Here is a 230,686-nt window from a genome sequence, read left to right as displayed (position 1 = left end):
GAACAAGATACACGAGCAAGATATAAAAAAATGGCAATCTAAATACGCAAGCTTGGCAACCGTGATCGGGAATGATGTCGATGGCTACGCCACTATTGATGGGCTGAATCAAAAAGGACTCGCAGTCAACGCGCTATACGATTGCGATACCTCTTATCAGAAGCCTAACTATCAACTCACTGCAAAAGCCACTAACAAACCGCGCAAATGCCTAAGCTCAAATTATTGGATCCAGTTTATTTTGGATAAATTCGCCAATGTGCAAGAAGTGTGTGACTACTTTGCCAAGCAAAACATTCAATTGGTTCCTGACCTTGTGCCCGGGTTTACTTTGCCAGCCGGAGTTGAATTGCCAAAAGGAATAGATGGTATTTACTCGTTCATTCACGTTTGTGTCTCTGACAGTTCGGGCGACTCTGCTGTGATTGAAGTGCGAAATGGGGAATACCAGATTCATCAAAACCCAAAATATACGGTAGTCACCAACGAGCCTGACTTTAATACCCAGAAAAAGCTTACTGCATACTGGCAATACATTTGGGGCTTAGACCCAAATGCCAAAGTAGAGGCTCCTGTGTACTCCGCGCCGGGCGGTAACACTTCAACTCAAAGGTTCGAACGTGCCAATTACTACTTATCGTTTGCTAAGCGACCGGTTGATAGACATGAAGCCCGTTATCAAACACGAGCATTGGTTGCGACATGTTCGGTTCCCGTTAAATTCCAAACACCAGACGAGCCGGTCTCGTCGTATACAATTTGGAGCAACCTTGCCGATCACACCAAAAAGCGTTACTACCTAACTAGCACAGTCTCGATGAATACGGTGTGGATGGATTTTCCAAAAGAGCTGAACCAGTCAAAACGGCTGTTTTTGCAACATCAAGGCTTTACTAAATCTGAAAACAATTCGTTAGCAGGCAACGTCACAAGCTTGCTGGAAGATTGCCAAAATCCTTACGTTTAAATTCTGGAACTGGTACTTGCGCCAATTCTCAAAAAAACAAGGAAGTGCTCATTTGGCACTTCCTTGGCTAGCTTAATGATACTCGTTACTTCCAGTGTATTTCGATACCACTTTTCTCGGGGAGGATATGTGGGGCAAGTTCGTGTTTATCTGGAAAATCACCGCCATTTTGAGTACGAAATGGAATCGGGTCTTCGTCAAACAAACTCTCTAATCTATTTTGCCATCTGAAGCTTTCATTCTGCATATCTTGTTCGCTTAGCCCCAAGGCGTTGTGAACCACATGATTTTCAAGTACTGAAAATCCTGGGTAAAACAAGCAACCATGGGTAATCGGAAACAACAACTGATCTATCGGCCCATTGATACTTCGCGGTGAGTAATCAATTGCCGGACCTCCCGTGGAAACAAACAACATGGCTCGTTTTCCTTTAAACACGCCGTCACCAAATCGAAGGTGATTCCCCATGCCTTTGTAGCCGTATGCAAAACCGTAGGCATAAACCCGGTCAAACCACCCCTTTAGGATAGCTGGCATCCCATACCACCATAAGGGAAAATGAAAGATAACTGCATCAGCTTGTAATAGTTTTTCCTGCTCACGTTTGACCTCATCCACTTGAGACTCACTGGAGTAAGCATGCTGAGATTCAGCAATGTAGTTAAGTCTTGTAGGATCAATTCTATTTTTAAAATCGTTGGCGTCTGCGTGCGCTTTCCAATCCATTTCATAAAGATTGCTTTGTAGAATTCGGTATCCTTTGGCCTGCAAATTATCCACTGATTGCATGGCAAAAAAATGGGTTAAAGATTGAGGCTCGGGGTGAGCACTTACAATAAGAACAGTTTTTGATGGCGTTTCCATTAGGTCTCCCTGTCATACATCTTGCAAATAAAACGCAAATCGCTTCATTAACTTGCAGTTAGCATGACGCTCTGGCAGTGTGTTGTGAAATCACCATTTCCTATGGCTCGAATAACGAAAATGAATACTCGTTTCGACCTCAATTTAGTCAAAACACTGATCGCCGTTTTAGAAGAAAGAAGTGTGACAAAAGCGGCTCAACGACTAAACCTAAGTCAACCTGCGGTTAGTGCTCAACTCAATAAGCTTCGTGAACATTTTAATGACCCGCTGATCATCACGGGAAACAAAACAGTTACACCAACAGAAAAAGCAAGCCTTCTATTACCTGATTTGAAACAGGCTTTGGCTCAGCTCAATCAGACCATAGATCAACACCAAGTATTTGAACCAGCTAATGCAGAATTGACCATCACGATGGCTAGCACCGACTATTTGCAGGCTTCAGTGATTACACCACTCATTCAAAAACTAAGAGCAGAAGCGCCGAATATCCAGCTGTCTTTGACAACTTTGGATTTTGCTAACCTATCTGCTCAAATTGAAAAACAAGAGCTCGACTTGATCTTCATGTGCCCAACTCAAGCACCTAGCGATCTCAAGGTTAAGCACTTATTCACAGAAAGCTACACGTTGATCGCGCGTCCAGACCACCCTCTTGTTCATCCCGATTTGACCTTAGAAGAATACGTTAGCTTGGATCATCTAGTGGTATCACTTCGCGACGGAACCTTTTTTACCCCCATCGATAAAGCGCTACAAAAGCGAGGCTTAAAACGCAAAGCCAGTATGACAGTTTCATCCTTTTTGCTGATGCCCGATATTGTCCTGAGCACTGACTTGGTGGCACTGGTACCAACAAAGTTAATTCAACATCGGCTAGCAGACTTTTCTTATGCCCCTTGTCCTGTCGATGGATGTGAATTTAATGTGGGAATGCTCTGGCACGAGCGAAACCAACGCAGTGCTGCTCATCAATGGTTACGAGGGTTTGTACTCGAGAATATCAGCTTCGTTTAATTTGTAGAGTTTTGTAATTCCGACTGACACTTCCCCTAACTGACAAAAAATACATTTTAATACATAGACTTATTGAAAATCGCAGATTAAATAGTACATTATCAATACGATTTAGCACCTCTGAACCAGTTCCTTACTTTTTGGTTCTAACCATCATCTCTAGGAGATCCCAATGTTTAAGAAATTTACGCTATGTGCTGTGTTAATTGTCGCGCCATTTTTCGCTACCGCAAAACCTACTGAAAACAGTGTTCGAACCTTGCTTGAGGTCAGTGGCTCATCTCAAATGGGTCAGCAAATGTTTGATCAAATGATGATCGCGCTCAAACCTATGATGGGAGAAGTCGATGAAACCTTTTTTGCAGAGCTTCAAAAAGAGGTGGACATGGATAGCCTACTCAACCAGTTGATTCCCGTTTACCAATCACACTTAAGCCAAAACGAAATTGACCAACTGATCGCTTTTTATCAGTCAGATATTGGCAAGCGTTTAGTGGAAGTGCAGCCAGCACTGACCCAAGAGTCTTTCATGATTGGTCAAAAATGGGGCCAAGAGTTAGGAATGAAAGTCCATCAAAAGATTCAAAGCCTTCAAGCGCAGTAGCAACACCTCGAATAGGTGAACAATGCTATCGAGTCTAAGCCGATAGGTTGTTCGCCTATCTTTATTGACTCAGACTGAATCGTAAATTTGTCGCGAATCGCCCTGAAACCTAAATTGTGTAAGTTTTAACGGTGAATCTTGGTCTCTAAAATTAATAAAAATTCAGCTATTAAGGTCATAGAAGTAATACATGTCTAAAACACGACAAACGCGCACGCCTTGGTACCGAACAAAAAGCTGGATATGGACGCGCGATATCTTAATTGCCTTGTTCGTTGTATGGGGAGTGCAAGCATGGCAAACCCGCAACATGATTGATGATGACGGGTCAAGCTACATACAACAAACTGCCTTAGAAAACCTCAATGGTGAAATAGAACTTCTATTCACCGCCGAAAATCAAAAGCCAACTCTGGTGTACTTTTTCGCACCTTGGTGCACCGTTTGTAAACTCAGTATTGGTAACTTAGATGAACTTGATCATGATGAGGTAAACATCGTGAAAATTGCACTCGATTACAGTGATGAGCAGTCAGTACATAACTTTGTTTCAGACAGTAAATCTTCTCTGCCCACCTATTTGGGCACTCATGTCATTCGAGAGACGTTTAAAATTTCAGGCTACCCTTCGTACTATTTACTCGACAAGAACAATAAAATTGTGAGTCGTTCTATGGGTTACTCCACTGAGTTGGGGATGAAAGCTAGAATGCTACTCCAATTAAATTAACTTACAGAATAAAAGATAGCCCTATCCAGTTTTAACAATTGGCTCCGCCACGCCTTTTTGTCGATAATTATTATCATTTAGCTAACGTTATGTTATATCATTACACCAAATATTCTGGTGGTTGGTAGAATCGTGAAAAATACAAAAGTTGTTATCGTAGGGGCTGGACCTTCTGGGCTTGGGTGTGCTGCTTTACTAAAGCAGATGGGCATAAAAGATAAAGACTTGATGGTGCTAGAAGCGAACACCATTGGTCATAGTTTTGAAAAATGGCCTAAAGAGATGAAGATGATTACTCCTTCATTTCCGAGTAATGGTTACCACCAAACGGATCTAAATGCGATCACGCCTGACACTTCTCCGGCATTTAGTGTTGGTAAAGAGCACCCTACCGGAGCTGAATACGCACAGTACCTGAGGAACGTGACTAAGTTCTATCAAATTGAAGTAACCGAGAATTCTCGTGTCGAGAAGGTATTCCACCTAGCCGATGACAGTTTCGAACTCGTTATGGTTTCAGGTGAAATAATCAAAACTAGCTATTTGATTTGGGCTGGCGGAGAGTTTTCAAACCCAAGACTCAACGCATTTGAAGGTAGCAAACTGTGTGTACACAACAGCCAAGTAAAGACATGGGATGATTGCACAGATGAACACTATGCAGTGATTGGCTGTTATGAAAGCGGCGTTGATGCGGCTTTTCACCTCGCGCAACGTGGTAAAAAAGTAAGCTTAATTGAATCTGGCGATGACCAAAACAATACGTATGACCCGAGTAAGGTGTTAAGCCCATACACGGCAGAACGTCTTGCTTCGATGGCAAACTCAGATCTCGTTGAGCTGCATGAGGATTTTGAAGTCCTCGAGGTTCGAAAAATCCAAGAGGGTTATGAGATTCTCTCAACCAAAGGAGACCGAATCATCAGTTCCGGTAAACCTATCAACTGCACTGGCTTCGACGCTCATTTAGGCCCAGTTGAATCCATGTTTACGATTGATGATCACGGATTTCCAATTGTGAACAATTTCGATGAATCAACAAGGCATCGAAATTTGTTTTTAGTTGGACCAAAACTGATTCACGGTGAGGTATTACTTTGCTTTATTTATAAGTTTAGGGGTCGATTTGCACTGCCTTGTGAGGTCATTGGCTCAGAACTTGATTTAGATACGACAGTATTAAGCCATTACAAACAAGCCGGAATGCTTCTTAATGACCTAAGTTGTTGCGAAGACCAACAGTGTTTCTGCTGATGACGAACTAAACAAAGTAATAAAAAAGATAACGATAAGAATGGGGACTCAAATAGAGTCCCCATTCTCTGTTGGCTAACGGGTTTAGCTAACGGGTTTAGCTAAGCTAGCACCTTCTTCTTTATAGCGTTTCAAGAAAATGGCTTTGAGTGCGGTGAGATGTGGGAATTCAATTAACATCCCGATAGTGATCGTTGCGTAAATCAACGGCTGGTCTGGAATAGCAATGGTGGTTAAGCCCAGCATCAAGGGTGCATTTCTCGCCCCCGTGGTAAACGTTAGTAAGCAGTGCCCTGGGAAATCCAATTTCGCTACCTTAGCGATGACTTCACCAAGAATGAAGGTCACTACAAAGAACACAAAAATAGCAGCAAGTAGCAGTGGAACAATCGACAGGTGACCCATCAGCTCATTTATATTGGTCGCAAAGATTTGCGCCACCAACAAAGACAATACAATGGGAATAGAGAGCTTACAGAATGGTAGAATCTTATCGATGACTTTCGTTAGAGCTAAACGAAGAACAGCGGCAGCAACTAAGGGCTGAATGAACCACTCGATCAGCATGGAAAGGTCAACCTTATAGGAGACGACCGTATCGAACAACACCAGGTAAATTGGAAATAGGATCAATTGGCTGATCATATTAATGGGTAAAAGAGCAGCGCCCAACTCTACGTTCCCTTTTGCGAGCCTTGTGAAACCCAGATACCAGTCTGTACACGGAGCCATAAAGTAAATCACCAAGCCTGTGTAGAATAGAGGTTGCCCTGATAAGAACAGTGAAGCGACGGCTAGACCGATGGTTGGTATCAAAATGAAGTTTGTTACCCATGCAATGCTTATGAATTTGATATTGGAGAGCCCTTTGAAAATGCCTGTCACTGGCACCTCAAACAGCAATAAAAAGACTAATATTAAAATAGTTGGATCGATGTAATTACCAGAAAACTCTGCTACCGATGGTGACGAGACTCCAGCAATTGAGCCTACAACGATCGCTGCAATGAGTAGCAAAGTCGTATTGTTGTTGATGAAGTTGAACAACTTCGAGTTTTCTAATTTATTCATAACAAGCCTTCAGCAAGCTGTCTCCTTGACGTTGTAAATACACAATGATTATTTAATAACTATTGTTATGTTATAACATTTCACAAACTAAATAAATTAGATGATAATTATTATCAATTGGGAGGCAAAACTGACTGGCTGCCCATCTCGACTCACAAACAGGCCAATTAGGTTAGATGTAGAGAAGCAAAGATAGGGCTACAACTTCGTCACAAAACGTAAGCGATGATCTTGTTGAGACCTCATCAAGATGTTCCAATCCAAAGCACTGAAATACAGAAAATTAGACCAAAGAGTCTAAAAAGCGTAAATACGCATATTTAATTGCTAGAAGCTTTCCGAGCCACGTCGAATTCAATAATCAGCTAACCTTTTTAGGAGACACTATGGAATTTGCCGCGGGATTGATCAAACTGGTTCCAGATTACCAAGAACGTATGGATCACTGGTGCAAAACTCTTTCTCAAAACGTTCAAGATGTTTGCGACTCAATGCAAAAAGAAGGCGTAACAATAGAATCGTGGTTCAAAATTACCATCGAAAAACAAGACTATATTCTTTGGTATATGAGAGCTCAATCTCTACAACAAGCAATGGAAGCTTTCCAACAGTCCACCGCCAAAATTGACCATTTCCATATGAAGTCGATTAACAAAATGAGCGATCCCACCGGTCAAATCTTCGCCCAGCCGCTATTGGATTTCTCTGCAGATCTTGCCCAAGAGCCAGTCTAGCCAGATTTTCCTGTAAATTATTGAGTGCCAGCAAGTAGCTAACTAGCTGGCATTCAATGAACCAAATATGCCACACCACTCACATAAAGCGCAAAAGTGTGATGAAATTCAATTTTTTCTGGCAATTTGCCTCGCTTTAAGGAATAATCGCGCTCCTTTGGAAGTCCCAAACAGCTTGTTGCGATTTAGCGCTCATCCGGAATTGAACGGAATCAATCAGAGTATGGATTGGTATCGGAATTGTAGAGCCAATGGGACCTGTGAACACATAAAAATAAAGTAGGATCCCCATGCAAGATTCTGTGACTACATTCCGCGAACTCGCGTTGAATGAAGATATCCTTTCAGCACTGGACAAAATCGGCTTCGTTTCACCAAGCCCAATTCAAGGCGCCGCTATTCCACACTTGATGGAAGGCGTTGACCTTTTAGGTAAAGCTCAGACAGGTACTGGTAAAACAGCCGCCTTTTCTTTACCTCTACTAAACAAAATCGACTTATCTCAATACAAGCCTCAAGCCATCGTTCTAGCGCCTACACGTGAGCTAGCGATTCAAGTAGCGGCTGAGATGAAAAACCTTGGTCAAAACATCAAGGGCCTTAAAGTTCTAGAGATCTACGGTGGTGCATCTATCGTTGATCAAATGCGTGCGCTTCGCTCAGGTGCTCACATTGTGGTTGGCACGCCAGGTCGTGTACAAGATTTGATCAACCGTCAAAAACTACACCTTGATGAAGTCACTACCTTCGTTCTTGATGAAGCAGATGAAATGCTAAACATGGGTTTCGTTGATGACGTAACCGCTATCATGGAGCATGCGCCTGAAAGTGCACAACGTGTTCTATTCTCTGCAACTATGCCTCCTATGCTTAAGAAGATCGTTGAACGCTTCTTGCGTGAGCCAGTGCATATTGACGTTGCTGGTAAAAACCACACGGTTGACAAAGTAGAGCAGCAATTCTGGGTCGTTAAAGGCGTAGAGAAAGACGAAGCTATGTCTCGCCTTCTTGAAACAGAAGAAACAGATGCGTCTATTGTCTTCGTTCGTACTCGTCAAGATACTGAACGTTTGGCAGACTGGCTATCGGCTCGTGGCTTTAAAGCTGCGCCTCTTCACGGTGACATTCCTCAGTCTCTGCGTGAGCGTACTGTCGATCATATCAAACAAGGTGTTATCGATATCCTAGTTGCGACTGACGTTGTTGCACGTGGTCTTGATGTGCCACGTATTACTCACGTGTTTAACTACGACATTCCTTTTGACGTTGAGTCATACATTCACCGTATCGGCCGTACTGGTCGTGCTGGACGTAAAGGTAAAGCTATCCTTTTGGTTCGCACTAACCAGATTCGTATGTTGCGCACCATCGAGCGCGTTACTAAATCAAGCATGGAAGAAATTTCACTTCCTCATCGTGACAAAGTTGCTGAAGCTCGCCTTGTAAAATTAGGTGAAGAACTGGCAGCGGATAAAGAGCACAAAGCGCTAGACAAATTTGCAGAGTTGGTAGAGTCACTACAGACTTCTCTTGAGATGGATGCAGCGACATTGGCGGCGATCCTTCTTAAACGTCAACAAGGTAAACGTCCATTGTTCTACATTGGCGAAGACCCAATGTTGGCAGCAGTTGAGCGTGACAATCAACGTCGTCGCGAGCGTCGTGAAAACGGTGGCCGTGATCGTGATTACCGCAACCAAGATTGGGATACATACCAACTTCAACTTGGTCGTGAACAAGGCGTTCAGGTAAAAGACATTGTGGGTGCATTGGCGAATGAACTTGGTCTTACTAAAGGCTCTATCGGTGCAATCAAACTTGACCGTGAATCAACCTATGTTCAGCTTCCAAAAGCGATGCCAAGCAACGCAGCAAACAAGCTAAGCAAGTTGCGTATCCGTCAACACGAAGCAGGTGCTGTAGTGGTTGATTTCAACGATTTCCGTGAGCCTCGTGGACGTCGTGATGGTGGTCGCCGTGACGGTGGTCGTCGTTTTGATGGCAACCGAGATGGACGCCGTGAAGGTGGTCATCGCGGCAACCGTGATGGCGGTCGTCGTGGCAATGGTGGTAACGGCGGCAACGGTGGTGAGCGTCGTTTCGATCGCAATCGCGGTGGAGACAACCGCGGAAACTACCGCGGCGAGCGTGGTCACAACCGTCGTGCTGAAGGCTAAACACAGCTAGCCAAACAGATTCAAAAAGCCCCGATAGTTCGGGGCTTTTTTGTATCGTAAGTTTTTCGTAGTAGCAACTACTCTGCAGCCAGAACCTTCAAGCCACTAGGCGCAATGATCTTGTGAGCTGGGCCAACAAACAGCATGTAGAACTTACCTAGAAAATTGTGCTCGTGAACCACGGTTGTCACGGTGAGTTTTTGTCTGCCACCATGAGTTTCTGAAGGCTCCAGTTTCAAAGAAAGATAGACTTTTAGGTGTTTATCATTGTCTGTCATCACTACTTCGTCGTCGCGCAATTCTGCGATAGAAAAAATGGCAAATCGGTCACCGACCTTGTAATCTTGCAATGGTTTGCCATTCTCAACATCAGACAATACGCCGAGATCTTTAATTCCAACAATCGACACGGCTTTGTTACGCAATCTCATTAGAGAATTGATCCAGTTAGGACTGCGTAAAAACATATCTTTAATTGCATCAAGCGCGCTCTGATATTCTTTTTCGGCTTCAACCGTGTAGGCATCGGTAAAGTTCGCGTTGGTGTAGTACTGGCTAATCAAACTGTCATTTGGCAGTTCTGATTTGATCTCGTCAAACATGGTTCATCCTTCTTGAACAGCGATAGCAGAGGTAGGTTGAGTTCTTCGGTAGACGTTTACCAGTAAGAATAATGACATAGACATCATTAAAAAACACGAGATGAAAGGCGCTTTGTAGCCAAAAAATTGGGCTGTCAAACCCATCGTGCTCGACCCTATCATAGTGCCTACCATCATTGCATTGCTGTACAAAGCTGTTACTTTGCCAACAGCTCCTTGAGCCAAATCCTGCATCATAGAAACAGCTAGACCGACAAATATCCCAAAAAAGATACCATTGAATATTTGAATAACCATGAGAGCGTAGTAGCTCGTCGCAAAATACATCCCAACATAGAACACCAGTGCACTGGCAAGCCCAAACATAAGAACTGGGTAGCTGTTCCAGCGTTTAGCAAACTTAGCTGCCAACAGCATCGCTGGGATTTCAATTGCGGCGGTCAGACCCAACAAATAGCCGGGATAGCTAGTTGGAAAGGCAAGTTCCTGTGTAAGGTATAAGGGCATGGCATTGAGGTAAGTACTATTAGCAATATTGGCAAGTACAATAGTGGCAAATAAAAGCCATAAGGTTTGTGAGCCGCTGGTCGTCAATTGGTTTTGTGCTGTCTTTTTGGCTGGTTCAACGTCTTTCAAAAACAGAAATACCAAAATAAACACAAATGCGGCAATGAGCCCAGCCATTAAAAAATTGGTCTTAAAGCCAAAATTATCTACGGTCAAAAATGCGAGTGGCGGGCCCACTATCCACAACAGTGATACCGAAGAACGCAGCTTTGCATTGAGTGAAGTACTATCCTGACCCGTTTGGTCTGCGTAGCGGCGGATCATAGACAGAATCACAGGGATAGAAGTTGAAGCGATTGGCACAATAAGTAGACCAACTATGACGGCATGCCAAAATTCTGTTGCTAAGCTAAAACCAATTGCAGCAGCGATAATTCCAAGCAAGGTCCCCAAGAACAATTTTTTAGGAGCAACTCCTTTATCACCGAGCCCGGTAACCCACTGACTTACCAAAATGGTGGCAAAGCTATTGACTACCGTGTACAAGCCCAAATACATAGGTTCGGTATCCAGCCCTTTTACCAAGAACAAGCTCATAATTGGCATGATAAAGGCAAAGGCCGTTGCTGTTAGGCCATTAGTGGCAAAATACACACCCGTTTGCCCTTTGAAGAGCTCAAGAAAGCCGTGATATCGTGTCATGTTGTCCCAAAATAAAAAATGCTCATTGCACAATAGAGGCGAACCTGGTGCACAAGCAAATGAAAAATTCTTAAGATTTGTATGCAAAAGAGGATATTAGCTAACAACCTCTTAGAAGCTAGCAATCTAGATCGACGTATTTCAGTACAAACTGACTAACATCCAAACACTAGGTTGTTTTGAATCTGAGGCTTAACCCTAAATAAACTTAAGCTTTCGCAAGATTGCAAACTCAGCCACGACAACGGCAATTAAAGCCGCGCAGAATACACTGAATGCCCAAGGGGACTCGGTCCCCGGAATACCACCGATATTGACGCCCAACAGTCCCGTAAAAAATCCAGCCGGTAGAAACACTCCCGCCAAAACAGAAAACAGATAGGTGTTCCTGTTCATTTTTTCAGCTTGTTGTTGACCTAAACTAAGCAAATACGCATTCACTTGCTCAAGATAAAAATCTACAGATTCATTGATCCGCATAATGGTATCGTGACAATTTTTGATTGCAATATGTTGGCTTTTCAACTGCGCCAACTCAGCATTTAGCATATCTTCAAACACGTACTTTTGCGGCTTAAGATAGCGCCTAAGACGGAGTAGACGATTGTTTAAGTCAGAGACTTCTTGAGTTGATGTTGAATCAATATCTAAACTTTCTAACAAAGCCTCTGTGGGTTCCAAGAAGTCATTTATGATTTGGTTCACCCCTTGCATTATGCTCAGCAATAATTGCTCAAGATTCTTTGGGCCATTCCCTTGCCTAAGTTTGTCGTTGATTGCAGAAACCGCTTTGGAAGGCACTTTCCTAGTTGAAATCAGTGCTCCTTTAAACCACAACATACGTAAGCTCAGCATATCGTCTGGTTCAGAGCCTTTGTTGAGGTTGATTCCTCGAACGATGATCAAAAAACAGTCATCAGCGAAGTGTTCAAACCGGGGACGGGAGTCATCAGTCAGTAATGAGTCACAAATGGCCGCTGGGACCTGATTATCCCGCAACCACTCCTTAAGATCACTGGCGTCACGCTGACAATGATACCAATGACCAGCTTGAATCGTTTTTTGTTTACCTAAAACTTCAGACGGCGATTCGTCTGTGAATTGCCAACTGCTAATGAGGAAACCTTTCATAAATCGAGCACTCAGTGATTACTTAAACTTCAAGTAATACGCTAAATGCCCGAAAACGCAACCGATTTACACGATCATTTCTCTGGTCGATCTTCCGGATGAGTTTCATACCACTCATTTAACAAATGGCGTCCATATACTTCTTCTGTTTGCATATGAAGTGCGATCAACAGAAGCGCGCACGTGAGGTAGCCTCTATTGAACCATTTTGAATAACGATCTTTGGCCTTTACGTCATAAACAAACATATTGATGGCTACCAATAAAAATGGATAGGCCAGTAGTGCAAACAGGAGTATGTCAAAGTACATTGAGCCTGCTAGTGGCTCATAATCAATGGGCTTCATAACTTACCTCAAAAATAATCAACAAAATCATAAGATTAAAAATCCAAGCTAACATGTTTTGCCTGATAGAAACCTCGGTTGTTCGGCGAATTCTTAGCAAGTTATTGATAGAGAAATCAATATTAGTTGCGGCTAAAATCGCCTTTTTAGTGGTGGCTAAACTCACACGTTGCGCGTTTATGAGATAGCCATTTCATAATTCATCAAACTTTATTGTTCTAATACTTTCTTCATACTTTTTTCTATTTTTGCCTTGTTAGCGTGACTAATACCCCTTGATGGGTATTCGAACTATCAGCAAGAACAAGGAAATAACATGAACAAAAAACCTTTATGGCTGTTTGGTATCGCGGCAATCTCCGCGTCTGCAACGACCTCGGTTCACGCTCACGGCTGGGTGGAGTTCCCCAATGCTAGGCAAAGTGTTTGTTATGAGGATGGCGGCTTTTGGAGCGATGCGATTCCGAACAAAGCTTGTCAATCTGCATACGATATTTCAGGCGCCTTTCCGTTCGTACAACGAAACGAAATTGCCGCAAATGTCCCGAAGTATGGGAGCGAAACAGAGTTTGCTAATACTCATGTGCAGTCTACAGTCTCTGACGGAAACCTCTGTTCGGCTGGAGATGGCGCAAAGGCCGGCCTAGATGTAGGCTCGCCATTTTGGCACAGAACCCGTATCGAGTTGGATGCGAACAACCAAATCGATTACGTCTTTTATGGCTCTACACCTCATAACCCCTCATTCTGGCAGTTTTACCTAACCAAACCCGAATACGATACGTCTCTGCCATTAAACTGGTCGGATTTGGAACTCATTGATACGGCGGGTAATGTGACTGTCGATGCCGACAAACGCTACCGTATCAAAGTCACCTTCCCGGCAGGCCGAACTGGCGATGCCATTCTCTACACTCGCTGGCAACGCGAAGATGTTGCGGGTGAGGGTTTTTACAATTGTAGTGATATACGATTTGTCAGCGGCGATCCCAATGACCCAGGGAACAACCTAACACCTCTTGGGTACTATGTACCACAAGGCTTTGGTCCAGTTGAATCAGGCGATACAGTCAGATTCAGAACCTTTGACGCAAACGGGACTGAACAAGTCGATTTGAACCTGAGCATTCAAGCCAACAACACACAGACATGGCAAGCTGAGCTTGCGGGACAATTTAATGGCTTGAACCAGCAAGGTTGGTATATAGGTATCTGGCATGCTGCGATGAACCACTATATGTTCGACGTCAACAACCTTGCCTCCAACAAAGTGTTTGCTCCCAATGGAACCTTCAACTACGCATTGTCATTAATTAAGGGCGGTACCCCTGTACCACCAGCTTGGAGTGCAAGCAAAGCTTACTCCAGAGGCGAAAAGGTCAGACACAATAATATTAATTGGGAAGCGAACTGGTGGACTCAAAGTGAAGAACCAGGAGTCTCTCAGGCATGGAAGAAGATCTAGAGTCTAAAAATTTGGCAAAAGCACCCACCATATTTAGGAGCTGTTGAACCAATAAAAAAGCCCTATTTGAACGCTCGTCTATGCTGCGTTTAAATAGGGCTCTTTGCCTCTATGTTTTGCTTTTCGAATGTAGCTTCCTTTTCCTTTTTTCGCTTTTTCTACTTTAACGGTAAACAGTTGACTAGTGACTAATGCTTTTAACGCATTATCTTGAATTTCACCTCTACCATGTTCAAACTCATGATTTCGCGAGCGCGTTTGCTTTTTCTTCATAATAAACCCTAATTGTTAGTAACATACTTAGAGCAACCACTGCTGTAAGTCGTTGTTGAATCTTCGCATACATTTCTCAGTTAACAAATAAATATTTTTGCTATCAAGCCATAAAAAAAATAGTCTGTGTTTTATCGCCTATAAAATTGAACCCCTCCGGAGGGTAACAATGTACATTCCCGATATTACAGGCCGAGGTGGCGTTAAATACCTTGCTCTTGCTGATGCGCTTAGCGAAGCGATAGAGAGTGGTGAGCTTGCCGCTAACAGTAAAATGCCCCCGCAACGTATCTTGTCCTACAAACTGAATGTTACTGTGGGTACGGTCACTCGTGCATACAAAGAACTAGAAAAACGCGGTTTGATCGAACCTAGAATGGGAAGTGGTACTTTTGTTAAAGACCGAAGTAACGAGCGTAGCCAATACTATTTGCCAATCAATGAGCCAGAAGGCATTGATTTGGCCTTGTCTCGCCCGTGGCTTTTTTCTCAGCAAAACCACCTCAATGTCATTTTAAAGGATTTGTTAAACGAACCTGTCGCACAAGCAGCATTGCTTGGCTACCAGACCACCAAGGGGCTCCAAGGCCATACTTTAATCTTGCAAAAGTGGTTAGCATCTAGGTTCGACAACACTGTAGATGCAAAGCGTTTGATTTGGACTTATGGCGCTCAACATGGGCTATCACTGGCTGTACAATCACTATCACGCAGTGGCGATACCATCCTTGTTGAGGGATTGTGTTATCCCGAGTTTGTCAAAACTGCGCAATTACTCGAAAGAAAAATTGTACCCGTCAAAATCGACGAACAAGGGATAAACCCTGAAGATCTGGCTTTACACTGTAAACGGCATAAACCAAAGCTACTTTACATCACTCCAGCCAATCAAAATCCGACGTCAGTGTCGCTCTCAGACAGTCGGCGTCTCAGGGTACTCGAGATCTGTCGCAAGTATAAGGTAACCATCTTAGAAGATGATGCGATTTACTGCCCGCCTGAAAGTCGTAAAACGCCATTATTCTCGATCGCCCCTGATTTGGTTGTATATATTGGTAGCTTCTCCAAATACTTCGCTGGCGGACTCAGAGTGGGTTATGCCGTGGTGCCGACTCAGTTTGCCGATTTGTTTACCCAATCGCTGCGCGCCAATTGTATGCACGTAAGTCCACTCACCATTGACCTAGTATGCCGATGGATAGAAAACGGCGCGATGCATACGGTGGACAAAGAGATTGCCTCCGAGATTTCCGCTAGACAGAAAATTTGGTCTGAATACTTCCCCGATGACAAAAACAATCAGCTGAATGACCCAGCGGTTAGAGAAAGTGTCGTTAAAGGAAGCAATGTGTGGTTAACGCTTCCCGAACCGTTAACTGGATTTACATTGGCACAAACACTTCAAGAGCGGGGAATTTTGGTTCGCGAGGCAGAACGATTTGCGGTCAATCGGTTCCCGGCACCAGCTGCGATTCGCATATCGCTAACCGGGCCAGAAACGCGTAGTTTACTCATAAAAGGACTGGAAATACTCAAACAAGAAATTGAATACGCTGTAAATTAGGTACTTATGAGTTTTTTAGTTAAACCAGCTCTTGTACTAACCTAGCCTTACCCGATTTGACCTCCAAATGAGCTAATGCACCATTGATAAGCGTCATATTGGGTGGTTTATGGCCGATATCCGCGTCAAACACTACGGGAATGCCCAAAGGCTTGAAGATTTCTTCAATCGCAAAGCGATATGAATAACGCTCATTGGTATCAGGTGCTGCATTTCTGCCAAAAATCACTCCGGTGACATTATCAAAGGCACCGCGATAAACCATACCCTTTAAGGCTCGAAACAACGCAGGCGAGCTCAACTCGGCATTTTCCAGATAAAGCAAAATGTCCTCTTTATGACGCTCAGCAAGTCGATTCAAATCAAAGTAAGGCGTTTGCACGTAATGAAGTAGTGCATCCAACACTCCACCATACAAACGCCCTGTTAGCTGAAGCTCATCTATTGACGTCAGAGATTTCCAGTATGTCTTTTCGGTTAACCTCATCGTTACCGATGGATCTGCGACTACATCCGGATAAGATTCTTGATAAAAATTGGACGAGACTTGCTCAAACTTGTCTCCAACTTTGCATTTGAGTGGTACGAGACAATTTGACGTTAGCTCATTAGCAGGATCATCAATCATTTCCATCAGGTTAGTTCCGTGCACGGTTGCCCAACCCAACTTCACAGAGATAACATTGAGTACGGTAGACACGTCAGAATAACCCATCAGCCATTTAGGCTTTTGCGTTTTCAATAACTCAAAATCTAAGTGCTCGAATAAATCCAGAGCAATCTCCCCACCCCAAGGTGGAAAGATGGCATCGATAGAATCGTCTAACAAAAACTGGGTGAATTCAGCAACGCGCTGCTGAACGGGCAAACTTGCCACATGAGCGGTTTGACGAACCGACTCTCCAACAATTACCTCAAAGCCTTTGCTTTTCAGGTTCGCGATCACCAGATCCAATCTAGGCCAGTGACTTTCTGGCACTCCAGCTGAAACCGCACTAATTGCAATTTTGCTTCCTAATTTAAGTGGATTTGAATACTTCAACATTCCATGTCCTTCTGCATTAATTGCGGGTTAGCGCTATCTTGCCCGCCAAACCAACCAATAGAAAACCGGACACGCCTTCTACAACGCGCGTGTGTTTTTGAAACTTAGGATTTGAGAATATCAAATTTCCAAGTAGTGCGTAGGCTAGATTACAGCCTGTTGCTAACAAACTAAACGTCACGCCTAGAACCAATAACTGAGTAGGCGCGTCTCCCGTTTCGAAGTTGATAAACTGAGGCAAAAAAGACAGGAAAAACAGCGCCACTTTGGGGTTAAGAATGCTTACTACCACACCTTGGGTGAAAACACCTTTATCACTACCCGATTGTTCCAACTTTAGAGATGATTCTCCTCGATAGGCATTTCGTAAACTGGTAAATCCCAAATAAAGCAGATAAGCCGCACCGAGATATTTGATGACACTAAAGGCTAACGCAGAGCTGAGTATGAGCGCTGATAAGCCCATGACAGCCGCTATAGTATGAACTCCGTAACCCACACCTAATCCAATTGCGGCTTTAAGACCAGTTGAGACTTTACCTTTCATCGAATTAGACACAATGTAAACCACATCAGGTCCAGGAATGAGGTTGATTGAAAGTGATGCGATAACAAATAAACCAAGAGCCTGCCAATCCATAGTTGATACCTTTAATCTTTGATTTGTTTTACGATTTTTCTTTACGATTCTGCTGAACTTAAATGAACCCAAATAGTACTGGCACTTTATGAGTATCGCTGAAATCGAGGGAAAGGCTTCCCAAAGAAGACTATGATCCGGAACAGACCAACTCGACGCGATTACCACTGGGTTCGTAAAAAATAGTATGCAACATGGGCCCGGGACCAAGAGATTCTGGTGGAAATTCTACTTCTGCACCCGATCTACTAACTCTGTCATAGAGTGCAATTAAGCTCTCTTTTGAATCAACGGTTAGAGCAAAATGATGAAGGCCGATGTTGCGTTTGCGATCAAACTCATTGGGTGAGTCTGATTGAACTTGCCACAACGTTAGCATGACATGCCCATTTGAGACAAATATAGCTGGGTAGTCCGGCTTTCTCTTAACTTCCTTAAAGCCAAGATATTCAACAAAAAATTGGGCACTAAGATCCAACTGAGAAACCGTTAACCCTAAATGATGTATAGCGCCAGTACTGTGGATAGAAGCACCACTAACTTCTGTTGTGCTTGCTTGTATTTTCCGCTGAGCTTTGGTGACGTTGCTGCACATAATATTTCCCTTATTTAAGTAGACAAGAACAGTGTCACTTAGCAAAGAGACCGATACAACCAGTGCGGCTTAATTGGGATGTTCAAAATTTCTGAACGACTTCATGACCCACAAACGAAGCATTGCGGGTCATGAATATAGAGGTTCGATAACGTGACTAGCGTGCGAGTTATACCTTTTGCATTGCCCCGGTATAAATCTTCAACATTACGTTTCTAGACAAAATTCGGTTCAAGAATACGAGCGCCTTGTTCTGGAATGTCGCAATCTCTCGTACTTTTCCAGCAAACATTGCGGATAGTCCCAGTTTGGCGACCAAGGCAGGAGATACACGTTTCTCAGCAGAGAAGGTTCCCCCTTCAGAGATGTCCTTACCATCTTGATTGAAAAAGCCGGTATCCGTTAGTCCTGGTGACAATACGGTGACACTCACACCTTTGTCTTTCATCTCTATCGCTAGCCCCTCAGTAAAGCTGCTGACAAACGCTTTGGAAGCGGCATACGCCGACATGAAAGGCTGCGGCTGATACGCTGCGGTTGACGCCACATTGAGAATTCGACCATGACCTTGTTGGGCCATCCTCTCAGCAAAATAGTGGCTCAATTCAATCACTGTGTTTACGTTCAGCTGCATCATGGAACGTACTTTTTGCACATTTAAATCGAGCTGAGCACCGTGTAAACCAAACCCAGCATTGTTAATTGCAACATCGATTTCTAAATCAATATGGTCGAGGCGGTCGATCAATTGTTCCAAATACTCTGGGTTAGACAAGTCAAAACGCAAGGTTTCAATGACACCCGGTAGTGTGTCTTTCAGCTGTTGAAGTCTCTGTTCATTACGTCCAGAAAGAATAAGTCGGTATCCCTGCTCTGATAGTTGTTTAGCCATTTCATAACCGATACCAGAAGTTGCGCCTGTAATAAATGCCGTTTTCATGTTCTCACCTTTTTAATTAATCGTTGTGTTTCGTTGACAGTGAGAATCTTAAAGTCTCCCCTATGGAGGAGAGTCAACACACTTTTTTTAAATTTCTAAAGAAATTTTTTCGACTAAGCATTCGTTGTGTTCAACCGCTTGTTTTTCAAGAGATTCTAGCCCTTCCAAAACGCGTTTCAATTTCAGCTGCTCTTGTAAAACTCGCTCACGCTTTTTGGCAATTTCAGTTTGCAGTAAATCGATCGGTAATAAACCTTCTTTGGTTTTAGCGCCCGCGATGGTCTGAAGTTCTTGCAGCGTAAAGCTCAATGACTTCGCAAGTTTTATCATGCTCAGGACAGGAACGTAGCTTTCATCGTAGATACGGTATTTTCCATCTCTCTTGGGTGTTTTAATTAGTCCCACTTCCTCGTAGTGACGAATGGCTTTGATACTTACGCCCGTTTTTTTAGCGAGTGCTCCGATATACATAACAGTCCTTTATTAAACTAATCGGTGGTAGGTTTAGCTTTACAATATTTCTGTGACTATTTCCGTTTTGACCGAGTTTGCAATAAAGCAATTTTGATGCGCGATGTGGTGCATTTTTTCTAGTAGCTCGGTACTGGGCTGTTTGTCACCCAAAAACTCGATTTCAGGTCTCAGAGTGACTTTAGACACCCATTGAATTCCATTATCTGAAGTAGTGAGCTCTCCAACCGCTTTGTCATAGTAGCGAGTTATCACCAGCTTTCGTTTTGCGGCAATCGACAAAAACGTCAGCATATGACAGCTTGAAATAGCAGCCACGTAGGCCTCTTCCGGGTCAATATTATCGGGGTTCGACAGTGGAATTGGTACAACGCTCGGAGACGGGGAAGCGGGTACAATTAGCCCCCCATCAAACTGCCATGTATGTTCTCTAGAGTATTGATTATCCGAAAACGTTTCTTCTTCTTTTTTTGCCCATTCAATAATGGCAATGTGCTCTGACATTTACTTGTTCCTTTCTTGAGAACCTAAACACTAACTTGGAATAAATAACCGAGTTCGTTTTGTCTCGTGTCATCCTGTAGCTTTTTCCATCCCAATTTTTCCGCAATTCGCAGACTAGACGAGTTGGTCGAGGCAATAAACGCGATAATAGGTAACCGTTTCGAGAAATCCTCATTTGATCGGATACTTTCCACTGCGAGTTGGCACATTTCAACAGCCAGTCCTTGTCCCCAAAACTCTGGCAGTAAGAAATAGCCAAAGTCATCGAAGTCGTTTCCATTTGCGAGACCACAAAAACCGACAAGTGGGTCTTGTGTCGATTTAGGTTGGTTAGAGGTTGGCTTTAAGCGGAACACGAATCTATCAGGTTGCAAGAGCTTAGAAGTAAACCACTGTTCAGCTTCATCCTTGGTCAAGGCTCTTCTAGGCCCCAAATACTTCATTGCCGTTGAGTCCCGTAACATCGAAAATACGGCCTTACGATCTGCTGCTACTAACTCGCTTTGATAAACTCGCACTTCTTAAGTTCACTCACTGGTTTTTTTCGAACAGTTTCAATTCTTTGATTTAAATAGTCACCTAGATAAAAGCGATATACAAGCTTCTGCATTAAGTTAAATGAATAGTTACAAGAAGCACTGTAGCGCTTACAAAGCGCATCTGGTGACACCCAAACGCCCAAGTCATCGACAATACTCTCTGATTGAATTGAGGTGTTTCGACGCAGCCTTCTAATGAAATCCAGCAGTGGTGTGGCGTTAAGCAATGATGAGTCTATTAAATTCACGTTTATCGAGAACTTGTTTTACATGACAGAAGTATAACCACCATTTAAGCCGTATAATTGTACGCACCGGACATTGATAGATTTATTAACAAATTGGGTAAAATTAGTCTTGTACAATAAGGTTCTTAACTTGTCTCAATGTCATACCAAAGGTGCTTCGAAACGTCCGACTAAAGTGAGCGCTATCGGTAAAGCCCGAATCCATTGCTGCTTCAGTTGCATTAAAGCCGGCTTGGATCATATGAACCGCTCGCATCACACGGCACCAACGCAAGTATGGACGCCACGTCATCCCCATTTGCTCTCTGAATAAGTGAAGAAATCTTCCTTCAGACAGACTTAAAGACGCCGCAACATTGATCGCTTTCCAGTTATCCGACTTGAGACTCTCGTTGCTGGTTTCAAAATTGATTCGGTAAATGAGACCTGCGATGCGCTTGTCACCTATTTCGGGTTCGAATTGCTTTCTCGTATCAATTCCCAGCTGCTCCCACAAAGGTCGCAAAGAATGGATGAGATTTACCTTGATAGGCTTTGGACAGCCCTTTATGTCATTGAACTCAAGTATGTCTTTCCCGTTGAGACGTTTTTCTAACTCTTTACCTAGTATTGAGTAAGGTTCAATAAGTACGATCCATCCTCTTTCTAGAGTGACTTTATGACTTACACCAGATCCAATTAACACTGGCGACTGAGTTGATAAAGAAGAGATGTGACAATTGTAATTCACCTCCGGCCAAACAATTTGCAACGCACTGTGGCTGTGTTCACTCGCGTCTACATTTGATGCATATGAAGCGAGCAAACCGGGGATCATTACAACTGGGTTGGGCATTAGTACCTCTGCATCCATTCAAAAGTAGGTCTTAAATGATGAGTTCAATTGGTACGACGTTAAAAACTTCGTCATTGATATAACCAATTGCATGCTTATCAAGCTATAAGTTATAACTTTAGAATCTAATGCTATTTAACTAATTAGACAACCCATTTTCATAAAAACGTAAATATAAAGTTTAACCACCAATGCTCTTGGTTATAAACTCATGATTGAGTTTGAGATACTCGATATCATCCAAATACGCGAGGTGGTGCCCATCTTCTATGTTTTGAGTAAACTGGCTGTTACCTGCTGCCGCTTGCTGCCTCATAAAGTCGACTACCACGGTTAGGCGCTCGACCATACTATCCACCAAATTTAGGCGTTCATCCGCAGTTAAACCATATGCATCACAAAACAATTTGGCGCGAGTGACTTGCTCAGCAAGAGAACCTAGGGCATCCGGATAGGTGGTTTTAAAAGGAGACCAGCAGTAAATTGCGTAAGCCAGATCCCACAACCTAGGGCCGGGATGAACCAAATCAAAGTCGAATATACCGGTAACTTCATCACCAGATAAAACGACATTGTATGGTGCATAGTCTGCGTGGCACATGACCTGAACGGGTTCTCTGGCTTCAAATGCCCAACTAAGTTCTTTTGCCTGAGTAATAAACCCCGCACTGGCGTCGTGAAACTCTCGTAATCGTTGTGCCGCTGTTAGTAACGCATTCTCGGAAGCCACATTTCCTTGTAGGGGATAGTCGTACACCTGACCATCCATGTAAGAGAGGTATTCGTGAGTGTCGTCTTTTGTTAAGAATTTAGGGACACAAGTGCAAGCTTGCTCTTCGAGATGATTGAGTAGTCTGTGAACGCTTTCACTTTGAACTTGCAGCTCTCTGACTACTGAGTTGTCTTTCTTAGCAACTGACTTAGCTGCTCCTGATTGAAGTATTTCCAAATTGTTCCTTATTCGTGTTTGTCATATTGTTCAAAACCCACAGCGACAAAAGTTCCGACCAGCTCACCACATGCCTTACCTTGGGAAGTCAAAATGGCATTTACATCGATTCTTGCTCGTCCCTTTCGCTCAAGCATCTTTAAAAATCGCGGCCAGTTTTCAGTTTCTGGCAACGAAGCTTTCGCGTAAAACCTATCCATCATCGGTGCATCGTACGACATGGTGTTCCGCTGAATAACCAAAGTTGTTTTAATATTTCGTGCCTTTAGACGCGTATGCAAAAAAGCCCACGCTGACAAAATGGCCAAAGAGCTTGCGCTGCCACCAAATACCGAATCACGATGGTTAATATTGGGCTCCAGTGGGGCGCTAACTTCTAGATAATCTTCAGCGATTGTCTCAACTTGTACTTGCATACTCTCCGTCTGCGGCATGTTATTATACAGGTACTGCTGAAGCTGTTTTTTATCTATATCTTTCAAATTGTTACCTAATACTGTCAATTACTGTTGTTCTATCACTATTAGTGCAAATCGATGAAGTCTGCCAGACCCACCTGAATACCCAAATATCCTCAAGATACAGAATTCAGAAACTCATACCTTGACGTCACTTGGTATTGGTTCAACTTGGTCTAGTAAACTCAGCTCTTGCTTTTGCAACCAACTCTCTTGAAATACAGCCTATTTGGTGATCATTTATTAAGCCCATGGCCTGCATAAATGAATAAACAGTCGTGGGACCCACAAACTTCCAACCTTTCTTTTTCAGCTCTTTTGACAGCCTTTTGGAATCTTCAGACTGGGAAAGAGTTTGCGGTGGAGCCAGTGAATTTTCGTCCGGTTCAAAGCGCCAAAAATAAGCAGCTAGGCTGCCATACTCTGCCTTGAGTTCAATTGCCTGTTTGGCATTGTTAATGACCGCTTCAATTTTTCCTCTATGACGAACGATTTTGTCATTTGCCAAAAGTTTCTCTACGTCTTGGTCGTTAAATTTTGCAACTTTATTAAAATCAAAGCCCGCAAAAGCCTTTCTAAATGCCTCGCGCTTATTAAGAATGGTTCGCCAACTCAGTCCTGATTGGAAGCTTTCTAAACACAGTTTTTCGGAATATCATCGTCAACCGGAAAGCCCCACTCTTGGTCATGATAGGGTACAAATTCATCTGGCGCGGCTCCGCACCATCGACATCGATTGTTTCCATCACTTGCTTTAAATAACTCACTCATACTCTGTCCTGCTGGCTTGTTACTGTGCTAGAGATTCTAATTCGGGTATGGTCTTTTTGATCTCAACTTGTGTTAGCTCCACTTCTACCACACCATGTTCTACAAATGGGTCTTCAGCTAAAAACTCCGTAAAGCGCTCTTCATCTTGTGAATTACTGACGATAGCGCCGCCAGCAGTGCCGACTAGACTGCCAACTGCGCCAATGAATCCATTTTCAAGTCCGCGTTGAATCCAAGCGTTGTGACCGGCCATGTGAGTAGCAGCGAGCTCTTTATTTACCAATTTAAGCGTTGCGAATATCATTTTTTTTCCTCGTTTTAGAATGTGAGTTCTTTCTGCATCACTCGCGTTTCAGTGAGTAAAAATTGTGCAAGTAAAACCTGTTAACTCAGGCTATTAACCCATGCCTCGAGCTGTTCAACTTCGCGCCGGATGAAATCTTCATCTTTTAAACTGGATGCCAACACTGAGATACCTTGTACTCGGGAAAGTAAATGCAAAGCCAATTTTCTGGCTTCCAACTCGGGGTTTAACTTAACCAACTCTTTTTGCAACCAATCTGAAAACAACTCAAAAATTTTATGGGCGTCGACTAACAAATCATTGTTGAGTTTGGTCAGCTCTGTGGTCAGTGTTCCAACTGGGCATCCAAAGGCCATGATTTTTGTTTGATTAGTGATAAGAATTTGCACAAAACGGTTAATTCTAGATTTGGGACTATCATGTTCTTCAGCCCATCGTCTTAACATCTGTTTCGTATTGTCCAAACGAAATTCAATAACCGCCGCAAGTATTTGGTCTTTGCTTTTAAAATGGTGATAAAAGTTTCCACGCGATACGTTAACTTGCTTTGCAATATGGGCAAATGATGTTGCCTCGTAACCTTGTTGGTAAAACAAATCGCTAGCTACCAGAACAATCCGGTCGCGTGTGGAAAACGTGGTATGTAGTGGATTCATAAGATCTTGAGTCATTACATAACAAATTAGGACAACTGACCTAATTTTTAGGTCAAGCGTCCTAACCTGTCAACAGGTTGATTATGTGGAGGTAAGAATGTGTCTAAGCGATCACAGACTTAAGCCGTGAACAAGATGCTTCGTAATCTTCTTGAATCATGGAATAGAAGTATTCATCCCACCATTCGTTGTTAGGTCTAGGAATGCATTTTCTAAAGTAGCCTTCCCTAACCATACCGATTTTTTCCATCAGTTTATAAGAAGCAGGGTTTTCAGGTTGGCAGGTCGCGATCAATCGATGAAGTTTCAAGTTTTCAAAAGCATGAACCACAACCAGTGCGGCCGCTTCCGTTGCCAATCCTTGCTTTAAGAATTTTGGAGCAATTGCCCAGCCGAGCTCATAAGTATGACCACCAAACCAATCAAAAAACTCAATATGGCCGACCACTTCTTGCGTATCACGAAGCACGATAGCAAACGCTTTGCCATCAACAAGCAACTTGCGAGTCCCATCTTCATCCAATAAACCATCACCTAGGAAGTAAGTGGTGTCCGGATCAGACATATACGCAAAAACTTCATTGAAGTCTTGCGGCTTAAACTCACGAATCAATATCCGTTTTGATTCCAATAACATAAGCGGTCCCTGCATGTTTCTATAAGCATAGGTAAACGCTATCAGTTCGTTATGTGAGCTTCAATGGTCAATTTGTGACGGTATAAGTCCCGCAAGTTAGGGAATTCCGAACATCAGGTAAACGCTGATTAAACGCGAATCACATGTGGCACAAATCTCGCGGTATCTAATGTAATTCGTTGGTCACTTTCTCGTACCGAAATACCGCTGGCAACACGACCAATCATCCATGAACCAATCACGCAGTGTCCATGTTCAAATGTGGCGAGGGGCCAATATTGTTGAATGATTGCACTTTCATCCCCGTAATGACCGCCACTGCTTTCCAGCTTCACACCATCACGCTCGATCACAATATTAGCCCCTTCTCTGGAATAGATTGGCTTAATCACTCTATCTAGAAGTGTCTGAGATTGCGGATCGTCTGAAAAATAGCACGGCAAGAGATTTTCGTGGCCAGGATAAAGCTGCCACAAAATAGGAAGCAAAGCTTTAGAAGACATGATGACCTTCCAAAGAGGTTCAATAAACGTCATACCTGAATGTTCGATGTACTGAGCATACTCGTCGAGCAGCGCGAATTCATACGGGTAAAGCCAAAACGCAGTCTCAATTAGCTCTAGATTGTGGTCAGCAAAGCGATTATCCGTTGTCAGATGAATATCACTGACATCAATCCAGATAGATTGCCAACCTGCCTCATCGGCGCAAGCGGCTAGATATTTGACTGTTCTTAAATCTTCTTCTGAGTCTTCACAAACTGCAAAATGCAGTGTCGACGTTGCCGGACGTTTAGATTGAAGTAAGTGCTTAAATTCTAAGATCAGCTGCTCATCTAAAATGTTGAACTGATCAGCATTAGGCGGGAGCAAAAAACGATCAACGTTAGATCGCATCCAATCCCATGCTATGACGCTAGCTTCAAATAAACTGGTTGGTGTTTGGGCATTGTATTCAAGAAGTTTAGGCGCTGAGTTACCATCCCAAGCGAAATCGAATCGGCCATACAAGTACGTGCGGTCATTGCGCCAAGAATCATGAAGTAAGTGATGGAATTGCTTTGGTATCGCAAAGCGATCCAACAGATCATGTCGAAACACATAATCCACCGCCTTCAAACACATGTCGTGAAGCTGTTCAGAGGCTTTGTCTATCTGATTGATCTGCTCTTTAGTAAAAGAGTAATAACGGTCTTCGACCCAATAGGGTATGTGTTGATTTACCTCAAAAAAATCAAAACCTAATGTTTCTACCCTCGCTTGCCAATTGGGGCGAGGGAGAATGTTATGAGACAGCATTAACCGCCAAACCCACCACGAGATGAGCCAGTCTTGCCAAAGCCGCCACGACTGCTAGACACGACTTTTTTACTGCTAGAGCGATAGGTTTGTACTTTGTTCGAGTTTAATCGTGAGTGGGTTCGACTAATAAATGAGTAGGTGCCTGATACGCGAGATTGGCAATAGGAATCACTGCCACCTTTGCGACGACATTTGTCATACTTCTGGCGTTTATTCTTGTATTTGAACATGTCACCAAGTTCATCAATCGCTTCAGCAGCAATCATACCCATGATGAACGTTCCCGCGTCAAAACCATCAACGCTTTCCGTTGGCAATGGAGCTAACATGTTCTGCGCCAAGTCTGCGTAATTACCGTCTAAATCACGCAGTTCACCAATTACTGTACCATCGGCGGTAAATCCGTATCCATAATGGGAGGAGTTGGGGTTTAGTGTCGTGAAAAATGGGCCTGAATCATCAGACAGTTTGTGCGTGTAGAAGCCTGCCATTGTAGGATGCCAACCTAGCTCAGAGAGCGTACAAATATCGCCAAACTCTTGCTCACATTCGCGTTCCGAACGAAACTTCATTGCCGTTCGCTGAGCTTCTTCCTGCGCAGTTTGATAACGAGTATCACAGCTCGCTCTGCCATAAAACTTGTCACACGATTCGGCTGTCATGTGCAAAGAGTAATCACCTTGATCTGACTCACCACACCCCGTCAGCGCAACGGTACCGACGCCAGCAAAGAGTATAGGTAATCGGGTACGCGCGAGTTTATGTTTACTTAGGTTTAACTGACCTTGACGTTTCATAGTCACCTCCTAGTAAGACATACAAGCGGCGTTCAACAGACCTATGCTCACGTAAAACGCGGCTGCCACGATGGCGGCTGGTAACTCATTATTTTCGATACGCTGGGTAAACTGAGGCATGAAGACTTTACTCACGATAAACACCGCAGCGAACTGTGTGATTGCAGCTACTACTCCCCAAACCGCAAAATCAACGAAATCAATTGAGCTGGTTGCGACGCCCGAAATAGCAAGTGCATAACCAATCAGGGAGCCAGACAAAGCCACTGCCGCGGCGCTATTATTTTGCTCTTTAATCAGTTGCCACTCGTCGTATTTGGTTATCGCCAAGCTGGCATACTTAAATACCAATAAAAAGCCGACAGAAATGCCAAAATAAATCGCGAAATTGGCAAGTCCCTGGAGGTTGTTGGTTAAAAATTCCATGTTTTTGTCTCTCTTTTAATTCGGTCTTTTACGTCGATAATTAGCTAGATTGGGCTGGCCAATTTTCAAAGTGTATGCGTTCATCGGCAATGTAGAAAATCTGATCACCCGTGCTAACCACTGTGGTTAGGTTCGCGTTAATTTGCACGTCGGTTTCGTTGTGTTTGCGAATAGCAATTACAGTGGCTTCGTGTCTTTGCTTAAATTCGGTGAAAATGTCGTTAAGAGTAAATTCAGCGACTCCAGCAGGAACCGTTACACTGTAATTAGTTTGGCCTTTGTGTGTACTCACTAACTCGGAATGAACCAAACTAGAACCGGCATCGATCACCGACTTCGCTAACAATTCGGTACCCAAGTTGGAAATGCATTCTGCATTGGGAATGTGCTGGTTGAGGATCTTACATTTCACTTCATCAATGAAATTAGCAACCATATTGGCTTTTTGATTAAACGGCGCAACAAACAAGGCAATGGTCAGTGTCATCTCGTCTGAATCTGTATCTACCACTATGGTAGAGGCTTGTTCAATCTTGGCGCGCTTGAGATCTTGCTCATCGGTAAAGCTTGAAGCACTAATAAACTGAATACCAGTGTCGGGCGAAAATGGATTTTCTTCCAGCTCAACACTGACCAATACAATATCTCTGCGGCCCGTTTCTTCGCGCTGGATCATTTTGATCAGGTGAGGGGTACGAGTCTTGTTATAACCCAAAATGACAATGTGATTGTTTATGTCCAACATATGTTGTCCTCGAAAGCGGCGATAGGCCAAAGAAGAGAAAAAGTAAGCGGCTTTACCAATGATCAGACCAAATACACCCAATCCGACTGGAATAATCCACACGCCAGCGAAGATTTGACCCGCTTGTGTAGATGGCGAGAAATCGCCATAACCCACGGTGCTTATGGTCACCACAACAAAATAGACAAATCGGGTTAAGCTTTCCGTTAGTTCTTGCTCACCACAGAGTAAAAGCCCGAGGTAGGTCACCAGCGCATACACAACAAATGATACGCCAACACTCAACCTGCTGAGCTTTTCCAGTAAGCGAGAAATGTACCTATCCCAAATGGTGATGTACTTTTCCATAGTAAAATCAGTCTCGTAACTCGAATCTGCTATAGTAGCGAGATATGTCTATTCACTCTAGCCCTGTTTTGGCTAATCAACAATCAGCCTTACTTTGATAAGAGCAAGGCAGGTTGTCATTGGGCTATCGTTTGCCACCCGCTTTTTTGAGAAGTTGCCTTTTGAGCCTGCGTTTTTCCCCTCCTCGACCACCTTTGCATTTGCGGTGCTCTCGGTCTTCTTCAAAGCTTGGCTGATAACCTTCCAACCACTCTTGCGGTAGTCGCTGGTCAATCAGCGTTTCGATTGCCGTCAACATACCTTCTTCATCACGGCTGACCAAAGAGATTGCCTGCCCTTCTTTACCCGCTCGACCCGTTCTACCAATTCGATGGATATAGTCTTCTGGCTGATGCGGTAATTCGTAATTGAAAACAACATCCAACGAAGGAATGTCGATACCTCTAGCTGCAACGTCCGTCGCAACCAACACTCTCACTTTACCGGTTTTAAACCCTTCCAAGGCTCGATTCCTCGCACCTTGAGTACGCTCGCCGTGAATCGCCTCCGCTTTGAGCCCATCAAGTTTTAATTCTTGCGCTAGCTTTTCAGTGGTTTGCCTTGTTTTCGCAAATACCAATACCTGTTGCAGGTTGCGCGAACCAATCAGATAGGAAAGCAATTCGCGTTTGCGCTTTCTATCTACTGGATACACCATTTGCTTAACGGTATCGGCAGTACTATTGGTTGCTGACACCTCAATCTGCTCCGGGTCATTGAGCAGTTTGTACGCGAGATTCAGAACTTGCTTTGGGTAGGTAGCAGAAAAGAACAAGGTTTGTCTTTTGGCTGGGATGCGTCTCATCAAACGTTTGATGTCATCGATAAAACCCATGTCGAGCATGCGGTCGGCTTCATCTAGAACCAGAGTTTGAATGGCGTCGAGCTCTAAGGTGCCGATATGTAGATGGTCCAATAATCGGCCCGGCGTTCCAACAACCACATCAACACCAGAATCAAGTCGCTTTTTTTGTGGGCCAATACTCGCACCACCGTATAACGCGACCGTATTTAATTCGGTGTTTTCGCTGTACTGAACAAACTTTTCATAGACTTGCTGCGCCAATTCGCGTGTTGGTGTGACGACTAGCACTCTAGGTTTGTTAGCTGTTTGTTTAGACTCGATCAGTTTGTGTAGTAGTGGGAGTGCAAAGGCCGCCGTTTTACCAGTTCCGGTCTGCGAGCCCGCCATTACATCGCTGCCCTGTAGTACCAACGGAATCGCCTCAGTTTGGATCTCGGTAGGGACCGTGTAGTTAAGTTTCGCTAAGGTCGATTTAAGGGATTCTGATAACTGTTCAAATACAGAGGATGACATAACACTTCCGGCCAGCAATAAAATTCCAGCGGAGTGTAGCAAATTCATATCAAAAGGCACAAAAAAGCCGGAGTAAATCCTCCGGCTGGTGTTGTTAGGTAAATTGTTGTTAGGTAAATGCGCGTTTATTTACCAATCTGGTTTAGCAAACTTTCAAACTCGTCGACCTTGGCAGAAATACGTTCAATACTTTGCTGCCAAAAATCTGGACCCGACAAATCCATAGACAGGTGTTTTTGAACCACATCTTCAGCCATCATCGCACCAGTATCACGAAGCAAGGCTACGTAGTCTGGATAGAATTTATCGCCTTTCACCGCGCGCTGTGCGTAGATCCCTTTAGAGAACAAATAACCAAATAGATACGGGTAGTTGTAAAAACTCACCGATGAAATTGCAAAGTGCAGTTTGCTAGCCCAGAAGTATTGATCCGACTCAGACATAGATTCGCCGTACCAGTCAGACCAAGTATTAGCCATCAGCTTACACAAGTCGTCAGCGGAAAGTTCTCCATCAGCTCGTCTCTCATAAAACGCTTTTTCAAACTCATAACGCACTGGGATATTAATGGTTAAAGCGTACGCAGAAGATAGCTCCTCCCACAACATTTCCAACTTTTCTTCCGGAGTCGACGCTTGCTCCATCAAGTAGTCTTGTACAATGTTTTCAGCAAAAATAGAGGCCGTTTCCGCTAAGGTCATAGGGTAGCGAGTCTCAACCAAAGGCATGTCTTTCATTACCCAATTGTGGAATGCGTGGCCTAGTTCGTGCGCGAGTGTCATAAGATCTGAACGACTGCCCGACCAAGTCATAAATACCAAGGGCGTTCTCGAGTTCGCCAGTTTGGTGCAATAGGCACCCAAACGTTTGACGTCTGAAGGCGCGGCATCAATCCAGCCATTATTTACCATCACATCAACAAAATCTGCCATCTCTTGGTCAACTTCGGCAAAGGCATTTCGAATGACATCAATGGCTTCATCAAAATCATAAACCTTAGGTTCACCGCTAAAAACGGGCATCGCTGCTAGGTGATTCCACGGCTTCATCTCCGAGATACCATGAACACGAGCCATCAACTTACCTGCTTTTTGACCAACAGTGCGAGTTTGCTTAGTTATCGTCATCATTGAATCTAATGTTGCTGATTCAATGCGACTGGTATGCAGCGACGGGTCTAAGAAGTGCACGGGTTTAGTATGCGAGCGTTTTTGGTATTCCGTTAAACGCCAACCTGAAAGGCCATTTAGAATTGAAGCAAAACTCTCTCTGTGCGTTGCCATCGCTTCTTGAATGCCACGCCAAACCGCTTCTTGCTTGTCAAAGTCCGCGCCATACAAAATGCTCGCTGCTTGCGAAAAGCCAAGCGTTTCGACGCTTCCATCAGCTTGTTTAACTTGAATCTTAAGCGTACCGGTCAAGTTGTCGTACAATCTTTCCCAACCATCTTTACCATCGACTTTCATTGCCGATAGCAACTGCTCTTCTTCCACGCTCAAACTTTGCGTCGCATTTTTTCTAAGCTGCTGAATAACAAAAGTCTGCGCAGAAACATCGCTATTATCACTTGCCAATACTGAATCAATAAATGCTTGCTCGGCATGAATTAAGGTTAACTCATATGGGCTAAACGCTTGTGCCAATTCAGACTTGAGTTTGTCTGAACGACCAACTAGGTTTTTGGCTTGAGCGTGAGTTGCGTCTACTGAGGTATAACAGTTTGCAAATGTGGCGACAGTCGCCAATTTACACAGTGCCGATTCATACGTTGCGATAGCTGATTGCATCACGGGCACGTCGTTGCGCGACTTGGTATTACTCTCCAATTCGCTAATTTCCGATTGGATTTCAGTAATATCCGTTTCAATCTTAGTATCGTCTAGATTCTTGTAGGCGATCGATAAATCCCAACTAGGTGCGGTCATTTAGCATTCCTTGAATGTCGTCGTTTTCTTTCTTCTTGGAATATTACACTGTGAACAGCAGTGTTCCTATTTTCGAATCGTTAGGCTTTGTTTAAACAACCTAACAACCAAATTAACGTGACAAGATTCACACTTATGTCAATCAACAATTCCCTTAGAGTTAACTCTAACTCTTAGCCTACTCCCAACTTAACGAACATATGAATCAATTAGAGGTAGCAATGAAAACTCGTCGTTTGGGAAATTCAGATTTAGACATTTCAGTTCTGGGCATTGGCACATGGGCAATTGGTGGCAACATAGGCCAGTGGGGCTGGGGTCAGCAAGATGAAAAAGATTCAATCCGAGTCATACAGGAATCGGTAGAACAAGGCATTAATTGGATAGATACCGCGCCAGCCTATGGCCTTGGCAATGCGGAAATCGTGGTTGGTAAAGCCATCAAGTCAATGAGTGAAAAGCCGCTTATCTTCACCAAATGTGGATTTCGTTGGCAGCCCAATACGGGTGAACTCTACGGAGACCTAAGTAAAGAATCGGTTATCAAAGAAGTGGATGAGAGCCTGCAACGTTTGGGCATCGAACAAATCGATTTGTACCAAATTCACCGTCCGCTAGATGAACCACAAATTGAGCAAGCTTGGCTCGCAATGCAAGAGCTAAAGCAGCAAGGAAAACTGCGTTACCTAGGCGTATCTAATTTCTCGGTAGAGCAGCTAGAATTAGTCAATCAGTTAGGTGACTTAATCTCAACTCAACCCGGTTATTCAATGATTAACCGTGAGGTAGAGCAAGATGTCTTACCTTGGTGTCACGCCAACACCGTCGGAACCATTCATCATTCAACCATGTCGAATGGTTTGTTGACGGGCACTTGGAGCCATGACCGCAAAGCCAAACTAGACCCTAGTGACTGGCGACATAAGAGCCATCAATTCCAAGAGCCAACCTTTAGTCACAACCTAAAGCTGGTAGAGTTTTTAGGCGCGATGGCTAAAGACAAGGGATGCAGTGTCGCGCAACTTAGCATTGCGTGGACGTTGGCAAACCCTGCAACAACAGGTTCAATTATCGGTGCCAGAAACATCGAACAGCTCAACGGACTTTTGCCCGCTGCCAACGTCATCCTAACCGAACAAGACTTGTTTGAAATTGACGCTTTTCAGCGGTCATTGGCGGCATAAAAAATCGTCCACCTAGCTTCTTATGAAATTAGGTGGACGTTTTCTTATCTGTTCTAATACGCCTGTCGGAATGACTGGCTTAGTAATTATCGATATTTCACAACAACTTAGTGTAGTTATCGATTTTCCAATTGACGTGCTCTAAGCACTCTTCGATTTCGGCTTTTTCTTTGTCGAGTTTCTTTTTGTGCTCTTGCAAAATGGTAAGCAGAAAACCGTAATCTTGATTGGCATCGTCGGCGCGGCTCGCCGCGTAAGCTTGGATGTGTTTGAGTGGCATACCCGTTTTTTTGAGGCATTGCACGAAGTGAATCCAATGAATGTCATGCTCTCGGTAAAAGCGATTACCTGATGCATCTCTCGGAATTGGGTAAATCAGCCCCTGTTTTTCGTAATAACGTAATGTGTGGCAGCTTAAACCACTTTTTTCAGCTGCGTCTTGAATCCTCAAGTGTGCTCCCTTGTATAACTAACTTGATCCAAATGTCTTTGATTTCAAACCTAAAGGCCACGTTATTGGTTATTTCAACGGATCACCTTCTGGTAGTACACTGTGCATCCAAATCGCCAAGCGTTTTTTGATATTCGCGCCATCCTGTTTATCTTCCGGTAATGGTGTTATTTGCTTAACGCTCACCAAAAATAAATAGACAGCTTTTGCTTTAATCGGCATTGAAGAATGGGGTAAATCTAACCCTTGCATCTTGGCCATCTTACAGCCAACTTCTAGGGCTTTTTTCAGAAGTTTGTCTTCATGTTGTAACTTGCTAGCTTTAGACATTGAGTCACCCTCTTATTTTGTTTAACTCAACATAACACAAAGACTTGCGAGCAAAATGACTTTGTTTGCAAGGGGAGATCTAAATCAGGCAACGCTTTTTGAACAACTAACATAAATGGTGAAGCGCCAAGAATCTTCTAACTTCAGCAACCAAAATACGTTAGAATCGCCGGCTACTTTTTGTATTGAGTTTTTTTGATGACTACAGCCACGACCTTTGACGAACTTGGCCTTATTCCTGAACTGTTAGCTCGACTTGCTGAGCTTGAATACGCTAAGCCTACTCCAATTCAAGCGCAGGCCATCCCTAGCGTATTGGATGGCAGCGACCTAATTGCTGGTGCTAACACGGGTTCCGGTAAAACGGCTGTATTTGCTACAGGTTTACTGCAGCAGATTTTTTTGGCTAAACAAAAGGCTCAATCAACAGCCGACGGTCGCAAAGGTAATTTCGTTACTGGTTTGGTTCTCGTACCGACTAGAGAACTGGCAACGCAAGTTGCAGACAACATAAAGTCGTATTCAGCTCACTTTAACGGGGCGATTAAAACGGTCGCGGTATTCGGTGGCGTTTCTGTTAACAGACAAATGCAAATTCTAAGAGGCGGAACTGACATCTTGGTCGCTACACCCGGTAGATTACTGGATTTGGTATCGAGTAACGCGATTAGACTAAACCAAGTCAAAACATTGGTACTTGATGAAGCTGACCGTATGTTGGGTTTAGGCTTTACCGACGAATTGAATGAAATTCTTGCTCTCGTACCTAGCCAAAAACAAACATTACTGTTTTCGGCCACTTTCCCAGAACAAGTTCGGGAACTGACCAATAACCTGCTTTCTAACCCCGTTGAAATTCAAGTGCAAAGCCACGATGCGAGTACCGTCGTGCAACGAGTATTCGAAGTAGATAAAGGTAAAAAAACTCAATTACTCGCACATTTGATTCAGTACAACGAATGGCGTCAGGTCCTTGTGTTTGTAAATGCAAAAAACCATTGTGAAAACCTTCTAGATAAACTGAGGAAACGCGGTATCTACGCTCAAGTTTTTCACGGAGATAAAGGGCAAAACGCGCGTATCCGAGCTCTAGAAGATTTTAAATCTGGGGAATTCCCAGTCCTGATTGCGACCGATATTGCCGCCCGTGGATTAGACATTGAAAAACTACCAGTAGTCATCAATTTCAACTTACCGAGAAGCCCAGCCGATTACATGCATCGAATTGGACGAAGTGGCCGTGCCGGCGAGATTGGCTTGGCGATTTCTCTGATTGACCACGAAGATGCACATCATTTCAAAGTAATCGAAAAGAAAAATAAGATTCGTCTAGAGCGGGAACAAGTAGCGGGGTTTAAGGTAACCGAGTCATTTAACACTATTGCGCCTGCTAACAAACCAATGGCTAAGCCGGAAGGTATGGGCAAGAAGAAACGCAAAAAGAAACCCAATAAAGGTAATGAGTAAAGGTATAGCCTCCTCAAGCTCAGTTTCTATGGAAAAAGGCGACACTCCAAGCTAGTGTGTCGCCAATAGTATCTAATCGCCAAATACAGTTAAAACATGCCGTTATCATGTGCCATGTTTTCTGGGATTTGCTGTATCACGTCCCAATGTTCAACAATTTTTTGACCTTCTACTCGAAAAATGTCGACTAACGCATTCCCTGGTTTACCACTTTCAGGATCAAATACGTGGATATGCAGTACGACAAGGTCATCATTACTAATGACTTGCTTAATATCCCACTTTTGGGTGCTCGGTAAAGTAGGCAGCCATCCTCCAATTGCGCTAACAAAGCCGTCACGCCCAGTCGGAACGAAAGGGTTATGCTGAATGTAGTCTTCGACTAAATATTCATTTGCAACCTCAACCACATCTGCTCGCTCATTAAAGGCTTTATTGTAAAAGCTCACCACCAGCTCTTCAGGGGTTCGCTCGGCTTTAGCAAAAGCTCCAAAAGACATCGTTAGCAATACGCTCATTAATAGATATTTCATCATCTTCTCCAATCTCATAAAACGCACATCCATCGTGCGGCACCAGAATGTCGAGATTTGTACTTTCTAACCATGAAACTTCTGTCCATTAAATATTTGTTTTTTATCTTTAATAAATTCAATTAATTAAGACAGATTCAAAACTAAACTGTACACTGTCCGTGCTACTGATATTTCGACTTATACTAGAAAAGTAAATAAAACCAATGGCTAGGTATTACTTTGATCGGTTTGAATTTATTCCGAAAATTCATCAACTGACCGATAAAAAAACAGGTAAGGTCAGGCAGATCGAACCGAAAATCTCCAAGTTGTTGGAAGCTCTGCTGTCTTCGTCACAAGAAGTGATGGAGCGTCATGTCCTTATTGATCTATTGTGGCCGTCCACAACCACCGGCGCGGAGAATCTCAATCGTGCAATTTTTGCTTTGCGCAATCTTCTCAATGACGACAGTAAACAACCAAAGTTTATTCAAACGATTCCTAAAGTAGGGTTTCGGCTACTAGTTGATGTTGAAGTAACATCCTTAGAAAAGCTGAACACTATCAATTCAGAATCCGACGAAAAAAGTCCCTATTTAAACGTTCGCTCTAAAAACCTTGTTTGGTTTGCGCTGGCAGCGTGCGTCGCTATAGTCACAACAACCGTAATTTGGCTGTTACCATTAGAGCAACACAGAAGCCTTTCCTTCGGATCGGTTCAAACCGTAAGTAATAGTATTGCGACTGAATCTAGCTTCAGCGTTTCCCCGTCAGGAACAATGGCGTCCGTAATAAACAACGAATCTATTATCGCCAATGGCGTTACTTATCGTCCGAAAGCACTTAATCACGTGTTGGAGATTGATTGGATAGATGACCGGTTTCTTGTTTATCTAGCAAAAGGGAAAGGCGCATACCAAATTCGAAAACTCGATATCTTTTCTGGCGAAAGTGAAACCATAGCGCTAAGTGAACACCGGATGTCCAACTTAGTCTTCGACAAAGAAGTTTGGTATCTTGATCACCTAAATAATAGTGAACAACATATTCGATACTTGTCATTGGAAGGGCAGCAAGTCGCCACAAAAGCTAAGCGCTGGCCAACCCCGTTTACCGACCAGATCTCCCACTTCGCAGTTTCGAACAACCAAGTATTAGTTCATGAAGGCAATACCTTCTGGGAAGTTAATCGCGATACAAAAAATTACCAACATTTGGACATTCAAATAGACCAAGTTAATTCACTAACATCCAGTCCATTTGGCTGGCTAGGTGTTGGAGAGCTCGGCGGAAAATCAGGTATTTATCAGCTTGGTCTTGAATCCACTTTATTGCTCTCAAACCCACCTCCAAGTTCGATACGTGCGGTTGAAGCGTTTGGTGAACAACTGTTCTTTCTCTCAGAGTCGAAGCACTTAGACATTTTTGTAGAAGATCTACTAGGCAAACAAGTCAGTGTTGGAAATAGTGCCGGTGAAGAGGTTGGAGGCATCTTATCTCATGATGGCCAATGGCTCTATTTTGCCAGCAATCGGACTGGTTCGTACGAAGTTTATCGGCAAGACCTGCACAACCAAAACATTTCCCAGCTTACTTCGGTTCAAGCAGATTGGATTGGCGCCATCTCCGTAAGCTCAGATTTGACCGAATTTGCGTTCCATTATGTTAAAGGCAATCACCACATCGGATGGCAACAAAATGGCAAACTGGTAAACAAAGAAGTTGAACGGCTTAAGTTTCCATTATTGATAAACACAAATGGGTCGGAGCTTTACGCGAGCGAACATACCAGCCAGGTCAACCTTTCTACCTATGATAGTGATTTGAATGAGATCGATTTTAAAAAGTTTGCTGGATTATACCTGTGGCAAGACAACGAACAGATCGCACACGTCGACTACTCAAGAGCTGCCTTGGTGAGCGGTAAACGCACATTGACGTCTATTCAAAACTTGGATGCATTATCTCCGGGACAAATTAGTTGGTATGACGACAATCTTTGGCAACTTAATGGCTTAGAATTACTTCGAGATAACCAATCGGTTCGCACATTGCCGCCACTTGTCTATGTCACCCATATAAACCCAAAGGCTGAACTTGTGGTTTACCAAGCTCCGGTGGTGGTTAGTGCGGATGTGTTTAAGGCCAAGTTGACTCAGTAACGAGACTTCAGTTTAACGAAAAAACCTAAAAGTCATCACTACTAAGGCGTGCCGTTCTTACTTGAGCCAGGGTGCAACCTGTCTCTTCCATCAGTTGATGGAGAGTGATGCTTTCATTGTTGGAAATTAACTTAGCAAGTTTGATTTCAATTGGCTCAAGTTGCTCTCGATTTTTATTCAAAACCGACGCGAGTTTATCGATAACAAAGCGGTAAATCGTTGAGTCCAAATCCGTTAGTTCTAGGGCAAGCAATTCAATGTCTTTGAGCTCACCAGCCAATATCCAGTTTCGAGAGCGACGGACACGCTTAACCTCACAATGATTTTGCAGCGCAAGGGCTTTAAGTTCTTTGGCGTTGTCTCCACCAATACGGTGTATTAATGAAGGTAAAGCGACTGTAATTTGACTATCAGACATTAGCACGGGTTAACCCAATTACGATTCTACTAACATGGGCACCAATACCTGTCTTCCGACTAACTGATTGATCAACGCTTCGCCTTCCAGCCAATCACCGAATCCTGCTTCGGTATGAAAATGGCTGGCGCCCTTTTTTACAAGGAGGTTGGAGCCCCACTGGTTGGCGATTTCCTTACTTCGAGACAAAGACGCATGTTCATCATTATCGCTACACACAACTAATGACTTGAACGGCAGCTTGTGAGTTGCCATAGGTCGCTGAACTTGAATTTCAGCTACAGCACTTGGCGCATCAATATCAGCGGGAGCGACAAGAAAAGCAGCTTTGACCCGAGTACTGTCATGTTTTTCAGTCCACTGAGCTATCACATTCGCCCCACAGCTATGTCCAACAAGCACAATGTCGCCTTCAACCGAAGAAACACAACGCTCTAAACCAGCTATCCACTCTTCACGATCTGGGCATTCCCAATCCTTTTGCTCTACACGAATAACGTTTTGATGTTTTCGCTCGATAAACGTCATCCAATGCTCTGGTCCAGCATTGGTATAACCGGGAGAGAGAATAATTGTCGCCATGTCAGTTCCTTGAAAATTAGGGCTTTATGAGAATATGAACGTTATAACATGACTGGCATCCAACAACCATGAGACCGACATTTTTGATGCTAAACGACAAGTTTTTAATAGGACCAACGTCGATAAGTGAGAGACGAACATATACGTTGGTAAGATATTCAAAAAAAAGGACCTCTCAAGCCGACAAATACATGATATAAAAGTCAGTAACAGCCCAAAATTCCAATTTCGGAATCCCTTGCAGTCAGAATGGGAAAGCGTCTTTAAACGTCAATTAAAGAAACGTAAATCAGGCATTCATCGATAGGTAACCATTGTGAAAATCAGCGTTGTCATTCCAGCTCATAATGAAGAGAAATACATTGCTCGATGTCTCACCTCAATAGCAGAGCAACACTCCCCTAAGGAACTGCAAGTTGAGATTATTGTGGTGTTGAATCGATGCACAGACGGTACAGCCGACATCGCAAAAACATACGGTGCGAAATTAGTTAATAACGAATCTAAAAACCTATCTGAAATAAGAAATGCTGGTGTCGCTCAGGCCACATCAGATTGGATTGTCACTATTGATGCCGATAGTTGGATGTCGAAAGGGGTATTAGCAGAAATAGTGAAATTCTCTAAAAACCCCAACGCCCTAGGTGGTGGAATCAAAATTAAACCGGAGCGTTTGTCTCCCGGAATTGCTGCTGGCTATGGAATGATGTTGCTGCCCGCTTTTTTCCTTGGGTTGTCTTTTGGTATGTATTGGTTCAAAAAATCGGATTTCGAAGCCATTGGCGGTTTTGATGAATCTCTTCATATAGCTGAGGACGTTGATTTTCTTCACAGACTAAAAGCACATGGGCGAAAAAGTGGTAGACGTCATACCATTATTTCTTCCGAGACTGTCACAACATCTTGCCGGAAATTCGATGAGTTTGGCGATTGGCATTTCATTCGAATATTCGGAAACCCCTTTCAAGTAAAACGAGCAATTTCGGGTAAAGATCGTAAGTATCTAGATAAACATTGGTATGATGTAAAGCGCTAGTGATGATGAGAACACTCGAAAATTAAGCGATTTCCAGTAAACAACCCTTCTAATTTAAGATCAGTAGTAGGCAGTATGATTAAAAATTTTTTGGATACTCCAAGTCAAACATGTGAAGGCTCACACGATGGTCTAGGAAAATATGATTTGTATGAAATCTGGGGTTCAAACGACTTTAAAAGCGACATCGATTTTATTGACAGAGTAACGATCCCGCCAAATTCCACCGTTGGTAATCACAAGCACGGAAACAACGAGGAAATGTATGTGGTATTGGAAGGCTCTGGTGAAATGACATTAAACGGCAAGACAGTCTCAATCAAAAAGGCGACATGATATTGAATCAACCTTTTGGTGAACACGCTCTTGTAAACAACTCACAACACAACATCGAATTGTTAGTCATTCAGGTTTCATTGTGATTCAAATAATGGTCAATTGAATGAAAACACTTGCTCGAAAGCTCTACACCTTGTTTGGTCAGTTTCTCAGCCAAAGATCAAAAAAAGACAAAAAATCAACGCTCTTTCGAAGATGTCTATGGTTAATTTTTCTAGCTCTTGCTTGGTTTTCAATAAAACACTTTTCTGAATTTGTTGACGTTGACCGTTGCCTTGATAACGGCGGGAAATACAATTATTCAGAAAACAACTGTGAATTCAGTTGACTCAGATTAAAGGACTTTTTTAGTTTTTTACTCCCCCCTAACTACCAGAAAGTTAAATATTGATGATCTACTTTGAATTACTGAGTTTAATTCTGGCACTGGTTTGCACCGGATTCGGATACCAAAAAGACAACCGCCATCTGATGCTACTGGGGTTTGTCTTTTGTCTATTGACCTTCACCTTTCAAGATACGGTGCAAAATTTCGAGATGATTTACTACAAGCTAACTTCTTAGATTCTCTCAATAAATCCAAATTTTTTTAACGTTAGCGGCAAGTGATCTTGCGGCTAACGCTTTCAATTTATCAAAGCTTTGATATTGAGACATGTAAGTAAACTTGTTTAGCCGACAACAAATAACTTAACAGCTGCCATAGTCGCAACAGCGCGGATAAGCCAAACAAACTGCTGTGGTTTAAGCTTTTTCAGTAGGTAGTGACCGATTATCGCACCTAGAAGCAAACCGGGTATCGCTTGCAAACTTACCACACTACTTTCCCAAGTTAGTAACCCTGTACTAATCATCATCGGAATTTTGGCAATATTAATCAGGAAGAAAATCCAAGCCCTTGTACTTACGTAGGATTCTTTTGATATTTTCTGTTCCATTAAATAAAGGCTAAATAGTGGACCCGCTGCGTTAGATGTCATGCTGACAAAGCCAGCGATTAGCCCCATTACATTCCCTGACAGTCTGCTTTTCATAAAGTTTGCAGGGTATTTTTCCAGCCATACGCCGAGCAAAAGCATCAGCACAATGGTACCACCTAAAAAAAGGGTAAACTGCTCGGCGTTCATGCTTGTTATCATCAATCCACCAAGTACAACACCCACCGTTCCTAGCGGTAAAACGTGTTTAACCACCTTCCATGAAATATTTTTTCGATAGCTGATTACCGCCAATAGGTCTGTGATGAAGTAAATCGGCAGAATAACCCCTAATGCCTCTGGTCCGGGAAATGCAATCATCAAAATCGGTAAGATGAGTAACCCCATACCGCCGATAGAAAATTTTGAGAAACCAGTGACCAAACCAGCCAAAAGTACAATTAATAATGTGTTATCCATAGGCACGCTCTCTTTTACAACAATATGGCTATGGTATCTGCAATTTTGATAGTAAAATAATTGCGTTTTTCTTTTATCATGAAAGGAAATAACTATCATGACTCATGATCAAATTCGCGCTTTTGTTGCGGTTGTCGAAAATGGAAGTTTCCGTTCAGCAGCAGAAATGTTGTTCAAAACACAGCCAACCATCAGTTCTTCCGTTCGTTCACTGGAAGAACAATTCGACATTCAATTATTTGATCGAAATAGCTACCGGCCTACTCTCACCGAAGCAGGCAAAGCATTTTATCGGCAGGCAAAACAAGTTCTTACTCAAGCTGGTGAACTAGAGATGTTAGGCCACCAGTTGGCAAAAGGAGAAGCGCCAACGCTGTCATTATCTATCAGCGCAATGTGTGCATCTCCTCCGGGACTTGAAAAAATAAAGCAGTTCAGTGTTGAGCACCCAAATATGCGGCTTAACATCACGACAGAACATTTATCTGGGGTGCTTGAGCAGTTACTTGTTGAAAAAGCCGAGCTGGCGATGGGACCTCACCTCGGGATGGATGACAGATACGAATTTGTTGAGATTTCTCGTATAAAAATGATGACGGTAGTCGCTCCCAACTATTTGAATGTTGATCTTGAAAAAGAAGTAACGCAAAAGATATTGCGAAAGTTGCCCCACATCCTGATTTCCGATACAGGATCAGTTGCGCCCTTTGATCATGTTAATGTCCTAGTCGGAGGGCAACGTTGGTATGTAAATGACTACCAGATGAAGAAATCCCTGCTGTTAGCAGGAATGGGCTGGGCTCGAATACCTGAGCATATCATCGAACACCAGCTACAAGAACGTACGCTGATCCCGATTCAAGTTGAAAATTTCAACTCGCAAAGCCATGTACCCATTTACTTAATTCGCTTGAAAGATCAGCCGTTAAGTCAACTAGCCAAAGAGTTTTGGCAGCAGTTTACCGATTAGGTATAAATCTAATTGGAAGAGTATATTAAGCGTAAATACTTTCTAAAACACTGTGCGCATTCTCGACCGATCATAAAATGCTCCTGTTCATGACTTCTAGGTAGTGACTTTTAAACTCTCGCTCTGAGACACCATGAACCACTTCAATCTGTTTAGGACCTGATTTCTCTATCTTGGTTTTACCACACTGGTTGTCGTGCTCAGTTTCCGTTAGCTCAACAGACAAAAATTCTAGCTGAGAATGAATTTGAGCAAGTGATTCAGACGCAATACAAGCCGCCAACAAGTCAAAGACAGGAACTGGCATTCCCTCGTTACATTGGCCCATCTTTTGTTGAAAAATACCTCTTGCCAAGGCAGTGATTGGATCGCAGTAACTAAGCTTATCTGGATAGGAATCGTTCAGTAAAACATGGTTACATGCATCTAACGGTACTAAGCAGATAGGTAGACTAGATTGAAATACGATATGAGTAGCAACAGGGTCTATGTAGATATTCCACTCAACTGAATAATTCGTTGCATAGATTGAGCCTTGCTCCCACTCCGGCTTAGCGTTGTTGAGATGAGCTACGTTACCATCTACGTATACTGCACCCGCCATAGCCACTATGCCGTCAACGTTTTTTAGCCGTTCTTCAGAATAGAACTCGACCATTTTTGCAATATTAGTAAACCCACCAAGAGATAAGATCGTTATCTGGTCATCGCTTTCTTCGACTAGATCCCCCATTAGCTGCCATGCAGGGCGAGGATCAGTTTCAACGTCACGCAGAGTTGTAACAGAGCTAAGTAGCCCCATCATATCGTTCATATCGTTTTTAAAGGGCTGCGGAAACTTATGGTCGTACTTGATTGGAACACTTGCACCAGCGCCTACCCGTGCCTTGGTATTTTGGCTAAGCCCAAGTAATGTTTTGGCTATTTGAACCCCGCAAGGTAGATCTGTTTCACCACATCCCGAAACTGTAATCGCTAAAACATCGATATCTGGATGTTTCATTAAATACAAGATCGATAAGCAATCATCCCACCCCATATCAGAGTCGATTATCACTTTCCTACGCGGTTGTTGCATCATGGGTCCTTCTAATCTTCAAGCTTACTAAAGGCTCTAAAAATTCACCGTAAACTCACTGAACTGCTTGGGTTGCCGCTAAAGAGGATATGGGAGTAATTGTTTTAACAATCGAGAGCCGTGTTACAGGAAAGTTAACAGAATTTGTTGGAAACAATGAAACGCCAACCTAAGCCGTGTGATTGAGGTAACATTATATTAGCCAAATGAATGAATATTTGAAAAGGACATCGTCCTTGGTAACGACATGAGCTGATTGCATTCAGTTTTAAGCGACTCGTTTCGAGTTAAATGTAACCCCATAATGATATTGAGTTAATTAATAAAACTGGGTAGTTTACTCTACTACTCTTACTCAACTAGTCACAAACCTTTAGGAGCTAACACTATGTATATCGCAATGAATCGCTTCAAAATTAAACTTGGCTGTGAACAAGAATTTATCGATATTTGGAAGAATCGAGACTCTTACTTAGAAGAAGTTCCGGGGTTTGTAAGCTTTCACCTTCTGCAGGGCGAAAGCACTGATGAATACACATTAATCTCTTCCCATGCGACTTGGGAGTCGAAAGACGCTTTCGTGAACTGGACAAAATCTGAAGCATTTAAAAAGGCTCATTCAGGTGCATCACAAACCAGAGACTTGCACGCTGGCCGACCGAACTTAGAATGCTTTAACGTAGTGATATAAGGAAGGTACTTGTAGGGTTGTCAGAGTACTAGCTAAATCATCATCCGACTGAGTAGCCGCTTAATTTGCTATTTTACACTCAGCCTGTATTCACCATTGCCAATCCAAGCTACCGCCAAGTAACTTCCTTCAAGTTTCTTTTATCTCTGAGTAGTTCAAAGATGGCTGCGGGTGGCCAACCTGTTGGAGAATCAGAAAAGACTATCTCGCTGTCTCTAGAATAAGTTAACACTCTCGGAATTTCATCATCAGCCACCTCAATCATCCATCAGACACATTGTCTACACCATTAGTAATACGTTGAAACTACTTTGGCGTGGCTGTCCTTGTTTAAACAAACCTTACTTAAACCTAAATAAACAGCGTGACCTTGCCCACCGATATAACTAACTTGGCGGTAATCTACCAGCTCAACCACATGCTGCAGATTACCGGGAAGATTCAAACGAGGAAATCGTGCTATGATAGTGTCTGCTTATTGGATCTTACCAGAGACACCTGGTTTTATACTTGAAGTCAATTAACTCTGACCCTTAGATTTATATGATGTATGATTTACAATTACTTTTCCCCCTCGAAAAACAATGGGACTGTGACCTTTTGCATCTAGAAGCCATATTGGTTCTCCACTAATCCTATCGAAAAAATCAAGAGGTATTTTTTTATAAATTAGAGACTCTCTCACACCTATAACCGTCACCTTAACAGGGATGTATAGATCCTTGGATTCATATACTAAGTGCAACACTAAAATTTAAAACAGTGAGCTGTCATAATTCTTGTGTTTTCCTCCCGCCAAGAAGAAAAAATACATGAAATACAAACAGCTCACTGAGAATGAAAGGTATATGCTTTCTATGCTCAGAAAGCAAGGTTATAACCAAGCTCAAATTGCTCATGCCCTCGGAAGACATCGGAGCACGATCTCCCGAGAAATCATTCGTAACTCATGCAAAATTGATAAAGCCTATCGGCCTAGCAAAGCCCAGAGTCGGTCCATTCGGCGAAGAAGTTGTTCAAGGCGAAACAAACGCATCACACCAGAGCAATTCAATCAAGTTAAGCAGTTGCTGGTTAAAGACTGGAGCCCTGAGCAGATTGTCGGCCATCTCAAAACCACCGGTAAATTAACGATAAGTCACGAATCTATTTACCAGTATGTCTGGAGAGATAAAGCTAATGGAGGCCAGTTATGGCAACACCTCAGGCAATCGAATAAGAAACGTCGGAAGCGTTACGGGGCCTACGACAGCCGTGGTCGTGTTGCTTCAAAACGCCACATATCCGAACGGCCGGCTTCCGTTGAAATCCGAAAAACACGTGGTCACTGGGAAATCGATACGGTCATGGGTGCTGGCTCTAAACATTGTATTGTCACTCTGGTTGAGCGGAAAACTGGTTATACCCTGATAGGCCAACTGAATAATAGAACCACCGAATCTCTCAACCGGAGAACCATTAAAATTATGAGCAAATTTGATGGACTATTTACTTCTATTACAGCTGATAACGGTACTGAGTTTAATCAATACAAAGAAATTGAAGAAGCGACCGAAACACGCTTCTACTTTGCCACTCCTCACCACTCATGGGAGCGAGGGACGAATGAAAATACCAATGGATTAATACGTCAGTATCTCCCTAAAGGCACATCAATGGCGTCGTTAACACAGGCTAAATGCAATGCCATTGCTAAGCGATTGAACACACGTCCTAGGAAACGGCTAGGCTTTAAAACACCAGAGGAATGCTTTGTTGGTTACTACAGATAAATGTTGCACTTCAAACTTGATATCAGGCTTCCCCCCTCCCTAGTCGAGCTCATAACTCTAGTCATCAAATATAGATGAGTGGATTTAACTATAGGTAAATGGTTTTGTATTTGTAACCAATTTAATTTTATCCCTTTAATTGCATACTTTCTCTAATTTGATTCATATTTATTGTCTCTTCCAAATTAAAATTCATAAAATCATTGAATTCTCTTTTTCAATCCTATGAGTATTTCCGGAAGAATCAATTTCTACGATTTCCCCATTTTATTTCGTATCAAAATCATAACTAATTTCACTTTGATCTGACGCGAATATATAAAGACTTTTTAATTTTTCACTCTTATCAAAAATTACCCAACTATGAACTGGCCCATCCTAAATAAAGAAACTTGCATCTAAATTCACCAAATCCTGCCAGCTGTATAAACTCTACATATTCTTTAGGGATCGAATTCTTATTACCTTCATTTACCCCGGACAGTATTAATTCTTCATCCAAAATTAAGTCACCAAAATCACCTTGATATTCAGATTGATTAAGTATTTCTTTAACTTTATCGAGAAGCTTTTCATCTATCATAGAGTTTTCGTTGTCCGTCATATTTTAAACCATTGATATATATGGAAATCTATTGAATATTCGTACTCAATCCATTCAGTCAAAAATCTACTGGACAAACTCGAAGACCTGATTGGTACTCTTTTGCAACCCTAAGTGCATTTTCGAAAAATGTAATGTTGAACAGTGGCGGAACTTTGGTTGTACCATCTTTTTGCGCTTTTAGCTCCAATTCTATTGGCTCAAGGTTTCCTTTCACCACACAACATAGGTAGTAGTCCGCGATTGCGCTCGCAAAAAGTTGGCCATCATAGTTGTATATAAAGTTGAGTCTTTCAGAAGTAAACTTGTCATTCCCTATTTTATTGTGCCAAGCAAAAATGTCCTCTATTGCTTCCTTCACTTGTTTTGCTTCGATTATTCCATTGTGAGGTCTTATATGTATTTGCGTACCTAACAACGAGCCTCCATATAGTCCGCCCGAAATTTCTATTGCTAAATCGCAATACCATTTTTGTGTATAGTACAAATTAATTTCTACAATCTGTGTTGGTGGCCTTCTTAGTAGTCTTGTAACAAAGCTTCCTGTGCCTTTCCCATCATTTTCCAATCTATAACAGGCGTCACCATCAACGTTTTTTTCCTTAGCGAAGTGATACTCGAACAACTGGTTGAACTGTCTTTTATTCATATCACGACTCAAATTAATACCGAAAATTAAAAAATCCCTATATAACAATCAACTTTGTTAGTTTACACCACCAAGAATAAAAATTAATTCAATGCCTCATCTATTGGGTTTTGAAAACCGCATCACTGACGTAAGATCCGGTGTCGTTCCATCCACTAAAAATGACTCTATACCTTGCCCATTTGCCACTGCGATACAAATGCCCAAACCATATTTTCCTTGCTCATTTTTGACGTCGTCAGCTCTAAAAAAATTAAGCTCACCAGGAGTTTTAGTGAGCGGATTTTGCAATATAAATCGCAAAGACCCATCAGCATTATAAATTGCAGCATTGTTAGGAGGAGGCAAAAACTCGTGCTCCACAACGTCATCATCAACATTATGAATAACTAATACGCCACTTCTATCGTCGAGTACATGTATCGAAACATTATGGAATAAGCTCGGATCAAAATTTATCGGCCTAAAATCATCTAATATCCAAAATACACCCAAAGGCTTACTATAGGGGTAAGGTTTCAATTTGCATTTGTCACGTCTGCTTTCTTCCCAAGAAACCATTCCAAAATCTCTCGCTGTTACTAGCTCTCCATTTTCGGAAAGATAGTTGTTATAAATCATCGCGATTTTTTGTGTCATTTTAGAAATTTCTTTGCATCAGGAAAGCCTATTAGTGTGTTTTTTAAACTACCACTTTTAACTTTTAGGTTAACTGTTAGGCGTCTCACTTCAGCAAAGCACTTTTCCAAAAATAGGTATAACAAACAAAACTTTGACAATGAACTAACTAAAAAAGCCTCCAAAAAGGAGGCTCGGTTTGTGTCACTAAATTTTAGACAACGTAAAACTGTCGCCGGAATCGTGAACCTGATATCCCGCGTCTACAATCTGATCTCTTAGTTGGTCGGCCTCACTGAAGCGGCGTGCCTGTTTTTCAATTAAGCGCTGCTCGGCCAGCTTAACTATTTGCTCTGGTATTTGCTCTTCTAGCGCTTCTTTGTCTAGTTCAAGTGCAAACACCTGATCAAACCAAAGCAAGGTGGCTTTTTTATTGGCAGAGGGCACATCGCTGTCGAGTAGTATCCAAACCAATGCCAGCGCTTTGGGCATGTTAATATCCCGATTGATGTGTCCTAAGAATTCCTCTTGGTACTGGTTATCAACTTCACCGCCATCTGGTAGTAGTGCTATCCTCTTTTTCAAACGACGAAGTGCAGTTTGCGCGCCACTTAACCCCTCCCAAGTGAAACTTAGATGGCTTCGATAATGGCTGGTCAGAGTTAAGTATCGATAAGCTAATGGGTCATAACCTTTTTCCAGCAGACTATCTAAACGCATAGATACCCCAGACTTCGAAATCTTCTCTTTATTGAGCTGCAAAAAATATCCGTGCATCCAATAGTTCGCCTGAATGCGGCCATTTTTTGCTTCACACTGTGCAATTTCATTAGTGTGGTGCACCGGGATATGGTCTTCACCACCAATGTGAATATCAAAGGTTTCGCCAAGATACTTCTCTGCCATTGCCGAACACTCAATATGCCATCCGGGAAAGCCCACACCCCAAGGGCTAGGCCATTCCATCTGGCGCTGGCTAGAGCCGCTAAACTTCCACAAGGCAAAGTCAGTGGGATTTCTTTTCTCGGCCATGTCCACGCGGATTCCAGCTTCAAGGCCTTGTTTGTCTAGACGCGCTAGCTTGCCATAATCAGGCAGTTTTTCAGTGTCGAAATACACACCATCAGAAGTTTGGTAAGTGAAGCCATTCCGTTCCAACTCAAGCACAAAGTCAATTTGCTCTTGAATATGTTCCGTTGCTCGGCATACAACCGATGGAGGCTGAATGTTAAGTTTGGCAAGGTCATGGAAAAACGCTTGCTCAAAATAGGTCGCAATTTCCCACGCTGATTTTTGCTGTTTACGCGCGCCTTTTTCCATTTTGTCTTCACCGGTATCACCATCTGAAACCAGATGACCGACATCAGTAATATTCATGACGTGTTTTACGTCATAGCCGTTTAATTCAAAGACACGCCTCAGGACATCAACAAAAAGGTAAGTTCGCAGATTTCCAATGTGGGCGTAGTCATAAACTGTTGGACCACAAGCGTACAAACCAACCTTTTTTGATTCTATTGGTGTAAAAGTAGAGAGGGTTCTATCAAGCGTATTGAATACTTGTAATCCAGATGTCGTCATTTTCTTTTCCTTGTAAAACGAAAAAGGGCCGTAGATGTCATCATCTACGGCCCTAAAAATTCAGGTTTTTTGCGCTATCTAACACAAACTATCAGGTACTCGAGCGCCGCCGTAGGTCGGAAGACAACAGCAACAACAAGCTAGGTTTGAAGTAAAGAATACGCTTTTCATAAGCAACAACATAAGTGAGCAGAATTTGAAATGCAAGGGCGCATAGAAAATTAACTTCCCGGCTGTAAATACATGAACCCTATATCAATGAACCGTAATAGTAATTTGATGGCAATAAATTGACTTACACGCTTTGATTGTATTTCTACCTTTGAGTGAACCCGCTGATGCCGAGCTGTCAATCGGAATGTCGTTTACGAACCAACGTACATCATTAATCGATGCTTTAAATTTTAAAATCTGGTTCGGATAAGAATATATGTAGCTGCCATCTTTAGGGAATAGAATCTCTAAAGACTGCACCTTGTCAGAACTAATTTGGTGCCAATTTTGAAGTTGTTGAGGCCAATTGTGGATTTCACTCACCGTTGTCGTTTTTTTGAGCGTTTTTGGTGTTACGCCATCAACAGTCAATGCTGTATGTTTCCTCAAGCATTTTTTCTCTGGGACGACTAAATGATTAAGACCACTTGGCCAACAGATTTCTACAGATTCGACTGAATCTGGTTTGTTCAGTGCTTTTTTGTCGTTCGGCAATAAATCAAATACATCAAATAGAATTGGCGATGCGGTCAGCGCGCCAGTTTGACCGACATAAGGAGAACCATCAGGCCGCCCTACCCAGACTCCAACCGTGTAGTCTGGACTCGTTCCTATCGCCCAAGAATCACGAAACCCATAACTAGTACCGGTTTTCCATGCCACTTGTCTGCCGAATTTTAGAATAGGCCTATCTGCTGGGCGCGTTTCTAGGATCGACTTTACAATCCATGTACTCGGCTCAGATATCAAATGCGCTTCTTGTCTCGAATCTTTAACAGTGAAACGAGGTTTGATAGCCACCCCTTGTCGAGCAAACGCACTGTAATAAGTGACCAAATACCTCAATGTTGAGCCTCCACCACCTAACACAACACTAAGATTCAAATCGGACAGGTTTAATGACGTGTTTAAAACCTCCATCTTTTGAACAAATGGCTCAATACCAATCTTTTCCAACAGAAACACCGGACCAATATTCTTAGAGCGTTGCAGTGCTTCGGATACCGAAATCGCTCCGCTAAAGGATTTATCGAAGTTTTGAGGGGTATAATCACCAAAGCGTAATGGAATATCCAACAGTAAACTTTTGGAATGAATAAGCCCTTGCTCGATAGCAGCTGCATAAACAAACGGTTTAAGGGTCGATCCCGGTGAACGAACAGCTTTCGTCATATCAATATGGCCATAGCTTCGGAAATCATCAAAGTCACGCGAGCCTTTGTACGCAATGACTTTTCCGGTTTCGTTCTCCATCACTAAAACGGCCACGGAAAGGCCATTAGGCTTCAATCCGAATCGAGATCGAATCGTACTATCCAGATTGCGCTGCAGATCGGCATTAATATATGTCTCGATGCTATTTTGACCCGGATATCGTTGTTTAAGCTCTCTTGCCAGCAATGGGACTTTTCGATTAATAGCCCTTCTTCCCGCTTTGACCGGTTCCCCTTTTAACAATTGATAACTGTCATTAGTGAGCAAACCCTGAGCTATTAGTCTTCTCAGTACCTTGTTTCGTGCTTTTTGCGCTCTTTCAGGGAATCGGTCCGGCCGATAAAAGCTAGGACGTTGAGGAATAACCGCGAGAAGTGCGGCTTCAGAAATATTTAAGTTATAAGCAGATTTGCCTAGGTACCTTTGGCTCGCCGCTTCTACACCTTCGATATTCCCGCCCATAGGCACATAGGTCAGGTATAGGGACAGTAACTGTGATTTACTGTAAACGCTCTCCAACTGCATCGCGCGATAAATCTGCACCAACTTACCTGAATAGGTTTTCTCCATCGGATAGAGTATTCGCGCAACTTGCATGGTAATAGTCGAACCACCCGAGACAATTTCACCATACGTCAGTCGCTGGAATGTCGCTCGAATTAAGGCTAACCAATCCACACCATGATGCCGATAGAATCGCCTGTCCTCGTATGCTAAGAGGGTATCAAGATACAATTTTGACACCTCTTGTGGCGTCACATCGGTACGAAATACACCTTGAGAGTCGGCAAATTGTCTCAATACTTCACCATTGCTCGCCACAACGCTAACCGAATACGGCTTAGCGTGTTGTTCTGGCAATGGAAAGTAGTGGTTTAACAGACTCCAGCTGGGAATGGAAAGCGCAACCAGACCGAACGTCAGCCAAAACAACCACAATATAAAGCGGCGAATCACCAGCGATTCCTAGCGTACAATATCAATAGATTGGTCTGCACTATCACTGAGTACAAAACGTTCCGGATTGTACATATCTTCAATATAGATACTTGGAATTGTTGACTTCGAGGGCGTTTCAGCGCGAATAACGTAATAGTATCGATAGGTTTGATTCGCTGAGAAATCCGCTGCCACAACTAACCTATCATTTCGATGTTCCACGAATTCAGCATTCGATGATGCAAAACCATGCGAATCCAAAAGCGATTGAGAGCCTGAAAATTGTGGGTTTTCAATCACGAAGCCGCTAGGGATAAAGTCCACCAGCATTGCTCTATTTATCGGCTCATTTAGCTTAAACTCAACCTCTACGATTAAGGTATCCCCGACACTTATCGAGTTCTCAGCCAACGGCTCACCCTCTTTGGTCAACCATGTTCGATTTAACAACTCAAATGGAGTCGTACTCTTTATACGCTCTCTATCTGCGAACCCATTTATCGTCTGTGTCACGTAAACTGGATTAGAAGATGAGTTCTTGTATACATCTCCCAATCTCATACTCATAGGGGAGTCTAATATCTGTTCTGCATCGTTAACCAAGACGCTGATTTGTTGCCGGTTTATCGCCTCCAGGTTGAGACCTGCCATCGCTAACGCATAACGCTCTTGAGTACTAAAGTAGCGACGTTGATTGAATTGAGTAAAAAGGTGGTTGGCTGCCTTTACCCGCAGAGTTTTGAGTTCCTTGCTCAATGTACTTATCTTTTCAAGCTCGGTGACAATATTGATAATCTTCGCGTAGCCTGACAGCGGACTGTCGTAATAGTAAGAGTTGGTAATAACGTTTGAATCAATATTTTTTAGTGCAGATTCAACATACCGACTTGCTGTTTTCAAATCACCCAGCAGATAAAATGCCGCACCTAAATAAACATTGTTTAGTGAATCTTCTGGTGAATAAGCTTTGAGATAGCTTTTTGCATCTGAATAAGACAATAACCCTTGTTTTGCTAACACATAGGCAGCATAAGCTTTGTGTTGCAAATCTTTGTGTTCGTATAGGCTGTTTTTAATTCTATTCACCGCGGATTTAACCATGGCTTCTGGAACTACGTTCGCATGAGCATTTCTTGCTTCTAGTAAGAACTCAGCCACATAGGTGGTAAGCCATAAATCTTCGGTGGATTCTCTCCCCCACAAACCAAATCCACCTGCGTATTGTTGAGCACGAGCTAGTCTAGCGACGGCTTTGTGTATGGCAGATTCCATTGAGCCAATCTGTTCAGCTATTTCTTTATGAGCCCTATCTTTATGAGCCCTATCTTTATGAGCCCTCTCAACTAATGAACCTTGAAGCCAAGGAAACGCTTTACTTGTCGTTTGTTCAACGCATCCATAAGGATAGTGAAATAAGCCTTGGATATAGGAGTCAGTATCGATTAACGGGCTATGGCTGAACATTATTTTGCTATTCTGTTCGTCAATCGCCGTTACTCCATCCCATGTTGCCTGATTGATTTTTACATAATCACCCGGCTGTAAGATTCTAGAATCCGATTTAGTGATAAACGGTGCTGAGCTCCGTACCGGAACGTGCCAGTTTCGAGTCGCCGAATAGGGTTCACTCTCGATCTCAAGTGACAAAGCGGCCATTCCAGTTTGCGTTCCAACTTGAACATCAATGGCAAACCCTTGTGTTTCATTTGGCTCAAGGGTGATCGTTTTTCTCTCGGGCTGAACCAATGAAAGCTCTCTAGAGGATGACAAAGTCAAAGCCACTACTTGATCCTGTTCGGTTTGATTGCTCGTTTCTACGTATACTTGGCTGCGATTTTCCAAGGCAAAGAACCTAGGTATTGATAGCTCGGCAACAATCGGTGCTGAAACTGGCAGTTCACCTACTGCATACCCAAAGCGATTGCCATCAAATACCGTGGCGACAAGCTTCACTTCACCGTTGTAATCTGGCACATCAATGGTCACAACCGCATTGCCTTGCTCATCCAGCTGGATAGGTGCAAGAACTTGGTTAAAGGTTTTACTCTCAACAAGATTGTCGCGAGACGCATTATCTTCGAGCCCACCATCTCCACCATATCGATGCTTCACAAAAGAGCTTGGGCGAGATTCGAACTGTCTTGAATACAAATCCAATATGTCTAGATTTAGCCTTTTCTGACGATAAAACCACTCGAACGGATTCGGGACAGCATACCTAGACAGATTTAAGATCCCTTGGTCTGCAATCGTTAATAGCACGTAGCCATTGTGATCGAGTGGCAGGTTAGTTTTCACTACAATGTCCTGACGAGTTAACGGCTTAAGCTTATCGGGAAGTTCCAACTCAACTTTCACTTCTCGTTCGTCGCGATTAAGACGAATCGGCGTTACCGATAACAAGCGTCTTGTGCTGGATTGGTCTGTATTCGTCAACGTTGCCACCACGTACAAATCGTGGCGTTTTAGACCATCTGGAATCGGGAGTGACACGGATGATGTTTGACCGACAGAAAGTGATGTTTGGCTATACACTTTATCGGCAACCAACTCGACATTGAGCAAGCCTGAAACAGGACTTTCGACGTCTAGTTGAATAACCTCTCCCGGAAGGTAGCTTTTTTGGTTTAACCTAACCGTGAGTTGATCAGGTTTTGCCGGTACTTGCGCATCGCCATCCTGCCAGCCGACGTAAAAGTAATACTCAGTTTTTTGGCCATCTGGAGATATTGCTCGGATACGGTACTGCCCCCACTCTGTTGCAAAAGACAGTGTTTCTGACTTGCCAGTGAGCGCTAAACTTGTATCTTCAACAATACGCCAGTTATCGTCTCTTTCTAACTCCCAGCCCGAGTTTTGGTTGAATACCCAATAATAGCCACCACGATTTCTTTCCACCCGAACATCGACAGTTCCCGACAACAAGTTCTCTCCCATCGAATCCAGCAAAACAACATCAAAGTCGGCGTTCTGATAATACTCAAAATGCGTCGATAGCGGTTTCAAGCCAACGACGCTGTTGTTATTCGAAATCAACAATGAGTGCTGACGAGCCGTGACACCACCGCCCGTTTCAAACAGCTGGCTATTCAAAGTCAGTAATGCTGGACCAGTCAGTTCTTCTGGGCTGATTGGCTCAAGTTTGACTTGCGCTTTCCCCGTAGCATCAAGCTTGATATCAATTGACTCGGGAACATCTTCATAGGAAAAATAATTCGATTCCGCCACAAAGTAGTCACTATGTTGAGTTGGAAATGAGGTCAGGTATCTCAATGAAGGGTGAATCGTTAATCGATGACCACCGGCTTCTTTTCCGAATAAGTAACGTCCAGTCGCTTGGATAGGTAAAGACAAACCAGCCGCGAGACTGTCTGGTACTTCAAGTTCAAGCGCCATACGCTCTGGAACAAATTCAGCAACATTCAAACTGAACTCACCAAAGCTTTTACTAGCAGTAGGATTGGCCTTAACCCGAATTTTCCACTTACCTAGGTTTGCCGAAGGCGGTATCAAAAACTCGACCTCAAAAAAGCCGCTCAAGGTTTGTCGGACTGTTTGGGATGTGGAAGTGGAACCATTTGGCTTAATAAGCTCGGCGTACACCGAACGAAACTCGGTCAAGTCACCATCACTATCCCTGAGTAAGACATTGTTTTTGATTGTCTCTCCCGGCTTAAATAAGTCTCGGTTAGAAAAAATCAGTGCTTTAACTCGGTTTTCTGACGGGCCTGCGACATCGAAATCACTCAAGTCTAGCGGGATTTCTCTAGCCGGCAAGACAGACACTTTGTCACCAGATATCACGTGGAAAACGTCATTTGGCTTTGGTGTTTCGTATTCAAACTGAGCAAACCCATTTTGAATTGGGTGTGTCGCTTTCAATCCCTCATCGGAGTACACTTTTATTTCGCCATTTTCCACCATAGAGTTGTCGTTCAAATCAACTACATGAAAAGCCAAATGGTTCTCAAACCTTTTTGCTTGTACTCCTAGGTCAGACAACAAAAGTTGAAGTAACTCAGGCGAGTCAAATGAGTTTTCCGGTTTAATCGCGACAACGTACCAGCCATTTTTGAGGTGATTAGGCAAAGTCAGATTAATTGTTTTAGACTCGTTGGGGCGAGCGGTAGGGGTAGCAAAATTGAGTTCTTCTACATGCGTGAAGTTTTTACGCAGTTGCTGAGCACTCCACGTGCTCAATCGGTTGGTGTAATAAAAACTGCCCAAAAGCTCGTGAGGATTGTCGACTTTAAAAAGAGATACAGAGATGCCTGTAGCGTTGACTGTTTCAACTGGAATGGCTCGATCACCACTAGCATTTAAAAATGGTCCCTTGCCTAAGACTCGTATCGACGGTGACATCTCATGAATGAACACGGATTCAATCGGCTCCAAGCCAATACGATTAACGCTAGCCAAGGAGATTTTAAATTCGCCCAAACCGTTATTTTCAATAGGCAAATATTGATATGTTCTGTCACTCGATAACTGCCATTCGGCATTTAATAATGGTTTGTCATCTTTACTCACTGGTAAATCAAAGGCTTGCTCAGTCTTACCATCTAAGTTAACCACCAAGCTTGTTTGACCATTTATTTTCCCTTCCGATACGTGACTAACACTCGCCGCTAATATCTTAACTGGCCAACAGAATACGACCATCAATGCAAACAACATGGCACTGGAAATCACTCTCGATAAGGGAAACATTGTTTAAATACCTTCTCAGATTGAAGCGGTTACGCGCTAACTTTAGGCAACGGCGACTAGCTTTTACTTACATAGCCTAAGACCATTTGATACTGAACTTATACAGTCGCAACCGAACAATAATTTATTGATTTTGATGAAATTATATTACTCTGACACAGTGCTATTGTTCGAGGGTTGTCATAATAGTGTGAGCTGTTGCCACGAATGACCACGTCATAGTCATCAAACAACCAGTAACCCGTCCCACATACACTTACATGTGAAACTAGTCTAATAAAATAGATCAAACTCTGAAGTGTCGACGTGCTTGAGACACAATTGTCCGATTTTAAATCAGCCTAAAAAATAAGAGACACCCATGAAAAAAATTTCTCGACATCTATTCGCTCTAACTGCACTGCTGTTTGCACTGCCAAGCATGGCTAAACACACATTGGTTTTTTCTTACGACCTGTTTCACAGCGGCTATGAATATGGAGAAGCAACGCTTTATATTAATGAGCTCGGTACACGTTTCGATATCAAGGTGACTGATCAAGTTGATAGTAGTGAAGTCGTAAAATTGAACGAACCAGTAAGCTACTTCGTTGATCATAGGCGCAAACTCGCCATGGGTTTAGATGAAGACAATGTATTAGGAACGTTTAAACAGAATATGAATTGGAACGGGACAGATGAAGAATTCAAACGCTTTATGCTGCAACAGAAAATCTCAGAAATCCCGGCATTCAAAGATACTGGTGTTCTGTATCATTCCGACGAAGACCCTAGTTCTGAGATGCGCGTAAAACCCTACGTCAACACTATTAATCCAATCACTGAAAAAGAAAAGCAGCTGATCAAGAAGGTCGTTTCGCAGAGGTTTGTAAAACCCGTTCCGCCAATCGGTGGTGGGTTAGCATTTTACCATTTAGATATTTTAGCTGTGTTGAATCAACAAGGTATATACGCCATTGATGAGTATCATGCTGATACATTCGGCCAGATGTTTAAGCTAAAGAGCTTTGAGCGTGTCCCTCAGCTAACAGAAGTGTTCGACATTCCTAACGAATACAACAAACAAGTTCATAAGTTGTAGCGGCTCCATTACTCGGCTCTTTTCAGCCTATCGATTTCACGGTAGGCTTTTTTGTTTTTGCGAGATGTTATGAAAACAGAAGAAGTGTATTTAGCTGGCGGCTGTTTATGGGGTGTTCAAGAGTTTGTTCGCCATCTGCCCGGTGTTGTATCTACTCAAGCAGGGCGAGCAAACGGTACCACCAATACTACGGCTTCTGACTATGATGGTTATGCCGAATGCGTAAAAACTCAGTTTGATCCGTCACTTACCTCTGTTGTGCAACTGCTTTCTCATCTATTTGAAATCATTGACCCTTACAGTGTGAACAAACAAGGGGATGACATCGGGCCCAAATACCGAACAGGGTTTTATAGCAATAATGCGCAGCATCTTGCGCAAGCCAAACAGTTTATTAATAACAGAAGCGACAGAGACCAAATCACGCTTGAGATACTGCCATTGACTAATTACGTACCGAGCGATGATGAACACCAAGATAGATTGACTCGTTGCCCAGATGATTACTGCCATATCCAACCAGAACTTCTCCACAAATACAAAGTGTAAGCACTTCATTACCACAGAGTTTTGGTGGTTTACCCACCTAGGGCATCTTGCTACTATGCGCTCGCATTGAGACTAGTTCACACAACGTTGAGAGCTACTTGTTTGCCCTTTCAGCTGTTTTTGTGAAGATAAATGAGCTGGATTTAATTCTACTTAAATAAACGTGAGTACCATGCAAGAGACTAACCAATCTGACCATGAAGCTGGAAGCGAACTAAAACTCGATCGTGTGTGCTTACAGATTCAAGGCAAAACCATATTGGATGATTTGTCTTTTGCAACGCAAGTAAAGCGCCTAGGCATCATTGGTCGGAACGGTTCGGGGAAATCAACGCTATCACGTGTGCTCGCTGGATTAATCGAAGTGCAATCTGGCCAAGTGAGCATTGAAGGTATCGACCCATTTTCAGATAGAAAGTCAGCACTGACTGAAATCGGGATTTTATTCCAAAACCCTGACCATCAAATTATTTTTCCAACCGTAATTGAAGAAATCACGTTTGGCTTAAGACAGCTTGGTAAATCAAAGTCACAAGCCCATGACTCCGCGCTGCAGGTCCTAGCGGACTTTAACAAAACACATTGGGCTGAAATTCATACCTCCGCCTTATCGCAAGGTCAAAAACACCTAGTCTGTTTAATGGCAATTGTCGCCATGAAACCTAAGCTCATCATTTTGGATGAGCCGTTCGCTGGCTTGGACATTCCAACTAAGATGCAATTACAACGCTATTTAGATGGATTCGATGGCAGCCTTATTCATATTAGCCACGATCCAAGCGACATCGAAGGGTATCAACAGCTGTTATGGCTGGACGCTGGCAAAGTCCGTGAAATTGGGTCTGTACCTATTGTGCTACCCAAATATTTAGCTGAGATGCAAGCACTAGGAGCAGGTGATGATATCTCTAACCTCTCCGATTGAGACCAAAGCCCACTCATGGCGTGCCGGCTATAAGCTCATCGCCCTAGCCGTAACAACCCTGACGCTGTTTTTTATCGACAATCTCTACTTCCACTTTGGCTTTCTTGCCATAGTGGTATGTTTGTACGCACTTCCGGGAAAAACCTTTTTTAAACAAGGTATTCAATACCTCAAAGTACTGTTGCCTGTGGTTTTGGTCATGGCTATTTGGCATGGTTACACGGGTGAGTATCAGCTCGGTGGATTGGTTGTAGTGCGTATGATATCGGCTGTTGGACTGGCCAACTTGGTCACCATGACAACCCGTTTGTCTGACATGATGGATGTGGTTCATTTTCTCGCTAAACCGTTTCGACGATTTGGCTTAAATACGCGAGCACTCGAACTCGCGATTGCGTTAGTGATTCGAATGACTCCGGTTTTGATGTCGAAAGGTCAAACCCTGTCATTTGCTTGGCGAGCGCGCACTACAAAGCGCGCAGGCTGGCGAATCATTATTCCTTTTACCGTTGTCGCACTGGACGATGCGGACCACGTTGCCGAAGCGTTAAAAGCGCGCGGTGGTACTCACTTTTTGGAGAAAAAATAAATGGAAAAGAACATTGCCTATATTGCCCTATTTGCTGCACTGATCGCTGGGCTGGGCATTATCCCACCTTTCACTTTAGGCTTTGGCGTGCCAATCACAGCGCAAAGCTTGGGTATCATGCTTTGCGGCACCATATTGGGTGCTAAACGCGGTGGACTTGCGGTTCTTTTATTACTTCTACTTGTTGCGATCGGCTTGCCGCTATTGGCAGGTGGCCGCGGTGGCTTTGCGCTATTCTTTGGTGCAACTGGTGGCTTCTTAATTGGCTGGCCTATTGCTGCATTTGTGACCGGTCTGATTGTTGAGAAGTGGCGCAGCGCAAACCTTACTTTAGTGGCATCCGTCGCATCTATCGTCGGTGGCATCATCGTGATGTACGTTTTCGGTATTATTGGAATGTCGATAGTGTTAGAAAAAACACTGCTTGAAGCGACAGGTTTGGTGACTGCCTTTATTCCGGGTGACATTGCCAAAGCTATCGTAGCGGGTTTCTTAACGTCTGCAATTGCTAAAGCACGCCCAGCAAGCTTGCTTTCACGAGCGGCATAAATCACCTCTTTGCCACGGAGCAAACACGATTGTGAATACTCTAATTTATACGGACAACGTGTCTAACAACCATATTTTGTATTATGCGTTAGGCAAACTTCGTGGCAAAAACAACGTCTTTTTTGTCAACGCTAATGAGATTCTCGCTGGCGCGCTCGATGAGGATGTCGACTTATTGGTCATGCCTGGCGGCGCAAGTCGTTATAAGTCCGACAAACTCAACGGAGAAGGATTTCAAGCAATTCGTGATTTTGTCGCGGGCGGTGGATCGTACTTGGGTATCTGTGCTGGTGCGTATCTCGCCTGTGAGCAAACGCAATGGGCTAAAGACACCCCATTTGAAATCATCACCCCAAATCAACTCGACTTTTTCAAAGGGACGGCTGTTGGGCCAATTGAAGATTTCGGTAAAGGTGATAACTACAACCTCACTAAGGCTCGAATTGTAGAGATTGAATTAAATCAACAAGCCTCATCGAGTCTTTACCTAGGTGGTTGCCACTTTGTTGCCAACAACGAAGTCAGTGGCCAAGAAACCGAATATTCGGTTCTAGCTCGTTTTACTGAACTTAATGGCGCGCCACCAGCGATGATTCATGGTGAATTTGGTAGGGGAAAATGGCTGCTATCGTCGGTGCATCCAGAATACGATTCCGAAGCAATTGATTTGATGCGGTTTGATGTTGTCGGTAATGATTACCAAGACTATCGTGAATTACCAACAGAGCGTAGGCTTGAATTCGATGCTCTGAAATCCATACTAGCGATTCTTTGTCCTGATAGCGATTAACCCAGTTCATTTCACGGACTGAATGAATAGCCTTGGTTAGCTAACTCCAATACGATAAAAGGCCTAAAGATTTAGGCCTAATTGCTTACTAACGTACCGTATATTTAGATGCTTAGGTTGAATTCTGATCAACAACTCCAACTGTTCTTGATCAAAGTCTCTCATGGCCGATTTTGGTGGAGGGGACATGGCAGGAAGACTGCGATAATAAGCGATTCTCTGCTCGTCTTTGGTCTCTTCCAGCATTTTGAATAGATTGGATGCCTGCTCGTCATAACAATCGAACAGGCGCATTTGAATGACGTAATTGGCAACACGATGCTTGTCGTTAATACCCAGCGAATCAAACCAGTGAGTGGTCATAAACATCTCATCACTTACCATCCTACCTTCGACGCAAGATTGGTATTTGTCTCGCCACGCTTGCTCTGGATCTACAGTTTCACTCGCATGCAGCGGAGCGCAAACCGTGATTAATGCTGCAAGCCACATTGTCGCTTTCAATGCAAAGTCTCTCTTCATAACCTATCTATTTAACGACCAGTAAAATGGACTCGTTATTTCAATACAACCGGTGTTTCGTAACCAAATATGTGTTAATACGCATATCAAGCCGAATTAGATCAGATACATCGACAAGTCGGTACCTTCGATTTCAGCAACTTGTTTGATGGATTCACGCTGCGCAAGATTAGATAAATACTTCGCCAAATTAGGGTAACTCATTGGCTTGGTGTCTAATGCACTTGCCCAATGACAGAGCATGAACATGTAGAAATCCAGAATACTAATCTGCTGCCCCAACAAGTAAGGTTTTTCCAGAATATTGGCATCCAGATGGGCCAGTACTGTTGCTAAGCGTTCTTGCATTTTATCACTAACCGAAGGTGCTGATTCTTCTACAGTTGTGAACCTGGTCGGATAAAAGAAAGGCATTAGATCAGCCTGAAAACTGGTCGTCAGATAAAACAGCCACTGGAAAAATTCGGTTCGTTTTGGATCAGCGATCGGCGGTAACATGGGATTTTCCGGATGTTTTTCTGCAAGGTGTAGGCAAATTGCAGCACTCTCTACGATTACTCGCTCACCATCAATTAAAGTCGGTATACGTCCAGTAGGATTTAACTTCAAATATTCCGGTGATTTTTGTCCTTCTGTGGCTCTATCTACCAAAATCAGCTCGTAATCTAAACCCAATTCTTTAAGCAACATATGAGGAGCCCAACTGGCGTTCCTGCGGTAATAAAATAGTTTGTACATGACAACTTCCTGTTATTTTACGCTGAGTTTAAAACAGTTCTAAATCTTGGTAAGGCTCATCAACTAGGCTTTTCAAGCGGCTTGCTAAGTCGCCACAGTGCAGTTCGAGTTTGTGGCCATCAGGATCGAGAAAATAGAGAGAATCTCCCTCACTGGAATTGAGCTTCCAGATTTCGACATTGTTATTAACAAGGTGTTGAGAAAGTTTTGGGAAATTTTGTTTAGATACGCTGAATGCATAGTGGGTATAGTCTGTTTTCTTATCCGGCTCATCGAGTGACAAGCACAGCCACAGTTCATTGAATTCCAAGTAGGCGCCAGACCTCCACCTTGCTTTCGGAACGAACCCTAAGAGGTTGACGTAAAAATCAAACGAACGCCCCACATCGGACACAGCCAAGGTAATATGATTCAATCCCGTAAGCACTCTCTTTTCCCATTTTCCCATTTTACAGGTTCAAAGCTCGTACCACATTTGAGCGGCTTAGCGACCTGCTTGCCGAATAGTTTATAGAATTGTAAATTACCTTCAAGCCAAGAAACTTGGTTTCGAACCAAAACCTATTCGAACCGTAAATTCCGACTAGATATCAATAGTTAGGCGCGCTCCCAGACCATGATCAATTCGGGCTCTCCGGTGTGACTGCAACACTGCTCTTGCTTCTGTACAAAGCCCATTCGCTGGTAAAACGCAATTGCCTTGGGGTTTTTCTTGTATACCGTTAGGTTGAGTGACTTGTAGTGATTTTGAAGGAACGCAACCAATTGTTTTCCTACGCCCCTAGATTGATAGTCTGGATGTATGAAGATCGCCGGTAAATTACCTTCGAAGTAACTAATAAAACCAATAACTTTGCTCTGCTGTTGGTAAACCCAGATTCGGCAGTTCGGCAAATAGAGATTTCGCATGTCATCGAGGTTATCTCGCCAAAACGTTTCGGGAATAAATGGGTGGGCGTTAATGGAAGCGAGTAGCCAAATATCTGCGACAGTATCTATCTCGCCATCGTGAATGGAACGAATCATTTCATTTCTCCTGGGCAGCTATACCCAAGTAACCTCAAGATGTGAGTTTCAGCGAGAATTAACTGACCTTCAGACAAGGAATTGGTTTGAAGCTATAGTCATTCTACATCGAGAATCGATAACGCAGTATGAAGGTCAGCTAAACTCGCCCTTGGGAGCTCATATTCTGTCCCATTTCTTCGTCAAAAAACTTGGAAAGGACTTGTCATTCCACTGCGTTCTCTTTCTTGAACTGGACCAGAATATGTAGCTCTGAATTCTGCATCTTGAAGTCACTTGGGTATATATCGAAGTCCAAATGCCAACACACCTGCCAGTCGTTTAATCAACTAACATGGGTGAAAGCACCTATCGCTCATTCAACCTGACTATCGATATCGCAAGTACTGCGACGAAAAGGTCAATGGCATTTCCTTGGACTTCCGTAGGCCGCTAATGTAATAGAATTTTTGTTCAAATACAATTACTAAGCCGCTTTCGATTGCAGAGAATTATTAGCTAGCAAGCGGTTTGCGGAGCGAACAAAGCGCCAATGAATAACCCAAAGTACAATGGCCAAAAGTCCTGCAGTTGACCCAATTTCATTGGGTATTAGAGAGATGATTTGCGCGCCACACCAACCGTAACCAGATATCCAACCAAAGCGCTCGATCGACGATAGAGAAGAATTCGTCTTCGATTCTATTTGCAGGCTCTTATTGACATGGTAAATGATGAAAAAATCTTCGATAAAATTGTATGGCAAAACAAACATCCACCACACACTGTTTGGTTTGGCTTGTCTTGAAGGGCCTGACACTAGCTCCAAACTGCGTTTTAAATCTCGTGCATACAGAAACACCAAGTACAAAAAAACTGCTATAAAACCGAAACTTCCCCATGTGCCCAACATCTGAACTTCACCCAAAATTCCGCCCTGAATGTCTGGATTTAACACCGGATACATTAGGCCGTAGGCAATAGGGATACTAAGCAAAATCTTGAGTAACGTTAGCATTATGACTTCCTTGTTTTAATTACATACGAATTAATTGAGCGCGCTCACTTTATGTCATTTTGACGGCTTAGGCAGAAGATTTCAATTAGCGATAACAAAAAAAGAGGCGCAAGGCCTCTTCTATCAAATTATTTATTGGTCTGGCGATTGTCAGTAATCACTTCGCTTGAATCTCGCGGCATCGATGATCGACCACAAATAAGCGATTGGCAGCATTAACCATCCGATCAATATCCAAGTCAACGCACCTGAAATGGCCCACCCGAGAAAAAATAGAATGGCGGGCAAAATACGGCCTTGCACAAGCTGGCCTAATCCCGGTATGAAAATATTACAAATCGCCGCAATGACGTTTCCACCAGAACCTTGTCCTGACATAGATACCTCTCTCTTATTTAAACTCTATCACTCACACTAGATAGTTTTTATCGTATTAACCAACAACATTGCATCGTTTATGCCAACATTATTAATCTTTATTTTCAATAACTTACTAGAGTTCCACTAAGAAAATAACACAGCCTACTGGTTAGTTTGGCTAAGTATTGGCAAATTTCACAAATCAAAGCAAGTCAATAACAATCATTGCTGAGCCATGCTGATAGCATGATTTACAGCACCCTCAAGTAGTGTGCGTTGGTCTCTCCGTACAACTCGATATTTCGCGTGTAGTTAAACTCAAGTTTTTCAAGAAGCGCACGAGATCGGCAATTGTTTAACTTAGTAACCGCTTCCAAATACGGCATCTTTAACTCGTCTCTTGCCAGATCTACAATCGCAATACACGCTTCGAGTGCATAGCCCTTACCAGTTTCATTTTCTAATAACGCATAACCTAAGTCAGCATATTCAAGTTCTGGTCGATTAACCAAACCACACATTCCCAATACTTTTCCATTGGACTTGTGTTCAATCGCATACAGGCCATAACCAAATTTTTGGTATTGAGTCCATGGCACGTCTTTCAAATACTGAAGTGCATCGTTTTCAAACTGAAGGCCTTTATCGACAATATTTTGTATAAAACTCGGCTCACTGAGTAGCTCTAAAATGAAACTGGTATCTTTGGCTTCAAACGGTCTGAGCCACAATCTTTCCGTTTCAACGATATCATGGCTCAGTAGATCCCTGATTGGTTGATGACTCACTCAGGCTTATCTCCCTGCGCCCACACTGCAAATTCATTACCGCTCGGTTCGGTAAAATGAAAACGGCAACCGCCGGGAAAGTTGAAAATAGATTGAGTGATCACCCCACCGCTTTGCACCACTTTTTCCTGTGTCGCCAAAATATCTTCACTGAAGAAAATCAGCAGCGCGCCACCGTGAGAGGCTTGGCAGCTTTTTTTGGCCAAATAAAAGCCACCGTCCAGTCCTTGATTGCTAAATGCGGTATATTCTGGTCCGTAGTCTTCAAACGTCCAGTCGAACGCTTGTTCGAAAAAAGATTTTGTCACGCTGAGGTCGCGAGCCGCGTACTCGACATAATTCAGTTTATGATGTTCCATCTTTGCCTTCCTTAGATGATGTTTTTACCGCGACTATTGTGTCACTTAATCAACTTCAAAATTGGCTTAAACGCCTCACTTTTGCAGTCTTTGACCATTTCATATAAACACATTTCTACACAGGTCACTTCTGCGCCACGTGCAGTCATTTTTTCTAGCGCTAAACGATGGTGGTCCGGATTACGTGAACTGGTGGCATCAGACACCACCTGGACTTGTTTGTTCATTCGTAAAAGGTGACTGACGGTTTGATACACACATATGTGGGTTTCTATACCGGCGACAAGCCAGTTTTCGACGGAATGGTCCTCAATGGCCTGTTTAATGTCAGGCGTATCGCAGGCATCAAACGTCATTTTGGCTAAGGCTGGTTGCCCTGCTAGCAAACTGGCAAGCGGTTCAACTGTTGGCCCTAAACGCTCTGGATTTTGCTCAACCCAAACAATTGGTACGCCAAGTACTTGGCAACCTTGGATCAATTGCTCACACCGCATAAGAACTTGCGAGCTTTGATGAACCAATTGGGCCAGCTTTCCTTGAACATCAATTAACAGTAAACCAGTGTTATTTTTGTCTAAAGTGAATTGCGCCATCCTTGTGTCCCTCTGATGCTAATTTAGTAAGGAAGTTGATCCGCCTCGACCCCAACAAAGTCAGGTTCGATAGAATCTGAAAACTGAACTGCGTTAATATGAGAGTGCCCTAACATGAAGGCTTTGCATACTCGATGCATCCCATCCATAACGCGACCTTTGGCACACAAGATGATCGGATAGGACAAATCAGCATCGCGTATTTGTTTCGCGTGTTGAACCACACTTCGGCACGTCGGTTTTGCACCACCTAAGTCATACCAAAATGCTTCATCGAGTTCTTTTATCTCCTCCAAAGCAACTGACTGAACAGGTAAATTTTTTGCGAGCTTTAGTAAGCGAAACACATCCCAAGAAAGCAGTCCGTGTTCTGATTGGCGAAAATGGTATTGCTGGTGCATGGTTTCCTCTCTAAAACGTTTTGAAAGCAGATTTACGCGACGTTTCGCTGCTTTTGTTTAACCGCTTTTTTGACTTTTTTCAGTGCGCGTTGCCTTTTCAACGGTGACAAATAATCAGTAAAAACGATACCGTGCAGATGATCGATTTCGTGCTGCATGACAATCGCAAGAAACTCGTCGCTTTCAACTTTGATGTCATTGCCATCTCGGTCAAGCGCCGAAACGACAACATGAGTGTAGCGCTCAACATCTTCGTAGTATTCGGGGATAGACAAACAACCTTCTTGACCAAATTCTTTATTGTCGCCCCACTCCACTTTTGGATTGATCAGGACTAATGGTTCATCTCGCGTTGGCGACACATCAATGACGACAATCGCGACAGACTCACCGATTTGCGGTGCTGCTAATCCCACACCATTTGGCTCGGAATACATGGTGTCCAATAGGTCATCGATCAAAGGTTGAACATCAGCAACGTTGTCAACGGGTTGCGCTTTCATTTTGAGCCGAGGGTCCGGCACTGTCAGTATTTCTCTTACTGGCATACCACTTCTCTAATTTTATGATTTATTTGGAATTATAAATTTCGAGTCTAACATTTTTAGTTACAAGTCATACAATTGGGTTCACATCCTTGCTTTTTGCTCGCAGGGTTTTAGTTTGAATGGATACAAAAAAATATAACATTAACAATAATTTAAGATTGCCCTTATGAATAATAAATTGAGTATTGTGTTAGCGGGATTGGTACTAGGGATTTTTATTGCCGGTGGACAGCGCGGATGGTTTGGACAAAGCAAAGAATCGTTTCCTAAGCTTCCGCAAGCGCCCGATTTTCCTGTGACTACCGAGTTTGATGGATATTGGTCAGGTAAACGAATTAACGTCACCAACAACAATTTGTGTGAACGCACGACCATTACCGGCAAAGTTGAAAATGGTAAAGCCGTGTTTCGCTTGACTTACAATGGAACGGGCCTGCAAGGCTGGATAAACGAAGACGGCTCGCTGCGACTTTACGCGTCTAATCGTCAATGGGACTATCGCTTTACTGGCAATGCATACAAAGACGCAATCAAGGGCGATTGGCACATCACCAATGGCCCCTGCAAAGGCACCTGGTTCTTGGAGCGAAACAATCCTTAACGTTAAGGTCGGTTGTGGAACACAATTCGGCTTAATTTTGGGTTTTGTTGGTAGAAATGCAGGTCGCCTGTCACCACGCCTATTCCTTGCTGTCTTAAATCGAGCTCAGGTGTCATCATTGTGTGCTTGAGCCACAAAAAGACTTCGGTGTCGTTGTCATGCATTCGCTTGGCAAAACCCTCTGGCCAACCCCAAGCGATATTGACGTACTCGTGGGGAAGAAAAATGACAGTATTCTTACAAGACTCCGGAAATACTTGGCTCCAACCCAATAACATGTAATCGAGCACACAAGATTTCATCGTACCTTTGCTCACCACTCTGAGCTTGTCACGGGCAAGAGTTACCTGCTTTTCTGTTTCTGTATCCAATATGATAGTGAGAGGTTTTGGGGCAACGCGTTCGGCCAAATCAATTAACTGAGTTTCGACAGTTTCAATAGCCGCCGCAGGCGATTTGATGTTTAGCCAAAACTCCGTGTTTGGAAGCGCTTCTATATATTCCTGTACTTGGTGAATTTGATAGCCGTGACCGCGCCAAGGGTACGTCTCGCCGTTATCGTAGGTGTAACCGTAACCTGCATCCAGTTCAGCCAAACCCGCTAGCGTGTGTTTGTAAACTGGCCCCACACCATCGGTGGCACAGTCCAAACGCCAGTCATGAAAAACCACCAACTTACTGTCTCTTGTAACATGCACATTGAGGTGCAGGATATCCGCACCATTTTCGACAGCGTAAATCGCCGACTCTAATGTGTTTTCAGGGTGCGGATTATCATTACGTAAAATGTTGTTCGCCGTGCAGCCATCTGACGCTAGACTGGTGTAATCCACCCATTGGCCACCAGCGCGATAGGCGGCTAATTTCCCCACGCTGCGATTGACCTCGGGTGTTTCTTTTAACACCATCACCATGACTATCAGTAAACTCACTATCCCAATCAGACTTTTCATTGTTGCGTCTCGAATATTGAAAGTCTTATTTATAGAGATTGATTGTAAAAACGGAGTCAAAGCCCAGTCATAGTTCACCAAATTGCATAAAAAACGCCTCGACAATTGTCGAGGCGCATATACCCACACGCATATGTGGGTAGAGGAATAAAAAAGACGCGAATCGAGTTCGCGTCAAAGAGCCTAAATAGGATGGATTGGTTAGGCTAAATCAACAGTGTGCTTACTCTCTACTTCCTGAGTTCCCTCTGTTTTCTCTCGTGATTTAGTGCGAACAAATAAACCTTTGAACTTACTAAACCCAGAGACAAAGTCCTCTAGAATTGTGTACAAACAAGGTACCAAAACTAGAGTGAGTAGAGTCGCAAACAACACTGCGAATCCGAGTGCAACCGCCATTGGAACAACCAACTTTGCTTGCATGCTGGTTTCAAACATAATTGGTAAGACGCCAGCAAATGTGGTGATTGAAGTTAGAAGAATCGCACGGAATCGACGACATCCAGCTTCAACAACCGCTTGTTTAATCGTTGCGCCTTGCGCACGAGCGTGATTGACATAATCTGTCATCACTAGTGAATCGTTAATAACTACACCTGCCGCGGCGATCAATCCGAAGGTCGACATCATGCTGATGTCCATACCAAACAGGTAGTGTCCCCAAATGGCTCCTGTCAAACTAAACGGAATGACCGACATAACAATCAAGGGCTGTAGGTAGCTCTTAAGCGGTACCGCTAACAAAATGTAGACCATGATCATACTGCCGACAAAAAACAGCATTTGTTCATTTTTTTGAGCCTGCTGCTCTTCAATGTCTCCACCCAGTTGGGTTCGAACACCTGGGAAGCGATCTTTAATCCCTGGCAAGATATCTTCGGCAATCTTGGCAACCACGGTATCCGGTTCGACGACTTCTTCATCAATTGCACCGTACACATATACCGTTCGATAGCCACCTTCACGACGAATGTTGCCCAAACCATTTTTCTCTTCGATGTCGACTACGTCACCTAACATAACCTGATCACCGTTCGGCGTTGAGATCACCGCATAGCGAAGTGAAGAAAATGCCTCTCGAGTGAGTTTTGGATAGCGAACCATCACGCGGATTTCTTCACCGTCACGCAAGATACGCTGAGCTTCACCCCCGTAAAAGCTGCCGCCAACCTGTTTTGCGACACTGACGAGATCTAGTCCCAAGTCATATGCTACTGGCTTAAGTGACAATAACACTTCACGACTTGCCGAATCGATTGACGACGAGATGTCATACAAGCCAGTTTCGGTTTGAAGCTCAGCAATCAGAGCGCGACCAGCGTTGTTGAGCACATCAATGTTGTCACCGTACAGCAGATAGCCAAATTCTTCAGAGTTACCATTGCCTGTTAAGTTGTCTTGAATTTGCAGTCGCTTAAGACCAGCAATCTCTGGCATGGCTTCACGCCAACGTCGAGACAACTCAAAGGTGTCATAGGGGCGCAGCTCTTCGACTACAAGTGGAGCAAGGATTTCTCCTTTAGTACGGCCTTTGTTAAAGGTCAGCGTATCGACCAACATTCCTTGGCCGTGTTCCGCGATGGTTTGCTGTTCAATCTCCCACACCATAGCTTCGATTTTCTTCAGCGCTGCAATAGTTTGCTCACTCGACACCTGGCTGCTCATGGTAATTTCGATATTCGGGAAGTCATGAGGTATTTTGGGCGATGGCACCATGCGAACATAATTCGCTGACACCATGGCACCGCTGACAATTAACATCGCAATAAACACTGTCAGTACCGTCCAACGCCACTCCACACAGCGCTCGACAAAACGGCGGTAAGGACCATTCACAAATCCGAAAAACACTTGGTTAAACTTGGCGCGAGCACCGGTGTCTTTTTTAGGGCCAAATTTTGTATGAGCTAAGTGAGCTGGGAGAATGAGCTTAGATTCAATCAAGCTGAATACCAGACAGAAGATCACCACCGCCGAAATCCCGATAAAGAATGCCCCGTCAGGCCCCTTTGAGAATAAGAAAGGCGCAAATACCGCAATCGTGGTCAATACACCAAAGGTTGCTGGCGTCGCAACACGTTTGGCGCCTTTGATGACATTATCGATACTGTGGCCCTTTTGCTCCACTTCGCTATAGACACTTTCACCGATAACAATGGCATCATCGACCACGATTCCCAGCACCATAATAAAGGCGAACAAGCTAATGATATTGATGGTCATACTAAACGCTGACATCAACATCACTGCTCCGAGGAAACACACAGGCAAACCAATCATTACCCACATTGCCAATCTAAATCGAAGGAAGATAGTGAGCATAATGGCAACCAAGAGTGCTCCCTGCCCCAAGTTCTTCAACATCATGTCCAAACGAGCATTGAGATAGAATGTCATATCAACCAAGGTTTTGATCTGCAGGTCATCTGGCAGTTCTTGGTTTTTCATCTCGATGTAGGACAATACAGACTCAGCAACAGGAATAATGTCCTGAGTTTTTGTCGCTTTTACCGACATCGAAATAGCATTTTGCCCGGAGTAACGGAAGTAACGGTCGGCTTCGGTTAACCCATCGTTGATTACGGCAATGTCTTCCAGCAATACTTTGCCACCATTCGCACCAATGATGACTGGAATGCGTCTAAACTCGTCACCGCGGTAATACTGGTTCTCAATTCTTACGGAAACGGTGCCCGAGTCGGTATTGATTTGACCAGCAGAAAAATTCGCCGAATAACGCTGTATTGCAGAAGAGACCTTTTCAAGCGTCAAATTGTATTTGCGAAGAACATCGGGTTTTATTTCAACCGCGATTTCTTCATTAGGCGCCCAAGTTTCAACTAAAAGCACGTTCTGCAGTTGCAGTAGCTCTTCTTCCACTTTTTTAGACACACGCTTCAGTTCAAGTAAGTCGCGATCACCAACTACTGCCAATTCAATGACTTCTTGCTTGTACTCAATCTGATAGATGTTGATAGGGTCCATATCTTTTGGAAAAGACCCGATCGACTCAACCCGCTGTTTCACCGTATTAAGAACAGAATCTAGGTCGTAATCAACATCAATTTCTAACTGGACGCTACCACTGCCTCGGCTGGCGCGACTGACGGTCTTTTTAATTCCAGTGACATCCTTTAGATTCTCTTCAACCTTGACCAATATGGTCTCTTCAATTTGTTGAGGAGACGCGCCTGGATAACTCACGTCGATATTGACGTAGTTAATCTCAACGTTTGGAAACATCTGACGAGGAATCACCAAGTAGCTCACAATGCCCATGATAATGAGAAAACCCATCAACAAGTTAGCAGCCACTGGGTTGTGAGCGAAGTACGCGATTAAGCCACTTTGCTTAGGTGTATTTGTATCTTGCATGGCGACTTACCTAGATATCATTGTTTTCAGTTTGAGCGTCACCACTGTCGGCGATAATCACGCTGCTTCCGGCTTGCGGGAATTCTGGTGGTGTCAGCACTAACTGATCGGATGCCTCTATACCATCAGCGATCAAGGCAAATTCACCTTCGGCTCTCGCAACCGTCACTTCACGAGGCTGCAGTGTGTTGTCATCTCCGACAACCCAGACCGTGCGGTTGTTAACCAAAGATTGAGGTAAACGATAAATATTGCTGAGGGTCTTGCCTTCAAAATTAACGCCAACAAAAGAGCCATACTTAATAGCAGGTAAGCCGTTATTGAGTCCGTAAGGATCTTCTAGGCGTACGACGAGATGCGTCATTCGAGTGGCGGAATCCACCACACCTAGATCACGAGATACTGTGCCTTGTCGCGCAACCAGTTTAAGACCTTGATACTCAATGTTGGCGGCAAGTCCTTCGACGCTATCTGGCAAGAAAGCGCTGTCAAAGCCCGCGATCGGAATCTGGATTTCAGCATGCTCGACATTATTGAGCATGGCGACTTCGGCACCCGCGTTTACAAACTGGCCAACACCAATGTTGCGAGTAACCACTAGCGCATCATATGGTGCTTTCACTTCACAGTTGCTCAGGTCACGACGAGCCCTTTTAAGCGCGGCCTGCGCCGATTTAACCTGTGCTTGCGCGCTTAATAGCTGGGGCTTTCGCAGGTAAAGATCAGTCACCTGACGTTTAGGTAAATTTTTAGCCTGTTTTGCTGCCACCTCAGCGCGCGCTTTTTCTTCAATCAGCAGTGCCTGCGCATTCGCTAAATTTGCTTCTGCTTGCAACACAGCGGCCTGGTAGTTGGCTTTATCAATGGTAAATAAAATTTCACCACGTTTGACAATACCGCCATCAACAAAATCAGGATGCCAACTGATCACTTCACCCGTGACTTGTGCAGAAAGCCTTGTGGTTTCAAACGGCTTCACTTCACCATAGCTTGTAATTACAACGTTGTGATCGATGGGTAACAAACGCTTGGTGTCTACTTTCGGTAAGGTATTCACCGTTTTTTCTTGCTCAGGCTCTGCCGCACCCTGAACAATCGTCGTGTAGCCAGCAAACGCTATACCTAACACCGCAAAAGGGGCTAGCCAGCGAGCGCTTTTCTTCAGAAAGCTTTTTTTTGACATGGGATCATCCTAATAAATCTTGTTGACTGACGTCGTGTCAGTATTCGTTTGCTACGACCACAGTTTTTTGCGTTATTCGGTTTTTGTACCGCGAACCATCGCACCGTCGAACCGTTGGTTTTACAATCAGATTTTCTAATAGCACTACTATCTATTAGCCAATAAAACAAAACCGAGATCACATCAATGGAGACACAAAACGTCACAATTGTATTGATGAGTGTCACACACTGCTGAACCAAATAATTTTCGATTCTTGCGCTATTTCGTCTTTTTTACTGATTGATGCACATTCACTGCAGCGTTGGTCACTCAGGCAGTACCTAAACCTTTATATCGTGGTCTGTTAGCACACACTTTATTACAAGTAGCGTGCCAAACAAAATATTCGATATGTAACAATAACTTATAGAAACACTTACATTCTAAAGCAAAACCAATTATACGAATTTGGCTAAATATTGGTAAATTTAACCAATGTGATTGGGTAGCGGTTATCTCGAAGGAATGCTCTACTGGAACGACAAATCGATAATGTCGAATCTCGACATTATCGAGACCAAACATTGTTGAATTTTTTATTTAGTGACAAACTACGGTCATTACTGTTGCGAGATTTCGACCATGACGAATGACAACCCAAGCCTATTACAAACAATCAATAACGAACTCAATCCGGAAACCAATCATCTCTCAGAGATGACTATCGCCAACATACTGACGACACTAAACCAGCAAGATGAAACCGTTCCAGCCGCGATTCGCGCTGTTTTGCACCAAATCAGTCAAGCAGTTGAGTTAATGGAGCAACAGCTACGCAAAGGTGGCCGAGTATTTTATATTGGTGCCGGAACCAGTGGACGTTTAGGTGTGCTCGACTCTGCCGAATGTCCTCCAACCTTTGGCACTAGCCCTAAGCTAGTTCAGGCTGTGATTGCTGGTGGTCACCAAGCCATGTTAAGTGCGGTTGAGAATGTCGAAGACTGTAAAATCAGCGCTGCAAACGAGCTCGAAGCCAGAGCACTCAACAAAACTGATGTTGTTATTGGCATTGCCGCCAGTGGTCGCACCCCGTTTGTCATAGGCGGTCTACAGTATGCAAGGAAAATCGGCGCCAAAACAATTGCGTTATCTACCCGAGGCCGTGGCGAAATTTCTTCTTTCGCCGATGTTTCCATCTCTCCCGATGTGGGCCCAGAAGCCTTGTCTGGCTCAACCAGAATGAAAAGTGGTACGGCGCAAAAAATGATTTTGGGTATGATGAGCACCGCGTTAATGATTCGGCTTGGCAAAGTTCACGGAAATAGGATGATTGATGTTAAAGCCAGTAATGAGAAGCTTAGAGTTCGCGCCACTCAAATGGTGTGTGATATCTGTGAAACTGATGCCAACACCGCGCAAAGCCTTCTGAATAAAGTCGATTACAACGTTCGCGCTGCGGTATTGATGCAGTCACTCGATATCACCGCCCAACACGCACTCGACATCGCCAACAGACCTTTTGAAACTCTGAAATACCAATTGGACACCGCAAGCTCGCAGGAGAAAAGCGGAAGCAGTAGTGCGCAAAAATAGGTAAAAAGGGATTATAAATAGTGACTTCAAGTAGTACGTTGCTAGCAACACAGTTAATGCCATTGCTGGGTGGGGCGAATAACTTAGCGTCAATTAACAGTTGTATGACACGAGTTCGTCTCACTGTGGTTGATATCAACTCGTGTCAAATAGAGGGTGTTGAAAAGCTCGATGGTGTGTTGGGTTTAGTGTCAGCAGATAACCAGCTGCAAATTGTCGTTGGGCCGGGTATCGCTGGAAGTGTCGCGCAAGCGATGCAAACAGACCGTTCAGTGTCTGCTTCCGACTGTCATCAGGTCGAACAAGCTTCTAACTCGAGCACACATGAGCCATCAAGTAAATCTCCAAACCATCAGGTCCGAAACAATAGTACCCAAAGCACTTATGCCAAGTCGAAACTTACAAGTGCAACAATCTCTTTCAAGCCTGTGTTACAACAAATTGCGGCTATCTTTGCACCAATTCTGCACATTATCGTCGCCAGTGGTTTGCTACTTGGATTGGAAAATGTGTGGCAACAGGCTTCCAATTCTGTCCCATCTATCGTTACGTTAGCGACGCAACTTGGACAATGGATGATAATGGCGATACCCATTTTTGTCGGTGTTCAGTCGAGTAAAGTCTTTGGAGGATCCATATTTGTTGGCGCATTGATCGGTTTACTGCTGACAAACACTATCGGATACATAAACCTGCCACATGCAACGACAGTTAGCGATCAGTTGTCTGGCCTATTCAACAATAACGGTGGCCTGTTGACTGTGATTAGCGCTTGCTACTTGGCTGCTCGTGTCGAACATCGACTGAAAAACGCGCTAAACGGCGCCCTTGAACTGTATCTCAGCACACTACTCACTCTTGGGTTTACGTTAATCGCAGTTGTCTACGTGTTGATACCCATCTGCGGCGCGATACTCGACTTAGTAGTGTTCTGCATTAACACGTTTGTGGTAGATAACTCTATCATCGGTGCGACAATTGCGGCGGCTTTTGCCGGTGCTTTCATGTGGTTAATAACGGCTGGTGCGCACCAGATTTTACTACCAATTCATGTCGAGCTAATTTACAGCGACTCGATCAACTACCTATTCCCAATACTCGCCATGGGTGGTTTGGGGCAAGTTGGCGCTGCCATCGGATTTGGTTTGACGACGGCAACCAAATCAGAGAAACAAACGGTTTTCAAAGCTATGCCATTGGGCTTAGTAGGACTCATTGAACCCTTGCTATATGGCGTAAATCTGCGTCACTCGCGTGTCTTTTTGTCAGGCTGCATAGGGGCCGCGATGGGTGGATTTCTTATTGCTAGCTTCCAAGTCGGTGTTATCGTTCCCTTTGGTACTGCGGGCTTATCCCTACTGCCTATGGTCGCCGACGGCAAATTTATTTTTTATTTGATCAGTGCTGGTGCGGCATTGTTTACAGGCTGTCTATTTTACCTACTCACACAGGTCGTAACCCGTCACTTTAACTCCGCATCATCAAAGCAAGGGATGTAAGTGAAATATGAATGACATTTTGAGCAAAATTCGTGCGTTGGTTGTATCTGACCAAAAAAGTGAAGCCAGAATTTCAAAATACATCATTGAAAACCACTTTGATTTATCCAGCCACAGTGCCACCTCCATGGCGAAAGACTTAGCGATGAGTGATTCATCAATCATTCGCTATGCCAAACGGTTGGGCTGTACTGGCTTCCCTGATCTCAAACTCAAACTAGCTGCATTCGCTAGCCAAATTAGTACAACAACCGATATCGTAGGAAGCCTCTCGAACCGCGATTCCACCGATGTTGTGATCGCTAAAACCAAGCAGTTGTTTAACGAGCAAATTGACCGTTCTATGGACTTGTTGTCGGCGCAAACCATCGATGAACTCGCTAAGATCCTCAGCCAAAGTCGTAAGGTTGTCTTAGCCGGAATTGGCGCGTCGGCATTGGTTGCCAATGATATTCACCACAAACTCACACGACTCAACCTCAATGTGCACTTCAATCGCGATTATCACACCCAAATGATGCAAGCAGCGTTATTGCAAGACGGTGATGTGTTATTGGTGATTTCAGCCAGAGGCAATACCAAAGAAATGGTTGCAGCCGCGCAATTGGCAAGGGAAAACCAGGCCTTGGTTATTGCGATCACTCGATACGGCTCAAATAAACTCGCGCAAGAAGCACAATTCCTAATTCCTTATTTGCACACCGAGCAACACGAAAACTTTGGTATGGTTACCCCACAGTTACTGCAAATGATCGCATTCGACGTCTTGTATTTTCGACTAGTAAATCTTGTTGGCACGGATCCCATCATCAAAACACGTCGCGCCGTAGAGAAAATTCAAGAAGCTTAAAACTCAACCATCACCTTTCTATCCCTCACTTTTCAAAAATAACGGACAGAAATCGACGGCCAATTATTTCTAGTTGGCTGTCGCCAGGTGTCTGATAATCAACTGGTTCTAGACATAAAAATCATTTACTTAATCTTAAGTGACGAGTTGAACATATCGCTGCTATGACCTAAGTTCATAGAGGAATGTTAGTTGTTAAAATCATTGAGTGAATCTTATGTCCAAAGTCTTGATCCCGCTTCTTTTTAGTTTCATATTCATAACTCCTGCGGTTGCAGATCATCTAGGTTCACCTGAAGGGGAAGTGGTGTTGACAGTGTATGGCAAGATCGGAAGCACTAACGTTGGAAATGAAGCTGAATTTGATATGGCCATGCTTGAAGAGCTGCCTGAAGCAACCATCCAAACGTCCAGTCCATTCAGCACAAAAGTTGCAACTTATCAAGGCTTTCTATTTGCAGACTTACTTAAATTAGTTAATGCCCAAGGGGAAGTAATACGAGTTCAAGCGCTGGATGAATACGTGTCATCAATCCCTATCAGTGATATTGAAAAATACGGTCTCCTACTCGCTACCCACGAAAATGGCGAACAGCTGACCATAGACAATAAGGGGCCACTCTTCGTGGTCTACCCGTTCGACGAGTTTGATGAACTTAATTATGATTTGTTTTACAACCGTTCCGTTTGGCAAGTTCGTTACATCGAGGTCGAGTAGTCTAAATGTCGACATCATCAGGTAAACAATCACCTACTTTTGTCCTTGCCGCGTGTTTGGCTGCGTTGCTGGTAGGCTTAATCATCTACGCTTTTATATCTGCTCAACAAATTAGCAGCAGCAATTACACGCCTTACCTTTCAATTGTAAACAACAACATCAACGCGAGATCAAAGCTGCTGCTGATAAAAACCAGTTTGCAAGATTATCAAATTGCTCAGAACGACAAGAACTTTCGAAGTCTTAAACTCAAAGCTCGAGTAATGAGAGCGAGCATTACCAACGATTTGTTTAGCGATGATACGCGAAAACTCCATAGCGACTTTGGCGATACCGAAGTTCTCGACCAGCTCGCGTCAAATTTGGAAAAAATTGCCGACACTCTGATTGCGCTAGAACGCAATGACGATGCCCTGGATGTAATCGTACTGACGTCATTAAACTTAGACCGTTTGATACAAAACTGGACTCGTTACAGCGCCGATGTCACGCAGAAAGTTCAAGCGCATCAAAATGACTTTTTGCAATTACGTGAGTCTTTCTACCAACGTCAGTATTGGTATCACCTGATTATATTGCTTACCGCGCTCAGTATTATTGGTTTGGTTTACAAACTTTACGCCAACCAAAAACGTTTGGCAGAACAACTTTCTAACAAAAACAGTGAATTACAAAGCGCCAAAGCGGATGCAGAAACGAGCACACGCGCCAAATCGACCTTCTTGGCGAATATATCTCACGAAATACGCACACCTCTTAACGCAATTATTGGTCTCAGTAACACCTCGCTTTACCCGCAAGCCGACGGCCACACAAAAGAACACATCAATCTAATCAACCAAGCTGGATTACATCTATTGGCTTTGGTCAACGATGTCCTTGATTTGTCGAAAGTAGAAGCAGGCAAACTCAATATTGAAAACACTTCCTTTTCACTGCGCGAGATTATCGAAAATGTGAGAACCTTGTTTGTTCAACGCAAAGAAAAGCATCATGTCGAAGCGGTAATTGTAACGCCGAAAAACTGTGACTTAATCTTAAAAGGGGATCCAACACGTATTCTGCAAGTCATTAGTAATTTTTGTTCGAATGCATGGAAATTTACTGAATCGGGACACGTCACTGTCGAGTTTGTCACCAGTTTCTCAGACAATGATTGCGAGCTTTGCGTTAAGGTCACGGATACGGGGATTGGTCTCAGCGCAGAGCAAATCGATAAGATATTTGAAGAGTTTGTACAAGGTGATGAATCTACCACGCGTAAATACGGCGGGACGGGTCTAGGGCTCGCGATCAGCCGAAAACTGATCAAAAACATGGGTGGCGATATCAAGGTTGAAAGCGAACAAGGAATGGGCGCCACGTTTAGCTTCTCGATTAATCTCGAATTGGTGAAAATGCAGCCAGATCAACTCAAAATTGAACCTGATGCACCCCTTTATCTATACGACACACAGTATTCGAGCTTAGTTGAAAATGACATGACCCGATTGGGATTTAGGGTATGTCCCATCTCTGAGCGCCCAGCCGATTCCGACTCACCGATTGTCCTATTTCATCCACAATCGATGGATCTTGATGCCTTAAAAAAGGTTCTGGTGGGAAAACTCAACGATTGCCCAGTCATTTTGATTACCGACTGGTTCAATCGTATGCAATTACATAGCTTTACCAATTTGCAGTTTATCAGCAAACCTTACACCAGCTACAAACTACTCGATGTGATTAAGCCTTTGGTCACCTCTGGCAGTCAGCCGTCTAATGAACCGATAGAAAATGACAAGCCACTAGAAGACCTGTCAATTCTGGTAGTGGAAGACGTCAAAATGAATCAGCTGGTCGCCAAGTACACCTTAGACAACTTAGGTGCCAAGGTGACTCTGGCTGACAACGGTAAAGAGTGCCTAAATTTACTAGCAAAAAATCACTACGATTTAGTTTTCTTGGATATTCAAATGCCCGTGATGGATGGTCTAACGGCGTTAGAACACATTAAAACGGGCGATCTTACCCATGGTGCGCCTGTGGTGGCACTGACCGCCAACGCGTTCAACGAAGACATCATGCAGTACCACGAAGCAGGCTTTGACGACGTTGTCGCCAAGCCATTTAACGCGCAAGAACTCACTCAGTGTGTAGCCAAGCTCATACCGCTCCCACAAGATGCCAAGGTTTATTTAAACTCATAAAAACAAACTAGGGCGTGTTTAAACTAAGTACTTGATTGACGCCCGATTCACGGACAAACCACCGGTCGTGACTCACCAGTAAAAACGCACCTTTATAGCTCCGTAACGCCGCCGCTAAGTTCTGCTTGGAGCGCAAATCGAGATGGTTGTCCGGCTCGTCTAACAACAGCAAGGGTTTGTCACGTTTTTGACTAGCCACCAGCATCGATAGCTTCATTTTTTCTCCTCCGCTTAGGTCTGATACTTTGCGAAACACGCTGTCACGGCGAAAACCAATTTGCGAAAGCAAAGTCCTTGCTTCCGCATTGATACAACCAGCCACGAAATATTGAACGGTTTCAAATAGACTCAACTCTTGTGGTAAGACACTGTAATGCTGATCTAGATAAAAAACGGACGAGTTCAATCGACAAGTAGATGACTGACTATCAGTCAACTCTTGTTGCGATTGGCGCTTGATCAAGGTTAACAATGTGGATTTTCCCGTACCATTATCTCCTTGTAGATGGCATTTATCTCCCTGCCGTAAAACATGCTGGATAGAGGTTTTGTCACCAAATGGGAGCACTAGGCCAGAAAGTTCTAGTAAGGTCTTACGCTTAGTTTCCGAATTCTGAAACTGAAACTCCGTCCGATTTCGCTGGGCTTGTTGCTCTGAAAATTGCTTAACTTCTTCTTTAAGCCGTGATTCATTGAGCTTTTCTTTACGTAGTCTCGCCCCACCGTTAGCTGCCGCACGATTAATTTTTGCGTCCATCAAAATTTTCGGCTGACTTCCGCTTTTGAGTTGCCTTTTTCCGCTTGCCGCGCGTTGTTGAGCCTTTTCCAAGTTTCGCTGAGCCAATTTCTTAGCTTTGTTAAGTTCAGTTTTTGCCTGCAACAAATCACGTTCAATCGCAGATGTTTCCAGTTGGTACCGACGCTCAAACTCTTGGTAATTACCACCATAGATTTTCAACTTTTTCTGCTCAAGCAACCAGATTTCTTGTACGTATTGCAACAGCTCTCTGTCGTGAGTGACAAGTAAAATACAACCATCAAAGCAACGCATTTTGTTGATTAGCCAGTCTTTGCTCGGACCGTCAAGATGATTTGATGGCTCATCTAAAACAAGCAGTTCGGCACCTGATTCAAACAACATGTGCAGCTGCAATTTAGCCCATTGTCCTCCACTGAGCTGCTCACAGGGCATATCAGGTTGATAAGGAATACCGAGCTCAACCGACAAGGCACTCAGCTCCTCTCTGATTTGCCAGCGTTCCGCTAATAACTCAAAGTCGCGAATACAATCGCTACCTTGCTCAATTCGCTGCAACGCCTCTAATGGTTCCGCTAGGTTGAGATATTCAGCGATACTTTGGGTGTTGGATTGCTTCTCTTGTAGATAAAAACCAAAACTTGCTGTTACCGTGGCACTGCCAGTGCTTGGGTTTCGGCGCTTCAAGGCAATATCGACAAACGTCGACTTTCCGCAGCCGTTATCACCAACTAATCCGGTAATTCCAGTATTTAGATTGATCGAAATAGAAGAAAACAACGTTTCACCATCATCAAATTGATAGCTAACATTTTGGAAGTTAAGAATAGGCATACTACCTCCTAGAGACAGAGGTCGCGTCTTATACTTAGATGTCACGTTCAGTCGTTCTAAATAACCGCATACGAGTTACAGAAAACACTGAGTTTTGGGAAATATTTTTGGTGAGCACCGCACAAAACGCATACTAACCCTGTCGATCCGAAAAAATAAAAACAATTTAGGATGTACAACAGGTTTTAGTTATCCATTTCAGCACAGACTCCGAGAAAGGTGATGGCGGCAATTTAACGCAAAATCGTATTGCGCACAAGTGCATAGCCAAGTAACGTCATAACTACCAAAAACAAAAGGAAGCGAAATTGGAGAAAGTATATTTGTTTGATTGGGGAGACACTCTAATGAAGGACGATCCCAACGCCGAAGGTAAGATGTGTGATTGGCCTGCTGTCTCAGCGGTGGATGGAGCATTAGAGCTACTAGCAGAATTAAGCAAAAAGCATTCGATATATGTTGCGACCAACGCACAAGAATCAACAGAAGCGGATATCCGAAAAGCGTTTCATCGAGCTGGTTTAGACACTTACATAACTGGCTATTTTTGCAAGCAAAACATCGGGCTAGGCAAAGGAACTGCAGAATTTTTTGTCCGAGTTCTAGCAAAACTGGAAATCAATCCGAACCAAGCCGTTATGGTTGGCGATACGCCAGCGAACGATATTGCACCCGCTCTTGAAGCGGGCCTTGAAGCCATTTGGTTTAACCCCAAACAACTACCCAATCTGCATCAATACCGTATGGTTCACAACTTGACTGATGTATGTCAATAACAGGCTTATATCCAGGTGCGTTCAAGATACATGGATACAAAAAAGCCAGTCTAAGTTGACTGGCTATACAAGATTCTAGTTATTTTAAGCGTTGGTTGGTTGCGCTTGGTAGCGACCCGGCTTGTGGTTCATCGCCAAAATCAAGTTGAGAATCACCGCTCCTAATACAGAAAGCGCAATGATTTCAATGCTTACGATAAAGAACGACAAAACAACAATAATGCAGTCCAAGCCCATTTGCACTTTACCCGCGCGGATACCGAAGCGGTCTTGCAGGAATAAAGCAAGGATATTGAATCCGCCAAGACTCATTTTGTGGCGGAAAATCACCAGCATACCGATACCAATCATGCCACCACCCAAAATCGCGGCATAAATCGGGTTGATGTTAGCGATAGAAATCACGTGATGAAGGTGGTCAACCGCGAAAGAGACCAAAGTCACTGCAATAAACGTGTTAACGGTAAATCGCCAGCCCATACGAGTGAAAGACAACCAGTAGAAAGGTAAGTTTAACGCGAAGAATATTTGACCAAAACTAAAGCCTGATACCTTAGTTAAAAATAGTGCTAAGCCTGCTGTACCACCGGTCAATAAGCCCACTTGGTTGAAAAAAATCACCCCAAGTGAAACAAGCGCACTACCCATGATCAGAGCCAGCAAATTCTCTTGAATGCTATGTTCTTTATCCATTTGTTCTACATTCCCTAGGTAAAACCAAATTCAGCAAACAGCGCCGAATGAAATCGGGCATAAGATGAACTTAGATTGAGAAAATGTCGAGTAGATCACTGTATTTACTTAGTTACCGCATGTTTACATTTTTTTACGTGATAGTTTAATGGGGTTTACATCTCGCTTGGTCTTTCGCCTTTTCGCTTACAAAACAAACTATTTGTCCACAGAGGTTGGACCCGCATCATGATTAATCAGATTGTTAGTATTATTTTTCCCGTTTTTGCTGCTGTTACCGTTGGCTTCTTAATCAGTCGATTTTTCAAGTTGGATTTCACTGCAATCAACAAAGTGAATATGGAGGCTTTGATCCCGGCGTTGGTGTTTTCTTCTCTTGCCACCATGCCGCTGTCGGGCTCAGAAATGCCATTGATACACGCCTCTTTGGTCGCGATATTAGTTCCCGGTGTCATCATGCTATTAATTGCTAAAATGTTTGCACTCAACTTCCGCGCTTGGGCTCCACCGCATATGTTTCGGAATAGCGGCAACCTCGCTATACCACTTTTTACCTACACCTTTGGTGAATCTGCCATTGCACCTGCGGTATTGCTGTTTGTGATGTCGGCCTGCATCCACATTACGATAGGACTGGCGGTGTTGAGTAACGGAAATCCATTTAAGCAAGTATTCCAATCGCCGGTTTTTGTTGCTGCAGCACTCGGGATCGGCATTAACTTAGCCGGATTCGAACTTTGGCAACCGCTCTACCACGCGACCGACCTATTAGGTCAAGCTGCGGTACCATTGATGCTACTTTCTTTGGGCTCACAAATGCGGTTTTTGAAGTGGACGGGCATTAAAATAGGCTTGTGGTGCACAGTTCAATCGCTTCTGACCGGAGCCGTAGCCTTTGGCATTATTTACTTTTTCATTCCATTACCAAAAATGCAGATGCAAATGATGGTGTTGTTTTCCATGCTACCACCAGCGGTCATGAACTATCTATTTGCCGAAAGGTATCAAATTGAACCGAATAAGGTGGCATCCATGGTGTTATTCGGCAATTTCTTTGGTGTGTTAACTCTACCTTTACTGCTAACCATTGCTCTTGCCCTTTAGTTGAAGACCATCAACCAGTGATCATCGAAGAGTATTAACACGTAAACGAAACCACTAGTCTTGCTCATGGCGTCTAGCAATTGTGATTGAGAAACTTCGATCTGCAGATGCCCATTAAACCTGATTATTGGGATCGTTTAGTTGAAAATTAAAACCTTAGGTCACTACAAAAAGGTAAAGTTGGTACTTGGGGATCAGCTGAATCTACAGCATTCGTGGTGGCAAAGCCCAGACCCAGATGCTCTAGTCGTGTTAGTCGAGCTTAAACAAGAAGCGGATTATGCTTGGCATCATATACAAAAACACGTGGCATTTTTTGCGGCGATGGAAAGCTTTGCCAAACAACTGCAAGCACTTGGCCATTGTGTTTTGTATTTGAATTTGGACGATACGGCTCAATATTCCAGTTTGAACGTGTTACTTAGTGATTTGTTCAACCAAACCTCCTGTCGATGCTTTGAGTACCAGCGACCCGACGAATACCGGCTCGCAGAGCAGCTTACACAGATAGCAGAGCAATCAAACCTCGACGTCAAGCTCAGTGAAACTGAACACTTTTTACTACCATTTGACGACATCGCTAGCCACTTCACACCCAATAAAAAGGTGTTGATGGAGAACTTCTATCGCAAGATGCGTAAACGGTTTGGCTACCTAATGGCAGATGCGCAAACTCCATTGGCCGATAAATGGAACTTTGATGCGCAAAATCGCAATAAATTTAAAGCCCAAGACTTGGCTGCTATTCCAGCGCCGTTGCTGTTTCAAAACCCAACGGCGGCAATACTCGATAGACTTAGCCGACATCAGATATCCAATTTTGGAGAAATTGGAGAACAACTGCTTTGGCCAGTTAACCGCCATCAAGCACTCAATCTTCTCGCGCATTTCTGCCAGCTTTGTCTACCTAAATTTGGCGAGTTTCAAGATGCGATGACGGAACACTCTGAACATAGTTGGAGCCTGTACCACAGCCGGTTATCCTTTGCCCTTAACTGTAAAATCTTGTCACCAAAAGAGGTTATAGAAACCGCGATAGAGCATTTTGAAGCGCATCCTGACCACATTTCTATTGCCCAGATTGAAGGCTTTGTTCGGCAAATACTGGGCTGGCGAGAGTACATTCGGGGTATTTACTGGGCAAATATGCCCAACTATCAACACTTAAACCACTTCGCGGCCGACCGGGATTTGCCCGAATACTATTGGTCTGCCAACACCAAGATGTCGTGCATGAAATCAGCGATTGAACAAACGCGACAAACCGCTTACGCCCACCACATCCAACGACTGATGGTAACGGGTAACTTTGCTTTGCTTACTGGCATTGACCCAAGCCAAGTCGACCATTGGTATCTGAGTGTTTACATAGATGCGATTGAATGGGTAGAAATGCCGAACACTCGCGGTATGGCCTTATTCGCCGATGGAGGAATCATCGCGACCAAACCTTATGCCGCCAGTGGCAGCTATATCAACCGCATGAGTGATCACTGCAAGGCTTGCCACTACAAGGTCAAAGATAAAGTGGGTGAAAAAGCCTGTCCTTTTAACAGCTTGTACTGGCACTTCATGACACAACATAGAGAACAGCTTTCTCGTAATCCTAGAATCGGCATGATCTACAGAAGCTGGGACAAAATGGATAGCGAAGTCCAGCAACAAGTTTTACAAACCGCTCAACACAATTTAAATCGTTTACAGGAGCTATGATGAGCCCTCAATCTGTATTGATAGCCGGTGGTCGAGGCGGTATCGCACAAGCCCTTATCAACGCCATTCTTCAGCACTACCCACAAACCCACATTTACGTGGTGAGTCGTGCTGAACAACCCATTGATTTCCAAGACAACAATCAGGTTACCTGGCTTGTTGGTGACGTGCTCAATGAAGATTTTCTTCAAGAAGTCCTTGGTAATCTAGAGTCGCTAGACTGGGTGATAAATACTATTGGTATGCTTCATAGCCCGTTGCAAGGACCCGAAAAAAATCTACAATCGGTGAATATCGACTTTATGATCGAAAACTACGCGGTCAACGCGGGCTCTACCCTCATGTTGGCTAAACACGCACAACACGCGCTAAAAAAGAGTCCATCACCTAGGTTTGTCAGTTTTTCAGCTCGTGTCGGTAGCATTAGTGATAATCGACTTGGTGGCTGGTATAGCTATCGAATGTCTAAAGCGGCGCTAAACATGGCAATACAAACCCTGAGTATTGAATGGAAGCGAGTGCTACCAAAAGCCAGTGTCATGGCGCTTCATCCCGGAACCACAAATACTAAGTTGTCTCGACCTTTTCAAAAAAATGTCCCCGAGAACAAACTCTTTGCACCAGAAAAAGTCGCGGACTACACGCTAGAGCGAATACATCAGCTGGCACCGGAGAACTCGGGTTGTTTCTTAGCGTATGACGGTACACCAATAGAGTGGTAGCTTAGTAAACATGCATTAATCAAAAGAAGGATGACGAGATCCCAAACCTTTTAGCTGCTAAGCTACGCATATTATGTGCTTTATCTGGAGTATCTATGCGATTTCTTGTCATCCTACTAACGCTTTTCTCATTTCACGTCGTCGCTGAGGATGAAACGTATTCAGAAAGCCCAATTTTGGATCGACCACTGGTTGAACGTTATATCTTGGATGAGTTAAAAGCTCTGCGCCAAGACCAACAGGATTTGGAGCGCCGATTGGTTATTCAAATCACTGACCGCGAGCTAGATGTTGCGGACAAGTCACTTAACTATGCCAATGTTACCGTGACATACTTCTTCTACATCATTGCAGGAGTCGCATCGTTGATCGCCTTTATCGGTTGGCAATCTCTGCGCGAGTTCAAACACAACACCAAAGAAATGGCAGAAAAGCGCCTCAACAAAATCGCCTCAGACTACGAGAACAAATTTACCGCCCTCGAACGCGATCTAAAACGCAAAACAAGAGTCATTGCTGAAAACAATAAAGAGATCGAAAAAATCAATGAAATCCACAATCTATGGCTACGTGCGCAGAACTTGCCGACACCAGTGGAAAAGATCAAAGTCTACGATGATATCTTGCGAATTCGTCCAGGCGACTTAGAAGCCCTCACCTACAAAGCTGATGCGGCAATTGATATGGATGAGTACCACTGGGCACTGAGTATTTGTAATCGAGTATTAGAAGTTGATGACACCAATGCACCAGCATTGTATCAACGCGCCTGCGCATACGCTCAGCTGGGGGCTGAAGAGCAAGCTATCGAAGATCTTGAGCGTGCTATAGCTTTCAGCCCGTCAATCAAAGAGCGTTTCCCCCACGAAACCGAATTTGAGTCTTTGCACGGCAATAGCATCTTTGATGCTTGGATACCGGAGGACGCGGATGCTCAACCAAAACCTTAAAAGTTAGGTATTTTCATGATAATCGGAGCGCTTTAAGGCGCTTCGTTCAACACTTCTGTAATGGTTTTCCCCGGCTGGTTAAGGATATTGTCATCGCCTTTAACCTGACCATAAACATCATCCGGGTTGTACAACAGGCATGCGTCCATCGATAGGCACCCACAGCCGACGCAACTCGACAAGTTCTCTTGAAGTTGCTGTAGACGGGCAATGCGATCTTTTAATGACTGTTGCCAGTGCTCTGCCATTTTTGCCCACTCTTTCTTATTTGGCGCATGATGTTTGGGAAGCTCTTGCAAAGCTTCTGAAATATCCTCTAGCGATAGCCCCACATTCTGTGCTGCTTTGATGACCGCGATTCTGCGCAGTACCGCTCTATCGTAGCGACGTTGATTGCCTTGATTGCGCCAACTGGTTATCAGTCCTTTGCGCTCATAAAAATGTAATGCGGATACCGCTACACCCGCCCGTTTTGCTACTTGTCCAACCGTCAATTCCATTGCTTCACCTAATCCGTTTAATTTTTTGAACTTTTCTGCAAAGTTTCTCTTTACCTAAACTAATGTTGAGGTTTTAAGGTAGCAAACTATAACAACAAACGCACGGGAAACATCCAATGAAAAACAATAATATTTCCTATCTTAGTGGCCGATTCTTTGATGGTATTTCGTCAGGCTTATTCATGATGGCATTACCTTGGTTCATTCTGTCTGAACCGGGTCGCGGTCCTTTTGTCGCCATGGTGGCATTGACATGTACGGTGGTAACCTTCTTCCTCACTCCTTTTATTTCCGCCTGGATCGATCGCTATTCACGTAAACAGCTACTTGTCGTCAATATGGTTATCCAAACCTTAGTCTCTATTATTGTGGCAATGGCCTATGCGCTAGATATCGGTAACCACTGGTTACTTGGTGCTTCGCAAGTCATTTACTGGGTTTCGATCAACATGGCTTGGCATACCAATAATGCCTTTACCCAAGAAAACTGGGATGTGGAGGACTACAACAAAATTTCGGGGCATCAGGAGATCGTTGGTCAAGTCACGTTACTGGGCTCTGGTGCAGTCGGGGTAATGCTATTGGACCTGTGGGGGATGACCGAATTTGCACTGTTTGCCGCCATTGCTTCAGCCCTCTCCGTCTTGGCGTATGGGGTCACGCCTTATCGTCGTAAGCTGCGCGAAACCGCACGAGTATCTATCGTCAAACAGATCATTGAAAGTAAGGACGTTTTCAAGAACCAAAAGCTACTATTTACCTTTATTGTGTTCTCACAACTAGCCTATCCAGTGCTCACGTTTGTCGGCCAACTGGTCCCTATTTGGTTCGCAGAGCAAGGTTACAGCGGCCAATGGTACGCGACCTACAACACAGCAATGGGTCTTGGTGCACTGATCATCGGTTTCTTCATTACACGTGTCTTAGACAAGTTTGAGCACGTCAATGTAATTCGAAACTCGTTACTCGTTATGGGATTTGCCATCTTAATGATGGGGGCCGGCTTCGAACCTTGGGTCTTGATTGTGTTTGCCTCCATCTTCGCTTCATTCAAATCTATGGCCCGGATCACGCGGATTACTTTGATGCATAACCACGTCGATAGTCGAGTTAGAGGCCGAGCAGACGGTGGTTTAGCCATGCTAATGACGGCTATTCAATCCGTGGGTTACTTAATCATTGCGCATCTAACGTCAACCAATCAAACCCAACTGGGATTCTACATTGCCGGTGGGGTATTGCTGGTTTCCTTTGTGGTCACCACCGTCATTGGCTCAATGTTGAAAAAACAGTTTACTTCCCTACAAACCGCCTAAGAGAAGAATATGTATTTTGTAAAGACTGGAATTGTTTTAAAAACAGAAAACTACCACGAGTGCGTCGATTTTTATCACAACGTGTTGGGGCTAACCATTACAGAGCCAGAGAAAGTTGAAGATGATTTCCGAATGAGTGTTCTCGATTTTGGTGCAAGCTATTTGATGATAGAAACCGGCGGGTTAAGTCATCAAGTTGGCAAAGATGTATCCAAAAACCCTATTGTTTTGCGATTTGATGTGCGCTGTGCAAAGCGCGCTCTGCGAAAGCTGCTCAGAAAAAACATTGGTGGTGTCTTTTACCAATACGATTGGGCGGATCTGGTTATCGCCTACGATCCCGATGGAAATCGTATTGAATTAAAACAGCCGAAAAAGCACTAAGGGAGACTGCGATGAGACTCAATCAAATAACGATTCCAGCAAGAGATGTTGAGGTGAGCGCCAATTTCTATCGACGGCTCGGGTTTGTTCAGATCGTACAAAGTCCCCACTATGCCAGATTTATTTGTCCCGAAGGCGACAGTACATTTTCGCTCTATCTTACAGAGGAAGAGTTCCACAACCCCAGTGTGATCTACTTTGAACATGATGAACTAGACCAGCACGTCGAAAAGCTAGAAAGCCGGGGCTTTGAATTTCTAGAGCGGCCAAAAGATCAAACCTGGCTTTGGCGAGAAGCTATTCTTCTCGACCCAGCAGGAAACAAAGTTAAACTCTATTTTGCCGGTGAAAATAGACTCAACCCACCATGGCGGGTTGAAATCAGCAACTAAACCTAATGTAGGCGGCAGTTGGAATTAAGTCGCCTGCATCTCGACTATTTACCCTTCACAAATACTTAATGCTATTTGCCCGTATATCGATATTGTGAATAGACATCATGCGATATTTCTTCGATTTCAACAAAATACGCGTAAGTGCCTTTCATGTTCATTTTGGCGTGATCGACTAATACATGTTCATCAAACTCAACAAATTTGAGCTCCAAAACGAACTGATCAATCTCTGCCAACATCATTGGAGAGAAAGGACTGGTGTTGCGAATCCGGATAATCGAGATAAAGTAGTTTTTTTTATCAAAAACCAGTTCGCCAGTTAGCTTTTCGAGTGAGTCTTTACCCAAAAGCTCGTGATTCACAGGAAACGAAATTTGCACATAATTATCAGTTTCTGCGACAACATTTAAATCTGGACTACTAACTAAAGTTTTTAAGTTGAGCGGAATCGATTTGCGCTCTGTATTTTGGTTGAATCGTTCATCGAACTTACGTAATTGTTTAATTGTCGGTGCCACACCTGACACTTGCTGCAACTTCCACTGTTTCCCTTCGGAACGAGTCGGGTCAAAAGTCATGCTCTCTTCTCGAACGTTCCCTTCCTCATTTTCAAAACTGTACAAATGAAAAGCAAAACTGTCATTCGGTGTCGAAGTAAAACGCTCGACCGCTTTATCTAGCCAAACTCGATATTGGGTGGTGGAATCAGCTTGAGCTGAAGAAACAACCAAAGCAAATAAAGTGAGAGCAGACGAAAGAAAACGCACAGTGCAGCCTATAACAAGTAATTAAATTTCCCTGCAAGATAGTGCTCTGATTGTGAAATGGATGTGAATTGAAAGACTTGGCTAGCAGGTGGTAATCGTAAACACCCTTTAATCACCATAAAAGCTATCTGCCACGTTAAATGAGTCTATTATCATTAATAGGATTTTGTGAAGGAGAGCAGGATGAAGTTAACCATTTCTCAACTCGTCTATGCCGGTTTTGCCCTAGTTGTCGCCACAACCATTGGTGTCACAACCTTAGTTTTAAACGCCAATCAGCGAGTAACCGATAATGCTCAGCAAATTAGGACCGTTCACGTTCCAGGTGTGATTCTTTACTTTGAAATGTTGGATGAAATTAGCGATATGAAAGCCGATATGTTCGAATATCTCAGCGGCGATATCTCTGAAGTCGAGCATTTTAAGTCCAACCATTCCGCCTTCAACAAATATTTACAACGTCTAGAAGACCATAAAATTAATGGTGGAAAAATCGATTTTTCGATCGAAGAGTTGATCGCGTTGGGAGCCGAGTTCGCGGATGGCATTGAAAACCAAATCTTTGCTACCTATTCACCAGAAATTGAAAAAGAGGTACGTAAGTTAGCATGGACAGTGCAAAACAGTTACGTTACGCAAATAAACACAAAATTAGACTTGCTGCGCAAGGCAGCCATCAATCGCATTGCTCAAAGTAACGACACCAGAGCGAACTCCCTAGATCTTTTTATGCTGGATTCTATATCTGGGTTATCGACTTCGATTACTAACATTGGCCAAATTATTAGTGGCTACACGAATGGGTATGTTGATGCGTCCAGCAAAAACGAATTTAGCGCGCAAACCGAATTGTTCCAGCTTGATTTTGAAACCATGCAAGCTGACATCACTACAGTGCAAGACAAACAAATCTACTCCGAAATAAAGGCGCTGTTTGAATCGACCGTCAAAGACGCAAGCGTAATCTTCACTAAGTTCGACCCAGTTGCTAAGCAGCAGGCCTTTGAACTCGCTGTCACACTTAATGAAAACACCTATGAAGCAATTGACGACATCTTAAATGCCGCTTCGCAACACGAATCTGAAGCGGCGATAGTCAATACCGAAAGCACCTATCAAGAACTGAGTGAAATCAATAAAACGTTACTGATCTCAACAGTGTTAATCGCCATCCTCAGCCTAGTCATTGCAGTTGTCGTTGTAAGGCTGGTCAACAGTAGACTCAATCGTATTCAAAAGGCGTTGGTGGTGGCCAACAAAATTAAAGATGGTGATTTGTCAGCAGAGCCAATCCAAGTGAATACTATGGACCAAATTGGCGAACTCTCTACCGCTATTAACAGTATGAACCAATCACTAGCGAGTATCATTCTGCAGGTCAGTGATTCGTCATCGCAAGTCCAAAATGCATCGGAAAGCATTCACGTCTCTAGTCAAGATTCGGCATCCAACAGCAGCTTACAAGAAAACAAAGCCATGACGCTGACTGCTTCAATCGAAGAAATGTCACAAACCGCCGCCGACGTTGCCGAAAAGAGCGCCAATGCGTTTGACTGGGCTAATAAATCCAAAACCGAAGCAGAGCAAGGTGGTGAGTTGGTGCTGTCGACCATGTCAGACATCGAGTCTTTGAGCAAAGTAGTGCAAGAAACCAGTGATGATGTCGAGCGACTAGGAAAACGAAGCTCTGAAATTGGTGATGTCATCGGTGTTATTAACACTATCGCTGACCAAACTAATCTACTGGCACTCAACGCGGCAATTGAAGCGGCGCGCGCGGGCGAAGCTGGACGAGGATTTGCCGTGGTAGCAGATGAAGTGCGCAAGTTGGCAAGCAGCACTAGCAAGGCGACGTTGCAGGTTACCGATACCATTTCGGCGATCCAAACGGATACGGAAGCGGTTATGGCAAAAATAAGGCAAGGGACCGACAGCGCCAACCAATGTGTGCAGCAAGCCAAAGATGCTTCTGAATCATTCGACCATATTCTTGATGGATTTAACCAGTTAAATCAAATGATTGAGTCAATCGCCACAGCAGCAGAAGAACAGTCTAGTGTGGCCTCTTCAATGACAATCGACATGACTGAAGTCTATGAATTGGCGAAGAGCAACGCCAGTACCTCACATGATGTGCAAGCCAAATGTACCGAGATGAAAACCCTATCGGACTCGCTCAACCAAGTCGTATCGCGATTTACAATTAAGAGATAAAGCCTCTGAATTACTATAGCTACAATGTAAAAAGGCCAGCCCGTGAGAGCTGGCATTCTTACCGAAGTGAACCTTCCTGAGATTGACTAGATCCCAGCTGAGCATGGAGAGTCTAAAACACACTCAACCTTAGATGGTTCAATAGGGAGGTAAGATTATTGAGCCGCCAGTACCCCGTGAATCTCGGTTTTTAGATTGTCCGAAAGGGTACCAAATATGGCTTGTAAACTGTCTCCAATAACAACAACATCTCTCGCACCCAATGCTTTAAGACGTTCCTTGTCAACGTGTTCGATGTTCTTAACCGACACGCGGAGGCGGGTAATACAGGCATCGACCACTTTGATGTTCGCTTTGCCACCTAGAGCTTTAATGACGTCAACCGCAATTTCACCCGGAGCGACATTTTCGACGGCCGCTTCAACAGCATCTTCACGTCCAGGAGTTTTGAGATTTAGCTTAACAATCAGCGTCCTAAAGATGACATAGTAAAGCGCTGCCCAGATTGGACCGATCACTAAGAACAACCAAGCCTTTTGCGACATAGGTAAGTATAAGAAGAACTGAATACCGCCGTGTGCAAAGTCTGTACTGTGTTTAATCTCCAAAACAGAAGTGATAGCAAATGCAATACCGGTTAGGAAAATATGAATCACAAACAGAATCGGTGCAACGAACAAGAAGGTGAACTCAATTGGCTCAGTAATACCAGTTAGCCACGAAGTAAACGCGGCGGAAGCCATGATACCGCCCACTAGTTTTTTGTGCTCTGGCTTGGCGCAGTGGTAAATTGCAAGAGCAGCCGCTGGTAATGCCCACATGGAATACATAAAGCCACCAGAAAGGTAACCTGCTGTTTTATCGCCTTTAAAGAAGCGAGTCAGCTCACCAGTAAACTCTTTACCAGTTTCCGGGTCGATATAACTACCCACTTCAAAGAAGAAAGGAGCATTCCAAATATGGTGCAAACCAACTGGTAGAAGCGCGCGTTCTCCGGCACCGTAAATCGCCCAAGCCAAGGTTGGGTTTTGGTAAGCAGCCCAGTCAGAGAAAGTATCTAGAAGTGCACCTACTGGTGGCCAAGCAAAAGCCAAAAATGTACCCACAAGGATAGCGGACAAACCCGTTACGATAGGTACAAAGCGCTTACCTGCAAAGAAACCTAAGTATTCTGGCAAGCGGATATTGTAGAAACGGTTGTAGAGTGCTGCCGCTACGGAGCCCATGATAATACCGCCAAACACACCGGTTTGAAGCGTATCGACACCTAAGATCGTCGCATCAGTCTCCAACCCGCGTACTCCTGTAACAATGCCAAGTGCAGCGTTCATAATGATCAAACCGACAAGACCTGCCAATGCTGCCGCACCATCGTTACCCTTCGACAATCCAAGGGCAACACCCACGGCAAACATCAACTGCATGTTTCCAAACACACCATCACCGGCTGCAAGCATAATCTGGTTGAGCGCATCAGGAATGATTGAGAATCCTGCATTGCCAAGACCCAACATTAGACCCGCCACAGGCAATACCGCTACCGGCATCATCAATGACCGTCCTATTTTTTGTAACTGACCAAAAGCATTACCTAACATAAGGCCCTCCTATCGGTGCTTTTGAAGAGGCGACATATTGGACTTTCACGGCCTTTTGAACCTTGTAAATCGAATCAAAACCGTTATTTATCCATAACCTCTATGGGGTAAATGAAATTTTCCCATTCAGATTAAGTTACATTTTGAATTCCAAGGTTACATTTAGATACATTTTTGTAAGTATGGACTTACAAAAAAAATTCTTTGTAGATACCACTTTAGAGCTAAGAAGATTGAGTAAAGCTAGTGCTATATAGGACACTATTTCCATCAAGTTGCTGAATAAAAGACCGTGAGCTTTGACTCCGATAGCGCGATAGACGCCAGAAAAAGCAGCGATACCCATTTTGAATGGTTACAAATTTGACGTGTGTAAGAGGTGAAGGATGGAACGCAAACAAATTCTTGTTGTAGATGACAACTTGGAGTTGCGCGAAGCACTAACAGACTATTTGGGTAAAGCCGGGTTTGACGTTGTCGGCGCTGAAAATGGCGAAGAGATGTGGAAGCAGCTCAAACAGCATAAACCTGACTTAATTATCCTAGATATCATGATGCCCGGTGACGACGGTTTCACCCTCTGTCAAAAACTGCGCCGTGATTCAGAAGTGCCTATCATTATGCTCACCGCCGTTACCGAAGAAGCGGACCGAGTCGCCGGACTTGAAATGGGCGCCGATGATTACATCACCAAATCCTTTAGCCCAAGAGAGTTACTCGCGCGTATCAAAACCATCTTGCGCCGCAGCCAACCGTTGAATCAAGGAAAAGCAGCGAAGCATATACGTTTCTCAGACTGGCGTCTTGATACAGTAAAACGCCAGCTTATTCATATTCCTACCAATGTGACTAAACAGTTGAGCGGTGCCGATTTATCGCTACTTGGCTTGTTTGTTGGCAAAGCGGAAGCGGTGTTGACACGTGATGAGATAGCACAACAAATTTGGGGAAGGGATGCTGATCCTTTTGAGCGCGGTATCGATGTTCAGATCAGTCGACTGCGTCATCATCTAGAAGACAAAGACCGCTCATTAATTCTAACGGTGCGTAACAAAGGTTACATGCTTACATCTGAGGTTACCTATGAAGCTTAGGCTTGGGATGAACTCCCTTGCCAGCCGAGCTAGCGCATTCCTGCTCACCGTCATCATGGCGGCTCAGTTGCTGGCGGCTGCCATTTGGTACCAACACACGAGTGAGCGAGACAAAACTGGCTTGATCAACACAGTAGCCAGCCTGTCTCGAAGTGCGTCATCCACCGTCGCATTTTTCCAAACCTTACCCAGTGAATACCGACACCTAGTATTAGACCAACTGCGTAACATGGGTGGCACGCGATTTTTTGTTTCTCTCAACAACCATGAAATCCCGGTACAAGCCTTGCCGCAAAGTGCGCGCAAAGATCTGGTCATCACTGAAGTGCAAAGGGTTCTGAAAAAGGAACTGCCCGGCAATCCGACTATCAAAGTGGAGTTTACCCAGCGCGATGACTTGCGAGTATTCAATAACGAGTTGCCAATCGATGAACTGCCATTGTTGTGGGCACATTACAGCCTTTCTTATGGCGATTTAAACCCGCCGATTCTGGTGATTCAAGTCGAAGTCGCGCCGGAGGAGTGGTTTTATCTGGCCGCTGTTCTGCCTGCTCCCTATGTCAACTTGGAAACTAGTTATTTCGAAGTGCGCGAATGGTTTACCTTGATGCTTTCTGCCATTTTGTTGATGGTGTGTACTTGGTACGTAGTAAAACGAGAAATTCGCCCTATTCGCCGTTTGGCGAAAGCAGCCACAATGATGTCACTGCGCATGGATGTGCCTTCGGTTCCTGAAGAAGGCAGTGCTGAGCTGAGAGCCGCGGTTCGCGCTTTTAACAAAATGAACCGTCGCATTGACAGCTATATCCAAGATCGGGACATGCTGTTTGGCGCTATTTCACACGATTTAAAGACCCCAATCGCCTGCTTAAAATTGCGCGCCGATATGCTTGATGATGATGTGGAGCGTGATCGCTTCACTCGCCTTGCCAACGATCTAGATTTGATGGTGAAAGGCGCACTTCAATGCATCAAAGAAACGGATATTCACGAAGAAATTGAACCCATTGACTTACATCGTACCGTCGAGCACATAGCGTTAGCCATGTCAGGCGAAGAGATGGTCGTCACCACCAACGGACAATTTAATTCACCGTTTATCGGCAAGCCTTTGGCCATAAAACGTTGTTTGCAAAACCTTATCAGTAATGCAGTTAAGTACGGAGGCCACGCTTATGTCTCCCTTAATCAAACTGAAACCGAATTTAATCTCACCGTCACAGATAACGGAACCGGATTGACCCCTGAAATATTAGAACGACTCTGCGAACCCTACTATCGCGCCAACAATACCAAAAAAGAAGGGACCGGTTTAGGACTCACCATCTCAAAAAGCATTGCGCAGACTCATGGTGGGTCGCTAACCCTGAGCCTAACGGAAACTGCTGGCCTGTGCGTTCAACTTACATTGCCGAGAGACTCATAATGAAAGCCGCTATTTTACTTGCCGGACTGCTGTCCGTTGGGCAAGCCCAAGCGAAAGAAGTAGAGTTTCTTCATTGGTGGACATCCAATGGCGAATACGCTGCTCTCAAAGTGCTAAAAGAGCACTTAGCCAAAAATCAATATCACTTAAACTTATCCGCAGTTGAAGGCGGTGGAGGCATTTCCGCAACCACCGTTCTGCAAGCTAGAGCTCTAGCTGGAAACACGCCTAACTTTGCGCAAATTGAAGGCCCTAGTATCAAAGCTTGGGACGCAATAGGTATTGTTCACCCCCTTAATGCAACTGCGAAGCAAAGCCAATGGGATGAACACCTATACCCATTATCTAAAGACATCAACTCAACCGGAAATGGGTACGTAGCCCTGCCGCTGACACTGCACCGTTTAAACTGGTTGTATGTCAACCACCAGTTACTCAAAGCATTGCAAATCGACGTTCCTAAAACATGGCCTGACATGTTTAAAGCGATGGAAAAAGCCCACGCCGCGGGAATCAATCCATTGGCGATCGGTGATGAACCTTGGCAGATCTCTCAGCTATTTGAGAGTCTGGTCATTGCAGCCGGTGGCGTCGAATTTTATCAAACCACCTTGGTGGAACTGAACAAAAACAACTTAGATTCGGCGCAGATGAGGCACGTATTTAAGCAATTTCGTCGGTTAAGTGAGCTAATCGATAGCCCGCTGAAAGATACTAAATGGAACACGGCGACCGAAGCGCTCATCGAAAACCAAGCTTTGTTCCAAATTGGTGGTGACTGGGTATTGGGAGATTTGTTGGCGAGTGGCTTATCCATTCCTCAAGACATTGGCTGTTACCCAGCCCCGCAATCTCATCGAAGCTTCTTATACAATATGGACAGCTTCATATTCATGGCCAGTAAAGGTTTTGGTGAGGGTGATGCGAATCAATTGGCGTCAGTTTTAGCTCAAGAAGAGTTTCAAGTGGACTTTAATCGCGCTAAGGGCTCGATACCAGTGAGAGCTGACATTGACCTTGCCGACTTCAGTCAGTGCCAACAGATCAGCCATCAAGACTTTATTTATGCCATCGAAAACGACCTCGCGGTCCCAACGATGACAGACTCAATGGCGGTCAACCCGGTCGCGCAACAAGCCATAATCTCGGAAATCTATCGCTACTATCACAATCTTGACGTCACCGAAAATGAGGTGATCAAACGCATGATTTCCATTACGGAGTCCAATTAACACAAAACCCAGCGTCGAGAGATTTTTCGATGCTGGGCCATGTCATTTAAATATTTGGATACTAAGCTAAGGGCTCATCCAAACAGACAATGGGCCTAATTCGCCAAATCCAAACTCTTTTAACAGGTTCAGTTCTGTCTCGTCGCCATAGCCCACAATAGGCTGGCGATTGAACAGCCACAGTGCTTTATCTAGCAATAGAGGATAGAGTCCAGGATCACCAAACAAGTTGTATATCCCGGTACTCTTACCATCATTAAACACTGTCACTCCTGCGGAATACGAATCGCTGTCGACATAAATAAACCGAACATTGTCAGATTGTAAAATATTCGCAGGGTAGATGAGTTGAACATTATCGTTTTGCGACCAACGCTCACCCCATTTCGATAACGCTTTTTGACTGTCAACAACAACCAACTCGACCCGTTCACCTAAGGTATCGCGATACACGTTGAGCTTGTCGAAACTGTCACTTTTCCCATACCAGTAGCTGGTAAACATGCGCTGATACCCTGCTCGAGATAACGACAGAGACAAGCAATCCAAGGAGTCTTTAACAAACTCGGGGAGACGCGACAAGCCCGATTTGACCGAAGTTTTTGTTTGCTTTGCCACCGTGGTAACAAGCTGGGGGAAATACTTGGGCATAGGCCCCATGGCTTGCCACATGTATTCATCTTCACCTTGTTCAACACCATGAACCTCAGCGACTTTGTGGCACCACGCAATATTATTGGCAATGGCGAAATCCAAAAGCCGCTCATGAGAAAGGGGCTGATCAGGCTCTGAAACGGAAAGTGTCTGAAGATGTTCAATCACAGACATTGGGTACTCCTTAACACGAACGCTGGATTAGCGTCTCGCCAATATCTAAGTCGAGACTCTATCCTTTGAGTCCTACCGATATTGTTACTTCAATCAATAAACTAGTTTTTTCAGTTTCCCCTACGACGTGTTGCGAGGCAAATCAAAGTGTGTGTTCAGCCAATGAGGTCGCAAAAAAGAACTAGAAACCGGGCTTCTGAGAGTAATTCTCAGTTTTGAATCACGGTTTCCTTGACCGAAATAAAAACTAGTAAATCACTTCCCTTTTCGAACAAAGGTTGAACGCAAAACGAAGATTTCTAATTAAAAAGCTCAGATTTTTGTCAATTTGTAACTTATTGCCAAGTAAATACAAAAGTATTCAACAATTGACTTTACTAATCCCTGAACCTGGCCTTTTATTAATAAATCTATAACTAAAGTTTTGATGTTAAACATGCGGTATTTATTTCGTCCCGCTTCACTTTTTATGGCTTTGCTCTCTGTCTTACTTGCAGCCTGCAGCGAACCCAAACCACCCATAAAAATAGGTGTGGTTTTGCCTTTGACTGGAGTCTTTGCGGTATATGGCAAACAGGCACTTATGGGCGCTGAATTAGCCGTCGATGAGATTAATAAAAATGGCGGGGTACTAGACCGACAGATTGAGCTAGTGGTCCGTGATAACCACACTGACCCAGCCAAAACAGTACAATTAAGCCGTGAATTGGTGCAAATGGATGATGTTTTTGCATTAGTCGGGCCGGTGAGCAGCGCCTCGCGCTACGCCATGCTAGAAGTGGCTGAACGATTTAAGACGCCGATGTTCTATGGCATTGATTATGAGGGTGGTCATTACAACCGCTATCTATTTTGCTTCAGCGTCACGCCTGCTCACTACGTAGATCCTGTTATCGATCATATGAAGGCCAAAAAACTCGATGGTTACTATTTCTACGGCTATGACTACATTTGGCCGCATCGAATTTCCGAGCACATGGTCGCCAAAATTAATCGCATTGGAGGTCGTGTCGACCAGATTGAGTTCACACCTTTCGGTACCGAAGATTATCAACGCCTCTTTAAAAGTATCGAAGCCAAAGGTTCTGAAGTACTTATGCTGGCGCTTCCTGGTGAAGATGGTTTTCGTTTTATGGAGCAGATGGAAAAATTTCCGTTTTCCAAAAAGATTGAAGTTGTTGCCTTCGCTGCCGATGAAACCTATCTTCCCAACGTCTCGCCAATGGCATTGGAAGGTATCTACAGCGCCCTTCATTACTTCGATAGCCTAGCGGACGTGAGTTCATCAGACTTTTCACATCGTTATAAAGAATTACACGGAGAGGAGCAAATACCGACCAACCCAAGTAAAACCCACTACGACATCGTTTCGGCAATTAAAATCGGGTTGCAACAAACGGGTGCGCTAGACAAAGAAAAATTCATTGAAAAAGTCGAAGGAATCGCACTTTATCAAGGCGAAAATCAAGTAACGGTGCGAGCAGATCACCACGTGGATTTACCCATGTCGCTAGCACAATACTTGAGTGGGCAACTCCCTGTGGTTGAAAACTTAGGGATTATCTCACCTCACGACCAACGTAATTGATATGCACAAACTCGGTTACCGCATTTTTTTAATCATGTTACCACTGGCGCTTTTGATGCTGGTATTTGGTTATGCGTATTACCGCGCCAAGGTTAATCTTCAACTTGAGCATGTCACTCAGTCCTCACAATTGGCTATTGCTTTGGGCACCAAAGAGATGAGCTACGCTATCGAGCAGCGTTTGACTGAGTTCGACCGCCTCAGTCGCGGAATGAGCCAGTGCTCCACTCGTCCACAAAAGCTCAGTGAGTTGATGACTGAGCTTCTCAATTCAACCTCTGGTTTTTCTGCGCTGTTATACACCAATGCGAATGGCAGGGTTCTACTGTCGACGTTATCCGCGAACGATAGCAACCGCTATATCCTTCGCAAAGATCTCAAACGCGTGAAGATTCTTGACGAGACTTTGTTGCGTCATTTGGGTGAGGCTTATTACGAGTGGAAGGCTAACCGCTATCAAAACACGGTAAAAATTGCGGAAATAAATAAGGAAATAACCGACCGAGAGCAGCGCGGGGAGATCAACTCATTTGCCGTGCGAGATCTAAAACGCCTCCTCATTATGCACCAAGAGCGGAACGCTCTACCGAATGCGGTTGCATCACTGGCTGAAAAAAACATTGTGGATAGGCTGGGTCTTATCTACAACCAAGAGACGTACTTCTTATCTCGACCTTACACCGATTGCGCCGGTAACTTGCGTGGCTACTACGTTGCCGTCATTGACCGTACCCTTTTTGAAGACCAGCTATTTCGCATTAAGTCCAACTTAAAACAAGGTGGTATTGAACAAGTTGATATTGGCCTGATTCGCAATTTTGATCGAAAGGTACTCACCACAACCAGTTACATTAAAGAAAGCTCGCTTAAACTATTTGGTCTCAATAAAACACCCACCCCCCAACACAGGAAAGAGCTTGGGGGAATTCTGATCAACGATGATTTAGAGCTTTATCTCGACAAGCACCTTATCAAACAGCAATCGGGGCCGGTTGATCTCGCAGCCCAATTACAAACCAGTATGTTTGCTTTCATTCCTGACCAGCATCTCAATGCTCGCTACCTTGGTGTACTAAATCAAATTGCTATCTACACGCTTGCTTCTTTGGTCATATACATTGCACTGACCTACTTTTTGGCTAAGTACATCGCAACTCCAATTGAAGAGCTGAGCAATCGAGTCAAAGCCTTGGGCCGAGGACGTTACCCAAAAATCACCCAATTGGACAGAAACGATGAAATCGGTGAGTTATGGCAGGCCTTCAGTAATATGGCGAGCTCAATTCGCTCCAAAGAGCAGATCTTGATTGATTTGGCACGGCGAGACCCACTGACGGGAGCGCTCAATCGTAGGGCCTTTATGGAACGAAGTAACCGAATTAAGAACCGCAAGGTATCCAGTGTTGTCTGCATGATGGACTTGGATATGTTCAAGGCGGTAAATGATTTGTTTGGGCATGCTAGTGGCGATAACGTGTTACAGCACTTTTGTGAACTGGTAGAAAAACACATTCGCGAAGGCGACATTTTTGGTCGCTTGGGTGGAGAGGAATTCGCCATTATTTTCCCTGATACCGATCTCCAAGTTGCCATCGAAATTGCCGAGAAAATTCGTGCCAGTTGCGAACGACACCTTGCCGATGCGATAAAAGATGTTACCGACACGTCATTGACGGTCAGTATTGGATTGTCGGAATGGCAATCGAGTGATTTCCATGCGGTCATGAAAGCCGCAGACAGGGCACTTTATCGCTCCAAAGAATCAGGCCGCAATCGAGTTTCGGTTGAAGATCCAACAGACTAAGTTCTACTCCTCAGAATAAAAAACAGCGCTTGGGTTTTCCCTAAGCGCTGATGTGATCAACGGTAAGTCAGAGTTATTTGTCGAGCATCATACCGAGACCGCTGAGCTTGTCGCGAAACTCGTCGACGCTATCGGCTTTGTAGGTTGGTGAACCATTAAAGTATCTGGGTTTTTCAGGCTTCATTGCCTCTTTCAATTGCTTCTCTTGATCCATGTCGTCATGATAAACCGTGACACGATGAGGAATATCTTGCTTAAACGTTGCCATCAGACTCTCCTTGGAGATGGTGAATACCTGATGAGGCATTAGCCGAAATGTAATAATTGGTTGCGCGGCTTTAGGTCTCGCACCAATCATTGCATTACTCGGCCATTACATCCTTTGCCTCCCTGCCGTGAGTGTTTAACTCACTTTGTTAAAGCTAGTTCAGCAATAGGAGCTGTCAAAAAAGAGTCACAAATAATCACATGGTTGTCACAGTGATTCTCTGAATTAGTCTCTAAAACGCTGAAGATGCAAGGGTCGTTCTGCCGCTACGGCCTTGCCCTTTCTCGAGTTTGTGAATTGAGATCACAAGCTGAATGACCAGTAAGACACCAGTTACCGCCAGTCCGACCGCTATTCCGGCCCAAATTCCTTGTAAACCGGCTACTTTCATTCCGTACCACGCTGCCGGAATGCCAAAGCCCCAGTAACCCAGTCCAGTCAGCATTGAGGGTACTTTTACCTCTTTTACGCCACGCAGTAGGTTCAACCCCAATAATTGCCAGCCATCTACAATAAAGCTCAAAGCCACAATCCACAGGACACTAGCTAGCAGTGCCAAGGCTTCTGCTTCATCAATAGAAAACAGGACAGATACCGACTCAGGCCAAACAACCAGTAACGCACCAAAGAAGGTGCTGATTGCACTGACTAACACAAAGCCACGCCAAGCCACCCTTTTGATTTCAGTAATATTACCGGCGCCAAATTCACGGCCCACTAAGATCGCCACAGCTTGAGATACGCCAAAATTGATGCTCCAGGTGAACGATAACGCACGTAAAATAACCTGGTGTAATGCCAATGCAGAAACACTGATTGCACCTGCCATGAGCGTTCCGCCGTAAATCAAACCGTATTCCAAAATGACAACCAACGCGATTGGCAGGCCCATAGATAACACTGGCCAAAGTTGTTTTAGTGTGTACTCATTCAGTTTTTTCCACGGGGCAAAAATGCGCAGTTCAGGACGACGGAATACCCATACTGCGTAAATGACGACAACGATTAACGATGCAATGGATGTACCGTAACCCAGCCCAGCCAATCCCATATCAAGCGTAAATGCCATCAGCCAACTCACCGGGATGTTGAGCAAAATCGTGGCAATCGACATGATCATCACGGAGCGAACCAAGCCAAACGCGCTGGTAAAGCCGCGTAAGACTAGCGTTAACATAGCGGGTAACAGTGCCCACTGCGCAGTTTCAAGGTACACCATAGCCAGTTCAATCATTGAAACCTCTTGTCCTGCTAACAGCAAGAGGTCGGGCACCCAATTGAAAATGAATAAGATCAGTACCGTGAGAATGGCGGAGAGCATAATGCCGCCTTTTAGCGCATATCGGATGTTGCGCTCACCGAGCTCGTGGTTCTTAATGCGCTCACCATAAGCGATCGCTACTAAGTTGCCCACACAGCCAACCGTACTGCCTGCAAGAATAGAAAAAAACATGTACACGGTAGCACCCAAACCACCGCCAGCGAGCGCATCGAAGCTCAACTGGGACATCATCCAGACGTCACTCATCACCAAAGCCATCCCGATTAATTGGGAGATAACTAATGGGAATGCTAGTTGTATTATTTTTTTCATATAACTTCCTCTCCAAGGCCCGATAAAATATTGGCTAGAAGCTATTTATTCAATTAACATTAATGCAGCGTTTACATTCATTAAACTCATGCGATGAAATCACCCTACTCACACCTACCTCATTCACACCACTCGCTCAAAGTCTTTGAAGCAGTTGCACGTTCGATGAGCTTCACTCATGCTGCCGACGAGCTGCATGTGACGCAGAGTGCCGTGAGCCGACAAGTTAAGCAGTTAGAGGAAGAACTGGGGCATACGCTGGTAGAACGATTGCATCGCTCGATCGTATTGACTGAAAAAGGCAAAGAGTTGTATGAAGCGTTGCAAGTCAATTACAAACACCTTGATGGTGTGATCGCCAACTGGAAGCAAACAGACAGTAATCGAATCGTTATAAAAGCATCGCTTTCTTACGCCACGCGCTCTTTGATTCCCAAAGTGCATGAACTCCACGAACGTTATCAAGACCATGAAATCGTCATCGTCCCAACCATTGATGAAAAAGATGCGCTGGCCACACAAGATTACGATGTGCTGATTTTCTCAACGCTAAAGAAAAACGATTATCTCGGCGAGCCCGGCATGACATTTTTGCGTGAGGAGTACATGGCTCCGGTATACGCGGACAGCCTAGCCAGTGCGAAACTGAGTTTGCAAGACATGCTAAAACTTCCGAGATTACATGCCACACTTGATCACTTTGATTGGAAGACATGGCTTAAAGATGTCGCGGAAGCAAAAGGCATCGAAACGCGCAATACCACCTTCTTTACGCTTGACCTAGCAATGAGTGCTTGTCTAAGTGGGCAAGGCGTTACCGTAACCGACCTTCTATTGGTATTACCCGAATTGGAACGCGGTTTCTTGCAATGTCCACAAGGAAACCGAATCCAACATAGTGCTTGGCACTATTACGTTCATTGCCGTAATCCCTCTCCTGCTACTGAAGATTTCATCCAGTGGCTCAAGCAAGAAACCAATAACGAAAAACAGCAGCTAAGGAAACTCGCCGAGACTCATAACTGGCAACAGATTTGACGAGGCTTGTTGAATACGAGTGTTAGGAACGAATTATGTTGTTCGTGGCGGCATTAAACTGCTTTGGTCATAAACACCGCGTACGGATCCTCGGAGTAGTCACCAAATGGGCCACAATCTTCAAACCCCGCGCTTCTATAAAGATGTCGAGCGGGTTGGAAGAATTCCATCGAGCCGGTCTCTAAGCTCAATGTATGGATGCTGTTTTGGGGAGCGAATTCTAGGACAAAGTTAAGTAGCGCGCGGCCAGCGCCCGTTCCTCTCGCCTTATGAGTTGTGCGCATGGATTTTAATTCGCCATGACCAGGTTCTATGATTTTCAGTGCGATACAACCAACGGCTTCGTTGTCTCGCCAAGCCGACCAAAAGTAGATGTCGTCACCCTTTAGCTTATTGAGATCCAGCGTATGGACGCTCTCTGGCGGAGAAGTGGCGTACATATCCTGTACATGCTCTTCCAGCATATCGATAACGGACTGCTCCTCTAATCCACCTAGCTTGATTGTTAACGCTGGTTTCGCTGTCTCGCTCGATTTCAAAATGGATGAGGTTGTTTCTAGTGTTTCGCTCATGGTTTTCTCTTTTGATGTGCTTTAAATCTAATGTGCTCTATATCTAAGCTAAACAGCAAAGGTCGTGCCATAGAAAAACCTCAAAAAACACGGTAAATCAGTTCATTAAACAATCAGCACTCAGAACTAGCGTTCCATTTTGGTGCACCTGGCTACAAGACAGTGCAAACGAACTCTATTGGCAGGCTATATAAGTCGATATACTTAGCTACATAGAAAAACCAGCAAAATGCACCCCATTTTGCTCTCTTTTAAAGGATTTTGAGATGCATCAGAGTTTTGTTGAACAAGGTGTTACCTACACGCCATTCCAAATTGATGTTCCGCTTGATTACGCAGACATTCAAGGCACAAAAGTCAGCGTCTTCGCTCGTTTACTTGCACCGACCACCGAAACGTTTGGCGACAAACCTCTATTGGTTTATTTACAGGGCGGCCCGGGTTTTCCATCACCAAGACCCATCGGCCATTCTGGTTGGTTGAAACGTGCACTGCAAACCCATCACGTGGTATTACTGGATCAACGAGGTACGGGACAAAGCAGTGTCATCAGTCATCAAACGTTGAGACACCTAACCCCTGAACAGCAAGCCGAGTACTTGAGCCATTTTAGAGCAGACAACATTATTCGCGATGCTGAAGAGTTACGTAAAGCACTCAACGTTGAAAAATGGAGTTCATTGGGCCAAAGCTTTGGTGGGTTTTGTACCTTTACTTATCTGTCGATGTTCCCTGATAGCTTACATCATTGTTACGTCACTGGTGGCGTTCCACCGGTTGGCAAACACCCAGATGAGATTTATCAGCAAACATTTCAGCGCACCTTAGAGAAAAATCATGCTTTCTTTGCTCAATTTCCTAAAGCACAAGAATACTGTCACCAGATAGCGCAATATTTGATAAATAACGAAGTGCTTCTTCCAAACGGTCAGCGTTTTACTGTTGAGCAGTTCCAACAAATTGGCATCAACTTTGGGATGAGCGATGCATTTTTGCCGACTTACTATCAACTCGAAAACGCGTTTGTCGAAATTGGTGGACAGAAAGAGCTGCGATTTGAGTTCCTAAACAGCATGCTGGCTGAACAATCGTTCCATACCAACCCAATATACGCGCTGCTTCACGAGTCCATTTATTGTGAAGGTTTTGCCTCTCAATGGAGCGCCGATCGTATTCGCAAGGAGAAAGCGGTATTCGAATATAGCGCTGATCAACCATTTCTGTTTACAGGCGAAATGGTCTTCCCTTGGATGTTTGATCAATACACAACTTTGTCATCACTAAAACAAGCCGCGAATCTGATCGCAGAAAAAGCGGATTGGGGTATCTTGTATGACCAAGAGCAGCTCAAACAAAACAAGGTTCCTCTAGCTTGTGCGGTATACGCTGATGATATGTTTGTAGATTGCCAAATTAGCCGTGAAGTGTTGTCAAACACAAACAGCTCTGATGCTTGGGTAACCAATGAATTTGAACACAATGGACTTCGCGCCGATGGTGAACGCATCTTGGATGTATTAATGGCAAAAGCGGCACAAATCGAAGCCAACGCGAAACTATAGTTGCGACTTATTAGCTAAGTGCGGGGTATATTTTTACCCCGTTTAAACTATATCCACCCCCATGCCTATGAGGCATTTCTGAGCCAACTTGCAAATTTCTTGTTCGCAGAATTTCACTAAACTTCCCCTAAATTCAATTAGCTACAACCAGTACACCATATGTATTAAATGCAATGGTTTGCATTAACTGGAAAATCACATCCAACAAACTATTTTTAAATGGTATGGCTGGGAAAGTGATGACTAAGAATGAACAAGCAAATTGTAATAATTGACGACTCTCAAGCAATTTTATTGGTTATGAAGACCATGCTCGCCGAACTTGGCTATGAAGACATAGTAACTTCCCACACCCCTCAAAAAGCTTTAGATTCTATCCGGCGTCATCCTGAACGTTACAGTATCGTGTTCACAGACCTAAACATGCCAGATGTTGATGGCATGCAGGTGATCAAAGAACTTGGAGAAATGAAATTCACCGGCGGTGTTTGCATTATTTCTGAGATGGAAGACCGGGTGATTGAACTCGCGGCAGACATCGCCAGACAAAAGAAGGTGAGTCTGCTGGGTAATCTTCCCAAGCCTATTAAGCTTGGGGAGCTGCAACGAATCATGAAACGCCTATCAAGTCATACTTACAACAAAATATCGCTTGAAAAGCCAATGGAAAAGCAAGAACTTCTTGAGTGCATAGAGGGTCAATTCATCACCCCTTACTACCAACCCAAAGTTGATATTAGAACCAACAAAGTCACCGGAATTGAAGTCTTGGCTCGTGTGACTAAGCCTGGCTGTACAGATGCCATTTTGCCCGGTAAGTTTTTACCCACCGCGGCGGAGCACGGATTATTAAACGCCATTACCGACCAGTTATTTGAGAAAGCCTTTAGCGATTGGCCTGTTATCGTCAAAGAATTTGGAAACGGTATCAAACTGGCCGTTAACCTTTCTCCATCGCAACTGCTTGATCCGGATTATCCCGATTACCTTTCGCGTCTCATTAGCAGCAAGAACATCAACAATAGTCAAATCGTCTTGGAGATTACCGAAGAACTGGCGCTGGAGAATACTGAGCAGTTGGAAACACTAAACCGTTTCAGGATCCGCAGCTTTGGCTTGTCTTTGGATGACTTTGGCACTGGATTTACTAACCTCAAGCAATTGAGAAGCCTCCCGTTCACTGAAATCAAAATCGACCGCTCTTTGGTCAACGACATTCACTGTGATCATTTCAACCAAGTAGTCGTAAACTCGCTCACTCAAATTTCTAAAAAACTTGAGGTGGTATTAATTGCTGAGGGTGCTGAATCTTTGGAAGATTTCCGCTATCTCGAAACCAAATATCGCGATCTTCATATCCAAGGTTTTTTGATTTGCAAACCAAGACCACTCGATAGCCTTCGTCACTGGCATCACAGTTGGGAGCGCAGTCATTTCCATTAAATGGCTTTCGACACTTTCTATATGCTAGTCAATCTGGGAAAAAGGATTCAGAGCTCAATTTGACGTGAGCTCTTTTTGTTTGTTGGACCTGTAATAACAAAGAGTTAGTAGTCACTATTGAACTGCAGCGAAAAACCACATTTTATAAGGGTATTTATCGAGTACACCTTCTCCTATAATCCCCCACAAATTTTATGCTAGCTGCGAGATACCACCCATGAGCCAAGTTGTTGTTTGTGCTTTATACAAGTTTGTTGAACTTGAACACTACCGTTCACTACAAGAACCATTGATTGATCTGCTCAACCAAAACGAAGTGAAAGGAACGCTTTTACTGGCGTCAGAAGGCATTAACGGCACGGTTGCAGGTTCAAGAGCAGGTATCGATGCGCTACTAGCATGGCTGGACAACGAACCAGCGTTAAAGGGAACGGTTTACAAAGAGTCTTTCACCGAAGAACAACCGTTCAACCGCGCCAAGGTGAAACTTAAAAAAGAGATTGTGACACTTGGTGTTGAAGGGATAGATCCTAAGAAGGTTGTCGGTACTTATGTTAAGCCAGCAGACTGGAACGAGCTGATTGCCGATCCAGAAGTCTTTGTTGTCGATACTCGTAATGACTATGAAATCGAGCTAGGTACATTCCAGAACGCCGTCGACCCTAATACAAAAAGCTTTCGCGAGTTCCCAGATTACGTGAAAGAAAACATGGACCCAGCCAAACACAAAAAAGTGGCCATGTTTTGTACTGGTGGCATTCGCTGCGAAAAATCGACCGCTTATATGAAAGAGCAAGGTTTTGACGAGGTTTACCACCTTGAAGGCGGCATTCTAAAATACCTAGAGGAAGTTCCTGCAGAAGAAAGCATGTGGGAAGGCGATTGCTATGTATTTGATGGTCGCGTTGCAGTTGACCACAGTCTAGAAGCCACAGGGCACGATTTGTGTAATGCTTGCCGTCTGCCTATTACCCAAGCTGATAAAGAATCAGACCAATACGAGCAAGGTGTAAGCTGCCCTAAGTGTTTTGGTACTCATAGCGACGAGCAAATTGCCCGCTTCCGCGAACGTGAAAAGCAAGTTCAGTTGGCCAAAGAACGTGGTAACCAACACATCGGTGGTGATGTGCAGAGTGAAATGGCAAAACGCCGCGAAGTTAAGCTTGCCAAAAAGGCAGCGCAGCGCCAGCAAAATTCGTAACGACTAATCTCTATATTTTGACCAAAAGCCCAAGCTCAACGCTTGGGCTTTTTTGTATTTTTGCCAAACCCCAAAGCAATTTAGCGTCTACTCTCTAGTTTTATCTTGGGTTATGTTAGCCTCTCGACACTATTCCAAAAATGAGGGGCGATGATGTCACTAAAAGTCTATTTATCTGGTGAAATCCATACCGATTGGCGTGAACAAATCAAGCAGGGCTGTGAAGAGGCGGGATTGAACATTCTTTTTCAATCAGCCAATACGGATCATGACTCAAGCGATGCTGCCGGAGATGTTTTAGGGAATGAAGAGAACAGCTTTTGGCGTGACCATAAATCAGCGAAAGTTAACGCTATTCATATCCAAACCGCGATTAAAGCCTGTGATATTGCAGTGATTCGCTTTGGCGATAAATACAAGCAATGGAATGCCGCATTTGATGCAGGTTTCTGCGCAGCCCTCGGTAAGCCGTACATCACTCTGCACGATAAAAACATCGTTCACCCACTTAAGGAAGTGGATGCGTCAGCTCATGCTTGGGCCACGACCCCTGAGCAGGTTGTTGAGCTACTTAAATATGTGACGACCAATCACTAGCACTGGCACTACCAATTTAGCCTATTCGCTTTATTCGCGTTGCCAAAGCCACTCGGTATTGGCAACGCTTTGTTTCTACTATCGACTCTTACATTCAGCTTAACAAAGCACTAAACTCGTAACTCTCTCAGCAAACCCATACCTCATATTAAGTATCGAGACAGGAGTCGCTATGTGGTTACAACCCGTTGAACTTGAATCTGAAAACGTCAAACTTGTCCCACTGACCCACCAGCACGCCGATGACTTGGCAAGGGTTTCAGAAGAAGGCAATTTGTCTGATGTCTGGTACACCTCGGTTCCAAATTCTGAAAACATACAAGGCTATATTGCTAGCGCACTAAAAAAACAGGACCTAGGTACTTCCCTGCCCTTTGCGGTGATTGATAAAAACAGTCAAAAGGTAGTTGGAACCACTCGATTTTACGATGCTTCACCTAAAAATCGCCGCCTGCTACTCGGCTATACCTTTTACGCTAAAAGTGCTCAAAGAAGCTACGTAAACACCGAAACTAAGTTATTGCTTTTACAACACGCGTTCGAAACTCTGGATGCGATTGCTGTGGAATTTCGAACTCATTGGCACAATTTAGCCTCGCGCAATGCCATTGCCCGACTCGGAGCAAAACAAGATGGTGTCTTAAGACACCACATGATTATGCCGGATGGCAGCCTACGAGATACCGTTGTCTTTTCTATTCTAGATAATGAATGGCCCGCGGTTAAGTCCAACCTAAACTACAAATTAGCTGTTTATTCATAAGGTCTATCATCGTGTTACTTAGAAAACCGCATGTCTATATAAAAGTGACGTCTGGGCAAGCTACGGCAATTCACGTCGAAGAAGAGCGCAGTGCGACAGCTTCGTCAAAAGGCTTGTCTCACTCTAGAACGCTCATGGGTGACTTCTTTGAAGTCGAAAAATGTTTTAAACATCTCATAGCGGAGTTATTCCCTAATAAGATGTTTAAACCTAGCCCCAACATCATTGTTCATCTATTGGAAGACTTAGAAGGTGGACATACCAACGTCGAATATCGAGCGTTCAGAGAAGCAGCATTTGGAGCGGGTGCATCAAATGTGTATTTGGCTGCGGGTACTAAACCACTTTCCAATCAAGAAGTATTAGCCATGAAATTCGAAATGGCATCAAGCGCTTAACTATCAGCCATTAACCAAAACAAAGGAAGTACAAATAATGGACAAAAAAGGCGTACTCTTAGCGCTGTTTGTTGTGTGGATCTGGGGCGTGAACTTCACCGTCATCAAGCTTGGGCTTGAACAACTTCCACCATTACTGTTTTCTGGATTGCGTTTTTTAATTGTCTCTATTCCAGCCATTTTCTTTGTGCCCTTTCCAAAAACATCGGTATGGAAAGTTCTAGGTGTCGGTTTTTTCTTAGGTGTTTTTAAGTTTGGTCTGCTTTTTGTCGCAATGCGGGAAGATGCCAATGCAGGGGTTTCATCACTGCTTCTACAAGCACAAGTTGTGTTTACCATTCTGCTAAGTGCCATCGTATTAAAAGAATCGGTTCAAAGACATCAATCTATAGGTGTCACCGTTGCAATTTTGGGCTTTGCCCTTTTCTTCACCTCCACAGAGGGCAACGTTACTCTACTTGGTGTTGGTATGATCCTAACGGCCGCCCTATTTTGGGGCTTCTCAAACCTCATAATGAAACAAGTGGGGAGCGTTAATCTTCTGCACTTTATGGTTTGGGTGAGTGCGATCCCTCCACTGCCATTGTTTATTGCGTCATACTACCTAGAATCACAAGTTCCACTTTCGCTATTGGCCAACACTGACTATCACGCTTGGATTGCGCTAGCGTACGTTAGTTATCTGTCTACATTGGTTGCATTCGCCATATGGGGATGGTTACTGCAAAACTACTCAGCAGCAACCGTTACTCCTTTTGCGCTGCTTATTCCCGTCGCTGGTATGCTCAGTGCCTATGTGATTCTTGCTGAATCACTGACGACCATTGAATCTGTTGGAAGTGCCATTATTCTGCTGGGTCTATCGATTTCCATCTTTGGTAAACGGTGGATGCGCGTTCGCTCAAACGACACCACCCAAGCCAGTGAAAGCTAGTCAACACTCATCCCATCGCTATCAATAGGTCTATTACTTTGATTTCAGACAATTACAAACCGCTTCAACCTGAGCTAACCAACCAGAATCAATTGGTTAGCGATGCCATTAAGTGTTTCGGTTCGCATGAGGATGCCATTGCGGGAGTATTAGTAGGTTCGCTTTCTTCTGGCAATGCCGATCGAGTCTCTGACGCGGATATACTTTTTATTTTTAAGAATGAAAAGCACCTAAATACAGATACGCTGTATCAGTCATTCGAGAAAAATAAGGATATTTTCTATCAATTTAGCGACAAATTTGGCGACGAAGCTGTGTGCAGAAAGTATTTATTTCATGATATGACCAGTGCCGAAATTCACTGCATTGGTTTAGATACACACTTTCCCATTTGTCATCCGCATCAAGTATTATTCGATAAAGAAGACGTATTGCCCAGTCGTATCACTAGCGAACCCGCACCAAAACACGAGGACTTTCCTGTTTTCCCGCATGGCAATAAAGGGCTCACTTGGGAGCTATTCGAATGCATCAAATGGCTAAGCCGTGACAAGTCCGACCTAGCCAAAAACTACATCAAAAAGCTGGCGCTGAAGCTGTAGAATTAAAAATCTTTATAGCCAAGTTATGACTCTTGATAGCTTGATTGTAAGCCAATCTTGTTGCTCGTAGGCTGACTAAGCTTGCGAAGCGACACAATCATCATCGGCAAAACAATTGCAGTCAGCGCTAAGTTTGATAGTGGAACTGACAACCAAATTCCAGTAATCCCTAACAGCTTGGGCAACACGTATAGAAATGGCAGTTGAATAAACATGTTACCCGCCGATACAAACAGTGCTTTACCACCCATACCTATCGCCATAAAAAACACAGACGCCGCAAACAAGAATCCATCAAGGCTGATGCCAATTAAATGAAGGTGAATACCTTGTTTAGCCGCCTCAGTTAGATTCATATCTCCAGTAGAAAAAAGTGCAATCGCAGCTTCTGGAAAGATCTGTAGAGCAACCGTGACTAGTACACCCAAACCAACCGAGACCGAAAAAGCGATTTTAACGGTTTGAATCAACTTTTTAGGCTGATTCGCGCCAAAATAGAAACTGACAGGAGGTTGCATACCATTGGCGATTCCCTCGGTGAAGTAATAGTAAATACTGGCGATATAGCCGACGATTGCAAAAGCAGCGACATATGTTGCATCGCCGTACTGCATAAACAGCATATTATGTAGCGCCAAAACAAAGCCAAAATAAGCAAACATTACTAATGTCGAGGAACCCAATTCAATGATTTCACGCGCCAGTGTCCATCTAAAATTTCCCTTCAAAATATGTACCTGTGATAAATGGCTAGCAAAATATCCCACGGACAAAACTGCTGTAACTATTTGAGCAATCACCGTGGCATAAGCGGCACCTTTTAACCCCAACTCCAAATGAGCCAAAAACACGTAGTCCAATAAGATATTGGTTAGCGATCCAATTAAAATTATGAGAGTTGAAAACTTCGGGCTGTCGTCGTTTCGGACCAGCAAGGGAAGTGCAGACGATGCAACAGTAAAAACAGCCCCATAACTTAGTACTGTGAGAAACTCTAACGCGAAATGTTTTGGATCAGCTTCTGCTCTTTGCAAATTTAAAGTCCATTCAGCGGAAAGTAACAAAACAATCGAACTCAATGAACCAAACAAAAGAATAAGCCAGACACTCGTTTTTAGTACGTTGTTGATAGAGCTAATATCTCCATTACCTCGTTGACGAGAAATGATACTGCCTCCACCCATTCCAATCAGCATACCCACACCGATCACAGTAGCGATCACAGGTATGATCATGTTGATACCTGCCAAGCCATCAGCCCCCACATAATGACCCACAAAGATACCGTCAATGACCAGATATAAACCATTGACCACCATTGCTAAGATTGACGGTATGGCGTATCGCCAAAACGTTCTATTTACTGATTCATTTTTAAGGGTCGCGCTATATGACATGGTTTCTTCTCAAGTTTCAAAATGACATAGGCTATTATTCTTAAAAAAGTGATAGATTGAAGTTAGTATCTATCCGAAATTAGGATGGAATTTTTTGGCAAGGTTGAGTATGAATTGGACACTGGATCAAATAGAAGCATTTGTCACAGCGGTGAAAAGCGGCTCTTTTTCCGCAGCAGCGCGCAAATTGGGTAAAGCTCAATCTCGTGTTAGCACCGCAATTGCTAATCTAGAAGCGGACTTTGGCTTTGATCTTTTTGATCGCTCGTCGCGCTTACCCATTCTTACACCTTTGGGAAAGCAACTTTTGGCGGATGCAGAAGCAATGCTTGTACAAAGAGATCGGCTAAATAGTCGTGCTCTTACCGCATCTTTAGGGCAACCGATAACACTAAAGCTTTCGGTCGATGAAGCTATCCCACTGGATACCGCTCAAACGGTTTTTACCGCGTTGGGGGAACGATTTCCCAACCTAAAATTGATTATAACTAGTGGGTCTCATGATGATATCGCGGCAGCAATCGACCAAAAAAAAGCTGATCTGGGTTTGATGTTTCGACATAACAACCTACCATCAGCCGTCGACTTTCGTTCTATTGGTCACTTTAAGAAAGTACTTGTCGCCGGTAACCTGCATCAATTATCTAAGTTCGAAATGGTCTCACTGCCGGATCTTTACAGTGAACGGCAACTCGTAATGTGCGACAGGGCAGGAGATACCGGTGATAAATCACTTACTGCTAATCATTGGAATCTAAATAGCTACTACCTTATCTGTGATTTGGTCGCTGATAATCAAGGTTGGGCCATTGTCCCTAAACACATAGCTGAAATGTCTTTGTTTGCTGAACGGATAAAGATATTAGAGTGTCGAGACTCCTTGCCCGACACTTCATTAGAAGTAGGTTTGGTCAATCGCATCGACAGCCCGGATAGTGAAGTTAAAACATGGTTGATGGAAGCGCTCAAACAACTGTTATTTGAGAGGTTGTAACAAAACGTGGTGGTGAACGCTCACACGACAAACTTTAAGCGCAGTTATCTAGCGGCTTTCACCGCACGCACTAGCTTGTTGATGCCTTGCTCTGGTGTTATCGATTCATTATTAAAAAACTCATCGATAACGCCAAAAATGGCGCTACGAACAAAGCTTGTCGTTGACATTTCCGCTGACAAACTCGGCACTAATTGGCTTTGCTCCAAAGTCGAAAAGTCCTGATACGTCTTTTGTCGGCATGTGTTATTGATATCAGAATTGGCATCACTTCTAGCTGCAATAGAGCCTTTCAGTTGGCTAAAGCTAGACTGGAATTCTTTTGTCATTGCGGCATTGGCTACCGCCAGTTGCCCTTTACCTTGTGAATAATCATAAGATTTGAAGAACACAAAGCTGTCAATATTGTAGCTAAACATTCCCTGAGTATTGGGTACAGCACTGCATTGATAATCTTGACCCACTATTTGATCGGCCAGCATAAACTCGCCATTGGCCCAATCACCCATGATCTGCATCGCCGCCTGACCACTGATAACCATTTGCGTTGCATCATCCCAGTTACGTCCTAACGCATCGTCATCGACATAACTGGCTACTTGGCGATAAACCTCAAATGCTCTAACCATCTGAGGACTTGTTATCGCCTGTTCATTGAGTTCAACAAAAGCTTGTTTGTATAAATCTGGACCCAATTCGCCTAAAGCGATACTTTCAAACAAGGTTACGTTTTGCCAAGGCTTATTGCCGTGCGCTAACGGCAAAATACCTTTTTCTTTCAGGAGTTCTGCACCTTGCAAAAATTCCGGCCAATTGCTCGGTGGGGTGATTCCATACCGGTCGAGAACTTTTTGATTGGACCACAGCCAATTCACTCTATGGATATTGGTCGGAACGGCAACATATCGACCTTTGTATTTCATGGTATCGGCGACAAAAGGCGGTAAAACGGTGTCCCAGCTTTGTTGGCGAGCCTGCTCATCAATATCCAACAAAAAACCGAGACTCGCCCACTCTTGTATATCTGGACCTTTGATTTGCGCGCCTGTAGGCGGGTTACCAGAAACTGCGCGAGCTTTTAAAACCATAGTCGCACTCTCACCACCGCCACCGGCGACAGAAAACTCCTTCCAAGTATGCCCTGATTCAAGCACCGCGGTTTTGAGTGTGTGAGCCGCCGCAGATTCTCCGGGTGATGTCCACCAATGTAAGATCTCGACTTGCGCGGCTTGGATAGAAGATGCAAGCAGTAAAGTAGAAAAACCAATTGTCGCGAGTCGCCCTATTTTCATTTTAGATTTTGTCCGTGTGGTCATCAGAGCTTTCCGAGGTTAGTTGGCTTGAAGGCTTAGTGGGCTTTGGGTTAAATGGCAGCTGAATATCGACTTCCAATCCACCAGCTGGCAAGTTTCGAATCGTCAATTCGCCTCCATGAGCGCGAACAATACTGCGCGCGATACCTAAGCCTAACCCGTGGCCCTCTTGGTCTATAGCTAATCGAATATAGGGCTTAAACACGTCTTCAATTTTGTCTTCAGGAATACCGTTTCCTTCATCTTGAATGGTCAAGCGCAGTTGGCTGTCGAGCAACTCGGTAACCACCGATACCTGATTCCCATACCTGACGCCGTTATCGATTAAGTTGGTCAAACATCGCTTCATGGCTAGAGGTTTACATTGAAACAAAGGCAAAGGCTGACCGGTAATAAAGACCTTTACTCGTCCAATATTGTGATGCTCGGCAATCTGATGCAGTAATTCATGTAGGTTAACTGCGGTAAGATTTTCGTGAATATCAGTATCTTTAACGATTTGCAGTGCACCTTTGACCATCAACTCTAGCTCGTCCAAATCCTTGTTGAATTTGATCCCGCGTTGTTCATCTTCGATTAACTCGGAGCGAATACGCAGCCTTGTAATCGGTGTTTTTAGATCGTGAGAAATGGCTCCAAACAAACGTTCACGATCGCCAATGTGTCGCTTAATGGCGAGTTGCATCAAATTGAAGGCTTGAGTTGCGCTTTTGAGTTCCGCTGCCCCTTCCTCTTTTAGTGGCGGCTGATTAATGTCACTTCGCAATGCATGAGCTGCGGTTGCAAGGCGTTTAAGGGGTTTGATTTGCTTACGCACCATCAAAAAAGTAAACAACATCAACATGGCAGTAATCGCCACAATAAAAAACAGCTGCTCTTTTGAAATCACTTGATCCTTTAGTTGCGAATAGGGGTCCGGCATCAATGCAGCTATGTATAACCATTCATTGGTAGCAAGCTCCATCTGCACCACGAGGATCGGCGGGTTCAGTGGGTCTAACGTTAACGTGTAATGTGCCCACGATTTTGGCAAATCATTCAAGTAGGTTGAGTTATTGAGCACTCGCAGTGTCTCTGGATTCGATAGTTCAACGTGAACCTGCTCATCGTCTAACCGTTTGTCCAAACTGTTAATCAACTCCTGCTTAACCACCTGTTGAGTTGTGGTACGCATCTGATTACTTGGCGCGGGGTCGATATCAATCAAGGTTTCGTTAAACGACACAAAAAAGCGAGTACCGCCAATGTCTCTCAATTGATTGAGAACGATGTGACGATACTGCAAAGGCAAAGACTGAAAATAGTTAGCGGTAGACGCAAAGTGTTTCGCCATACTCGATGCCGTAGATTCTAAACCTTGCAGGTTTTGATGCTTGGTTTGGCTGTACCAAAGTGCTGACGCGATCAGTTGCGCGAGAACGACCGAAATCAAAGTGAAAAACAACATTCTCCAAATCAAAGATTGGGGCATTGCTTGTCGCCATATTGCAGAAGCAGCTGGCATGTGTTGTTTAATACTCATAGTTCACATCAGCGCACAACATGTAGCCATCGCCTCGCAGTGTTTTAATGAGTTTAGGATTTTTGCCGTTATCGCCTAATCGGCTACGTAGCCGAGAGACTTGAACATCTAAACCACGTTCCGTCGGTAACGCATCTCGACCTTTCGTAGCTTGTGAAATGGTATCTCGGTCTAACACTTGGTTGGGGTGAGAAAGAAACAAGTTAAGCAAATTGAAGTCTTTGCCAGAAAGCTCGATTTCTAGCTCTGTAGATTGATTGATTAACTTGTAAAAACGGACGTTCAAACACCATTCGTCAAAGTAGATTTTACTGGGTGTTGATTGAGAAGCACTACTCTCCAAAGCTTGCGTGCGTCGCAACATAGCTTTGATACGAGCAGTCAACTGGCGAGGGCTAAACGGTTTTGCGATGTAGTCGTCAGCACCGATTTCTAAGCCAACAATTTGGTCGGTTTCATCCGATACTGCGGTTAGCATAATAATGGGCACATTAGAGCTGCGTCTGACTTCTTGGCATAAGGTGAAGCCGTCATCGCCGGGCATCATGATATCTAGCAGAATGAGATCAGGACTCTCCGTTAACAAACAGCGACGCATTTCGTTGCCTTCTGCCGCCAAGAAAACGCGATAACCCGCTTTGCTAAGATACTCATCCAGCAACTCGCGAATTTCTTCGTCATCATCGACAACCAAAATGCTCTTTTGAGTCGTATCCGAATTCATAATCTCTACCTGTTTTCAGCTATCTATCAAAGTGTAACGTACGTGTCACGGTTTTGAGTTGTTCGTTCATAGCGTATCGAACTTGCAAGCCCTTACACCGCATCGCTTATTGCGTATTCACACTATTAGTTTTCTCCCCATATCTTAGCCTGTTTCTTGCAGCTTGAATCAGTGCCATGCACTTGCCTTGCACTCTGTTACGTTATGTTACGTTGGGCGTGACCCTGCCCTCGTATACTTCTCCACCATCCCATTACGCTTATCACATCGAAGATTTCTGGTTTGCAACAACGCAGAAAAACTTACTCGAATGGCTAGGAAGGCAAGTGGCAAAGCGTAATTACCCCCTAGTTACGCTCTGCCCTAGCCGACCTTAATGTTTGACCTAGTAATTTGTTTTGTTGCCATTTTAAGTTAATCCAATTTTACGGTGGGTAACCCTACTACCGAGGTGAATCATGAACGTATTCAGTACTATGCAAAAAATGGGACGCAGCTTAATGCTCCCTGTCGCGTGTATGCCAGCAGCAGGCATATTGTTAGGCATTGGCGGTAACGCTGAAGTTGCCAAATTCTTACCGGAAGTGGTCGCACAGATCATGACAGAAGCTGGCTTAGGTGTGTTTGCCAATATGGCTCTGTTGTTTGCTATTGGTGTAGCACTTGGCTTCTCGAAAAACGATGGTGTAGCCGCACTGGCAGCCACACTCGGTTACTTAACCATGACGCGTGTTCTAGGCGTGATTTCCGAAGGCACGGACACAGGTGTATTTGGTGGCGTGATTATGGGCTTAGTCGCGGCTGAACTGTTTAATCGCTACCACCAAATCAAACTGCCAACTTACCTTGGCTTCTTTGGTGGTAAACGTTTTGTGCCTATCATCACATCGCTCGCAGCCTGTGTTGTAGCCTGGTTACTTGCTATTATCTGGCAGCCTATTGGTGCTGGCATCGCATCATTCTCTCATTGGGCAGCTTACCAATCTCCGGAAGTGGCCTTTGGTATCTACGGCTTGGTGGAGCGTTCACTCATTCCATTTGGCCTGCACCACATTTGGAACGCGCCGTTCTTCTATGAAGTGGGTGAATTCACCACAGCAGCAGGTGAAGTGGTTCGTGGCGAGATCCCTCGTTACCTAGCCGGTGACCCAACCGCAGGCAACCTAGCGGGTGGCTACATGTTCAAGATGTTCGGTTTACCTGCTGCCTGTCTAGCAATGTATGTCACTGCTAAATCAAGCAAGCAAAAAGTGGTTGCGTCAATTCTTGGTTCTGCGGCACTCACGTCTTTCCTAACTGGTATTACTGAGCCAATCGAGTTTGCTTTCTTGTTTGTTGCCCCACTTCTTTACGTGGTTCACGCAATTCTTGCCGGCTCAGCATTTGTGGTAATGATTGTGCTAGGCATTAAACACGGCACAACCTTCAGCCACGGCCTATTTGACTTTACCTTGTTGTTTGGTCAATCCACCAATGGTTGGATGCTACCGCTAGTTGGTCTTGCTTACGCAGCGATTTACTTCTTTGTATTCGCATTCCTGATTAAGGCATTTAACCTACAAACTCCGGGACGTGAAGAAGACTCTAAAGCTGAGGCTAAAGTTGATTCTCGTAGTGACGAACTTGCTAAAGAAATTACGGCAGCATTTGGTGGCAAAGACAACATTAAAGACCTAGACGCTTGTATCACTCGTCTTCGTGTTACCGTGAATAACGCTCAACATGTAGACCAAGCAAAACTCAAACAACTTGGCGCAGCCGGGGTGTTTGTTAAAGATGAAAATTTCCAAGCGGTTTTCGGTACTCATTCGGAAATCATAAAAGGTCAGATGGAAGCGTTGTCTTAACGGCTTCTACTCGAAAACCTGAAATGACACAGCCGCACCAAGTGCGGCTTTTTTCTTACTACAGAAATAGTCTGTGTCTATGTCTTGATAATAATCTTGCCTTTTTGGACATTCGATTCCATGTATTGGTGCGCACTGACGACGTCGTCCAAATCAAACACTTTGTCTATTACCGGTTCCAACTCAGCATTCTCAAATTTCGCTGTCAAATAGCGGATGGCCTCTTCAAGTTTGTTTGCATCTTGAGTCAACTCAAAAACAAAATATCCTCTAATGGACAATGCTTTAACGATGACATCCATAAGAGGTAATGGGCTAGGTTCAGAAGACAACGCTCCGTACTCGACTATCGTTGCAAACTTCGCACTTGCTTGCGCTAGCTCGTTAATGATGGGGCCACTGATTGGGTCAAACACAAAGTTTGCGCCCTTATTATCAGTAAGTTGCATTACGCGCTCAGGCAAGTTTTCTTTTTCCGGATTCACCACAAAATCAGCGCCTTGCCCCAGCAAAAAGTCTTTTTTGCTGTCATCTCTAGACGTCGCAATAACCATTGCCCCAATTGATTTTGGCTAGTTGAATGGTAGCGACACCCACACTACTGCTAGCAGCAGTCACTAACACACAATCAGATTCGCGCACCTTACCAATATTCACTAACGCTCCGTAAGCGGTAAGGTATTGCATCCAGATTGCTGAACTTTGTTGGTGGTTCAAACCACTTGGGTTATGAGCCAAAGCGGATTGAGGAATAATGGCGTAATCGCCGTAAACGCCGTAGTCGCTCATCGAAAATGCCGGAATAGAACTGACGTTATCTCCGATGACAAACCCTTCTACTCCCGCTCCTATTTCATCGACAATTCCCGATGCTTCATAGCCAATACGAGATGGATAAACAGGCTGTTCGGCATAGGCTCCATTTCGAAACATCACTTCAGCACGGTTAACGCCAATAGCTTTGACTCGAATTCTGACTTCACCTTCCTTGGGAAGCGGTAATTTCTCTTCTACAACACTTAATACGCTAGCGTCTCCAGCTTGGGGACACGAACGACTCGGGCTTGTTCAATTACTTGTGACATGTATCTTCCTTTTGAATTTGTCTAGGTTTTAGCTTCGAGGTTTTACTTTCGAAGTTTTAGTTACACGCTCACTGTAATTTGATAGCCTAAATTGAACAATTGACGATAATTTAAATCAGAATTCATAAAAATGAACAATAAACAGATGCTTTCTGACATGCTGGTATTTGCCGAAGTGGCATCCGCGAGGTCATATACCGCTGCCGCTAAACACTTGAATCAAAGTAAATCTTCGGTAAGCCAGCAGGTTAAAAGGTTAGAAGCAGCCCTAAATGAGCAACTCTTGATCCGCAATACTCGAGGAATGGCACTCACTTCGAGTGGAGAAGCGCTATTGAGGCGGTGTGAGATTATTCGGAGTCAGTTTGACCTAGCCAAAAAAGAAATTGTTGAGCAAAAAGAAGAGCCTAGTGGTCGATTTGCTGTTACCTACCCCATCGCATGCGAACAGGAAATTGTTATTCCGGCAATAGAACAGCTATGTATTGAATACCCCAAATTGGTCCCAGACTTGTACGCCACAGACCAAGTTAAAGACCTTATTCAAGACGAGTTTGACGTTGCACTATACATAGGCACTTTAAAAGACAGTCACTATCGAGTCGTCCATATTGATCACGTGGAAGAGGCATTTTTTGCATCGAGTCGTTACATCCAAAAATTTGGAAAACCAAAGCAACTGGCAGATCTTGCAAACCATAAGATCATAGAACTCCCTTGGCATCAAAAAGAGCCGTTACTCAATTTCGACAAAACCAAGAATTTGAACATCTGCTCCAATAATTTACACGGTGCCTTAGATATGACATCTCGAGGAATGGGAATCTGTATTCTTCCAACCATTTTGACCAAATCATTGATGAAAGAAGGCGCCATAGAACAGGTATTGAAGGACGTGCGAGGGACAAGTAAACCTTTTTCACTCGTCCATCGCTACCCCTCAATCAAACCGCCACATTTAGAACGGTTTGAGCTACTGGTCAAATTGCATTTTGGTCAGTTAATGTAAGTTTAAATTCCTGAGTTTGTACTATGTGTTAGCCACTTGATACTTCGAGATTTCTTGGGGCTGATTTTTTCATAAAGGCTACAGTGGCCGTTATACAAATCAGTATAGAGAATAAATTAATCCCAACATCAAACTCTGCGCTATACACGCTGACTATCATTTGCGGACCAGATCCAAAATAGAAATAAAATGAGTCTGATGAAATAAGTACCGACTGAAAGAGGTAATACAAACCACTTCCTATCAAAGCAAATTTAATCTGTCGGAAAATCCCAAAAAGTAGCAGACCACTAAGAGGCAACAAAGACAAGGTTAACCAAAAGGATGAATCAAGGCCCGTTTCGCTGGAAAATGCCCCAATTAAATAGAAACTATCACTCAATATTGCCAACACTAGCGCACTGATTACTAGCCACTCTTTTTTAGATAGACTTTTCATTTTAATTTGTTACCAACTAATTTTATTAGGTTTTTTCTTGCATACATCATACCTAAGCTCTCTGTAGTCCCAAAGGCGTGATTTCTTACTTTTGGTAAAAAAATCTTTGGAAAATAAATTCTCTTTCCCGCCAATTTCCTTAATCCTCAAAAGCGGTATATACCTAATCTAGGGTTGAGCAAAGTGGCTGAAGCAGCATGTCGGTTAAAGAGACCTTGAGCATTGGTAATGTTCGATATTTTTTGATGTTTCGAAGCAGCTACTTTGCGCGCTTCTACTACCCTGTTTTTACTCTTCTCTACTTAGACTACGGACTGACACTTTCCCAATTCGCCATGCTCAATGTCGTTTGGGCGGCCACTATTGTGTTGGCTGAAGTGCCTTCTGGCGCATTTGCCGACACACTAGGCCGCAAAAAGCTGGTTGTGCTTTCTTCACTTGTTATGTTTGTCGAGATCGCGATGATCGCTTTTGTACCCACAGAAAATCCAAACCTAGTGTTCGTCGTTTTTCTGGTCAATCGTGTACTCAGTGGCTTGGCAATGGCATTGGCGAGTGGAGCCGATGAAGCCCTAGCCTATGACACATTAAAAGAACAAGGCAAAGAGGACATTTGGCCTAGTGTTCTGCAAGTCCAAATCAGAATATCATCTACTGTAGGGATTTTTGTCACCTTGGTCGGTGCGGCAATGTACGATGTGAATTTCATGACTCATATCTATGAGTTTTTTAACTGGCCAGCGCCTGAAACCACCCGAGATATTATGAGAATCCCAGTGTATGGCACGCTGATTGTCGCGCTAATTGCCATCTATGCAGCCTTTAACATGGATGAGGAAAGCAAAACCACTTCAGGAAACAAGAACAAGCTGGAGACAACCATTGCGAGTTTAAAGCTCACTCTCAACACAGGGCGATGGGTAATGTCGACACCCTATGTCCTGTTTATCTTGCTCTACTACAGTCTCTTTGAGCATACATCACGAATGTTTTTGACCATGAACAGCCAGTATTATCGAGCGATAGATATTCCGATAATCTATTTTGGATTGATTGGTTCAGGGATAAGCCTATTGCAAATTATCTTAGCCGGACAAAGTCGAAAATTAGCGGAGAGTATGAAACCAGTCTGGTTTGTTCTGACAATGGGTATTGCCACCATGGCGACCTACTATTGGATCAGTCTAGGTTGGTCGATTTACGGGGTGATTCCAGCGCTCATTCTGATTTTCATCATTATGACGATGAATATATTTATCAGTCACCATTTAAACAAACGCACTGAGTCCAGTAATAGGGCAACCGTCCTCAGCTTTAAAGGGTTAATGTTCAATCTAGGCTATGGCTTGATAGGGGTTCTCTATGCGTACTACTACAAGCTGATCTCTCAGCAATACTCAGAAGCGCAAATCGCAGAGCACATTGACTTTATTGCGTCCCTTTCATCATTTTTTTACTACTTTACGTTTTTGTTTATCGCAATTAGTGTCGCGTTTTACTTAGTAAACAAGAGGCTGAATTTGAACGATTAACCGAGTCGACACTACACGCGATCTACTAACCTAGTCGTCTTGCCCAATTGCCACCATTTTCTAGTGAACAAGCTTCTTCACTGTCATACGCGACAATCTTGTCTACGTTTTTTACTTTGACTTTTAGCGAGTCTAAACCCTTCGAAATCGCGTCCACAAATAATGTGTTGTCAGTAGTCGAAAGGAAACTCTCTACCTGTTCAGCGCGCTCAAACACACACGTTACCTTTAGGCTATAGGGAAAATTGGAATAATTGACTTGGTGGGTCAACCACTGAAAACCTTCAACTCTATCGATGGCGTCATCGCATACCTTGGTTAGCATATCTCGCAGTTGGTTATCCATTTTTTTGTCTGTTTTACGCATTTTCAAATAGTTCCAAGTTTGTTGTTAGTAGCTTTCTAAACGTTTGTTTAAGCAGTTGGAAGTGAGCCACTATTTAGTCAAAGCCTGCCCAAGAGGTTTGAAGTACGCCTGCATTGCTAGAAAGATTTCGCGACGATGAACCAAATCTGGAAATAGAGGATACATGTCTTTTTTGGTGGTATCAGCGACAAGATAGGGATTATCAATGCCTGAGCAGGTTTCAATTGTGGCCTCAAATGCTCTCGCCATCATTTCTGTTGGTGCAGAAAAATAATTAGCTGACAGTGCTTTATCTGCTGTCACGCTGCGTGCCACATAGTCATGTTTATCCACCCCGTCTTCCGTTAGCAAAGTCACATCAAATATTTTGAGCAAGCGGGAATTAAGCGGATGTTCAATGGGTTTTGCATTTTTTAACCATAAGTCGCTGGCAAACAGGTGACTGATGTTGGACCGTGGAATGCCCTTTAAATCAAAGGCCTTATCCGCTATGTAATGATCAAAGGCATGCCAAAATTCATGCGCCAATGCTCCAGCACCTGCATTCTTTGCTAACGCCAGTTCGCGTAAATGACGAGCGTAATGAGCTTGAATTCCTTTACTTCCACCGGTTCCAAATGCCAAATTCAACGTACCACGCAACCCCATGGCTTCGGGAGGCAGCGCAAGTACGTAGGCAAGATCTGCAAACGCATCAAATACTAAGTTTGCTGCGAGAGCCTTTTCTTCATTGGTTACCCAACGCCCCACCTTGATGCTGCTTATTCCAAACGTCTGTTTCACATCTAGGAAAGTGACCTGCTCACCGTGGCGATAATCAGGTCCCTTGCGCGTTTTGTGTTTAAAGCTGGTGAGTTTCAAGGTAGCCCTTTGAAGCTAAGTCTATGTGGTAAGTTTGGTTCTACGAATTCGAGGCGAGTATAACTCAGTTAGGTGTTCAGTATTACAAAAACCCAAATGACGGAATCAGCCGATAAATCCCTCTGCCAAAAAATAAACACAAACGACAAGAACGTAACGGAAAAAAGCGCCAGGGATACGACTCTCATTACTTTTGGTCGCTTTTCGTGGTACCAATCAGCATAAAGATAAAGCTCATAACAGATAGAAGGTATACCAAGATAGAAACTGCCTACTCTGTTGTTGGTAGACAGTTCTTTAATGGAGAGCACAACGACTCATAGCGTTATGTTTCGCTGCTTTTTCCAGAAGTATGCTATTGCTTAAGCTCAATTAGCTAAAGCACTACGACCATATCTCGCTTTAGGTTTTTCACTTCCGACTGAGTAAGCGATTAAGTGCAATAGAATTAGGAAAACTAAAATGGCTAATACAACCAACTTTTGAAATTCATGGTTTGCAATGTCTTTGTCTAGATAAGCATCAATGACTAGCTGATACCCCTCTGGGCCAGACTCTATTCCGATCAAAGTGGCTGTAATGCTCGCGTTAGACGCTGACAATATTTGATTAGAGAGCTCTTCAATTCGGTGAACTTGATTGTAGGAACGGTAATGTGGGCTGAACACTTGGTTTAATTGCTCAGATACTGCTTCTAACTCACCGTAAACCGGATGATTAAAAGTAAGAGACACTCTTTCCGGTGGAAGGTCATCAAAAGAGTTATTGAACGCAGTTGTAACCTGTTGCCAAAGCACTTTTTCAAAACTGTTTAGTTTTCTTCGATAAAAAGAAAGGGTGTCATCATTTTCCAATGATGGTTTTACTTTTTTGGAGATCCGGTTATCCAAAGCGCGCTGCCAACAACTTTGAGCGTCACAGTTTGCGCCCGTCATCTCTTGCCATAACTCCGCAAAAGCTTCTTTAAACTCTCCACATTCGACCAAGGCATTATGGCAATATTTTTCGACATGCTTGGCAATTTTGATCAGGTCTTCACCTTTGAACCAATACAGTTCACCTTTTGTTCTCAGGCGAGTGTTCGCGGTATTAATAAGAAATCGTCCTATCGTAATTCGCGAATACACATCGTCGGGAATTGGAGGATACATTTCGGGCTTTTCAACAAAATACTGAGCGTGTTGCTTTACTTCCTCATTATATGGGGCAGATGGAAGTACGTTATCTAATGTACTGCCACTTTCCGAGTTTTCACTCGTTGCTGCCGCCAAATAAAACTGTGTGCAAAGGGTTATTGACCAACGTGTTTGGATTTCGCAAAACTTGGGTTGAGTTAATTCGAGAGTATCGCCCACTTGCGGCATGTTTAACCAATCATCTGCGGACTTCATCTCGCGGTATTCAGGCTTAAACTGCATCGCTAAACTAGCTTGTGCCAATGGCCAGTTAACAAAGCTTGCAGCTAAAGCCGCCAACACAAGGATAGAAAACATCATTGTCAGGTGTTTTGGCTTGCGAATACGTGTAATCGATTCATTATGGTCTCGAATATCAATAGCTCGATGAGGACCAAATGCGATCAGCTTAGACTGCTGAGGTGCCACATCGAAACGACCAACCACACCACTTTTTATTTTGTTTTTCCAAGCTTTGGGGGCCATGTATTCCGCAGACTTAGGCAAAGAACGGTCATCTTCTGACAGTACTACCAATAAGCCTTCATCCGTTTCTGTAACACTTTGTGCAGCGCCTCGATAAGTCTCAATTTTTGTTAATTCAGGTTTGAGTTTGCCATTATTGCGACAAACTAAATATCCTAAAACCACACCTGCTAATACAACTAGATTGGCAATGTCTTGATGTTCAAACGACGCCAGAATGAGATAAGCTAATGCAACCAACAAGGCCACGCCTAAGTACGTAAACGCGTAATACTTAGGCTGAAGGTAAGCAATTTCATCATGGGTTGCATTTCGCTCTCCTGTTTTTTCGACCATAGAGCGCGTGACAATTATATCGGCGACAACACCGTCTTTGACTAAATCTTCAACATCAATTTGACCGTTCTCAGCAAACGCTACCCCTTCTGGGTAAATATCGTTTTGCTCATCAACCAAGGTATATTGATCATTGATAGCAATAACAACGAGCGTTCCATCAATATCAACGACTTCCGCTGTATTTCCTTCAACTTGTGTACAAGTTAAACCCACGGTAGTAATAATGACAGGCTGCTCATTGAGTAGGTAAACAGGCCGTTTTTCGTCTTCGTTAACGCCTTCAACCTCATTGAGGTCGATATAGGCCAAGTTTCCAGATAAGTAATAAACGTCATCGGTTTTGGGTTCTTTTTCTAGAAGCAACTGAATCGCAGCGCGTTCTTCTTTGGTCAATGGAGCGTCTCGTTTAACACTCAGCGCTTTGTCACGTTTGTCTTTTCGATCCGCTTTTTCCGACAAGCTAATCAAAAAGCCAATGATGCCCAAAATTAAAGCGACTACTTTCAAATAAAACGCTAACTCTTCCATTTTCCCTAACGGCCCTAACAAATGTTCAAAATTTGGGCGACATCATGCCACCGTACAAAAAAGCCTCTATTCAGGATTAATTAGAATGCGATACGGTTCTAAAAACGCAGAGGTAAGCCGCATTGGTCAGTAATAGTAACAAGCAAAACTGGAGTACTTATTTACCATCGTTGCCAACTATCAAACTAATAGAATCTAGCCATTAGCCTCCACTCAATCGATCAACGAAACTGGTTCTATCAAGACACCTCTTTGTAGAACAAGGGTGAGGTATGTTTAAAACAATCACATTTGCCGCGATTCATTTTACTATCGCAACACTAGTGGCCTTTGCTCTCACTGGGGATTTTTTGTTGGGTAGTATGATTGCGTTAATTGAGCCATCGGTTAACACCGTTGCGTTTTTTCTTCATGAAAAGGCGTGGCAAAAGAGTAACGCACTACAAAATTATGCGGCTAATACTCATCTTAAGACCGTGAGTTTTGCCGTTGTTCATTTTAGTGTGGCGTTTAGCGTAGTCTACTTACTTACCGGAGATGGCTTTATTGGTGGCTTGATTGCATTGATTGAACCTAGTATCAATTCAGTGGCGTATTTCTTTCACGAGCGAGTATGGCAACAAAAATCGAAAGTTAAATTACCATTGCAAACCGCTTAGCCTGACAGCATAGTTTTGCCGCAAAATTATTAGACAATCGGTTGCAAAGCACCTGTTAAATCTGGATAGTCTCAAGAAACCAAGGGCATTGGTATACCTATGAATGTGTAAATCAATGCAAGGCTCGGCTCCGATGACAAGGTGTACTCGATGTTTACTGTAGAAGTTGACCAAGACATAAAACTGGCTTTGGTTCAGAAGGACTTTGCCGCACACTATTGGCGTGTTGTATCTGAGCAACAGGATAGCTTATCTGAGTGGATGTCGTGGGCAAAACACGCGGATGGTGAAGCCTTCTTCGAAACCTATGTCAAAAACTCACTCATCAATTACGCCAACGGAAAATCAATAAGCTGCGCCATTATCTACAAAGGCGAGCTGGTTGGGAATGCTAGCCTGGAGTCGATAAACCACGATCTTAAGCGTTGCGACGTTGGTTATTGGCTGAGTCAAGACAAGCGCGGAAACGGGATTGTCACTAAATCGGTATCTTACCTACTCTCCGTGGCATTTGATCAACTCAACCTTGATGTAGTTCATCTTTTTGCGGGTGTGGAAAATAGGCCAAGCCGTGCGGTGGCAGAGCGACTTGGTTTTCAGTTTGATGGTGTGATGGCTAACGCCGAAAACATCAATGGCCGAATTATCGACCACGCGGTTTACTCGATTAGAAAAGAGCGCTAACCAGAATATTGAAACCAATTATGGACACTAACGAACCTGCCCAATACGCAATGAAAACCAGCCACTTTAATATCACCGTGATGCGACACGGCAAACCTGATCTGAATTTGGATTCTTTGATGGATCAAAAGGTCTCAGGGTTAGAAGTAGGTGAGCTGGTTGCTGATTACAAACAATCCTCATTAAGCAAACAGAGCAGACCAACGGATTCCGCACTGAATATCGCTAATCAAGCATCCGTTATCGTCTCTAGCGATCTCCCGAGAGCATTGGATTCTGTCGATCATTTACAATCGGGTCAGCAACATATCGTAATGGAAGAAATGCGTGAATGTGATTTACCTTATTTTCGCACTTCAAAAATTAAGTTTTCCGTTAAAACTTGGTTTGTCGCCCTGAGACTAATGTGGTTAGTCGGACTCAGTCGCCATGCAGAATCCATTTCTGCTAGTAAAAAACGCGCTCAATTAGTCACGGATAGACTCATTAAAGAAGCCCAGCAGCAGCCGGTTTTATTGCTGGGGCATGGAATCATGAACCGAATTATTGATAAACAGCTGCAAAAGCAAGGCTGGAAACAGGTTCGCGAATCAAACAAGGACAGTTATTGGGGTTACATCACCTATGAGTACCAAGTCTCTCGATAAAGATGAAATCTGGCATCGTTACTACCAAAAAGCGCTACGTAAAAAACCACTACCGCGTACCGAGCGTGCATGTGCACTGGTTCACGCGTCTGAACCACTAGCAATAGATTGTGGGTGTGGTACTGGAGCCGACACCGCTTTCCTGTTGGAAAACGGCTATTTCGTGCATGCATTAGATATCAATCCAGAAGCCATTTCGCTTTGCAACGCAAGGTTTGAAGGGCAGCAAAAGGTTGAATTATCAACAAGCAACTTTGAAGACTACGACTTCCCAAATTGTCACTTGTTTATGGCAAATCACAGTTTGTACTTCGCCAACCCTGGGAAATTTGTAGAGACATGGACTAGGATTCAAAACTCGATTGTTACTGGTGGCGTATTTTGCGGAGATTTACTCGGAGCGAAAGACTCATGGGTTGAATCAGATAATCACGTCGTAACTGGTTTTACCAAACCACAAGTTTTGAAGTTGTTCGATGGCTTCCAAATACTCAATCTGCAAGAACGAAATGAGTTTGGAAAAACGGCGGTTGGATTTGAAAAACACTGGCACACATTCTCTGTGCTAGCCGTAAAAACTGGATAATTCGTGTCAATATCGAGAATACCAATGACGGAAAAAAACGACATTATTATTCGAGAAGCTCTACTCGAAGATGCGATTCAACTAGCTAGCTTGAGTCATTTTTTATCAAGTGCGCCAGTTCACCACAATTCGCAAAGTCAGCGGTCTCAAGAGCAGCAGTTGGTGGTATCTGCTTTAATAGAAAATCCTGACCATATCCTGCTTGTCGCGAGTAGCTCTGAAAAGCTCCTTGGCTGGCTGCACGCTTGTAAAATGATCCGGCTTACATCGCCAGAGTTTGTAGAAATTGTCGGTCTCATCGTTCATCCAGATTGCAGAGGGTTAGGAGTGGGTTCTAAACTGGTTGATGAACTGAAACATCAATTTCAAAGCCATGAAATACGAGTTCGATGTAATTGCAGTCGAGAGCTCGCCCACAAGTTCTATCTCAAACACGGCTTTAACCAGAGCAAATCACAACACGTATTCAATCATTTGGGCCAGCCTAATGTTTAATGCTATCCATCACGTCGCTATCATTGCCTCCGACTACGACAAATCCAAACACTTCTACACTGAGATTCTCGGCCTAAAAATCATTGCAGAGAACTATCGTGCTGAACGCCAATCTTACAAACTAGATTTAGCCTTAGCGGATGGTAGCCAGATCGAGCTGTTCTCGTTCCCCAATCCTCCCAAAAGACCATCTCGCCCAGAAGCCTGTGGCTTGCGCCATCTGGCCTTTTCTGTGTCGAATATCGAAAATGTGGTGGAATACTTGCAGTCTCATTCAATCGATGTTGAACCAATTCGTGTGGACGAATTCACGGGTAAAAAATTTACATTCTTTGCTGACCCTGATAGCTTGCCGCTCGAAGTATATCAATCAAGTTCTAAGTAATATGGAAGCTCAAGACATTTTTAAGTCGGACTGCAAACACACCAATCCAGTTCATTCTAACGGGACTATCGCCTTTTTTGACTTTGATGGGACATTAAGCCACACAGATACCTATACTCCGTTTTTGTTCTACTCCTCATCTAAATTACGAACTATGGTAGCCGGATTGTTATGTCTTCCGACCATTGGATTATATAAATCGGGGCTTTTATCCCCCGCATTAACAAGACCAATACTGAGCTTTTTTACATTTGTAGGTCGACGAGAAAAAACGCTGGATTACATCGGTAAAACTTATTTTGAAAGAGAGTTACAACACAAACTCAATCCTACTGTTATGGACCGGATGCGCTGGCACAAAAGCCAGGGGGATCGTGTCGTCGTCGTTTCAGCATCGCTCGACGTTTATCTCAAACATTGGTGTCGACACCATGATGTTGAAGTAATGTGTAGTGAACTAGTTAAAAAACGGGGCTGGTACACCGGTCTATACAAACGTGGTGACTGCCACGGTGAAAGAAAATCTCAGTGGATAGAGCAAACGTATAACCTCAGCCGATACCAATCGATTTATGCTTATGGCAATACAAGTGAAGACTTTGCCATGTTATCGCTGGCTGACAATGCCTTTTTTGTCGAGAAAGATGGTGATGAACCCAAGCCTTGGAAGGTTAAACTCGACACTTTAGAATCCTAGAGTCTCCCTATTAAATAGTCTAAATGGCCAAAAATTGTGCATCACCTCACAATAATGAACGGTGTTTTTTATTTTGTTTTGATATTTTCCGTTCGTCACACCATAGTTAAACCCAGATAAAAAACACCGTTCAATTAAAAGGATGTTCACCATGGAATCTAAGCAAACAATCAATCATTTAAAACCTTCTAAAGCTTTCGTTTTGGCATCTTGGTCAGCTTTGGCAATTGGCCTTATTAGCTACCTACTTGGATTGTGGAATTCTGATCTACAACTGAATGAAAAAGGCTACTACTTCGCAGTATTACTACTTGGTTTGTACGCTGCAATCTCCGTCCAAAAGACGGTTCGTGACAAAGAAGAAGGCCTACCTGTTACTCATATGTATTACTTGATTTCATGGTCTGTCGCGATTGGAGGTATTGCTCTACTTGTCATTGGGCTATACAACGCTGAAATGTGGTTGAGCGAAAAAGGCTTCTTTGGCATGGCTTACACACTGGCTTTATTTGCGGCCATCGCAGTGCAAAAGAACACTCGTGATTTAGAAATGTTTAAGTCCAACGAAGAGTCAATTCACGTAGATGACAACTTTGAAACTGACGACATTGCCAGCCAAAGCTAATCACTAACTTGTCCTCAACAACAAATCAGCACCCTTTCGGGTGCTGATTTGTTGTTTTTGGGGTAAAACTAGAGTAATTCGACTCCAATATTCTTGACCAAGATAGCGACAAGGAAAAAGCAAGCAATCGAAATCACAGCACAAATCCCCAGTGACGGCCAAAAAGAAAAGCGGTTGAGCAAAACAGGAAATATCAGAAACATGGGCAAAGTGGGTAACACATACCAAAAGGTATAATAAGCATGGTTGGCCAATTTGGTTTGATCTTGGTTTTCGATATACATCCAGATCAAAGCCAATATAGTAACCGTGGGTAGCGCTGCAATAAGCGCACCCGCTTTGTCGCTGCGTTTAGCTACTTCTGAAATAAGAACGACCAATCCCGCTGTTACCGCATATTTTGTAAGAATCCAGAGCATATCCCTTACACCTAATTTCTAATCTAAAGCTAAACGGCTCAATCTCTCACCGTCACCTGTACATTTTTAAGCCACAACCTAAACTATACTCCCCCCTAGTATTTTATACTACCCCCCAGTATAAAATTAGTGCTACATTGTCCTTACAATTGACCGATTAAAACGACAAAGAAGCTAAGCATGTCCCATACCACTAGAGATCAAAAAAAGCTCAGTACTCGCGTCAGCAAAATTCAAGGTCAAGTAAATGGCTTAAAGAAAATGCTAGAGCAAGAGCACGAATGCCAAGACGTGTTGCAGCAAATTGCGGCTATTCGCGGTGCGGTAAATGGTCTGATGCGCGAAGTGATAAAAGGTCACTTACTTGAACATGTAGTATTGGAAGAAGAACTAGCGCAACGAGAAAATGATATTGAAGTGGTGTTGAAGGTCTTAGATTCTTACATCAAGTAGTCGGGCTGGTGCGGTAATAAGCAATATCACCGCACTCAATAGGTTAGTGGTATATCACTAGCCTGGCTCGCATCTCAAAATATATTTAACCCAAACACATCTTTGACTTTCTCTAGTACAAGCTGGGTTTTCCGTTGAGACACCAGTGTCCCCTGTTTCAAAACATCTATTAGCTGACTCTTATCTTGCAAATAAACCGCTCGTTGTTCTCTGATCGGGCGCAGAGTCTCTTGCAAACATTCTTCGAGAATTTTCTTAGTTGTTCCATCACCTAAACCACCTCTCTGGTATTGAGCTTTGAGGTCCGCCACCAAACTTTCATCATCGTGAAACGCATCCAAATAAGTAAACACGACGTTACCTTCAACTTGACCTGGGTCTTCTATTCTTAAGTGATTCGGGTCGGTGTACATGGATTTCACCGCAGCAGAAATCTCTTTTTCCGACGCGCCGAGGTTGATGGTGTTGCCCATGGTTTTAGACATCTTGTTCTTGCCATCTGTGCTAGGGAGTCTAGGTGCTTTGCTCAGCAAAGGTTTACATTCGTTTAGAATCATCGAGCCTGCCAGTGAATTGATTTTGCGGGCAATTTCATTAGTTTGTTCAAGCATAGGAAGCTGGTCATCGCCCACTGGGACTAATGTGGCATTGAATGCCGTAATATCAGCGGCTTGAGATATTGGGTAAGTGAGAAAGCCCGCAGGAATTGATCGTTCAAAACCTTTGTTTTGAATCTCGTTTTTCACGGTAGGATTTCGCTCTAATCGGCTTATCGTCACCAAATTGCTGTAGAACATGGTCAACTCAGCTAACGCTGGTAACTGAGACTGCAAGCAGATCGTTGTTTTCGTTGGATCAATCCCAACGGCCAAGTAGTCAGCAACCACGTTTAAAATGTTGGATGAGACTTTCTCTGGGTTGTGCGCGTTATCGGTTAAGCCTTGCATATCCGCCACCAAAATCGTCTGCTCATGCAGATTCTGGAGATGGACACGCTGTTTCAAGGAGCCGATAAAATGACCAAGATGCAATGGTCCCGTTGCTCGGTCGCCAGTCAGAATAATTTCAGATGATTTATGAGTAGTTGGTGTATTCATATGAGTATCTCCTAGTTGAAAATCGACTGCTGGAGATACCAATAAAAGACCATTCTTAGCTACCCACCAGCAGCTTAAGAATGTGACAATTCCGCGCCGCTCTAACTAGAGCGCCACCAAATTACCGATGTTGAAAGATTGGAAATCATGTTCATATATAGCAACATAACATATTGATTTTCTGTGACAAGTACAAAATTAAAAAGCCACTTCTGTGAGAAGTGGCTTTGCTTGGTTAGCGTGTTGCACGTTTGACTTTTGCGTGCTTGTAGGTCTTGTGTAGTGCTTTAGAACGAGCTCGTTTTGCGTGTAAAGTTTCGGTATTGTGTAATTCTTCACGCTTCAATTTGTAGAAGTTATTGAGTTTTCGCTGCGACAGCTCACCCGACTCCACCGCGGCTTTCACTGCGCAGCCTGGTTCGTTAACGTGCTGACAATCGGCAAAACGACAAGTCTCTGCCAATTCACGAATATCACTAAACACCTCATCTAACCCAGAGTCGCAAAACGCGAGTTGCAGTTCACGCATTCCGGGTGTGTCGATTAGTGCACCACCCTCGTCAATAAAGTGTATTGAACGAGACGTTGTGGTGTGCCTTCCCTTGCTGTCATCTTCGCGAATACCACCAGTGAGCTGATCGTCGCTTCCCAGTAAGGTATTCACTAGCGTAGATTTACCTACCCCAGATGAACCCACCAAAGCAACGGTTTGACCTAACCCACACCATTGAAACAATGGCTCGCATGAGTCTTTATCGAGACCATTAACCGATATCACTTCCAACGATTTATCTAACTGATCGAGCACCTCTTGATAATCGGAATCGGTTACTAGATCGAGTTTGGTTGTCACAATGACTGACGTAACTTGTGCTTCATGCGCCAAAGCCAAATAGCGCTCAATGCGATTGACGTTTAAATCATCATTAAGCGAAACCACAATGAAAAGTGTGTCGACATTGGCGGCGATAAGCTGCTCGTCGATTCCCTCTCCAGCGGCTTTTCTTCGAAAAAGACTGCTTCTATCGAGTTCGCGATGAAGTGTATTGTCAGAATCGAGCAAAACCCAGTCCCCAACGGTTAAGTTGGGAGTATTAGGGCGAATAGCTAGTGCAAATTCACTTTCACCATTATGAATTCGATATTCACTGCGATGGTGGGCGGTAATTCTACCAATAAGTGTGCTTTCTAACTCTTCAAAGCTCAGTTGTTGTTGAAAAAATGGTTGCCAACCTAGTTGGCGCAGTGTTTGAAATGACTGCATTTCTTGAATCCCCTGTACTGCGAGTTCGCAGTTCAACAACTCAATCGCGGCGTATATTTTGGGTACAGCAAAGCGACAAAGCTATTGTATTTAAACGTTAGGGGGCATTGCCCCGGTTAGAATCACCGGGCGGGAGGTATGATTAATACCAAAGACTGTTTCTAAAACAGAAAATCAGATTAAGCGAACATCCCTGCCGGGTGGGTTAGCATTACAATCATCATCTATCTCCTATATTGAGAGGCTTTCGATTTCAGTATTGGGAAAATCGAGCCTTTGAAAACCTCAAAAGCTTAACACAAGTCGGTTAAATAACCACACTTAATAAAAGCACATTGTGATTCGCTCCGTTCGTTAACAAGCACTGGAATAAACTGGAACCACGTACGCTAAGCTCATATATGGACAGCGATTATGCTGTGGGGTTATATTTGCCGTTCAAATAACTCACAAGAAAAATCATGTCAGCTCAAGTACTTCCACTCAGCGAAACGTTCCGTCAGGCGTCCATCGAACATTGGCAAAAGGCCATCGACCACAAATTCACTCATCAAGTCGGCGACGACACCATGTCTGATGAGGTTTACGCCAATTATCTGGTTCAAGATTACGCATTTATAGAGTCTCTAGTTAACCTAGTCGCCAGCGCGATCGTTAAAGCGCCGTCAATGCCTGAAAAAACAGTATTGGGCCAATTTCTCGGCGCACTGACCAGTGACGAAAACACCTATTTTTTGCGAAGCTTTGAAGCTTTGAATATCTCTCAAGAGCAATATTCAAACCCAGTGCTTAACCCAACTGCGCAAGCTATCATTGATGAGCTCAACGACGCGGCTCAATACGACTACCAAGATGCGATTACCGTTCTTTGTGTAGCAGAATGGGTGTATTTAACTTGGTGTAAAGCTCAAGATGGGAAAACACAATCGCGTTTCTACCTAAAGGAATGGATCGATATTCATGTACTTCCTGAATTTGAAGCCTTTGTGAATTGGCTTCGTTTTCAGGTCGATTCGTTTGCTGATAACGACCAAAAGACTCTCGCTCGACTGCAAGCGCGATTTGATCGTATGGCTAAGCTGGAGCATGAGTTCTTTAGCGCCGTTTACTGATTGATAGGTCACAAAACTAGCTAGCTCCGCCGGGAATCACTCCTTGAAGATGGCGTAACCCTAAATTAACTTGGTTGCGCCCGTTTTCTTTAGCTCGATAAAGCGCATCATCGGCGGTTTTTATCAAACTCTCTGGTTCAAGGTCATCACCTTTTGCATAGGTGACACCGATGCTGATGGTGATAGACAAAGACTCGCCATAGTATTGAAATGGGTGGGTGGCGACAAACTGCCTAACTCGCTCTGCTACATCCAACGCGGCTTGCTTGTCGCACTCCGGCAATAATACGCAAAACTCTTCCCCACCATATCGCGCCACCATTTCACCGGGTCGGTTACACTTACTTTTTATAATGTTGGCGATATGCACGAGTGCATCATCACCGCATTGGTGGCCAAATTTGTCGTTAATTTTCTTGAAATGGTCGATATCTATCATCAAAAGCGCCAAAACATGGTTGTGACGCCGAGCACGATTGCATTCTTGTTCTAGTGATTCATTAAGAGAGCGTCGATTGAAGGTTTGCGTCAGTTCATCCACTTTGGCGACAAATTTGAGTCGTTCATAAGCTTCTTTCAACTCTCGAGTTCGAATACTCACTTGATGCTCTAACCTTGCGTTGGCGTTTCTAACCTCTTGAACCGTTTGACCTTGTGCAGAAATCCGCTTGCGTTTCTCCTCATGAATGCGTTCCGCGACTGCAAACGACAAGAACACCGCTTCTAAGCCCGTTCCTAATAGCAATGCGTTTTCACTAAACCAATTGGTGGGAATAAAATTGAACTTGCTGGCTGCCAAGATCACTCCACCACACAACGCAGAGTTCCAAGCCAACGAGTAGTACATTGAGAAGTTGGTGCCTTCGAAGATGCGAACCGACCGAGTTACCACACCCCACACACAGGCAATTACAGCGTATACGATGATCACTTGCACCAGGCTCTGGTAAGGAAGGAACCACACCGCAATCATCATCATGACGCCAAAACTAAGTAACCCGACGCATCCTCGAAACAACCATGTATGATTTCGCTTTAGATCCAATAAATTGACAATAAATGCTGTGCCTGTCATCACCGTTAGTACTAAAAACACCAAAATAGATTGGTCGTTCCACCATGTTGCCTCTGGCCACAAGTGTCGGAATGACAAGCCACTTAAACTGGCATAAAACATACAGACAAAGGAGACGTAGACAAAATAGTAAAGCAGGCTTTTATCGCGAATCGACACGAACAACAAAAGGTTATACGCCGCCATAATGCCCATCCAGCCGAAGTAAAAACCCTGCATTAAGGTCAATTCATGGTCAACTTCCCCAAAAGCGTAGGCTTGCCATATTGTCATGGGGAGCTGGACTGAACTGGTGGATTCGACGCGAATCAAAAAGGTATAAACATCTGGGCCAGCTTTGTTAAGAGGCAACAAGAAGTGTTGGTGGGGAACCCGTCGCTCGGAAAACGGATAGCGATCGCCCAGAAGAGTATCGTCGATACGCTTATTATCTTTGAATACCACGACTCTTAGGGAATCTAGGACTGGGTAAGATATGTCGAGTAGGTAGTCATCTCGATTGATCAGTTCGACATCTTGCCGAACCCAATAGGCTTTTGTGGTGTAACCTAGATTGAGCGCTTCGCCGTACTGAGCTTGCCAGGCGCTAACTGGCATGGCGATAAGCTCAGAAACGTTTTGTCCGATATCCGCTTGATAGTAAACCACTTGAGATAGCGGCTGCTGTTCAGACGCGACGATAACCCTTTCAAAAGCATCAACAACTGAACTTACCACTACTGAACTTAACAATAATGAACAGCAGAGCAAAAGTTTGAATACCGCTCTCATTCATTTTGCCCACTCATTACAACCAATGTTCTACGAGCTTAGGTCACTGATGTTGAATTGGCAAAGTTTGGGACTAACATCATCTTTTTAACTAGTTCAATAGTTTTACTCAGCGTCTTACTGGCAGTTCATCTACCGTGAGATAACCGTCAGAGTTGCGATCCAGCTTGTCAAAATCATTGGCAAGTGGGCCTCTCGCTTCACTTTTGGTTATCTTGTTATCACCATTTTTGTCCATGCGTTTGATCTTATCGGGTAAACCGTTCGAACTGGTTTGTGTGTTCGAAGCGCCATTTTGGGGACGAGAATCCGCACCTGATTTGCCTTTCATACTTTGGCTAGAACCATTCGCATCAGACTCAAACTCCTGAGTGGGCCGTTGCTCTTGCTTTGGACTTTTTACCCATTCCGCTTCGCCACCTGTCACACAGCGCACGTAGTTTTCAACTCGAACAGCATCGCCTTGTGGACCATGGCCTTGCGGATACTGATCAGTACTGCCAGTTTTTGGGTCACTGCGCTGCGCGCCCGCACCATGAACATCAATCCACTCATCTCGCATATACCCCATCGACCGTCCCATGGAGATATACGCGCCATTAGCACCATTTCTGAGATTTTGGTGCGTGGTGCTACTCCATTCGCTTCCCCAGTCTTTGTCCCCGGCTTCGTTGGTAAAGGCTGTGGCATTAAAAATTGAAGCTAAAGCAGGGCTATTCGACGTTGCGGGAGAGCGAGTGTAATCCACAATCGAATGCAGCTCTTTCACGTTAGGCAAACGCCAATTATTGATACCAGCCTGACTAAGAGATTCACAATATTCAAGTGCATCAGGAAAGTTCATAGCTTGCGAACTGTTAGTCTGTTGCCATATTAGGCCCGTGGCATTGTCGGTTACCGTTTGGTCATTACCCTGCGTAAATTGATTGACGCCATAATCGCGATTGCCCCTAACCAACAATAAGTAAAACTCTTTGTCACCACCTTTTCGTGATGAAATGCCATAGCCTTTGATTCGGCCATCGACAAAATTCACACCAAATACGGTGTCGTCACGCTTCATGGTTTTCGACACATACTGGGTGCTGGAAACAAACTGACCGTCTATTAAACGTTCGCCTTGTGACACGTCGCCACCATTAATTTGGAAATAGCGATTATCAATGAATGGAATGAGATCCACAGTGCCAGATTGCTTTAGACCACTAGGATCTTGGCCATCAAATAGAATGAGAGAATACAGCTCTTTTATCGTTGGTAATCGCCAATCGCTGTGCCCTCCAACAGTGGCTTGCTCTGCATAACGTAGTGCTTGTGATAGCGTCTTTTTGTCATTGATGTCGACTTTACCATCGTGATTGGTATCGGCACTCGCGGTCCACATCAACCCGGTCACTAAGTCATTGATGGTTCCATCTTGGTTGTTTTGATAACTCGGTTGATTACCGAAGTACTGAGCATCTTGTCCGGTGTAATCCGATGGACATGAACTGCGCTTGCTGCGGTTATCAAAGCACTGATTTTGTCCGGTGTCGACGATGGCGTAACTAGCCGAAGAAAAAGGAGAGAAAAGAATGGATGTTGCCGTTCCAAAAGCGATAACGGTAAGTTTCTGCAATCTAGAATTGAATGTCTCAGTCGCCATAGCGAGCCCCTAGCAGGTGAAGATGTCTATTAAGGTATAAGACTAGCGGCTAGAGGATTAAGTTGTGATCGAATTAGGTAAAGTTAAGTAAAGAAACGCGAAGTAGGCCATTCATAGAAAGTAAAACAACCTAGCTGCGCGTTCCACATAAAGCCGAGCTCTAAGCTCGCCAAGTCTTCGCTTGCTCGATGGCTATTTGTAGCAGATCCCAATTCAACAGCGCTTGTTGGTATTCACCTGCTTTGCCAGAAAGTTGGATTCCGTAGCTGTTAAGTCGATAAGCGAGTATTGAATAAAACGCATCCACCGCTCCTGCTTTTTCAAACATGAAAGGTAGAGAAGCCTGTTCAAAAATAGATTCTACACGTACTAATTCTGCTTTCATCGAAGCGCCGATGTCTGTTAATGGAGCTAACGGTTCGGTAGAAAACGGACATTCACTTCGCAATGTCATAAAACCAGAGTGCATCTCCGCCACTAAACTCCTAGCCAATGCTCGTTTATATTCATCTTGAGGGTAAAGCGCGCCATCAAATTTTTCATTAAAGAACTCTGCAATGGCTACAGAATCATGGATAGCCACATCACCATTGCGCAAACAAGGAACCAATCCGGTCGGAGACAACTCAAGCAGTTTTGATTTATAACCTTCGGCTTGAAGATCTACCACCGTAAGCTCGGGTTTCAAATTCACTATTTGGGCACATATCCATGCGCGTAATGACCATGTAGATTTGGTTCCAACGACTAAATGCACTATTTATCTCCTTAGGTATCAATGCTTGTTGACGAACAGCTTAACTAGCCGTTTTACTATGTCATATAAATCATCAAACTCCAGCAACTAATACTTATTAATCTGCTTGTTAGATTTAAGTCAGCTTTTACTTTGGGAGAGAAACATGGAAATTAGAATGGCCACGGAAAGCGACAGTGATGTCTTACTTGAATTACTGTATTTAAAAGCTGACTTTGACAGAAGCATGGGAAGCCAAAGTACAGTGATTAACAATAACGCGCAAAAGCTGAAACGAAGCATGTTTGGTGACCACCCTGTCGCCTTTGCTTTGCTGGCTGAGCAAGATAATCAAATTGCGGGGCTAGCGCTTTACCACTTAAGATATTCATCGTTTTCCGGTGACCCATCTCTGTGGTTAGACGATTTGTACTTGAGAGAGGACGTTCGCTCGCAAGGAATTGGATTGGCCTTGATGAATCAGCTAAAAAGTAGTGCAGAGGCCATCGGTTCCAGCCATATCAGTTGGGCAGCCGCGCTAGACAATAAAAGAGGCCAAGCTTTCTACAATCGGTTGGGAGCAAAAATAGAGAAAACACAGGGCAATGGATTAACCTATCGCTGGGATTTGTAGCGGAAAAATTAATAAGGTGTTTTAAGCTCAGGAATATCAAGCGCGTACACTGCAACCAATTTGTCTTCTTGAATCCCCAGATGATTGGGGATTTTTCGTTGTAAGCGTGCGCCCAATCGCTCAACGATTTTAATACTAGCAAGGTTATCTTCTAGGCACTGAAATTCAACCCGTTTTACGGCTCGTTCTTTGGTTAGGTAATCAACCAATATCGGCAAAGCCTGCCCTATGACGCGCTTTCCTCGAGCGCTATCACATAGCCAATAACCCAACTCACATGTCTTCCGTTTGGGATGAATCGATTTGACACCAATAACCCCAGAAAAACGCCCTTCCACGACAATCGCAAACCATTCTGAGCCCGGTAGTTCACTGTGAATTCTCGCCTCAATGTATTGCTCGGCACTGCTTGTATCAAACACATCGTCTGCCCAAGGCATGGTAAGCGAGAGGTTTTCTCTACTGTGTTCAACGGCACGATACAGTGCCGTCGCATCATGCAAACTCAGAGGATTCAGCCAAATACTGGAGTTTATTTTTAGTTGTGAGCCTTTCATTTGAAACACCTTCAGAGCCTTGTACTTTTAATCTACATCTATACTTGAATTCAGTCACTTGCCTAAATCAGTAAATTAGGATGTTCAGCATGAAGACTCATTATTACGTAGATGCATTTGTCGCCGCCGTACCAATTGAAAACAAACAGAAGTACTTGGACCATGTGAAAGAGGCGGCTAACTTGTTTGAAGAATACGGTGCACTTGAAATCGTCGAATGTTGGCAAGACGACATTCCAGATGGAACCCTTACTTCCTTCCCTCTCGCCGTAAAACAAGAAAAAGATGAATCCATTGTCTTTTCTTGGGTGACCTGGCCAAGTAAAGACATTCGAGACCAGGGCATGAATCAAATGATGAAAGACCCAAGGATGATGAATATGTCAATGCCATTTGATACCAAACGCCTAATACATGGAGGATTCAGGCCATTGCTTTGCCAAACCCTAAATAGCAATTCAGTTCTTTAACTACTTTATGACTAGTTTTGTTTTTTACGAACTTGAATTTCAAGACGGTGACTGACAATTTCGTAACCCATTTCTTCGACTAACCGTTCTTGTAGCGCTTCTATTTCTTCCGAAACGAACTCGATGACATCTCCAGTGTCGATATCGATCAAATGGTCGTGGTGGGGCTTATTGGAAAGCTCGTATCGTGCTCCTGTTTTCTCAAACTCGTTGCGAATGACAGTGCCATATTCTTCCAACGTGGTCATTGTTCGATAGACAGTCGCAAGCGAGACGCTTGGGTCATACTCTCTCGCTCGATCTCTAAGTTCTTCGGCGTTAGGGTGATCGCCAGATTCCGCCAATGAAGCCAGTATGGCTCTGCGTTGGCGAGTAATTTTCACACCATGTTCCCTTAGGGTCGTTTCTAGTTCTTCAAGTTGTTGACCAGATGTTACATTTTTCATGTTTAGAGTTTCCGATTTTCATTAGTATTATTTGTCACCAGAACGCACTTGCAATTGCGAATCATTCGCAATAAGATGCTCACAAGTTAATGCTAGCACATATACTTCGTTTAACAGTATCAGTAAGGTTTTTAAGGAGAGAGAGTTTTGAGAAAGTTCAAATTGACCGTTGCAGCTTCACTTCTTGCCGCAGCAACTTCGTTCTCTGCATTTGCAGAAGACAAGATGAGAGTGGTAACCACATTTACCGTTATCGCCGATATGGCGCAAAATGTTGCTGGTGATGCTGCTGAGGTCGTATCGGTAACCAAACCGGGTGCAGAAATTCACGGTTATCAACCAACGCCTCGAGATATTGTTCGCGCTTCCGATGCGGATTTGATTCTTTGGAACGGTATGAATTTAGAGCTTTGGTTTGAGCAGTTTCTTGCGAACCTAAAAGATGTTCCAGCGGTGACATTGACTGAAGGCATTCAACCAATACCAATCGCATCTGGTTCTTATGAGGGTAAACCAAACCCACACGCTTGGATGGGACTGGACAACGCACTGATTTACATCGATAACATTGTTGAAGCGTTTGCAGAGCACGACCCTAAAAATGCCGCAACCTACGTAAAAAATGCAGCGGAGTACAAAAAGAAGCTACGCGCGACACTAGAACCACTTAAGGCCGCGGTAGCTAAGATTCCTGAAGCGCAGCGCTGGCTAGTAACTTGTGAAGGAGCCTTCAGCTACTTAGCGCGAGACTTTGGCTTGAAAGAACTCTACCTTTGGCCAATGAATGCTGATCAAGTAGGTACACCACAGCAAGTACGAAAAGTCGTAGACGGAGTCAACGAAAACGCCATTCCAGTCGTATTTTGTGAGTCTACTGTTGATACCTCTCCTGCAAAGCAAGTTGCGCGAGAGACGGGCTCTAGCTACGGTGGCGAGCTCTACGTAGACTCGTTGTCAGGTGAGGATGGTCCAGTACCGACGTACTTGGATTTATTGACTGTGACATCTAAAACCGTCGCGAATGGTCTGCAACAAGCACAATAAACGTACCAAAGAACATGGTCATTGCTCTTTGTGTGAGAAGAACACATGACCATCACGTTGCCTCTTAATTGAGGCAACAACCCGTAAGCGAAAGGCTAATCTGTAATAGTGTATGAACCCAGAGAGTGAAGCAAAATTGAACCCGACTGACCAAATCCACCCACAAGGCCTATCCGCATCAGGTGTGACCGTTACCTATCGCAATGGACACACTGCGCTGTGGGATGCGTCATTTACCGTTCCACAAGGTTCGGTAACAGCTTTGGTAGGCGTAAACGGTGCGGGTAAATCAACACTATTTAAAGCGATTATGGGGTTTGTTCCAGTAGCACAAGGCCAAATTCAAATTATGGGTATGCCTGTTCGAAAGGCACTTAAAAACAACCTTGTCGCCTACGTGCCACAGGCTGAGGAAGTTGATTGGAGCTTTCCCGTTTTGGTCGAAGATGTCGTCATGATGGGTCGATATGGCCACATGAATTGGTTAAGAAGGCCAAAAGCTTCTGACCATCAAGCCGTAACTGAAGCTCTAGAACGCGTCAATATGACAGACTACCGTCATCGCCAAATTGGTGAGCTTTCGGGCGGACAAAGAAAACGCGTTTTCTTGGCAAGAGCACTCGCTCAAAATAGCCAAGTCATATTGCTAGATGAACCCTTCACGGGCGTCGACGTGCAAACGGAAGACCAAATCATCCAATTACTTAAAGCCCTGCGCGATGAAGGCCGTGTCATGCTGGTCTCCACTCACAATCTTGGCTCTGTACCTGAGTACTGTGACCGCACCGTGATGGTCAAAAACACGGTGTTATCTTATGGTCCTACCGAAACTACCTTTACCAGAGAAAACCTCGAAAGCGCGTTTGGTGGGGTTCTCCGCCACTTCACTTTGGGCGGTTCAGCACTCCACAATGACGAAGATGGAAGGGAGTTAACCATATTAACCGATCACGAACTGCCATTTGTTCAGTACGATGGTAAAGCCATCAAAACTCGAGAATCTCAGGAAAATTCGGGGTCGAATTCATGATGGATCTATTGCTCGAACCTTTTTCCTACCAATACATGACCAACGCGATGTGGGTGTCAGCCTTAGTAGGAGGCGTTTGTGCTTTTTTATCTGGCTACTTAATGTTGAAAGGCTGGTCACTGATTGGAGATGCACTTGCGCATGCAGTTGTTCCCGGAGTCGCTGCCGCTTATATGCTGGGCTTACCATTTGCCTTTGGTGCATTCGCAGCGGGAGGTTTGGCCGCCGGTTCTATGTTGTTCCTTTCTGAGCGATCTGGCCTAAAGCCGGATGTGATTATTGGGTTGGTTTTCACCTCCTTTTTTGGGCTTGGACTGTTTATGGTTTCTGTTAGCCCTGTTTCCGTCAGTATCCAAACCATTACCATGGGTAACATCTTAGGTATTTCCCCTGAAGATACGATTCAACTCGCCATCATTGGCGTCGTCACCTTGGTCGTATTGCTTCTAAAATGGAAAGATCTGCTCGTGGTGTTTTTTGACGAGAGTCATGCCCGTAGCATAGGTTTAAATCCAACTATGCTTAAAGCTTTATTCTTTGCCTTGCTGTCTGCGTCCGTTGTAGCGGCAATGCAAACTGTTGGCGCACTTTTAGTTATTGCCATGGTAGTAACACCTGGTGCAACAGCCTATCTCCTGTGCGACCGTTTTCCATCCCTACTTTTGGTTTCCATTACCATCGGCGCGTTAAGTAGTTTTATTGGAGCATACGCCAGTTACTTTTTGGATGGCGCAACAGGCGGAATTATTGTTTGTTTGCAAACTTTCATCTTCTTGATTGCCTTTGTTTTTGCTCCCAAGTACGGGGTGTTGGCCACTCGCAGAAAGGCCAAAGAAGCACTCGCTAGAGGTGAAGCTTTACCTAAAAACACTCGTTCAATCAGAAGGATGGCGTAATGGACTATCTTTCAGCTTTCCAATTTCCTTTTATGCAGAACGCTTTTCTTATCGGGGCACTCATCGCTGTCCCTTGCGCGTTGCTATCTTGTTTTCTAGTTCTCAAAGGCTGGGCTCTAATGGGAGATGCTGTAAGCCACGCCGTTCTTCCCGGAATCGTCCTCGCCTATGTTGCAGGGGTTCCCATTCTTCTTGGAGCGTTTGTGTCGGGAATGGCTTGCTCTGTGTTGACCGGATTCCTCACTCAAAATAGTCGAGTTAAGCAAGACACAATCATGGGTGTAGTATTCTCGGGTATGTTTGCCCTTGGAATCGTCATGTATGTTGGACTCGAAACTAACGCTCATTTAGACCACATTTTGTTCGGTAACATCCTCGGGATCAACACTCAGGAATTGCTGACTTCGGGTGGCATTGCACTAGTAATTGGCTTGGCAGTCAGCTTGTTTTGGAAAGATTTGTTACTCCATGCATTTGACCCGGCCCAAGCACAAGCCAGTGGGCTAAGAGTCAATTGGTTACATTACGGACTATTAACTGCTCTTTCTCTTACCATAGTTGCAACACTCAGTGCAGTTGGACTCATACTCGCTATTGGGCTTCTAATTGCGCCAGGGGCGATTGCCTTTCTGGTAGTAAAGCGTTTCTCTACCATGCTATGGGTGGCCGTTGTAACCAATCTGATGACGATATTTGTTGGTATCTACCTGAGCTTTTACATAGACAGTGCGCCAGCCCCTACCATTGTTCTGGTTCAAACCCTTTTATTTATCTTGGCTTTGGTAAGACGAATAGTGTTAACAAAGCAAGTTTCGCAACGCGCAATAAGAACACAGAAAGTTTAAACGTAATGAGCCGCGCTGTTCCATTTAGTAAAAATACGGCGCAAAAATTTCCCGAATTTGACTGTCGAGACAAGCAATAAGAGCTACTGTAAATTTTTACTAAGGAGCGATTGTTGCTATGTCCCCGTTTTCATTGTTACTCATCTTAAATGCCATGTGTATGACCGCCATGATGGCATTTGTACCTGTCATTGGCCCCATTATTCGCGAGCTTGGACTAAGCGAGTGGCACAGCGGAATTATCGTTGCAATGTCTGGAGTAGCTTGGCTGCTCTCCGCCAGATTTTGGGGCTCTTTAAGTGATAGATTGGGACGTAAACCCGTTATTATTGGTGCAGCGCTAGGTTTTACTGCCAGTTATCTACTGATGACATGGTGGATCGACATGTCTCTCGCCGGAACTTGGTCAGCAACCGTGGTCTTGGTAGGCATGATTGTCGCCAGATCATTGATCGGCTTGTTTTACGCCGCCATGATGCCCGTTAGCGCCGCCCTTATCGCCGACATTACCGAACCATCCAAACGACAAGCTTCTATGGCAGGTTTAGGTGCCGCCAACGCCATCGGGATGGTCGCAGGACCGGCACTAGGTGGATGGTTGGCTCAATACAGCCTGACTTTACCGCTGTATACTTTATCTATCCTGCCTTTCATCGGTTTGTTGTACGCGCAATTTACCCTTCCCAAATCCAAGCAAGTCCATCAACCTGCAACCAAGCCACTCGGCATATTTGATGCCAAAATACGTTTGCCAGCTTTTGCTATGCTAGCTTGCATGTTTACCGCGGTGACGTCGCAAATGATCATCGGCTTTTTGATTTTGGACCGTATGTCAGATTCCCCACAACAGACCGCGCAGTTGAGTGGTTTAGCAATGACATTGACCGGTGTTACTTTAGTGGTTACACAAGGTATTTTGATGAAGTCAAAACGAGACTTATTGGCAGCCAGTATCAAATACGGACCGTTGGTCGCCGTGGTCGGACTTTTGATGACGGCATTCGCTTATCAGCCATGGTTATTGATGGTTGGCTACGTGTTTGCAGCGTTAGGATTAGGTTTTGTATTCCCTAGTATTCAGGCGGTAACAGCCAACTCGGTAGACAAAAACGAACAAGGCTTAGCGGCCGGAACCATTTCAGCCGTGCAAGGTTTGTCATCCATCATAGTGCCAATCACAGCAACTATTATTTATCCATTCCACACAAGCTTGCCATATTTACTGTCCGCTTTGATGTTGGTGATTCTGTCGGTATTTGCAATTAGTAGTGGAAAGAAGAAGGAAATGAATCAAACACAAGCTGACTCAATTGGTTAGGCACTTAGGTTATTACGATCTTTCTTGAATAGTTTAGCTAACCTAGACCAATCAGAATGAGCAACTGCAGAGCAACACAACATCACAAACGCCATCTTGGGATCTTGATAGAAGTAGAGTGCGCTCAAGGAAGAGAGCATACAAACTAGACCCAAAATTGTTTGAAGCATGTGGAACCCGAAGTTGTAACTAAAATGTAACGGAGAATGTAAAGCGAAAGGCACAACAAATCGTCGAGCTGGGTCACGATATGATAAATAGTATTTCCAAAAGTAACAAAGTGTGTAAAACCAACTCTCAATTGAGAGTTGGTTTGCTTCAATAATTGATTAGGACTTGGCTTTACTGGCAGAATTCTCGATAACAGCCGTTAAATTCGATCGGAATGATAAAGCGGCAAATAGCAACAAACCTATAGGTCCATACCAAAAGGTCAGCGGTAAGCACATCACCAAGGGCCATTTTGCTTTCTTGTCCGCCAAAGTTTTGTCTATCATCCAGCGCCCGACTAGAAGATCAAACGCCAAGAAGTGTAACCAACCACTTGCCAAATTACCGTGTGACTCAAACAACAGAGCCACGCCACTCAAGCTACTGTAATCGCCTTGCGGCGCATCTCCCCAATAGTGAACCACCAATATCAGATACATCAGCGATAACAAGATTGGCACGACTCGACCGCCAAAACGCAGCATTAGACTTGAAAAGCGCGTCGGTAAAAAACTCAAGGCAAAACTTACCCAGGCCAGCAAAGCAATAAAGCTCCCGGCATTAAAAAATAGATCTGCCATTGTTGTTATCCCGCCTGCTCGCCTTCAAGTAAAACCATTGCCTGCTCACCAGACAAAACAATTGTTCCGCCGTGCTCAGTAACAAACTGTTTAGCTTCTTCTTCGCTGGAGCACCAAACTTTTAAAACAGTGTCGTCATCGGCCAACGAATTGCCAGCAAGTCGAATGTTATCAGAGCCATCCAAAGTGGGTTTGTATTCTTCCCAGCTAGTAAATCCGGCTTCTATCGCAATGAGCCTAAGCAAATGCTTGCGCTGAATAGATTGGCGTTGACTGAAAATCTCAGAGGCCGGTTGCTCGAAGAACACACCAGCTCGGTGGAGTCTACGAACAATAGGCATAGCCCGAGACACGGACCCATCTGTAACTTGACGATGTAGTGTTTTCGCCAAGCGCAACAAATAGTCTCGTTTGGATATTTCACCAATCGTCTCGGGTTGTTCAGTATTGTTAGTTTGGGGGGTGTGAATCATTTGCATACATACTCCATCAATTCACATAGCCTTTCTCGTCTTGGGCCAAAATAGAGTGTGTAAGTTAAAATGCTTACGTTGTCAGGTGCGATTGCTTTCACGAGAGTGGGTGTCCTGTAAACCCGTAGACAAGCATAACAAGTAAAAGACGGAGATGTAAACTAATTGTTGAGATTGGATTACAGGGCGAATGAAAAGAAATTCGCTCGATCTGCGGTACCAAACAAGCTAGCACCGCAGTCAAATGGCGTGGATGAGAATTGAGGTTGTATTAGTCTTCGGAGGTGTCGATACTAAGCCTGTTTACGTTCTCAGACAGCTCAGACACCATACTCGTCAAAGACTCCAACTTCTGATTCACCTCATCGATATGAGCTTGCCCCTGTTGAGACACATCAGTCATTTGAGACAAAGCTTGCTCAATATTTGCGATAAGCTCGCTATTGGTCGAAACCACTTGGGTTATCTCTTTAGTTGCATCCGCAGTGTTACCGGCAAGCTTTCTAACTTCATCCGCCACGACAGCGAAACCACGACCCGAGTCTCCAGCACGCGCCGCCTCAATCGCCGCGTTGAGCGCGAGTAAGTTGGTTTGCTCTGCGATAGAGTTAATTGTGTTGACTATATCGCCAATACTCTTGGCTTGCTGCCCCAAGTTATCACTTAAGTCATTAACCACTTCAACTTTGCTCGCAATGTCTACACTTGACGTGATTGCACTTGAGAGTGCTTGGTTGGCATCACTCGCAATAGTTTGAGTGCTGGTCGCCGTTTGCTTGGCCGATTCAATGGCATTTTGAATAGATACAACCCTGTCAGTGATGTTAGACGCAAATTTAATTACACCAGTAACACGACCATTGCTATCGCGAATTGGATTGTAAGTGGCTTCAATCCATACAATTTCACCTGCCGAGTTGATCCGCTTAAACCGCCCACTAGACAAACTGCCAGTCGCTAACTCATTCCAAAAGTTAGGATGTACACGATAAAACTCATCGTCACAGAACATGCGATGATGTTTGCCTTGAACTTGGTCGAGGTGGTACCCCAAAGTGACTAGGAAATTGTCGTTTGCCCAAATGATAGTGCCATCGGGCTCGAACTCGATAACCGCCATGGAGAGGTTAAGCGCATCCAGCACAGATATTGCCTTGGTCGCATCGGAAACGTTTACTGGACACCTGGTGAATTGGACTAGCCAATGTTTCCGATCTTGAAGCAATGACTTTTCCACAATCCAGCTCTCACTGTTCGACAAATCAAGGACTTGTTGTTGATCTGTCAATTGAAGCTGGGCAAGTACCTCCGTCTGACTATCAGCAGTCATGTAGTTTGATAAAACTGACGTGGTCGCCAAAACTGTCTTGTCTGGCGACAAAATAAAACTGCAAGAGCCTTCAATCTCTTTAAGCACTGTCTCTGGGGAAAATGCGGGTTTCTCCGCTACTTCAACTTTTTGTTTTTTTCTTCCAAACATGTATTGGCCGTGGTTGCGAGAACTCAGTGTTTAAGTTTAGTCAGGTTTGATATTTTTATCGGTTAATCGAGCAAATTCACTGAGCGCTTTAGTCAAATTAAACCTTAAAGTTAAGCACAGCCTTAATTGATATTATTGTCATTAATTGCAACAAACTGTAGTTTTGAGGGTCGGTTCACCTTTATTGCAAATCAGTTGTACAAGGAATACTGATTAACCCTAACGAAGCTATTTGAACGCAGGTTGACCAGTGTATAACGCAAAAAGCCATCCGATAGGATGGCTTTTAAAGGGTATGATGTAAGTTATTGACAGTTGGCTACAAAAGACCAAGGACCGCCCGCATCCGGCTTGTTGTTAGTATTCCACCAACCCGCACGGTAGATCTTTCCGTTGTAAGTGACTTCATCACCGCCGACATAGATCTTGTTTGGATCCCATGCCAATGGACAAGACGTTCCGGCTTCAAAGCGCACTTTCAAATCAGCATTCGCACCCAAATTAGCGAAGACATAGTTGCTTGAAGATGGGTATGAAATACCATCAACTATGATTTCTGCCACTTTAAACCCGCTGTCTGGGTTAAAGGTCACTTCGAAATCCGCACCGCCTCGCGCCACAATCACACCTTGAGCATTTGGAGTTGGAGAGATAGACCCACCAGTACCGATTACTGAAGCTGTAATGTTGTAGAAGACTGGAATATCTATGGTGGCTTCACTGTAGTTGCCAGTAAAGCCAGCAAAATTAGCGCCTGACAGCGTTGTTACGTCTGTATTCTTCAATATGATTTTCTTCTTGTCGCCACGTGCAAACGGTTCAAGCACTGTGATTTCCGTATCGGCGACATTCTGGGTCAGTTTGATAGCTGAGAACGGCACTGGCGCATTGCTCGGAACTGTGATTACCGTTTTCGCAGCGTCGAAGCTGTCAACGGTTAGTGTCATGTTCCAACCCCAGTTGGTATGGTCTAGCGGCACGATATAGCCCAAGCGATCATAGCTGCCCGTAACGTTAGCAAACATATCTGGATTGAGATCCGCTAGCGACAAGCCAACCAGTTCGTAAGACGCGTAGATACCACCATCTTCCGCTTGCGGGCCAACAACTACAGACGTTGGAGTTTGGAATGCTTTTAAGTGCTTAAAGCCGATTCCCGCTGAGCCTTCAATCACATCGACCAAAGGATTAAAGCCATTCACGACCACTTTGCCCGTGTTCCAAGCCAATGGGTAAACTTTGGATTGCAGAATAACCGCATCAGGATTAGCTTGAACGCTGGCTGCAGAAACGTTGTTCAGTACAACGGTTTGCCCTGCAAATTGCAGTTGAGTAGCACCTGAAATATCGGCAACAGTTAAGTTACCCAGTGCATTTGCATCTTGCCAGCCACTTAGAACAATCTTGTCTTTTCCAACGACAAAATCAGTTACGGTAGTGGTCGAACCGGCCTGTTCATTGAGTTTCAGCGTATTGTTACCACCGCCCAAGATTACGGTATCATTCCCCCAGCCTGCAGTTAGTACTTCATCGTAGATTGAGCCTTGAGTCGTGCTGTCTCCCGGTACATCGAAGATGGTGTTGTAGTTCCTGAACTTATAGACGTACTTCAGGATACTTGTGTTGGTCTCATCAGCAGAAAGCTTGTCTGAAATCAACAGCTTTGCAGTACCCCATGCACCGCGCAAGTGAGCCGCAGCTAAGATACCAGACATATTTGATTGTACGTTATATGAGTTACCTGTGTCCTTATCGTCCCAAATCCAAGATTTTTTAAGGACTTGGTCCCACGTTAAGTTGGCGTCGGCAAGAAGTTTACTAAGGATCTTATAATTGAAGTGCATAGCATCACGCATCACCAGTTCTTGCTTGGCAGGAATCAAAAGATCAGCAAAACTGTGAATGCCATTCTTGCCAACGAAAGTACCTTCCCAGCGGTTGGTGTCAGTCACGTAAACTTTATTGCCACCAGAGCCTTCGATTTCAGCAAGTGCTTCGGTCTTACAACCAATCCATGTCTCATCGGGTACGAACATGTAAAAACTGTCGTATTCTTTACCCGAAATGGTGACAGTTTTCGGGCTGTAATAACCAGCATCAATCATGATGGCTTCACCCAACTGATAGCCAACAAAACCCCAAGCGTTCTTTGATTGGTATTGCATGGTCTTGAACATTTCAGGGTCATGTGGAGTTGCGGTGCTGTAGATGGTGTCCAAACCCAGTTTCTTAAAGTAGTTATGTACCGTCGTCCACTCTTTGATCATCGAACCGGTGGTACAGTCGCGAACTAGTCTTCCGGGGTATTCGACTTTCGCATATTCCAAAATCGGGTTGTCTAGGTTGTCTAAATAAAATTGGCTTTTAGCTGGGTTGATTCCTGATTCAAAATTTCTTAAATCATCTAGGAAATCTTGAACGCCACCGTTACTTGCAAACGCGGAACTGGATAACGCCATTCCGACTGCAAACGCTAGGTAACCTTTGTTTAGCATGTGTTTTCTCCCTATCGTGTCATCACTGACATTGACGATTTTTCGTCAATGTTCTGAATTCTTCGAAGTATCTCCAATAAAAAATTCAATATATTGAAGATTAAAAATAAGCAATTCCGCTGCAATTGCGGCACCAATAGAAATCGTAAATTTCCACCTAAAATTGGGTAAATTTCGATGTCTATTTTTTGATAACACATTTATCTTCAAATTACTGAAGATTAAGTTCAAGCGCTTTGTTTACTCTTTTCTCACTTGTCGACTAGATTCGTGATTGGTTTCAAAGTTGACTTACAATGCGTTACATTTCACTAACGAAATGTAATATTCACCATGAAAATAACTTATTTATCATAGGTATAGAAAATTTCAATTTTGTAAAATAGGGAGTAATTAGTCGTGAATAAAACGACTACAAAAACTAGATAGGTATGGTGAAAGCTAGATTGCGACTAAACCGTATAGAAAACCTTAATTACTATTGACAATTTAGTCATTTTCATAGATTTATTAGTACCACCTCACGCGAAACCACACTAAACAAAACTGGTGATTAAGCCGCAACTCTAAAAATGAAAGTATTTGAGAGCCAAGTTCTTTTTGGCAAGGGTGGTAACTTGAACTAGAGCTTTAGGCCCGATTCCAACAAACTTGTAAACTAACGAAATTCAGTAAACCAGAGCGGCAAGTTAAGTGCTTTTTTGTCAGAAAATAAGCCTGCTTTCCAGTACCGTCCTTCTTATGGAGTAAACAGGATTTTTTCCATTAGAACCGCGTCATCACCATAGGTTGAACAAACCTCTTGGTCACTAACGGCCTCAAAATCATGTAATGCCCAAAAGCTCTCCGCCCCTTGAATAGCAACTAGGCGTATGGAGCGAAATCCCTTTTGGCGAGCAACTTCAAACAGCTTCTTTGTCATTTTTCCGCCCAGTCCGTTTCCTTTGGCTTCAGAACTGACTGCCATATCATGTAAATACAAGTTGGCACCAGCTTTTACGTTTGTAAGAGCTTCAAACAACTTCGGTGGTTTTACGTCGTTCCAAGGGTGGGCCAATACGTATCCAAGCACCTTTCCCTGCGGAGACAAGGAAACCAAGCAAGTCTCTGGCGATACGACCCATTTACTTTTTAGAACTTCTAATTTTTCAGGCTCCACTTCTTGATACGCCTGGTTCTGAATTTCTAAGATTTCTTCCCAGTTTGATTCTTCAATTTGTGAAATTTTCATGTCACTCTCAACTTTAACTTAGACTAGTGTCAGCCGGTGCACAGCGCTGAAGTTTTTAGAGTTGGCAGTGTCTCGGGCAATCGCGTAAATCACCCGAGGATGATATCTGGTACATCGCTGTTCATGATTTCGATTTGGCATTCGGCCTCCATCGAACCAATACCTTGAAATAAAGCACTTAAAAAGATGACCTTGAAAAAATAACAAATCTTTCAAAAGATTTTTTTAATCAATGGGTTTGCGCAAGCTAGTCAAGTTTAAATCCCTGTTTGCGAATATAGCTGCCAAAATCTTCTCGAACGGCATGCGAATACTGTCTGGTGCGCTTTTCAGACCAACCATAATTGGGTGAAATACCGTAAAGCTCAATGTCTCTTTGCTGCTCTGGCCTAGTCTTGTCGATTGCTTCTCGCCTTGCATCATAAGCTGAGACTTCATCGATCAGATTAGAATCATCGTACGTATCGATGTTGACCGTAGTCGACATAGGCAGACGCATACTTAAATCAGGTTTGTCTGCAGGCCAACCAACACACAATCCAGCTACAGGAAAAACGTGCTCAGGTAACTCCAATTCATCGGACAACAATTGGATATGGTCTCTGATTTCACTCACAGGACAACACCCGAGTCCATAAGACTCTGCGGCAATAATGAAGGTTTGCATACAAATCGCTGCATCTACCGCGCAATTCATAAAAGCATCAAGATGATCGTTTGCAAATGTGTGCCCGCGCCACTCGGAGAGCTTTCTTATCCGGCGATTGTCTCCACACCATACAAGAAAAACTGGCGCATCTGCGGCCCACTTGGTCTTATGGGATGCATTGGCAATTCGTTGTTGCTTGGCCTTGTCTTGCACTTGAATCACGCAGGCTTGTTGTAAGTCAGACTTTGACGGTGCTGAAAACGCGGTCGCCAAAAGAGTATCCAATAAATCCTTTGGGATTGTTTCTGATTTATATCGTCGATGACTTCTACGCGTTAGGATGTTGGATATTGTCTCATTTCCTTCCACTGATTTACCCATCTCAGTAGCTAGTCCAAATCTGGAACTAATAAGGTCATTTACGCTCATACTCACTCATCCTTGAAAATCTACTTTAAGCTATAACAATCAATAATTTTTGCTTTATTAACGCATCAATAAGCCGCTTTTGACTCAAGGTGTTTTGAGTGAGAAATTGTCTTTTTAAGAAAGAGAGACCCGCGATTTTCTCCAAATTTAGCTCCTTTTTAACAGGCTCCATTTCCATTAACTCAACAAGCTATAAAACCAGCTTGAAGCCTTCATGTGTCGCTTCAAACCCTAGCTTTTCATAAAACCGAATAGCATCAGGGCGCTGCTTGTCACTGGTGAGTTGGATAATTGAACAGCCTTTGGTCTTAGCAAGCTTAATCGCATGTTCAAACATTTGTTCTCCTACCCCCTGCCCTCGGTAATCGCTATGGATTCGAACACCTTCGATAAGACAACGCCAACTACCAATGTGGGTTAAATAAGGAATAAAAGTAATTTGAAGCATACCAACTAGAGTTTGCCCAGTTTCAACTACAAGCAGATCGTTGTTAAGGTCTTTTGATATGGCATCAAATGTTTCTAAATAGCGTTTATTCAGCGGAGTTGAGGCGTCTTCTCTTTGACTTCCTAGCGGGTCATTTGCAAGCAAAGCGACCAAGCTTTCCAAGTCTTCAATATTGGCAGAGCGAAAATTCAATTTCAAAAACGGTTCCTTTTGCTTTCTAATACTTTGGCTTTCAAAGTGAATCTAATGCCTTCACTTTTAAGGCAAATAGATAATACAGATGCTAATTGCTGTGGGTTTCGGAAACTTTTTACTACTAGAGTGGTTTAACTAGCAGTGATCTCATCAATCACAACGGTGCATCCCGCAGATTTTATGCCCATCTAGGTCCAAGAAATAGCAAAGATGCTTTTTTCCCGTGGAATTGTCACGTAACCCCGGTGGTGCTTCTATGCTTGTCGCACCGTTTGCTATCGCAACCGAGTGGAATTCTTTTACTTGTTCTGGCGAGTCACAAACAAACCCAATGGTAGATCCATTAGCTGTGCGCACTGGCTCACCATTTATCGGTTCAGTCACACCAAACACTGACCCGTTGTGAACATACATAAGACGCTTTTGCCCCGTGTCATTTATATTCTCCACGGCTTCTTGGATTCCCACTACCGCTAACACTGTGTTGTAAAAACGCTTCGAGCTTTCGATGTCATCCGTTCCGATCATGATATGACTAAACATTCATATTCCCTTTTGATGCATGTTTACGATGTGCTTTTGAGGTTGTCTTGGCCAAGGTAGATAAGCAGCGTTCAGGCCTTATTACAAAAGCGGCTTAAAACTCTTATTGGAGTTAGAGTACCGCAGAACAAGCCCCAAGAGTAGATGTTATAAACAAAACCAATTAATCTCGCTTCGCTGATTATTCGCAATGTCCATTTAAGAAGTGAACGTTTTTCAGCCCAATACGTTTCCAAATTCTTACCTAAAATTAATTCATCCCAATTTTTGACGCTTCACTCCCCATTTTTGCCAGTTCGTCGCATCGGCAAACTAAGCAACACTAAAGCCATTATTCTTATCCCCATTGAAGACAAACGTTTAAAAACGAAAACTAAAATGGACCTGGCAATGAACACAAACATCGATACAAATACTAATACAGAAACCAATACAAACACTCAGAAAGAACAGCTACTGGCTCAAATCCAAAAAGAGAAAGAGTTCTACACGCACCTAACCAAGTACCTGTCAGTAATGGCGTTGCTATTTGTCATCAACTTCGTAACCGGCGCAGGTGATTTGTGGGCAATCTACCCAGCATTAGGTTGGGGCATATTTTTGGTTTCGCACGCGATCAGCGCATTCGGAATATTCAATTTTCTCGGCGACGACTGGGAAAAGAAACAAATGGAAAAACGCCTAGCAAAACTGCAGAAGTAAACGTTGGGAAGTGTACGTTACCCAGTGTGGATTGGTGAGATAAGTGTTTATCTCACCGTTTTTCTTTCGCTTCACACAGGCTCCACCAACAAAGTTAGTACCAACTAACTATACCAATGAACAGGGAAAGCGAATTGGTTAGCGTTTAGCCACAATCCTCATTTCCACCAGCGCATTCTCTGGGATAAATTCTGATACGCCAATCGCTGACCAAGCCGGATAAGGCTTTTTAATGTATTCATCTTTGATTTTCGAAAACACATCTATGTGCTTCTTCAAGTCGATGTGAAATGTCGTCATTTCGAGGATGTCATCATAGGATAACCCTGCGGCGTTTAAATAAACTCCGAGCTTATAAAAAGCATCATGGAACTGCTCTTCTGGGTTCGTACTGATTGGTTTATCTTTGAGAGCCGCTGTGACGCCAGAAAGATACACCGTTCCATCGGCTTCAATGACTGGCGAGAAATGCCAATCATCAAAATAATGTCTAAATTCATCAGGAACTATCGATTTCTTCATCGTTATTCTTAGCCTTCTCTCGGCACTAATTGCCTATTTTTTTAAGGAAACATACCACGCGCGCGGTTTCTTTAAATCCAAGATGTAAATGTCTATCAATGCTGCCAGTGTTGGTTTGATCTGTATCGCTTGCTAATTCGGTAAACCCTTTTGATTGCGCCCAGTTTTCTGCCGCGCTCATCAGAGCACTACCAATATTTTTGCCACGAAACTCTGGTTTAACGAACCAAGCTTCAACAAATGGAACTGAGGATTCATGGCTACCTTCTGCAAAGTTGCGGATGTTCAGTTCGATAAAACCTGCAATGTCGCCTTGGATTACCGCGACAAATGTCTGAACAACATCGTTAGATGTTCCTGAAAAGTACTTCGCTAACTCTGGTTTGTGGTCTTCATCATACTCAGGCCAAAGTGCTGAACGCATGTCAGCCCAAACATCGATGTCTTCCGGTATTACATCTCGAATATCCAATTCAGCCTCCAATTGACGCACTTAAGCGTGGCACATTCTTTAAGGGTAATGTGCAATGCCTAATCCGTTTCCTCTACAACCACATGTTCTCACGAACTTCATAGTGGTTGACGTGGCGATCAGGAACCAGTTGGTACTTTTCATCTTCGGGATACAGTTTAGCGACACTAATATCTTCGCCAGAAAATGCTTTGATGCAGTCAAGATCTTCCCAATAGGTCAGCAAAGTGATTTCGGCATTATCACCTAAATCTCGATCAAGGATTTGAGCACCAAGGAAACCGTGTGTGCTAGATGTATCTTTAATGCCCGTCTCGTAAAGGTATTCAATAAACCCTTCTTTAAACTCTTTAGGGCAAGTCGCTTTCCATTCTCTCGCTATCATAAATATTCCATTGTTTACGCGATAAAAACACTAATCGGATGGTTGGTAACCTAACGATGTAATCACAAACTAAACTTCGTTCATGTCCCGATGTGGCTGATAGCGCTAAAGATTTTTAGCGCCGATTTAAACATCGTACAACATTTCGTATTCAACGTTGTTTGATTCGATGACTTTAAACCCAATTGAATCGTAAAGATTTTTTGCTGGGTTACTTTTGAGGACACTTAAGCCTACAGGCAGCCCGTCCCGCTTAGCCTTTTCACAGATATTAGTGATCAAGTCGCGACCAATTCCCAAACCTTGGTACGAAGGGAGGAGTTGAATTTGAAAAATGTACCATTGCGATTTTTCAGGCAGGTAACTGGCTTTAAACAGCCCAGCATTTTCGTTGTCGATTTGAATTATCTGAGCATCTTCGAAATTGTAATGAATGCGGGAAAGATGCTGTTCATCGCTTATGTCCTCACCGACCGCTAACAAGTACTCATCCATAGTGGCTCGGCGTAGGTCCAATAAAAAATCCACATCGCCATCTTCCGCTTTTCGTAGGGTGTAACTCATTGCGTTTTCAAACCTCAAAAATAGTCAACTTCGCCCAATGTGGGTGTTGGGTATCTGGCAGGCGTATACACGACGAGTGATTGCCAGCACTACACACAATTATCTCCCGAAAAACAACTTGTTGAAAAGCTTAGTTTATTACGTAGATCTCAGCTTTCTATCTGAAGGTATCCTCTCGTCTTCAGCTTGTGGTCCACCTTAACGATCTCATGCAATGCTGGAATCAGCTCATGCCCTAGTTCAATCAGTTTGTATTCTACAGAGGGCGGGAAGTAACGCGGACGTGACGTTTTAACCATACCACGTTCCATTAGTTCAACCAGACATATTGAAAGCACTTTGGCTCATATTGGCGGGATATCAGTTCGTGTGTGGGTGATAGAGTTGGTGTCGTGATTATCGATTTGCATTAGAGGCTTTTATTTTAATAAAACTGGGGAGATAGATATTTCCACAGCATAACGTTTTGCTTCCTCATAAATTTTAAATTGTTTTATGTCTGCTTCATAGACAGAGCCACGCTCTTGATAATAAACCAACCAATAAGGCGGCTGTTTGGCAAAATAGTAGCCGTCAAATGTTCCTCTCTCTAGAAATATTGTTGGCGGCCAACCGTGCATATCAATCCATTTTTCAAGCTCGCTATAGCTAATGTCAAAGAATTCATTAACTTTTTCATTATCGTGTATAGATATTCCTAAGTTCTCAAAGAACTCAAAAATTTTTCCAGTTCCTAATATCTCGATTTGTTTCTCTTTAGTTATTTTCATACTGTTAACGTCCAATCAACGTGTTAGTAATGCTACCAGGAACTTAAACCATTGCTCCGTAGAAACAAAATCCAACGAGAAATGGGCAATATCAAGTATTTAGAATCACTCTTAAATACTGTGCTAGCGTTCTAACGCCAAAGTAGACTGCAAATAATCATCACTGACTTCTAATTTGTAAACTGTCTTTGATTTTACTAGACAATTACGCATTTCATTACGAGCATTTATATATAACGCATCTGTCAGCTTATGATCTTTTTCCCATTGTTCACGACTTGGCCATTGAGCATAACCAACAAGAATGTTCGGTTTATCTGATGTATGAAGTCTTGAGCCAAAACTATCACAATTTTGATAAATTGCTTTTGTAACTTCGAGCCATGCTTCTCGAAAGGAAAATTCCATACCACCTTTTATTTCGAACTCATAGACTGCTATAAACACTTTACTCCTCCTTGAGTACTAACGCCTGTAATTAGGTCTGTCCCATTGAAGCAACAAAGCAGGCCAAACTCCGCACCAAAACCGCAGAATGTAACGCTTCACCTTGATTGCATTGTTATGTTTTGAATTTCATACGAGCTTTGTATCTTTCTTTTTGCTGAGGTGACAACGCCTTCCAAATTAGCTTTTGTGACTCAGAATCCATATTTAATAGTTGATACTGATTATAGGAACTTCGAAGATTAACGGAATACTGTTCTGGATTGAAATCGATATCAAATTTAGTCAGTTCGTTAAACAGGATACTTAAACATTCTGGATCGACACCATGTCTGTTTTTTATGTCTTTGGCTTGACGGTGAATAAAATCACGCCTCTTGAAATGTATGCTCCATAATTTTCTCAACGGCTCCAAACTTATGTCTATTTGTTTATCTTTCAGGGCCTTTTCAAGAACTTTTCTTCTATCATCAAATGCAGTGACTTGTTGTTCGTTTTCGTCAAAGACAACAATTTCCTCAAATCTAAGTATACATGATGAACCAACCCAAAGAGATTTACTGGTTTGCTCGTTCTCAATTTTATAGTGGTAGCGCAATTCATCGTGTTCACAAAGTTCACATTTTTCGTAGGCCTCGCCATAATCAATTACTTCACCAGAAAACAGCCACTCACTGAAAGCGGCTTTAGAATCCTCTGAGATACTGAGCGGTAATATGTTCTCAATTGACTTTTCTAACCAAGGATTCTTCCTTTTCTTAGCCATCGAATTACTCCATTGAAAACATGACAATTGTTCAAACACAAAATGTCCATATAATCCTTCCACAGACATCAATGTTGGCTTGCAGCTATCTTCACCAGACTAACATATGACCATATGTAAACTCTGATGGTACTGTTCATGCATTCAGGACAGCTCTCGCAAAAATCTAACAAAGTGGACACTAGCTAAACTTGAATTAGACCGTATAAGAAAACAGTGCATTTATACGCCCCAATAAATTTTTTCTCTAACCAAGGTTACTTACATACCTGAATAAATCCTCCAACAAACCTTCCCTATCCTCCTCGGTCGCAAGCACTACATCTCTCGAGTCGACTAGTTGCAGTTTGATGACGGGCGCGTTTTGCTTTGGGAAGTTCCAGATGATTTTTAGTAGTGTTGGTGAAATTTTTATTTCAGGGCAGTTCCCGGCAGGACCGAAAAATAAGGGAATCGAGGTACTAAATTGGGTGTCCGTGTTCGCTTAGAATACAAGCGCTAGAACTAGCAATCAAAAGGAGGGCGTTGAGGGCGTTGAGAACATTGAAAGATGATCAACGCCCCTTTCGGCGTACTCGGAAATCAAGCAAACTCAAAATCCAAGTGAGAGAATTGAACGCCGAATACGACACTAGAGTAGGTACCCTTGTTAGCTGGAATAAACTTACGGCGCACAGTAAATTATTGGGATTGCGTTCATATCTCTAACTGCATGTGCGAAAGATGAAATAATCCACAACAACTGAGTAATATGCCCTGGTACAGGCTCACCCCGTTGAACCTTCTGAAATTGTGTCTCGATTGATGACTTCGACATGAAAGAACAACTAAGGATACATTTTCTATGAAGTTGGTAGTTTTTTAGCAAATGCTCAAGATCTTGCTCTATAGTCGTGAGATCTCCCTTGCGTACACGGCTGATATCAGTTTGAACACTGTTGTTAGAATACATAGCATTGAACTTGTCTTCTATACGTTGAATAAATTGTGTCTTATCAAAGAACATATTCCCCAAGTTTTTAATACCTGACCAACCACATCATGTAACTTACTTGCGGACGTCGTTTGGTCACCATGTTTAGAATGAATAAATGAAATACACCCATCACCAAGGTTAAAAGTAATATGGTCCGCCCACTCTGTGCCTAGATCATCACAAAAGATATAGTCATCAGGAGAATGTATATGTTCAACAAAGTGAAACATTGAATCATCAGTGAAATTCGTCTGAGCCGGAGAAAATTCACCTTTCTCAGAGGTAATAGCAGACATGCCATCGTGTGGTTGTAAGATATCAAGGATACTGTTTATTTCTGAAACACCAGAAGAATCTTGGAAACAAGCCCCCATAAAATACATATACTTAGGGTCTGAAAATGTAATGCTATAAAATCCATTTTTAACAATGAATTTTTGTAAAGTAACTTCCTTACCGTTTTCAATAACTCTGAAGTTAGCTAAGTTTTTAGACTGAATTGTTAGGGATTTTGTATTACGTCTTATCTTTGCATCGGACTCAAAACCAACAATTTCATCATCTGAATTAACTTCAAAGGTTTTTTCAAGCTCTTGAAAAAGTTTATTTTTCACCCTATTTGAAACTGTTATTAACTTACCATTACTTAACTTGTACTTGATTGCCAACCCATCTTTTTCTATTCGTTCAGATAGATGCGTACTTTCAATTAACAACGCATTTGGATCAGTAACATCCAATACATCAACTAACTCAACTTTCTTAGCAAATGCCTCAAGAAACTCGTTGTCAGTAGCATTTGCTAATAGGTCCACCTGTTCTTTAACCCATAATGCAATGTCATCAATAGAGATCCTTTGGGAAGCCTCGACAATTCGACCAGTGCCCGAAATGGATTTTGTTGATGCGCCCTGCCTAATTTTTAGGTAATACGGAATAGAACGACCAGCTGAGTGTGTAGACAGTAGACCTTTAAGATCTGCAGCTTCATAAGAACGTGCTCGCATAGCCCTATCAGAAATAGTCATATTTCTTAGTGCCATTTTCTGATATTCAGCATCTTGGCTAAAAGTGCGAGTTAACTCAGTACTCCCAATTAACTCAAAGTTTTCTTTAAGTATCTCAGTAATATTAGAGCAGCTCTTTTTCATAACTGCATAGTGATCACTGTATTCAATAATAATTATATAGGCATGAATCCGGTCTTCGACTTGATCATCTAAAAAGTACACAGGTCGCACAGAGGGAAAGACTTTAATGGAATACACATAGCGTAGCTCCGTGTCCTCCACAACTTTTCGTTCTCTAAATTCATCAATGAGGTACTCCCCAGCAACCTCCATATTATCAGTTGCTGCATCCATGATGCTCTGAATAATTTCGTCTGTTACTTCATCTTTAGGGAGGTAGAAATGTGCATTTTTTGTTAACTCTAATCTTTCTGGCATCTATGCTAACCTTTTACTAAACGGTGTGTTTTCTGTGTATGCAAACAATCACTCAAAGTCAAAACGCGCAAAAGATCTGCCCACAGGCGGAGATTTCGACTTACGGATAAAGGCCAAAATAACACATAAGCACTTGTAATACATAACATTTATAACGCGTAACATACGATAAATACCACGATTCTGAATCACCTACGATTACTCGGTTTCTAAAATCGCCCCAACAACTTTTTCCTATCCTTCTCAGTCCTAACCACCAAGTCTCTCGAGTCAACTAAGTGCTTTTTGATGGCAGGAGCGGTTTGACTTGGGAAGTTCCAGATGATTTTTAGCAATGTGGGTAAGATTTTTATTTCAGGGCAGTTGTCGGGTAGTTCTGGGCGGGAATGGAATAGGTAGGGGATATTGCGTTTTATGCAGCGGAATAGGCATAAAGATCTGGGTACGTCGAGGAAGATAACTAAATCAGCTTGGCGCTGAATGTTGGTGGAAACGCCTTCAATAACCCAACTTGGCTTAGCTGCGAGTTCATTTTCTTTTTGAAGGCGTTCTTCTCGGCTTGCAAGCTGCCAACCGGGTTTCCAAACAACCGAATCTAGGCTGTAAACGGGCAAGCTTAGTTGCTTGCCCAATTGTTTTGCTAGGGTGGTTTTGCCTGAACCGGCATTACCTGTCACCAAGATTCGCATTGATTGTCCTAATTTGCGGATTATTTGTTTTGCACAGTATTAGCTTATTTTGCCTCAACAATCTCTCTGCGAGTGATAAGCGCGTTAATGGCCGCTGCTGTCATGGCGCTACCACCAAGTCGGCCAGTTACGGTAACAAACGGAATCTTGCCGTATTCGATAAGTGCATCTTTTGATTCACGCGCCCCAACAAATCCGACAGGAATACCGATAATCGCAGCTGGCTTGTAACCCGTTTCTTCAATGATTTCTAACAGACGGAATAACGCAGTTGGCGCATTGCCAATAGCTATGATTGCGCCGTTGATTTTCTCTCCCCACAACTCCAGAGCCGCCGCTGAGCGTGTGGTGCCCAGCTCTTTGGCCTTCTCGGCTATGCCTGCTGCGGTTAGGGTGCAAATCACGTCATTGTTGTATTCCATGCGCGATTTTGTCACACCATTGACCACCATTTGCGCATCACAAAAAATGGGCGCTGAGTTGGCAATGGCTCCGTAGGCAGCTTCGGCAAAGTCGTCAGACATTACTACCGAGTCCGCCAGCTCAACCATGCCACAGGCGTGAATCATTCGAACGACTACGCGTTCTTCATCAGCGTTGAAGCGAGCTAAGTTAGCTTCGGAGCGAATAATTGAGAAAGATTGGCGATAAATTTCATCGCCATTTTTTATGTATTCTTCTGTCATGTTGTCATCATTATTGACCTACTCAGAGGTCTTTTTTAAAGGCTGGATTACTCATAAATGGATGTTTATAAATGGATGTTCATAAATGTGTGCTGTGAACAAAGGCTTTGGCGTTGGCGTAGTCTTGTTTAACTTTTACAAACTCATCATCTAATTGCGCCAGTGTAGTGGCTAATTGCTCTAGGGTCATGGGTTTTGTGAGTTCGCCATTGGGCCTTGCGTTCAAACCCAACTGATAACCCTGTTCTGCTACCAATATGGTCAATTCAGACGGGTTACGATGCGCACAAGCTTTAACACAAGCGGAGATATGCAGGTTAAGCGAGCCATCTAATAGGTTTTCACAATAAGGTTGCAGTAGAGTGAGCAAAGAGCGGCTCTCGCCATTGGCGGTATCGCAACGCGGTGCACCAACACAGGCATGAACGGCAAAGCTGCCGTCATGCAAAAAGGCATTGAGCTTAGGTAAGTCTTCGCTTTCCTCAACCTTCAATTCACGTAAAATCTGATTTGTTTCAGCCTGCGTTAGGCTTGGTAATACAAACAAGCGGTGAGGCGTAATAAAGCTTTCATCAGTATTGGTTTTTGCGGTTAACTCAACCAAAGCGCGCCACTGGCTTACTGTGAATTCACCAAATGCTAACCCTAATAGCCCCCAATTGTTTTGAGTAGCTAGATCCTGATAGATGTTAAGCACATCGGCTTCTATGCTTTTAGAAGCTGGCGTGACTGCGTATTTTTGCGTGAGATAAGGCTTAAAGCGTTGGCGATCGGCTCGGTTGAGCCAGTAGTCGTGTGACGTATCAAACGCGGCTTGTAGAGCTTGAGAAAGCTCAGTTGCCAATGAGTAATGGTCTGAGGTTTGTTCAAGTACCACTGCATTGCCGCGTTCACCGCCAAATGCGAGCTGGATTGTAAGGCCAGAACCCTGTTCAGAGGCGTTTGTTTGCTCTGAATTTAGAATGACTCTGACATCAGCAAACGCATTCGCCATCAGAGAACTTGCGCCATTTTCGATCAGCCACGTGAATTTAGCGGGTACTACAATGTCGTCGGCAATGGTTCGCAGTAATTGCTCAAGCGCTTGATAAACTACCGTCATCTGCGGGCGAAGCTCATCCACCAGCAAACTTGGGTCTACCACTATGCTGCGGCGTCGCTCTGCTAGATCTGAATCGTCTACCAAATCAAATTCACGAAGGTATTGAATGATCTCTGGAATATCGGCTTGGTCAACACCGCGCAACTGAATGTTCGCTTTGTTGGTAAGCTCGATGGTAGGAGCAGAAAAACGCTCGGCAACATCACCAATGGCGTTAAGCTGAGTGCTGGAAAACGTCGCGAGCCTTGGTTTAACGCGAATGATAAAGCCATCCGCCGCTTCCATCGGCGCCATCAACCCCGGACACCACCCTTTTATTGGGAATGGAGAGCTTGGTTTGGCTGTATTCTCACTTGTTGCCTTGTTTGTTTTGTCTGTTGCACTCATTTGCTGTTACCACTTCGCTTCAATGCGAGGCTCGCGCTTATACTCAAGTGACGTCAGTTGCGATGAATCTTGAATCATTTCTGCTTTTTCATCAGATAACAATCCATGATCCAACCGTGCTGCTGTTTAAGGGTAGCGCGAGTATCTAGGATTTGTTGTGAAACCTGATCCAATTGACCAGACATCAAGGTTTCATTTTCCATTCCCAAATACGCGCCCCACCAAATCGTGATGTCATCACTTAACACAGCTTCAAATGCACCGCCTTTGTCCAACATAACCGCCACGGCGTTAATCCCGTTTGGCCAACCATTGTCTCGCAAGTGTCGACCTGTGGTGATCAACACAGGTTCTGCCAGTGGATTAAGTGGAATGGCATGAGCCGCAGTCAAAGATTGCAAGCTGGTTACTCCCGGATAAACCTTGAGTGAAAGCTGCAAACCGGATTCAACTAAGCGTTCTACAATTCGCAGGCTACTGTCGTACAGCGATGGGTCGCCCCATACCATCAAGGCAGCGGTGCCACCTTCTGGCAAATGGGATTCCAGCACTTTTTGCCAGCAAGCAGTAATCGCATCGTGCCACTGATTCACATCATCAAGATAGGCTGGCGACTCGGCGCGAGTCGGCATATCAAATTCCACAACTTTGTTAACACCAATGGAATCACATAGCTGTCTTCTTACATCGGCCAATGCCACCTTGTCTTTGCCCTTGCGAGGTAAAACAATTAGGTCTGACTGCGCCAACGCTTGACGTGCATCTTGAGTAATTTGGCCTAGCCCACCGGGGCCAATGCCTACAAGCCTCAATTCAAAAGCCACGACTATACCTCTTGCCACTTGGCTAAAAACTGCGCGTGATCAACGGAAACGGCGGTCATAGTCACACGCGTATAAACGACTGTTGTTAAAGCTTTCGTTTTCCAACACTGGGCCAACCAAAATCAGTGCCGTACGGTTGATCTCTTCTGGTACTAATTCAACGATAGATGAAAGGCGACCACGGACGATTTTCTCATCTGGCCAGCTTGCTTTCCAAACCACCGCAATCGGACAGTCTTCACCATAAAACGGCGTGAGTTCTTCCACCACTGTGGTTAGGTTATGAATGGATAGATGAATCGCGAGTGTTGCACCTGAGGCTGCAAATTGGGCCAAGGTTTCCCCTTCAGGCATTGGTGTAGCTCGGCCATTGGTGCGGGTTAGTACGAGTGACTGCGCGACTCCCGGCAGTGTTAGTTCTTGCCCTAAACTCGCCGCAGCTGCCGCGAATGAAGGCACGCCCGGTGTAACCGTGTAGGGAATCTCTAACTCACGCAGACGACGAAGTTGTTCACCCATGGCTGACCATACCGATAAATCACCCGAATGCAGGCGAACAATATCTTTGCCTTGCTCATGGTGGGTTTGAATCTCGGCCATAATGGCGTCCAGATCCAATGGCGCGGTATTAATTAAAGTTGCGTCTTCTGGACAGTGGCTAAGCACTTCCTCTGGAATAATTGAACCCGCATAAATGCACACCGGACACGAGGCGATAAGTTCTCGGCCACGAAGCGTTAATAGGTCGGCAGCGCCCGGTCCAGCGCCAACAAAATGTACCGTCATGTTTTGTTCCTTGTCTGATCGTCTTGTGAGATTGAACGTGCAATCGCGCACGTTGCTTGTCTGTCTTCAGAGATCTGACGTTGATGTAGTAATTCTGCACCATCTCCGCTGGCCACTAGAGCCAAGGCTTCTGCCACACTTCCGGTGGCAAATTCGCTCAGGCAGCGAGACGATGAACTTAAAGTATTGATGTGTTGCAATTGGCTGCGCTCAACCAAAATCAAGGGTAAACCTAGCTGCTCTGCTAACGGTTTAGCGGCGGTTTCTCGCTCTGGCAAAGTCGCCAACGCATCGAGCTCGATATTGGTTTGGTTTTGCTGTTCTTTTTTCTGCACATTTTTCTGAGCAGCCTGCAGAGCTTGCTGTAATGCGTTCTCTAGAGAAGCCGTATCTGCACCACTCCGGCAGCCAATGCCCGCGACTATCACAAGGTGACTCGCCATTGCACAACAGGGTAGTTGGACTTCCAACCACGCATTGAACCAATTGGGGTACTTTGTGATAGCTCGATCTTAATAAGCTCACCACCCTTCGCTGCATGCCAGTGAGTAAGTACTGACTCAGACTCTAGAGTTACAGCGTTTGCCACCAGACGAGTACCAGCTGGAATAGTTTGCCAAATGCGCTCAAGTAATTCGTGGCTCAATCCACCGCCAATAAAAATCACATCTGGAAGCGGATTTTCGTTCACCGCTCTTTCAAGCTGTTCAACGGCACTGCCTTCAACAACATCTAGGTAATCAACCCCAAGGTTGTTAGCGTTGGCGCGAATGTTACTGGCGCGATTTTCGTTACGCTCAAAGGCAAGGGCTTGGTTATGTCTGTCGCTCAATAACCACTCGATGGAAATCGAGCCTGAGCCTGCACCAATGTCCCACAGTCGTTCACCCGATCTGGGGCTAAGCGCAGCTAGCGTGATGGCTCTAATATTTTGTTTGGTGATTTGCCCGTCGTGTTTAAACCAATGCTCAGGCAAACCTGATGTTCTCGGAATCGCTTGGCCTTTTTGGCCAACCTCTAACCCCACCATAACTGGGTGTTGAATGTCTTTAGGAACAAGCTCATCAACAACAAAGGTGGAGATGCGTTCTCGCTCACCACCTAACGCTTCAAAAACATGGACTTGGGTGTCAGTAAAACCCCATTGTTTAAGTAGTTCTGCTAGTTCAGAGACGGCATCACCATCTCGAAGCAATACCATGATTTTTTGCTTAGCTTGCAGGTGCGGACGAACGCGCGTCAGTGGCGCTGCATGCAAACCAAGGCAAGTGATTTTCTCTAGACCCCAGCCTAGTTTGGCGCTCGCAAGACTAAATGAAGACGACGAAGGGATTGCAGTCCACTCATTCGGCTCAAGGTGTTTGGCCATAACGGTACCTGCTCCAAACCAAAATGGATCGCCAGAGACCAGCATCACCACTTTTTTGCCGCGAAAGGTCAGTAGCTCAGCAATGCCCTCGGAAAAAGGCACCGGCCATTCTCGCACTTCAGCAGTTAACAGTGGCAAAACAGTGAGGTGGCGCTTGGCACCGAAGATAACATCCGCATCTTCTAGGTGCTTAATACTTGAAATACTGAGATCGCCTGTGCCATTCTCACCCCATCCCATTACGGTCAGCCAAGGTTGAGTTGCTGTGTCTGAAAATCCGTCCGATAAACTGTGCTCAGGCATGAATCGTCCTTTTGTTCCCCGCCCATTGATTTTGGGTGGCACCAGTGAAGCCAGCGCCCTTGCCCATCAACTTGCCAAACAAAGTGTTGATGGCATCTTTAGCTATGCCGGCCGTGTTAAAACGCCCAAAGCTCAACCCTTGACCACGCGCATTGGTGGATTTGGTGGCGTTGATGGTTTGGCGAAATTCATTGTTCAAGAAAACATCACACATGTTATTGATGCCACTCACCCTTTTGCTAAGCAAATGAGTGAAAATGCGTTTTATGCCAGCGAGAAAACCAATACCCCGCTGCTGACCTTGACCAGACCTGCTTGGCAACCTACCGCTGGTGACAACTGGATCTCGGTTGCGACCATCGGAGACGCAGTCGAGTATTTGAGCGCGGCTAAATCGGGTATGACTGCTTCGGAAAATGCCGCCAAACGTGTGTTTTTGGCTACTGGTAGACAGCACATTGCCGAGTTTAGTAAGCAAAGTCACCATCACTACGTGGTTCGTGTGGTGGATGAGCCCAGTGAACCTCTTCCTTTTCAGCATTGTGATGTTGTGGTCGACCGAGGGCCTTTTTCCTATGAAGGCGAGCGAGACTTGCTCAGTCGTCATCAGATTGATTTGATTGTCTGCAAAAATGCCGGCGGAGCGGCCAGTGAAGCCAAATTGATCGTGGCAAAAGAATTGGGTATTCCGGTGTTGATGGTGCAACGCCCTACCATTCTCGGCCAACACGAACCTGTTGGAACGCACAGCCGAGTGGAGACACACAGTGTCGAGGAAGCGTTGCAATGGCTCAATCACTGCGCCGACCTTGGTGTGTAAATCCAAGCGCTGTTTTTCGAGTCTTGGTTTAGACGCTCTATCACCCGGGTTTGGCTGGAGCCGATAATCACCAGCGTTTTCATATCCGCCATATCGGCAGTCGCGTCTTTCACCGATGAGATTCGAATGCTTTGATTGGGTGTCGATACCGCGCGCGCAAAGATCAACTTTCTTGCCGGATCACATTCTTCATTAAGCAAGTTCAGCAATTTCTCAAACCCTTCTGGGCGAGATTTGGAACGCGGATTGTAGAGGGCAATAGCAAAGTCCGCTTCAATCGCTAAGCGCAGGCGCTTGTCGATCAACGACCACGGTTTAAGGTTGTCAGAAAGGTTAATACAACAAAAATCGTGACCAAGTGGCGCACCAATACTGGCGCTGGCGGCAAGCATTGCGGTAATACCCGGAATCACCTGAATATCGAGGCCACGCCATTCTTGCTCGCCATGTTCAACGGCTTCATACACCGCTGCTGCCATAGCAAACACACCCGGATCACCCGACGAGACCATCACCACTTTTTTGCCTTCTGCGGCAAGTTGCAGGGCATGACGGGAACGAGCAATTTCTTCCCGGTTATCGGTGGGGTGTTTTACCAATCCTTCGCGATCTGCAATACGCTCAACATAGGGAATATAACCCAGTACATCGGTAGCCTGGTCGATAATGGCGCTTGCTTGTGGCGTAATCATGTCTTGCGCACCCGGCCCTAAGCCAACGATGTACAAATAACCTGTTGTGTTTTGTGGTGTATTTTCGCTCATGGACGACGTCCTTGACCGTGAATCAGCACGATTGAAAAGTAAGGCATATCACGGTCAACTTGGCTGAGTGGCAGTACTTCTTGCTGCTCCATGGCGGCGTACTTCACCACATAAGCTCGGTCCGTTTTGCCTGCTTCATCCAGCACTTTGCGAATCTTTCCGATATTGCGGCCGACTTTCATAATCACTAGGGCATCGGTTGAGGCCACATGCTCTGCCAACTTCTCTTCAGGAAGTGTGCCCATCAAAACGGTCAGTACATCGTCACCCCAAGTTATCGGAGAGTGGGTCGCGGTCCACGCCGCTGACATCCCCGTGATCGCTGGCACGACTTCTACGTCAACGGTTTCAATTAAACGGGTGTACAAATGCATGAAAGAGCCATAGAAAAACGGGTCGCCTTCACAAATCACGACAACGTCGTGGCCTTGCTCGGTCAATGCCAACAAAGACTGTGTGCACTCTTGGTAAAAGTCAGCCAGCAAGGTTACGTAATCTTGATCTTGAAAATGAATCTCTGTGGTTACGGGGTATTCCATCGCAAACTCAGTGACATTTTCAGGCAGCATGCCTTCCACTATGGTTCGCGCATGGCCTTTGCGGCCACGCTTTCTGAAATAAGCAACGTGTGTTGCGCCGCGAATTAGACGGTCTGAACGAACACTCATTAAATCTTGCGCGCCGGGTCCTAGCCCTACGCCGAAAATCTTACCTTTAGTCATCGTATTTCGTCGACCTATCTACCATTGGACATGCTCCGTGCTTTTTTGCACTTTTACTTAGACGTTCTGGTTGGTCTACCAACCCAAGTAAGCTAGGTTTTATCGCCTTAAATTCAAGCAATATGCACCCAGTACCTATAGACGGCCTAAGTTTTAATCATAGTCGAGCCATTAAGGTTTCAGGCTCAACAAAAAGGAAGAATTATACTATGACGGCAGTAAAGGGGTGAACTGATAATTTGAACGATTGAGCACAACATACGGTTGAGCAAACAGACATTAACCATCGACATTGACGATATGAAGCAAAGTTTCACTACTTATTATTGATAGTTTACTAACCTTAAGGATGGTATTTCTCCTATTTTGATGTGGTACAAAAGCTATGGCTTTGCTCAACTCTTTCCTAAATTCATTGCGCGTTGCGTCTAAAATTCGCCTGATCATACTCATATCAAGCATTGTGGTAATTGGTATGGAGATCATGGCTGCAACTAAACTGCGCGAAGACATGTTGCGCGAGAGACAAAACTCAGCACGCGCACTTGTTGAGTCTGAAGTTGCGCAGATAGAAGGCGTGATCAAAGCCAATGGTGAACTCACCGCAAAAGACGCCGCAAAAATCATAGAATTTGCGCGCTATGGTGAAAATGGTTACTTCTTTATCCACGACACAAAGGGTGTGACGATCATGCACCCGATCAAGCCAGAGCTAAATGGACAAAATATGATTCAAAGCTCTCAGGCCCATGTCTCTAATGCGTTTCAACAATTTGTCGATGTTGCTAATTCTACCGGGAGCGGTTTTGTTTCTTATCAATGGCCGCTACCGGGCAGTTCGGAATTAGAAGTTAAAGTCTCGTTTGTGCAGAAAGTACAAAACTACCCTTGGGTAGTGGGAACCGGAGTTTATGTCTCCGATATTGAGCAAGCTTTTTGGCAACAAATTCGCTCGTCGTTAATCATTACGGTTTTTGTGCTGTTTTTCTTAATTCTAATATCCGGACTCATTTCCCGAAACATCATTAAACCTTTGAAAAAAATCACCCGCACCATGGAACACATTGCTAAATCCAAGGATTTAAGTATCAGCCTAAAAAACAAGGGCTCCGATGAGCTGTCTTCTATGGCAACAGCGTTCAACACCATGAATCACAATATCAAACACGTAGTTGAAGACATCACCTCTAATACCACGTCATTGGCGACACAAGCGGAAGAATTGTCGACTGTCACCAGTCAAATACAAGCCGGTGTTGCTGAGCAAAAACACAAAACGGATTTGGTCTACCAAAAGATCAATGACTTATCTACGGTTTCGCAAGAGGTCTCCGATAAGGCCAACGAAGCCGTCAACCAAACTCAATCCGCCAAGCAATCTGCCAGTCAGGCCAATACCAGCATCGCTGACAACATCCACTCGATTGAAACCATTAGCGCCAATGTGTCTAAAGCGGTAGAGACAGGCCAAAGTTTAGAGGCGTCTTCAAATGGGATTGGAGAGGTGATTGATGTCATCACACAAATTGCCGACCAAATTAATCTACTGGCACTCAACGCCGCCATAGAAGCGGCAAGGGCAGGCGAACAAGGTCGAGGATTTGCGGTGGTAGCTGATGAAGTCCGATCACTTGCTTCAAAAACCCAAGAGTCAACTGGCAATATTCATGGCTTGATCACTCGCCTGCAAGAAGATGTCACCACCACACTCGATATCTTGCAAGAATGTGAAAGCCACACCGAGTCAGGTATAGAAAAAGCCAAGTCTTGTGGCGTATCTCTAGAGGATATAAATCAGGTTATCATTCAACTTAACGTTATCTCCGAAGACATCAATCAGTCAGCGCAAGTGCAAAGAAGCCAATCCGATGAAATTCACTTAAACCTGACTGATATTGCGAAGGTTTCTGAACAAACTGAATTGGGTGCCAACCAAACCAATCAATCGAGCGAGCACCTCAGCCAGATGGCGCAAAAGCTCAATACGTTAGTCAATGAGTTTAAGTTGAGTTAACAAAAACCTATGCCTGTAATGAGGCCTTGTATTAATGCCTTGTATTGGGGCCTTGTATTGGAGCTTAGTATTTAAGCAACTGCACCGCTCAATTTTCAGGCGGCACTGGTACTTGAACATAAAATGCCGCAGGTACTCTGTCACTAAGCAAAAACACAAATATAAATGGTACTTATATGTACAAATCGTTCGATTTATAGTGATTTATATCACATATATTGAGCGCAATGACATTACTGACTGCTGTCTAAACGATAATGTTTCGCATTATTTTCTTACATTTTTATCAATTGAATGAAGCCGTTAAATTCAATGTTGAATGCGCTTCGAGTCGCTTCGAAGATTCGCCTAATAATTCTGCTATCGAGCCTTATGCTACTTGGTTTGGAGCTCGCTGCCACTGTCGACCTAAAACATGAAATGCTTAACGAACGTAAAAATTCGGCTAAAGCCTTGGTTGAAGCTCAAGTAACCCTAATTGAGAGTGCGGTTGACAAATCAAGCCCACTTTCTGTCGAGCAACTTGTCGAAGCGACACGTCACACTCGTTTTGGCAACAATGGTTACTTCTTCATCCATAACATCAATGGGGTGAATGTAATGCACCCGATTAACCCGAAATTGGAAGGCGTCAACCTACTCAATAGCCCCGCACCTCATGTTGTCGATGTAACCCGTCGCTCGGTGGAGCTCGCCAACACACAAGGCAAAGGATTTGTGGAATACAATTGGCCAAAACCCAATAGCGATGAATTAGAAGTTAAACACGCCTATATTGAGCGCGTAGCTGGAACACAGCTAATGGTAGGCACAGGCATCTACATTTCAGATATTGAAGCGGCGTTTTGGAGTAAACTTCGTTCTACCATGTTGATGACACTATTTGTGTTGGCAATATTGGTTTTTGTCTCGTCGCTTATCTCCCGAAACATCATCAAGCCACTAAACAAGATCACTCGTACCATGGAGCATATAGCTGACTCCAAAGATCTCTCTATCGAGATGAAAAGTCACGGTCGTGATGAACTCTCGGTGATGGCATCAGCCTTTAATACCATGAACCAAAACATTCGTAGTGTTGTCACTGACATCAATGCCAGCACTCATTCACTGGCAAGTCAGGCCGAACAGCTATCTAGTGTGACAACACAAATCCAAGCTGGTGTGGTTGAACAAAAACAAAAGACCAAGCTGGTTTACAGCAAAATCGATATGCTGTCGTCCATGTCGCAAGAAGTGTCAGATAACGCTGGTGAAGTAGTTAACCGCACTAACAATGCGCGCGAGTCAGCAAGTGCGGCAAACGCAAGTATTCAAGATAATATTCAAGCAATTGAAACCATTAACGAAAACGTAACCCTTGCAGTCACTACGGGTGAAAGTCTAGAAAAATCGTCTAATGGTATTGGTGACATTGTCGAAGTGATTAAGCAAATCGCCGATCAGATTAACCTTCTTGCGCTTAATGCCGCCATTGAAGCCGCACGAGCTGGCGAACAAGGACGCGGTTTTGCTGTAGTAGCAGATGAAGTTCGTTCACTTGCCTCTAAAACACAAGAATCTACCGTAAGCATTCAGGACTTAATCACCAGCTTGCAAGGCGATGTAAATACAACCGTCAACATCTTGCGAGAGTGTGACAAACAAACCACAGACGGCATTGCTAAAGCGCAAGCGTGTGGTGAGTCTCTACAAGATATCTCGGATGTGATTGAAAGCTTGAGTGCCATTGCTGAACAAATTAATGCCTCGGCTCAATCACAACGCGGTCAAGCCGATGACATTCACGGCAACCTAACTGACATTGCTACCGTGTCAGAGCAAACAGAGGTTGGTGCTGACCAAACTAACCAGTCCAGCCAGCAACTCAGTGAAATGGCGCAAAAGCTAAATGCGCTGGTGAATGAGTTCAAGTTAGCGTAAGTTGCAAAAAACCCCGAGTGACAACCGGTTCACTCGGGGTTTGTTTTTTACGTTGCCTTAGTTTTTTTAAATTCGTCGGATCACAATTAATCTGTAGAGCACATCATCACGATACAAACTACACGTATCTAAAGTCAGTTTCTTTGTTTTTACCTACCTCTTCTCATCAACCCCAACTATCCAGAATTGACCTTTCAAAATCAGCAATAATTTATCGTGACGATAAATTTTTACTGTTATGCTGCGATTGATTCATTTAGAGACAAGTCAATGGACGTAAAAGTTTTTCGCACCTTTCTAGAGGTTGCAAAAGTGCGCCACTTTGGCCGCGCTTCCGAAAACCTCTATATCACCCAAGCAGCGGTGAGCTCTCGAATTAAACAGCTCGAGACTTACTTTGACACCACGTTGTTTATTCGCGATCGCAACGCTATCAAATTGACATCAGCGGGTGAGCGTTTAGTCGGCTATGCAGAGGTAATGTTAACCACCTTGGAAAAAGCCAAGTACGAGCTTTCTCTTGAAAAAGGTAAAGCGCTTCAACTCACGATTGGTGGTACACCAAACATTTGGGATGCGTATTTGCAAAGCCAACTTTCTAAGGTAACCGCTGCATTTGATGGTTATGGCTTTATTGCCGAAGCGTTATCGCGAGAGCAGCTTAGTCGCAATTTGCTTGAGCGCACGTTAGATATGGCATTTTCACTTGATCAAATCAAAGCAGATGAGCTTCACAGTCAAAAAGTCACAGAACTAAAACTTGTCATGGTATCGACGGAATCAAACCGGTTACAAGACGTGTTTTCAGGTCAGTACGTCTATGTGGATTGGGGCACTAAATTTGCGTCTGAACATGCTGAGCGCCACCCCGATATTGCTGCGCCCTACATGAGAACGTCAACAGGTCGAATAGCGTTAGACTTTATTCTTGAAAAAGGTGGTAGTGCCTATCTACCCGTTTCGCTGATTGAACCGTATTTACAATCGGATCAATTACAGAAAGTAGAAGATGTTGAAGAGTGGTCTCGCCCAATTTACTTGGGTTATCGCAAATCAAGCACCTCTTTAGATGCCATTAAGCAGGTTGAGCAACTTGTAACGGAAAATGAGATCCAATAATGAATTTATACAAAGCAAGCTGTTTATGCGGTTCTATCCAAATAGAAATAACAGGCCCCATTAAACACGTTACGCACTGTCACTGTACTATGTGCCAAAAAGCCCATGGTGCAGCTTTTGCGACCTTCGCAGCCGCTCGCGACGAGCACTTTAATATTGTCGCTGGCACAGATGTTATTCAATCCTATCAATCATCACCTAATGTCGTCCGAACCTTTTGCAAAAATTGTGGCTCCAACATCCAGTGGATGGACGATTCAACATTTAATATGGGCTGGTCTTCGTTCGCGTTGGCTTTGTTAGACACAGAATTCAACCGAGACAAACAGAAACACATCTACATCAAATCCAAAGCCGATTGGTTAACACTGGCCGATCACCATCCTAAGTGCCAAGAGTACGACGCATAAACACCGCTTTCCGGAAACATGATCATGGCTCTTGCCTTGATCATGCTTTCGTAAAGGAAATGCTATAGCGCATTTTCAATCAGTGCTTTCCATTGCTTTGGATAAGTTTGACTCACTGCAATATCCGAGCAGCCATTAAACTGAGCAAAACGCTTAAGCTCCACTACAAACGCCTCTAAAAACGCTGGTTGATCTAAGTCATTGGCTTCAATGTGAACGGCTTTCAGTTCTAATCTCTGCTGTTTGCGATGTGCTTTACAATCTATCCGGCCAACAAATCTGTCTTTGTACAGAATGGGTAAACTGAAGTAGCCATATCGACGTTTTGCTTCAGGTACATAACACTCAATTTGGTAATCAAAGTCGAATACCGATTTGAGTCTTTCTCGTTGAATCACAGCATTATCAAACGGAGAAAGAATACTGACTCGATTGCTAACACGAGGCAGTGATTGTTCAAATGTCTCGCACTGCGCAATGACGGTCTCACCAGTCTTCAAGCGAAACTCAGCAAGCTCCCCCACGTTGATTTTTTGCTTTAACGACGATTTCAGCAGAGCCGTAACACTGGGCGATTTTTTATAGTGGTAAAGCAGGCCTTTCGTTGTCGCAAAGCCTTGTGAACGAAGTTGGGAATTGAGGATATGTTCAGCAAATTCTTGATCCGTAGGCATACTAGTATCGATATCACTGGGCAATACTCGCTCAGGTAAATCATACGCTTTTTGGAATCCATCGCGGTTGGCCACCATTAGCTGACCTTCCATATACAGCTGTTCCACGGCTTTCTTCGCAGGTTTCCAATCCCACCAGCCTTGATTGTTACCGGCGGAGTCTGCACTTTCTAGATCACGTGAACGCAGTGGACCTTCGTGTTCAATTCGCTGAATCACTTCAGCCATGAGTGCTCGGTCAGGGTTTTTAAACCAATGGCGTTTTCCATTTTGCAACGACTGCTTATAGGGCAATGAATAGCGGAAATCTTCAATAGGCAAGAAGGCGGCGGCGTGTGACAAATACTCGAAAACCTGTTTTGACTCTAGAAGCGTGGCTAGCTGATCAGGTTGGTAGTTAGGAACGCGAGAGTACAGCACATGATGATGCGCTCGTTCAATCACTGAAATGGTATCAATTTGCACATAGCCTAAATGCTTGAATACATTTAGCGCGCCTTTAGTACTTTTGCCAAAACAAGATTGTTTAAGTAAGCCTTGAGCCTGCAGTGCAATTCTGCGAAGGCGTGTATAGTCTTTTACGCTGTTTAGATTCTTGGATTCATATACTAAGTGCAACACTAAAATTTAAAACAGTGAGCTGTCATAATTCTTGTGTTTTCCTCCCGCCAAGAAGAAAAAATACATGAAATACAAACAGCTCACTGAGAATGAAAGGTATATGCTTTCTATGCTCAGAAAGCAAGGTTATAACCAAGCTCAAATTGCTCATGCCCTCGGAAGACATCGGAGCACGATCTCCCGAGAAATCATTCGTAACTCATGCAAAATTGATAAAGCCTATCGGCCTAGCAAAGCCCAGAGTCGGTCCATTCGGCGAAGAAGTTGTTCAAGGCGAAACAAACGCATCACACCAGAGCAATTCAATCAAGTTAAGCAGTTGCTGGTTAAAGACTGGAGCCCTGAGCAGATTGTCGGCCATCTCAAAACCACCGGTAAATTAACGATAAGTCACGAATCTATTTACCAGTATGTCTGGAGAGATAAAGCTAATGGAGGCCAGTTATGGCAACACCTCAGGCAATCGAATAAGAAACGTCGGAAGCGTTACGGGGCCTACGACAGCCGTGGTCGTGTTGCTTCAAAACGCCACATATCCGAACGGCCGGCTTCCGTTGAAATCCGAAAAACACGTGGTCACTGGGAAATCGATACGGTCATGGGTGCTGGCTCTAAACATTGTATTGTCACTCTGGTTGAGCGGAAAACTGGTTATACCCTGATAGGCCAACTGAATAATAGAACCACCGAATCTCTCAACCGGAGAACCATTAAAATTATGAGCAAATTTGATGGACTATTTACTTCTATTACAGCTGATAACGGTACTGAGTTTAATCAATACAAAGAAATTGAAGAAGCGACCGAAACACGCTTCTACTTTGCCACTCCTCACCACTCATGGGAGCGAGGGACGAATGAAAATACCAATGGATTAATACGTCAGTATCTCCCTAAAGGCACATCAATGGCGTCGTTAACACAGGCTAAATGCAATGCCATTGCTAAGCGATTGAACACACGTCCTAGGAAACGGCTAGGCTTTAAAACACCAGAGGAATGCTTTGTTGGTTACTACAGATAAATGTTGCACTTCAAACTTGATATCAGGATTATTCAATGTGGCCCATACTCGCGGTTGTCTGCCAATTAAGCGTTGGCAAGGTCGATATCATCTGAATAGTCACCGTCGACTTCTTTAACTAGGGCTTGGCCAGCAATGGTTGTTTCACCGTTGAAGGTTATTGTAGGGCTACCGTGTAACTCCCACCCTCGGTTTAGTGCTTCACTGATTCTTTTGCAAAATGTAGCGTCATCTGGGCCGGTTAAAAATCGGTAAAGTTTCATTGTTTTCGTCCTTGAATTAAGGTTGAGGCTCTAAACAGAACCAGAATAAGTCAGAGCCTATTAATATACCTTGTTAACCTACTTGGCTGGCATCAGCGTAAACCCAGGCTTTTGTGCCGGAACGAAATTCAGCTTCCACTCGTGCGTATTCTTCAACCTCATAGTCGTCGGCTTGTGCCAGCTCTTCATCAGTGATTAAAAAAATCGTACCTTCAACAACATCCTCGGGATTACCAGTATGTTTAAGAATTGGGTGGGTATCAGTACCACTTTTTTCTATGACGGCTTGGTCTTGAATGGTGACTTCACCTAATACATAGCCAATCAAGGTGTCTTTGGTGCCTTGTAGCAGTCGCCCAAAGGTTTCCTTTTGCACATTTTCCATTTGCAGAGTGCCGTAAGAAAAGAGCTTGTTGTTCATATCTAGTCCTTAGAATTAACGTGAATCGGGCACTTACAACGAGCGTGCCGCTCGAGATGCTTGATCATAAAAGCCTGATAGAGTTCGCATGATGGTCGACATATCGGACAGCTTATCATTGAGGTTCATTTGATTGATCACTTCGACTAAACACTGCTCTCGGATTGCTTTGTACTTCTGGCAGTATTCTTTGCCTTGGTCTGTCACTTGGTAATAGGTGTCTTTACCTTGACGAAAGCTTTCAACTAAATTCAGCTTGACCAACTTGCGAACCGAATAGGACACATTGTGTAGGTCTTCAATGTTTAACATGAAGGCCACGTCAGCAATACGTTTTGATCGGTCTCGGTGGAAAATATTATGCACCACCAAAATGTCTAGCGACCCTAATTCAGGCATACCCGACGTATCACTGCAAGACTGCATCCAACGTTGAAACGCGTTGTTTACCATGGTTAATGCATATTCAAACTCACTGAGTGACGCCGCCTGTTCACTGGCAAGGTGCGCTGAAGATACAATAGGTAAATGCAATGCGCCGTTGTCTTTTTTGTCCATGTGATATCCCTGAATTCTGATTCTATAAAAAAGGCCTCGATGAGAGGCCCTATTATTTTATTCTTTTAACTTGATGTCATGGTTGTTGGCAACCAAGTGACTATTTCTGGCCATACTGTGACCAAAACCACCGCCAACATCAAGAGGAAAAAGAACGGTAACGCTGCTTTTGCCACATATAGGATGTCTCGTCCGGTTAAGCTTTGAATGACGAACAAGTTAAAGCCCACAGGTGGGGTGATTTGCGACATTTCGACCACAAGTACAATGTAGATACCAAACCACAATGGGTCGATTCCCGCTTGAATCACCATAGGTAGTACTACCGATGTGGTTAGTACCACGACTGAAATACCATCTAAAAAGCACCCAAGTACCACAAAGAAGATGGTAAGTAGGAACAACAGCATAAATGGTGACAAGTCGAGTATCGCAATATTCTCAGCCAGCATTCTAGGAATACCGATAAAGCCCATCGCAACCGTCAAAAATGCCGCGCCTGCAAGAATGAGGGCTATCATACAAGAGGTACGAACCGCACCCATTAAGCTGGCAATAAAACTGTCTTTGTTGAGCGTGCCACTAAACACCGCCAACGCAAGCGCACCTAATACGCCAAACGCTGCCGCTTCAGTTGGCGTGGTTAACCCACCGTAGATGGAACCAAGAACAAACAACACTAATAATCCAACTGGTACCAGTCGAGATAGTGCTTTTATCTTGTAGCTCCAAGAGTAAACCTGTTCAGCTTGTGGCATTTCGTTGCGATGACGGTACGACCAAAACGCGGTATAGCCCATAAACAAAGCCACCAACATTAGACCCGGTATCGCACCCGCAATAAACAGACGAGCAATCGAGACTTCCGCGGCCACACCATAAACAATCAAAATGATTGAAGGTGGTATCAAAAGACCTAATGTTCCTGAACCAGCCAATGTCGCGATTGACATTTTGTCGCTGTAACCCTGACGCTTAAGCTCAGGTAACGTCATGCGACCAATGGTCGCCGCTGTCGCCGCTGATGAACCTGAAACCGCGGCGAACATGCCACAGCTCAAGATATTGACGTGCAGTAATCTACCCGGCACTCGGCTAAGCCAAGGCGTTAGCCCTTCAAACAGGTCTTTGGACAAACGAGTTCTAAATAGAATTTCACCCATCCAAATAAACAAGGGGAGCGCGGCCAATGACCACTCAGATATTGCTCCCCATGTCGACGTAGCGTAGATAAGTCCAAATGCATCATTGCCCAAGAGGATCATGCCAACGGTTGCAACAATAATTAGCGATAGTGCAACCCATAATCCACTTGCTAGCGTTGCAAACAACACTGCCAGTAAGATGAAACCAATCATCATTTCGCTCATGCTTGGCCTCCTTTGTCGCCATCTGTCACATCATCTAAATCAATTTTTTGAGTCTCGACCAAGGCTTCTTCCTCTGACTTTGGAATCCGAGCACCAAAAAGGTAAGCGCAGACAGTTTGGTCAATAACAGAAATTGCGAAAACAATCATACCCACCGCCATAGGCAGTTGTACGAGCCATAACGGCACCGGAATATAACCCGTCGTTACTTCTTCGAAATCCCATGATTCCCAAACCATGAAGCCTAGTTGGTACGCCAAGTAAGCCGTCAAAACAGAAGCAATGCTAAGAACAGCACGCTCTACAGTGATGAGCTTTTCCTCGGTCAGGCGAGACAAGAATAAATTGACTCGAATGTGCCCACCGTTTTTAAAGGTGTAGGCCAATGCCAAAAAACTGGCAGACGCGAGCAGATAACCTGCGAAGTCATCGCTAGATGGGACAACAATACCCATCCAGCGACCCACTACGCGAGCTAAAATCAGCACACAAATGGCAACAATGCATAGGCCGGACAAAACACCGGCCGTGTTATACAACTTATCTAACAAGCTACGCATAGTGGTTACCGATTATTGCTGGTAAGCGTCAAGGATAGCTTGACCTTCAGCACCGGCTTCTTCTGCCCACTCTTGTGCCATTTTCTGACCAATTTCTTTAAGAGCAGTCATCAGAGCTTCTGAAGGTTGAGCAACGTTCATACCATTTTCAGAAAGCGCTTTGGTTTTGCTGACCGTTTCTTGTTCAGCCAACTCCCAACCACGTGCTTCGGCGTCAGCAGCAGCTTTTAGCAACGACTCTTGTACATCTTTGTCTAAACGTTTAAACGCACGCTTGTTGACGATAACCATGTTCTTAGGAATCCACGCTTGAACATCGGTGTAGTTCGATACGTAATCCCAAGCTTGGCTACTTACACCCGTTGTTGGAGAAGTGATCATCATATCGATGATACCGGTGGTGAATGCTTGTGGGATTTCAACAGTTTGAACAGTGGTTGGCGCCGCATCTAGCAATACCGCAAGGCGTGATAGTGTTGAGCTGTAGGCGCGCATTTTTGCACCTTTGATGTCGTCAACTGAATCAACCGGTTCTTTACTGTAAATACCTTGTGGTGGCCACGGCACAGAGAAAAGCAACATCATGTTTTCTTTGTCTAGCTTCTTCTCTAGCTGAGCTTTTGACGCTGCATACAGTGCTTTAGCTTGGTCAAAGTTCGTTGCAAGGAAAGGTAAGTTATCAAGCTTAAACACTGGATCACTGTTACCCAAAATACCGATGAACACTTCACCCATAGGTACTTGTGAGGTACGAACTGCGCGAGCAATTTCGTTGTGTTTGATTAGAGACGCACCAGAGTGAACCACAATTTCCAACTCGCCTTCCGTAGCGGCTTTTACATCATCAGCGAACTGAATGATGTTCTGTGTGTGGTGTGTTGCATCAACATACGGTGTAGCCATATCCCATCGTGTTGAAGCAAAAGCAGTCGAGGTAGACAACGCCGCAAGAGCAATTACGGCCTTTTTAAGCATAGGTTTCATGACGTTCTGTCCTTGTTTAGCTCATCGGGGGATGAGGATTCCTACTTTGTAAGCCTTGGCCGACAAGGGGTTAGCGTTGTTTTAATGGAATAAAAACACCAGTTAAAATAGTCGGTTACAGCACAATATTCGAAATCGATAAAATTATCGACAATAAGAAGTTATCTTGCTGTTAACGATATTGCAACACTTTAAAAAGATTTTGCATACAAATTGTATTCAATGTATGTTCAGTGCACACTTTTAGTCATCGCAATCAATTTTTGGTTGCGCTGTTTCACGCTACAATGCGCGAAATCTGGTCTCATTTTGAGTGTTTAAAAAACACGAATCTCCAATTCAGAAGTGAACAATTAGGAACAATCGGGTATGAAATTAAACTGCGACATGGGCGAGAGCTTTGGGACATGGAAAATTGGCTTGGATGAGCAAGTCATGCCTTGGGTTGACATGGCAAACATCGCCTGTGGGTTTCATGCCTCTGATCCTGACATTATGTCTAAAACCGTCAAGATGGCCGTTGAGCATGGGGTGAGTATTGGCGCTCATCCAGGCTATGAAGACAAATCTGGTTTTGGCCGCCGTTCGATTCCGCACACAAGTGAACAGATTACCCACTTAGTCGCCTATCAAGTCGGAGCAATTCAAGCGATTTGCCAACTGCACAATACCCAAATTGATTATGTAAAGCCCCACGGTGCGCTTTATAACGACATGATGGCAAATGAAGCCATCTACCTTTCGATTGTGAAAGCGGTATCTAAGTTATCAGTTGGTGAGGATAACGACACCCCTAAACTGATGATTTTAGCGAAAGCCGATAACACTCAATACCAAAAAATTGCCGACGACCACGGTGTTGAACTACTGTTTGAAGCTTTTGCCGACCGTGCTTATACCCCGGAAGGAAGCCTTGCGCCTCGCAGTCAGCCCAACTCGGTATTCCACGATCCGGAACAAATCATCGCGCAAGTGTTAAAGTTAGCGGCAAGCGGCGAAGTAGTCACAACAGATGGCGAAACCCTTGCTCTAAAACCAGACACAGTTTGTGTTCACGGTGACAATCCTGAATCGGTCGCCGTCATTCAAAAACTGGCTGAAGCAATCAACGTTAAATAATCCCTATCAAGCAATGAAATTTTGTAAGTTTGAACAAGTCAGTGAGACTCATATTTTGTTTAATCTCGCTGACGAAATAGATCCAAGCCTGTCGTCTCAAATAGGGACAATGTGTGATCACATCCGCCTTGAATACGGTTATGGGGTTATTGAGGTAATTCCTTCTTACACCACTATCTTGGTGGAGTTTAATCCTTTGAAGCTAGATGGTCGGGTTCTCGGTTCTGGTGTGCAGCGTCTCGCGAGAAAACTGAACTCCACCAGTATCGAAATCGAAGGCAAGTTGGTTGAGTTGCCCGTCTACTATAGCGAAGAAACAGGTCCAGATTTAAAAAACTTAGCTAACCATCGCGGGCTTACAATAGAACAAGTTATCGACATCCACAGTAAAACCATTTACCACGTGTGCGCGATTGGCTTTGCGCCCGGCTTTGGTTTTTTGGCGAGTGTTGACTCTAGAATTGCCACGCCGCGTCACACCACACCGCGTGTAAAAATTCCCGCTGGCAGTGTCGGTATCGCCGATACCCAAACTGCGGTTTACCCTGCCGATTCCCCCGGTGGCTGGCAAATCATTGGCAACTGTCCAACACCGTTATTTAACCCAAAGTCAGATCCGATGATGCCATTCGAAAATGGCGACAGAATCCAGTTCTCATCGATCGATAAAACTGAGTTTTTACGCTTAGGAGGCCAGTTATGCACGGATTGGAAATAGTCAATCCCGGAATGCTCAGCCTGCTACAAGACAGGGGAAGAATGGGTGTCGGTCATCTAGGTCTGAGTTCAGGCGGTCCAGTGGATTGGCACGCTTACGGCTGGGCCAATAAGCTTTTGGGTAACCACGGTAACGCTGCTTGTATAGAGATCACCATGGGCAACGCCAAGTTCAAGGCGCATCAAGATCTTTCATTGGCCCTGACGGGCGCTGATATGCAAGCCAAAATTGATGGGGTAAATATTGGTAACTGGCGTTCGTTTCAGTTGAAAAAAGGCCAGACTCTTTCTTTTGCCTTTGCCAACGGCGGTTTACGAAGCTATCTCGCCGTCTGTGGTGGATTTAATATCAACACATTTGCGGGCAGTGTTGCCACCGTAATGAGAAATCAGTTAGGTGGCTTGCCTCAAGCCAACCAAGAATTTGGTTTGGGTGATAAGCTGAACACGGGTGATTTGTTGCCCGTCGGTTGTGATCAAGTAAGTACTCACACTGCCTGTAAAGTCAATCACTGCGTTCCTGCCAGATACCAACGTCACTATAAATCCCCCGTTGTGTTGCAGGTTATCGAAAGCTATCAGAGTGAACAGTTTGAAGCTCAGCATAAGCAAACCTTGTATTCGAACTCTTATACCATCTCGCCACAAAGTGATCGCATGGGAGTTAGACTCTCAGGCAAACCGGTTGAATGTCAGATTGGTGGTGTTATTTCTGAAGGAATTGCCTTAGGCGCAATCCAAATTCCTGCCGATGGCCAGCCAATAATTTTACTGAACGATAGGCAGACATTGGGTGGTTATCCAAAAATTGGCTGTCTGACTCGTGAAAGTATCAGCGCACTGGCTCAAGCAGCGCCAGGAAGCCAAGTTACTTTCCAAAAAGCTCAACTAAGAGCAGCAACCGAACGCTGGAAACAATACTGCAAATTCTTTGCTTGGAATTGATGCCGTCCCTTCATGCAAATGTCATGATTATTCGATAAATACATGTTGTTAGTTCGATAAGCGGTTTACTACTTGTTTATCGGACTTTAGAGCTTTTAAAGCCAATCCGCTTTGAAAGTGAATCGTTTCTCACTTATTGAAATACATTTCAGTTTACTGAGGCTAACAACATGTCTGACATCCAAATTCGTCCAGGCACGAAACGTTTTTTTGACAATAAAAAATTCCCTCGAGGTTTTGCCAAATCTGGCGACTTTACCCTTACCGAAGAAGATTTACTGATTCAATATGGTGATACTCTTCAAGCATTAGAATTAGGTGAATTGGAACCTAGTAACCAAGAAGAAAATCACTTTCTGAAGGTGCTAGAAGCCCCCACTAAAGCGAAGAGTAAGTTAGAAAGAACTTGGTTGAAATACGTAAAACTATCGCGCGGCCGCCGCAAATTTCACACTCTTAATGGTAAGCACAAAACGGATGTTGCCGAAGAGGTCTCAAGCTCAACCGAGGAGCTTGACGATGATACGCCAGAAATTGAATCAAGTGTTGAAACAGACTAGTTACACTCTACCTGAGTTGACCCTTATAGGGAGTCAACTCAGGTGTATTCTGCTTGCTCGGAAGTGTTTACTGACTAAACACTTCCTTAAGTAATTCTGTTGTACGCGCAGCCGGATTCTCACGGATTTTCTTTTCTTCCGCGGCTAAGACGTAGAATAAGCCATTCAATGCTTCATTAGTGACATAGCTATCCAAATCCACGTTCACTTTATCTCCCACAAATGGGACATTTTTGGCTTGTGATGCCAGCTCGCCATAGTAACGAGTTGCACCCACTTCATTTAAGGATTCTTTAACGCTTGGTTGGAATAGAGCTTTTAACTTTTCGCTGGTTTTGTCTTTAAAGTACTGAGTCGCGGCGTCATCTGGCCCAGAGTAGATCTTTTTGGCATCTTCAATGGTCATCTCTTTAAGTGCACCAACAATCAAGTCTGTTGCATGTGGCGCAGCCTGTTCTGCTGCTCGATTCATGCTTTGCTCAAACTGATTAACTTGGCTTTCTAACCCGTAATTTTTCAACAATGACGCCACGTTGTTAATGCCGTCAGGTAAGGGAATACGAATATCCAGATTGTCGAGATAACCTCCAGGCTGGCTAATGGTATCTATCGCACGTTTACTGCCTACTTCCAGCGCTTCTTTAAGCCCATTAATGAGGGTGTTAGTATCCAGCCCGTTACCTGAAGCTGAGCTGTCTGAACCCAACGCAGAATCAATCACAGTTTGTTGCAGCTGTTCGTCTTCAGCAGCCGATTTTAGTTTGTCCAGCCAATTGGCTGAAACGGGGAATGTGGACACACTACCAATCAACAGTAGACTTAACGCTACTTGTTTTTTCATCACAATCATCCTTAATCAAAATGGCTATCAGCCGCTAAACAACGTTGCACATTGAGTTATGTAAGTTCTTGATCATAGCAAAAACTCACTAGTACCTATGTCAAGATAATAAGAATATCAAAATAACAAGTTTGTTAAGTTTAACCCCTACTCGAGCCTAAAACTGAGTATACTGACAACGATGTTAGTCTCTGAATTTAAGCCGTTTCAAGGTCAGGTCCACGGTAACGATCTTTATCAAACTTGGACGCCACCTGCTCCGATTAGCCATTGGGTACACTATTTTTGGCAGATCTCTGTTCCGAATGGAGAGTTCCAATATCGAAGTGTTCCTGACAATTGTGTCGATCTCATTATCAATCTTAATGATTTGAATGACGCGGTACTCGTTTCGCCATTTACCTCACCCATTGTCTACCCGCTTAAAGGGCCGGTTACGTACTTTGGGGTTCGTTTTCGAGTACTCGGTCAGCATGCGCTGCTTTCAGAACCTATTAGTGAATGGTCTCCTAGCGATCATCAATTACCGACTAAAGACATACTTTCAGCCGGATTTATTGACCAGATGCAGGAATCTTTGTCATTTAATGAAGATTTTCAACAACGTAGTATTCGTTTCGCGAAAGCGTTGGCTTCTAGAATAGAAAGGCCAATTGTTGACCCAAGAGTTCTCAAATTTGTTCGATTTTGTTGTGGGGCCAATGACGGTATTGCGCTAAAAGACTTTGCGTCGCACGAGTTAGGGATCACTGACCGTCAATTAAGGCGTCTATCACAGCAGTACCTAGGAGTAAGTCCAAAAGCTTTTTGTAAAGTACTTCGTTTTCAACACACGTTAAGAGCTTGGCAAACCGTACAAGATCATCAAGCTTGGGCCGATTGGTACTTTGACCAATCACATTTTTCTAGGGAGTTTAAACAACTATCAGGAGTCACTCCGGGACACTTTTTGCATATGTCCGTTTTGTACAATAGCACTTCTTCTCAATCACGCATCATCTTACTCAACAACAACGAGTAACCACTTAAACAGAAATAGTTAGGAGAAACCCATGATTGAATTTAGTGCGATGTTCCCGGTAATGGTGACTGAAAACTTGGCAGAGCTTAAAGCGTTCTATGAGACTTTTTTTGGCTTTCAGTCTGTCTACTACCAAGAAGATTTTTATCTACATCTCGTTTCAATGGAAACCGGTGTCCAGCTTGGCTTTTTAGTTCCAGACCACCCTTCGCAACCAGAATTTCTTCACCGCTTAATGGATCCAAAAGGTTATGTCATCAGCCTTGAAGTGGCCGACGCAGAGAAGGCTTTTCAACAAGCAAAAGAGTTTGGTATGACATTTTCAATGGACTACAAAGTAGAAGACTGGGGACAGATTCACTTTGTGGTTGAAGATCCCGCTGGAATCAATATTGATATCGTTCAGCACACGGCAGAAAGTAACTAACTTCACGTAAACAGGTGTTCTACTTGAGCACCTGTTCTACTTTCTTCAAAAATGACTCTTTTTGGTGTTCATGGTCATAGTTGAAATGATAAGTGTTGTGAAACCCAACACTCAACTCCACGCCATTACCTCGAAGAAACACAGTGTAGCCATCGTAATCTGAATACGCTTCTAACCCTTCATAACGTGTTACACCGTCGGTTTTGACTCCGTTGCTTACTATCACCTCATAGGCTTTCAGAATCTTTGCAACGTCTAGTTCATTCCTCATCACTTTCCTTGATTAACGTACTTATATGAAATTTGAAATTACTATTGCTTTCTACTGACTGATCGAGCGGTTAGATCTGAACCAATATGATTTTATGTCCTCAAGGTCTATTCCCTTGTTTTAGGACGCATACTATCAAACTAAAACTATTGTTGTAGTAAGAGAACCCCCTCGCTAATAACTTGGTTTAATTGAATAAAACCTACTTAAGCACTTATTTACATACGCACTATTGTCAACATTATCAATATTGAGACTAAACGCAAGAACTGACATTTACTGTATTCCATTCTCTATTGTTCTGTTTATTATTTAAACAATCGCATTTTATTACATCGCTCGCATTTTTAGCAGTATGCATCTAGACTAGTAAGTGAACACCTATCGGTGGAGCTGAGTTATTACCCAAACAATAGAAACTAGAACAGGGTAAGCCCCCGATTTTTACAGAACGTTAGACCGTTAATTAAACGCTGAATTTGTAGTTGAAGCGCGCAAACGATCTCGGGGGAGCTGTAAATGGCCGATAACGAAAAAAATAGCCCAGAAGTATTTTCACAACTCAACACGCTAACACTAGACCAGAATGCTCGGGTTAGTTTTATTTATGGTGACGTCGTTACCAATGTTAATGGAATTCAGCGCGTTTTAGCGGCTGGTGACCAAATCTCATCAACTGAACAAATCTCTGTAAGTGCCAATGCCGTTATTGTGATCGAGCTAGAAGATGGTTCTATCTCTGCTGTCGTTTCCGAAAACCTCAGTGATGAAACTGTTCAAGACGTCACGACACAAATTCTACTTACCACGAACTTAGACCCAACCACTGTACTCGAGCCTACAGCTGCCGGTGGTCAAGGTGGTGTTGGAGACTTTTTTGTCCTCAGTAGAGACGGGGACGGCACTGTCGCTACGGCCGGTTTTGATACACAAACCGATAATGGTGGTGACGATAATGACACCTTGTTTGATAGAACAGCATTATCTGGAGATGAACTGCTCGATACGATAGCGCCCACAGCTCCTACTGTTTCACTTTTATCAGATACCGGCAGTAGTGCGTCGGATTTGATCACATCAAATGGCACTATTGCTGTCGCTGGTTTGGAAGCTGGTTCGCTTGTAGAGTTCTCCATAGATGGAGTGAACTGGGGGACAACTTACACTCCGGTTGAAGGAAGCAATACAGTTTTTGTGCGTCAAACTGATGCTTCTGGCAACATCTCTCCTAGCTCTAGTTTAACTTTTACGCTAGACACCACGGTAAACACACCCACGGCTCAGCTAACTACTGATAGTGGCTCAAGTGACAGCGATTCGATAACAAATTCCTCAGCAATAAGTGTTGGTGGAACGGAGACTGGTGCCGTTGTTGAATACAGCACCGATGGCGGAACAACATGGAGCAATAGCTATACAGCAGTAGAAGGCAACAATACAGTGCTGGTTCGCCAAACAGATTTGGCCGGTAATGTTTCTGGAAACACCAGTGTGAACTTCACGCTGGATACCCAAGTTGCTGCACCGACTGTGGCCCTGACTAACGATACTGGTTCAAGTAGCTCGGATTTGATCACCTCGGATGGCTCATTGAACATCACTGGTTTGGAAACAGGCGCAACGGTCGAGTACTCAACCGACGGTGGCACTACTTGGACTAACAGCTTCACGCCAGCCGAAGGTGCCAACACTGTTCAGGTTCGTCAGACTGATACCGCAGGCAATACGTCCGGTGCAAGTTCGATCAGCTTCACGCTGGATACCCAAGTTGCTGCACCAACCGTCGCGTTGACCAACGATACCGGTTCAAGTAATTCAGACTTAGTCACCTCGGATGGCTCACTAAACATCACAGGATTGGAAACAGGCGCTACCGTTGAGTACTCAACCGACGGTGGCACTACTTGGACCAACAGCTTTACCCCAGCCGAAGGTGCAAATACAGTTCAAGTTCGTCAGACCGACACCGCGGGTAACACATCCGGCGCAAGCTCCATCAGCTTCACTTTAGATACCCAAGTTGCTGCGCCATCAGTCGCGTTGACCAACGATACCGGTTCCAGCAGCTCAGACTTGATCACCTCTGATGGCTCACTGAACATCACAGGATTGGAAACTGGCGCAACGGTCGAGTACTCCATCGATGGCGGCACTACTTGGACCAACAGCTTCACCCCAGCAGAAGGTGCCAATACGGTTCAAGTTCGTCAGACGGATACGGCGGGTAATACTTCTGGTGCCAGCTCAATTAGCTTTACGCTCGATACTCAAGTGGCTGCACCAACGGTCGCTTTGACTAACGACACCGGCTCTAGCAGCTCAGACTTGATCACCTCGGATGGCTCATTGAACATCACTGGTTTGGAAACAGGCGCAACGGTCGAGTACTCAACCGACGGTGGCACTACTTGGACTAACAGCTTCACGCCAGCCGAAGGTGCCAACACAGTTCAAGTTCGTCAAACCGACACCGCAGGCAATACATCAGGCGCCAGCTCCATTAGCTTCACGCTGGATACTCAAGTGGCTGCGCCAACAGTGACTTTAACTAGCGATACCGGCTCAAGTAACTCGGATTTGGTTACCTCGGATGGCAGCCTAAACATCACAGGTCTTGAAACAGGCGCGACTGTCGAGTACTCAACCGACGGTGGCACAACTTGGACTAACAGCTTCACTCCAGTGGAAGGTGCCAACACAGTTCAGGTTCGTCAGACGGACACCGCGGGTAATACATCGGGTGCAAGTTCAATCAGCTTTACATTAGATACTCAAGTGGCTGCGCCAACAGTCGCTCTGGCTAACGATACCGGTTCAAGTCATTCAGACTTAGTCACCTCGGATGGCTCACTAAACATCACAGGATTGGAAACAGGCGCAACAGTCGAATACTCCACCGATGGCGGTACCACGTGGACTAACAGCTTCACCCCAGCCGAAGGTGCGAATACCGTTCAAGTTCGTCAAACCGATACCGCGGGCAATACTTCGGGCGCAAGTTCCATCAGCTTTACTATGGATACCCAAGTGGCTGCGCCAACCGTCGCGCTGACTAACGATACCGGCTCAAGTAACTCAGACTTGGTCACTTCTGATGGAAGCCTAAATATTACTGGGCTTGAGACTGGAGCAACAGTTGAATACTCCATCGACGGTGGTACGACTTGGACCAACAGTTTCACACCAGCCGAAGGTGCCAATACGGTTCAGGTTCGTCAAACAGATACTGCTGGCAATACATCCGGCGCAAGCTCAATCAGCTTTACGTTAGATACTCAAGTTGCGGCACCGACTGTGGCTCTGACCAACGATACCGGCTCAAGTAGCTCGGATTTGGTCACTTCAGATGGAAGCCTAAACATCACAGGTCTTGAAACTGGCGCGACTGTTGAATACTCAACCGACGGTGGCACCACGTGGACCAACAGCTTTACCCCGGCTGAAGGTGCTAACACGGTTCAGGTTCGTCAGACCGATACGGCTGGTAATACATCCGGAGCCAGCTCAATCAGCTTTACATTAGATACTCAAGTGGCTGCACCAACAGTCGCATTGACTAACGATACCGGTTCTAGCAGCTCTGACTTGATCACCTCTGATGGCTCATTAAATATCACAGGCCTAGAGATTGGCGCGACGGTCGAGTACTCAACGGACGGCGGCACAACGTGGACCAACAGCTTCACCCCTGCGGAAGGTGCGAATACGGTTCAGGTTCGTCAAACGGATACCGCGGGCAATACATCCGGTGCAAGTTCAATCAGCTTCACTCTAGATACTCAAGTCGCTGCACCAACGGTGGCACTGACTAATGACACGGGTTCTAGCAGCTCAGACTTGATCACCTCTGATGGCTCATTGAACATTACTGGGCTTGAGACTGGCGCAACGGTCGAGTACTCAACCGACGGCGGAACAACGTGGACTAACAGCTTTACCCCTGCGGAAGGTGCGAACACAGTTCAAGTTCGTCAAACCGATACGGCTGGTAATACATCTGGTGCAAGTTCGATCAGCTTCACACTCGATACTCAAGTTGCTGCACCAACCGTCGCTTTAACCAACGATACTGGTTCAAGTAACTCAGACTTAGTCACTTCAGATGGAAGTCTAAACATTACTGGGCTTGAGACTGGCGCGACTGTCGAGTACTCAACCGACGGCGGAACAACGTGGACTAACAGCTTCACACAAGCGGAAGGTGCCAACACGGTTCAAGTTCGCCAAACCGACACGGCGGGTAATGTTTCTGGCGCAAGCTCCATCAGCTTCACTCTAGATACTCAAGTTGCGGCACCAACAATCGCTCTGACTAACGATACCGGCTCAAGCAGTTCAGACTTGATCACTTCCGATGGTGCCCTTTCGATAGGTAATGTAGAAACCGGCGCAACGGTCGAATACTCAACCGACGGCGGCACTACCTGGACTAACAGCTTTACCCCAGCGGAAGGTGCCAACACGGTTCAGGTTCGTCAAACCGATACCGCTGGTAATGTTTCTGGCGCAAGCTTTATTAGCTTCACCTTAGATACGCTAGTTGCTGCGCCTACTGTGGCGCTGACTAACGACACGGGTTCTAGCAACTCAGACTTGATCACTTCCGATGGTGCCCTGTCGATTGGTAATGTAGAAACTGGAGCAACTGTCGAATACTCAACCGACGGTGGCACAACGTGGACTAACAGCTTCACCCCTGCTGAGGGCTCGAATACAGTTCAGGTTCGTCAGACTGATACGGCGGGTAATACATCTGGAGCCAGCTCCATTAGCTTTACGTTAGATACACAAGTCGCTGCACCAACGGTCTCATTGACTAACGATACCGGCTCAAGTAACTCAGACTTGATCACTTCCGATGGTTCGCTAAACATCACGGGACTTGAGACTGGTGCGACGGTCGAATACTCAACCGACGGCGGCACTACTTGGACTTCGAGTTTCACGCCTGCTGAAGGCGCCAACACGGTTCAGGTTCGTCAAACAGACACCGCTGGCAATACATCTGGTGCCAGCTCCATTAGCTTTACGCTGGATACACAAGTTGCTGCACCAACCGTCGCATTAACTAACGATACCGGTTCTAGTGGCTCGGATTTGATCACCTCGGATGGCTCACTAAACATCACAGGTCTTGAAACTGGCGCGACTGTTGAGTACTCAACCGACGGCGGCACTACGTGGACAAACAGCTTCACCCCTGCTGAGGGCTCGAATACAGTTCAAGTTCGTCAAACCGACACCGCTGGTAATGTTTCGGGCGCAAGCTCAATCAGCTTCACGCTAGATACTCAAGTCGCTGCGCCAACAGTGACTTTAACTAACGATACCGGCTCAAGTAACTCGGATTTGGTTACCTCTGATGGCTCATTAAACATTACTGGTTTTGAGACTGGCGCGACTGTCGAGTACTTCACTGACGGCGGTACGACTTGGACCAATAGCTTCACACCAGCCGAAGGTGCCAACACAGTACAAGTTCGTCAGACGGATACAGCGGGTAATATATCGGGTGCAAGCTCCATCAGCTTCACGTTAGATACTCAAGTTGTCGCACCAACGGTCGCGTTAACTAACGATACCGGTTCAAGTAACTCGGATTTAGTTACTTCAGATGGAAGCCTAAACATCACGGGGCTTGAGACTGGAGCTACGGTCGAATACTCAACCGACGGCGGCGCCACTTGGACAAATAGCTTCACTCCAGCCGAAGGCGCGAATACCGTTCAAGTTCGTCAAACCGACACGGCGGGTAATGTTTCTGGCGCAAGCTCGATTAGCTTCACGTTAGATACCCAAGTTGCTGCACCAACAATCGCTCTGACTAACGATACCGGCTCAAGTAGCTCAGACTTAGTCACTTCAGATGGTGCCCTTTCGATTGGCAATTTAGAAACCGGCGCAACGGTCGAATACTCCACTGACGGTGGCACAACATGGACTTCAAGCTTCACGCCAGCCGAAGGTGCCAACACAATTCAGGTTCGCCAAACGGATATAGCGGGTAATACATCAGGCGCCAGCTCCATCAGCTTTACGCTCGATACCCAAGTTTCGGCACCTACTGTGGCTCTGACTAACGATACCGGTTCAAGTAACTCAGACTTGATCACCTCTGATGGTGCCCTTTCGATAGGTAATTTAGAAACTGGAGCTATGGTCGAGTACTCAACTGACGGCGGTACTACTTGGACCAATAGCTTCACTCCAGCTGAAGGTGCCAACACGGTTCAGGTTCGTCAGACGGATACGGCGGGCAATACTTCGGGTGCCAGCTCAATTAGCTTCACCTTAGATACACAAGTCGCTGCGCCAACAGTTGTTCTAACTAACGATACGGGTTCAAGTAGCTCAGATAACATCACCTCTGATGGCTCACTAAACATCACCGGCCTTGAGACTGGCGCGACTGTCGAATACTCAACCGACGGTGGCACTACTTGGACCAACAGCTTTACCCCTGCCGAAGGTGCCAATACCGTTCAGGTTCGTCAAACCGATACGGCGGGTAATACATCTGGTGCCAGCTCAATCAGCTTTACGCTCGATACCCAAGTTGCTGCACCAACGGTCGCTTTAACTAACGATACCGGTTCTAGTAGCTCCGATTTGATCACCTCGGATGGCTTACTAAACATCACAGGATTGGAAACGGGCGCTACCGTTGAATACTCAATCGACGGCGGTACCACTTGGACTAACAGTTTTACCCCAGCGGAGGGTGCGAACACTGTTCAGGTTCGTCAGACCGATACCGCAGGCAATACATCCGGTGTAAGTTCCATTAGCTTCACGCTAGATACTCAAGTCGCTGCACCAACCGTCGCTCTGACGAATGATACTGGCTCAAGTAACTCGGATTTGATCTCCTCGGATGGTTCGCTAAATATTACAGGGCTTGAGACTGGCGCAACCGTTGAATACTCAATCGATGGCGGCACAACGTGGACTAACAGCTTCACCCCTGCTGAGGGCTCGAATACAGTTCAAGTTCGTCAAACGGATACGGCAGGCAATACATCCGGTGCCAGCTCCATCAGCTTCACTCTAGATACTCAAGTGACTGCGCCAACTATCGCATTAGCAAATGATACAGGCTCAAGTAGTTCAGACTTGATCACTTCAGACGGGGCTTTAGCGATTGGTGGATTGGAAACCGGCGCCACAGTCGAGTACTCCATCGATGGCGGCAGTACTTGGACCAACAGCTTTACCCCAGTTGAAGGCGCGAACACAGTACAAATTCGTCAAACCGATACCGCAGGCAATGTCTCGGGTGCTAGCTCAATCAGCTTCACGCTGGATACTCAAGTTGCGGCACCGACTGTGGCTCTGACCAACGATACCGGTTCTAGCAGCTCAGACTTAGTTACTTCAGATGGAAGCCTAAATATCACGGGCCTTGAGACTGGTGCGACTGTCGAGTACTCCATCGACGGCGGCACTACTTGGACCAACAGCTTTACGCCAGCTGAAGGTACCAACACGGTTCAGGTTCGTCAGACTGATACCGCAGGCAATACATCGGGGGCAAGCTCAATCAGCTTCACGTTGGACACTCAAGTCGCTGCGCCAACGGTCGCGTTGACTAACGATACTGGCTCAAGTAACTCGGATTTGGTTACCTCTGATGGTGCCCTTTCGATTGGCAATGTAGAAACCGGGGCAACGGTAGAATACTCAACCGACGGTGGCACAACATGGACTTCAAGCTTCACTCCATCAGAAGGCTCCAATACAGTTCAGATTCGTCAGACCGATACGGCAGGTAATACATCCGGTGCCAGCTCAATTAGCTTCACGCTGGATACCCAAGTTGCTGCGCCAACGGTCGCGTTAACTAACGATACCGGTTCTAGCAGCTCAGATTTGATCACTTCCGATGGTACCCTGTCGATTGGCAATGTAGAAACCGGCGCGACTGTTGAATACTCAACTGACGGCGGCACTACTTGGACCAACAGCTTTACGCCAGCCGAAGGTGCCAACACGGTTCAGGTTCGTCAGACTGATACCGCAGGCAATACATCGGGGGCAAGCTCAATCAGCTTCACGTTGGACACTCAAGTCGCTGCGCCAACGGTCGCGTTGACTAACGATACTGGCTCAAGTAACTCGGATTTGGTTACCTCTGATGGTGCCCTTTCGATTGGCAATGTAGAAACCGGGGCAACGGTCGAATACTCAACCGACGGTGGCACAACATGGACTTCAAGCTTCACTCCATCAGAAGGCTCCAATACAGTTCAGATTCGTCAGACCGATACGGCAGGTAATACATCCGGTGCCAGCTCAATTAGCTTCTCGCTGGATACCCAAGTTGCTGCGCCAACGGTCGCGTTAACTAACGATACCGGTTCTAGTGGCTCCGATTTGATCACCTCGGATGGCTCACTAAACATCACAGGATTGGAAACTGGCGCTACCGTTGAATACTCAACCGATGGCGGTACTACTTGGACTAACACCTTTACCCCAGCCGAAGGCGCCAACACCGTTCAAGTTCGTCAGACGGATACAGCGGGTAATACTTCTGGTGCCAGCTCAATCAGCTTCACGTTGGATACTCAAGTCGCTGCACCGACTGTGGCTCTGACTAACGATACCGGTTCAAGTAGCTCAGATTTGATCACCTCGGATGGCTCACTAAACATCACAGGCCTTGAAACTGGCGCGACTGTTGAGTACTCAACCGACGGCGGCACTACCTGGACTAACAGCTTTACCCCAGCCGAAGGTGCCAACACAGTTCAGGTTCGTCAGACCGATACGGCAGGCAATACATCCGGAGCCAGCTCAATCAGCTTCACGCTGGATACACAAGTTGCTGCACCAACCGTCGCATTAACTAACGATACTGGCTCAAGTAACTCGGATTTGGTTACCTCTGATGGCTCATTAAACATCACGGGATTAGAAACCGGCGCTACCGTTGAATACTCAACCGACGGCGGCACCACGTGGACTAACAGCTTTACGCCAGCCGAAGGTGCGAACACGGTTCAGGTTCGCCAAACTGATACCGCAGGCAATACGTCCGGAGCCAGCTCAATCAGCTTCACGCTCGATACTCAAGTCGCTGTGCCAACGGTCGCGTTGACTAACGATACCGGGTCAAGCAGCTCAGACTTGATCACCTCTGATGGCTCATTGAACATTACTGGGCTTGAGACTGGCGCGACTGTCGAATACTCAACTGACGGAGGTACTACTTGGACCAACAGCTTCACCCCAGCCGAAGGTGCAAATACGGTTCAAGTTCGTCAAACCGACACGGCGGGTAATGTTTCTGGCGCAAGCTCGATTAGCTTCACGTTAGATACCCAAGTTGCTGCACCAACGGTCGCGTTGACTAACGATACCGGCTCAAGTAGCTCAGACTTAGTCACTTCAAATGGTGCCCTTTCGATTGGCAATGTAGAAACCGGAGCAACGGTCGAGTACTCAACCGATGGCGGTAACACTTGGACTAACAGCTTTACCCCAGCCGAAGGTGCCAACACAGTACAAGTTCGTCAAACAGATACAGCGGGTAATACATCAGGTGCCAGCTCCATAAGCTTTACACTGGATACACAAGTTGCTGCGCCAACAGTCGCATTGACTAACGATACCGGCACAAGTAGCTCAGACTTGATTACTTCCGATGGTGCCCTTTCGATTGGCAATTTAGAAACTGGAGCTACGATCGAATACTCAACCGACGGCGGCACAACGTGGACTAACAGCTTCACTCCTGCCGAAGGTGCGAATACCGTTCAAGTTCGTCAAACTGACACGGCGGGCAATACTTCGGGCGCAAGCTCAATCAGCTTCACGTTAGATACTCAAGTCGCTGCACCAACGGTCGCTCTGACTAACGATACTGGTTCAAGTAGCTCAGATAACATCACCTCTGATGGCTCATTAAATATTACAGGCCTAGAGACTGGCGCGACCGTTGAATACTCAACTGACGGCGGTACGACTTGGACCAACAGCTTCACGCCAGCGGAGGGTGCTAACACGGTTCAGGTTCGTCAAACCGATACTGCTGGCAATACATCCGGTGCCAGCTCCATCAGCTTTACACTGGATACACAAGTGGCTGCGCCAACAGTCGCATTGACTAACGATACCGGCACAAGTAGCTCAGACTTAATCACCTCTGATGGCTCATTAAACATCACAGGATTGGAAACTGGCGCGACTGTCGAGTACTCAACCGATGGCGGTACGACTTGGACCAACAGCTTCACCCCTACGGAAGGTGTAAATACGGTTCAAGTTCGTCAGACCGATACCGCGGGCAATACATCGGGTGCCAGCTCCATTAGCTTCACGCTAGATACCCAAGTCGCTGCGCCAACAGTGGCACTGGCTAACGATACCGGTTCAAGTAATTCAGACTTAGTGACCTCTGATGGTTCATTAAATATTACAGGCCTAGAGACTGGCGCGACCGTTGAATACTCAACTGACGGCGGTACGACTTGGACCAACAGCTTCACCCCGGCCGAAGGTGCCAACACGGTTCAAGTTCGCCAGACGGATACGGCAGGCAATACATCTGGCGCAAGTTCCATCAGCTTCACATTAGATACTCAAGTGACTGCACCGACTGTGGCTCTGACCAACGATACTGGCTCAAGTAACTCGGATAACATTACCTCTGATGGTTCATTAAATATTACGGGCCTTGAGACTGGAGCAACAGTCGAGTACTCCATCGACGGCGGCACAACGTGGACCAGCAGCTTTACCCCAGCCGAAGGTGCCAACACGGTTCAGGTTCGTCAAACCGACACGGCGGGCAATACATCCGGAGCCAGCTCAATTAGCTTTACGCTCGATACCCAAGTGGCTGCGCCAACAGTCGCATTGACTAACGATACAGGTTCTAGCAGCTCAGACTTGATCACCTCAGATGGTTCATTAAATATTACAGGCCTAGAGACTGGCGCGACTGTCGAGTACTCCATCGACGGCGGCACCACTTGGACCAACAGCTTTACGCCAGCCGAGGGTTTAAACACCGTTCAAGTTCGCCAAACCGACACCGCGGGTAACACATCTGACGCAAGCTCAATTAGCTTCACGTTAGATACCCAAGTTGCGGCACCAACCGTCTCGTTGACTAACGATACTGGCTCAAGTAACTCGGATTTGGTTACCTCGGACGGTTCATTGAACATCACGGGGCTTGAAACAGGCGCAACGGTCGAATACTCAACCGACGGTGGCACCACGTGGACTAACAGCTTCACCCCAGCCGAAGGTGCCAACACGGTTGAGGTTCGTCAGACTGATACCGCAGGAAATACGTCTGGCGCAAGCTCCATCAGCTTCACGCTAGATACTCAAGTGGCTGCGCCAACAGTGACTTTAACTAACGATACCGGCTCAAGTAACTCGGATTTGGTTACCTCGGAAGGTTCATTGAACATCACGGGGCTTGAGACTGGATCAACTGTCGAATACTCAACTGACGGTGGAACAACGTGGACTAACAGCTTCACACCAGCCGAAGGTGCTAACACGGTTCAAGTTCGTCAGACTGATACGGCGGGTAATGTTTCTGGCGCAAGCTCCATCAGCTTTACTCTGGATACCCAAGTGGCTGCACCAATAATCGCTCTGACTAACGATACCGGCTCAAGCAGCTCAGACTTGATCACTTCCGATGGCGCTCTGTCGATTAGCAATGTAGAAACAGGCGCAACGGTCGAGTATTCAACCGACGGTGGCACAACTTGGACCAACAGCTTCACGCCAACCGAAGGTTCGAACACGGTTCAGGTTCGTCAAACCGACACCGCGGGCAATACATCCGGTGCCAGCTCCATCAGCTTCACTCTGGATACTCAAGTTGCTGCGCCAACGGTCGCTTTAACTAACGACACCGGTTCAAGTAACTCAGACTTGGTCACTTCTGATGGAAGCCTAAACATTACTGGGCTTGAGACTGGAGCAACAGTTGAATACTCCACTGACGGCGGCACCACTTGGACCAACAGCTTCACGCCAGCCGAAGGTTCAAACACAGTGCAAGTTCGTCAGACCGATACCGCAGGCAATACTTCGGGTGCCAGCTCCATCAGCTTCACGCTCGATACCCAAGTTGCTGCGCCAACCGTCTCGTTAAATAACGATACCGGTTCTAGCAGCTCAGACTTGATCACTTCCGATGGTGCCCTTTCGATAGGTAATGTAGAAACTGGAGCTACCGTTGAATACTCAACCGACGGTGGTACGACTTGGACCAACAGCTTCACGCCAGCCGAAGGTGCCAACACTGTTCAGGTTCGTCAGACTGATACCGCGGGCAACACATCCGGTGTAAGTTCAATCAGCTTCACGTTAGATACTCAAGTTGCTGCGCCAACAGTGGGACTGACTAACGATACGGGTTCAAGTAGCTCTGACTTGATTACCTCTGATGGTTCATTAAATATTACAGGCCTTGAGACTGGCGCTATCGTTGAATACTCAACCGACGGTGGTACGACTTGGACCAACAGCTTTACCCCAGCGGAAGGTGCCAACTCGGTTCAGATTCGTCAAACTGATACGGCAGGTAATACATCGGGTGCCAGCTCAATCAGCTTCACGTTGGACACTCAAGTCTCTGCGCCAACAGTCGCTCTGACTAACGATACGGGTTCAAGCAGCTCAGACTTGATCACTTCCGATGGTTCGCTAAACATTACAGGGCTTGAGACTGGGGCAACCGTCGAATACTCAACCGATGGAGGTACGACGTGGACTAATAGCTTCACCCCGGCTGAAGGTGTGAACACGGTTCAGGTTCGTCAAACGGATACGGCGGGTAATGTTTCCGGCGCAAGCTCAATTAGCTTCACGCTCGATACCCAAGTTGCTGCACCAACGGTCGCGTTGACTAACGATACCGGCTCTAGCAACTCAGACTTGGTCACTTCCGATGGTGCCCTTTCGATTGGCAATGTAGAAACTGGAGCTACCGTTGAATACTCCATCGACGGCGGCACCACTTGGACCAATAGCTTCACGCCAGCCGAAGGTGCCAACACGGTTCAGGTTCGTCAGACCGACACCGCGGGTAATGTCTCAGGTTCAAGCTCAATCAGCTTTACGTTGGACACTCAAGTCGCTGCGCCAACGGTCGCGTTGTCTAACGATACCGGTTCAAGCAACTCAGATAACATCACCTCTGATGGCTCACTAAACATCACGGGGCTTGAAACTGGCGCGACGGTTGAATACTCAACCGACGGTGGTACGACTTGGACCAATAGCTTCACGCCAGCCGAAGGTGCCAACACTGTTCAGGTTCGTCAGACTGATACTGCAGGCAATACGTCCGGAGCCAGCTCAATCAGCTTCACGTTAGATACTCAAGTCGCTGCGCCAACGGTCGCGTTGACTAACGATACGGGTTCAAGTAACTCGGATTTGGTTACCTCTGATGGTTCGCTGTCGATTGGCAATGTAGAAACTGGAGCTAACGTTGAATACTCAACCGATGGCGGTACTACGTGGACCAACAGCTTTACCCCAGCCGAAGGTGCCAACACAGTACAAGTTCGTCAAACAGATACAGCGGGTAATACCTCTGGCGCAAGTTCAATCAGCTTTACGTTAGACACGCAAGTGGCTGCACCAACGGTCGCTTTAACTAACGATACCGGTTCTAGCAGCTCAGACTTGATCACCTCGGATGGCTCATTAAACATCACAGGATTGGAAACGGGCGCAACGGTCGAATACTCAATCGACGGTGGTACGACTTGGACCAGCAGCTATACCCCAGCGGAAGGTGCCAACACGGTTCAGGTTCGTCAAACCGACACGGCGGGTAATACATCAGGTGCCAGCTCCATCAGCTTTACGTTGGATACGCAAGTCGCTGCACCAACAGTCGCTCTGACTAACGATACCGGTTCTAGCAGCTCAGACTTGATCACTTCCGATGGCGCTCTGTCGATTGGCAATGTAGAAACAGGCGCAACGGTCGAGTATTCCACCGACGGTGGCACCACGTGGACTGACAGCTTCACGCCAGCCGAAGGTGCTAACACGGTTCAGGTCCGCCAAACGGATATAGCGGGTAATACATCAGGAACCTCAAGTATTAGCTTTACGTTAGATACCACGTCACCACAGGCACCAACTGTGGTTATTTCTGAGGACACCAACAATAATGGCATCATTACCAACAATGAGCTTAGCGGCCTAATTGACGTGCTCGTAACGCCTCCAGCTGGTGCTCAAGTCGGCGATATCCTCAAAGTCAGTGGTCAGGCAGATGTGGTTTTGAGTGCTTCAGATATCTCAGGTGGCGTAAGCTACCAATACCCAGTACCTTCAACCGGCAGTACTCTAAATGTTTCTGCCGTACTTGAAGATCAAGCTGGCAATACTTCCGCTATTGGAACTGATTCTGCTCGCGTTAACGCTCCACCACAAAATCAAAGCTTCAGCGCCTTACTCAGTAACTCAGGTACTACATCGATTAATTTCACAAACCACGTTAGTGATAGTGAAGATGATTCATCTGCAACCGCATCCACTCACGTCGTCATCACAAGTCTTCCACAACAAGGTTCGTTAACGGGTATCTTGATTGATGTGAACGGCAATCCAACGACTCGAGTTCCAATAACCAGTACTCATGTATCAAATGGACAGACATTTGATCTCTCAAGTATTGAGTATCAAGAGCCGCCTATTTCAAGCAGTAACTTCTTTATTGGTAGTGATGTTAGTGCAACCGGTAGTCTCTCTGATTGGGGCAGTTACAACCCAACGACCAAACTCATCACCAATAGCGATATCGGTCTTGAAATATCGATTGTCCAAGGAAATGGGGTTCAAGATGGTTTGCAACAATATGCAAGTACCACAGGGCATATTGGTACAGGTTTAGGGGACGATTCGAACGATTCTGGTATTAACCGTGATGAAACACTCACTCTCGAATTTGGCAACAATGGTAAGAACCTACCGACTGAAGTGAAAGTTGGCTTGGATGGTATGGGAGGGCATTTCTCTAGCAACGCGTCTCAAAACGCCAAAGCCACAGTTGTAATCACATACGGTGATGGCAGCCAATCGCAAACCTTTACTTTCCAAAGACAGGGAGGTGATTCAAGAGAAATCACGATTGGCGACGGCCCTCAATTCAATATTAACACTCAGGGGCTGAGTATTAAGTCTATCGACTTTGGGACCCAATCAAATAGTTCTGGCTCAACTTGGGTTCTACAATATGTAGGCACTGAGATCCAACAAACTGTGCCCGATTCCTTTGAATACCAAGCAATTGATAGTGATGGTGACACGAGTGGAACGAGTTCATCGGTAACTCTTGTCGAAGATCAACTGCAGATCGCTCTTTTGAACGATGCAAATAATGACGGCAACTTGTATGGCGATACTGAGCTCAACGGTAATACCTCTTTAGATGTTCGCGTTTACCTCAATCAAGCCGCTGTTGCTGGGAATAGCCTTGATTTGAACTTCCAATCAAGTCCGGTCACTTTGACCCAGACAGATATTGACCGCGGTTGGGTGGACTTTACGCGAAGTATCCCAAGTACAGATGGAAGTCAGGTGGTTGTTACTGCTCAATTAATGCAAGGCAACACAACGTTAACCGATATCGTGTCTGATGATGCTATTTTCTACAACTTCGCACCCGCTGCACCGACCCTGTCAAGCATGGGGGCAGCGGTAACATCAGATGAAGGGCTCGCTAACGCCAACACAGATGTGAACTCAGCATCTAATGAGTCTACCGCGAGTTTTATCATTCGAGATGTCAACGTAGGCGATACCATTACGGCTCAGTTTGCGGTCAACAATGGTTCTCCTGTTTTTGATGGTGGAACACCTTCGTTAAAGTCGGGTGGTGAAGATGTTGTCTGGTCTGTGCAAAACGGAACTCTAGTTGGCACGCTTTCAGGAACATCTACCAAAGTCATCGAAGTGACAATCACGGCACCAAGTTCGCAAGGTATTACCGACCGACAGTTTGATTACACTGTGAAACAATACCTTCCTTTGGACCACTCAGATTCAACAACTGAAAATGAGCAACTCACACTGACACCTTCTTTAACAGTAAGCGATGGAAACAATCAGATTAATGTTGCCTTAGATATTGCAGTAGAAGACGACAGTCCAACGTCTAGCAACATCGTTAATAGCACGGCAGAAGCTGCACCAACTAATATTCAGTTTGTTATTGATATTTCAGGTTCGATGAACAACAGCAGCGCCAGTTGGTTGACCTGGACTCAGAATGCAATCAGCAACTTACTCACTAACTTTGCGGTAGGGGAAGCTAAAGTACAAATCGTCGCGTTCAATGGCGCTATTGTGATGGACACTGGTTGGCTAGATCCAGCAGATGCCACCACGCAAGTTAATACACTGACGGACTCAGGCTGGACCGAATACCAATACGGTTTGCAAGCAGCATCTTCAGCGTGGTCCAAGTCAGGTCAGCTAGACAATGCCAATAATATGAGCTTTTTCATCTCTGATGGAGAGCCGACTTCCAACTCCAATTATCAGCAGGAAATAAATACTTGGCTCTCAACGGTCTCTGAAAACAATATCCTCTCGCAAGCATTAGGTGTAGGTACGCCAACTTCAGACGGGGTCACCGCATTAAACCACATCGCGTTTGACGGACACTTAAACCGAGACATAGATTTCACCTTGGTGGCTAGCTCTGCAACGCTAAATGAGACGATTGCTTCGGCGGAACAGAATCTAGAGATGATTAGTGGCCAAATTCCATTATCAGCAGGGGCCGATGGTCTAAAAACGTTCTCCATCACCTGGGGAACCAGTGAGTACGAATTTAATGTCGCGGACCAACAGTTCTACAAAGATGGAGACACCAGTAAACCTCTAGGGTTACAAGTTTTACTATTCACTGCGGCAGGTGAACAATTCCTAGTCAAGAGTGACGGCAGCTACACGTTCAAATTCGCAAACCGAGACATCAACGCCAAAACCATTGATGTGAGTTTTGAGATAACTGATCAGGATGGTGACAGCTCGACCAGCACCTTAAGCATTACGAAACCAGCGTTAAGTACCGTTAATCACATTGAAACTTACGCGGGTAATGATGCGATTTATCTCAATGGCACACCACAACTAGCCCTGATTTCAAACTCAGTCAAAGTTGATACCACAATCTATGACCAAGCTACATACGGCTCAGACTGGCGTCTTGATGCAGCTGCGAACATTGCCGAAAATACCAGTGATACCGTATATAGCGGAGCAGGGAATGACCACGTTGAAGCCGGCCTGGGCGATGACATTGTCTATTTGGGTGACAGTGGTAATAACTCGGCCAGCCTAGACGATGGTGTAACGTTTACCTTCCTCGATGATAGTTCGGTCTATCAAGGCCCCAATGCCACAGAAGACTCAACATTGCTTGCCAGCGCGGCCAGTACCTCTTGGGGCGATGTTGCACAGGGCGCGCAAGGGAATGACATTATCTTTGGTGAAGCGGGACATGATTTGATTTCAGGTGGGTCAGGCAATGACTATCTCGATGGCGGTACTGACAGTGATTTCATTCGCGGAGGTTCCGGCACTGACACAATCATAGGTGGCAGTGGTAACGACTATATGCGCGGTGATTTGGGCTCAGACCTATTTGTATGGGATAGCCAGCATGTTGATGCATCAGGGGCGACGGATAAAATCTACGATTTTGATGCCGACCAAGATACCTTGTCATTAAATGGTTTACTCAAGGCTTCATACGATAACATTTCAGCGACTTACTTCAGTGAAACCGATGCAGGTTATGGCTTATCGGGCATCAAACTCACCATTACCGATGTGAACAACGGACAGCAGGAAATCTTGCTAAACAATGTTGGAACATCTGGCAATGGCGTCGTTCTCAATACCTTGATAGACGGAGACATAAAACAAATGGTTATCACCGACAATAGTGCAGGTATCACGATTGGAGAGATTCTAGATATTGAGATTAAAGATTTGGATGTTTGATTTAATCCAACCGAAAATCGAGGATTATTGGAACTAGAAAAGACAAACGACAAGGTTTTGAGTTTTGAAGGGCTCAACCTTGTCGTTCTATTTACACTGTAAACCTACCCTCTCGGGATATTAGGCTTTTGAGATAGCGGTGACTTTTTCTTCGGCTTCGGTAGTTTCTTTGGCTGGGTGAGTTTCACCGTTGAATTTGCCACCTTGATCAATACTTAGATTGTCAGTGTAGATGGCGCCTCTCACTCGGCCGTTTTGCAGAATCTCGATTCGGTCTGCGTAACAGGTGCCCTCAAATTCACCATTCACTACCACGTGACCTGCGTAAACCTCACCATTCACTCGACCACTTTCAGAAATCAGTAGCGCTTTGGCAACATTCACTTGACCTTCCACCAGCCCATCGACTTGGATATCACTTTCTAGTTTTAAGTGTCCGGTGACTGTGCATCCCTTTGTGATGAGAGTTGTAGCTGACTGCTGACTCTTGACTCCACCTTGTTTACTAAAGATTCCCATCGTATTCCTCTCACGTTTGTGAAAATGCTTTCAAAATTATCCAAATCCCAACTGATGAAGGGCTTAGGGTCGAGTGGTCGACCCACAAAACGTACTTCATAATGCAAATGTGGTCCGGATGACAATCCGCTATTTCCTGAATAAGCGATCAAGTCACCCTTTTTGACAAAATCACCACTCTTTACTGCAAACTCTTTTAAGTGAGAGTATGAGCTGGAAAAACCGTAATTATGTTGCAGCTCCAGAAAGTTGCCTGAGCCCTTGTCGCTCGGTCTAGTGACACGCACAACACCATCAGCGGGGGCATAGACTGGTGTACCGGTATTGACTGCAAAATCCTGTCCACGGTGCCATTTTATTTTGCCGGACACGGGATGTTTGCGTTTGCCATACCCAGAAGACGTTCGCGCATTTTGCACTGGAGCACCACTCGGTATGTGAATCAACATTTGTGTTCGTACCGACGAAGTGATTGCGGCCGCATCAAGACGCGACTCTAGCTCTTCCCGGCTCACTTCCGAACCACTTTCTAAATCCAGTAACTTTTCTAAATCACCCAGTCTGTCAGATACCATTCCAATGCGGTCTTCGCGATCTGACAAATCACTCTCAAGGCTGTTTTTGAGAGAACGAAGCGAGCTGATTTCCTCTGATAAGCTTGAGGACTTTATTTCTAACTCGTGCTGGCGCAACTTGGCAAAGTCGACTTCATCTTTGAGATAATAAATCGCACTACCAGCGGTTATTGCCCCAACTACGCTTACAAGCAAAAATCCTTTTAGGCACTTTCTTAGCCACTTGCCTACGTAAAAATGTTTGGTTCCGTGAATCGAGGAAACCGACACCACTAAGGTTTCTTTCATCTTCTACGCGCTTTTGTCATTGAATAAAAAAATATTAGCAACGGATTGCATACACTAATGAGCTACTCAGTATTTTGTTGCTTAAAACTGAGCAAGCTCTCATTTCCGTGCAACATGACGTATGCACAACTCTGTACCCAAAACTGGATTAGCGGGTCTATTAAACCTGCTCATTACTTGTTTCGCATGGGTTTTGGGCGGCAAATGATACTATGTACCTGAAAAAAATCACTGCTTTACGGTTGTGGATCAAAAGACTGTGAACTAAGACACTGACAGTTCTATAAATTGTGATGTGAAAAACTGTAAAAACAAAAACGCACCCAATATTCGGGTGCGCGATAATCTCTACCAAAGCATTTTCTTGTGCCGCTTGTTCAGATACCGAAAACGAAGAAAACGGTCTTCTTCATCATGAACTATTAGGGTAGTCATAGTGCGTAATTTAAGCTTGTTCCAAGGGTCGAAACTATGCCTCCATCACTATCATGTAAAGCTGGCCGCGGGCTCTTCCCCAAAAAGTAAAAAACAAGGTAACCGGTTACTCGCTACGCTTAACCTTGAGCGCTCAGATTTTTAATAAAACGGTTCATTGGATCAATTACCAGCCAAGTTACTTAAAAGTGATTATTCAGAAATTTAAATTTAAGCACTAAATACGCCTTTACAAATAATGACTTGCAGGATATTAACCCTTGTTCATATTAATCTTAATTAGGTTTCAAGAAATTCAACATGGTCTCAGAGACAAACATCAAATCTACCGATTCACTTAACAAGCAGCTAACAGCAGAAATAATTAAAGAGTCTTCAGCAGTAGTCACCAATATATTTGAAGCGGCGAACAATAAAAAATACCTACAGGGCTTAGATTACTACTCAAATGATAGTGATGCCTTCTTTGTTAGCGACGGAGCGATCAAAACCTTAGATGAGCTAAAAACATCCTATGCAGCTGCAGGCGAGGCGGTAGAAGATTTACATAATGAAATTTTGGAGTGGAACGTGAAGGTACTGAATGCCGAAATGGTGACATTTACCTTGCCTGTGAAGCTTCGCCTAAAATTTAAAGGTATTAAGGAATACACAGGGCAAATCTTTTGGTCAGCGGTATTAAAGAAGTTTGACGACCAGTGGTTGGTCGTACAAAGCCATGAATCTTGGCTAAACGCTGCTGAGATGACTCAGGCACTATCAATAAACGAGTAGAAATTAGAAAAACATCAGTAAGTGAATATGTGGAGGCTGCGGGACACTCCCGTATTTTGATTACATTCCCGCTTACTTAAATAATAAGCAGCTTCTGCCTCATAAATCACAGTGACATTAATCGCTATTTATTGACTATATCATTAGCTGTAATAATTCAGGTCTAACTCTTCAAGTGCCTGATAAAACTCCTCACCTGCACCCCTCTTCGCTTGCAACCTGCAGTTGGTTGACAACATACCTTTCAATTATATGTTCAGACATTTTTCTGCCGATATAACTTAACTTTGGCCTAAATGCACGATAAGAGACTACGAACTAAGACTGTGAGAGTGCAATAAATGTTGATCTAAAAAACGGTAAAAACAAAAACGCACCCAATATTCGGGTGCGCGATACTTTCTCTATCTGATCGAATTATCCGTTCATGCAACTACGCTTTCACGCAATGGTTCGTCGTTTACCGCGTTCACTTTTGCTAGTCGGTCAAAGGCGAGTTTGGCTTGATCGCAGGTCATTACCCGCCCGTGCCCTTGCCCTTGTGAAGCGATAATTTCTACCAAAGCATTTTCTTGCGCCGCTTGTTCAGATACCGAAAACGGAGAAAAACGGTCTTCTTCATCGTGAACTATCAGGGTAGTAGCGGTGCGTAATTTGAGCTTGTTCCAAGGGTCGATACTGTGGATAGGATAGTGATATTGCTGGGCCACGTGGTCAATGACCTTATTGGCCAGACGCATTGAAAAGCCTGAACGTTCGATACTATTAAACATATTCTCCAGATACTTGAGTACTGGTGCGATCAGCAATATTGGGATGTTTTTTAGTTTTTCGTGTCGACACTCCAATACACTCGCCGACCCCATGCTGTGTGCAATTACGCCAGCAACCTGCGTTTGAGAGTCTAATACATCTTCTAAACCTTGAACAAAACCGGGGATATGGCCGACCAAACCCTCACTCTTTCCGTGAGCCGGATGATCGTATGCGACAGCCGTAAAACCTTGCGCGGCGATATGTTCCATTAATGGAAAGAACTGGTTCGATGATCCTGACCAACCGTGAGTAAGAGTCCAAACAGGGCCAGTTCCCAGCGAATAGGCTTGAAGACGTCCCTCTTTTGAATCGACAAAAAACTCTTTTAACCCTGTTGGTACCGCGTTGCGATCCGACATCCGATTTGGCGTCATCAAGATTTTTCCCGCCATTTTTTCCGCGTGTTTTGGGGCAAGTCGGTGATGAAGACGAGTAGATACATTAACCAAGCTTTTCTTAAGACTAAACTTGTTTGATGCATTGAAATAGATTTTGTCACTCATTGTATTTTCTTTCCCTTGATTCGCTCTAATGGCGGATTGTTTTTCTGACGAAGTTACTGACAATTAAAATTAGTACGGTCGTGCTTTTAACCTTTAAAATAAAACCACAAGCAAAAATAGCCGTGGTTGTTTAGTAGTTTGTTCGCTACTGGTTAGTCCAGCGAGCCATCAAGCCATCAACGCTTTTCCAAAATAAAGCTTGGCTGTGATTGTTATCATGTAAAGCGTAAAACAGATGTGCGCTCAAGTAGGCCCCATACAGTTCAAATACGGCTTGGCCTGCATCTAAATCCGCAGCAAACTCCCCCAGCTCTTTACCTTTTTCAATTTGTAACGTTAGGTAATCGACCCAGCGTTGCATGGTGAGCTTTAACTGCTGTTGTACAGAATCGAAAGATTCTTCAGTCTCTCGCCACGCATCCAAGAACATACAGCTACCTTGAAATGAATGGTTCCAAGACAACCAGTTTTGTAGCAACTCTCGAATTTTTGCTTGCTGAGTTTCAAACTCCTGATCGCGGACTGGTGTCACCACTCTCTGCTGAAACGTAAACTGAGCAAACTCCAACACCGAGTTTTGCAGATTTTCTTTTGAGTTGAAGTGCGCAAACAAACCACTTTTGGACATGGAGCAGTGTTTGGCGAGTCCGCCAATGGTCAAGCTCTCGAGGCCCTCAGAACTCGCCAAGTTAAATGCTTGCTCAAGAATAAACTCTTTGGTTACTCGGCCTTTTCCCATCAACTCTGTCTTTGGTATTTATAACTTTCTAGTTTATAGCACGAACGTTCGTTTTTTTGCAAACCAGAATTTTGTTGTTAACCACGACTTCAAAGTACTAAGTACGCTCTTACATTAGCTGTCAACTGAGTTAATATGTTCAAAAAAAAGACAATCTGGGTTTTTAAGCGGATTAGATTGGCAATGCCACAAAGGGGAAAACATGAAAAAGCAATTTGAACTGCTCGCTCAATACAATCAATGGATGAACGCAAATCTGATCAAACAGTTATCTGAGCTGGATAACAATATGCTTTATGAAGATCGCGGGGCCTTTTTTGGATCCGCATTTCATACGTTTAGCCACCTGTTTACCTGTGACTTACTTTGGCTTAGTCGATTTATCGGTGTCAATTCTCAAACTAACTTGGAGCATTGTCTATCGCACTATCCCGTCCCCAACTCCATCAATGAGCATTTCTTCGATTCACTCGATAACCTGCAACACCATAGGACCCAACTTGATGCCGATATCATAGATTGGGTTGGTTCAATTGAGGCAGAGTCGTTTGATAAATCCTTGGTATACCAAAACTCAGTTGGGAATGAGTTTGTCGAGCCATTTGCTTCCGTATTACTGCACTTTTTCAATCACCAAACTCACCATAGAGGCCAAATCACCACCTTGATAAGCCAATCTGGTAACAACGACTATTGCACGGATTTATTGGCAATCATTCGGCGCTAAATTATTTAGCCGTAACACGAGTAGAATCGCTATCTGATTTTGGCGACTGAGTTCATTTGATTTAAGTCGAAGTCTCTAAGGTAGGTTTTTGAACTAATCGTTTCATCCACGATCTTGGGGTGTGCAAGATAGTAGCCTTGAAATAGATGGACATTGAGTTCCATCATAGCGAGCAACTGCTGTTGCGTTTCTATGCCTTCCACCACAACTTGGCTGCCAATCTGATTGGCAAGCGAGATGCCTCTTACCAGCGCTGTCGTATCGCCTTGTATGTATTGCTCTAGAATTGTTCTGTCGATTTTCAAAATATCAGGCAATAAGCTTTGCACCCTAAACTCATTCGAACCATCTACACCATAGTCATCAACCGCGATACGTATGCCATTTTCTTTAGAGATACGTATTGAGGCACGTAATTCTTCAATGCCGTAATCATCCGGCACCTCGTGTTCAAGTACTTCTATCACCACCTGGTTGGCTTCTATGCCTAGCTGTTTTAAGCGAGTCAGCATTAACTTTTGTCCGTAAAATGTCTGTAAGTTTGCCACAGCGGTACTGGGCAACAGATTGACAAACAGCTGAATGGGCGAACGAAGAAGCGAGAAATTTCGAAAGTGCAGCACGCGGGCCAATCGGTCCATATTAACTTGATGATGATATTCATCAGTATCAGGGACTTTTGGCGCGAATAGCGCCGCTGGGTTAACCCAATCCTGGTTAACATCCGTCACTCGAAGAAAGGCTTCTACCGCAACGAGGTTTAACTGACGATTATAAATAGGTTGAAAAGCCGTTCTCAGATAAAAGTTGTTGTAATTAGCGCACGTCACACCGTTTTTATGCGTGACAAGATGGGATTCAAACTCAGCTTGAGACGATAACATCTTTACCATGACACCTCCTCACGCTCGCTAATGACAAAGTTAAAGATAATAGTAAGTAAAGAAGATAAAGCGGCCTCTTGGCAAGTCAAAACCACAATATCGCTGCCTCAAAGGTAAGACTGGAAACGACTCTTGACACATATACTCGATTTTCGATTAGTGCAGCCATACCTTTAAATTGATGCCTTGCCTGAAAGCCAGTTAGCTCGCGCTAAAACTACATCTTGAGGTCACATTGACATAGCGAAAGCCTAAACCGATTAACCGCCTGTTTAACCGTGATTTTTTCTGGTTTTACTACAAACTTTTTGCCGCCCTGACTTTAGTTTTATTACCGCTTATGTGAGCATGTTTTTTCATACACTTAGCAGGTAATGAATTGTGCCTGAAATAAAAACTGTGGGTCTTTTTGTGCTCACTGCAATTGCCGAGATTTTAGGGTGTTATCTACCCTATTTGTGGCTAAAACAAGACAAGTCGATTTGGCTATTGATACCCGCCGCCATTTGTCTGGGATTATTTGCTTGGTTGCTTACGCTTCACCCAACTGCGGCAGGTAGAGTGTATGCTGCCTATGGCGGTGTTTATATTTTTGTCGCCATTTTGTGGCTATGGGTGGTAGATGGCATAAAACCAAGTGGCTGGGACATTCTTGGTGTGAGTATTGCAATGATTGGAATGGCAATCATCATGTTTGCCCCAAGAAGCGTGTAAAGGATTTTTCTATGCTAGATATCTACCCAGACTGTTTTGAAGCGGTTGCAGACAAATGCGAGATGGAAGGATTTAAGTCGCTGTCCGAAAAAGAAAAAGTTATCTACTCGGTGTGGTGGCTAGAGGCCGAAGTCAACAATGGTGGTTTCTTCCAATATTTCTACAACACCACAGGTGACGACTATCAATTAGCGCTGGACTCGCTAGAAAAGATTGGAGCGTTTCATACCGCGTCCATTCTAGAAAAAGCTATCTACGTAGCATTCGAAGGCGAAAACCCCAAAACACAGATTTCGAGGCAACGCTTACTTGAACGAGACGAAGATGACAAGCATGTTCAGCTTCTCGAACTGGATGACTTGTTCTACGAATACGAAGAAGATTTTCTGCCAATGATGAATAACTTCATTAGCAAACAGTAGGTACAAATAAAATAAGCTCACTTGGTTTGTAAACGTGTAATCTGAGGACGAACAATAATGATCACCGACTACAGTAAATACTCGGCAAAGTCTCTACTTGAAGCCAGAGCGTTTGTGGATGATAAGGCCTATCCCCATGTTGCAGAGGCCATAGATCAAGAGATGGATTCGCGCCGTGAAGAGGTCTTGGCTTTTATCGAACAAAAACGAACCGCTCGTCGAAAACGGATGTTTTGGTTCAAGCTCATTCTCGCCATCGCATTAGTCGCATTTGCGGGTTTTATTGCGTTTAAACATCTGATGTGATCATTCGATTTAGGAAACGACATGTTCAATTGGATTCGTTCGATTTTTAATAGCAAGCCTGCGTCAATAACCTATCCGGACGATGTGATCGTCGAGCTTGGGCAACCCGAAGACGATGAGATAACCAAAGAATGGGTTAGAGTAGTCAAGCCTGAGAATAAAGATATGTTCGGTGTAAACTTAGCGCTAATCGACAAACGAGTTGTCGATTTAAGTGGTTTTCAGTGGCAATTGTATTTCTCGGCGGGTGAGTTTATTCGTGAAGAACCATTTGCCTCCAATTTATCGCAAACGATCCAAAAGTCTGCGTTAAGTGTTCAGGGTGTAGAAGAAGTCATACTTGAAGATACTGAAAAGTTTGCCATTTCCGGTGAGCTCGACGGCGAGGAGTTAACCAAGGCTATTTGCTACGCCGTCGATGAGTTTATGCAATGTCATCTGCAGTCTTGGACTGAACTTCAGTAAGCCATTATCACGTTAATGTCAGAACGGTGATAACTGGCGAACACACTCATTTACCTAAAACGCTAAAATCTACATCTGGCAAATACTCTTTCTCTGGTCTGGCAAACAAATAGCCCTGCATCAGTTCAATACCGTTTTGTTGAAGCCAGCGATACTCGCTTAGTGTTTCTACCCCTTCAGCAAGTACTTGTATCTTAAGTTCCCTCATAATGACTAACACACCTTCCATAATCGCTTGGCGCGCTTCATGTGTATCGATATTCCTAATCAAGTTCATGTCGAGCTTGACAATGTTCGTCTGAAAATCGGCTAATAAACTCAAACCAGAGTAGCCTGCTCCAAAATCGTCCAGTGCCGTTACAAAACCCAAGTTTTTGTAGTAATCGACGATATTTCGAACGTGACTTGCATCGTCAATTTTTTCGACTTCAGTAAACTCAAACATAATGCGGTCAGTGGGAAAGTCGTACCTTTTGGCCGCCTCCAGCGTGGTTCGAATACATCGCTCAGGTTGATAAACGGCATTCGGCAAAAAGTTAATACCTAACATGCCGGATAGAGACAATTCTGCCGCCAATGCTATCGCTTTGGTACGGCATAGTTGATCAAATCGATAGCGGTTTTCATCCGTTACTTGGCTAAGAATCACTCCTGCGCCTTCGTCATTTATCCCTCGGACTAGCGCCTCGTAACCAAAAATTGATTGGCTCTTAACATTTACAATTGGCTGAAATGCCATTGTAAAGTCGAATCCGAGTGGTTGTTGTTTTCTACATTGCTCACACTTGGAAAGATCGGTTTCCATTTATGCTCCGAGTTCGAAATTACCAGCTAGCTTACCGTTTTAAGATTAGTTGCCCGTGAGAGTAACGGCGAATAAAAACGCCAAATCGATGGCAACAGGTAGTTAGGCCTGCACTTTTGGGTAAGGTTAGCGGAAAGGAAAACAAGACTACAAACAATTAGGTCGTCAAGCTATCCTTTTAGCCTTTCACAATCAGCATAGTTCAGTAGCCGAGTTAGTGTTAAATGTACTCTGTTGCTGATTTATCGTTTAACTCTGACTTTGTTTGCCAATAACTGACAGATAAGCAGACAACGAGAAGCTATTGCATGACTGACTGCACAATATTGTCACAGACGCGGTAATCGCTCAGCAAACTCCTAGATTAGCAACTAATTTTAAGGTGGCGGATAATTTGGGTTAAGTGCTCCAAATGTTCGCGGATCCATTAACTCCGAAAGATGACACCTTTCTCGGCCGCTGCATAAGCGGCCATTTTTTTAAGTCAGATGACTAACGCCCATTTCTTTTTCTATAAAAGCCCCATAAAAAACCAGTTGCCTACGATTCCGGTCATGTTAGTGTTTAAAGTGACGCTAAATTTGAATTGGTAGCTTGATGATTATTCGAGATGTTCAAGAAAAGGACCTTAAGTCCGTGAGCTTAATATGTTTGGCTGCTTTTCATGAGTCGGTTGCAGCAACTGTTAGTGAGCAAGGTGTGGAAACCTTTAAGAAAATCGCAGCGATTGAAGCATTTCAAAAGAGAATGAGTGAAGACAACCTGATGTTGGTCGCTGAAGTTGACCAACAAGTTGTCGGCATTGTTGAGTTAAAAGAAAGGCGACATTTAGCCATGTTGTTTATTGAACCTTCATATCAAAAGCGAGGAATAGGTTACGCACTATTTGAGAAAGTGGTTCCACATGTTACTGCCGAGCAATTTACTGTAAGCGCGTCACTTTCGTCAGTTAAAGCCTATGAAAAATTTGGGTTTTCTATCTCGGAAGAAGTCAAAGAAATCGAAGGTTTGGTTTTTCAACCTATGGTGAAATTAATGCAGGATGATTCGGTTGTTCCTAGGTAGTCAAAGCTGCCAGTCCTAAAAACGAACTGTACCACTACCCATATTACTTGAATAAGAACATCACTTTCTTATTCTAAGTGAGGTAAAACAAATGAAAGCAGACAAACACGCCTAAGCCAATCAACACCAACCCAATCTCATGCCCACGAACGCCAGCCATATCCATTTTTCCTGACACAAGCTCTCTTATGTTGCTAAAGAAGAACCTAGGATTAAGAGAAACGCCAATCAGAAACAAAGAATAGCCAAAGTCGCGAATTACTTCCAACCACGTTGTTTCTCTTTCAATAAATTGACTTGCTCCGTCGAAAAAAACGGCAAATGCAATCGTAATTAGGGCTATGGATACTAATCTGAATTTATTTACATTCTTCATTTAAACAGCTTCTGTTTTTATTGCTTGTGGTTGATTTGTTGTATTGACTAGAAAACTCTTTATTAAACTCACTCACCACAAATAATTATTTACCAAAACGCATAGTGCAGTGATTCAATTTGTAAGTGATGTGTAAGCAGGAATATAGATTTTTCACTTCTCACACCACAAACAGCTTAACCTTGCGTTAAACCAATCAAACGTATAGGGTTATTGGCCATAGCAACTGGCACCTGATTGATATGAAACCCACGTTAACCATTCTGGACGCTCGCTCAGTACTGACTCCCTATTATTCTCAAATACAACTGGAGTTTGAGCGTGCATTCTCCGAAATTACTGAACATCTCGACCTAAGAAGTATCGATGTAACGGTTAGTGCTTATTCGCCAGAAAAGTGTTCTCCGTTTGGGATTGGTGGTTTTGGGCTGAATGGGCATAGAGTCGAAGTTTTTCTAGATGCTAGTCGTTCAGACTTAACCGAGGTTATTTCAAAAGAGTTACTCGCAGTTTTAGGCCATGAACTCAATCATTCTGTAAGGAAAAGTCTGCAACACCCCGAATCACAACTGCAGGATTTGTTGGTTTTGGAGGGGTTGGCGTGCCACTTCGAGCAAGTACTGGCTAATGGCGCGATACCATCTATGTTTGTTGATGTTCAACAATATGATTGGCAAGAGTTGTACAGAGCAATGAAAAACAAACTGACATCTTCCGAATTCAACTTCCAATTATTGTTTCTAGCAACTGAACAGCAATCCATGCCTCGTTATGCTGGCTATTGGGTCGGCTACAACCTAGTGAAAAATTATGCTGACTTTCACAAATTGTCTCCTCGACAATTAATAACTGTCCCCACCAACCGTTTTATCGAGTTCTATGAGCAATATCGTTAAGTTTCACAACCTTGATTTAACAGATTAGAGTTCCGTTTTTGGCGAGTCATATTCTTTTGTGTTGTTAAAGTGAAAGCTTAACAACAAGGAGGAAATATGAGTTTTGATTTTGTCGTCGAAGGCCTGAATTACCAAGAGTTTGCTGATTGGTTTGCTCTCCCGGAAGAAAAACTCGCAGAACTACATGCTTGTGTGATTGTTGCGGATAGCAAACCGGGCTACCCCTGCAGAGTTTCTTTAGAGGAAGCCGAAGAAGGGGAACGTATCCTACTAATCTCTTACCCTTATCACCAAACGGAATCTGCCTATCGTGCATCTGGACCAATTTTTGTTCGCGAAAATGCAAAAGGAAAAAAGCGTTGGGTTAATGAGTTGCCAGAAGTAATGACAACCAGGTTAATGTCGCTACGAGCGTATAGCGAATCAGGTCAGATGGTCACTGCTGGTCATGCACAAGGGACAAGCAAGATCTTATCTTTGATTCAAGACCAGCTCAGTAATCGCGATGTGAGTTATATACAGGTACACAACGCAAACCCAGGTTGTTATAGCTGCTTGATTAAACGAGCTTAGCTCTCTGGAATAATCGTTTTTTGGAATAAAAGCTTCTTTTAAGAAATGGGCGCTTCGCTAAATTGACATTAGCGCCCATATGACTCAATGTCGTTAAACACCCATGTGATATTTGATTCACTCGTTTGGTGAAGTCACTCCCTACACAAACAGTGCTCGATTTTGCTTTATCCAGCTTGCGAGGCTCATTGGTGCACGCTTCAAAAGTTGTTCGGTATCATTTCTCGGCCCAAAATCGATGTTTTTCATAAACTGACTTTCAATGTTTATGTAATTGGCCAGATCATGTTGACCTGCATCTTTTAAACCAGCATCCGTATTAACAAAACGGATATCACGGCCAAGTTCATGGCTCAACAACGCCGCTATGTCGGTAAATGTATATCGATCTTCACTGATGATCATGTACTCTTTGTTAAGGTGTTGCTCAGGCTGCTCACTTAGAATGTTCACAAAACATTGCGCCATATCTTCATCAGCCAACCAAGGCCGTGCAATATCAACTCCAGGTAACCTAAGCTTATTTAACCGCTTTACATCATCCGCAAAAAACCACGGGATATTTGAGGTGAACCAAGCCAGCAAATTCACGTAAGTGAGTGGCAAATCAGTTTGATCTAGCAGATGTTTTCCCAAGGTATGCAAAGCGACACCTGCTCGACTTGCCAAATACTCTTCCGGTAAATCTGATGGCGTCAAGCCCACTGGTGTCGCGATTGAACGCACTATTTGTTTGACGCTGTCGCTTCGTCGAAACGCTTCGACAATATTTGGAACGACCTGATATTCATCAATAACAAAATCAGGTGGAATGATTAGGACTTGTTCAACACCAGAGAACGCTGACGTTAAGCTGTCAACATCATAAAAATCGGCTTGAACACATTCGGCGAGAGGATATTTGCTTTGCAGCATGGATACTGCGTCTTCTCGGCTACTTGAAAGTCTTAACGTGATTTCCGGAGTCTTATATAGTGAGTCAACAATGATTGAGGACAGTCGTCCCGTGGCACCTAAAATCAGAATATTCTTCATGACAAACTCTTACCTGTTATCTAGCGACTAAATAGGGATGTTTTTTGCTGAAAATAAAAGCAAAGCTGAGAGGGTTACTCTCAGCTTTAGTTCGTTTGTGATTACTTTTGTGTTTGTAGCCAATCCTGCATGGTGCTCTTGATTTGTAGCGGATGATCTAGCGTATCGGCGTCTGGGTTCTCACCAACTTTTTCTGTGTATTTCAGCAGTTCTACCGCATCGATTAACACTTCATCTTTTGATTCTTCAGCGTAAGCCTGAGATTCCTCATTATTCATATGGAAGCGCTCATACCCCATATGTTTGGCAAATTCATCAGCCGCCTCAATGAGCGTTCGCTTCTCTGGGCCTAACAGGGTAAGACGGCGATTGTACAAGCTTGGCTCACCATAACTTTCCACTACTGCTTTTGCGTATTCGCTAGCGTTGACCCAACTTAGCTTCTGAGTGGCGTCACACATGGTGGTAACGGTGTTTTCTTCCGTCAGCAAGTACAGGGTTTCGTAGAACCAGCTCGGTAGATAAGCGAGGTAATCAACGTCACTTTCTGCTAACAATTGTTCAGCGGCTACTTTTGCAGCGGTATCCGCCCGAAAATCATTTCGCGAGTAAGCCGACGCAGTAGAAATCATACTGATTAACTGAGTGCTCTCATCTTTGGCAGCCAGTACCGCCTTTGTGCCGTCAATGTGGTTCTTTCGGTACGACTCAGGTGAGTAGCCACTCATGTTCAAGTGGATTGCGTCTACACCTTTCAACGCTTCTTTTAGCTGCTCATGATTGAAGATGTCTGCCTCTCGAAACTCTATACCAAGTTCTGGATTAAATTGAGACGATGACTTTCCGGCGTTTCTTGAAATCACAACCGTTTGATATCCTGCTTTAGCAAACTCTTCACTCACTGGTTTGCCCAACAATCCTGTACCACCGATAACTGCTACTGTCTTTTTCATTTTGTTTTTCCTTTTCTTAATCAGGTCTTAATCAACGAAAATAAGTCTAACCTTGTAGATTTAATTTGATAATGAGTTAAAGTGGCTTTCAGAATCTCATTTTTGAGTTAATAGAATATGGATATCGAAGCGAGTTTTTGGTTTGTCACCGTAGCCAAACATGGATCCTTTACCAAAGCAGCCAAAGAATTAGGTGAACCAGCAAGTACGGTAAGCCGAAGAATCGCCCAGCTAGAAAGTGAAATTGGTCGGCAATTGTTGGTTCGAAACACTCGAAATATGAGACTGACTGAAGCTGGCAGGCAGCTTTCTGAATTGATGGCCAATTTAGATCGGGAATACCAAGGCGTTTTAGATTGGGTGCACAGCAAAGATGAAATATCTGGCAAGTTTCGGGTAACCGCGCCGAATCAATTTGTAGAATACCCGCTCAGTGACTGGCTAATCGAGTTTAAACAAGCCCACCCTAACCTCACCGTTGAGGCTGTGGGAAGCAACGAGTATCTCGACTTTTACCACCATCGAATTGATCTGGCTTTTCGCCAAGGTCCGCTGCCAGATTCTGGTCTGCGTTTACGTCGAATCTTTAATTTCGAATATGGCTTATTCGCTTCGCCAACCTACTTGGCTAAAAACGAAGATTTAGACAGCTTAGATTGGTTGAAACAACAAAAAACAATTGGCATCGGAGCAAGTGGCCGGCGCTTTCCATGGACGCTGCAACACCAAGGTCAACCGCTGCAATACACGCCAAATACGGAGCTGTTGTTGGAATCCCCAGCGCAAGGAACAAAAGCGGCGGCAGCAGGTTTGGGTGTCGTTTATACCAATGCTTACGATGCCCACAACGCTGTATCATCAGGGGACCTACTACCTGTTTGTCAATCCCTGTGGCCAGAGCCCATCGGATTCTATATGGTGTTTGATGAAACAAGGATGAAATCAAAAACACTGCAAACCTTTATGGAATTTGCCGAAAAGAAATCTCGAGAGTTACATCAGTTGCCGGGAATTTCCGCTTAAAAAGAAGACTAAATGTAAGTGCCTACTATCTTTTCTTTACATGCCAATTGTATAGATCATCGTTATGGCGGGGTAAACTGTTTTTTAGTGTCTAACTCTCTAATCAAAATATCTATCTTATTTTCATAAAATTCAGAGTGTTACACACAAAAACATTAACGATGTTTAATCTTAATTGTACTCGTGTTTTGTGCATTCCGTGTTCTAATGGTAGAGATTAGACAACCAATTCCGGTCGAAAGTAAGTAAGCACTAACATCGAATAGAGTCCATGTTATGACTGATATCCTTTCCAACTCAAATGCAATACACAGCAGCAACACCACTGCCAGTAAACGAATCGCTAGCCTAGAATTTGGGCGCGTATTTGCAATTTTGGCCATCGCGCTCATGCATTGCGGTCCAATGTACGGTTATTGGCACATCAATGAAGAACCTTGGGTCGCGATTATCTTCAACCAGATAACGCGTTTTGGCGTGCCTTTGTTTTTCTTAATCTCTGGTTACTTGATCCAACCTAAGTTGGCGGCAACCCCTTTCTCAACATGGTTGAATTACAGTAAACCACTGGTGAGAATGTGGCTGGTATGGAGTGTGATTTGCTTGGCGGTTCCTTTCCGGTGGGGCGTAGTCATGGAGCATGGCTATCAAGCTGAGCGCGCAGGTTACATTGGATGGTTGATGGAGGCCCCGCTCAATGCCTTTATGGAAGGAGGCTTAGTCCATCTTTGGTTCTTACCTTCACTCATCATGGCAGTGGGTATTGTGGCACTCTGCTATCGCTACCGCTTGATGGTGTGGCTACTGCCCCTTGCAACTGGCCTATACGTTTACGGTGTATTAGCAGGCAGTTACGTCAACATTACCGAATTATCTTCACCTTTCTTTACGCGCAATGGGCCATTTTTTAGCACCCTATTGGTGGCGGTTGGTGTCTTGATTCGCGAAAAAAATATCAAAGTCGACAGTCGAACCGCACTTTTGATAGCACTGGTTGGTATGTTGATTCATTTGGTGGAAGGCGGCGCACTCACACTATTTGAGCAACCGATGAACTCCATCGACTATGCTTTTGGCACCGTATTTTGGGGCGCGGGTTTGTTTATGTGGTTACTCGCCAATCCTAATGTTGGCAATCAACCATGGATTCAAAAAGCGGGGCCACGAGTACTCGGTTTTTATCTAAGCCACATGCTGTTTATTATCATCTCAATGAACATTAGCGGCATGATGCAATTAGGTACGGTACAAAATGACCTATTTGTGGTGTTTGGAATGATCGTATTTACATCACTGTTCGTAGTAATCATTGAAAAGTCGCCGTTGCAGCGGTGGCTGTTCAGGTAACCTTTGGAACATGTGTCATCATTTCCGCGGCCAAGTGCCGCGGCTTTTTTTATTAACGATAGAAAAGCACTATTTTGTTTCTTAATATTTCCAACTGTAACAAACAAAAGAACTGAATAATGCTCACCTCAACGCGATATAAACTTCATCAGATTTTGCTTGCACAAAAAACTCCTACAAGTTCATAAGCTTAAAAAATCCCTATCGGTAATCTGTTTAGACTTCTCGAGCATCACCTTCTTTTACACTGCTGTTATCCGGCTAAATGTTTCAGAGTAAATAAATCGCCATTATTTTTTATCGAGTTTACCCAATGACCATTAAACAACTGATTGCACTTAACGACCAGTAAAAAATTTAGCTAGCAAGATAAGACACTAATTTTGATGAAAAAATAATTCATTTCTCATCAGATAGTAATTTGGGCTTTTTGCTTTTTATCTTTTCTATTGACGCACCTAATTTGTAAATAAATATATCAATAAGTCAGGTTGATATGAGTCAATCGTTTGCTAATTGAAGGGAGTATGTTTGCCTCATATCGTAAACATTGAGGAAAACATAATGAAAAACCGCTGGTTAATCGCCGCTGCGGCAGTCGGAATCCATGGTTCAATTGGTTCTGTCTACGCATGGAGCGTATTTAACTTACCCCTTGAGCAAACCTTTGGATGGAATCGCTCAGATGTTGCCAACACCTTCAGTCTAGCTATCTTCTTTTTGGGTCTGTCGGCAGCCATCATGGGGCATTTTGTTGAGAAACACGGACCGAGAAAAGCGGGTCTGCTAGCCGCCACTTTTTGGGGAGTGGGGCTACTCGTTGCTGGCTTTGGCACCAGTATTGGTAACATCCATTTGCTATGGCTTGGCTACGGTGTTCTCGGTGGCATTGGCTTAGGCATTGGCTACATTACACCAGTATCTACCTTGGTGAAGTGGTTCCCTGATCGCAGAGGCTTTGCCACTGGTCTCGCTATTATGGGCTTTGGATTTGGCGCTATGATTGGCGGGCCGGTTTTTGGTTACCTGATGGAAAACTACTCTATCTCTACCACCTTTTATGCCTCAGGTATTACCTACATGGTGATCATGTACCTTTCAGCGCTATACCTTGAGCGACCACCAGCAGGTTGGATGCCAGAGGGAATGAAGCAAAGCATTGATAGTGGGAGCAAAGCACCAGCTCAAGACTTAACCCAGCAAACAGCAAATGAAGCAGTAAAAACAGCCCCGTTCTACTGGCTATGGGCGATGATGTTTATCAATATCTCTTGTGGCATTGGTATCATCTATTCAGCTTCTCCACTGGCTCAAGAGACCATTGGCTTAAGTCCAAGTGAAGCAGCAGCAGTCGTTGGTTTGATGGCGGTCTTTAATGGTATTGGTCGACTTGGTTGGGCAACACTGTCTGATTCACTCGGTCGTGCAAACACTTACATCACCTTCTTTGTCCTACAGATCGTTCTGTTCACCTTACTACCGAACATCACCAGCGTGTTGATGTTCCAAGTAGTGCTGTTCACCATTATGACCTGCTACGGCGGCGGCTTCGCCACTCTGCCAGCATTTATCGGCGACTTGTTTGGCACAAAACAGCTGGGTGCGATTCACGGCTACATTCTTACAGCATGGGCAGCGGCTGGGCTAGTAGGTCCACAAATTGCCGCTTACCTACGTTCAGTAACCGGTAGCTACGAGCTTACGCTGTACATCTTTAGTGGCGCTTTTGTTATCGCGCTAGGTGTAGCTTACTTGATGAAGTCTTACATCACGAAAGCAAGAGCTAATCTACAAGCTGCGGCAGCGTAACTCCAAGCGATTAGCAATGTGTATATGGGAGTTAAGATTAACTCCCATTTTTTATTAAGTGATTACCCGTTTGCTGCTTACTGAAGCATCATGCTGGCCAGCATTAGGTCCCTCCATTTCATTATCTACTTCTCAGCTTAAGAAAACTTAACTCCCACTGTATTCTTTCAACGGTATACTCGTTCCACTTTCAACCACTCTGAAAATTGCTATGAAACTCGGCGTTCAACTTTACGCGGTTCCAAAAGAAGTATTAGAAAGCGACATCGATCGGGTGTTAGAGCAAGTTGCAGAGCTTGGCTATCAAGGTATTGAATTACCTTGGATGGTAGATTGCCATACCAAATTAAATGAACTGGGTCTTGAGTGCTCAGCGCTACATATTGGCCCCGAATCTCTGACTAATCTAGATGAACTAATAAGATTTACCTCAAGGCATTCCTGTTCAAGGTTGTGTTTATCTGGCCCGCTTGGTTGGCATGATCGGTCGCTAGAAAACTTTGCCAAAACTGCACAGCTAATGAATGAGGCTCTGCCTTTCCTTCATCAAGCCGGATTAGAGCTGCACTACCACAATCACGAGTTTGAATTCGAAGCAGCTGACGGTAACAAGACGCCGATATCGCTTCTTAGCAATGAACTCGAACCAGAAATTGGGTTTTGTGTCGATACGGGCTGGGTTGAACAAGCCGGTACTTCGGCAGTTGAGTTTATGGGTCGCCATTCAAATAGGATTAAGTACGTTCATTTACGTGACTTCAAAAACAATGAGGCCACGGCGCTTGGTAAGGGTGATGTTGCGGTGGACTCTATTTGGTATTACCTAAAACAGAATCCCAACATCGAATGGGCAATCATTGAACACGAGCCTTGCGATAACTACCTTGAGGTTTATTCAGACAGTCTATTGTTTCTGAAAGAGTTAGGCGTATGACGTTATAGCTTTAAAGCTAGAGGCAAAACCTGTTCGCACTCAGCCAAGTATTTCAAAGCAAGTGGTTTGAATTCAAACCTTAATAGCTGATACTCTAGCCTTTTCAGAGACATAAATGGATTTAGCTCGTGGCAACTCGTCTCACCTTAGATATGTGGCAAGCATTCATCGCTATTGCAGAGCAAGGAAGTACTAATAAAGCCGCAGAACATTTAAACAAAAGCCAGTCAGCCGTGGCTCAAAGCCTGAAGAAGGCTGAGGTGCTTCTAGGTAGCTCATTGTTTCGAGTAGAGGGTCGACAGTCTGTATTAACTCAGCTTGGTGAAGAGCTTTTGCCCAAAGCTCAACGCCTAGTGAGTGAAGCTTGCGCAATTGAGCGTTCTGCATCTCACCACTCGGGCGAAGTGATGCACGAACTCGCACTTGGCGCCGATATTTTATTGGAAAAGGCACCGCTTCTAGAAGCAATTGACCGTTTTCATTACCTGCACCCGAATACATCAGTTAGATTGTTAGACACAGCACTATCCGGTGTTCAAACACTGATGAGTAAGGG

At 44.3% G+C, this 230,686-nt stretch carries 227 protein-coding genes and 1 pseudogene (2 of these 228 running past the window's edge); 101 read left to right on the top strand and 127 right to left on the bottom strand.

The window, feature by feature from the left end; genetic code table 11:
• Window positions 1-967, top strand: the 3' portion of a protein-coding gene (locus tag ACXAFJ_RS17475; protein ID WP_475325185.1) for a linear amide C-N hydrolase. It extends 146 nt beyond the left edge of the window; 967 of the gene's 1,113 nt are visible here — the last part of the coding sequence; the start codon falls outside the window, past its left edge; the stop codon is at window positions 965-967.
• Window positions 968-1,052: 85 nt separating this feature from the next.
• Here the strand turns inward: ACXAFJ_RS17475 and ACXAFJ_RS17470 are convergent, their stop codons facing one another.
• Window positions 1,053-1,832, bottom strand: coding sequence for an NAD(P)H-dependent oxidoreductase (locus tag ACXAFJ_RS17470; RefSeq protein ID WP_475325183.1), 780 nt, complete (start codon window positions 1,830-1,832; stop codon window positions 1,053-1,055).
• Between the two features lie 120 nt (window positions 1,833-1,952).
• Between ACXAFJ_RS17470 and ACXAFJ_RS17465 the strand changes: the two genes are divergently transcribed.
• The 4 genes from ACXAFJ_RS17465 to ACXAFJ_RS17450 all read left to right on the top strand — a co-directional run bounded on the left by ACXAFJ_RS17465 (window position 1,953) and on the right by ACXAFJ_RS17450 (window position 5,440).
• A complete protein-coding gene (locus ACXAFJ_RS17465; protein WP_475325181.1) occupies window positions 1,953-2,852 on the top strand; it encodes a LysR family transcriptional regulator in 900 nt (299 codons plus the stop codon).
• Between the two features lie 172 nt (window positions 2,853-3,024).
• Entirely contained in the window at window positions 3,025-3,456 is a 432-nt protein-coding gene (locus tag ACXAFJ_RS17460; RefSeq protein ID WP_475325179.1) for a DUF2059 domain-containing protein, read from the top strand.
• A 190-nt stretch (window positions 3,457-3,646) separates the two neighbouring features.
• Window positions 3,647-4,186, top strand: coding sequence for a TlpA family protein disulfide reductase (locus ACXAFJ_RS17455; protein ID WP_475325178.1), 540 nt, complete (start codon window positions 3,647-3,649; stop codon window positions 4,184-4,186).
• A 132-nt stretch (window positions 4,187-4,318) separates the two neighbouring features.
• Complete coding sequence (locus tag ACXAFJ_RS17450) at window positions 4,319-5,440, top strand: NAD(P)/FAD-dependent oxidoreductase (protein WP_475325177.1); 1,122 nt, start codon at window positions 4,319-4,321, stop codon at window positions 5,438-5,440.
• An 84-nt stretch (window positions 5,441-5,524) separates the two neighbouring features.
• On the opposite strand, the gene ACXAFJ_RS17445 is transcribed toward ACXAFJ_RS17450, so the two are convergent.
• Complete coding sequence (locus tag ACXAFJ_RS17445; RefSeq protein WP_475325175.1) at window positions 5,525-6,511, bottom strand: arsenic resistance protein; 987 nt, start codon at window positions 6,509-6,511, stop codon at window positions 5,525-5,527.
• Between the two features lie 386 nt (window positions 6,512-6,897).
• Here ACXAFJ_RS17445 and ACXAFJ_RS17440 point away from each other — a divergent pair, with 386 nt between their 5' ends.
• Window positions 6,898-7,245: a DUF6176 family protein gene (locus ACXAFJ_RS17440; protein ID WP_475325173.1), complete on the top strand. Its 348-nt coding sequence runs from the start codon at window positions 6,898-6,900 to the stop codon at window positions 7,243-7,245.
• Between the two features lie 290 nt (window positions 7,246-7,535).
• Window positions 7,536-9,422 carry a DEAD/DEAH box helicase gene (locus ACXAFJ_RS17435; RefSeq protein ID WP_475325172.1) on the top strand — a complete coding sequence of 629 codons (1,887 nt, stop codon included), beginning with the start codon at window positions 7,536-7,538 and terminating at the stop codon, window positions 9,420-9,422.
• Window positions 9,423-9,499: 77 nt separating this feature from the next.
• Here the strand turns inward: ACXAFJ_RS17435 and ACXAFJ_RS17430 are convergent, their stop codons facing one another.
• From ACXAFJ_RS17430 to ACXAFJ_RS17415, 4 genes are all read right to left on the bottom strand, one after another.
• On the bottom strand, window positions 9,500-10,024 hold the full coding sequence (locus tag ACXAFJ_RS17430; RefSeq protein WP_475325170.1) for a DUF2867 domain-containing protein: 525 nt from the start codon (window positions 10,022-10,024) through the stop codon (window positions 9,500-9,502).
• Between the two features lie 3 nt (window positions 10,025-10,027).
• On the bottom strand, window positions 10,028-11,233 hold the full coding sequence (locus ACXAFJ_RS17425; protein ID WP_475325168.1) for a sugar efflux transporter: 1,206 nt from the start codon (window positions 11,231-11,233) through the stop codon (window positions 10,028-10,030).
• A 198-nt stretch (window positions 11,234-11,431) separates the two neighbouring features.
• Window positions 11,432-12,364 carry a CorA family divalent cation transporter gene (locus ACXAFJ_RS17420; protein WP_475325167.1) on the bottom strand — a complete coding sequence of 311 codons (933 nt, stop codon included), beginning with the start codon at window positions 12,362-12,364 and terminating at the stop codon, window positions 11,432-11,434.
• 74 nt (window positions 12,365-12,438) lie between these two features.
• A complete protein-coding gene (locus ACXAFJ_RS17415) occupies window positions 12,439-12,711 on the bottom strand; it encodes a hypothetical protein (protein WP_475325166.1) in 273 nt (90 codons plus the stop codon).
• 316 nt (window positions 12,712-13,027) lie between these two features.
• Here ACXAFJ_RS17415 and ACXAFJ_RS17410 point away from each other — a divergent pair, with 316 nt between their 5' ends.
• Window positions 13,028-14,176, top strand: a complete 1,149-nt coding sequence (locus ACXAFJ_RS17410; protein WP_475325165.1) for a lytic polysaccharide monooxygenase — start codon at window positions 13,028-13,030, stop codon at window positions 14,174-14,176.
• Between the two features lie 78 nt (window positions 14,177-14,254).
• Here ACXAFJ_RS17410 and ACXAFJ_RS17405 read toward each other — a convergent pair whose 3' ends face one another.
• Window positions 14,255-14,449: an alternative ribosome-rescue factor A gene (locus tag ACXAFJ_RS17405; RefSeq protein WP_475325163.1), complete on the bottom strand. Its 195-nt coding sequence runs from the start codon at window positions 14,447-14,449 to the stop codon at window positions 14,255-14,257.
• Between the two features lie 169 nt (window positions 14,450-14,618).
• On the opposite strand from ACXAFJ_RS17405, the gene ACXAFJ_RS17400 reads away from it, so the two are divergent.
• Window positions 14,619-16,013 carry an aminotransferase-like domain-containing protein gene (locus ACXAFJ_RS17400; RefSeq protein WP_475325162.1) on the top strand — a complete coding sequence of 465 codons (1,395 nt, stop codon included), beginning with the start codon at window positions 14,619-14,621 and terminating at the stop codon, window positions 16,011-16,013.
• Window positions 16,014-16,032: 19 nt separating this feature from the next.
• On the opposite strand, the gene ACXAFJ_RS17395 is transcribed toward ACXAFJ_RS17400, so the two are convergent.
• The 22 genes from ACXAFJ_RS17395 to ACXAFJ_RS17290 all read right to left on the bottom strand — a co-directional run bounded on the left by ACXAFJ_RS17395 (window position 16,033) and on the right by ACXAFJ_RS17290 (window position 32,504).
• Window positions 16,033-17,058, bottom strand: coding sequence for a S66 family peptidase (locus ACXAFJ_RS17395; RefSeq protein WP_475325161.1), 1,026 nt, complete (start codon window positions 17,056-17,058; stop codon window positions 16,033-16,035).
• A 16-nt stretch (window positions 17,059-17,074) separates the two neighbouring features.
• Window positions 17,075-17,698 carry a LysE family translocator gene (locus ACXAFJ_RS17390; RefSeq protein WP_475325159.1) on the bottom strand — a complete coding sequence of 208 codons (624 nt, stop codon included), beginning with the start codon at window positions 17,696-17,698 and terminating at the stop codon, window positions 17,075-17,077.
• Window positions 17,699-17,828: 130 nt separating this feature from the next.
• Entirely contained in the window at window positions 17,829-18,293 is a 465-nt protein-coding gene (locus ACXAFJ_RS17385) for a VOC family protein (protein WP_475325158.1), read from the bottom strand.
• Window positions 18,294-18,462: 169 nt separating this feature from the next.
• Window positions 18,463-19,233 (bottom strand): SDR family NAD(P)-dependent oxidoreductase, encoded by a 771-nt coding sequence (locus ACXAFJ_RS17380; protein ID WP_475325157.1) that lies wholly within the window; start codon window positions 19,231-19,233, stop codon window positions 18,463-18,465.
• 87 nt (window positions 19,234-19,320) lie between these two features.
• Window positions 19,321-19,704 (bottom strand): MerR family transcriptional regulator, encoded by a 384-nt coding sequence (locus ACXAFJ_RS17375; RefSeq protein WP_475325155.1) that lies wholly within the window; start codon window positions 19,702-19,704, stop codon window positions 19,321-19,323.
• Window positions 19,705-19,743: 39 nt separating this feature from the next.
• Window positions 19,744-20,208 (bottom strand): OsmC family protein, encoded by a 465-nt coding sequence (locus ACXAFJ_RS17370; RefSeq protein WP_475325154.1) that lies wholly within the window; start codon window positions 20,206-20,208, stop codon window positions 19,744-19,746.
• A 23-nt stretch (window positions 20,209-20,231) separates the two neighbouring features.
• Window positions 20,232-20,651 carry a GNAT family N-acetyltransferase gene (locus tag ACXAFJ_RS17365; protein WP_475325152.1) on the bottom strand — a complete coding sequence of 140 codons (420 nt, stop codon included), beginning with the start codon at window positions 20,649-20,651 and terminating at the stop codon, window positions 20,232-20,234.
• Between the two features lie 50 nt (window positions 20,652-20,701).
• A complete protein-coding gene (locus ACXAFJ_RS17360) occupies window positions 20,702-20,995 on the bottom strand; it encodes a hypothetical protein (RefSeq protein ID WP_475325151.1) in 294 nt (97 codons plus the stop codon).
• A gap of 103 nt (window positions 20,996-21,098) precedes the next feature.
• Window positions 21,099-21,848: a helix-turn-helix domain-containing protein gene (locus ACXAFJ_RS17355; RefSeq protein ID WP_475325150.1), complete on the bottom strand. Its 750-nt coding sequence runs from the start codon at window positions 21,846-21,848 to the stop codon at window positions 21,099-21,101.
• Between the two features lie 163 nt (window positions 21,849-22,011).
• Window positions 22,012-22,779, bottom strand: a complete 768-nt coding sequence (locus tag ACXAFJ_RS17350; protein WP_475325148.1) for a phosphotransferase enzyme family protein — start codon at window positions 22,777-22,779, stop codon at window positions 22,012-22,014.
• A gap of 8 nt (window positions 22,780-22,787) precedes the next feature.
• Window positions 22,788-23,261, bottom strand: coding sequence for a YiiD C-terminal domain-containing protein (locus ACXAFJ_RS17345; RefSeq protein ID WP_475325147.1), 474 nt, complete (start codon window positions 23,259-23,261; stop codon window positions 22,788-22,790).
• Between the two features lie 142 nt (window positions 23,262-23,403).
• Complete coding sequence (locus ACXAFJ_RS17340; protein ID WP_475325784.1) at window positions 23,404-23,838, bottom strand: DNA-3-methyladenine glycosylase I; 435 nt, start codon at window positions 23,836-23,838, stop codon at window positions 23,404-23,406.
• Window positions 23,839-23,870: 32 nt separating this feature from the next.
• Window positions 23,871-24,008 (bottom strand): hypothetical protein, encoded by a 138-nt coding sequence (locus ACXAFJ_RS17335; protein ID WP_475325146.1) that lies wholly within the window; start codon window positions 24,006-24,008, stop codon window positions 23,871-23,873.
• A gap of 19 nt (window positions 24,009-24,027) precedes the next feature.
• Window positions 24,028-24,312 (bottom strand): YciI family protein, encoded by a 285-nt coding sequence (locus ACXAFJ_RS17330; protein ID WP_475325144.1) that lies wholly within the window; start codon window positions 24,310-24,312, stop codon window positions 24,028-24,030.
• An 80-nt stretch (window positions 24,313-24,392) separates the two neighbouring features.
• Window positions 24,393-24,983, bottom strand: coding sequence for a TetR/AcrR family transcriptional regulator (locus ACXAFJ_RS17325; RefSeq protein WP_475325143.1), 591 nt, complete (start codon window positions 24,981-24,983; stop codon window positions 24,393-24,395).
• An 88-nt stretch (window positions 24,984-25,071) separates the two neighbouring features.
• Complete coding sequence (locus ACXAFJ_RS17320; protein WP_475325142.1) at window positions 25,072-25,605, bottom strand: GNAT family N-acetyltransferase; 534 nt, start codon at window positions 25,603-25,605, stop codon at window positions 25,072-25,074.
• 128 nt (window positions 25,606-25,733) lie between these two features.
• Window positions 25,734-26,903: a glutathionylspermidine synthase family protein gene (locus tag ACXAFJ_RS17315; protein ID WP_475325141.1), complete on the bottom strand. Its 1,170-nt coding sequence runs from the start codon at window positions 26,901-26,903 to the stop codon at window positions 25,734-25,736.
• Window positions 26,903-27,703, bottom strand: coding sequence for a DUF1190 domain-containing protein (locus ACXAFJ_RS17310; protein ID WP_475325139.1), 801 nt, complete (start codon window positions 27,701-27,703; stop codon window positions 26,903-26,905). Before ACXAFJ_RS17310 ends, ACXAFJ_RS17315 begins: the two co-directional genes overlap by 1 nt.
• A 9-nt stretch (window positions 27,704-27,712) precedes the next feature.
• Window positions 27,713-28,129 carry a DUF350 domain-containing protein gene (locus ACXAFJ_RS17305; protein ID WP_475325138.1) on the bottom strand — a complete coding sequence of 139 codons (417 nt, stop codon included), beginning with the start codon at window positions 28,127-28,129 and terminating at the stop codon, window positions 27,713-27,715.
• Between the two features lie 40 nt (window positions 28,130-28,169).
• Window positions 28,170-29,222 carry an ion channel gene (locus ACXAFJ_RS17300; protein ID WP_475325137.1) on the bottom strand — a complete coding sequence of 351 codons (1,053 nt, stop codon included), beginning with the start codon at window positions 29,220-29,222 and terminating at the stop codon, window positions 28,170-28,172.
• Window positions 29,223-29,346: 124 nt separating this feature from the next.
• On the bottom strand, window positions 29,347-30,579 hold the full coding sequence (locus tag ACXAFJ_RS17295) for a DEAD/DEAH box helicase (protein WP_475325135.1): 1,233 nt from the start codon (window positions 30,577-30,579) through the stop codon (window positions 29,347-29,349).
• Between the two features lie 125 nt (window positions 30,580-30,704).
• Window positions 30,705-32,504 (bottom strand): M3 family oligoendopeptidase, encoded by a 1,800-nt coding sequence (locus ACXAFJ_RS17290; RefSeq protein ID WP_475325134.1) that lies wholly within the window; start codon window positions 32,502-32,504, stop codon window positions 30,705-30,707.
• A gap of 221 nt (window positions 32,505-32,725) precedes the next feature.
• Here ACXAFJ_RS17290 and ACXAFJ_RS17285 point away from each other — a divergent pair, with 221 nt between their 5' ends.
• Complete coding sequence (locus ACXAFJ_RS17285; RefSeq protein WP_475325132.1) at window positions 32,726-33,688, top strand: aldo/keto reductase; 963 nt, start codon at window positions 32,726-32,728, stop codon at window positions 33,686-33,688.
• A 97-nt stretch (window positions 33,689-33,785) separates the two neighbouring features.
• Here ACXAFJ_RS17285 and ACXAFJ_RS17280 read toward each other — a convergent pair whose 3' ends face one another.
• Together ACXAFJ_RS17280 and ACXAFJ_RS17275 are read right to left on the bottom strand one after the other, a co-directional pair.
• On the bottom strand, window positions 33,786-34,139 hold the full coding sequence (locus ACXAFJ_RS17280; protein WP_475325130.1) for a MerR family transcriptional regulator: 354 nt from the start codon (window positions 34,137-34,139) through the stop codon (window positions 33,786-33,788).
• A 69-nt stretch (window positions 34,140-34,208) separates the two neighbouring features.
• A complete protein-coding gene (locus tag ACXAFJ_RS17275) occupies window positions 34,209-34,469 on the bottom strand; it encodes a DUF5062 family protein (RefSeq protein WP_475325128.1) in 261 nt (86 codons plus the stop codon).
• Window positions 34,470-34,667: 198 nt separating this feature from the next.
• On the opposite strand from ACXAFJ_RS17275, the gene ACXAFJ_RS17270 reads away from it, so the two are divergent.
• Window positions 34,668-35,936 (top strand): DEAD/DEAH box helicase, encoded by a 1,269-nt coding sequence (locus ACXAFJ_RS17270; RefSeq protein ID WP_475325127.1) that lies wholly within the window; start codon window positions 34,668-34,670, stop codon window positions 35,934-35,936.
• Window positions 35,937-36,025: 89 nt separating this feature from the next.
• Here ACXAFJ_RS17270 and ACXAFJ_RS17265 read toward each other — a convergent pair whose 3' ends face one another.
• Window positions 36,026-36,469, bottom strand: coding sequence for a nuclear transport factor 2 family protein (locus ACXAFJ_RS17265; protein WP_475325126.1), 444 nt, complete (start codon window positions 36,467-36,469; stop codon window positions 36,026-36,028).
• A gap of 206 nt (window positions 36,470-36,675) precedes the next feature.
• Here ACXAFJ_RS17265 and ACXAFJ_RS17260 point away from each other — a divergent pair, with 206 nt between their 5' ends.
• Window positions 36,676-38,613 carry a winged helix-turn-helix domain-containing protein gene (locus ACXAFJ_RS17260; protein ID WP_475325125.1) on the top strand — a complete coding sequence of 646 codons (1,938 nt, stop codon included), beginning with the start codon at window positions 36,676-36,678 and terminating at the stop codon, window positions 38,611-38,613.
• 25 nt (window positions 38,614-38,638) lie between these two features.
• Here the strand turns inward: ACXAFJ_RS17260 and ACXAFJ_RS17255 are convergent, their stop codons facing one another.
• Both ACXAFJ_RS17255 and ACXAFJ_RS17250 read right to left on the bottom strand, forming a co-directional pair.
• Window positions 38,639-39,031 (bottom strand): ribosome recycling factor family protein, encoded by a 393-nt coding sequence (locus ACXAFJ_RS17255; protein WP_475325123.1) that lies wholly within the window; start codon window positions 39,029-39,031, stop codon window positions 38,639-38,641.
• 18 nt (window positions 39,032-39,049) lie between these two features.
• A complete protein-coding gene (locus ACXAFJ_RS17250; protein WP_475325122.1) occupies window positions 39,050-39,613 on the bottom strand; it encodes an RBBP9/YdeN family alpha/beta hydrolase in 564 nt (187 codons plus the stop codon).
• A 316-nt stretch (window positions 39,614-39,929) separates the two neighbouring features.
• Between ACXAFJ_RS17250 and ACXAFJ_RS17245 the strand changes: the two genes are divergently transcribed.
• Together ACXAFJ_RS17245 and ACXAFJ_RS17240 are read left to right on the top strand one after the other, a co-directional pair.
• Window positions 39,930-40,649, top strand: coding sequence for a glycosyltransferase family 2 protein (locus ACXAFJ_RS17245; protein WP_475325121.1), 720 nt, complete (start codon window positions 39,930-39,932; stop codon window positions 40,647-40,649).
• A 75-nt stretch (window positions 40,650-40,724) separates the two neighbouring features.
• Window positions 40,725-40,985, top strand: a complete 261-nt coding sequence (locus ACXAFJ_RS17240) for a cupin domain-containing protein (RefSeq protein ID WP_475325119.1) — start codon at window positions 40,725-40,727, stop codon at window positions 40,983-40,985.
• A gap of 674 nt (window positions 40,986-41,659) precedes the next feature.
• Here the strand turns inward: ACXAFJ_RS17240 and ACXAFJ_RS17235 are convergent.
• Entirely contained in the window at window positions 41,660-42,385 is a 726-nt protein-coding gene (locus ACXAFJ_RS17235) for a sulfite exporter TauE/SafE family protein (RefSeq protein WP_475325118.1), read from the bottom strand.
• Between the two features lie 97 nt (window positions 42,386-42,482).
• On the opposite strand from ACXAFJ_RS17235, the gene ACXAFJ_RS17230 reads away from it, so the two are divergent.
• Entirely contained in the window at window positions 42,483-43,355 is an 873-nt protein-coding gene (locus tag ACXAFJ_RS17230; RefSeq protein ID WP_475325117.1) for a LysR family transcriptional regulator, read from the top strand.
• Window positions 43,356-43,425: 70 nt separating this feature from the next.
• Here the strand turns inward: ACXAFJ_RS17230 and ACXAFJ_RS17225 are convergent, their stop codons facing one another.
• Entirely contained in the window at window positions 43,426-44,433 is a 1,008-nt protein-coding gene (locus tag ACXAFJ_RS17225) for a nucleoside hydrolase (RefSeq protein WP_475325115.1), read from the bottom strand.
• A gap of 388 nt (window positions 44,434-44,821) precedes the next feature.
• Between ACXAFJ_RS17225 and hmuQ the strand changes: the two genes are divergently transcribed.
• On the top strand, window positions 44,822-45,124 hold the full coding sequence (gene hmuQ, locus ACXAFJ_RS17220; protein ID WP_475325114.1) for a heme-degrading protein HmuQ: 303 nt from the start codon (window positions 44,822-44,824) through the stop codon (window positions 45,122-45,124).
• 812 nt (window positions 45,125-45,936) lie between these two features.
• A complete protein-coding gene (locus ACXAFJ_RS17215) occupies window positions 45,937-46,896 on the top strand; it encodes an IS30 family transposase (RefSeq protein WP_475324701.1) in 960 nt (319 codons plus the stop codon).
• Between the two features lie 361 nt (window positions 46,897-47,257).
• On the opposite strand, the gene ACXAFJ_RS17210 is transcribed toward ACXAFJ_RS17215, so the two are convergent.
• The 6 genes from ACXAFJ_RS17210 to ACXAFJ_RS17185 all read right to left on the bottom strand — a co-directional run bounded on the left by ACXAFJ_RS17210 (window position 47,258) and on the right by ACXAFJ_RS17185 (window position 57,425).
• On the bottom strand, window positions 47,258-47,500 hold the full coding sequence (locus ACXAFJ_RS17210; protein WP_475325113.1) for a hypothetical protein: 243 nt from the start codon (window positions 47,498-47,500) through the stop codon (window positions 47,258-47,260).
• Between the two features lie 58 nt (window positions 47,501-47,558).
• The gene (locus ACXAFJ_RS17205) at window positions 47,559-48,149 is read right to left on the bottom strand and encodes a hypothetical protein (protein WP_475325111.1); all 591 of its coding nucleotides are present in this window, start codon (window positions 48,147-48,149) and stop codon (window positions 47,559-47,561) included.
• 96 nt (window positions 48,150-48,245) lie between these two features.
• Entirely contained in the window at window positions 48,246-48,788 is a 543-nt protein-coding gene (locus tag ACXAFJ_RS17200) for a hypothetical protein (RefSeq protein ID WP_475325110.1), read from the bottom strand.
• 186 nt (window positions 48,789-48,974) lie between these two features.
• A complete protein-coding gene (gene cysS, locus ACXAFJ_RS17195) occupies window positions 48,975-50,348 on the bottom strand; it encodes a cysteine--tRNA ligase (protein ID WP_475325109.1) in 1,374 nt (457 codons plus the stop codon).
• A gap of 255 nt (window positions 50,349-50,603) precedes the next feature.
• The gene (gene pbpC / locus ACXAFJ_RS17190; RefSeq protein ID WP_475325107.1) at window positions 50,604-52,733 is read right to left on the bottom strand and encodes a penicillin-binding protein 1C; all 2,130 of its coding nucleotides are present in this window, start codon (window positions 52,731-52,733) and stop codon (window positions 50,604-50,606) included.
• A gap of 9 nt (window positions 52,734-52,742) precedes the next feature.
• Window positions 52,743-57,425 carry an alpha-2-macroglobulin family protein gene (locus ACXAFJ_RS17185; RefSeq protein WP_475325106.1) on the bottom strand — a complete coding sequence of 1,561 codons (4,683 nt, stop codon included), beginning with the start codon at window positions 57,423-57,425 and terminating at the stop codon, window positions 52,743-52,745.
• Window positions 57,426-57,786: 361 nt separating this feature from the next.
• Between ACXAFJ_RS17185 and ACXAFJ_RS17180 the strand changes: the two genes are divergently transcribed.
• From ACXAFJ_RS17180 to ACXAFJ_RS17155, 6 genes are all read left to right on the top strand, one after another.
• The gene (locus ACXAFJ_RS17180; protein ID WP_475325105.1) at window positions 57,787-58,506 is read left to right on the top strand and encodes a hypothetical protein; all 720 of its coding nucleotides are present in this window, start codon (window positions 57,787-57,789) and stop codon (window positions 58,504-58,506) included.
• 69 nt (window positions 58,507-58,575) lie between these two features.
• On the top strand, window positions 58,576-59,055 hold the full coding sequence (locus ACXAFJ_RS17175) for a peptide-methionine (S)-S-oxide reductase (protein WP_475325103.1): 480 nt from the start codon (window positions 58,576-58,578) through the stop codon (window positions 59,053-59,055).
• A gap of 172 nt (window positions 59,056-59,227) precedes the next feature.
• Window positions 59,228-59,980, top strand: a complete 753-nt coding sequence (locus ACXAFJ_RS17170) for an energy-coupling factor ABC transporter ATP-binding protein (protein ID WP_475325102.1) — start codon at window positions 59,228-59,230, stop codon at window positions 59,978-59,980.
• Entirely contained in the window at window positions 59,955-60,569 is a 615-nt protein-coding gene (locus ACXAFJ_RS17165; RefSeq protein WP_475325100.1) for an energy-coupling factor transporter transmembrane component T family protein, read from the top strand. The genes ACXAFJ_RS17170 and ACXAFJ_RS17165 overlap by 26 nt, the downstream gene beginning before the upstream one ends.
• Window positions 60,570-61,118 (top strand): biotin transporter BioY, encoded by a 549-nt coding sequence (locus ACXAFJ_RS17160; protein ID WP_475325099.1) that lies wholly within the window; start codon window positions 60,570-60,572, stop codon window positions 61,116-61,118. It begins immediately after the preceding gene.
• A 31-nt stretch (window positions 61,119-61,149) separates the two neighbouring features.
• Window positions 61,150-61,908, top strand: coding sequence for a BPL-N domain-containing protein (locus tag ACXAFJ_RS17155; RefSeq protein ID WP_475325098.1), 759 nt, complete (start codon window positions 61,150-61,152; stop codon window positions 61,906-61,908).
• Between the two features lie 63 nt (window positions 61,909-61,971).
• Here the strand turns inward: ACXAFJ_RS17155 and ACXAFJ_RS17150 are convergent, their stop codons facing one another.
• From ACXAFJ_RS17150 to def, 11 genes are all read right to left on the bottom strand, one after another.
• Window positions 61,972-62,430, bottom strand: coding sequence for a hypothetical protein (locus ACXAFJ_RS17150; protein ID WP_475325096.1), 459 nt, complete (start codon window positions 62,428-62,430; stop codon window positions 61,972-61,974).
• Between the two features lie 96 nt (window positions 62,431-62,526).
• On the bottom strand, window positions 62,527-63,168 hold the full coding sequence (locus ACXAFJ_RS17145) for a glutathione S-transferase family protein (protein WP_475325095.1): 642 nt from the start codon (window positions 63,166-63,168) through the stop codon (window positions 62,527-62,529).
• Between the two features lie 28 nt (window positions 63,169-63,196).
• Complete coding sequence (locus ACXAFJ_RS17140; RefSeq protein ID WP_475325094.1) at window positions 63,197-63,595, bottom strand: VOC family protein; 399 nt, start codon at window positions 63,593-63,595, stop codon at window positions 63,197-63,199.
• Between the two features lie 170 nt (window positions 63,596-63,765).
• Window positions 63,766-64,194, bottom strand: a complete 429-nt coding sequence (locus ACXAFJ_RS17135) for an N-acetyltransferase (RefSeq protein WP_475325092.1) — start codon at window positions 64,192-64,194, stop codon at window positions 63,766-63,768.
• Between the two features lie 466 nt (window positions 64,195-64,660).
• Window positions 64,661-65,191, bottom strand: a complete 531-nt coding sequence (locus tag ACXAFJ_RS17130) for a hypothetical protein (RefSeq protein ID WP_475325091.1) — start codon at window positions 65,189-65,191, stop codon at window positions 64,661-64,663.
• Between the two features lie 150 nt (window positions 65,192-65,341).
• The gene (locus tag ACXAFJ_RS17125; RefSeq protein WP_475325090.1) at window positions 65,342-65,569 is read right to left on the bottom strand and encodes a hypothetical protein; all 228 of its coding nucleotides are present in this window, start codon (window positions 65,567-65,569) and stop codon (window positions 65,342-65,344) included.
• A 233-nt stretch (window positions 65,570-65,802) separates the two neighbouring features.
• On the bottom strand, window positions 65,803-66,339 hold the full coding sequence (locus tag ACXAFJ_RS17120; RefSeq protein ID WP_475325089.1) for a GNAT family N-acetyltransferase: 537 nt from the start codon (window positions 66,337-66,339) through the stop codon (window positions 65,803-65,805).
• Window positions 66,336-66,698 carry a VOC family protein gene (locus tag ACXAFJ_RS17115; protein ID WP_475325087.1) on the bottom strand — a complete coding sequence of 121 codons (363 nt, stop codon included), beginning with the start codon at window positions 66,696-66,698 and terminating at the stop codon, window positions 66,336-66,338. The genes ACXAFJ_RS17120 and ACXAFJ_RS17115 overlap by 4 nt, the downstream gene beginning before the upstream one ends.
• 41 nt (window positions 66,699-66,739) lie before the next feature.
• Window positions 66,740-67,291, bottom strand: coding sequence for an isochorismatase family protein (locus tag ACXAFJ_RS17110; RefSeq protein WP_475325086.1), 552 nt, complete (start codon window positions 67,289-67,291; stop codon window positions 66,740-66,742).
• A 23-nt stretch (window positions 67,292-67,314) separates the two neighbouring features.
• Entirely contained in the window at window positions 67,315-67,692 is a 378-nt protein-coding gene (locus ACXAFJ_RS17105) for a hypothetical protein (RefSeq protein WP_475325084.1), read from the bottom strand.
• A gap of 32 nt (window positions 67,693-67,724) precedes the next feature.
• On the bottom strand, window positions 67,725-68,240 hold the full coding sequence (def, locus tag ACXAFJ_RS17100; RefSeq protein WP_475325082.1) for a peptide deformylase: 516 nt from the start codon (window positions 68,238-68,240) through the stop codon (window positions 67,725-67,727).
• A gap of 166 nt (window positions 68,241-68,406) precedes the next feature.
• Between def and ACXAFJ_RS17095 the strand changes: the two genes are divergently transcribed.
• A complete protein-coding gene (locus ACXAFJ_RS17095) occupies window positions 68,407-68,841 on the top strand; it encodes a hypothetical protein (protein ID WP_475325081.1) in 435 nt (144 codons plus the stop codon).
• A gap of 2 nt (window positions 68,842-68,843) precedes the next feature.
• On the opposite strand, the gene ACXAFJ_RS17090 is transcribed toward ACXAFJ_RS17095, so the two are convergent.
• The 3 genes from ACXAFJ_RS17090 to ACXAFJ_RS17080 all read right to left on the bottom strand — a co-directional run bounded on the left by ACXAFJ_RS17090 (window position 68,844) and on the right by ACXAFJ_RS17080 (window position 74,352).
• Complete coding sequence (locus tag ACXAFJ_RS17090) at window positions 68,844-69,794, bottom strand: glycerophosphodiester phosphodiesterase family protein (protein ID WP_475325079.1); 951 nt, start codon at window positions 69,792-69,794, stop codon at window positions 68,844-68,846.
• A 201-nt stretch (window positions 69,795-69,995) separates the two neighbouring features.
• Window positions 69,996-73,169: an efflux RND transporter permease subunit gene (locus ACXAFJ_RS17085; RefSeq protein WP_475325078.1), complete on the bottom strand. Its 3,174-nt coding sequence runs from the start codon at window positions 73,167-73,169 to the stop codon at window positions 69,996-69,998.
• 10 nt (window positions 73,170-73,179) lie between these two features.
• On the bottom strand, window positions 73,180-74,352 hold the full coding sequence (locus tag ACXAFJ_RS17080; protein ID WP_475325076.1) for an efflux RND transporter periplasmic adaptor subunit: 1,173 nt from the start codon (window positions 74,350-74,352) through the stop codon (window positions 73,180-73,182).
• Window positions 74,353-74,976: 624 nt separating this feature from the next.
• Here ACXAFJ_RS17080 and murQ point away from each other — a divergent pair.
• From murQ to ACXAFJ_RS17055, 5 genes are all read left to right on the top strand, one after another.
• Window positions 74,977-75,927: an N-acetylmuramic acid 6-phosphate etherase gene (gene murQ / locus ACXAFJ_RS17075; protein WP_475325075.1), complete on the top strand. Its 951-nt coding sequence runs from the start codon at window positions 74,977-74,979 to the stop codon at window positions 75,925-75,927.
• 20 nt (window positions 75,928-75,947) lie between these two features.
• Complete coding sequence (locus tag ACXAFJ_RS17070; protein ID WP_475325073.1) at window positions 75,948-77,426, top strand: PTS transporter subunit EIIC; 1,479 nt, start codon at window positions 75,948-75,950, stop codon at window positions 77,424-77,426.
• 7 nt (window positions 77,427-77,433) lie between these two features.
• Window positions 77,434-78,276, top strand: a complete 843-nt coding sequence (locus ACXAFJ_RS17065) for a MurR/RpiR family transcriptional regulator (protein WP_475325072.1) — start codon at window positions 77,434-77,436, stop codon at window positions 78,274-78,276.
• A gap of 217 nt (window positions 78,277-78,493) precedes the next feature.
• On the top strand, window positions 78,494-78,994 hold the full coding sequence (locus tag ACXAFJ_RS17060; protein WP_475325071.1) for a putative pterin-binding protein: 501 nt from the start codon (window positions 78,494-78,496) through the stop codon (window positions 78,992-78,994).
• Between the two features lie 5 nt (window positions 78,995-78,999).
• The gene (locus ACXAFJ_RS17055) at window positions 79,000-81,183 is read left to right on the top strand and encodes an ATP-binding protein (RefSeq protein ID WP_475325069.1); all 2,184 of its coding nucleotides are present in this window, start codon (window positions 79,000-79,002) and stop codon (window positions 81,181-81,183) included.
• Window positions 81,184-81,190: 7 nt separating this feature from the next.
• On the opposite strand, the gene ACXAFJ_RS17050 is transcribed toward ACXAFJ_RS17055, so the two are convergent.
• Window positions 81,191-82,774, bottom strand: coding sequence for an ATP-binding cassette domain-containing protein (locus ACXAFJ_RS17050; RefSeq protein WP_475325067.1), 1,584 nt, complete (start codon window positions 82,772-82,774; stop codon window positions 81,191-81,193).
• A 308-nt stretch (window positions 82,775-83,082) separates the two neighbouring features.
• Here ACXAFJ_RS17050 and ACXAFJ_RS17045 point away from each other — a divergent pair, with 308 nt between their 5' ends.
• The gene (locus ACXAFJ_RS17045) at window positions 83,083-83,550 is read left to right on the top strand and encodes an HAD family hydrolase (protein ID WP_475325066.1); all 468 of its coding nucleotides are present in this window, start codon (window positions 83,083-83,085) and stop codon (window positions 83,548-83,550) included.
• Between the two features lie 84 nt (window positions 83,551-83,634).
• On the opposite strand, the gene ACXAFJ_RS17040 is transcribed toward ACXAFJ_RS17045, so the two are convergent.
• The gene (locus ACXAFJ_RS17040) at window positions 83,635-84,243 is read right to left on the bottom strand and encodes a YitT family protein (RefSeq protein WP_475325064.1); all 609 of its coding nucleotides are present in this window, start codon (window positions 84,241-84,243) and stop codon (window positions 83,635-83,637) included.
• 228 nt (window positions 84,244-84,471) lie between these two features.
• Here ACXAFJ_RS17040 and ACXAFJ_RS17035 point away from each other — a divergent pair, with 228 nt between their 5' ends.
• The 4 genes from ACXAFJ_RS17035 (at window position 84,472) to ACXAFJ_RS17020 (ending at window position 88,732) form a co-directional block, all read left to right on the top strand.
• On the top strand, window positions 84,472-85,347 hold the full coding sequence (locus ACXAFJ_RS17035) for an AEC family transporter (protein WP_475325063.1): 876 nt from the start codon (window positions 84,472-84,474) through the stop codon (window positions 85,345-85,347).
• A 147-nt stretch (window positions 85,348-85,494) separates the two neighbouring features.
• Window positions 85,495-87,060 (top strand): cryptochrome/photolyase family protein, encoded by a 1,566-nt coding sequence (locus tag ACXAFJ_RS17030; protein ID WP_475325782.1) that lies wholly within the window; start codon window positions 85,495-85,497, stop codon window positions 87,058-87,060.
• Entirely contained in the window at window positions 87,060-87,782 is a 723-nt protein-coding gene (locus ACXAFJ_RS17025) for an SDR family NAD(P)-dependent oxidoreductase (protein WP_475325061.1), read from the top strand. The genes ACXAFJ_RS17030 and ACXAFJ_RS17025 overlap by 1 nt, the downstream gene beginning before the upstream one ends.
• Before the next feature lie 95 nt (window positions 87,783-87,877).
• The gene (locus ACXAFJ_RS17020; protein ID WP_475325060.1) at window positions 87,878-88,732 is read left to right on the top strand and encodes a tetratricopeptide repeat protein; all 855 of its coding nucleotides are present in this window, start codon (window positions 87,878-87,880) and stop codon (window positions 88,730-88,732) included.
• 32 nt (window positions 88,733-88,764) lie between these two features.
• Here ACXAFJ_RS17020 and soxR read toward each other — a convergent pair whose 3' ends face one another.
• Window positions 88,765-89,232 carry a redox-sensitive transcriptional activator SoxR gene (gene soxR, locus ACXAFJ_RS17015; RefSeq protein ID WP_475325058.1) on the bottom strand — a complete coding sequence of 156 codons (468 nt, stop codon included), beginning with the start codon at window positions 89,230-89,232 and terminating at the stop codon, window positions 88,765-88,767.
• Between the two features lie 116 nt (window positions 89,233-89,348).
• On the opposite strand from soxR, the gene ACXAFJ_RS17010 reads away from it, so the two are divergent.
• The 3 genes from ACXAFJ_RS17010 to ACXAFJ_RS17000 are packed head-to-tail and all read left to right on the top strand — an operon-like array spanning window position 89,349 to window position 91,324.
• Window positions 89,349-90,548: an MFS transporter gene (locus ACXAFJ_RS17010; RefSeq protein WP_475325057.1), complete on the top strand. Its 1,200-nt coding sequence runs from the start codon at window positions 89,349-89,351 to the stop codon at window positions 90,546-90,548.
• 9 nt (window positions 90,549-90,557) lie between these two features.
• Entirely contained in the window at window positions 90,558-90,932 is a 375-nt protein-coding gene (locus tag ACXAFJ_RS17005; protein ID WP_475325056.1) for a VOC family protein, read from the top strand.
• 11 nt (window positions 90,933-90,943) lie between these two features.
• A complete protein-coding gene (locus ACXAFJ_RS17000) occupies window positions 90,944-91,324 on the top strand; it encodes a VOC family protein (protein ID WP_475325054.1) in 381 nt (126 codons plus the stop codon).
• A gap of 71 nt (window positions 91,325-91,395) precedes the next feature.
• Here the strand turns inward: ACXAFJ_RS17000 and ACXAFJ_RS16995 are convergent, their stop codons facing one another.
• Entirely contained in the window at window positions 91,396-92,094 is a 699-nt protein-coding gene (locus ACXAFJ_RS16995) for a hypothetical protein (RefSeq protein WP_475325053.1), read from the bottom strand.
• 183 nt (window positions 92,095-92,277) lie between these two features.
• Between ACXAFJ_RS16995 and ACXAFJ_RS16990 the strand changes: the two genes are divergently transcribed.
• Window positions 92,278-94,308, top strand: coding sequence for a methyl-accepting chemotaxis protein (locus ACXAFJ_RS16990; protein ID WP_475325052.1), 2,031 nt, complete (start codon window positions 92,278-92,280; stop codon window positions 94,306-94,308).
• Window positions 94,309-94,463: 155 nt separating this feature from the next.
• On the opposite strand, the gene ptsG (ACXAFJ_RS16985) is transcribed toward ACXAFJ_RS16990, so the two are convergent.
• Window positions 94,464-95,906 (bottom strand): glucose-specific PTS transporter subunit IIBC, encoded by a 1,443-nt coding sequence (gene ptsG, locus ACXAFJ_RS16985; protein WP_475325050.1) that lies wholly within the window; start codon window positions 95,904-95,906, stop codon window positions 94,464-94,466.
• Window positions 95,907-96,292: 386 nt separating this feature from the next.
• On the opposite strand from ptsG (ACXAFJ_RS16985), the gene ACXAFJ_RS16980 reads away from it, so the two are divergent.
• The 3 genes from ACXAFJ_RS16980 to ACXAFJ_RS16970 are packed head-to-tail and all read left to right on the top strand — an operon-like array spanning window position 96,293 to window position 99,658.
• Window positions 96,293-97,000: a response regulator transcription factor gene (locus ACXAFJ_RS16980; RefSeq protein WP_475325049.1), complete on the top strand. Its 708-nt coding sequence runs from the start codon at window positions 96,293-96,295 to the stop codon at window positions 96,998-97,000.
• Entirely contained in the window at window positions 96,990-98,426 is a 1,437-nt protein-coding gene (locus ACXAFJ_RS16975; protein WP_475325048.1) for an ATP-binding protein, read from the top strand. The genes ACXAFJ_RS16980 and ACXAFJ_RS16975 overlap by 11 nt, the downstream gene beginning before the upstream one ends.
• Window positions 98,426-99,658: an ABC transporter substrate-binding protein gene (locus ACXAFJ_RS16970; protein WP_475325046.1), complete on the top strand. Its 1,233-nt coding sequence runs from the start codon at window positions 98,426-98,428 to the stop codon at window positions 99,656-99,658. The genes ACXAFJ_RS16975 and ACXAFJ_RS16970 overlap by 1 nt, the downstream gene beginning before the upstream one ends.
• 66 nt (window positions 99,659-99,724) lie before the next feature.
• Here the strand turns inward: ACXAFJ_RS16970 and ACXAFJ_RS16965 are convergent, their stop codons facing one another.
• Window positions 99,725-100,486: a hypothetical protein gene (locus ACXAFJ_RS16965; RefSeq protein WP_475325045.1), complete on the bottom strand. Its 762-nt coding sequence runs from the start codon at window positions 100,484-100,486 to the stop codon at window positions 99,725-99,727.
• Between the two features lie 436 nt (window positions 100,487-100,922).
• On the opposite strand from ACXAFJ_RS16965, the gene ACXAFJ_RS16960 reads away from it, so the two are divergent.
• The gene (locus ACXAFJ_RS16960; RefSeq protein ID WP_475325043.1) at window positions 100,923-102,074 is read left to right on the top strand and encodes an ABC transporter substrate-binding protein; all 1,152 of its coding nucleotides are present in this window, start codon (window positions 100,923-100,925) and stop codon (window positions 102,072-102,074) included.
• A gap of 1 nt (window position 102,075) precedes the next feature.
• The gene (locus tag ACXAFJ_RS16955; protein ID WP_475325042.1) at window positions 102,076-103,878 is read left to right on the top strand and encodes a sensor domain-containing diguanylate cyclase; all 1,803 of its coding nucleotides are present in this window, start codon (window positions 102,076-102,078) and stop codon (window positions 103,876-103,878) included.
• 73 nt (window positions 103,879-103,951) lie between these two features.
• Here the strand turns inward: ACXAFJ_RS16955 and ACXAFJ_RS16950 are convergent, their stop codons facing one another.
• A complete protein-coding gene (locus ACXAFJ_RS16950) occupies window positions 103,952-104,146 on the bottom strand; it encodes a hypothetical protein (RefSeq protein WP_475325041.1) in 195 nt (64 codons plus the stop codon).
• Window positions 104,147-104,378: 232 nt separating this feature from the next.
• Window positions 104,379-105,740 (bottom strand): MATE family efflux transporter, encoded by a 1,362-nt coding sequence (locus tag ACXAFJ_RS16945; RefSeq protein WP_475325039.1) that lies wholly within the window; start codon window positions 105,738-105,740, stop codon window positions 104,379-104,381.
• 93 nt (window positions 105,741-105,833) lie between these two features.
• On the opposite strand from ACXAFJ_RS16945, the gene ACXAFJ_RS16940 reads away from it, so the two are divergent.
• Window positions 105,834-106,778, top strand: coding sequence for a LysR family transcriptional regulator (locus tag ACXAFJ_RS16940; RefSeq protein ID WP_475325038.1), 945 nt, complete (start codon window positions 105,834-105,836; stop codon window positions 106,776-106,778).
• 53 nt (window positions 106,779-106,831) lie between these two features.
• Here ACXAFJ_RS16940 and ACXAFJ_RS16935 read toward each other — a convergent pair whose 3' ends face one another.
• The gene (locus ACXAFJ_RS16935) at window positions 106,832-107,242 is read right to left on the bottom strand and encodes a GNAT family N-acetyltransferase (RefSeq protein WP_475325780.1); all 411 of its coding nucleotides are present in this window, start codon (window positions 107,240-107,242) and stop codon (window positions 106,832-106,834) included.
• Window positions 107,243-107,616: 374 nt separating this feature from the next.
• Between ACXAFJ_RS16935 and ACXAFJ_RS16930 the strand changes: the two genes are divergently transcribed.
• The 8 genes from ACXAFJ_RS16930 to ACXAFJ_RS16895 all read left to right on the top strand — a co-directional run bounded on the left by ACXAFJ_RS16930 (window position 107,617) and on the right by ACXAFJ_RS16895 (window position 114,850).
• Window positions 107,617-108,912 (top strand): alpha/beta fold hydrolase, encoded by a 1,296-nt coding sequence (locus ACXAFJ_RS16930; RefSeq protein WP_475325037.1) that lies wholly within the window; start codon window positions 107,617-107,619, stop codon window positions 108,910-108,912.
• Window positions 108,913-109,161: 249 nt separating this feature from the next.
• Window positions 109,162-110,355 (top strand): EAL domain-containing response regulator, encoded by a 1,194-nt coding sequence (locus ACXAFJ_RS16925; protein ID WP_475325035.1) that lies wholly within the window; start codon window positions 109,162-109,164, stop codon window positions 110,353-110,355.
• A 217-nt stretch (window positions 110,356-110,572) separates the two neighbouring features.
• On the top strand, window positions 110,573-111,556 hold the full coding sequence (trhO, locus tag ACXAFJ_RS16920) for an oxygen-dependent tRNA uridine(34) hydroxylase TrhO (protein ID WP_475325034.1): 984 nt from the start codon (window positions 110,573-110,575) through the stop codon (window positions 111,554-111,556).
• Between the two features lie 153 nt (window positions 111,557-111,709).
• On the top strand, window positions 111,710-112,153 hold the full coding sequence (locus ACXAFJ_RS16915) for a YtoQ family protein (RefSeq protein ID WP_475325779.1): 444 nt from the start codon (window positions 111,710-111,712) through the stop codon (window positions 112,151-112,153).
• A gap of 172 nt (window positions 112,154-112,325) precedes the next feature.
• Complete coding sequence (locus ACXAFJ_RS16910; RefSeq protein ID WP_475325033.1) at window positions 112,326-112,916, top strand: GNAT family N-acetyltransferase; 591 nt, start codon at window positions 112,326-112,328, stop codon at window positions 112,914-112,916.
• A gap of 11 nt (window positions 112,917-112,927) precedes the next feature.
• The gene (locus ACXAFJ_RS16905) at window positions 112,928-113,314 is read left to right on the top strand and encodes a hypothetical protein (RefSeq protein WP_475325032.1); all 387 of its coding nucleotides are present in this window, start codon (window positions 112,928-112,930) and stop codon (window positions 113,312-113,314) included.
• A 37-nt stretch (window positions 113,315-113,351) separates the two neighbouring features.
• Window positions 113,352-114,248 carry an EamA family transporter gene (locus tag ACXAFJ_RS16900; protein ID WP_475325031.1) on the top strand — a complete coding sequence of 299 codons (897 nt, stop codon included), beginning with the start codon at window positions 113,352-113,354 and terminating at the stop codon, window positions 114,246-114,248.
• Between the two features lie 38 nt (window positions 114,249-114,286).
• Window positions 114,287-114,850, top strand: coding sequence for a hypothetical protein (locus ACXAFJ_RS16895; RefSeq protein WP_475325029.1), 564 nt, complete (start codon window positions 114,287-114,289; stop codon window positions 114,848-114,850).
• A gap of 23 nt (window positions 114,851-114,873) precedes the next feature.
• Here ACXAFJ_RS16895 and ACXAFJ_RS16890 read toward each other — a convergent pair whose 3' ends face one another.
• Window positions 114,874-116,247 (bottom strand): MATE family efflux transporter, encoded by a 1,374-nt coding sequence (locus tag ACXAFJ_RS16890; protein WP_475325028.1) that lies wholly within the window; start codon window positions 116,245-116,247, stop codon window positions 114,874-114,876.
• 109 nt (window positions 116,248-116,356) lie between these two features.
• On the opposite strand from ACXAFJ_RS16890, the gene ACXAFJ_RS16885 reads away from it, so the two are divergent.
• Complete coding sequence (locus ACXAFJ_RS16885) at window positions 116,357-117,241, top strand: LysR family transcriptional regulator (RefSeq protein ID WP_475325027.1); 885 nt, start codon at window positions 116,357-116,359, stop codon at window positions 117,239-117,241.
• Window positions 117,242-117,285: 44 nt separating this feature from the next.
• Here ACXAFJ_RS16885 and ACXAFJ_RS16880 read toward each other — a convergent pair whose 3' ends face one another.
• Genes ACXAFJ_RS16880 through ACXAFJ_RS16870 form a run of 3 tightly spaced genes read right to left on the bottom strand, consistent with a single transcriptional unit; the run spans window position 117,286 to window position 120,800 of the window.
• Window positions 117,286-118,533 carry an ABC transporter substrate-binding protein gene (locus tag ACXAFJ_RS16880; RefSeq protein WP_475325026.1) on the bottom strand — a complete coding sequence of 416 codons (1,248 nt, stop codon included), beginning with the start codon at window positions 118,531-118,533 and terminating at the stop codon, window positions 117,286-117,288.
• 1 nt (window position 118,534) lies between these two features.
• Entirely contained in the window at window positions 118,535-120,076 is a 1,542-nt protein-coding gene (locus ACXAFJ_RS16875) for an ATP-binding protein (RefSeq protein ID WP_475325025.1), read from the bottom strand.
• Window positions 120,066-120,800, bottom strand: coding sequence for a response regulator (locus ACXAFJ_RS16870; RefSeq protein WP_475325024.1), 735 nt, complete (start codon window positions 120,798-120,800; stop codon window positions 120,066-120,068). Before ACXAFJ_RS16870 ends, ACXAFJ_RS16875 begins: the two co-directional genes overlap by 11 nt.
• 458 nt (window positions 120,801-121,258) lie before the next feature.
• On the opposite strand from ACXAFJ_RS16870, the gene ptsG (ACXAFJ_RS16865) reads away from it, so the two are divergent.
• On the top strand, window positions 121,259-122,647 hold the full coding sequence (ptsG, locus tag ACXAFJ_RS16865) for a PTS glucose transporter subunit IIBC (protein ID WP_475325023.1): 1,389 nt from the start codon (window positions 121,259-121,261) through the stop codon (window positions 122,645-122,647).
• Between the two features lie 77 nt (window positions 122,648-122,724).
• On the opposite strand, the gene ACXAFJ_RS16860 is transcribed toward ptsG (ACXAFJ_RS16865), so the two are convergent.
• A complete protein-coding gene (locus tag ACXAFJ_RS16860) occupies window positions 122,725-123,201 on the bottom strand; it encodes a zinc-binding dehydrogenase (protein ID WP_475325022.1) in 477 nt (158 codons plus the stop codon).
• Window positions 123,182-123,622: pseudogene (locus tag ACXAFJ_RS16855) on the bottom strand (alcohol dehydrogenase catalytic domain-containing protein); the annotation flags it as partial. The pseudogene ACXAFJ_RS16855 and the gene ACXAFJ_RS16860, both read right to left, overlap by 20 nt.
• Window positions 123,623-123,862: 240 nt before the next feature.
• On the opposite strand from ACXAFJ_RS16855, the gene ACXAFJ_RS16850 reads away from it, so the two are divergent.
• Window positions 123,863-124,741, top strand: coding sequence for a LysR family transcriptional regulator (locus ACXAFJ_RS16850; RefSeq protein ID WP_475325021.1), 879 nt, complete (start codon window positions 123,863-123,865; stop codon window positions 124,739-124,741).
• 28 nt (window positions 124,742-124,769) lie between these two features.
• On the opposite strand, the gene ACXAFJ_RS16845 is transcribed toward ACXAFJ_RS16850, so the two are convergent.
• Window positions 124,770-125,180, bottom strand: a complete 411-nt coding sequence (locus tag ACXAFJ_RS16845) for a hypothetical protein (protein WP_475325019.1) — start codon at window positions 125,178-125,180, stop codon at window positions 124,770-124,772.
• Between the two features lie 197 nt (window positions 125,181-125,377).
• On the opposite strand from ACXAFJ_RS16845, the gene ACXAFJ_RS16840 reads away from it, so the two are divergent.
• On the top strand, window positions 125,378-126,712 hold the full coding sequence (locus tag ACXAFJ_RS16840) for an MFS transporter (RefSeq protein ID WP_475325018.1): 1,335 nt from the start codon (window positions 125,378-125,380) through the stop codon (window positions 126,710-126,712).
• Window positions 126,713-126,737: 25 nt separating this feature from the next.
• Here the strand turns inward: ACXAFJ_RS16840 and ACXAFJ_RS16835 are convergent, their stop codons facing one another.
• The 3 genes from ACXAFJ_RS16835 to ACXAFJ_RS16825 form a co-directional block, all read right to left on the bottom strand.
• On the bottom strand, window positions 126,738-127,079 hold the full coding sequence (locus ACXAFJ_RS16835) for a Fis family transcriptional regulator (RefSeq protein ID WP_475325016.1): 342 nt from the start codon (window positions 127,077-127,079) through the stop codon (window positions 126,738-126,740).
• Between the two features lie 69 nt (window positions 127,080-127,148).
• A complete protein-coding gene (locus ACXAFJ_RS16830; protein ID WP_475325015.1) occupies window positions 127,149-127,940 on the bottom strand; it encodes a CLCA_X family protein in 792 nt (263 codons plus the stop codon).
• Window positions 127,941-128,308: 368 nt separating this feature from the next.
• Window positions 128,309-130,468, bottom strand: coding sequence for a hypothetical protein (locus ACXAFJ_RS16825; RefSeq protein WP_475325014.1), 2,160 nt, complete (start codon window positions 130,466-130,468; stop codon window positions 128,309-128,311).
• A gap of 272 nt (window positions 130,469-130,740) precedes the next feature.
• Between ACXAFJ_RS16825 and ACXAFJ_RS16820 the strand changes: the two genes are divergently transcribed.
• From ACXAFJ_RS16820 to yiaA, 8 genes are all read left to right on the top strand, one after another.
• Window positions 130,741-131,127, top strand: coding sequence for a DUF2061 domain-containing protein (locus tag ACXAFJ_RS16820; protein ID WP_475325012.1), 387 nt, complete (start codon window positions 130,741-130,743; stop codon window positions 131,125-131,127).
• A gap of 150 nt (window positions 131,128-131,277) precedes the next feature.
• Window positions 131,278-131,811: a GNAT family N-acetyltransferase gene (locus tag ACXAFJ_RS16815; RefSeq protein ID WP_475325011.1), complete on the top strand. Its 534-nt coding sequence runs from the start codon at window positions 131,278-131,280 to the stop codon at window positions 131,809-131,811.
• Between the two features lie 20 nt (window positions 131,812-131,831).
• Window positions 131,832-132,458 (top strand): histidine phosphatase family protein, encoded by a 627-nt coding sequence (locus ACXAFJ_RS16810; RefSeq protein WP_475325010.1) that lies wholly within the window; start codon window positions 131,832-131,834, stop codon window positions 132,456-132,458.
• Entirely contained in the window at window positions 132,436-133,044 is a 609-nt protein-coding gene (locus ACXAFJ_RS16805) for a class I SAM-dependent methyltransferase (protein ID WP_475325008.1), read from the top strand. The genes ACXAFJ_RS16810 and ACXAFJ_RS16805 overlap by 23 nt, the downstream gene beginning before the upstream one ends.
• A gap of 24 nt (window positions 133,045-133,068) precedes the next feature.
• On the top strand, window positions 133,069-133,539 hold the full coding sequence (locus ACXAFJ_RS16800; RefSeq protein WP_475325007.1) for a GNAT family N-acetyltransferase: 471 nt from the start codon (window positions 133,069-133,071) through the stop codon (window positions 133,537-133,539).
• Window positions 133,532-133,924 carry an SMU1112c/YaeR family gloxylase I-like metalloprotein gene (gloA2, locus tag ACXAFJ_RS16795; protein WP_475325006.1) on the top strand — a complete coding sequence of 131 codons (393 nt, stop codon included), beginning with the start codon at window positions 133,532-133,534 and terminating at the stop codon, window positions 133,922-133,924. Before ACXAFJ_RS16800 ends, gloA2 begins: the two co-directional genes overlap by 8 nt.
• 1 nt (window position 133,925) lies before the next feature.
• Window positions 133,926-134,621, top strand: a complete 696-nt coding sequence (locus ACXAFJ_RS16790) for an HAD-IB family hydrolase (protein WP_475325004.1) — start codon at window positions 133,926-133,928, stop codon at window positions 134,619-134,621.
• A gap of 151 nt (window positions 134,622-134,772) precedes the next feature.
• Complete coding sequence (yiaA, locus tag ACXAFJ_RS16785) at window positions 134,773-135,246, top strand: inner membrane protein YiaA (protein ID WP_475325003.1); 474 nt, start codon at window positions 134,773-134,775, stop codon at window positions 135,244-135,246.
• A gap of 68 nt (window positions 135,247-135,314) precedes the next feature.
• Here the strand turns inward: yiaA and ACXAFJ_RS16780 are convergent, their stop codons facing one another.
• Window positions 135,315-135,665 carry a DUF3147 family protein gene (locus ACXAFJ_RS16780; RefSeq protein ID WP_475325002.1) on the bottom strand — a complete coding sequence of 117 codons (351 nt, stop codon included), beginning with the start codon at window positions 135,663-135,665 and terminating at the stop codon, window positions 135,315-135,317.
• A 180-nt stretch (window positions 135,666-135,845) separates the two neighbouring features.
• Between ACXAFJ_RS16780 and rcnR the strand changes: the two genes are divergently transcribed.
• Complete coding sequence (gene rcnR / locus ACXAFJ_RS16775) at window positions 135,846-136,118, top strand: Ni(II)/Co(II)-binding transcriptional repressor RcnR (RefSeq protein ID WP_475325000.1); 273 nt, start codon at window positions 135,846-135,848, stop codon at window positions 136,116-136,118.
• A 74-nt stretch (window positions 136,119-136,192) separates the two neighbouring features.
• Here the strand turns inward: rcnR and trpS are convergent, their stop codons facing one another.
• Window positions 136,193-137,215, bottom strand: a complete 1,023-nt coding sequence (trpS, locus tag ACXAFJ_RS16770; protein ID WP_475324999.1) for a tryptophan--tRNA ligase — start codon at window positions 137,213-137,215, stop codon at window positions 136,193-136,195.
• Window positions 137,216-137,450: 235 nt separating this feature from the next.
• Complete coding sequence (gene rsgA / locus ACXAFJ_RS16765) at window positions 137,451-138,479, bottom strand: ribosome small subunit-dependent GTPase A (protein ID WP_475324998.1); 1,029 nt, start codon at window positions 138,477-138,479, stop codon at window positions 137,451-137,453.
• A 461-nt stretch (window positions 138,480-138,940) separates the two neighbouring features.
• Here rsgA and ACXAFJ_RS16760 point away from each other — a divergent pair, with 461 nt between their 5' ends.
• The gene (locus ACXAFJ_RS16760) at window positions 138,941-139,591 is read left to right on the top strand and encodes a TenA family protein (RefSeq protein WP_475324997.1); all 651 of its coding nucleotides are present in this window, start codon (window positions 138,941-138,943) and stop codon (window positions 139,589-139,591) included.
• Between the two features lie 16 nt (window positions 139,592-139,607).
• Here ACXAFJ_RS16760 and ACXAFJ_RS16755 read toward each other — a convergent pair whose 3' ends face one another.
• From ACXAFJ_RS16755 to ACXAFJ_RS16745, 3 genes are all read right to left on the bottom strand, one after another.
• The gene (locus ACXAFJ_RS16755) at window positions 139,608-141,383 is read right to left on the bottom strand and encodes a sensor domain-containing diguanylate cyclase (protein WP_475324995.1); all 1,776 of its coding nucleotides are present in this window, start codon (window positions 141,381-141,383) and stop codon (window positions 139,608-139,610) included.
• Window positions 141,384-141,546: 163 nt separating this feature from the next.
• Window positions 141,547-143,082 (bottom strand): Lcl C-terminal domain-containing protein, encoded by a 1,536-nt coding sequence (locus ACXAFJ_RS16750; protein WP_475324993.1) that lies wholly within the window; start codon window positions 143,080-143,082, stop codon window positions 141,547-141,549.
• Window positions 143,083-143,242: 160 nt separating this feature from the next.
• Complete coding sequence (locus ACXAFJ_RS16745; RefSeq protein WP_475324991.1) at window positions 143,243-143,839, bottom strand: glutathione S-transferase N-terminal domain-containing protein; 597 nt, start codon at window positions 143,837-143,839, stop codon at window positions 143,243-143,245.
• Window positions 143,840-143,984: 145 nt separating this feature from the next.
• Here ACXAFJ_RS16745 and ACXAFJ_RS16740 point away from each other — a divergent pair, with 145 nt between their 5' ends.
• Window positions 143,985-144,452, top strand: a complete 468-nt coding sequence (locus ACXAFJ_RS16740) for an N-acetyltransferase family protein (protein WP_475324989.1) — start codon at window positions 143,985-143,987, stop codon at window positions 144,450-144,452.
• Between the two features lie 8 nt (window positions 144,453-144,460).
• Here the strand turns inward: ACXAFJ_RS16740 and ACXAFJ_RS16735 are convergent, their stop codons facing one another.
• Window positions 144,461-145,009 (bottom strand): GNAT family N-acetyltransferase, encoded by a 549-nt coding sequence (locus ACXAFJ_RS16735; RefSeq protein ID WP_475324987.1) that lies wholly within the window; start codon window positions 145,007-145,009, stop codon window positions 144,461-144,463.
• A gap of 89 nt (window positions 145,010-145,098) precedes the next feature.
• Between ACXAFJ_RS16735 and ACXAFJ_RS16730 the strand changes: the two genes are divergently transcribed.
• On the top strand, window positions 145,099-145,479 hold the full coding sequence (locus ACXAFJ_RS16730) for a DUF1428 domain-containing protein (RefSeq protein WP_475324985.1): 381 nt from the start codon (window positions 145,099-145,101) through the stop codon (window positions 145,477-145,479).
• Between the two features lie 11 nt (window positions 145,480-145,490).
• On the opposite strand, the gene ACXAFJ_RS16725 is transcribed toward ACXAFJ_RS16730, so the two are convergent.
• Complete coding sequence (locus ACXAFJ_RS16725) at window positions 145,491-145,925, bottom strand: Fur family transcriptional regulator (protein WP_475324984.1); 435 nt, start codon at window positions 145,923-145,925, stop codon at window positions 145,491-145,493.
• Between the two features lie 147 nt (window positions 145,926-146,072).
• Here ACXAFJ_RS16725 and ACXAFJ_RS16720 point away from each other — a divergent pair, with 147 nt between their 5' ends.
• The 5 genes from ACXAFJ_RS16720 to ACXAFJ_RS16700 all read left to right on the top strand — a co-directional run bounded on the left by ACXAFJ_RS16720 (window position 146,073) and on the right by ACXAFJ_RS16700 (window position 151,058).
• Complete coding sequence (locus ACXAFJ_RS16720; protein WP_475324983.1) at window positions 146,073-146,969, top strand: metal ABC transporter substrate-binding protein; 897 nt, start codon at window positions 146,073-146,075, stop codon at window positions 146,967-146,969.
• 112 nt (window positions 146,970-147,081) lie between these two features.
• The gene (locus ACXAFJ_RS16715) at window positions 147,082-147,999 is read left to right on the top strand and encodes a manganese/iron ABC transporter ATP-binding protein (RefSeq protein ID WP_475324981.1); all 918 of its coding nucleotides are present in this window, start codon (window positions 147,082-147,084) and stop codon (window positions 147,997-147,999) included.
• Window positions 147,999-148,895, top strand: a complete 897-nt coding sequence (locus ACXAFJ_RS16710) for a metal ABC transporter permease (RefSeq protein WP_475325777.1) — start codon at window positions 147,999-148,001, stop codon at window positions 148,893-148,895. Before ACXAFJ_RS16715 ends, ACXAFJ_RS16710 begins: the two co-directional genes overlap by 1 nt.
• Window positions 148,895-149,740 carry a metal ABC transporter permease gene (locus tag ACXAFJ_RS16705; RefSeq protein WP_475324980.1) on the top strand — a complete coding sequence of 282 codons (846 nt, stop codon included), beginning with the start codon at window positions 148,895-148,897 and terminating at the stop codon, window positions 149,738-149,740. Before ACXAFJ_RS16710 ends, ACXAFJ_RS16705 begins: the two co-directional genes overlap by 1 nt.
• A gap of 118 nt (window positions 149,741-149,858) precedes the next feature.
• Entirely contained in the window at window positions 149,859-151,058 is a 1,200-nt protein-coding gene (locus ACXAFJ_RS16700; protein ID WP_475324979.1) for an MFS transporter, read from the top strand.
• A gap of 329 nt (window positions 151,059-151,387) precedes the next feature.
• Here the strand turns inward: ACXAFJ_RS16700 and ACXAFJ_RS16695 are convergent, their stop codons facing one another.
• The 8 genes from ACXAFJ_RS16695 to ACXAFJ_RS16660 form a co-directional block, all read right to left on the bottom strand.
• Window positions 151,388-151,849: an ABA4-like family protein gene (locus ACXAFJ_RS16695; RefSeq protein ID WP_475324976.1), complete on the bottom strand. Its 462-nt coding sequence runs from the start codon at window positions 151,847-151,849 to the stop codon at window positions 151,388-151,390.
• 5 nt (window positions 151,850-151,854) lie between these two features.
• Window positions 151,855-152,328, bottom strand: a complete 474-nt coding sequence (locus ACXAFJ_RS16690; protein WP_475324975.1) for a hypothetical protein — start codon at window positions 152,326-152,328, stop codon at window positions 151,855-151,857.
• Window positions 152,329-152,593: 265 nt separating this feature from the next.
• Entirely contained in the window at window positions 152,594-153,802 is a 1,209-nt protein-coding gene (locus ACXAFJ_RS16685) for a methyl-accepting chemotaxis protein (protein ID WP_475324974.1), read from the bottom strand.
• Between the two features lie 305 nt (window positions 153,803-154,107).
• Window positions 154,108-156,297 (bottom strand): carbohydrate-binding protein, encoded by a 2,190-nt coding sequence (locus tag ACXAFJ_RS16680; RefSeq protein ID WP_475324972.1) that lies wholly within the window; start codon window positions 156,295-156,297, stop codon window positions 154,108-154,110.
• Window positions 156,298-157,036: 739 nt separating this feature from the next.
• Window positions 157,037-157,528: a GNAT family N-acetyltransferase gene (locus tag ACXAFJ_RS16675; protein WP_475324971.1), complete on the bottom strand. Its 492-nt coding sequence runs from the start codon at window positions 157,526-157,528 to the stop codon at window positions 157,037-157,039.
• Between the two features lie 247 nt (window positions 157,529-157,775).
• A complete protein-coding gene (locus ACXAFJ_RS16670; RefSeq protein ID WP_475324970.1) occupies window positions 157,776-158,606 on the bottom strand; it encodes a nitroreductase family protein in 831 nt (276 codons plus the stop codon).
• A gap of 190 nt (window positions 158,607-158,796) precedes the next feature.
• Complete coding sequence (locus ACXAFJ_RS16665) at window positions 158,797-159,252, bottom strand: GNAT family N-acetyltransferase (protein WP_475324969.1); 456 nt, start codon at window positions 159,250-159,252, stop codon at window positions 158,797-158,799.
• Window positions 159,253-159,399: 147 nt separating this feature from the next.
• Window positions 159,400-159,792, bottom strand: a complete 393-nt coding sequence (locus ACXAFJ_RS16660) for a VOC family protein (RefSeq protein ID WP_475324967.1) — start codon at window positions 159,790-159,792, stop codon at window positions 159,400-159,402.
• A gap of 390 nt (window positions 159,793-160,182) precedes the next feature.
• On the opposite strand from ACXAFJ_RS16660, the gene ACXAFJ_RS16655 reads away from it, so the two are divergent.
• A complete protein-coding gene (locus ACXAFJ_RS16655; RefSeq protein ID WP_475324966.1) occupies window positions 160,183-160,494 on the top strand; it encodes a 2TM domain-containing protein in 312 nt (103 codons plus the stop codon).
• Between the two features lie 138 nt (window positions 160,495-160,632).
• Here ACXAFJ_RS16655 and ACXAFJ_RS16650 read toward each other — a convergent pair whose 3' ends face one another.
• From ACXAFJ_RS16650 to cbiE, 16 genes are all read right to left on the bottom strand, one after another.
• Window positions 160,633-161,016: a RidA family protein gene (locus ACXAFJ_RS16650; protein WP_475324965.1), complete on the bottom strand. Its 384-nt coding sequence runs from the start codon at window positions 161,014-161,016 to the stop codon at window positions 160,633-160,635.
• Between the two features lie 25 nt (window positions 161,017-161,041).
• Window positions 161,042-161,488 carry an N-acetyltransferase family protein gene (locus ACXAFJ_RS16645; RefSeq protein WP_475324963.1) on the bottom strand — a complete coding sequence of 149 codons (447 nt, stop codon included), beginning with the start codon at window positions 161,486-161,488 and terminating at the stop codon, window positions 161,042-161,044.
• 73 nt (window positions 161,489-161,561) lie between these two features.
• A complete protein-coding gene (locus tag ACXAFJ_RS16640) occupies window positions 161,562-161,873 on the bottom strand; it encodes an antibiotic biosynthesis monooxygenase family protein (protein ID WP_475324962.1) in 312 nt (103 codons plus the stop codon).
• A 126-nt stretch (window positions 161,874-161,999) separates the two neighbouring features.
• Entirely contained in the window at window positions 162,000-162,437 is a 438-nt protein-coding gene (locus tag ACXAFJ_RS16635; RefSeq protein ID WP_475324960.1) for a GNAT family N-acetyltransferase, read from the bottom strand.
• Between the two features lie 149 nt (window positions 162,438-162,586).
• Window positions 162,587-162,775, bottom strand: coding sequence for a winged helix-turn-helix transcriptional regulator (locus tag ACXAFJ_RS16630; protein WP_475324959.1), 189 nt, complete (start codon window positions 162,773-162,775; stop codon window positions 162,587-162,589).
• Between the two features lie 81 nt (window positions 162,776-162,856).
• Window positions 162,857-163,207 (bottom strand): hypothetical protein, encoded by a 351-nt coding sequence (locus ACXAFJ_RS16625; protein ID WP_475324957.1) that lies wholly within the window; start codon window positions 163,205-163,207, stop codon window positions 162,857-162,859.
• 123 nt (window positions 163,208-163,330) lie between these two features.
• Window positions 163,331-163,654: a hypothetical protein gene (locus ACXAFJ_RS16620; protein ID WP_475324956.1), complete on the bottom strand. Its 324-nt coding sequence runs from the start codon at window positions 163,652-163,654 to the stop codon at window positions 163,331-163,333.
• A gap of 115 nt (window positions 163,655-163,769) precedes the next feature.
• The gene (locus ACXAFJ_RS16615; RefSeq protein WP_475324955.1) at window positions 163,770-164,420 is read right to left on the bottom strand and encodes a hypothetical protein; all 651 of its coding nucleotides are present in this window, start codon (window positions 164,418-164,420) and stop codon (window positions 163,770-163,772) included.
• A 969-nt stretch (window positions 164,421-165,389) separates the two neighbouring features.
• Entirely contained in the window at window positions 165,390-166,844 is a 1,455-nt protein-coding gene (locus ACXAFJ_RS16610) for a hypothetical protein (RefSeq protein WP_475324953.1), read from the bottom strand.
• Between the two features lie 209 nt (window positions 166,845-167,053).
• On the bottom strand, window positions 167,054-167,533 hold the full coding sequence (locus tag ACXAFJ_RS16605) for an AAA family ATPase (protein ID WP_475324952.1): 480 nt from the start codon (window positions 167,531-167,533) through the stop codon (window positions 167,054-167,056).
• 44 nt (window positions 167,534-167,577) lie between these two features.
• A complete protein-coding gene (locus ACXAFJ_RS16600; RefSeq protein WP_475324951.1) occupies window positions 167,578-168,219 on the bottom strand; it encodes a precorrin-8X methylmutase in 642 nt (213 codons plus the stop codon).
• 79 nt (window positions 168,220-168,298) lie between these two features.
• Window positions 168,299-169,708 carry a hypothetical protein gene (locus ACXAFJ_RS16595; protein ID WP_475324950.1) on the bottom strand — a complete coding sequence of 470 codons (1,410 nt, stop codon included), beginning with the start codon at window positions 169,706-169,708 and terminating at the stop codon, window positions 168,299-168,301.
• 74 nt (window positions 169,709-169,782) lie between these two features.
• Complete coding sequence (cobF, locus tag ACXAFJ_RS16590; RefSeq protein WP_475324948.1) at window positions 169,783-170,532, bottom strand: precorrin-6A synthase (deacetylating); 750 nt, start codon at window positions 170,530-170,532, stop codon at window positions 169,783-169,785.
• Between the two features lie 39 nt (window positions 170,533-170,571).
• Window positions 170,572-171,318 (bottom strand): precorrin-4 C(11)-methyltransferase, encoded by a 747-nt coding sequence (gene cobM, locus ACXAFJ_RS16585; protein ID WP_475324947.1) that lies wholly within the window; start codon window positions 171,316-171,318, stop codon window positions 170,572-170,574.
• Window positions 171,315-171,761, bottom strand: a complete 447-nt coding sequence (locus ACXAFJ_RS16580; RefSeq protein WP_475324946.1) for a cobalamin biosynthesis protein — start codon at window positions 171,759-171,761, stop codon at window positions 171,315-171,317. Before ACXAFJ_RS16580 ends, cobM begins: the two co-directional genes overlap by 4 nt.
• Window positions 171,743-172,990 carry a precorrin-6y C5,15-methyltransferase (decarboxylating) subunit CbiE gene (gene cbiE / locus ACXAFJ_RS16575; RefSeq protein WP_475324944.1) on the bottom strand — a complete coding sequence of 416 codons (1,248 nt, stop codon included), beginning with the start codon at window positions 172,988-172,990 and terminating at the stop codon, window positions 171,743-171,745. The genes ACXAFJ_RS16580 and cbiE overlap by 19 nt, the downstream gene beginning before the upstream one ends.
• Between cbiE and ACXAFJ_RS16570 the strand changes: the two genes are divergently transcribed.
• Window positions 172,989-173,810, top strand: coding sequence for a cobalt-precorrin-6A reductase (locus tag ACXAFJ_RS16570; RefSeq protein ID WP_475324943.1), 822 nt, complete (start codon window positions 172,989-172,991; stop codon window positions 173,808-173,810). The genes cbiE and ACXAFJ_RS16570 overlap by 2 nt on opposite strands.
• On the opposite strand, the gene cobJ is transcribed toward ACXAFJ_RS16570, so the two are convergent.
• On the bottom strand, window positions 173,786-174,574 hold the full coding sequence (gene cobJ, locus ACXAFJ_RS16565) for a precorrin-3B C(17)-methyltransferase (RefSeq protein ID WP_475324941.1): 789 nt from the start codon (window positions 174,572-174,574) through the stop codon (window positions 173,786-173,788). The genes ACXAFJ_RS16570 and cobJ overlap by 25 nt on opposite strands.
• Window positions 174,571-175,296, bottom strand: a complete 726-nt coding sequence (locus ACXAFJ_RS16560; protein WP_475324940.1) for a precorrin-2 C(20)-methyltransferase — start codon at window positions 175,294-175,296, stop codon at window positions 174,571-174,573. Before ACXAFJ_RS16560 ends, cobJ begins: the two co-directional genes overlap by 4 nt.
• A 385-nt stretch (window positions 175,297-175,681) precedes the next feature.
• Between ACXAFJ_RS16560 and ACXAFJ_RS16555 the strand changes: the two genes are divergently transcribed.
• The 4 genes from ACXAFJ_RS16555 to ACXAFJ_RS16540 all read left to right on the top strand — a co-directional run bounded on the left by ACXAFJ_RS16555 (window position 175,682) and on the right by ACXAFJ_RS16540 (window position 180,762).
• Entirely contained in the window at window positions 175,682-177,310 is a 1,629-nt protein-coding gene (locus ACXAFJ_RS16555) for a methyl-accepting chemotaxis protein (protein ID WP_475324939.1), read from the top strand.
• A gap of 372 nt (window positions 177,311-177,682) precedes the next feature.
• Window positions 177,683-179,233 (top strand): methyl-accepting chemotaxis protein, encoded by a 1,551-nt coding sequence (locus tag ACXAFJ_RS16550; RefSeq protein ID WP_475324938.1) that lies wholly within the window; start codon window positions 177,683-177,685, stop codon window positions 179,231-179,233.
• 270 nt (window positions 179,234-179,503) lie between these two features.
• On the top strand, window positions 179,504-180,352 hold the full coding sequence (locus ACXAFJ_RS16545; RefSeq protein WP_475324936.1) for a LysR family transcriptional regulator: 849 nt from the start codon (window positions 179,504-179,506) through the stop codon (window positions 180,350-180,352).
• A complete protein-coding gene (locus ACXAFJ_RS16540; RefSeq protein ID WP_475324935.1) occupies window positions 180,352-180,762 on the top strand; it encodes a GFA family protein in 411 nt (136 codons plus the stop codon). The genes ACXAFJ_RS16545 and ACXAFJ_RS16540 overlap by 1 nt, the downstream gene beginning before the upstream one ends.
• A 62-nt stretch (window positions 180,763-180,824) precedes the next feature.
• Here ACXAFJ_RS16540 and ACXAFJ_RS16535 read toward each other — a convergent pair whose 3' ends face one another.
• Window positions 180,825-182,057 (bottom strand): winged helix-turn-helix domain-containing protein, encoded by a 1,233-nt coding sequence (locus tag ACXAFJ_RS16535; protein WP_475324934.1) that lies wholly within the window; start codon window positions 182,055-182,057, stop codon window positions 180,825-180,827.
• Window positions 182,058-182,121: 64 nt separating this feature from the next.
• Between ACXAFJ_RS16535 and ACXAFJ_RS16530 the strand changes: the two genes are divergently transcribed.
• Window positions 182,122-183,081 (top strand): IS30 family transposase, encoded by a 960-nt coding sequence (locus ACXAFJ_RS16530; RefSeq protein ID WP_475324701.1) that lies wholly within the window; start codon window positions 182,122-182,124, stop codon window positions 183,079-183,081.
• Between the two features lie 65 nt (window positions 183,082-183,146).
• Here ACXAFJ_RS16530 and ACXAFJ_RS16525 read toward each other — a convergent pair whose 3' ends face one another.
• The 6 genes from ACXAFJ_RS16525 to ACXAFJ_RS16500 form a co-directional block, all read right to left on the bottom strand.
• Window positions 183,147-183,344, bottom strand: a complete 198-nt coding sequence (locus ACXAFJ_RS16525; protein WP_475324932.1) for a DUF1737 domain-containing protein — start codon at window positions 183,342-183,344, stop codon at window positions 183,147-183,149.
• A 73-nt stretch (window positions 183,345-183,417) separates the two neighbouring features.
• Entirely contained in the window at window positions 183,418-183,765 is a 348-nt protein-coding gene (locus tag ACXAFJ_RS16520; protein WP_475324930.1) for a gamma-glutamylcyclotransferase family protein, read from the bottom strand.
• A gap of 33 nt (window positions 183,766-183,798) precedes the next feature.
• Window positions 183,799-184,323, bottom strand: a complete 525-nt coding sequence (locus ACXAFJ_RS16515) for a winged helix DNA-binding protein (RefSeq protein ID WP_475324929.1) — start codon at window positions 184,321-184,323, stop codon at window positions 183,799-183,801.
• Between the two features lie 65 nt (window positions 184,324-184,388).
• Window positions 184,389-185,693, bottom strand: a complete 1,305-nt coding sequence (locus tag ACXAFJ_RS16510) for a TRAP transporter large permease (protein ID WP_475324927.1) — start codon at window positions 185,691-185,693, stop codon at window positions 184,389-184,391.
• Entirely contained in the window at window positions 185,690-186,253 is a 564-nt protein-coding gene (locus ACXAFJ_RS16505) for a TRAP transporter small permease (protein ID WP_475324926.1), read from the bottom strand. The genes ACXAFJ_RS16510 and ACXAFJ_RS16505 overlap by 4 nt, the downstream gene beginning before the upstream one ends.
• A 12-nt stretch (window positions 186,254-186,265) precedes the next feature.
• The gene (locus tag ACXAFJ_RS16500; protein ID WP_475324925.1) at window positions 186,266-187,237 is read right to left on the bottom strand and encodes a TRAP transporter substrate-binding protein; all 972 of its coding nucleotides are present in this window, start codon (window positions 187,235-187,237) and stop codon (window positions 186,266-186,268) included.
• 369 nt (window positions 187,238-187,606) lie between these two features.
• Here ACXAFJ_RS16500 and ACXAFJ_RS16495 point away from each other — a divergent pair, with 369 nt between their 5' ends.
• The 4 genes from ACXAFJ_RS16495 (at window position 187,607) to ACXAFJ_RS16480 (ending at window position 190,578) form a co-directional block, all read left to right on the top strand.
• Complete coding sequence (locus ACXAFJ_RS16495) at window positions 187,607-188,356, top strand: 5-oxoprolinase subunit PxpA (protein WP_475324923.1); 750 nt, start codon at window positions 187,607-187,609, stop codon at window positions 188,354-188,356.
• A gap of 13 nt (window positions 188,357-188,369) precedes the next feature.
• The gene (gene pxpB, locus ACXAFJ_RS16490; RefSeq protein WP_475324922.1) at window positions 188,370-189,074 is read left to right on the top strand and encodes a 5-oxoprolinase subunit PxpB; all 705 of its coding nucleotides are present in this window, start codon (window positions 188,370-188,372) and stop codon (window positions 189,072-189,074) included.
• Window positions 189,056-190,018, top strand: a complete 963-nt coding sequence (locus tag ACXAFJ_RS16485) for a 5-oxoprolinase subunit C family protein (RefSeq protein WP_475324921.1) — start codon at window positions 189,056-189,058, stop codon at window positions 190,016-190,018. Before pxpB ends, ACXAFJ_RS16485 begins: the two co-directional genes overlap by 19 nt.
• A gap of 170 nt (window positions 190,019-190,188) precedes the next feature.
• A complete protein-coding gene (locus ACXAFJ_RS16480; protein WP_475324920.1) occupies window positions 190,189-190,578 on the top strand; it encodes a MaoP family protein in 390 nt (129 codons plus the stop codon).
• 67 nt (window positions 190,579-190,645) lie between these two features.
• Here the strand turns inward: ACXAFJ_RS16480 and ACXAFJ_RS16475 are convergent, their stop codons facing one another.
• Complete coding sequence (locus ACXAFJ_RS16475) at window positions 190,646-191,419, bottom strand: DUF4197 domain-containing protein (protein ID WP_475324918.1); 774 nt, start codon at window positions 191,417-191,419, stop codon at window positions 190,646-190,648.
• 181 nt (window positions 191,420-191,600) lie between these two features.
• Between ACXAFJ_RS16475 and ACXAFJ_RS16470 the strand changes: the two genes are divergently transcribed.
• Window positions 191,601-192,440, top strand: coding sequence for a DUF6597 domain-containing transcriptional factor (locus ACXAFJ_RS16470; protein WP_475324917.1), 840 nt, complete (start codon window positions 191,601-191,603; stop codon window positions 192,438-192,440).
• 31 nt (window positions 192,441-192,471) lie between these two features.
• On the top strand, window positions 192,472-192,867 hold the full coding sequence (locus ACXAFJ_RS16465; RefSeq protein WP_475324916.1) for a VOC family protein: 396 nt from the start codon (window positions 192,472-192,474) through the stop codon (window positions 192,865-192,867).
• 19 nt (window positions 192,868-192,886) lie between these two features.
• Here the strand turns inward: ACXAFJ_RS16465 and ACXAFJ_RS16460 are convergent, their stop codons facing one another.
• The gene (locus tag ACXAFJ_RS16460) at window positions 192,887-193,138 is read right to left on the bottom strand and encodes a DUF3081 domain-containing protein (protein ID WP_475324914.1); all 252 of its coding nucleotides are present in this window, start codon (window positions 193,136-193,138) and stop codon (window positions 192,887-192,889) included.
• A gap of 519 nt (window positions 193,139-193,657) precedes the next feature.
• Here ACXAFJ_RS16460 and ACXAFJ_RS16455 point away from each other — a divergent pair.
• A complete protein-coding gene (locus ACXAFJ_RS16455) occupies window positions 193,658-211,147 on the top strand; it encodes a hypothetical protein (protein ID WP_475324913.1) in 17,490 nt (5,829 codons plus the stop codon).
• 120 nt (window positions 211,148-211,267) lie between these two features.
• Here the strand turns inward: ACXAFJ_RS16455 and ACXAFJ_RS16450 are convergent, their stop codons facing one another.
• Both ACXAFJ_RS16450 and ACXAFJ_RS16445 read right to left on the bottom strand, forming a co-directional pair.
• Window positions 211,268-211,561: a bactofilin family protein gene (locus tag ACXAFJ_RS16450; protein ID WP_475325775.1), complete on the bottom strand. Its 294-nt coding sequence runs from the start codon at window positions 211,559-211,561 to the stop codon at window positions 211,268-211,270.
• Between the two features lie 14 nt (window positions 211,562-211,575).
• A complete protein-coding gene (locus ACXAFJ_RS16445) occupies window positions 211,576-212,529 on the bottom strand; it encodes a M23 family metallopeptidase (protein ID WP_475324912.1) in 954 nt (317 codons plus the stop codon).
• Window positions 212,530-213,264: 735 nt separating this feature from the next.
• Here ACXAFJ_RS16445 and ACXAFJ_RS16440 point away from each other — a divergent pair.
• Window positions 213,265-213,738: a nuclear transport factor 2 family protein gene (locus ACXAFJ_RS16440; protein ID WP_475324910.1), complete on the top strand. Its 474-nt coding sequence runs from the start codon at window positions 213,265-213,267 to the stop codon at window positions 213,736-213,738.
• Window positions 213,739-214,163: 425 nt separating this feature from the next.
• Here the strand turns inward: ACXAFJ_RS16440 and ACXAFJ_RS16435 are convergent, their stop codons facing one another.
• Together ACXAFJ_RS16435 and ACXAFJ_RS16430 are read right to left on the bottom strand one after the other, a co-directional pair.
• On the bottom strand, window positions 214,164-215,057 hold the full coding sequence (locus tag ACXAFJ_RS16435; protein ID WP_475324909.1) for an alpha/beta hydrolase: 894 nt from the start codon (window positions 215,055-215,057) through the stop codon (window positions 214,164-214,166).
• Between the two features lie 145 nt (window positions 215,058-215,202).
• Complete coding sequence (locus ACXAFJ_RS16430; RefSeq protein ID WP_475324908.1) at window positions 215,203-215,796, bottom strand: TetR/AcrR family transcriptional regulator; 594 nt, start codon at window positions 215,794-215,796, stop codon at window positions 215,203-215,205.
• Between the two features lie 202 nt (window positions 215,797-215,998).
• On the opposite strand from ACXAFJ_RS16430, the gene ACXAFJ_RS16425 reads away from it, so the two are divergent.
• Window positions 215,999-216,523 (top strand): DinB family protein, encoded by a 525-nt coding sequence (locus ACXAFJ_RS16425; protein WP_475324906.1) that lies wholly within the window; start codon window positions 215,999-216,001, stop codon window positions 216,521-216,523.
• 29 nt (window positions 216,524-216,552) lie between these two features.
• Here the strand turns inward: ACXAFJ_RS16425 and ACXAFJ_RS16420 are convergent, their stop codons facing one another.
• The gene (locus tag ACXAFJ_RS16420; protein ID WP_475324905.1) at window positions 216,553-217,416 is read right to left on the bottom strand and encodes an EAL domain-containing protein; all 864 of its coding nucleotides are present in this window, start codon (window positions 217,414-217,416) and stop codon (window positions 216,553-216,555) included.
• Window positions 217,417-217,788: 372 nt separating this feature from the next.
• On the opposite strand from ACXAFJ_RS16420, the gene ACXAFJ_RS16415 reads away from it, so the two are divergent.
• From ACXAFJ_RS16415 to ACXAFJ_RS16400, 4 genes are read left to right on the top strand one after another with little or no spacing between them, the layout of a single operon-like run.
• Entirely contained in the window at window positions 217,789-218,121 is a 333-nt protein-coding gene (locus ACXAFJ_RS16415; protein WP_475324903.1) for a YnfA family protein, read from the top strand.
• 11 nt (window positions 218,122-218,132) lie between these two features.
• On the top strand, window positions 218,133-218,543 hold the full coding sequence (locus ACXAFJ_RS16410) for a DMP19 family protein (RefSeq protein ID WP_475324902.1): 411 nt from the start codon (window positions 218,133-218,135) through the stop codon (window positions 218,541-218,543).
• A gap of 57 nt (window positions 218,544-218,600) precedes the next feature.
• On the top strand, window positions 218,601-218,849 hold the full coding sequence (locus tag ACXAFJ_RS16405) for a hypothetical protein (protein ID WP_475324901.1): 249 nt from the start codon (window positions 218,601-218,603) through the stop codon (window positions 218,847-218,849).
• A gap of 21 nt (window positions 218,850-218,870) precedes the next feature.
• Complete coding sequence (locus tag ACXAFJ_RS16400) at window positions 218,871-219,314, top strand: hypothetical protein (RefSeq protein ID WP_475324900.1); 444 nt, start codon at window positions 218,871-218,873, stop codon at window positions 219,312-219,314.
• Between the two features lie 46 nt (window positions 219,315-219,360).
• Here the strand turns inward: ACXAFJ_RS16400 and ACXAFJ_RS16395 are convergent, their stop codons facing one another.
• Complete coding sequence (locus ACXAFJ_RS16395) at window positions 219,361-220,119, bottom strand: EAL domain-containing protein (RefSeq protein WP_475324898.1); 759 nt, start codon at window positions 220,117-220,119, stop codon at window positions 219,361-219,363.
• 636 nt (window positions 220,120-220,755) lie between these two features.
• On the opposite strand from ACXAFJ_RS16395, the gene ACXAFJ_RS16390 reads away from it, so the two are divergent.
• Window positions 220,756-221,184 carry a GNAT family N-acetyltransferase gene (locus tag ACXAFJ_RS16390; RefSeq protein ID WP_475324897.1) on the top strand — a complete coding sequence of 143 codons (429 nt, stop codon included), beginning with the start codon at window positions 220,756-220,758 and terminating at the stop codon, window positions 221,182-221,184.
• A 73-nt stretch (window positions 221,185-221,257) separates the two neighbouring features.
• Here ACXAFJ_RS16390 and ACXAFJ_RS16385 read toward each other — a convergent pair whose 3' ends face one another.
• Complete coding sequence (locus ACXAFJ_RS16385; RefSeq protein ID WP_475324896.1) at window positions 221,258-221,560, bottom strand: hypothetical protein; 303 nt, start codon at window positions 221,558-221,560, stop codon at window positions 221,258-221,260.
• A 242-nt stretch (window positions 221,561-221,802) separates the two neighbouring features.
• On the opposite strand from ACXAFJ_RS16385, the gene ACXAFJ_RS16380 reads away from it, so the two are divergent.
• Both ACXAFJ_RS16380 and ACXAFJ_RS16375 read left to right on the top strand, forming a co-directional pair.
• Window positions 221,803-222,456, top strand: coding sequence for a DUF2268 domain-containing putative Zn-dependent protease (locus tag ACXAFJ_RS16380; protein ID WP_475324894.1), 654 nt, complete (start codon window positions 221,803-221,805; stop codon window positions 222,454-222,456).
• Window positions 222,457-222,552: 96 nt separating this feature from the next.
• On the top strand, window positions 222,553-223,029 hold the full coding sequence (locus ACXAFJ_RS16375; protein ID WP_475324893.1) for a DUF1203 domain-containing protein: 477 nt from the start codon (window positions 222,553-222,555) through the stop codon (window positions 223,027-223,029).
• 141 nt (window positions 223,030-223,170) lie between these two features.
• On the opposite strand, the gene ACXAFJ_RS16370 is transcribed toward ACXAFJ_RS16375, so the two are convergent.
• On the bottom strand, window positions 223,171-224,064 hold the full coding sequence (locus ACXAFJ_RS16370) for an NmrA family NAD(P)-binding protein (RefSeq protein ID WP_475324892.1): 894 nt from the start codon (window positions 224,062-224,064) through the stop codon (window positions 223,171-223,173).
• A 101-nt stretch (window positions 224,065-224,165) separates the two neighbouring features.
• Window positions 224,166-225,017 carry an SDR family oxidoreductase gene (locus ACXAFJ_RS16365; RefSeq protein WP_475324890.1) on the bottom strand — a complete coding sequence of 284 codons (852 nt, stop codon included), beginning with the start codon at window positions 225,015-225,017 and terminating at the stop codon, window positions 224,166-224,168.
• Between the two features lie 117 nt (window positions 225,018-225,134).
• Here ACXAFJ_RS16365 and ACXAFJ_RS16360 point away from each other — a divergent pair, with 117 nt between their 5' ends.
• The 5 genes from ACXAFJ_RS16360 to ACXAFJ_RS16340 all read left to right on the top strand — a co-directional run.
• Window positions 225,135-226,040 carry a LysR family transcriptional regulator gene (locus ACXAFJ_RS16360; protein WP_475324889.1) on the top strand — a complete coding sequence of 302 codons (906 nt, stop codon included), beginning with the start codon at window positions 225,135-225,137 and terminating at the stop codon, window positions 226,038-226,040.
• A 306-nt stretch (window positions 226,041-226,346) separates the two neighbouring features.
• Window positions 226,347-227,387: an acyltransferase gene (locus ACXAFJ_RS16355; RefSeq protein ID WP_475325773.1), complete on the top strand. Its 1,041-nt coding sequence runs from the start codon at window positions 226,347-226,349 to the stop codon at window positions 227,385-227,387.
• 564 nt (window positions 227,388-227,951) lie between these two features.
• The gene (locus ACXAFJ_RS16350) at window positions 227,952-229,196 is read left to right on the top strand and encodes an L-lactate MFS transporter (RefSeq protein ID WP_475324888.1); all 1,245 of its coding nucleotides are present in this window, start codon (window positions 227,952-227,954) and stop codon (window positions 229,194-229,196) included.
• A 211-nt stretch (window positions 229,197-229,407) separates the two neighbouring features.
• Window positions 229,408-230,130, top strand: coding sequence for a sugar phosphate isomerase/epimerase family protein (locus ACXAFJ_RS16345; RefSeq protein ID WP_475324886.1), 723 nt, complete (start codon window positions 229,408-229,410; stop codon window positions 230,128-230,130).
• Window positions 230,131-230,258: 128 nt separating this feature from the next.
• Window positions 230,259-230,686: the 5' portion of a LysR family transcriptional regulator gene (locus ACXAFJ_RS16340; protein WP_475324885.1), read on the top strand. The gene runs 457 nt beyond the window's last position; the window shows 428 of its 885 coding nt (coding positions 1-428); its start codon is at window positions 230,259-230,261; its stop codon lies off the right edge, out of view.

The sequence above is a fragment of the Vibrio sp. ABH4_348 genome, assembly GCF_056159765.1.
This window is presented reverse-complemented; position numbering and strand designations above follow the sequence as displayed.

Excerpts from the sequence above, each read along its gene's own strand:
- ACXAFJ_RS17395 (WP_475325161.1), bottom strand. The coding sequence starts at position 17,058 with ATGTTGAAGTATTCAAATCCACTTAAATTAGGAAGCAAAATTGCAATT.
- ACXAFJ_RS17150 (WP_475325096.1), bottom strand. The coding sequence starts at position 62,430 with ATGAAGAGAGACTTTGCATTGAAAGCGACAATGTGGCTTGCAGCATTA.
- ACXAFJ_RS16945 (WP_475325039.1), bottom strand. The coding sequence starts at position 105,740 with ATGAAAAAAATAATACAACTAGCATTCCCATTAGTTATCTCCCAATTA.
- ACXAFJ_RS16470 (WP_475324917.1), top strand. The coding sequence starts at position 191,601 with ATGTTAGTCTCTGAATTTAAGCCGTTTCAAGGTCAGGTCCACGGTAAC.
- cysS (WP_475325109.1), bottom strand. The coding sequence starts at position 50,348 with ATGACGACATCTGGATTACAAGTATTCAATACGCTTGATAGAACCCTC.
- ACXAFJ_RS16500 (WP_475324925.1), bottom strand. The coding sequence starts at position 187,237 with ATGAAACCTATGCTTAAAAAGGCCGTAATTGCTCTTGCGGCGTTGTCT.
- ACXAFJ_RS17430 (WP_475325170.1), bottom strand. The coding sequence starts at position 10,024 with ATGTTTGACGAGATCAAATCAGAACTGCCAAATGACAGTTTGATTAGC.
- ACXAFJ_RS17055 (WP_475325069.1), top strand. The coding sequence starts at position 79,000 with ATGTCGACATCATCAGGTAAACAATCACCTACTTTTGTCCTTGCCGCG.
- ACXAFJ_RS16545 (WP_475324936.1), top strand. The coding sequence starts at position 179,504 with ATGGACGTAAAAGTTTTTCGCACCTTTCTAGAGGTTGCAAAAGTGCGC.
- ptsG (WP_475325050.1), bottom strand. The coding sequence starts at position 95,906 with ATGTTAGGTAATGCTTTTGGTCAGTTACAAAAAATAGGACGGTCATTG.
- ACXAFJ_RS17355 (WP_475325150.1), bottom strand. The coding sequence starts at position 21,848 with ATGGATGCAGAGGTACTAATGCCCAACCCAGTTGTAATGATCCCCGGT.
- ACXAFJ_RS17315 (WP_475325141.1), bottom strand. The coding sequence starts at position 26,903 with ATGCTGTCTCATAACATTCTCCCTCGCCCCAATTGGCAAGCGAGGGTA.
- ACXAFJ_RS17410 (WP_475325165.1), top strand. The coding sequence starts at position 13,028 with ATGAACAAAAAACCTTTATGGCTGTTTGGTATCGCGGCAATCTCCGCG.
- ACXAFJ_RS17050 (WP_475325067.1), bottom strand. The coding sequence starts at position 82,774 with ATGCCTATTCTTAACTTCCAAAATGTTAGCTATCAATTTGATGATGGT.
- ACXAFJ_RS16840 (WP_475325018.1), top strand. The coding sequence starts at position 125,378 with ATGTCGGTTAAAGAGACCTTGAGCATTGGTAATGTTCGATATTTTTTG.
- ACXAFJ_RS17405 (WP_475325163.1), bottom strand. The coding sequence starts at position 14,449 with ATGAAGAAAAAGCAAACGCGCTCGCGAAATCATGAGTTTGAACATGGT.
- ACXAFJ_RS16495 (WP_475324923.1), top strand. The coding sequence starts at position 187,607 with ATGAAATTAAACTGCGACATGGGCGAGAGCTTTGGGACATGGAAAATT.
- ACXAFJ_RS17215 (WP_475324701.1), top strand. The coding sequence starts at position 45,937 with ATGAAATACAAACAGCTCACTGAGAATGAAAGGTATATGCTTTCTATG.
- ACXAFJ_RS16940 (WP_475325038.1), top strand. The coding sequence starts at position 105,834 with ATGAAATCACCCTACTCACACCTACCTCATTCACACCACTCGCTCAAA.
- ACXAFJ_RS16835 (WP_475325016.1), bottom strand. The coding sequence starts at position 127,079 with ATGCGTAAAACAGACAAAAAAATGGATAACCAACTGCGAGATATGCTA.
- ACXAFJ_RS16800 (WP_475325007.1), top strand. The coding sequence starts at position 133,069 with ATGACGGAAAAAAACGACATTATTATTCGAGAAGCTCTACTCGAAGAT.
- ACXAFJ_RS17225 (WP_475325115.1), bottom strand. The coding sequence starts at position 44,433 with ATGCAACAACCGCGTAGGAAAGTGATAATCGACTCTGATATGGGGTGG.
- ACXAFJ_RS16540 (WP_475324935.1), top strand. The coding sequence starts at position 180,352 with ATGAATTTATACAAAGCAAGCTGTTTATGCGGTTCTATCCAAATAGAA.
- ACXAFJ_RS16560 (WP_475324940.1), bottom strand. The coding sequence starts at position 175,296 with ATGACTAAAGGTAAGATTTTCGGCGTAGGGCTAGGACCCGGCGCGCAA.
- ACXAFJ_RS16425 (WP_475324906.1), top strand. The coding sequence starts at position 215,999 with ATGAAAAAGCAATTTGAACTGCTCGCTCAATACAATCAATGGATGAAC.
- ACXAFJ_RS17185 (WP_475325106.1), bottom strand. The coding sequence starts at position 57,425 with ATGTTTCCCTTATCGAGAGTGATTTCCAGTGCCATGTTGTTTGCATTG.
- ACXAFJ_RS17420 (WP_475325167.1), bottom strand. The coding sequence starts at position 12,364 with ATGAAAGGTTTCCTCATTAGCAGTTGGCAATTCACAGACGAATCGCCG.
- ACXAFJ_RS16990 (WP_475325052.1), top strand. The coding sequence starts at position 92,278 with ATGAAGTTAACCATTTCTCAACTCGTCTATGCCGGTTTTGCCCTAGTT.
- ACXAFJ_RS17205 (WP_475325111.1), bottom strand. The coding sequence starts at position 48,149 with ATGAATAAAAGACAGTTCAACCAGTTGTTCGAGTATCACTTCGCTAAG.
- ACXAFJ_RS17415 (WP_475325166.1), bottom strand. The coding sequence starts at position 12,711 with ATGAAGCCCATTGATTATGAGCCACTAGCAGGCTCAATGTACTTTGAC.
- ACXAFJ_RS16760 (WP_475324997.1), top strand. The coding sequence starts at position 138,941 with ATGTCAGCTCAAGTACTTCCACTCAGCGAAACGTTCCGTCAGGCGTCC.
- ACXAFJ_RS16980 (WP_475325049.1), top strand. The coding sequence starts at position 96,293 with ATGGAACGCAAACAAATTCTTGTTGTAGATGACAACTTGGAGTTGCGC.
- ACXAFJ_RS16515 (WP_475324929.1), bottom strand. The coding sequence starts at position 184,323 with ATGGACAAAAAAGACAACGGCGCATTGCATTTACCTATTGTATCTTCA.
- ACXAFJ_RS16845 (WP_475325019.1), bottom strand. The coding sequence starts at position 125,180 with ATGAAAAGTCTATCTAAAAAAGAGTGGCTAGTAATCAGTGCGCTAGTG.
- ACXAFJ_RS16805 (WP_475325008.1), top strand. The coding sequence starts at position 132,436 with ATGAGTACCAAGTCTCTCGATAAAGATGAAATCTGGCATCGTTACTAC.
- ACXAFJ_RS17265 (WP_475325126.1), bottom strand. The coding sequence starts at position 36,469 with ATGAAATATCTATTAATGAGCGTATTGCTAACGATGTCTTTTGGAGCT.
- ACXAFJ_RS17255 (WP_475325123.1), bottom strand. The coding sequence starts at position 39,031 with ATGTCTGATAGTCAAATTACAGTCGCTTTACCTTCATTAATACACCGT.
- ACXAFJ_RS16655 (WP_475324966.1), top strand. The coding sequence starts at position 160,183 with ATGAACACAAACATCGATACAAATACTAATACAGAAACCAATACAAAC.
- ACXAFJ_RS17330 (WP_475325144.1), bottom strand. The coding sequence starts at position 24,312 with ATGATATTCGCAACGCTTAAATTGGTAAATAAAGAGCTCGCTGCTACT.
- ACXAFJ_RS16815 (WP_475325011.1), top strand. The coding sequence starts at position 131,278 with ATGTTTACTGTAGAAGTTGACCAAGACATAAAACTGGCTTTGGTTCAG.
- ACXAFJ_RS16860 (WP_475325022.1), bottom strand. The coding sequence starts at position 123,201 with ATGGTTATTGCGACGTCTAGAGATGACAGCAAAAAAGACTTTTTGCTG.
- ACXAFJ_RS17020 (WP_475325060.1), top strand. The coding sequence starts at position 87,878 with ATGCGATTTCTTGTCATCCTACTAACGCTTTTCTCATTTCACGTCGTC.
- ACXAFJ_RS17160 (WP_475325099.1), top strand. The coding sequence starts at position 60,570 with ATGGAAAAGAACATTGCCTATATTGCCCTATTTGCTGCACTGATCGCT.
- ACXAFJ_RS17025 (WP_475325061.1), top strand. The coding sequence starts at position 87,060 with ATGAGCCCTCAATCTGTATTGATAGCCGGTGGTCGAGGCGGTATCGCA.
- ACXAFJ_RS17130 (WP_475325091.1), bottom strand. The coding sequence starts at position 65,191 with ATGCTAACGTTACTCAAGATTTTGCTTAGTATCCCTATTGCCTACGGC.
- ACXAFJ_RS16885 (WP_475325027.1), top strand. The coding sequence starts at position 116,357 with ATGAATTGGACACTGGATCAAATAGAAGCATTTGTCACAGCGGTGAAA.
- ACXAFJ_RS16930 (WP_475325037.1), top strand. The coding sequence starts at position 107,617 with ATGCATCAGAGTTTTGTTGAACAAGGTGTTACCTACACGCCATTCCAA.
- cobJ (WP_475324941.1), bottom strand. The coding sequence starts at position 174,574 with ATGAGCGAAAATACACCACAAAACACAACAGGTTATTTGTACATCGTT.
- ACXAFJ_RS17470 (WP_475325183.1), bottom strand. The coding sequence starts at position 1,832 with ATGGAAACGCCATCAAAAACTGTTCTTATTGTAAGTGCTCACCCCGAG.
- ACXAFJ_RS16705 (WP_475324980.1), top strand. The coding sequence starts at position 148,895 with ATGGACTATCTTTCAGCTTTCCAATTTCCTTTTATGCAGAACGCTTTT.
- ACXAFJ_RS17440 (WP_475325173.1), top strand. The coding sequence starts at position 6,898 with ATGGAATTTGCCGCGGGATTGATCAAACTGGTTCCAGATTACCAAGAA.
- ACXAFJ_RS16520 (WP_475324930.1), bottom strand. The coding sequence starts at position 183,765 with ATGAACAACAAGCTCTTTTCTTACGGCACTCTGCAAATGGAAAATGTG.
- ACXAFJ_RS17235 (WP_475325118.1), bottom strand. The coding sequence starts at position 42,385 with ATGGATAACACATTATTAATTGTACTTTTGGCTGGTTTGGTCACTGGT.
- ACXAFJ_RS17285 (WP_475325132.1), top strand. The coding sequence starts at position 32,726 with ATGAAAACTCGTCGTTTGGGAAATTCAGATTTAGACATTTCAGTTCTG.
- ACXAFJ_RS16825 (WP_475325014.1), bottom strand. The coding sequence starts at position 130,468 with ATGGAAGAGTTAGCGTTTTATTTGAAAGTAGTCGCTTTAATTTTGGGC.
- ACXAFJ_RS17080 (WP_475325076.1), bottom strand. The coding sequence starts at position 74,352 with ATGTCAAAAAAAAGCTTTCTGAAGAAAAGCGCTCGCTGGCTAGCCCCT.
- ACXAFJ_RS16440 (WP_475324910.1), top strand. The coding sequence starts at position 213,265 with ATGGTCTCAGAGACAAACATCAAATCTACCGATTCACTTAACAAGCAG.
- ACXAFJ_RS16380 (WP_475324894.1), top strand. The coding sequence starts at position 221,803 with ATGAAACCCACGTTAACCATTCTGGACGCTCGCTCAGTACTGACTCCC.
- ACXAFJ_RS16910 (WP_475325033.1), top strand. The coding sequence starts at position 112,326 with ATGTGGTTACAACCCGTTGAACTTGAATCTGAAAACGTCAAACTTGTC.
- ACXAFJ_RS17455 (WP_475325178.1), top strand. The coding sequence starts at position 3,647 with ATGTCTAAAACACGACAAACGCGCACGCCTTGGTACCGAACAAAAAGC.
- ACXAFJ_RS17445 (WP_475325175.1), bottom strand. The coding sequence starts at position 6,511 with ATGAATAAATTAGAAAACTCGAAGTTGTTCAACTTCATCAACAACAAT.
- ACXAFJ_RS16410 (WP_475324902.1), top strand. The coding sequence starts at position 218,133 with ATGCTAGATATCTACCCAGACTGTTTTGAAGCGGTTGCAGACAAATGC.
- rsgA (WP_475324998.1), bottom strand. The coding sequence starts at position 138,479 with ATGCAGTCATTTCAAACACTGCGCCAACTAGGTTGGCAACCATTTTTT.
- ACXAFJ_RS16670 (WP_475324970.1), bottom strand. The coding sequence starts at position 158,606 with ATGAGCGTAAATGACCTTATTAGTTCCAGATTTGGACTAGCTACTGAG.
- ACXAFJ_RS16420 (WP_475324905.1), bottom strand. The coding sequence starts at position 217,416 with ATGGTAAAGATGTTATCGTCTCAAGCTGAGTTTGAATCCCATCTTGTC.
- ACXAFJ_RS16370 (WP_475324892.1), bottom strand. The coding sequence starts at position 224,064 with ATGAAGAATATTCTGATTTTAGGTGCCACGGGACGACTGTCCTCAATC.
- ACXAFJ_RS16900 (WP_475325031.1), top strand. The coding sequence starts at position 113,352 with ATGGACAAAAAAGGCGTACTCTTAGCGCTGTTTGTTGTGTGGATCTGG.
- ACXAFJ_RS16685 (WP_475324974.1), bottom strand. The coding sequence starts at position 153,802 with ATGTTTGGAAGAAAAAAACAAAAAGTTGAAGTAGCGGAGAAACCCGCA.
- ACXAFJ_RS16385 (WP_475324896.1), bottom strand. The coding sequence starts at position 221,560 with ATGAAGAATGTAAATAAATTCAGATTAGTATCCATAGCCCTAATTACG.
- ACXAFJ_RS16460 (WP_475324914.1), bottom strand. The coding sequence starts at position 193,138 with ATGAGGAATGAACTAGACGTTGCAAAGATTCTGAAAGCCTATGAGGTG.
- ACXAFJ_RS16595 (WP_475324950.1), bottom strand. The coding sequence starts at position 169,708 with ATGAGTGCAACAGACAAAACAAACAAGGCAACAAGTGAGAATACAGCC.
- ACXAFJ_RS16935 (WP_475325780.1), bottom strand. The coding sequence starts at position 107,242 with ATGCTGGAAGAGCATGTACAGGATATGTACGCCACTTCTCCGCCAGAG.
- ACXAFJ_RS16570 (WP_475324943.1), top strand. The coding sequence starts at position 172,989 with ATGAATCGTCCTTTTGTTCCCCGCCCATTGATTTTGGGTGGCACCAGT.
- ACXAFJ_RS16580 (WP_475324946.1), bottom strand. The coding sequence starts at position 171,761 with ATGGCGAGTCACCTTGTGATAGTCGCGGGCATTGGCTGCCGGAGTGGT.
- trpS (WP_475324999.1), bottom strand. The coding sequence starts at position 137,215 with ATGAATACACCAACTACTCATAAATCATCTGAAATTATTCTGACTGGC.
- ACXAFJ_RS16510 (WP_475324927.1), bottom strand. The coding sequence starts at position 185,693 with ATGAGCGAAATGATGATTGGTTTCATCTTACTGGCAGTGTTGTTTGCA.
- ACXAFJ_RS16445 (WP_475324912.1), bottom strand. The coding sequence starts at position 212,529 with ATGAAAGAAACCTTAGTGGTGTCGGTTTCCTCGATTCACGGAACCAAA.
- ACXAFJ_RS17260 (WP_475325125.1), top strand. The coding sequence starts at position 36,676 with ATGGCTAGGTATTACTTTGATCGGTTTGAATTTATTCCGAAAATTCAT.
- ACXAFJ_RS17005 (WP_475325056.1), top strand. The coding sequence starts at position 90,558 with ATGTATTTTGTAAAGACTGGAATTGTTTTAAAAACAGAAAACTACCAC.
- ACXAFJ_RS16820 (WP_475325012.1), top strand. The coding sequence starts at position 130,741 with ATGTTTAAAACAATCACATTTGCCGCGATTCATTTTACTATCGCAACA.
- ACXAFJ_RS17320 (WP_475325142.1), bottom strand. The coding sequence starts at position 25,605 with ATGTTATTGGAATCAAAACGGATATTGATTCGTGAGTTTAAGCCGCAA.
- ACXAFJ_RS16915 (WP_475325779.1), top strand. The coding sequence starts at position 111,710 with ATGTCACTAAAAGTCTATTTATCTGGTGAAATCCATACCGATTGGCGT.
- yiaA (WP_475325003.1), top strand. The coding sequence starts at position 134,773 with ATGGAATCTAAGCAAACAATCAATCATTTAAAACCTTCTAAAGCTTTC.
- cbiE (WP_475324944.1), bottom strand. The coding sequence starts at position 172,990 with ATGCCTGAGCACAGTTTATCGGACGGATTTTCAGACACAGCAACTCAA.
- ACXAFJ_RS17325 (WP_475325143.1), bottom strand. The coding sequence starts at position 24,983 with ATGACTCAAGATCTTATGAATCCACTACATACCACGTTTTCCACACGC.
- ACXAFJ_RS16680 (WP_475324972.1), bottom strand. The coding sequence starts at position 156,297 with ATGCTAAACAAAGGTTACCTAGCGTTTGCAGTCGGAATGGCGTTATCC.
- ACXAFJ_RS16925 (WP_475325035.1), top strand. The coding sequence starts at position 109,162 with ATGAACAAGCAAATTGTAATAATTGACGACTCTCAAGCAATTTTATTG.
- ACXAFJ_RS17275 (WP_475325128.1), bottom strand. The coding sequence starts at position 34,469 with ATGTCTAAAGCTAGCAAGTTACAACATGAAGACAAACTTCTGAAAAAA.
- ACXAFJ_RS17385 (WP_475325158.1), bottom strand. The coding sequence starts at position 18,293 with ATGTGCAGCAACGTCACCAAAGCTCAGCGGAAAATACAAGCAAGCACA.
- ACXAFJ_RS17300 (WP_475325137.1), bottom strand. The coding sequence starts at position 29,222 with ATGGAAAAGTACATCACCATTTGGGATAGGTACATTTCTCGCTTACTG.
- ACXAFJ_RS16750 (WP_475324993.1), bottom strand. The coding sequence starts at position 143,082 with ATGGCGACTGAGACATTCAATTCTAGATTGCAGAAACTTACCGTTATC.
- ACXAFJ_RS17370 (WP_475325154.1), bottom strand. The coding sequence starts at position 20,208 with ATGTCAGAGCACATTGCCATTATTGAATGGGCAAAAAAAGAAGAAGAA.
- ACXAFJ_RS17200 (WP_475325110.1), bottom strand. The coding sequence starts at position 48,788 with ATGACACAAAAAATCGCGATGATTTATAACAACTATCTTTCCGAAAAT.
- ACXAFJ_RS17310 (WP_475325139.1), bottom strand. The coding sequence starts at position 27,703 with ATGAAACGTCAAGGTCAGTTAAACCTAAGTAAACATAAACTCGCGCGT.
- ACXAFJ_RS16455 (WP_475324913.1), top strand. The coding sequence starts at position 193,658 with ATGGCCGATAACGAAAAAAATAGCCCAGAAGTATTTTCACAACTCAAC.
- ACXAFJ_RS17270 (WP_475325127.1), top strand. The coding sequence starts at position 34,668 with ATGACTACAGCCACGACCTTTGACGAACTTGGCCTTATTCCTGAACTG.
- ACXAFJ_RS16890 (WP_475325028.1), bottom strand. The coding sequence starts at position 116,247 with ATGTCATATAGCGCGACCCTTAAAAATGAATCAGTAAATAGAACGTTT.
- ACXAFJ_RS16465 (WP_475324916.1), top strand. The coding sequence starts at position 192,472 with ATGATTGAATTTAGTGCGATGTTCCCGGTAATGGTGACTGAAAACTTG.
- ACXAFJ_RS17060 (WP_475325071.1), top strand. The coding sequence starts at position 78,494 with ATGTCCAAAGTCTTGATCCCGCTTCTTTTTAGTTTCATATTCATAACT.
- ACXAFJ_RS16960 (WP_475325043.1), top strand. The coding sequence starts at position 100,923 with ATGCGGTATTTATTTCGTCCCGCTTCACTTTTTATGGCTTTGCTCTCT.
- cobM (WP_475324947.1), bottom strand. The coding sequence starts at position 171,318 with ATGACGGTACATTTTGTTGGCGCTGGACCGGGCGCTGCCGACCTATTA.
- ACXAFJ_RS16650 (WP_475324965.1), bottom strand. The coding sequence starts at position 161,016 with ATGAAGAAATCGATAGTTCCTGATGAATTTAGACATTATTTTGATGAT.
- ACXAFJ_RS16525 (WP_475324932.1), bottom strand. The coding sequence starts at position 183,344 with ATGAAACTTTACCGATTTTTAACCGGCCCAGATGACGCTACATTTTGC.
- ACXAFJ_RS16970 (WP_475325046.1), top strand. The coding sequence starts at position 98,426 with ATGAAAGCCGCTATTTTACTTGCCGGACTGCTGTCCGTTGGGCAAGCC.
- ACXAFJ_RS16965 (WP_475325045.1), bottom strand. The coding sequence starts at position 100,486 with ATGTCTGTGATTGAACATCTTCAGACACTTTCCGTTTCAGAGCCTGAT.
- ACXAFJ_RS17000 (WP_475325054.1), top strand. The coding sequence starts at position 90,944 with ATGAGACTCAATCAAATAACGATTCCAGCAAGAGATGTTGAGGTGAGC.
- ACXAFJ_RS16975 (WP_475325048.1), top strand. The coding sequence starts at position 96,990 with ATGAAGCTTAGGCTTGGGATGAACTCCCTTGCCAGCCGAGCTAGCGCA.
- ACXAFJ_RS16600 (WP_475324951.1), bottom strand. The coding sequence starts at position 168,219 with ATGACAGAAGAATACATAAAAAATGGCGATGAAATTTATCGCCAATCT.
- ACXAFJ_RS16780 (WP_475325002.1), bottom strand. The coding sequence starts at position 135,665 with ATGCTCTGGATTCTTACAAAATATGCGGTAACAGCGGGATTGGTCGTT.
- ACXAFJ_RS16605 (WP_475324952.1), bottom strand. The coding sequence starts at position 167,533 with ATGCGAATCTTGGTGACAGGTAATGCCGGTTCAGGCAAAACCACCCTA.
- ACXAFJ_RS17390 (WP_475325159.1), bottom strand. The coding sequence starts at position 17,698 with ATGGATTGGCAGGCTCTTGGTTTATTTGTTATCGCATCACTTTCAATC.
- ACXAFJ_RS17240 (WP_475325119.1), top strand. The coding sequence starts at position 40,725 with ATGATTAAAAATTTTTTGGATACTCCAAGTCAAACATGTGAAGGCTCA.
- ACXAFJ_RS17010 (WP_475325057.1), top strand. The coding sequence starts at position 89,349 with ATGAAAAACAATAATATTTCCTATCTTAGTGGCCGATTCTTTGATGGT.
- ACXAFJ_RS16480 (WP_475324920.1), top strand. The coding sequence starts at position 190,189 with ATGTCTGACATCCAAATTCGTCCAGGCACGAAACGTTTTTTTGACAAT.
- ACXAFJ_RS17040 (WP_475325064.1), bottom strand. The coding sequence starts at position 84,243 with ATGGATAAAGAACATAGCATTCAAGAGAATTTGCTGGCTCTGATCATG.
- ACXAFJ_RS16675 (WP_475324971.1), bottom strand. The coding sequence starts at position 157,528 with ATGAAAATTTCACAAATTGAAGAATCAAACTGGGAAGAAATCTTAGAA.
- ACXAFJ_RS16710 (WP_475325777.1), top strand. The coding sequence starts at position 147,999 with ATGGATCTATTGCTCGAACCTTTTTCCTACCAATACATGACCAACGCG.
- ACXAFJ_RS16850 (WP_475325021.1), top strand. The coding sequence starts at position 123,863 with ATGAACAATAAACAGATGCTTTCTGACATGCTGGTATTTGCCGAAGTG.
- ACXAFJ_RS16365 (WP_475324890.1), bottom strand. The coding sequence starts at position 225,017 with ATGAAAAAGACAGTAGCAGTTATCGGTGGTACAGGATTGTTGGGCAAA.
- gloA2 (WP_475325006.1), top strand. The coding sequence starts at position 133,532 with ATGTTTAATGCTATCCATCACGTCGCTATCATTGCCTCCGACTACGAC.
- ACXAFJ_RS17460 (WP_475325179.1), top strand. The coding sequence starts at position 3,025 with ATGTTTAAGAAATTTACGCTATGTGCTGTGTTAATTGTCGCGCCATTT.
- ACXAFJ_RS16625 (WP_475324957.1), bottom strand. The coding sequence starts at position 163,207 with ATGAAAATAACTAAAGAGAAACAAATCGAGATATTAGGAACTGGAAAA.
- ACXAFJ_RS17210 (WP_475325113.1), bottom strand. The coding sequence starts at position 47,500 with ATGACGGACAACGAAAACTCTATGATAGATGAAAAGCTTCTCGATAAA.
- ptsG (WP_475325023.1), top strand. The coding sequence starts at position 121,259 with ATGAACGTATTCAGTACTATGCAAAAAATGGGACGCAGCTTAATGCTC.
- ACXAFJ_RS16400 (WP_475324900.1), top strand. The coding sequence starts at position 218,871 with ATGTTCAATTGGATTCGTTCGATTTTTAATAGCAAGCCTGCGTCAATA.
- ACXAFJ_RS16505 (WP_475324926.1), bottom strand. The coding sequence starts at position 186,253 with ATGCGTAGCTTGTTAGATAAGTTGTATAACACGGCCGGTGTTTTGTCC.
- murQ (WP_475325075.1), top strand. The coding sequence starts at position 74,977 with ATGACGAATGACAACCCAAGCCTATTACAAACAATCAATAACGAACTC.
- ACXAFJ_RS17145 (WP_475325095.1), bottom strand. The coding sequence starts at position 63,168 with ATGTACAAACTATTTTATTACCGCAGGAACGCCAGTTGGGCTCCTCAT.
- ACXAFJ_RS17035 (WP_475325063.1), top strand. The coding sequence starts at position 84,472 with ATGATTAATCAGATTGTTAGTATTATTTTTCCCGTTTTTGCTGCTGTT.
- ACXAFJ_RS16725 (WP_475324984.1), bottom strand. The coding sequence starts at position 145,925 with ATGAAAAATGTAACATCTGGTCAACAACTTGAAGAACTAGAAACGACC.
- ACXAFJ_RS16550 (WP_475324938.1), top strand. The coding sequence starts at position 177,683 with ATGCTACTTGGTTTGGAGCTCGCTGCCACTGTCGACCTAAAACATGAA.
- ACXAFJ_RS16695 (WP_475324976.1), bottom strand. The coding sequence starts at position 151,849 with ATGGCAGATCTATTTTTTAATGCCGGGAGCTTTATTGCTTTGCTGGCC.
- ACXAFJ_RS16715 (WP_475324981.1), top strand. The coding sequence starts at position 147,082 with ATGAACCCAGAGAGTGAAGCAAAATTGAACCCGACTGACCAAATCCAC.
- ACXAFJ_RS16735 (WP_475324987.1), bottom strand. The coding sequence starts at position 145,009 with ATGAAAGGCTCACAACTAAAAATAAACTCCAGTATTTGGCTGAATCCT.
- ACXAFJ_RS16555 (WP_475324939.1), top strand. The coding sequence starts at position 175,682 with ATGGCTTTGCTCAACTCTTTCCTAAATTCATTGCGCGTTGCGTCTAAA.
- ACXAFJ_RS17290 (WP_475325134.1), bottom strand. The coding sequence starts at position 32,504 with ATGACCGCACCTAGTTGGGATTTATCGATCGCCTACAAGAATCTAGAC.
- pxpB (WP_475324922.1), top strand. The coding sequence starts at position 188,370 with ATGAAATTTTGTAAGTTTGAACAAGTCAGTGAGACTCATATTTTGTTT.
- ACXAFJ_RS17105 (WP_475325084.1), bottom strand. The coding sequence starts at position 67,692 with ATGCACCAGCAATACCATTTTCGCCAATCAGAACACGGACTGCTTTCT.
- ACXAFJ_RS17250 (WP_475325122.1), bottom strand. The coding sequence starts at position 39,613 with ATGGCGACAATTATTCTCTCTCCCGGTTATACCAATGCTGGACCAGAG.
- ACXAFJ_RS16360 (WP_475324889.1), top strand. The coding sequence starts at position 225,135 with ATGGATATCGAAGCGAGTTTTTGGTTTGTCACCGTAGCCAAACATGGA.
- ACXAFJ_RS17090 (WP_475325079.1), bottom strand. The coding sequence starts at position 69,794 with ATGAAAAGTCTGATTGGGATAGTGAGTTTACTGATAGTCATGGTGATG.
- ACXAFJ_RS17085 (WP_475325078.1), bottom strand. The coding sequence starts at position 73,169 with ATGCAAGATACAAATACACCTAAGCAAAGTGGCTTAATCGCGTACTTC.
- ACXAFJ_RS17380 (WP_475325157.1), bottom strand. The coding sequence starts at position 19,233 with ATGAAAACGGCATTTATTACAGGCGCAACTTCTGGTATCGGTTATGAA.
- ACXAFJ_RS16485 (WP_475324921.1), top strand. The coding sequence starts at position 189,056 with ATGCACGGATTGGAAATAGTCAATCCCGGAATGCTCAGCCTGCTACAA.
- ACXAFJ_RS17295 (WP_475325135.1), bottom strand. The coding sequence starts at position 30,579 with ATGTCATCCTCTGTATTTGAACAGTTATCAGAATCCCTTAAATCGACC.
- ACXAFJ_RS17230 (WP_475325117.1), top strand. The coding sequence starts at position 42,483 with ATGACTCATGATCAAATTCGCGCTTTTGTTGCGGTTGTCGAAAATGGA.
- ACXAFJ_RS16435 (WP_475324909.1), bottom strand. The coding sequence starts at position 215,057 with ATGAGTGACAAAATCTATTTCAATGCATCAAACAAGTTTAGTCTTAAG.
- ACXAFJ_RS16660 (WP_475324967.1), bottom strand. The coding sequence starts at position 159,792 with ATGTTTAGTCATATCATGATCGGAACGGATGACATCGAAAGCTCGAAG.
- ACXAFJ_RS16875 (WP_475325025.1), bottom strand. The coding sequence starts at position 120,076 with ATGAGTATTAAACAACACATGCCAGCTGCTTCTGCAATATGGCGACAA.
- ACXAFJ_RS17175 (WP_475325103.1), top strand. The coding sequence starts at position 58,576 with ATGAAAACAGAAGAAGTGTATTTAGCTGGCGGCTGTTTATGGGGTGTT.
- ACXAFJ_RS17135 (WP_475325092.1), bottom strand. The coding sequence starts at position 64,194 with ATGATTCGTTCCATTCACGATGGCGAGATAGATACTGTCGCAGATATT.
- ACXAFJ_RS16740 (WP_475324989.1), top strand. The coding sequence starts at position 143,985 with ATGGAAATTAGAATGGCCACGGAAAGCGACAGTGATGTCTTACTTGAA.
- ACXAFJ_RS17170 (WP_475325102.1), top strand. The coding sequence starts at position 59,228 with ATGCAAGAGACTAACCAATCTGACCATGAAGCTGGAAGCGAACTAAAA.
- ACXAFJ_RS17465 (WP_475325181.1), top strand. The coding sequence starts at position 1,953 with ATGAATACTCGTTTCGACCTCAATTTAGTCAAAACACTGATCGCCGTT.
- ACXAFJ_RS16475 (WP_475324918.1), bottom strand. The coding sequence starts at position 191,419 with ATGAAAAAACAAGTAGCGTTAAGTCTACTGTTGATTGGTAGTGTGTCC.
- ACXAFJ_RS16350 (WP_475324888.1), top strand. The coding sequence starts at position 227,952 with ATGAAAAACCGCTGGTTAATCGCCGCTGCGGCAGTCGGAATCCATGGT.
- ACXAFJ_RS16395 (WP_475324898.1), bottom strand. The coding sequence starts at position 220,119 with ATGGAAACCGATCTTTCCAAGTGTGAGCAATGTAGAAAACAACAACCA.
- ACXAFJ_RS16690 (WP_475324975.1), bottom strand. The coding sequence starts at position 152,328 with ATGCAAATGATTCACACCCCCCAAACTAACAATACTGAACAACCCGAG.
- ACXAFJ_RS17110 (WP_475325086.1), bottom strand. The coding sequence starts at position 67,291 with ATGGCGCAATTCACTTTAGACAAAAATAACACTGGTTTACTGTTAATT.
- ACXAFJ_RS17435 (WP_475325172.1), top strand. The coding sequence starts at position 7,536 with ATGCAAGATTCTGTGACTACATTCCGCGAACTCGCGTTGAATGAAGAT.
- ACXAFJ_RS17365 (WP_475325152.1), bottom strand. The coding sequence starts at position 20,651 with ATGAAGTATTTGGGGCCTAGAAGAGCCTTGACCAAGGATGAAGCTGAA.
- ACXAFJ_RS16640 (WP_475324962.1), bottom strand. The coding sequence starts at position 161,873 with ATGATAGCGAGAGAATGGAAAGCGACTTGCCCTAAAGAGTTTAAAGAA.
- ACXAFJ_RS16530 (WP_475324701.1), top strand. The coding sequence starts at position 182,122 with ATGAAATACAAACAGCTCACTGAGAATGAAAGGTATATGCTTTCTATG.
- ACXAFJ_RS16730 (WP_475324985.1), top strand. The coding sequence starts at position 145,099 with ATGAAGACTCATTATTACGTAGATGCATTTGTCGCCGCCGTACCAATT.
- ACXAFJ_RS16790 (WP_475325004.1), top strand. The coding sequence starts at position 133,926 with ATGGAAGCTCAAGACATTTTTAAGTCGGACTGCAAACACACCAATCCA.
- ACXAFJ_RS16430 (WP_475324908.1), bottom strand. The coding sequence starts at position 215,796 with ATGGGAAAAGGCCGAGTAACCAAAGAGTTTATTCTTGAGCAAGCATTT.
- hmuQ (WP_475325114.1), top strand. The coding sequence starts at position 44,822 with ATGTATATCGCAATGAATCGCTTCAAAATTAAACTTGGCTGTGAACAA.
- ACXAFJ_RS17095 (WP_475325081.1), top strand. The coding sequence starts at position 68,407 with ATGAATAATAAATTGAGTATTGTGTTAGCGGGATTGGTACTAGGGATT.
- ACXAFJ_RS17165 (WP_475325100.1), top strand. The coding sequence starts at position 59,955 with ATGATATCTCTAACCTCTCCGATTGAGACCAAAGCCCACTCATGGCGT.
- ACXAFJ_RS17065 (WP_475325072.1), top strand. The coding sequence starts at position 77,434 with ATGAATGACATTTTGAGCAAAATTCGTGCGTTGGTTGTATCTGACCAA.
- ACXAFJ_RS17425 (WP_475325168.1), bottom strand. The coding sequence starts at position 11,233 with ATGACACGATATCACGGCTTTCTTGAGCTCTTCAAAGGGCAAACGGGT.
- ACXAFJ_RS16375 (WP_475324893.1), top strand. The coding sequence starts at position 222,553 with ATGAGTTTTGATTTTGTCGTCGAAGGCCTGAATTACCAAGAGTTTGCT.
- ACXAFJ_RS16880 (WP_475325026.1), bottom strand. The coding sequence starts at position 118,533 with ATGAAAATAGGGCGACTCGCGACAATTGGTTTTTCTACTTTACTGCTT.
- ACXAFJ_RS16950 (WP_475325041.1), bottom strand. The coding sequence starts at position 104,146 with ATGGCAACGTTTAAGCAAGATATTCCTCATCGTGTCACGGTTTATCAT.
- ACXAFJ_RS16615 (WP_475324955.1), bottom strand. The coding sequence starts at position 164,420 with ATGGCTAAGAAAAGGAAGAATCCTTGGTTAGAAAAGTCAATTGAGAAC.
- rcnR (WP_475325000.1), top strand. The coding sequence starts at position 135,846 with ATGTCCCATACCACTAGAGATCAAAAAAAGCTCAGTACTCGCGTCAGC.
- ACXAFJ_RS16610 (WP_475324953.1), bottom strand. The coding sequence starts at position 166,844 with ATGCCAGAAAGATTAGAGTTAACAAAAAATGCACATTTCTACCTCCCT.
- ACXAFJ_RS16700 (WP_475324979.1), top strand. The coding sequence starts at position 149,859 with ATGTCCCCGTTTTCATTGTTACTCATCTTAAATGCCATGTGTATGACC.
- ACXAFJ_RS16810 (WP_475325010.1), top strand. The coding sequence starts at position 131,832 with ATGGACACTAACGAACCTGCCCAATACGCAATGAAAACCAGCCACTTT.
- soxR (WP_475325058.1), bottom strand. The coding sequence starts at position 89,232 with ATGGAATTGACGGTTGGACAAGTAGCAAAACGGGCGGGTGTAGCGGTA.
- ACXAFJ_RS17115 (WP_475325087.1), bottom strand. The coding sequence starts at position 66,698 with ATGGAACATCATAAACTGAATTATGTCGAGTACGCGGCTCGCGACCTC.
- ACXAFJ_RS17180 (WP_475325105.1), top strand. The coding sequence starts at position 57,787 with ATGAAAAAAATTTCTCGACATCTATTCGCTCTAACTGCACTGCTGTTT.
- ACXAFJ_RS16870 (WP_475325024.1), bottom strand. The coding sequence starts at position 120,800 with ATGAATTCGGATACGACTCAAAAGAGCATTTTGGTTGTCGATGATGAC.
- def (WP_475325082.1), bottom strand. The coding sequence starts at position 68,240 with ATGCCAGTAAGAGAAATACTGACAGTGCCGGACCCTCGGCTCAAAATG.
- ACXAFJ_RS17375 (WP_475325155.1), bottom strand. The coding sequence starts at position 19,704 with ATGTATATCGGAGCACTCGCTAAAAAAACGGGCGTAAGTATCAAAGCC.
- ACXAFJ_RS17335 (WP_475325146.1), bottom strand. The coding sequence starts at position 24,008 with ATGAGTGAGTTATTTAAAGCAAGTGATGGAAACAATCGATGTCGATGG.
- ACXAFJ_RS16635 (WP_475324960.1), bottom strand. The coding sequence starts at position 162,437 with ATGAGTTACACCCTACGAAAAGCGGAAGATGGCGATGTGGATTTTTTA.
- ACXAFJ_RS16345 (WP_475324886.1), top strand. The coding sequence starts at position 229,408 with ATGAAACTCGGCGTTCAACTTTACGCGGTTCCAAAAGAAGTATTAGAA.
- trhO (WP_475325034.1), top strand. The coding sequence starts at position 110,573 with ATGAGCCAAGTTGTTGTTTGTGCTTTATACAAGTTTGTTGAACTTGAA.
- ACXAFJ_RS16955 (WP_475325042.1), top strand. The coding sequence starts at position 102,076 with ATGCACAAACTCGGTTACCGCATTTTTTTAATCATGTTACCACTGGCG.
- ACXAFJ_RS17305 (WP_475325138.1), bottom strand. The coding sequence starts at position 28,129 with ATGGAATTTTTAACCAACAACCTCCAGGGACTTGCCAATTTCGCGATT.
- ACXAFJ_RS17400 (WP_475325162.1), top strand. The coding sequence starts at position 14,619 with ATGTACATTCCCGATATTACAGGCCGAGGTGGCGTTAAATACCTTGCT.
- ACXAFJ_RS17125 (WP_475325090.1), bottom strand. The coding sequence starts at position 65,569 with ATGTCAGGACAAGGTTCTGGTGGAAACGTCATTGCGGCGATTTGTAAT.
- ACXAFJ_RS16405 (WP_475324901.1), top strand. The coding sequence starts at position 218,601 with ATGATCACCGACTACAGTAAATACTCGGCAAAGTCTCTACTTGAAGCC.